Genomic DNA, 200,203 nt, shown 5'->3' on the forward strand with positions numbered 1-200,203 from the left:
GGGGCGAGCCCCGCCGGGACGCGCTGCTCACCGCCCGGTTCGGCAGCGGCGAACAGGCGCTGCTCCTCGTCGCGATGGCGACCGGTGCGCGGGCCACGCCCGGCGCGCACCTCGCGGCGGCCGAGGCCTGCCGGTGGATCGGGCGGGCCGTGGGCCGCAGCCACCAGCGGCTGGTCGAGGACCTCCGGGCGGCCCGGCGCGGCGACCTCAAGTCCGGACTGCACCGGCTGACCGACCGGAGCCTCGGCCGGCTCCGCGCGAGCGCCGCCGAACAGGGCGCCGACCCCGAGGAGTACACGGCGACCCTGCGCTGTCTGCTGCTGCCCGCCGACCCGGACTGCCGTACCCGCGTGTTCTTCGGCGTCGGCGAGGGCGGGCTGTTCCGGCTGCGGGACGGCGAATGGCAGGACATCGAACCCCGCGTGTCGCCGGCCGAGACCACCGGCGCCCCCGTCGTCGGCTTCGGCTCCCCGCCCGCCGAGACCCCCGAGGGCGACCGCCTCACCCTGGACTTCGGCATCCCGACCCCGCCCAGCCCCTACGAGCCGGCACCGCAGCCGCCCCGCGAACCGTTCCGCTTCCGCGCCTCGGTAGCCCGGCCGGGTGATGCGCTGGTGATGTGCACCGAGGGCCTGGCCGGGCCGCTGCGCGGCGAGGCCGCCCTCTGCGCCTACCTGGCCCGCCGCTGGTCCGGCCGCGCCGCGCCCGGCCTGGCGGCGTTCCTCGCCGACGCGCAGGTACGGGTGAAGGGCTACGCCGACGACCGTACGGCGGCCGCCGTGTGGGAGGCGTAACCGCTGCCCCTGTGAATTCATGGACCTGAGGACCGCGGAGGGATCCGTGACGACCGAAGGGGCAGACGAGAGCCATGGCCAAACAGAACGTCGCCGAGCAGTTCGTCGACATCCTCGTCCGCGCCGGGGTGCGGCGCCTGTACGGCGTCGTCGGCGACAGCCTCAACCCGGTCGTGGACGCCGTGCGCCGCAACTCCGCCATCGACTGGATCCATGTGCGCCACGAGGAGACCGCGGCCTTCGCGGCCGGCGCCGAGGCCCAGATCACCGGGAAGCTGGCGGCCTGTGCCGGCTCCTGCGGCCCGGGCAACCTGCACCTCATCAACGGCCTGTACGACGCGCACCGTTCCATGGCCCCGGTGCTCGCCCTCGCCTCGCAGATCCCGTCCAGCGAGATCGGTCTCGGCTACTTCCAGGAGACCCACCCGGACCGGCTCTTCCAGGAGTGCAGCCACTACAGCGAGTTGATCTCCAGCCCCCGGCAGATGCCCCGGCTGCTGCAGACCGCCATCCAGCACGCGGTCGGGCAGAGCGGGGTGAGCGTGGTCTCGCTGCCCGGTGACATCGCCGCCGAACCCGCACCGGAGAAGGCCGCGCAGAGCGCCCTCGTGACCTCCCGGCCCACCGTCCGGCCCGGTGACACCGAGATCGACCGGCTCGTGGAGATGATCGACGCGGCCCGCAAGGTCACTCTGTTCTGCGGCAGCGGCACGGCCGGCGCGCACGCCGAGGTCATGCGGTTCGCGGAGAGGATCAAGTCGCCGGTGGGGCACGCGCTGCGCGGCAAGGAGTTCATCCAGTACGACAACCCGTACGACGTGGGGATGAGCGGACTGCTCGGCTACGGCGCCGCGTACGAGGCGACCCACGAGTGCGATCTGCTGATCCTGCTCGGCACCGACTTCCCGTACAACGCCTTCCTGCCCGACGACGTCAGGATCGCCCAGGTCGACGTGCGGCCCGAGGTGCTCGGCCGCCGCTCCCGCCTCGACCTCGCCGTGTGGGGCGACGTCCGCGAGACGCTGCGCTGCCTGCTCCCGAGGGTGCGGGAGAAGACGGACCGGCGCTTCCTCGACCGGATGCTGCGCAAGCACGCCGACGCGCTGGAGGGCGTGGTCAAGGCGTACACGCGGAAGGTCGAGAAGCACGTCCCGATCCATCCCGAGTACGTGGCCGCCGTACTCGACGAAATCGCCGACGACCAGGCGGTCTTCACCGTCGACACCGGCATGTGCAATGTCTGGGCGGCCCGGTACATCTCGCCCAACGGCCGCCGCCGGATCATCGGTTCGTTCTCGCACGGGTCGATGGCCAACGCCCTGCCCATGGCGATCGGCGCGCAGTTCACCGACCGGAGCCGGCAGGTGATCTCGATGTCCGGCGACGGCGGGTTCTCCATGCTGATGGGCGACTTCCTGACGCTCGTGCAGTACGACCTGCCCGTGAAGGTCGTCCTGTTCAACAACTCCTCCCTCAGCATGGTGGAGCTGGAGATGCTGGTCGCCGGACTGCCCTCGTACGGCACCACCAACGTGAACCCCGACTTCGCCGCCGTCGCCCGGGCCTGCGGTGCCTACGGGGTGCGGGTGGAGAAACCGAAGCAGCTCGCGGGGGCGCTCAAGGACGCCCTCAAGCACAAGGGGCCGGCGCTGGTGGACGTCGTCACCGACCCCAACGCCCTGTCGATCCCGCCGAAGATCAGCGCCGAGATGGTCACGGGGTTCGCCCTGTCCGCTTCGAAGATGGTGCTCGACGGCGGGGTCGGCCGGATGGTCCAGCTGGCCCGCTCCAACCTGCGGAACGTGCCGCGCCCTTGACCCGGCGGGCCGGGACAGCGGAACCTCGGACTCCGGACCACCGCCGAAGGAGCGGATTTCGGCCAGTTTCACCGCCCGTGACGGTATGCCAACGGCCGGTGCCGAACGCAGCTGCACTGCCGTAACGGGGCGTCAGTGGCGGCCAGCGGTGGTCCGGGAGCGCTCGGCACCCCGGTCCGAGGCTTCCCGGACGGGGAGGGGCGGCGTCCGGCGGTGGCCGAACCGCCGGTCATCGGACATCCGCGATGACTGGCTGTGAGCCCACTGGGCAAGCATCCCCCCGTGAACGTGTTCGACCAGGAGGGGCAGGGACCGGCGGCGTGCGGGCGGGGGTCATGAAGAGGCAGGCGCGAGGGGGCGGTCCCGTGGTCATCGGGGCCTCCTCGGCGGACGCGGGGGAACAGACCGACACCATCACGGAACACGCGCACCGGCTCCGGCGCAGGCTGGGCCGGGCCGATCTCAGGGCGGTGCCCCGGGCACGCCGTGAGGTGCGCGAACTGCTGCGGCAGTGGGGAAAGCCGGGCCGCTCGGAGATCGCCGAGCTGCTCACCAGCGAACTGGTCACCAACGCGCTCGTCCACACCGACGACGACGCCGTCCTGATCGTGGTCGTGGACGCGGACGGACTGCGCGTGGAGGTACGGGACTTCGTTGCCCGCAGACCCGACCTGCGCGGCCCGGACGGGGACGAGGACACCAACGGCCGGGGCCTGGTGCTGGTGCAGTCCCTGGCGGACAGCTGGGGGGTACGGCCGCACGGGGTGGGCAAGTCGGTGTGGTTCGAACTCGGCGCCGAGGCGGCCTGAGGGACGGCGGGCGCGGCAGCGTGCGTGGGCACGCGTACGGGACGGGGGCGTGACCCGCGTGGTCACGCCCCCGTCCCGTACTGCTGTCACCACGGTCCGTACCGCGGGGCCGGCCGTCAGCCGAACTGCTGCTCCAGGTCCTTCAGCTTGCGCTCCAGGGAGTCCAGGCGCGGCAGCGCCATGGTGTCGTCCTCCGCGGTGAGGTCGACGGTCACCGGTTCAGAACCGCTGCGGACCGGCTGCAGGGAGGGCCGGGCGCGCACGGGCAGCTGCTCCGCCGTCGATATGGCAGGCTCCGCGGTCGCCTGGGCGGGCCCGCGCTCGACCGCCTGCACCTCCACCTCCCGGTTCGCCCGGCCGATCAGGCCGCGGTGTCCCCGGCTGATGGCCTTCAGCCGGGCGCGCTCCACGCGCTGCTGGTCGCGCCGCCGCTGGCGGGTCTCCTCCTTCTGCCGCTTGTCCTCGCGCACCTCCTCGACCGCTTCGTCGAGGCTGCGCACACCCTCCAGGAGCATCAGCGACCAGGCCCCGTAGGTCTCGCGCGGCGCCCGCACCCAGCGCACGATCCGGATCTGCGGCAGCGGACGCGGCACCAGGCCCTGCTCACGCAGCGCGGCCCGGCGGGTCTGCTTCAGCGCCCGGTCGAACAGGACGGCCGCCGACAGCGACATGCCGGAGAAGAACTGCGGCGCCCCGGCGTGCCCCACACCCCGGGGCGCGTGCACCCAGTTGAACCAGGCCGCCGCCGCGGCGAACATCCACACGAGTATCCGGGAGCCGAGGGCCGCGTCGCCGTGGCTGGCCTCCCGCACGGCGAGCACGGAGCAGAACATCGCCGCGCCGTCCAGGCCGAAGGGCACCAGGTACTGCCAGCCGTCGGTCAGCCCCAGGTTCTGTTCGCCGAAGCCGACGAGGCCGTGGAAGGACAGGGCGGCCGCGACCGCCGCACAGCAGAAGAGCAGCACGTAGGAGGCCGTGCCGTAGACGGCCTCCTTGCGCCTGCGTCGCTCCTCGCTGCGCTCCCACGAGTCGTCCGCACTCGCGTTCTCCCCGGAGGTGCGCTTCCCGCGCGCGAGCACCGCCACCGCCGCCAGCATGCCCAGGAGCAGCACGGCGCCCGGAAGCAGCCAGTTCAGCGATATGTCGGTCAGTCTCATCAGGGGTCCCTTGCATTGGGATAGGGCGTAACGCCCGCCATAGTGGCCCACTCCCGACGGCCCTCAGGGGGTTTCGGGGCAAGAGGCCGCCAATAAGGCGCAAGGGGATGCCCAAGGCGGCTGTCTGCTCGAACTGCCGTGTGACGGGCGGGAGTTGAGTTCGAATAAGACTACCCGTACGGGTGGTTCCGCGGAAAGTTCCCGCGACGGGTGAGGAAGGGGTGAAGCAGCCGCCCGGAGGGTCCTCCGGGGCGGGGTGGTCCGACGGCGGTGATCCTAATGGACCCGGGACCGTGCTCCGGACCTGATGGACACTCAAGCCGCAGCGGACAGAGCCAACTTGGCGATCCTGTCGGTGTCGCAGGTGCGCGGGCAGGTGGCGCAGGTGTCCTCCGGGCGCACGGTGTAGAACATGCAGCAGCTCGCCCGGTCACGGGTCGGCAGCGGCTCGCCGTCCGGGCCGGTCAGCACCCGGAACGCGGCGGAGCCGACGTATGGCCGGGTCGCGCCCGGCAGCAGCAGCTCCAGCTCCCGCACGGCCCGCCGCTCCTCGTCCTCGCCGAACAGGTGGGCGACGTACCACAGCCCCTCCACGACCTCGTCGGTCGCCATGCCCCACAGGGCCCGCCCGCGCCGCCGCATCCGCGGCCCGAAGGCGGCGAGCACCGGCTCCAGGTGCTCGGCGACGGCCGCCCGCACCTCGGCCCGCAGCGCCTCCTCGTCCGGTACGACGACGGCGCCGGGCAGGGCGGCGGCGGGGTCGTCCGGCAGGCAGGCGAAGGAGACGGGCCCGTGTATCGCCATGCGGCCGGCGGTGCGGTCGTACGAGACATGCGTCACGGGCAGCCGGGGGACCCGGCGCCGCAGGAACCAGGGGACGGTGATCAGCAGGCAGGCCGGCCAGGCGTAGCGGTGCAGGCCGAAACTCGCGACGACGTCCGGGCGGGCCCGGGTGCCGTAGTCCCGCAGCACCTGGTCCTCGTCCCAGGCGAGGAAGGCGTCCAGCTCCGCCCCGCCCGCCGCCAGCCCGGCAGCGGTGACCCAGCCGTCCCCCCGGGGCGCCGGTCCGGCCGGGTCCGGCTCCGTCACGGTCAGGCCGGGGAAGGCGGCGCCGAGACGGTCGTAGGCGGCGGTGAACGGCGAGGCCGCAGCGGGCATGGCGGGACCACCGATCTGTGATCGCGGGCGGGACTGGTGCAGGTAAGCCTTACCTTACCTGCTCGCACGGGAGTTTGAACTGGCCCCGGGTGCGCCTAAGGTGCTTGACGGACAAGTGACAAGCCGTCGTTAATGACCCCAAGTACCGACAAGCCGCCAGGAGGACCCGTGAAGCAGGGCGTGCAGGCCCCCGCCGGGGCGGGCATACCCCACAGCGGCGTGGCCCGGGTGCCGGCGCAGCAGCGCGCGGCGGACGCCCTCGACGGCTGTCGGGAGCGGGACACCGCCCTGCCCGGCGTCCGGGGCGAGCACACCCACGCCGAGCGGCCGGTCCCCGGGCAGCGGCCCGTGGTGCAGCGGTCCTCGGTGCGCGGGCAGATCCTGGACGCGCTGCGCACCGCACTGGTCGCGGGCGAGCTGAAGCCGGGCGAGGTCTACTCGGCGCCGGTGCTCGGGGACCGCTTCGGCGTCTCGGCCACCCCGGTCCGGGAGGCCATGCAGCAGCTCGCGCTGGAGGGTGCCGTCGAGGTCGTGCCCAACCGCGGCTTCCGGGTGGTCGAGCGCGGGGCGCGGGAGCTGGCCGAACTGGCGGAGGTGCGGGCGCTCATCGAGGTGCCGGTGATGCTGCGGCTGGCCCGCACGGTGCCGGCCGAGCGGTGGGCCGAGCTGCGTCCCCTCGCCGAGGAGACGGCACGCGCGGCCGCCTCCGGCTGTCCGGCGACGTACGCGGAGTCCGACCGCGCCTTCCACCGGGCCCTGCTCGCCCTGTCCGGCAACGGGCAGCTGGTGCGGATCGCGGAGGACCTGCACCGGCGTGCGCAGTGGCCGCCGGTACCGCTCGGGCGGGCCGGGCTGCTGGCCGACGCGGCGGAGCACACGGCCCTGCTGGACGCGCTGACCGTGCGCGACCTGGACATGGTGGCGGCGCTGGTGAACGAGCACTTCGCGGGCGCGGGCTGAGGGTTCCGGGTCCGCGCCGTGAGGGTGCGGGCCGGTGCCGGGTGCGGGTCCGTCGTGGCTGGTCGCGCAGTTCCCCGCGCCCCGGAGGGGGTTGCGGCCGTCGCCACCGGCAAGTCGGGCGGTGTCCCGAGGGGCGTGGGGAACTGCGTGATCGGCCGGCACCGGGCCGCGCGCGGCCCGGTGAAACCTCTCCCGCCCGGTGCTACGCCGTCGCCGCCCCCGGTGCCGGAGGCGTCAGCTGGGCCGCCAGCCAGGTCGGTACGCCACCCAGGAGGCGGAACAGGCGGCGCGCTTCCTCCCGCAGCCGGGACGCCTCCGGTTCGGACTCCGCGTCGGCCAGCGACGCCAGTGCCGGCGCCGTACCCACCAGGTAGCCCAACTCCTCCCGGATCCGCAGGGATTCGGCGAAGCCGTGCCGCGCCTCGGCCAACTCCCCGTCCCGCAGCGCGAGTCCGGCCAGATGGCGCCAGGTGAAGGACAGCAGCAACGGGTCGGCGTGCGCGACGGCACCCGCGTGGGCCCGCCGGTACGCGGCACGGGCCGCCTGCGGCGAGTGACTCAGGTTCTCCGCCAGCAGCCCCCGGCGGAAGTCCAGCAGGGCCCGCCCGGCCGCCCCGGGAGCGATCAGCGCCGCCGCCCGGCCGAGCGCGGCCCGCGCCTCGTCGGCCCGGTCCCGCACCCCGTGCAGCGTCGCCGCGTAGGCGAGTTGGCCCCGCTCGCAGGCCGCAGCGCCGCGCTCCTCGTCGCCGTGCGCGAGCGCCTCCGCCGTGCGCAGGGCGTCCTCGGCCTCCTGCCAGCCCCGCTCGGTGTACAGGCACCGTTCGACGAGCAGCGCGGCCCGTTGCAGCGCCGTCGCCGGTGTGCCGGGTGGCAGCAGCGCCGCCGCGTCGGCCCAGCAGGCCCGCGAGCGCAGCCGCCATACCGCGGTCTGGAGAGGATCGTCACCAGCGGTCGTTCCGTTACCAGACATGGCGGTATGCGCCACGTTGCCCTCCCCGAGCACGCCATCGAGCTGTTGAGTGGTGGCGGCATTCCAGCATCTGCGGCGGGGCGGGGCCAAGACGTCGGGTGAAAGATTTCACAAAGTCGTGGGGCGCGAGCGTGACCGGATCCGGCCCCTCGCGCCCCCGCTGACCTCAGCTCATGCGCAGGGCCAGGAAGAAGTCCAGCTTGTCCTCCAGGCGCGAGAGGTCCCGTCCCGTCAACTGCTCGATACGGCCGACCCGGTAGCGCAGCGTGTTGACGTGCAGGTGCAGACGGGTGGCGCAGCGGGTCCAGGAGCCGTCGCAGTCGAGGAACGCCTCGAGGGTCGGGATCAGCTCCGCCCGGTGGCGGCGGTCGTAGTCCTTCAGGGGGTCCAGGAGGCGTGCCGTGAAGGCGCGGCGGACGTCGTCGGGGACGAACGGCAGCAGCAGGACGTGCGAGGCCAGTTCCTGGTGGCCGGCCGCGCAGACCCGGCCGGGACGGGCCGCGGCGACCCGGCGGGCGTGCCGGGCCTCCTCCAGGGCGCCGCGCAGCCCCTCCGCGGAGTGCACGGCCGCGCTCACGCCGAGGGTGAGCCGTCCGTCGTCGTTCAGGCCGGCCGTCAGCGGCTCCCGCACCGACTGCAGCAGGGAGTCGGCCAGCAACCCCGTCTCGGAGCCGTCGTGCTCGGCGGAGACCGCGGGCAGCGGGACCAGGGCGATGGCCTCGTCGCCGGTGTGGGCCACGGCGATGCGGTCCGAGGGCTCCGGGCCGGTCGCCAGCGGGTCGACCAGCACTTCCTCCAGGAGCGACTGGGCGACCGGACCGCCCTCGGCCTCCTGGCCCTCCCACTCGACGCGGGCCACGACGACCTGCCAGTGCGGGGCCGTGCCGAGCCCGGGCAGCAGCACCGGCGCGGCCACCCGCAGCCGGGCCGCGATCTCGGCGGGCGCGGCGCCCGTCTGGACCAGCTCCAGCACCTCCTGGGCCAGCCGGCGCCGGACCGTGCGGGCCGCGTCCCGGCGGTCCCGCTCCACGGCGATCAGCTGGGTGACGCCCTGGAGCAGGTCCAGGCGCTCCTCGGGCCAGTCGCCGGCGTCGGCCTCGACGGCCAGCAGCCAGTCCGACAGGACCGTCTCGCGGACGTCCCGGGCGGCCTGCGGGGAGCGGCCGGAGGAACGGACCGGGAAGAGCGAGTACGTCACCCCGTCCAGCAGGAAGCGGTGCGGTCCGCGCCGTCCGGTGCGGGTGGCGGCCAGGTGCTCGGCGGCGAGCCGCGCGCAGGTCTCGACGGGCAGCGCCGGGCTCGTCTCCTTGGAGCCGGCGATCAGGCGGCCGGTGGGGGAGAGCACCCAGGCGCGCAGGTCCAGGTCGGTGCCGAGCAGGTCCAGGACGACGTCCGGGCCGCCGCCCGCCGGGCCCGAGGTCATCATCCGCCGGTGCCGGTCCACGACCGCCGCCAGGTCCCCGGCACGCTCTCCGGAGACCTGCCGTACGACGTGCTCGGTGATCGACGCGAACGCCACCGACTCGTGCACCGCGAACAGCGGCAGCCGGTGCCGGGCGCAGGCCAGCACCAGGTCCTCCGGCACATCGCCCAGCTCGGCCTCGCCGGCGGCCAGGGCCGCCACCCCGGCCTGCACCAGGATGCGGACGAACGGCTCGGAGTCGTCGGCGTCCCGGCGCCAGGCCAGGCCCGTGAGGACCAGCTCACCTCCGGAGAGGTAGCGGGACGGGTCGCGCAGGTCGGTCGTCATGACCCCGCGGACCGACCGGTCCAGCTCGTCCTCGCCGCCGAGCAGCCGCAGGCCCAGCGCGTCGGTGTCCAGCAGTGCGCGCAGCCGCATCTCGTCGCCGCCGTTCTTTGTCTCGAAACCTACGATGGATCTTTGAGGGTGACGGGAGGGTCACCCGGAACCGGACGCTCGGGGGCGTATCCCGGGGTCCGGGTGCCGTTTCCCGCGTTGCCCAGGGAAAACCGAGAGGCTACCGATGACCTCCGTTCATACGAATCTACAAGATGCTCGCCCTGGCCAGCGAACTCCTTCATGGTTTCGGTGACTGACCCCGCCGGAGTACGGAGCGGTGTACTGAGTCCACTCCGCGTTAACAGGACATGAACGAGCCGGGCCCGCCGCACACGGATTGGCTCAATCTGAACGACCCACGAGACGAAGAAGAGAGCCGGTCATGGACTTCCTTCGCCCCGCCAGCTGGGAGGAGGCGCTCGCCGCCAAGGCCGAGCACCCCACCGCTGTGCCGATTGCGGGTGGCACCGATGTGATGGTCGAGATCAACTTCGACCACCGCCGGCCCGAGTACCTCCTCGACCTCAACCGCATCGGCGACCTCTCCGAGTGGGAGGTGGGCGAGGACACCGTACGGCTGGGTGCCTCCGTCCCGTACACCCGGATCATGGAGAACCTCCGCGCCGAGCTGCCGGGCCTGGCGCTCGCGTCGCACACGGTCGCCTCCCCGCAGATCCGCAACCGCGGCGGCGTCGGCGGCAACCTCGGCACGGCCTCGCCCGCCGGTGACGCCCACCCCGCCCTGCTGGCGGCCGGCGCGCAGGTCGAGGCGGAGTCGGCGGCCCGCGGCACCCGGCTGATCCCCATCGACGAGTTCTACACGGGCGTCAAGCGCAACGCGCTCCAGCCCGACGAGCTGATCCGCGCCGTGCACATCGAGAAGGCCGACGGCCCGCAGCAGTACTCGAAGGTCGGCACCCGCAACGCCATGGTCATCGCCGTGTGCGCGTTCGGCCTGGCCCTGCACCCCGGGACGCGCACCGTGCGCACCGGCATCGGCTCGGCCGCCCCCACCCCGGTGCGGGCCAAGGCCGCCGAGGAGTTCCTGAACGCGGCGCTCGAAGAGGGCGGCTTCTGGGACAACGGCAAGATCATCACCCCTTCGGTCGCCAAGCAGTTCGCGGAGCTGTGCTCCGGCGCCTGCAACCCGATCGACGACGTCCGGGGCACCGCGAGCTACCGCCGCCACGCGGTCGGCGTGATGGCACGCCGGACGCTGACCTGGACCTGGGAGTCGTACCGCGGCGCCCGCCGCACCACCGAGGGAGCTGCGTAATGCGCGTCAACTTCACCGTCAATGGACGCCCGCAGGAGGCCGACGACGTCTGGGAGGGCGAGTCCCTGCTGTACGTCCTGCGCGAGCGCCTCGGGCTGCCCGGCTCCAAGAACGCCTGCGAGCAGGGCGAGTGCGGCTCCTGCACCGTCCGCCTGGACGGCGTCCCGGTCTGCTCCTGCCTGGTCGCGGCCGGCCAGGTCGAGGGCCGCGAGGTGGTGACCGTCGAGGGTCTCGCGGACTTCGCCAAGCAGCGCGCCGAGAGCGGCTGCGCGACCGGCGCCTGCGGCGGCACCTCGCTGGACGAGGCCAAGCAGTGGCAGGCCAAGGGCACCGACTCGCAGACCGGTGAGGGCACCGAACTCTCCCCGATCCAGCAGGCGTTCATCGACGCCGGCGCCGTCCAGTGCGGCTTCTGCACCCCCGGTCTGCTCGTCGCCGCCGACGAGATGCTGGAGAGCAACCCGAACCCGAGCGACGCGGACATCCGCGAGGCGCTGTCGGGCAACCTGTGCCGCTGCACGGGCTACGAGAAGATCATGGACGCGGTCCGCCTGGCCGCCGCCCGCCAGTCCGAGGGGGTCTGACAGACATGCCGACCAACGGCGCTCCTACGAAGATCACGCAGGGCTCGCAGACCAAGGGCGGTATCGGGGAGTCCACGCTCCGCCCGGACGGCACCCTCAAGGTCACCGGCGAGTTCGCGTACTCGTCCGACATGTGGCACGAGGACATGCTGTGGGGCCAGATCCTGCGCTCCACCGTCGCGCACGCCGAGATCGTGTCGATCGACACCGCCGAGGCCCTCGCCATGCCGGGCGTCTACGCCGTCATGACGTACGACGACCTGCCCACCGAGGTGAAGAACTACGGCCTGGAGATCCAGGACACCCCGGTCCTCGCGCACGGCAAGGTACGCCACCACGGCGAGCCGGTCGCGATCGTCGCCGCCGACCACCCGGAGACGGCCCGCCGCGCCGCCGCCAAGATCAAGGTGGACTACCGGGAACTGCCCGTCATCACCGACGAGGCCTCGGCGACCGCCCCGGACGCGATCCTCGTCCACGAGGGCCGCGACGACCACCACAGCGGGCACGTCCCGCACCCCAACATCGTGCACCGCCAGCCGATCGTCCGCGGCGACGTGGCGCGGGCCCGCGAGCGGGCCGACGTGATCGTCGAGGGCGAGTACACCTTCGGCATGCAGGACCAGGCCTTCCTCGGCCCCGAGTCCGGCCTCGCCGTGCCCGAGGAGGACGGCGGCGTCCACCTCTACATCGCCACCCAGTGGCTGCACTCCGACCTGCGCCAGATCGCGCCGGTCCTCGGCCTGCCCGAGGACAAGGTGCGCATGACGCTGGCCGGCGTCGGCGGCGCGTTCGGCGGCCGCGAGGACCTGTCGATGCAGATCCACGCCTGCCTGCTGGCGCTGCGCACCGGCAAGCCGGTGAAGATCGTCTACAACCGGTTCGAGTCCTTCTTCGGGCACGTCCACCGGCACCCGGCGAAGCTCTACTACGAGCACGGCGCCACCAAGGACGGCAAGCTCACGCACATGAAGTGCCGGATCGTCCTGGACGGCGGCGCCTACGCCTCCGCCTCCCCCGCGGTCGTCGGCAACGCCTCCTCCCTCTCCGTCGGCCCGTACGTCGTCGACGACGTCGACATCGAGGCCATCGCCCTCTACACCAACAACCCGCCCTGCGGCGCCATGCGCGGCTTCGGCGCGGTCCAGGCGTGCTTCGCCTACGAGGCGCAGATGGACAAGCTGGCGACGAAGCTGGGCATGGACCCGGTGAAGTTCCGCCAGCTCAACGCGATGGAGCAGGGGACGCTCATGCCGACCGGGCAGCCGGTCGACTCCCCGGCCCCGGTCGCCGAACTCCTGCGCCGCATCAAGGCGATGCCACTGCCGCCCGAGCGCCAGTGGGAGTCCAGCGAGGGCGCCGACGTACGGCAGCTGCCCGGCGGACTGTCCAACACCACGCACGGCGAGGGCGTCGTGCGCGGGGTCGGCTACGCGGTCGGCATCAAGAACGTCGGCTTCTCCGAGGGCTTCGACGACTACTCCACCGCCAAGGTGCGCATGGAGGTCATCGGCGGCGAGCCCGTCGCCACCGTGCACACCGCGATGGCGGAGGTCGGCCAGGGCGGGGTCACCGTCCACGCGCAGATCGCCCGCACCGAACTCGGCGTCACCCAGGTGACCATCCACCCCGCCGACACACAGGTGGGCTCGGCCGGCTCGACCTCGGCCTCCCGGCAGACCTACGTCACCGGCGGCGCCGTGAAGAACGCCTGCGAACTGGTCCGCGAGCGGGTCCTGGAGATCGGGCGCCGCAAGTTCGGCTCCTACCACCCGGCCTGGGCGACCGCCGAACTCCTGCTGGAGGGCGGCAAGGTCGTCACCGACGGCGGCGAGGTCCTCGGCGACCTGGTCGACGTCCTGGAGGGCGAGGTCGTGGAGCTGGAGGAGGAGTGGCGGCACCGGCCGACCGAGCCCTTCGACCTGCGCACCGGCCAGGGCAACGGTCACGTCCAGTACTCCTTCGCCGCGCACCGCGCGGTGGTCGAGGTCGACACCGAGCTGGGCCTGGTCAAGGTCATCGAACTGGCCTGCGCCCAGGACGTCGGCAAGGCGCTCAACCCGCTCTCCGTCATCGGCCAGATCCAGGGCGGCACCACCCAGGGCCTGGGCGTGGCCGTGATGGAGGAGATCATCGTCGACCCGAAGACGGCGAAGGTCAGGAACCCCTCCTTCACGGACTACCTGATCCCGACCATCCTCGACACGCCGACCATCCCGGTCGACGTCCTCGAACTCGCCGACGACCACGCGCCCTACGGGCTGCGCGGCATCGGTGAAGCCCCGACCCTGTCGTCCACCCCGGCCGTCCTCGCGGCGATCCGGAACGCGACCGGGCTGGAGCTCAACCGCACTCCGGTGCGGCCCGAGCACCTCACGGGGACCGTGTAACACCCAGACTCTCCGGGCGGTGTGAGGGAACGTCACACACTCCGCCGCGCCGCCCGGAGGAACCCCCTTTGAGTTCCGCACCGCTCGCGGCCCTCGAAGCACCAGGAAATTCGTTCGTCTCGGGCCGTCCCCCGGGCCGTCCATTCCCAAATCCCGTGACCGTCAGGGCGGTTGCACGGGTGCCCCTGTGAACCTTGGGAGATGGCACCATGACCCAGCAGTCAGTGGAGCCCAGGACCGCGTCCGACGACGCCGGCGACGGCAGTCGCATCCCGGCCGGACGGTCCTGGCTCGACAGGTACTTCCACATATCCGGAAGAGGATCCACAGTCGCGCGTGAGGTGCGCGGCGGCATCACCACCTTCATGGCGATGGCGTACATCCTCCTGCTCAACCCCCTCATCCTGTCCGGCAAGGACGCGGCGGGGGACACGCTCGGCCAGAAGGCGCTGATCACCGCGACCGCGTTCGCGGCGGCCTTCACCACGCTGCTGATGGGCTTCGCCGGCAAGGTGCCCCTCGCGCTCGCGGCCGGCCTGTCCGTCTCCGGCGTGCTGTCCTCGCAGGTGGCCCCCAACATGACCTGGCCGCAGGCCATGGGCATGTGCGTGATGTACGGCGTGGTCATCATGCTGCTGGTCGTCACCGGCCTGCGCGAGATGATCATGAACGCGATCCCGCTGGCGCTCAAGCACGGCATCACCATGGGCATCGGCCTGTTCATCGCGCTCATCGGCTTCTACAAGTCCGGCTTCGTGCACCAGGGCAAGGCCACCCCGGTCACCCTCGGCCCCGCCGGTGAACTCGCCGGCTGGCCGGTGCTGCTCTTCGCCGGCACGCTGTTGCTGATCTTCATGCTCCAGGCCCGGAACGTCCCCGGCGCCATCCTCATCGGCATCGTCTCCGGCACGATCGTCGCCGCCGTGCTCAACGGTCTCGGCGTCATCGACCCGAAGCAGTGGGCCAACGGCGCCCCCGAACTGCACGGCACCGCGGTCTCGATGCCCGACTTCTCGCTCTTCGGCCACGTGGAGTTCGGCGGCTGGGAGAAGGTCGGCGCGATGACGATCGGCATGATCGTCTTCACCCTCGTGCTGGCCGGCTTCTTCGACGCGATGGCCACCATCATCGGCGTCGGCACGGAGGCCGGGCTCGCCGACGACAAGGGCCGCATGCCCGGCCTGTCCAAGGCGCTGTTCATCGACGGCGCCGGCGGTGCGATCGGCGGTGTGGCGGGCGGCTCCGGCCAGACGGTGTTCATCGAGTCGGCGACCGGCGTCGGCGAGGGCGCCCGCACGGGCCTGGCCTCCGTCGTCACCGGCCTGTTCTTCGCGGCCTGTCTGTTCTTCACCCCCGTGACCGCGATCGTCCCCCAGGAGGTCGCCTCCGCGGCCCTGGTGGTCATCGGCGCCATGATGCTGATGAACGCCCGGCACGTGGACTGGGCCGACCGCGCGACCGCCATCCCGGTCTTCCTGACGGTCGTCCTGATGCCGTTCACGTACACCATCACCTCCGGTGTCGCCGCGGGCGTCATCTCCTACGTCGCCATCAAGACCGGCCAGGGCAAGGCCCGCGAGATCGGCGCCTTCATGTGGGGGCTGGCCGTGATCTTCCTGGTCTACTTCGCCCTTCATCCGATCGAGGGCTGGCTCGGCGTGCACTAGCCGCCGCGCCGAAAGCCCGTCCGCGCAACCCCGTGAGGAGACCGACAGATGCTGGACATCGCCGAGGAGCTCGACCGGTGGGTCGAGCAGGGCCGTGACTTCGCCGTCGCCACCGTGGTGGCCGTCGGCGGCAGCGCCCCGCGCCAGCCCGGCGCCGCCCTCGCGGTGGACGCCGACGGCACGGCGATCGGGTCGGTCTCCGGCGGGTGCGTGGAGGGCGCCGTGTACGAGCTGTGCCGGCAGGCGCTGGAGGACGGGGAGACCGTCCTGGAGCGCTTCGGCTACAGCGACGAGGACGCCTTCGCCGTCGGCCTGACCTGCGGCGGCATCATCGACATCCTCGTCGTGCCGGTCCGGGCGGACGGTCCCGCCCGGCCGGTGCTCGCGGCCGCGCTGGCCGCCGCCGCGCGTGGGGAGGCGGCGGCGGTCGCGCGGATCGTGGAGGGACCGGCACAGCTGCGGGGCCGGGCCCTCCTCGTCCGTCCCGGCGGCTCCACCGACGGCGGCTTCGGCGGCCACCCCGAACTGGACCGCACGGTCGCGGCCGAGGCCGGCGCCTTCCTGGACGCGGGCCGCACCGGCACCCTGGAGATCGGCGAGCAGGGCTCGCGCTGCGGGTCCCCGCTCACCGTCCTGATCGAGTCCTCCGTCCCCCCGCCCCGCATGATCGTCTTCGGTGCGATCGACTTCGCGTCCGCGCTGGTCCGGGTCGGCAAGTTCCTCGGCTACCACGTCACGGTGTGCGACGCCCGGCCGGTGTTCGCCACCCGTGTCCGCTTCCCGGAGGCCGACGAGATCGTCGTCGAGTGGCCGCACCGGTACCTGGAGCGCACCGAGACCGACGCCCGTACGGTCCTCTGCGTCCTCACCCACGACGCCAAGTTCGACGTCCCCCTGCTCGAACTGGCCCTCCGGCTGCCCGTCGCCTACGTCGGCGCGATGGGCTCCCGCCGCACCCACCTCGACCGCAACGAGCGGCTGCGCGAAGTCGGCGTCACCGAGCTGGAACTGGCCCGCCTGCGCTCCCCGATCGGCCTCGACCTCGGCGCCCGTACGCCCGAGGAGACCGCCCTGTCCATCGGCGCGGAGATCGTCGCCCACCGCCGGGGCGGCAGCGGGGTGTCCCTGACGGGCGCGCACACCCCGATCCACCACGACACGGCGACCCGGCCGGCGCGGCGCATCGGCTCGGTCGCCTGAGAGCCGCCGTCGTTCAGGCCTTCCTGAGCAGCTGATCCGCCGCGCGGCCGAACATGAGGCGGGCCGTCCGGTCCAGGACGCCGTCGAAGAGGCGGGGCAGGAGGCGGACGCGCAGTTCCTCCCGCCACACCACCCGGCTGCGGCCCCCCGGCTCCGGCCGGACCTCGATCTCCGCCCAGCCCAGGACGACCCGGCCGCGCTTCTCCAGCCGGCACAGTCCGGGCTCGCCGCCCACCGGGGGGCGCCAGACCGTCACCTCCATGACGTCGTCGACGGTCACCGGTCCGACGCCCGAACGGGCCACGAATCGCGTGCCCTCGTGGGTCGGTGGCGCGGTGAGCACCTCGATCCTGGTCAGCGGGACCACGTCGGCGTGGCGGGGCCATTCCGTCAGCCTGCGCCACGCCTCCTCGGGGGCGAGCGGGGGCGTGCGTTCGAGGGAAAAGGTGGGCACGGCACGATCGTAGGGAATCGGCGGCGTCCACCAGCGCGTTCGCCCCCGGCTCACCTGACCGGCCCAACGGCCGTCCGCCGCGCGAGCGTCCGGCCCGCTGCCGAACGGCGTGCCCGAAAGGGTCCGGGAACGCGCCCGGCATACGGAGATCGGCGTTCCGGCGGGCGGGTCCGGGTATGCCGCCCGTCAGTCGGACATCTCCGAGGGGGCGCCGTGCCGGTGGAGCGGATCGGCTTCGTCGTACTGGCCGTGACCGCGGCCCTGCTGGTCTCGGGCGCCCTCTGCAGCGGCCGTGCGGCCCGCCGGGTGGCCGCCGTCGCCGTCGTGCGCCGGGCGGAGCCCGTGGCCGACGTCTACGAGATCGCCTACCTGCGGGGCGGCACCCGCCGCCTCTTCGAGGTCGTGGCGGTGCGTATGCGGGACACCCGCCGGCTCACCGTGTCGGGGAGGCACGACTGGATACGCCTGGACCCGGCCGCCCTCCGGCCGCAGGACGACGTCGAGGCCGCGTTCGCCGACGCGGTCGTACGGCACCGCGCCACCGCACGCGACCACGGGCTGCCCTGGCAGGCGCCGGACGACGAGCGCGTCGACCGTCTCGTGCAACGGCTCGTCGGCGAGGGCCTCTTGAACGATCCCGTGCGCGCGGGCGCCGCCCTGACCGCCTTCGAGTACCTCGTGCTGGCGATCTCGGTCTCCTGGCTGCTCACCGTGGCGGGCGTCGTACTCGCCTGGCTGGACGGCTCCTACGGGATCCTGGCCGGATACGTCCCCGTGCTCGTGGTGCCGTGGATCCTGTGGTGGCGCGACAGCAGCCGCCACCCCGGACCGTCGCCGCTGGGCAGACGGGCCGTCGGGCGGGCGAAGAAGGGTGCCTGGGCGCCCGATCCCCACCCCGGACCGGACCGGGGCGACCCGGAGGTGCTCGGCCGGGTGGCCCTGCACGGCAGGCATGCGCTGCCCGACAGTCATCCGCTCGCTCCGCCGCCCCCGCCCCCGGAGTCCGAGTACGTCCCGCACGACGCGCCGGGACTCGGCGGACTGTGACCGCCCCTCGCGCGACGGCCCGCCCCCGGCCTCAGGGCCGGTACACCTTGCCCGGCTCGGGCTTGCCGGGCGCGAGCAGCTGAGGGACCGTCACGAAGACGTAGCCGCGCTCCTTGAGGGCGTCGATGATGCCGGGCACCGCGGGCACGGTGCCCTTGTAGATGTCGTGCAGCAGGATGATCCCGTCCCGTGACGCCTGGTCGAGGACCCGCTGGGTGATGAGGTCCGAGTCCTCGGTCGTGTAGTCCTTGGCGGTCACGCTCCACAGCACCTCCGCCAGGCCCAGTTCCTTGCAGATCTCGTGCACGTCGGCGTCGGTACGGCCCTGAGGCGGGCGCATCAGCGTCGGCTTGCGGCCGGTGAGCCGCTCGATCTCGTCGTTGGGCCGCTTCAGCTCCGCCCGTATCTGCGCGTCGGATATCCGGGTGAGGATCCTGTGGTCCCAGGTGTGGCTCGCGACCTCGTGGCCCTCGGCGGCCATCCGCTTGACCAGCTCCGGGTACTTCTCGATGTGCCGCTTGCCGAGCAGGAAGAAGGTCGCCGGGACCTTCTTCTCCTTGAGGATGTCGAGCAGCGCCGGCGAGTTCTCGCTGGGGCCCGCGTCGAAGGTGAGCGCGATGCACTTGGCCTGGCGGCAGTCGACGGTCCCGAGCCTGCCCGGCGCCCCGTGCGCCGCCTCGGCGCGCGCGGTGCTCGGTGCGGTGGTGTCGACCTGGGCGCAGCCGGACAGCGCCAGCGCGAGGCAGGCCGCGGCCGAAAGGAGCGCCGCCGGACGCAACCCGCGGCGCCGTTCGCGCATCTTCCTGGGCGGAGGCGCGGGCGTCGGGGACATGGTCGGGACGCCGGTCGGGATCCCGTCGGTCGAAAGAGGCATGCGGGGACTATACACTCAGTGTATAGAGCATGTGTGCGAATTCCGGGGTGTGATCCGCGGTACACCTGGTCGCCGTAGCACCATGGAGGCAGGGGCTCCGCGGAGGAGGACGACATGCGCTTCCGGGACCGCGCCGAAGCCGGCCGGGAACTCGCCGGGCTGCTGGCCGACGCGCAGGCGCGGGGAGAGCTGACCGATCCCGTGGTGCTCGCCCTGCCGCGCGGGGGCATCGCCGTGGCCGAGCCCGTCGCCCGGGCTCTCGACGCCCCGCTGGACGTGCTCGTCGTCCGCAAGATCGGCGCCCCGCACCACGAGGAGTTCGCCGTCGGCGCGCTCGCCGGTGACGACCCGCCGCTCTTCGACGCGGACACCCTGGACCTGTTGGGCCTGACCGAGGAGTCGATGGCCCCCGTGGTCGAGCGCGAACGGCGCGAACTGCGCCGCCGCGAACGGCGTTACCGGGGTGACCGGCCGGTCCCCGAGCTGGCCGGCCGCACGGTGATCGTCGTCGACGACGGCCTGGCCACCGGTGCCACCGCCCGCGCGGCCCTGCGCCACCTCCGGCGCCGCCGGCCGGCCCGGCTCGTCCTGGCGGTGCCCGTCGGTGCCCCCGACTCCGTCGAACTGCTCGCCGCCGAGGCCGACACCATCCTCTGCCCGCACCGCCCGACGGGCTTCTCCGCCGTCGGCCAGTGGTACGAGGACTTCGGCCAACTCACCGACGACGAGGTACTGGCGGCACTGGCGGCGCACTGACCCGGATCTCCTCCGGGACCGGTCACACCTCCCGGCGGCCGCGCGCATCGGCCGGACACCGCCTGGGGGCATTCACGGGCGGTCGGCACGGGGCCGTCAGGGATGGGCCCCGTGCGCTTCCTGCGAGCCGGGGCGGGGCCCTCGGCGGTGCGAGCCGGGCAGGCGACCTTCGGTCGCGCCGACCCGCCGGGGATCCCTGGGGCGGCCCGGCCGAGCGTGCCGCAGGGGGGCGCATGACCAGCCCGTGCCGCGACGCAGGCTCGGGCGCCGGCTGCCCGGTGAGGCGAACTGGGCAGGCCCACCGCCGTCGCGCGATGGTCCGGGCCGGGTCGCCCTGCCGGGCTCAAGCGTTTCGGTTCGGCCGGCGTGCCGCAGGCGCCCGCCGTGGTCAGCTGGGGGCGGGCGCGGCCCGGCTGCTCGACCGAGCCGCGACGCGGGACCAGGCGCTTGCTGCCCGGCGGGTGCGAGCCGGGCAGGCGGTCCGTCGTCGCGCTGGGTGTGCCGACACGGGCCGGCTCGCTCAGCCGCGCCGCAGGGGGGCGTACCGGTCGCCGTGGGCGCCGGCTCGTTCAGTCCTGACCCCACCCCAGCTCCAGGCTCCGGCCCTGGGCGCGGCCCGCCTTCGCTGCCGGGCGGCGGGTGGCGGGGTCCAGGGCGTTGTCGCCGATCGCCGCCAGCGACGCCTCGTCGGGGGCGATGAGCAGCACCTCGGCGCCCCGGGCGCGCAGTTCTCCGACGCACCGCTCCAACGGCTGGTCGCTGGGGAACGGCTCGGTGGTGCCGAGCGGCACGAGCACCAGCACCCGGTCCGCACCGGCGGCCAGGTCGACGTTGGCGATGGACCGCACCCCGCCGTCCATGTACCGGTGTTCACCGATCGTCACCGGGGGCCACACGCCCGGCACGGCGCAGCTCGCCGCGACGGCGTCCACCAGCGGCACTCCGGAGTCCCGGTCGAAGACGCGCGGCTCACCGCTCCCGGCGTCCACCGCGACGATCTTCACCGCCCGCTCGGGCCATCCGTGGGCCGGCAACCGGGACGCGATCACCGCGTGCCGCGCCCGCTCGGAGACCGTCGGCGCGGCGAGCGCCGCCCGGCCGACCGCGCGCCGCAGGTCCGCCGTGGAGGCGGCCGACTCGGCCGCGGCGCCGATCTCCGCGGCGAACTTCTCCAGATCCATCTCCGCCGCGATCTCGGCGGACTGCAGCGCGGGGTCCACCTGCCGGGCGTACAGCTCCTCCAGGCCCAGCCCGCTCCCCAGCTGCGCCGCCACCGCGGAACCGGCGGAGGTCCCGACGAGCAGACCCGCCCCGCTCACGTCCCGCCCGGCATCGGCGAGCCCCGCCAGCAGCCCGGTCATCCAGGCGATACCGCCCACCCCGCCGCCGCCCAGCACCAACGCCTCACTCATCACGGCTCCTTGACTGCTCGTAGGTCCTTGATCCCCCGGGAACGACACCGCGGACGGCGTGGACATTCCCGGACACCACCGGGGGACCGGCCGGACGTCCCGGACGTGCCCCGCGCGGTGCCTCCTCGTAGCCTGGGAGGGAACCCGACGCCCTCGGCACCGGGAGGCCGGGCCGGGACGGGAGGTGCTGCCATGAACAGGCGCTGGACCGCGCGTCTGGCCCTCCTGGCGGGCGCGGCGGCACTGGCGGTGCTGCTGGTCTTCGCCGGGTTCGGCAGTGTGTTCCTGGTCCTGGTGGGAGCGGCCGGGCTGGTGCTCACGGCGGTCGGCGGCTGGTGGGTGGTGACCCGCACCCGGTGGGTACGGGCGCTGGGCGCGCTGCTCGCTCTCGGCGCGCCGCTCGCCGTCCTCGCGCTGTACGCGCTCGCCGGGCTGCTGTGGGTCGTACTGGTCTCGCTCGGCCTGTGGGCGCTGGCCGTCACCGCGGGCCGGGCGGCACTCGCCGACGGCACGTCCCGGCACATGGCGGAGCATCCGGCGGGCCGGGTCCGGCGGCCCTTCCTGATCATGAATCCGCGGTCCGGGGGCGGGAAGGTGGAGAAGTTCCGCCTCGTGGAGCGCGCCCGCGCCCTGGGCGCGGAGGTCGTCGTACTCGACCCGACGCACCACCAGGACGTGGCCGAGCTGGCGCGGCGGGCCGTCGCCGACGGAGCGGACCTGCTCGGCGTCGCGGGCGGCGACGGCACCCAGGCCCTGGTGGCCGGTGTGGCCGCCGAGCACGACGTCCCGTTCCTGGTGATCAGCGCCGGCACCCGGAACCACTTCGCCATGGACCTGGGCCTGGACCGGCAGGACCCGTCGGCCTGCCTGGGCGCGCTGACCGACGGGGTCGAACTGCGCGTCGACCTCGGCCGGATCCGGGCGGGGGCCGGGTCCGCGCGGTCCGGGGAGGAGCGCGTCTTCGTCAACAACGCCTCGTTCGGGGTGTACGCGGCCGTGGTGCAGAGCCCCGCCTACCGCGAGGACAAGGCCCGCACCACCCTGGAGATGCTGCCGGACCTGCTGACCCACCACAGCGGCGCCCGGCTGACCGTCCGCGTCGAGGGGCGGACCCTGACGGATCCGCAGGCCGTGCTGGTGAGCAACAACCCCTACCGCACGGACGACACGGCGGGACTCGGGCGCCGGGACCGGCTGGACTCCGGCCGGCTCGGGGTGCTGGCCGTCGAGGTCGGCAGCGCGGCGGAGGCGACGGATCTGCTGCTGCGCGGTGAGAACAGCCGCGGTCTGACCTCCGTGACCGCCCGGGAGGTCGTCGTCGAGGCCGACACCCCGGCCGTCCCGGTCGGGGTCGACGGCGAGGCGCTGTCGCTGCCCACCCCGGTGCACTGCCGTCTCGTACCCGGCGCGCTGCGCGTACGGGTGCCGCGGCACCGTCCCGGGGTGCCGCCGGTCGCGCCTCGCATGGACTGGCGCCGGGTGCGACGGCTGGCCCTGACGATGGGGCGGGTGGCGGCGGGACGCGACGACGACCCGTCCGGGTCCTCCCCTACAGCCAGTCCCGGTGCTTGAAGATCACGTACAGGCTGACGCAGACGACCCCCATCAGCCCGATCGCGAACGGATACCCGAAGGTCCAGCCCAGCTCGGGCATGTGCGTGAAGTTCATGCCGTAGATGGTGCCGACGAGCGTGGGCGCGAAGAGGATGGCCGCCCACGAGGAGATCTTCTTGACCTCCTCGTTCTGCTCGAACCCCGCCTCCGCCAGCGCCCGCATCTCCGCGTTCTGCTGCTGGGTGACCAGGGTCGCGTTGACCGTCAGGATCTCGGTGAGGGCCTGGCGGAAGCCGTCGACGCGCTCGCTGATGTGGGTGACGTGGTCGGCGACGTCCCGCAGGTAGCGCTGGAGCTCCTCGTCGGTCTCGTACTTGGCGAAGCCGGCCATCAGGCCGTGCAGCATGCCCACGAGCGGGCGCGTGGCGCGCTGGAACTCGACCATCTCCCGCGACAGTTCGTAGATGCGGCGGGAGACCGCGGGGTCGCCGCGGAACACCTCGGTCTCGATCTCGTCGATGTCGTTCTGGACGCCGGCCACCACCGGCGCGTAGCCGTCGACCACCGCGTCCAGGATCGCGTAGAGCACCGCCTCCGGGCCGAGTCCCAGCAGCTCGGGGGAGTCCTCCATACGGCGGCGGACCGCCGACAGGTCGGGTGCCGCACCGTGCCGGACCGTCAGCACGAAGTCCGGGCCGACGAACACGTGCAGCTCGCCGAAGTCGACCTCTTCGGGCGCGTCGAGGTAGCGGGCGGCCCGCAGGACCACGAAGAGCGTGTCGCCGTACCGCTCCAGCTTGGGGCGCTGGTGCGCCTCCATGGCGTCCTCGACCGCCAGCGGATGCAGCCCGAACTCGGCTGCCAAGGAGTGCAGTTGGGCCGCCGTCGGGCGGGCGAGGCCGATCCACGCCATGCCCGGGGACTCCTCGCGCAGCTCGCGGTAGGTCTCGGCGAGGGTGGCGGGGGAGGAGACGCGGACGCCGTCGCGGTAGAGCGCCGCCTGGACGACGCCGGTCGCGCCGGCCGGCTCCGCGGGACCGGGCGCGGGTGTCCCGGCGGCGGGCACGGGCGGCGTCTGGGCCCGGCGCCAGACCGACTTGCGGCCGCCGTTCCTGCCACCTGGTCGCTCGGCCATCGGCTGCCTCTCCGTCGAACCTGCGTACGGCGTGATCACGCGGCGGGGTACGAGAAGGATAGCCACCCGGGGGTCCCCGGCCGGGTGCCCGCGTCGCCGTGCCGTCCGGGGGGAATCGCGGACAGAGGTTGTCCGCGACGGGCGTTAGCGTGCGTCCATGACGAACAGCGGCGTGACGACCGGCGGCGGGACGACGAGCGGTACGAGGAGGCGCGCGGTGCGCGGCGGCGCGGCGGCCGCTCCCGTACTGGACGTCCGGGCCCTGAAAACCGTGCCACCCTCGACCGGCAGCTCCTGCTGCGCCGCTCCCCGCTGCCGGTTCAGGACGCCGTACGGCATCTGCTCGGCCTCCAGGCGCAGAACGTCAAGCCCCCCTACGTCGCTCTCGCGGCCCGCCTCGACGGCTTCGCACCGGAGCTGTTGTCCGACCTGATGGCCCGCCGCGAGGTGGCCCGGATCGTCACCCTGCGCTCCACCATCCACACCCACACCGCCGACGACTGCCTCGACCTGCGGCCCCTCGTGCAGCCGGCCCGCGACCGCGAACTGGGTCACTTCCGCGCCGGACTCGACGGCGTCGACCTCGGCCGGCTGGCCGCGCTGGCCCGTGAGCTGGTGGAGGCGGAGCCGCGGACCATGGCCGGGCTGCGGCAGGCGCTCGGCGCCCAGTGGCCGGACGCCGACCCGCGGGCCCTGGCCGTCGCCGCCCGCTGCACGCTGCCGCTCGTCCAGGTCACCCCGCGCGGTCTGTGGGGCGGGAGCGGCCAGGTCGCCCTCACCACCGCCGAGCACTGGCTGGGCCGCCCCGCCCGGCGCGCGCCGGCCACGGAGTCCGTGGTCCTGCGCTACCTCGCGGCCTTCGGCCCGGCCTCCGTCAAGGACATGCAGACCTGGGCCGGACTCACCCGTCTGCGGGACGCCTTCGAGCGGCTGCGCCCGCGGCTGCTCACCTTCCGCGACGACAACGGCGTCGAGCTCTTCGACCTGCCCGACGCCCCGCGGCCGGACCCGGACACCCCCGCGCCGCCGCGCTTCCTGCCCGAGTTCGACAACCTCCTGCTGTCCCACGCCGACCGCGCCCGCGTCGTACCGCCCGCGCTGCACGGCCGGAACTGGCAGGGCAACCAGGCCTACCGGACCGTTCTGGTCGACGGCTTCCTCGCCGGGCTGTGGAAGCCGGACGGCGACGCCCTCGTCGTCGAGTTCCTCACCGAGCCGACCAGGGCCCAGCGCGCGGCGGTGGCCGCGGAGGGGGAGCGGATGCTGCGGGTCCTCGACCCGGGCGGCGCGCACGACGTCCGGTTCGGCGAGGTCGCCCGGTCCTGATCCGGCCGGCAGGCCGGACACGGAGCCGGACATGGATAGGGGGGGGGGGGGGGGGGGGGGGGGGGGGGGGGCCGCCCCCCCCCCCCCCCCCCCCCCCTGGCAATTACCCGAGGGATGCTCGGGAAGTCTTCCGGGTCACGAGTTGACCTGCGTGGTCACCAGGTTCGAGAAGGTGGTCAGCCGGGTGTACACACCCGGGTAACCCGCCTCCGCGCACCCCTCGCCCCAGGAAGTGATCCCTGCCAGGGCGCCCCCGATGAGCAGGGGACCGCCGCTGTCGCCCTGGCAGGTGTCTACGCCGCCGGACGTGTATCCGGCGCACACCATGTCGGACTGTACGAAGTCCGAGCCGTAGGAGGAACGGCAGCTGGAGTCGGACACGATCGGGACGGTCGCGGTCCGCAGCTGGTTGGAGGAGCTGCCGTTCTCCGAAGTGGTGCCCCAGCCGAGGATGCGGGCCGTGCTGCCGGCCGCGTACACGCTCGTCTGGGAAGAGCTGACGTACTTCGCCGCGGTGTACGGCATCGACGTCGAGAGGGTCAGCACGGCCACGTCGTCGCCGTTGGTGGCGTCCGTGTAGTCCGGGTTGATCCAGATCTTGCTGACACGGCTCACCGTGCCGTTGGTGCCGCTCAGATAGGTCCGGCCGCCGACCACGCGGACGCTGCCGGTGGTCTCGCCGACCATGCAGTGCGCCGCCGTCACGACCTTCTTGGGCGCCACGAGGGTGCCGCCGCAGAACTGGTTCTGGGACGCGTCCGTGATCTGCATCATGAACGGGTACGCGGTCGTCGTGGTGGTCGTGCCGCCGACGATGGGCTGGGGGGCGGCGCTCGCGGTGGGGGAGGCGAGCATCCCGGTCGCCGCCGCGGCGGCGGTGGCCGCGATGACCGCGGCGGTCTGTCTCGCACGTCTGAGCCCGAACATGAGTCTCCTCAGTGGGGGTTGCACCGGTGGGGGGTCGCGCGGGTGTGGGTTGTGCATGGGGGTCGCGGGACCGACCCCCATATGCCCGGGCGAGCGGCACGCCCTTTACGCTAGGACCCGGACCCTCGGCTCCCAATGAGGGAACCCCCTAGGGGGTGGGGTGAGGGAAAACCCTCGGTCCGGATCAGTTAACAAGAGCGCTGCTCAGTGCGCCCGTCGACCTGCCGCCAATCGGACGATGTCGACGCGCGAGCGGATCCCCAGCTTGCGGTACACCCGGGTCAGGGTGGCCTCCACCGTCTTCACGCTGATGAACAGCCGCGCCGCGATCTCCCGGTTGGTGGCACCCTCCATGACCAGCGCGGCGACCTGACGCTCCATCGCCGCGAGGATGTCCAGCGCGTCCAGCGCGTCCGGCACGGCGAGCGCGGGCGCCGGCTCGGGGGCGGTCAGCGACTCCTCCACCTGGCGCAACCAGGGCAGCGCCCGGCAGCGGCGGAACATCCGGGTGGCCTCCTCGAAGGCCGCGGTCTTCGGGCCCTGGCCCGGCAGCCGGGCCAGGGCGAACGCGGCCCGCGCCTCCTCCAGGCCGTAGCCGAGCTCGGCCAGCCGCGACTGAGCGGACGTCAGCTGGGCCACGGCGGCCTCCAGGTCGCCCCGGGCGGCCCGCACCAGGGCCTCGGCCCGGCCGAGGACCGCGAGGACACTCGCCCGGTGCAGGCGCAGCGCGTGCTCCCGGCTCACGTCGATGACGTTCTGCGCCTCGGCCGTCTCACCGATGCGGACCAGCGCCTCGGCGAGGTCGCCCTGCCAGCGGCCGCGGGCCGGATCGGTGATGCCGAGGCCCAGTTCCAGGCTGCGCACCCGGCGCAGCGAGCGGACCGTGCCCGCCGGGTCCCCGGCCACCAACTGGGCGTGCCCGAGGGCGCCCAGGGCACGGGAGAGGTACATCTGGTCGCCGTCCTCCTCGGCGTGCTCCACCGCCTCCCGGGCGAGGGCCAGCGCCCGGTCCACGTCCCCGCCGGAGGCCTCCGCGAGCGAGGTGAGCATCGCCGAGGCGGTCTCGCCGATCCCGGAGTCCCGGGCGAGCCGCAGGCTCTCGCGGGCGAGCTCCAGCGCCCGGCCGCAGTGCCCGGCGCGCAGCTCGGTCTCGGCGAGCCCGCGCAGGAAGTGCACCTCGCTCTCCACCGAGCCGCGCCGGCGCACCTCCCGCAGCAGCGCGGTGACCGTGGTCCGGGCCTCGGCGAGCTGGTCGCCCATGACGAGCCAGCGGAACCGGGCGCTGCCCGCGCCGTTGTGGTGCCAGGCCACCCGGGGGTCCTGGGGCTCCGTCAGGGCTTGTTTGATGGTGCGGGGCGCCTCCGGGTGGCCCATCAGGGTCTCGGTCTGCGCCTGGAAGGCGAGGGAGAGCAGTTCGGTGCGCCGGTCCGCGCCGCGCGCGGCCAGCTCGGCGGCGTGCGCGGCCGCCTCCCGTGCCTCGGTGAAGTCGCCCTCCACGATCAGCGCCCGCCAGGCCAGCTGGTAGTGGACCAGCGCCAGCAGCCGGGGGTCGTCACCGGCGTCGGCGAGGGCCTGCGGGAAGACGGCGTCGACCTCCGCCATGGTGTGGCCGGCGGTGTCGATGACGATCATCCAGGCCCGCACCCGGTCGGCGGGCACGCTCGCCCGGGACAGCACCTCCCGGGCGATGTCGCGGGCCAGGTCCACCTCGCCCGCGGTGATCGCGTCCTCGGCGGCCTGCAGCCGGCGCTCCTCCTGGGTCGGCGTGCCGTCGGCGGGCGTGTGCCGGGCGGCCAGCAGCCCGAGCTGGGCGGCGACCGAGGGCGCCCCCCGGTCGCGGGCGAGCGAGGCGGCCTCGGCCAGCCGGGCGGCCACCAGCGGATCGGTGCCGGTGGTGGCCAGGGCCAGGTGCCGGGCCCGCTCGATCGGGTCGGAGGCGGCGGTGGACAGCGCCGCGTGGGCGGCCCGCCGCTCGTGGGCGGGCGCCTCCGCGTAGAGCGCGGCGGATATCAGCGGGTGCGCGAACCGTACGGCGGGCGCGTCCGGCTCGGTGGCCAGCAGCCCGAGTTCGGCGGCCTGGGCGCATTCGGCCTCGGCGTTCTCCCGGCCGGCGGCGTGCAGCAGTGCCGGGGTGGGGCGGGCACCCGCGCTGGCCACCAGCAGGGTGCGGCGGGCCTCCACGGAGAGCATGTCCAGGCGGCTGAGCACCAGGGCGCGCAGCGAGGTGGGCACGGGCAGCGGTTCGCCCGGCCGCGGCGGGGTGCTGCTCTCGGCGAGCGCGCGGCCGAGTTCCAGGGCGAACAGCGGGTTGCCGCCGCTGGTGCGGTGGATCTCGCGGACCGTGGAGCGGGGCAGGCCGCCGTGGCCGCGGTGGTCGAGCAGCTGCGCGACCTGGGCGCGGGAGAGCGGGCCGAGCCGGACGGCCAGCGTGCCCGGCGGGCAGGCGCGCAGATGGCGGTCGTACTCCTGGCTCTCCTGGCCCTCCGTCCGCACCGCGCACAGCAGTTGCACCGGGGTGCCCTCGAGGCGCCGCGCGGCGAAGCCGAGCAGTTCGGCGCTGGCCGGGTCGAGCCACTGCAGATCGTCGGCGACGAGCAGCACCGGGCCCTCGGCGGCCAGGGCGCGCAGCGCGGAGAGCACCGCGAGGCGCAGGGCGAGCCCGTCGCGCTGGAGGCTGGACTCGCCGCGGCCGGTGAGCGCCGACTCCAGGGCGGTGCGCTGGGCGGCGGGCAGCCGGGGGGCGACGTCGTCGAGGACCAGACCGAGGAGGTCGGCGAGGGCGAGGAAGGGCAGGTGCGATTCGGACTCGGTCGCCGAGCAGCGAAGGACGGTGCGCGCGGTGGCGGCATATTCCTCGGCCAATGCCCGCAGGACGGTGGATTTGCCAATTCCGGCGGGGCCGTGCAGCAGCACGCTGCCGCCCGAGGCGAGTTGGTCCCGGGCGCCGGTGAACAGCTCGTCGCGGCCGATGACCAGGTCGGGGCGGCACCTGGCAGGCTCCTGGAAGTCCCGTCGCACGGTCACCGCTCCCCTCGTGTCGTGTCCGGGCCAAATTCTAGGCAACGATCCTTGAAATTCGGACGGAAGCCGTGGTGAGGGAAATAACAAACGGTCAAAGCATAGGTAAATTCAAAGCGTCACCGCATGAATGAAAAGGTTTCCTCACCGGTCCCGTCCGGTTCGTCTACGGCAGCAGCCCCGCTCTGCGGGCCGCCGTCACCGCCTCCCCTCGGGTGTGCGCGCCCAGCTTCCGCATCGCCGAGCGCAGGTAGCCCTTGACCGTCTCCGGGCGCAACCCGAGCCGCTCGGCCACGGCCGTGTTGGTGGCACCCGCCGCCACCCAGGAGAGCACGTCCAGTTCGCGTGGCGCCAGGCTCGCGCCGTCGGCCGGCCGCGACGCGGTCAGCAGTCCGCACGCCGCCAGCAGTTCCGCCCGCAGCTCCGGGTCGGCGATCCGCGGCGCCAGCGCCCGCAGCGCCGCGTGCGCCTCACGCACCTGCTCCCAGGCCGCGCCCCGCTGCGTGCCGCCGGGCTCCGGCCGGACCGCCGCCAGCAGCCCCCGCGCCTCGTCCCGCACCACCAACGCCTGCTCCATGTCCCGGGCCACCGCCATCGCCGCGCCCAGCACCCGGTCCCCCAGGGGCCGGGGCGAGCGCAGCGCGCCGTACAGCACCCCGCGCACCCGCCGCCGTACGACGACCGGCACCGCCAGCACCGAGTGGATGCCCTCGGCGGCCACCGGCGCGTCGTACTCGTGACTGATCTGCCGGGAGCTGGAGTAGTCCGTCACCGCGCACGGCCGGGCCAGCGCCACCGCCTTGCCGCCGAGCCCGTTGCCCGAGGTCACCGTGAGGGAGCGCAGGGCGGCCGTGTTCGTACCGCTGAGCTCGGTGATGCGTATCCGCGGCCGGCCGGGCTCGACCAGCCCGCCGAAGGCCACCGGGAGCCCGGTCGCGCGCCGCAGCCGGGCCGGGGCGCCGCCGATCTCCACCACTCCCGTCACCTCCGCCGTCACCTGTTCGCCGATTCGGCTTCCCACACCCCCGTTCGGGGGTAGTGAGACCTGCATCACGGATTAGACGATGCCAGAGAGCCGCCCGGCAATGGTCCGGAACAGGGGAGTGGCCCCCGGGCACCGGCGCCCGGGGGTGAACGACCGGAAAGCATGGAGGACGCAGATGACGACGGCGACCGAGGCCTTCAGGGGCGCCCGGGACTTCCTGCTGGAGCACCGCGAGGACTACACAGCCGCCTACGACGGGTTCGCCTGGCCGCGGCCCGAGCATTTCAACTGGGCGCTGGACTGGTTCGACGTGATCGCCGAGGGCAACGACCGGACCGCCCTGCACATCGTCGAGGAGGACGGCGCCGAGACCCGGCTGTCCTTCGCGGAGATGGCCGAGCGCTCCAACCGGGTCGCGCACTGGCTGCGCGAGCGGGGCGTCGCCGCCGAGGACCGCATCCTCGTCATGCTCGGCAACCAGGCCGAGCTGTGGGAGACCGCGCTGGCCGCGATGAAGCTGCGTGCCGTCGTCATCCCCGCCACCCCGCTGCTCGGCCCGGCCGACCTGCGCGACCGTGTCGAGCGGGGCCGGGTGAAGCACGTGATCGCGCGGGCCGAGGACACCGCCAAGTTCGACGACGTGCCCGGCGCCTACACGCGGATCTCCGTCGGCGGCCTGCCGGAGGAGGGCTGGGAGCCGTACGAGGACGCCTACGCGGCACCCGCCGAGTTCCTCCCCGACGGCCCCACCCTGGCCGACGACCCGCTGATGCTGTACTTCACCTCGGGGACCACCGCCCGCCCCAAGCTGGTCGAGCACACCCACACCTCGTACCCTGTCGGGCACCTGGCCACCATGTACTGGATCGGCCTGCAGCCCGGCGACGTCCACCTGAACATCTCCTCGCCGGGCTGGGCCAAGCACGCCTGGTCCAACCTGTTCGCCCCGTGGAACGCGGAGGCGACCGTCTTCATCCACAACTACACCCGGTTCGACGCGGCCCGGCTGATGGCCGAGATGGACCGGGCCGGGGTGACCACCTTCTGCGCCCCGCCGACGGTGTGGCGCATGCTCATCCAGGCGGACCTCGGCCAGCTGCGCACCCCGCCCCGCGAGGTGGTGGCCGCCGGCGAGCCGCTGAACCCCGAGGTGATCGAGCAGGTCAGGCGGGCCTGGGGCCTCACCGTCCGGGACGGCTTCGGGCAGACCGAGACCGCCGTCCAGGTCTCCAACAGCCCCGGCCAGGTGCTCAAGACCGGTTCGATGGGCCGGCCCAGCCCCGGTTACCGGGTCGAACTCCTCGACCCGGTCTCCGGCGCCCCCGGCGCCACCGAGGGCGAGATCTCGCTGGACCTCTCCGAAAGCCCGGTCGGCCTGATGACCGGCTACCACGGCGACCCCGACCGCACGGCCGAGGCCATGGCGGGCGGCTACTACCGCACCGGCGACATCGCCTCCCGCGACGAGGACGGCTACCTGACCTACATCGGCCGCGCCGACGACGTCTTCAAGGCCTCCGACTACAAGATCAGCCCGTTCGAGCTGGAGAGCGCGCTGCTGGAGCACGAGGCGGTGGCCGAGGCGGCCGTCGTGCCCGCGCCGGACGACCTGCGGCTCGCCGTCCCCAAGGCGTACGTCGTCCTCGCCGAGGGCTGGGAGCCCGGACCCGGCACCGCGAAGGCCGTCTTCGAGCACTCCCGCCAGGTGCTCGCCCCCTACAAGCGCATCCGTCGGCTGGAGTTCGGCGCGCTGCCGAAGACCGTCTCCGGCAAGATCCGCCGGATCGAGCTGCGCGAGGCCACGGCCGCCGGCTCGGCCGACGAGTACCGCGAGGAGGACTTCCGGTGACCGCACAGCTGTCGTACACCCACGGGACGGGAACCACCGCCCTGCTCGGCGACACCATCGGTGCCGACCTGGACCGGGCGGTGGACGCGTGGCCCGACCGGGAGGCCCTGGTCGACGTCCCCACCGGCCGGCGCTGGACGTACGCCGCGTTCGCCGCCGACGTCGACCGGCTGGCGTGCGCGCTGCTCGCGAGCGGGATCGCCAAGGGCGACCGGGTGGGCATCTGGGCGGTCAACTGCGCCGAGTGGGTGCTCGTGCAGTACGCCACCGCACGCGTCGGCGCCGTCATGGTCAACATCAACCCGGCCTACCGCACCCACGAGGTCGAGTTCGTCCTCAACCAGGCGGGGATCTCCCTGCTGTTCGCCTCCCTCAGCCACAAGTCGAGCGACTACCGGGCGATGGTCGAGGAGGTCCGCGGCCGATGCCCCCGGCTGACGGAGACCGTCTACATCGGGGACCCGGGCTGGGAGGCGTTCACCGCACGCGGTTCGGACACCCCGCGCGACGAACTGCGGGACCGCGAGGCGTCGTTGTCCTGCGACGACCCCATCAACATCCAGTACACCTCGGGCACGACCGGCTTCCCGAAGGGTGCCACCCTCTCCCACCACAACATCCTCAACAACGGCTACTTCGTAGGAGAGTCGATCTCCTACTCCGAGCAGGACCGGATCTGCATCCCGGTGCCCTTCTACCACTGCTTCGGCATGGTCATGGGGAACCTGGCCGCCACCTCGCACGGCGCCTGCATGGTGATCCCGGCCCCGTCCTTCGAACCGAGGGCCACCCTGGAGGCGGTGCAGCGGGAGCGCTGCACATCCCTGTACGGCGTCCCGACGATGTTCATCGCCGAGCTGAACCTCGCGGACTTCGCCTCCTACGACCTCTCGACCCTGCGCACCGGCATCATGGCGGGCTCGCCCTGTCCGGTGGAGGTGATGAAGCGGGTGGTCGCCGAGATGCACATGGAGGAGGTCTCCATCTGCTACGGCATGACCGAGACCTCACCGGTGTCGCTCCAGACGCGCATCGACGACGACCTGGAACACCGCACCGGGACCGTCGGCCGCGTCCTGCCGCACCTGGAGGTCAAGGTCGTCGACCCGGCCACCGGCGTGACGCAGCCCCGGGGCACGGCCGGCGAGCTGTGCACCCGCGGGTACAGCGTGATGCTCGGCTACTGGAACGAGCCGGAGAAGACCGCCGAGGCCGTCGACGCCGGCCGCTGGATGCACACGGGCGACCTCGCGACGATGCGCGAGGACGGCTACGTCGAGATCGTCGGCCGCATCAAGGACATGATCATCCGGGGCGGCGAGAACATCTACCCGCGCGAGATCGAGGAGTTCCTCTACGCGCACGCCAAGATCAGGGACGTCCAGGTCGTCGGCGTGCCGCACGAGAGGTACGGCGAGGAGGTGCTCGCCTGCGTCATCCCGCACGATGCGGCCGACCCGCCCACGCTGGAGGAGGTGCGCGCCTTCTGCGAGGGCCGGCTCGCCCACTACAAGATCCCGAGCAGGCTCCGGATCCTCGACTCCTTCCCGATGACGGTGTCCGGAAAGGTGCGGAAGGTCGAACTGCGGGAGAAGTTCCAGGTGTGACCGCGCGGGAATCGAGCATGCGCTGATTGCTCGAGGACGGGTCCCGGTCGTCGGAGCGCGCTGTCGGCGGCGTACTCGGCCCGGGACCCGTCGGCGTTCCGGACGGGCGCCGTCCGCGGACGGGATCCGGTGGTGCGCCGCCCCACGGTGTCAGGTGCGCCGGTCCCGCGCTCCGCCCCCCGGGGCCGGGGCCCCTTCGCCGTGCAGCGCCTCGGCCGGGTCGTTCACCGGCTGCGGGGCTCCGGCGAGGTCCAGGACGAACAGCGGGACGCCGAGCGAGGCGGCGCGGGTTTGGGCCTCGTCGGTGTAACCGGCCAGGGAGAAGTAGACGCAGTCCGCCGATTCCGTCATCGCGGTCAGCCACAGGCACTCCACGTCCCGCGGCGCGGCCGGCCGCACGGTCGGGTCCACCTGGGCGAGCAGGCCACGGGCGGCGAGCCCGATGCCGTTCGGCGGCCGCTGGTCGGCGCGGCGGACGTCCCGGTAGCCGAGCCAGCGCAGATAGAGCGCGGCGGCGGTGACGGCGTCACGGGCGGTGCGAATGGCGCGGGGCTGGAAGGCGGGCCGCCGTGCCGCGGCGGCCTCCCCGGCATCCGGACTCCCCGGCGCCTGCCGCGGCGCGCCCCGCGCCGCCGTCTTGGTCAGGGGCCCGGCGGACGTCCCGGGCGCAGCCGTCACCGGGACGCGCAGCACCGTGCCGCACGGGCAGCCCAGCTCCGGCCGGGGCCACTGGTTGCGGCGCCCGCACACGGCACACGGCACGGTGAGCCACTCGTCGTCCCAGGCGCGGTGCGCCGAGACGGCCGGTTCGGTGGCCGGATCGAGCCGCGGGGCGGTGGGCGCGCCGCACGCGCACGGGTAGGCCGGCGCGGTGTAGAGGTGCGCGCGCCGGCAGGCGGGACAGCGCACCGGCACGCTCTCGGGCATGGCCCACTCCAAGGCGTCGCGTCGGAACGGCCGTCGGGCGACGGCGGACCCATCGTCCTCCTCCCGCACCCCCCTTGTCCGGCGCTTGCCGTGTCCCGGTGTCTCTTGACGCGATTCACCGACCCCCTTACATTGCTTCCAGATAGTAGAAGTTAGATTCCGCAATGCGGAAGATTGCCAATCTGGAGACTGTGCTCACCGCGGGGCGCGACGGGAGTACGCATCCGACAGCCGAAGCAGGAGTACTCGATGGCCCGTATGACCGCTGCCCGCGCGGCAGTTGAGATCCTCAAGCGCGAGGGCGTCTCCGACGCCTTCGGTGTGCCGGGCGCGGCGATCAACCCGTTCTACAAAGCCCTCAAGGAGGGCGGCGGCATCAACCACACCCTCGCCCGCCACGTCGAGGGCGCCTCGCACATGGCCGAGGGCTACACCCGGACCCGGCCGGGCAACATCGGTGTCTGCATCGGCACGTCCGGCCCGGCCGGCACGGACATGATCACCGGCCTCTACTCCGCCATCGGCGACTCCGTCCCGATCCTGTGCATCACGGGGCAGGCGCCCACCCACGTGATCCACAAGGAGGACTTCCAGGCCGTCGACATCGCCTCGATCGCCAAGCCGGTCACCAAGATGGCGGTGACCGTCCTGGAGGCCGCGCAGGTCCCGGGCGTCTTCCAGCAGGCCTTCCACCTGATGCGTTCCGGCCGCCCCGGCCCGGTCCTGATCGACCTGCCGATCGACGTGCAGCTCACCGAGATCGAGTTCGACCCGGAGACCTACGAGCCGCTGCCCGTCTACAAGCCGGCCGCGACCCGTGCCCAGATCGAGAAGGCGATCTCCTTCCTGCTGGCCTCCGAGCGCCCGGTCATCGTCGCCGGCGGCGGCGTCATCGGCGCCGACGCCGCCGATCTGCTGGTCGAGTTCGCCGAGCTGACCCGGACCCCGGTGATCCCTACCCTGATGGGCTGGGGCACCCTGCCCGACGACCACGAGCTGAACGCCGGCATGGTCGGTGTCCAGACCTCGCACCGGTACGGCAACGCCACCTTCCTGGAGTCGGACTGCGTCCTCGGCATCGGCAACCGCTGGGCCAACCGTCACACCGGCTACAAGCTCGACGTCTACCGCGGCGACCGCAAGTTCGTCCACGTCGACATCGAGCCCACCCAGATCGGCAAGATCTTCCCGCCGGACTACGGGGTCGTCTCCGACGCCAAGGCCGCGCTGGAGCTGTTCGTCGAGGTCGCCAGGGAGCTGAAGGCCGACGGCCGGCTGCCCGACCGTACCGAGTGGGTCGCCTCCACCCAGGAGCGCAGGGCCACCCTGCTGCGCCGTACGCACTTCGACGACGTGCCGATGAAACCGCAGCGCGTGTACGAGGAGATGAACAAGGCCTTCGGCCCGGACACCCGGTACGTCACCACGATCGGCCTGTCCCAGATCGCCGGCGCGCAGATGCTGCACGTCTACAAGCCGCGCCACTGGATCAACTGTGGTCAGGCCGGCCCGCTCGGCTGGACCATCCCGGCCGCGATCGGCGTCGCCAAGGCCGACCCGGACGCCCCGGTCGTCGCGCTCTCCGGCGACTACGACTTCCAGTTCATGATCGAGGAGCTGGCGGTCGCCGCGCAGCACCGGATCCCCTACGTCCACGTGCTGGTCAACAACGCCTACCTGGGCCTGATCCGGCAGGCGCAGATCGGTCTCGACATCAACTTCCAGGTGAACCTGGAGTTCGAGAACATCAACACGCCGGAGCTCGGCGTCTACGGCGTGGACCACGTCAAGGTCGCCGAGGGCCTGGGCTGCAAGGCCATCCGGGTCACCGAGCCGGGCCAGCTGGGCGCGGCCTTCGAGCAGGCCAAGAAGCTGGCCGCCGAGTACCGGGTGCCGGTCGTCGTCGAGGCGATCCTGGAGCGGATCACCAACATCTCCATGAGCCGCACGATGGACATCAGCGACATCTCCGAGTTCGAGGAACTGGCCACCGAGCCAGGCCACGCGCCGACGTCGGTGAAGCCGCTGAAGGTCTGACCCGCCCGACCCGGAAGGGGCGGACCGTCCGGAAGGACGGTCCGCCCCTTGGTCGTGCCGCTCCCGCGTGCGCGGGGCTCACCGGACCTCCGTCCCGCGTGCGGGTGCGTGCCGTGGCCGCCGCCGGTGCGGCGCGGTGCCGGGCCCGGTCGAGCCCGGGCCTTTGTGTCCGCCGTAGGCGCCGGGGGTGGGGCTCAGCCGTAACCGCCGCCTCCGCAACCGCCGCCGTGGTCGTGGCCGCCGCCGTGCCCGCCGTAGTCGCCGCCGTGGGCGTGGCCGCCGTGGCCGGTGTCGTGGGTATGGGCGCCGGTGCCCGGACCGTGGGGCTCCTCGTGCCCCACGTCGCCCGCGATGCCGCGCAGGCCGCCGCCCCGGCCGAAGGGGAAGAGCCCCTCGTCGGCGAGGGCACCGCGGCCGGTGAGCCCGGAGTCGCGGGCGAACACCGGCACCAGCGCCGTCAAAGCCCGCGCGCCGTGCAGCGCGACGGTGAGCAGGACCTGGTCGTCGGGCAGGCCGTCGGGGCCGTCCGGCAGCGGATGCAGCGCACGCAGCGCGGCCAGCTCACGGCGGGCGGCCCGGGTGGGCCCGGGCGGCAGCGACCGCAGCAGTCCGGCGGCCCTCAGCTCGGCGCGCATCCGGGCCAGGGCCCGGCGTACCACCGCCCGGCCGGGCAGCTCCCGCGGTCCGGCGGGCCGGTACAGACCGGTGCGCACCGCCTTCTCCAGCGGGTGGCGGAAGGGGCCGGCGTCACCGGGCCCGCCGGCCCTGCGCAGGGTGCCGGGCCGGCCGGCCTCGACCACGCCGCGCAGATGCAGTCCGAGCACGGCGACGGTCAGCGCGGCGCGGTCGCCGCCCCGCAGCAGGGCGACCGCGCAGGCGTCCGGTGGAATCGATGTCGTACGGCCCACGGCTCACCCCCGCGAGGGGGCCCGCCGCCCCCGTGCCGGCGGGCCCCGTCTGCTGGTGACATGCCCGCGCGCGGGGGTGGCCGAAGCATGGTCCGCGCTGTTCAGAGGTTGATTTGAGGATGGCGTAGTGCCGCTACGGTCCCTGCCGTACGCGGCGCGGCTACCACTCGTGCTCGGAGAGTCCGGGCCAGTCGTCCGGGCCTCCGCCCTGCCACTCGATCAGATCGCTCTCCTCCACTTCGATCCGGTCCAGATCGGCCAGCCGCAGGATCTCCACGACGTCGTCCAGGTGGGAGGCGATGCCCAGGGTCACCTCTCCCTCGGTGACCCGGCGGGAGCCGTCCAGGGCGGGCGAGTGGACCACGATGTGCGGGTACTGCGTCGGATTGCCCATGGCATCAGCGTCCTGCGGAAGGGGCCCCCGCGCACGCCGGGGCCGGGACGACGCGAAGCGCCCCCTGGGCAGGGGGCGCTTCGGTGTCCGGTGATGGCCGTCCGACGGCGCGAGGCTGGGCGCGACAGGTCGTTCGCGCCGCCGGACGGGGCAGGTGGCCCCCGGTAGGGGGCTGGGTGGGACCGCGGCGGATGCGACGGATCCGGGTGCTCTTCCCTCAGGTCGAGAAGGGCAGGCCGTTCCTTCACCACCGCACTGGCTCGCACGCCGCCGCGGTCCTCGCCCTGCCCGCGCCTCCACCGACGGCCACCCCTCATCCGGGCCGTCCGGTGTACTGCGCGGGCCGCGTCCGGAATCATGACCTCCCGTCAGATTCCGTACGCTGCTTGCGGGTTCCTGGGATCAGTCCTCGCGCAGGGCGCGGACCGCCGCCTCCACGCGCTTGCCGTACTCCGGGTCGGCGGCGTGGAAGTGGGCCAGGTTCTTCTCGATCACGTCGTCGCGGGAGACCTGCGAGAGGCCGCCGGCGATGTTCGCGACGAGACGCGACCTCTCCTCCTCGGACATCAGGCGGTACAGGTCGCCCGCCTGGACGAAGTCGTCGTCCTTGGTGTGGAGGGGAGCCTCGTGGGTGCCGGTGTGACCCGACACCGGCAGGGGGGCCGACAGCGGGCGGCCGGTCTCGACCGGGCCGTCGTAGGAGTTCGGCTCGTAGTTCTTGGCGCCGCGACCCTGGCCGTTGACCGCCATGAGGCCGTCCCGGCCGTAGTTGCGGGCGCCGCCCGGGACCGCCTTGGGGGCGTTCACGGCGAGCAGGGTGTGGTTGACGCCCAGGCGGTAGCGGTGGGCGTCCGCGTAGGCGAACAGCCGGCCCTGGAGCATCTTGTCCGGCGACGGACCGATGCCGGGCACGAAGTTGTTCGGGGAGAACGCGGCCTGCTCGACCTCGGCGAAGACGTTGTCCGGGTTGCGGTCGAGGACCAGGCGGCCCACCCGCTGGAGCGGGTAGTCCTTGTGCGGCCACACCTTGGTGAGGTCGAACGGGTTGAAGCGGTAGTCGGCCGCCTCGGCCGCCGGCATGAGCTGCACGTACAGGGTCCAGGACGGGTGCACGCCCCGCTCGATGGCCTGCAGCAGGTCCGTCTGGTGGGAGTTGGCGTCCTGGCCCACGGTCTCCGCGGCCTGCTCGCTGCTCAGGCTGCGGATGCCCTGGTTCGTCTTGAAGTGGTACTTGACGAAGAAGGCCTCGCCCTGCGCGTTCGTCCACTGGTAGGTGTGCGAGCCGTAGCCGTTCATGTGGCGGTACGACGCCGGGATGCCGCGGTCGCCCATCAGCCAGGTCACCTGGTGCGTGGCCTCGGGGGCGTGCGCCCAGAAGTCCCAGACGTTGTCCGGCTCCTGCCTGCCCGTGAACGGGTCCCGCTTCTGCGAGTGGATGAAGTCGGGGAACTTGATCGGGTCCTTGATGAAGAACACCGGGGTGTTGTTGCCGACGAGGTCGTAGTTGCCCTCCTCGGTGTAGAACTTCACCGCGAAGCCGCGGGGGTCGCGCACGGCGTCCGCGCCGCCGAGGGAGTCGGCGACCGTCGAGAAGCGCAGGAAGACCTCGGTGCGCTTGCCGATCTCGCTCAGGAAGTCGGCGTGGGTGAAGCCGGTGACGTCGTCCGTCACCTCGAAGTGGCCGTACGCGCCGGAACCGCGGGCGTGCACGACGCGCTCCGGGATCCGCTCGCGGTTGAAGCGCGCGAGCTTCTCCAGGAGGTGCTGGTCCTGGAGGAGGAGCGGGCCGCCTGCGCCGGCGGAGGCGGAGTTCTGGTTGTCGGCGACCGGGGCGCCGGACTCTGTCGTCAGCACGCGCTTCGACATCGGGGACCTTCCGTGCGAGAGGGCAGCGGGAATCTGCGGAACCGCTAAATCTTCGGAATCTTCGGAAACAGATTTCCGCTTCATGGAGCTTCCGCTGGCGTGAGCCTAGATTTGGGTGGACGGGGCGTCAACAGTTTGTTGAAGTGGATTCCGGGCGGCGCCGACGCCTGGGCGCGACAGGACAGGTGTCGGCGGCGGCGCCGCCCGGAAGTCTCGGGGTGCGTCAGACCTTGGCGCCGGAGAGGCGCTCCACGGCCCGCAGCAGGGCCGAGTGGTCCAGGCCGCCGTCGCCCTGGGCGCGCAGGGAGGCGACCAGCTGGGCGACCACGCCGCCGACGGGCAGGGCCGCGCCGACGTTGCGGGCGGCGTCGGTGACGATGCCCATGTCCTTGTGGTGCAGGTCGATGCGGAAGCCGGGCTTGAAGTCGCGGGCCAGGAAGTTGTCCTTCTTGCGCGTCAGCACGGTGGAGCCGGCGAGGCCGCCGTTGAGGACGTCCAGCGCGGCCTTGAGGTCCACGCCCGACTTCTCCAGGAAGACCACGGCCTCGGCGCACGCCTGGATGTTCACGGCGACGATCAGCTGGTTGGCCGCCTTCACGGTCTGGCCGGAGCCGTGCGGGCCGCACAGCACGATGGTCCTGCCGAGGGCGTCGAAGATCGGCTTGGCCTCGTCGAAGTCGGCCTGGCCGCCGCCGACCATGATCGACAGCACGGCCTCCACGGCGCCGGCCTCGCCACCGGACACGGGGGCGTCCAGCACCCGGATGCCCTTGTCCTTCGCGGCGGCGGCCAGGTCCACGGAGGTCTGCGGGGTGATCGAGGACATGTCGATCAGCAGGGCGCCGGACCTGGCGTTCTCCAGGATGCCGTCGGGGCCGTAGGCGATGGCCTCGACGTGCGGGGAGGCGGGGACCATGGTGATCACCACGTCGGCGTCCCGGACCGCCTCGGCGATCGAGCCGGCCGCGGTGCCGCCGGCGGCGGCCAGGCGGTCCAGCTTGTCCTGCTCCAGGGTGTAGCCGGTGACCGGGTAACCCGCCTTGACCAGGTTCTCGGACATGGGGGAGCCCATGATGCCGAGGCCGATCCAGGCGATCTTGGGAAGGTTGCTCATCTCGGGGGTGCCTCTCTGACTGCTCTGCGAAGTCGGGGGGTTCAGCGCGCTTCGCGCGGGAGCCACGCGAAGGCCTCGGCGCTGGGACGGTCGCCCGGCTTGTACTCCAGGCCGACCCAGCCGTCGTAACCGGCCTTCCGCAGCCGGTCCAGCAGCTCCTCCAGCGGGAGTGAGCCGGTGCCGGGGGCGCCGCGGCCGGGGTTGTCGGCGATCTGCACGTGCCCGGTCCTCGCCGCGTACCGGTCGATCACCGAGGGCAGGTCCTCGCCGTTCATCGACAGGTGGTACAGGTCCATGAGGAACTTCGCGTTCCCGAGGCCCGTGGCCGCGTTGACCTTGTCGACGACGTCGATCGCGGCCGGCGCCGACACCAGCGGGTACAGCGGCGACTCGGGCTGGTTGAGCGCCTCGATCAGCAGGATCGCGCCGATCCGGTCGGCGGCCCGGGCGGCGAGCACCAGGTTCTCCAGGGCGAGCGCGTCCTGTGCGGCCGGGTCCGCGCCGTCGACGCGGTTGCCGTACAGGGCGTTGAGGGCCTTGCAGCCGAGCGACTGCGCGAACTCCGCGGCCACGTCGACGTTGGCGCGGAACCTCGCCGACTCCTCACCCGGGACCGACAGGGCGCCGCGGTCCGGGCCCGGCAGCTGCCCGGCGTAGAAGTTCAGCCCGGTGAGCTGGACGCCCGCGTCCTCGATCGCCTTCTTCAGGGCGTCGAGCTCGGACCGCTCGGGGGTGGGGGAGTCGATCCAGGGCCACCACAGCTCGACCGCGGTGAAGCCGGCCGCGGCGGCGGCCGCGGGACGCTCCAGGAGCGGGAGTTCCGTGAAGAGGATCGACAGGTTGACGTTGAAGCGCTGGTCTGCGAATCCCATTCGGGCCGCGCTCCCTTCCGTGGTTCTGGTTTCCGTATAGCGGAAGTTCGTTTCTGCTTAATGGAAGATTGCCGTCGGGTGTCGGCGCTTGTCAAGAGGGCCCGGCGGCCCGTCCTCACCGGGCCGCCCCAAAACCCGCGGCGCGCGTTAGGTTGTGCGCGTGCGATTGAGAGTGGAGTTCACGACCGAACCCTTCGACCTGGAAGAGGCGCCCGCGCACGCCCTCGTGGCGCGGCAGGTCCTCGAGGCGGCCGAGTTGGACGCCGTGGACGTCGGCCCGTTCGGCAACACGGCCGAAGGGGCCGCCGACGGCGTGCTCACCGCCGTCGACGCGCTGCTGCGCAAGGCCCTGGAGGCCGGTGCGACCCGGGTCTCGCTCCAGGTCAACGTGATCGAGGACGCGAGCGGGGAGGGCGACAGTTGACCGGGGACGAGCCCTTCATCGCGGCCGTGAAGCCGTTGATCGACGCCATGGGCGGGGAGATGCTTCCGCCGGACGAGGCCGGTCCGGAGGACGTCGTCCTGGCCTGGGAGGGCGTCGACGTCCTCGCCGTACGCCTGCCCCAGCTCGCCGACTCCCTCGACCACATCCTCGCCGCCATGGAGCGCAGACAGGGCCGGCCCCTGGCCGACCTGGACCGCAAGGCCAAGCAGGAGGTCGTGCGCATACTGGAGGCGCGGGGCGCCTTCGCCGTGCGGCACGGCGTGGAGACGGTGGCGGGTGCACTGGGTGTCAGCCGCTTCACGGTCTACAACTACCTGAACCGGGAGAAGGGGGCCTGAGCGGCCCCGGGCGCCTCCGCGGCTTGTTACGCGGATTTTTCAACAAAGTGTTGACGTGATGTTTCCGAGGGCGTTAGCTATCGGCAGCCCGTTCAGCACGAAGGCCCATCGCGGCCACGGAGGCTCCCGTGACGTCGACTTCCACGCCCCCGGGCCTCGCCCGGTTCAACGACCTGGAGGAGGACGCGGCCTTCGCCGCCCTCCACGAGGCGTGCGCCTCCACCGAGTGGGCCCGGCGGCTGCTCGCCGCCCGCCCCTATCCCACCGCCGAAGCGCTCTACGCGGCCGGTGACGCCGCCACGGCCGAGCTGGCCGCCGAGGACCTCGACGAGGCGATGGCCGGGCACCCGCCGATCGGGCGTCCCCAGCCCGGCGACCCGACCTCCGCCCGTGAGCAGCGCGGCATGGCCGGCGCCTCCGAGGACCTCAAGGCGGAGATGCTCGAGCTCAACCTGGCCTACCAGGACAAGTTCGGCCATGTCTTCCTCATCTGCGCCACCGGCCGTACCGGCGAGCAGATGCGCGACGCGGTCAAGGAGCGGATCGGCAACTCGCCCGAGCAGGAGCGGGAGATCGTCCGCACCGAGCTGGGCAAGATCAACCGCATCCGACTGGCCCGACTCGTCGAAGAGGACGCCTGACACCATGAGCACCAGCACCACCGCCTCCGTGTCCACGCACATCCTGGACACCTCCGTCGGCCGCCCCGCCGAGGGCGTCGCCGTCCAGCTCGCCGCCCGCAGCGGGCGCGACGCGAACTGGCAGGCGCTCGGCGGCTCCGCGACCGACGCCGACGGCCGGTGCAAGGACCTGCCGGCCCTGCCGGAGGGGACCACCCACGTACGGCTCGACTTCGCCGTCGAGCCGTATTTCGAGAAGAAGCAAGCCGATGCGCAGCAGGACGCCCCCGCGAATCGGGACAGCGGAACCGGTGTGTTCTTCCCGGAGGTGGCGATCACGTTCGCCGTCGTACCGGGCGAGCACTACCACGTGCCGCTGCTGCTCAACCCGTTCGGCTACTCCGTTTACCGAGGGAGCTAGCTAAATGCCCACGATTCTGGGACAGAACCAGTACGGCAAGGCCGAGAACCGAGTCGTCAAGATCACGCGGGACGGCGCCACCCACCACATCAAGGACCTCAACGTATCCGTGGCGCTGAGCGGCGACATGGAAGAGGTCCACTACTCCGGCTCCAACGCCAACGTCCTGCCGACCGACACCACCAAGAACACGGTGTTCGCGTTCGCCAAGGAGCACGGCATCGAGTCCGCCGAGCAGTTCGGCATCCACCTCGCCCGCCACTTCGTCACCTCGCAGGAGCCGATCCACCGCGCCCGGATCCGCATCGAGGAGTACGCCTGGGAGCGGATCGAGACCTCCGACGCCAACTCGAAGTTCATCGGCTCGGACGAGGTCAAGCACTCCTTCGTGAAGAAGGGCCAGGAGACCCGCCTCACCCAGATCACCTACGACGGCCGGAAGTGGGAGGTCGTCTCCGGCCTCAAGGACCTGACGGTGATGAACTCGACCAACTCCGAGTTCTGGGGCTACGTCAAGGACAAGTACACCACCCTCCAGGAGGCGTACGACCGCATCCTGGCGACCTCGGTGTCCGGCCGCTGGCGGTTCAACTGGACCGACGACGAGCAGAAGATGCCCAACTGGGAGAAGTCCTACGAGCAGGTCAGGAAGCACATGCTCCAGGCCTTCGCCGAGACCTACTCCCTCTCGCTGCAGCAGACGCTGTACCAGATGGGCTCGCGCATCATCAACAACCGCGGCGAGATCGACGAGGTCCGCTTCTCGCTGCCGAACAAGCACCACTTCCTGGTGGACCTGGAGCCGTTCGGCCTGAAGAACGACAACGAGGTCTACTTCGCCGCCGACCGCCCCTACGGCCTCATCGAGGCCACCATCCTGCGGGACGGCTGTGAGGCCCTGATCCCGGTCGACACGACCAACCTCTGACGCGGGACGCGCGCCCCCGGCCCCGCCACCCGTGCCGGGGGCCCGCCACACCGGAGGGAACGAAATGGCACAGCCTGCGAAAGGGCCCGCCACGGCCCTGGGTCCCACCCCGCCGGCGCACACCGACGACGCCGTCACGTCCGTGCACCCGGTGGACGAGAAACTCCACGTCACCCGGCTCGTCCCGGCCGCGCTCCAGCACATCGCCGCGATGTACGCGGGCGTCGTCACTCCTCCGCTCATCATCGGCCAGGCCTGCGGACTCGACATCGCGGCCCGCACCCGGCTCATCGCCGCGAGCCTGCTCATCGCGGGCGTCGCGACCATCCTCCAGACCATCGGCGTCAAGGGCCTCGTCGGCAACCGCCTGCCCTTCGTCAACGCCGCCTCCTCCGCCGGCATCGCCCCGATCCTCGCGATCGCCGAGACCAGCGGCAAGGGGCACCAACTCCCCGCGATCTACGGCGCGGTGATGGTCGCCGGGGCCTTCTGCCTGGCGCTCGGCCCGTTCTTCGGGCGGCTGCTGCGCTACTTCCCGCCCCTGGTCACCGGCGTCGTCATCACCCTGATCGGCGTCACCCTCATGCCCGTCCCCGTCGGCTGGGCCCAGGGGGGCGACAAGACCGCCGCCGACTTCGGCGCCATGCGGCACCTCGCGCTCGCCGGCTTCACCCTCGCCGTCATCCTGCTGATCCAGCGCTTCGGCAGGGGATTCGTCAAGCAAGTGGCACTGCTCTTCGGGCTGTTGATCGGCACCCTGGCCGCGATCCCCTTCGGCATGGCCGATTTCAGCGGGCTGCGGTCCGCGCCGGTCGCCGCGCTGCCCACCCCGTTCGCCTTCGGCACCCCCGAGTTCCGGCCCGCGGCCGTGCTGTCGCTGTGCATCGTGATGCTCGTGCTGATGACCGAGAGCTCCGCCGGCATGCTCGCCCTCGGCGAGATCTGCGACCGCCGTGCCGACGCGAGGACCATCACCCGCGGCCTGCGCACCGACGGCATCGCCACCCTGCTCGGTCCCGTCTTCGGCGGCTTCCCCACCTCCGCCTTCGCCCAGAACGTCGGCGTCGTCTCCCTCACCCGGGTGCGCAGCCGCTACGTCGTCGCCGTCGCCGGCGCCACCCTGCTGGTCCTCGGCGCCTTCCCGGTGCTCGGTGCCGTCGTCTCCCTGGTCCCCATGCCGGTCCTGGGCGGCGCGGGCATCGTGCTCTTCGGCTCGATCGCCGTCAGCGGCATCCGTACCCTGTCCGAGGCGGGGCTGGACGACAGCTCCAACATCATCCTGGTGGCCGTGGCGCTCGGTGCCGGCATCATCCCGCTGGCCGCGCCGACCTTCTACGCGGACTTCCCGGCCTGGGCGCAGACCGTGCTCGGCTCCGGCATCAGCGCGGGCGCGCTCGTCGCCGTGCTGCTCAATCTCTTCTTCCATCACCTCGGCACCCGGAGCGGCAGGCCCGCTCCGGCACTCAAATCCTCCTAGGGTCCTGCCGTGCCCTCCCCGTGGACACCGCTTCGGTCCACGGGCCGCCACTGAAAGAAAAGGAAGCACCATGGCACCATCGGCAGCCCAGCGCATCGTCATCGAGAACTGCGCGATCGCGACCGTGGACGCGGGCGACACGGAGTACGCCTCCGGGTACCTGGTCCTGGCCGGCAACCGGATCGAGTCGGTCGGCGCGGGCAAGGCCCCCGAAGGCCTCGAGGACGTGGTGCGCCGGATCGACGCGACCGGCCATCTGGTCACGCCCGGTCTGGTCAACACCCACCACCACTTCTACCAGTGGATCACCCGGGGCCTGGCCACCGACCACAACCTGTTCAACTGGCTGGTCGCGCTCTACCCGACGTGGGCGCGCATCGACGAGCAGATGACGTACACGGCCGCCCAGGGGTCCCTCGGCATGATGGCCCGCGGCGGTGTCACCACCGCGATGGACCACCACTACGTCTTCCCGCGGGGCTCCGGCGACCTGTCCGGCTCGATCATCCGCGCCGCCGCGGAGATGGGCGTACGGTTCACGCTGGCCCGCGGCTCGATGGACCGCAGCGAGAAGGACGGCGGCCTGCCGCCGGACTTCGCCGTCGAGACGCTGGAGGGTGCGCTCGCCGCCACCGAGGAGACCGTCAAGAAGCACCACGACGCCTCGTTCGACGCCATGACCCAGGTGGCCGTCGCCCCCTGCTCCCCGTTCTCCGTGTCCACCGAACTCCTCCGGCAGGGCGCCGAGCTGGCCCGCCGGCTCGGAGTACGGCTGCACACCCACGGCTCGGAGACCGTGGAGGAGGAGAAGTTCTGCCACGAGCTGTTCGGCATGGGCCCGACGGACTACTTCGAGTCCACCGGCTGGCTCGGTGAGGACGTGTGGATGGCGCACTGCGTCCACATGAACGACTCCGACATCGCCGCCTTCGCCCGTACGAAGACCGGTGTCGCCCACTGTCCCTCGTCCAACGCCCGGCTCGCGGCCGGCATCGCCCGCGTGCCCGACATGCTCCGGGCCGGTGTCCCGGTCGGTCTCGGCGTGGACGGCACCGCCTCCAACGAGTCCGGTGAACTCCACACCGAACTGCGCAACGCCCTGCTGATCAACCGCCTCGGCGCCCACCGCGAGGCCGCCCTCGACGCCCGCCAGGCGCTGCGGCTCGGCACGTACGGCGGCGCCCAGGTGCTCGGCCGGGCCGGGCAGATCGGCTCGCTGGAGCCCGGCAAGCTCGCCGACCTGGTGCTCTGGAAGATGGACACGCTCGCCCACGCCTCCATCGCCGACCCGGTGACCGCGCTCGTCTTCGGCGCCGCGGCCCCGGTCACCGCCTCCTTCGTCAACGGCCGGCAGATCGTCGAGAACGGCCGCCTGCTGCACGTCGAGGAGGACGCCATCGCCCGCTCCACCCGCGAGGAGGCCCAGCGCCTCGCCCGGATCGCCGCCCAGGGCTGATCCACACCCCACACTCCGGCGCCCCACCCCCGTGGCGAGGCGCCGGCGGACTCCGGCCGGGAGGGACGGCTCACGGCCGGAGCCGTGGATCCGAGCGGGATCCACGGCAAGCCGTCTCCGGGGCGCGTGCGCCCGCGCGCGCCCCGGAACGGTCACCGCTCCACCGCTCACCGCTCGAGCGCCACCCCGTCACGGTCCCGCACGACCACACGCACCACCTCCCAGAAACCCACGTCGACGACGTGTTACCCGCCCGGAGGAGCAGCCGTGGCCGCCCATCCTGTTGACGAGAAACTCTCCCCCCTGAAAATGGCGACCAGCGGCCTGCAGCACGTGGCCGCCATGTACGCCGGAGTAGTCGCACCACCCCTGATCGTCGGCGCGGCCGTGGGCCTGAGCGCGACCGATCTGACGTTCCTCACCGGCGCCTGCCTGTTCACCGCGGGCCTCGCCACCTTCCTGCAGACGCTGGGCATCTGGAAGATCGGCGCCCGGCTGCCCTTCGTCAACGGCGTCACCTTCGCCGGTGTCGCCCCCATGACCGCCGTCGTCGCCTCCACCGAGGACAAGTCCGACGCCCTGCCGATCATCTTCGGCGCGGTCATCGTCGCCGGCCTCCTCGGTTTCGTCGCCGCGCCCTTCTTCAGCAAAGCGATACGTTTCTTCCCGCCGGTCGTCACCGGCTCGGTCATCACCCTGATCGGTGTGTCCCTGCTGCCGGTCGCCTTCGGCTGGGCCCAGGGCCCCGATCCGAAGGCCGACGACTACGGCTCGACCACCTTCCTCGCCCTCGCCGGCATCACCCTGCTCATCGTCCTGCTGCTGCGCCGCTTCACCCGCGGGTTCGTCAAGCAGATCGCCGTGCTGCTGGGGCTGATCGTCGGCACCCTCGTCGCGATCCCGTTCGGTGTCACGGACTTCAGCCCCGTGGCCCACGCCGACGTGGTGGGCTTCCCGACGCCGTTCCACTTCGGCGCCCCGCAGTTCCAGCTCGCCGCCATCCTCTCGCTGTGCGTGGTGATGGTGGTCTCCATGACCGAGTCCACCGCCGACATGCTGGCCCTCGGCGAGATCGTCGAACGACCCGCCGACGAGCGGACCATCGCGGCCGGCCTGCGCGCCGACACCCTCGGCTCGGCGCTCAGCCCGCTGTTCAACGGCTTCATGTGCAGCGCCTTCGCCCAGAACATCGGCCTGGTGGCGATGACCCGGATCCGCAGCCGGTACGTCGTCGCGACCGGTGGCGGCTTCCTCGTCCTGATGGGCCTGTGTCCGATGGCCGCCTCGCTCATCGCGGTCGTGCCCCGCCCGGTCCTCGGCGGCGCCGGCATCGTCCTGTTCGGGTCGGTCGCCGCGAGCGGCATCCAGACCCTGATGCGGGCCGGCCTCGAACGGGACAACAACGTCCTGATCGTCGCCGTCTCCCTCGCCGTGGGCATCATCCCGATCACCGCGCCCGGGTTCTACCACGCGTTCCCCGAGACCGCGAAGATCGTCCTGGACTCGGGCATCTCCACCGGCTGTGTCACGGCCGTGGTGCTCAACCTGCTCTTCAACCACCTCGGCAAGGGCCGCGAGGCCCACGACGTCACCCACCCGATGGAGGCGGGCGAGGAGATCGCGGCCGTGCACTGACAGTGCGGCGGGCCACGGAGAAGACCGCCGGGGCCCGTCCGCCGTCACGACCGGAGCCCTGGACGAACAGGCCTCAGCCGCCCGCCGCCGCCCGGCAGGGGGTCGTCGAGGGCAGCCGGCCGGTGACGTACGAGCGGGGCGGTACGCCCATCAGGGACCGGAAGTCGGACGTCATGTGCGACTGGTCGTAGTACCCGGTGGCGACCGCGAGTTCGGACCAGGAAGCCGTCGCGGCCCGGGTGACGACCGTGCGCACCCGGTCGATGCGCGCGTAGTGCTTGGGGGAGACCCCCACCCCCTCCGCGAACAGGTTGCGCAACTGGCGCTCGCTCACCGACAGTTCACGAGCGACGTCACGGACCTGGGCGGGGGCCCGGTCCGCCCGGAGCGACAGCGCGTCGGCCCCGGCCCGCACCAGGGCCGTACGGCCGTGGTCCGCGGCCGCCGGCAGCGTCTCGGGGAGCGCCTCGGCCAGATACGGCACCACCTCCTCGGGCTCCAGGCGGCGCAGCTTCCTCGCGAGCCGCCGCGCCGTCCCGCCGGGCAGCCGGTCCAACGGCACGGCCCGGCCGACCAGTTCGGCGGCCGGGACGCCCAGCAGGGGCAGGGCGGTTCCGGGCGCGAGCCGCAGCTCCAGACAGGACAGATGGGCCTTGCCCTCGTGGTACGAGGCGCGTACCCGCGGTCCGACGGCCAGCACGTCGTGGTGCCCGTCCGCCGACATCCGCAGCACCACCTTGGTGACCGCGTCGGGCAGATGGACGAAGGCGGCCCCGCCAGGATCGGCGAGGGACACGTTCCGCACCCCGGTGATCCAGGGGAGCAGCATCTCCGTTGTGTTCAAGGCCAGTTCGGCGGTCGCGTTCGGCACCTCACCAGCCTAGGCGCGCGGCACGCTCCCGGGACGGGCGAAGCGTGCCGGTTTTTCCAAGAGCGGCGGACCCCGTCCGGGCCACCGTGGACCCCATGATCCTGGTGACGGGTGCCACGGGCACCATCGGAAGTGACGTCGTACGACAGCTCGCGGAGCGCGGCGACAAGGTCCGCGCCCTGACGCGCGACCCGGCGAGGGCGAAGGCGCCGCGGGGCGTGGAGGTGGTGCGCGGGGACTACGGCGACCCGGGCTCCCTCGACGGCCCGATGGAGGGGGTGACGGCCGTGTTCCTCGTCGGTGTCACGGGCCCCTCCGCGCAAGCCGACAAGGTGCTCGTGGCCGCGGCGGCGAAGGCGGGGGTACGACGGCTGGTGAAGCTCTCCGCCATCGGCACCGGGGATCCCGAGGCCGGCCCGTTCGGTCTGTGGCACGCGGACGGTGAGCGCGCCGTGCGGGAGAGCGGGGCCGAGTGGACGGTCCTGCGGCCCTCGTCGTTCGCCTCCAACACGCTGAGCTGGGTACCGGCGCTCCGGGACGGCGAGCCGGTGCCCAACATGACCGGGGACGGGGCCTCCGGGGTGATCGACCCGAGGGACGTGGCCGAGGTGGCGGTGCGGGCCCTGCTCGACGACGGGCACGCCGGACGCACGTACACCCTGACCGGTCCCGAGGCGATCAGCGTCCCGGAGCAGGCCGTCGTCCTCGCCTCGGTCCTCGGCCGCCCGGTCAGGACCCGCGACCTGTCCCCGGAGGGAACCCGTGAATTCCTCCGCACCGTCTGGGGCTTCGACGAGACGCAGGCCGAGGGCGTCCTGACCGCAACGGCCCATGTCCGCCGCGGCGGCAACGCGCTGGTCACCCCGGACGTGGCGGAGGTACTGGGCAGGAGGGCCCGGCCCTACCGGGAGTGGGCCGAGGACAACCGGGCGACTTTCGGGAGGAGTTGACCACACTCAGGGCGCGCCCGGTCCCGAAGGGGTGGCCGGGCCGGCCCGCGCGACCGCTACAGCCCGAACAGGCCCAGATCGGTGGCCAGTTCCTGGAAGATCTCCCGCGGATCGGGGAGCAGCTTGCGTTCCGCCAGGTTCAGCATGCCGCCCACCGCGGTGAGCTCCGCTGCGACGGTGCCGTCGGCCTTGCGGATCTCCTGCCGGATGCGGAAGGTCTTGCCGCCGCCCCACTCGAACGCGCAGGACACGTCGACCTCGTCACCCGCGAGCAGCTCGCGCCGGTAGCGGATCGTTGTCTCCAGCGCCACCGGGCCCACGCCCCGGCCGACCAGCCGGGCCTGGCTGATCCCGGCCGCCTGGAGCAGCGACCAGCGGGCGTGCTCCGCGTAGTTGAGGTACACCGCCTGGTTGAGGTGCCCCTGTACGTCGGTCTCGTACCCGCGGACGGTCACACGGACGGAAAACGGTTCGGACACCTGCTCGCCCTTCTCACGTTCGGATCTCCGGTGCACCGATCATGGCACGGGGGTCACACCCGGCGCGGCGAGGCCAGCAGATAGCGCGCCCGGCTCCGCGGCTCGGTGTACTCGCCGGTCTGCCAGCCGGCCCCCTCCAGCGTGGCCGCGCAGGCCGCCAGCGACTCCGCGTCCGGCGCGTACACGGCCACCGCCTCCGGCTGCGGCGTCGCCCGCACCCGGTAGCCGTCCGTGTCCCCGCCCGCCGGGTGGTGGCCCGCCGCCTCCAGGGCCAGGGCGGCGGCCCGCACCAGATGCGCGCGCTCCCAGCCGCAGGGCCGGTCCGTCGCACCGTCGGGATGGGTCATCCGGCGCAGTTCCATCAGCCCCTGCCAGGCGCCGTGCACCTCGCGCCGCCGGGCCGGACCGGAGGGCGGGGCCTCCTCCTCGCCGCCGACCCGCGCCGCGAACACCCCCGTCGCCGGCCGCTCCTCCCGCGGCGCCTCGGGTGCCGCGTCCGGCACCGCCTCCCGTATCCGGTGCCCGGCCGGGGTCAGGAAGTGGTCGTGCGGCGGCCGCGGGTGCCGGAAGGCGAGGCCCCGCTTCACCAGCGCGGCGAGCTGTGCGTCCGTGCCGCGCAGCCGGCCGGTGACCGCGTCGGCGGCCTCGATCACCCGCCGCTGGGCGGCGGTCGGCGGTCGTGTCACGGCGCGCTCCTTGTGATGCCGTCCCCCGGGGACCGCCCCGGTGGACGCCCCTCTTCGCAGCGTACGACCCGGGTCCGACAGCCCCGCCCTACTCCGGCGGCCGGATGTTCCACCCCGCCACCACCGGGCGGCCGTGCTCCGTGCCGAGACGGCACAGCGTCCCCGTCGCCAGCTGGAACAGGGCGCCGTGCCGCGGGGGGAGACCCAGGCGGCGGGCGGTGAGGACGCGCAGGAAGTGACCGTGGGCGACCAGCACGACGACCCCCTCCGTGTTGGCGAGGGCGGCGTCGACCTTGCCCAGCATGCGGTCGGCGCGTTCCCCGACCTGCTCCGGGCTCTCGCCCGGATGGTCCGGCGGGCCGGGCGCGACCCCGTCGTCGAACAGGAACCAGTCGGGCCGGGTCCGCTGGATCTGCACGGTGGTCACGCCCTCGTACCCGCCGTAGTCCCATTCGCGCAGGTCGGCGTCGACCCGCGGGTCATGGATGCCGATGAGCTCGGCGGTCTCCCGGGCCCGCTGCGAGGGGCTGACGAACGCCGCCCCGATCCGGTGCGAGCGGATCAGCGGCACCAGCCGGCGCGCCTCCTGCCGCCCGTGCTCGGTGAGGGGTACGTCGGTCCAGCCGGTGTGCCGTCCGGAGCGCGACCACTCGGTCTCACCGTGCCGGACGAGAAACAGGTCACCCACGTCAGCGCCCTTCCCGCTCGCCTGCCAGCGCTCCCAGCACTGTCAGCACTCCCAGCACGGTGCCACAGGGCGGCCGCGGCCCGCAGGGCGGACTGCGCCAGACGGCCGCGCGCTCAGGTGCCGGGGTGGACCAGCGTCCGCTCGGTGCCGAGCGTCCTGGGGCGCGTGTCGGCGTACAGGGTGGTCTCGCCGTCGGACCAGCGGACGACCAGGTCGTTCGCCGTGTGGTCGCCGGTGAGGTCGCCGGCCGTCATGACCTGGGCGTGCTTCCACAGGCCGTTCGGGCCGCGCAGCCGGGACTTCGTGCCGAGCCCCGCGGCCGAGGTGCCCGCGTAGGTGTCGAGCGTGCCGTCCGTCCGGCGCACGAGCAGGTCCCAGTCGGCGGTGCGGCCGAAGTTCCCGCCGGTGAGCAGGGCCGCCTTGGTCCAGGTGCCGTTCGCGGCGACGAGCTGCCTGCCGGTGCCGAACGAGTTCGCCGTGATCTTGGTGTAGACGCTCACCCGGCCGTCCGACCAGCGGACCAGCAGGTCGGTCGCGCCCGCGCCGCCGTGGAACTGCCCGGCCGTCAGCTGCGCGGCGTTCTTCCAGCCGGAGCCGGGGCCGGCCATGCGTATCTCGCGGCCTGTGCCGGACGCGCCGAGGTCCGGGTACAGGGTCACCTCGCCGTCGGACCAGCGCACCAGCAGGCCGTCGTGGCCGGCGCCGGCGAAGGTCCCGCCGGTGAGGGACCGGGCGTGCTTCCAGGTGGAGTTGGCCTTCCGCAGCCGCAGCTCGGTGCGGAACCCGCCGTCGCCGTCGCCGGGATGCAGGGTGACGGCGCCGTCGGACCAGACCACGACCAGGTCGCCCCGCCGGTCGCCGGTGTAGTCGCCGGAGGCCATGAGCGCGGCCTTGCGCCACCGCGTGGCGCCTCCCGCCAGCTTCTCGCCCAGGCCCTGGTACGGCGGCTGGTCGGCGGGCGGGGTGCGGTCCGCCACGGCGGCGTCGAGGAGCTTCTCGGCGTCGGCGCCGAACGCGGGGGCGTAGCTGATGTAGTCGGCGTTCGCGTCGTTGCCGCCGCCGTTGTAGCCGCCGAGGTTGCCGATCACGTGCCCGGAGCGCGCGCCGTCCTTGTAGTCGGTGATCCACGGGCTGCCGGACACACCGCCGTAGTAGCCGCCGCAGGTCATCGACATCTGCCGGTAGCCGCGCAGCTGCTTGGTGGGCACGGTGCACTTCACCGCGCGCCCCGCGCCGTTGTGCCGGTACGAGGGATAGCCCACGACGGTCACGCCGCGGTGGTCGTACCCGCCGGCCCGGGTGAAGGTCAGCCCGCCGCCCACGGCGTCCTGCAGCGAGGTGCCGTGCTGGTTGGCGGAGACCCGGGCGAACGCGGTGTCCAGGTCGGACGAGGCCTTCTTGGTGGTCGTACCGCCCTTGTCGGGCTGGTACCGCGGGTCGATGAAGACGCGCTTGACGGGGAAGATGCCGTAGGGCTGCTGGTCGGGTCCGGCGCCCTTCACGAACTTGGGGACGAAGATGTAGTCGCCCTTCATGTTCATCGCGCAGTGGGCCGCGGTGAGCACGATGTTGCGCGCCGACGTGTCGATCACGCTGCCGGTGCAGTGCCAGGTGGTGCCGCGCGGTCCGTCGGAACCGAAGAACGTCCCGACGAGCCGGGTCCCCTTGTAGAGGGTTCCCTGGGGCCGGTGCGCCGCCGCGCTCCCGGGCCGCGTCCGCCCCGGCGGCGCCTGGCGTACGGCGTCCAGCGGTGCCGCGTCGGCCATGCGCTCGGCGGTCCAGTACCGGGCGGCGTCCTCGGCCTCCTGCCCGTCCGCGGGCCAGGGCGGTGAGGACGGCGCGGCCTGGGCGGCCGGGGCCGCGAGCCCGAGGGCCGCCGCGCACAGGGCGGCGAGGGCCGCGCGGCGTCGGTGATACATGAACAAGGGTGCTCCCCGTGGTCGTTGGAACCGGACCAGGGGGAACGGCGGTGCGGCGCTGGTCAGGCGCGCACCGGCGGTCCGTGTGACCTGTCCTCCGCGGCGCGTGGCGCCCGGGGCGGAGGCGCTCCCCCGGTCATGAGGAGCGATCTTCGCACACGTGCGCGAAAAGGTGCCACCGAGGCGGCGGCTCCCGCGGCACCGGTCGCCCTACTGCCGGTATCCGCCGAGGAACCGGCCGATCCGGCCGATCGCCGCCTCCAGGTCGTCCGCGTGCGGCAGCGTGAGGATGCGGAAGTGGTCGGGGGAGGGCCAGTTGAAGCCCGTGCCCTGCACCACCTGGATCTTCTCCCGCAGCAGCAGGTCGAGGACGAACTTCTCGTCGTCGTGGATCGCGTGCACCTTGGGGTCGATGCGCGGGAAGGCGTACAGGGCGCCCTTCGGCTTCACGCAGGACACGCCGGGGATCTCGTTGAGCCGCTCCCAGGCCACGTTCCGCTGTTCGTGCAACCGGCCGCCGGGCGCGGTGAGTTCACTGATCGACTGGCGTCCGCCGAGCGCGGCCTGGATCGCGTACTGGGCGGGCGCGTTGGCGCACAGGCGCATGGAGGCCAGCATGGTCAGGCCCTCCAGGTAGTCCTTGGCGTGCTGCCTGGGTCCGGTGACGGCCAGCCAGCCGGAGCGGAAACCGGCCACGCGGTACGTCTTCGACAGGCCGCAGAAGGTGAGGACCACCAGGTCGGGGGCGAGCGCGGCGGCGGAGTGGTGGACCGCGTCGTCGTACAGGATCTGGTCGTAGATCTCGTCGGCGAACACCATCAGGCCGTGCCGGCGGGCGAGGTCCAGGATGCCCTCGAGGACCTCCTTCGGGTACACGGCGCCGGTGGGGTTGTTCGGGTTGATGATGACCACGGCCTTGGTCCGGTCCGTGATCTTCGACGCCATGTCGGCCAGGTCCGGGTTCCAGTCGGCCTGTTCGTCGCACAGGTAGTGCACCGCCTTGCCGCCCGCGAGGGTCGTGACGGCGGTCCAGAGGGGGAAGTCCGGTGCGGGGATGAGGATTTCGTCGCCGTCCTCGACCAGCGCCTGTACGGCCATGGAGACCAGCTCCGAGACGCCGTTGCCCAGGAAGACGTCGTCCACGTCCACGTCGAGGCCCACGTTCTGGTAGCGCTGGGCGACCGCGCGCCGGGCGGAGAGGACACCGCGCGAGTCCGTGTAGCCGTGGGCCCGGGGCAGCATCCGGATCATGTCCTGGAGGATCTCCTCCGGCGCCTCGAAACCGAAGGCCGCGGGGTTGCCGGTGTTCAGGCGCAGCACGCTGTGCCCCGCCTCCTCCAGGGCGTTGGCGTGCTCGATCACCGGGCCGCGGATCTCGTAGCAGACCTCGCTGAGCTTGTTCGACTGCCGGAACTCCATGCGCCGCTTCCCCTCCGGTATCTGGTGTTACTTGGTTTTACCAAGTGTGAGCTTGGAAAGTCCAACAACCCGTCTAGACTGCGCCGCATGTCACCTCGCCGAAGCTACGACCAGTACTGTTCCGCAGCCCGTGCCCTCGACCTCGTCGGCGACCGCTGGACGCTGCTGATCGTCCGGGAGCTGCTCGCCGGCCCGCGCCGCTACACGGACCTGCACGCGGACCTGCCGGGCGTGAGCACGGACGTACTCGCCTCCCGGCTGAAGGACATGGAACGCGACGGCCTCACCACGCGCCGCAGGCTGCCCCCGCCCGGAGCGGCCTACGTGTACGAACTCACCTCGCGGGGGCGTGAGTTGCAGCCGGTACTGCAGGCGCTGGGGAGCTGGGGCGAGGCCGAACTGGGGGAGCGGCGCCCGACGGACGCGGTACGCGCCCACTGGTTCGCCCTGCCGCTGCTGCGCGCGCTGGAGGGCGAGGGGGTCGTCGAAGTGCACCTGGAAGAAGGTGACTTCCACCTGTTCGTGGCCGCCGAGGAGGGGCCGGTGTACGGCGACGGGCCGGCCCCGGCCGGGCCCGACGCACGGCTCGCGCTGGACGCGGCCACCGCTGAGGCCATCGCCCGGGGGGAAGCGCGGCTGCCGGACGCGGTACGGGACGGCCGGGTGACCGTGACGGGCGACGGCACCCTCGCCAAGGCGCTCCGGGAGGGGTGAGGGGGAACAGCAGAAGGCCCGCCGGGTGGGCGGGCCTTCTCCGGGTCACGGTGTGCGGTCAGGCGCCCGGGGGCACCCGGGAGGGGCGGCCCGAGCCCCGGGTCAGGGCGTAGCCGCCGATGCCCGCCAGCGCGGCGAGCACCGCGCCGATCCCGGTCCACACCCAGCGGTCGGACCACCAGCCGGAGGACCAGCCGTCGTCCGAGCCGAAGCTGGACAGCACCGCCGCCTTCGAACCGTCCTTCTCCTCGTCGGACTTGACGGCGACACCGGGCACGAGCGGCTTGCCCAGCGAGCCGTCGACGGCCGCCGCGCCGCCGATGTCCTTGGAGTCCACGCGGACTTCGGTGCTCACCGGAAGGCCGAGGTCGGAGGAGCCGAGGTCCAGCACGGTCAGCCGGACGTAGTAGGTGCCCGGCAGCGGGTCGTTCCCCCAGGGCTCCGACCAGCCGCGCACCGTGCGCAGCACACAGGCGAGCTCCATCGTGGAGGTGCCCTGTGCGGCGGTGCGGGACTGGGCGCCGTACTGACATGCCTGACGGCGCCGCAGTCCGTCGTACACGTCCAGCTGCCAGGTCTGCGAGCCGTGCGTGTCGGGCAGCTTCACCGTGGCCTCGACGGTGGGCCGCTGCCCGGTGTCCGCCGGGAACGACCAGTACAGGTAGTCACCGGTGGAGCCGGACGCGGTGGCCTCCTGCCCCTGCTCGATCTCCGTGGCCGTGCGGAAGGAGGTGCCCGCCTGGGTGGGGGCCTTGTCGTCGCCGGAGGCGCTCGGCGAGGGCGAGGAGTCGGCGGCGGCCGGCCCGGCGGCCAGCCCCAGCGCCAGCAGCGCGGTGCCCAGTACCCGTGTGATACGCATCAGTTCGTCCTCCAGACCGCGAGCCGCCAGCGCGACAGCCAGCCCCACAGCAGACCGGCGACGAAGCCGATCAGCACCAGCACGCCCAGCAGCCACCAGCCGCGCCCGAGCCCGAAGGCGGCCACGTCCCGGTGACCCGAGGGCCCGTCCACGACGTCGACGGTCAGCTCCAGCGGCAGACCGGGCGTCGTCTTGACGCCCGCCGCGGCCGAGAACGACTGGGTGACCTGGAGGCACACGGTCTCGGCGGACGCCGTGTCGTCGTCGCTCTCCGCCTTCGGGTAGCGCAGACCCGTGGAGATCACGTCGGTGCGGCCGGTGCCCGCCGCCTCACCGCGCACGATCTCCCGCCCGTGCAGGGTCACCGCCCGCAGCAGCACCCCGTAGTGGGGGTTCACGGCCCGGTCGTCCGCCACGCTCACCGAGGCGCGCAGCTCCTGGCCGGGCTCGACGTCCACCTTGTACCAGCGCTGCTGCCCGAACTCCTCGCGGTCGGTGTACAGCCCGGACTTCAGCGCCGGTGCCTTCTCGCACCGGTCCGCGCCCTGCGTCGCCACCGGCGTCACCACCGGATCGGCCGCCCGGTCGACCAACTGCCCGACCCGGTCGCTCAGTTCCTCCTTGTGCTGCACGGAGGTGTAGGTGCCGCCGGTCGCGTCCGCGATGCAGCTGAGCTGGTCACGGGTCTTCGCGTCTGGCACCAGGCCGAGGGTGTCGATGGTCAGCCCGATGCCCTTGGCGGCTATCTCGCGGGCCACCTCGCACGGGTCGAGGGGCTGGCAGGTGTCCTCGCCGTCGCTGATCAGGACGATACGGCGGGTGCCGTCGCCGCCGTTCAGGTCGCCCGCCGCCTTCAGCAGGGCGGGCCCGATCGGCGTCCAGCCGGTCGGCGACAGCGTGGCCACGGCCGTCTTCGCGTCGGTCCGGTCCAGCGGGCCGACCGGGTAGAGCTGTTCGGTGTCCTTGCAGCCCTCCTTGCGGTCGTTGCCGTGGTAGTTGGCGCCGAGCGTGCGGATGCCCAGCCGCACCTCCTCCGGCGTCGCGTCCAGCACCTCGTTGAACGCCTGCTTGGCCGCGGCCATCCGGGTGCCGCCGTCGATGTCCCGGGTGCGCATGGAACCGCTGACGTCCAGGACGAGTTCGACCTTGGGGGCGGCCTGCTCGGTCTCGTCGGCGACCGCACCGGCGGGGAAGGCGAGCCCGGCCGTCAGGGCGGCGAGCAGAGCGCAGACGCCCGCCGCCAGCCGTTGTCTTCTGATCATCGGCGGATCCTATTGATCAGACGGTCCGTGCTCCAAAACGAGCGGGTTCGGCAGCGACGTCCACTGGTCGCCCGGTGTCCCGGGGGACAGCCGCATCAGGCTCAGCGCCTTGGCCGGTACCGGTCCTTCGCGCAGGGCCCGCAGACCGGCGGTGTCCGGGAGACCGGGCAGCGCGGCGGCGAGGGCCGCGCCGAGTGCCGGGCCGGAGCCCGCCGTACCCGCCAGGGCGCCCGCCACCAGCGAGCCGAACAGCTTGCGCCGCAGGGCGGTTTCGTCGTCGGTGACCAGTCGGCCGGTGAGCGGTGGCGGGGTGATGCCGTGGCCGGCCAGGCGGGCGGGGCTGATCCGGATGTCGGCCAGATCGCGATAGACCAGCCGCCGCGGGGTGCCGTCGGCCGACAGGACGACCAGGAGGTTCTGGCCGTGTGCCTCCAGGGCCACGCCGAGATCCAGCAGGAGCAGGCCCACCGTGAGCGCCAGCCGCGCGAACCCGGCCAGCCAGTCCGGGGATTCGGGCAGCGAGGTGGTGGCGAGGGCGGCCACCGGAAGGACGTGCTCGTCCGGTGCCGCGTACTCCTCGGGCGACTCCCGCAGCAGTGCGGCCAGGTCGGCGGAGTGGGCGGTGACCGCTCCCAGGGTGCGGGTGACGTGCAGCAGCCCGCCGGTGCGCGCGGCCAGCTCCTCGCCCAGGTCGGACAGGGGCGCCGCGGCCCGCACCGAGTACGTGGAGATGTCCCGCACCGAGGAGGTCAGCCGGGCGCTCAGCGCGGTCTTCACGTGCGGGCCGCCGGGCACCGCGAGTGTCCGCAGGGACATCAGCGGATGGGCGGGCCGCCACGGGGCGCACGGCCGCCCCAGGACGTGCTCCGCCTGCCACGGGTGCACCGGCACCAACAGCCGCTCACCCTCCCGGAGTTCGTCCGGCCACTCACCCGTCGCCAGGCACTCGGCGGCCGGCACCGCCACCGCCGACAACCGCACCACCGGCCGGTGCTCCGGACCGAACGCCAACTGTTCCGCCACCGAGAACCCGGGCCGGGAACGGCAGTTGGGATGGAAGGGATGCCCGTCGACCACCCGCTGCTCCCACTCCCAGTCCCTCCTCCGGCCGCCGGCCGGGGCGATCTCCACCGGCCACCCCTTCGGGTGATCCGCGCCCGCCCGCGACAGCGCCAGCGACGCCACGCTGTCCGCCAGCTCCGCCGCGAACGCGGACCCGTGCGGCACCCCCAGCGCCGCCATCAGGCCCGCCGGATCCTCGTACCGCTCCCGGCCGAGGCGGACGCCCGTGACGTACGCGCTCGTGGCGTACGGGTCCGCGTGCGGCCCGTACAGGGTCCGGCCGTCGGCGAGCCGCAGGGCGAGGCCGTGGGCGCCCCGCACCCGGCCCGTGCACCACGGCAGCGGCTCGTGCGCGAGCGCCCGCCACAGCCTGGTCAGCACGGCGGCGCGGGCGCCCGGCAGCTCCGCCGTGTAGCGGGACAGCAGGTCCGGCCGTACGCCGGCCAGCTCCTCGGCGACCTCGGCCTCACGGGTGGGGGGTCGGTGCACGGTCGGCTCCTCGGATACACGGGCAACGGGCACGATTGTCAGGGAGGACAGACATACTGATCACCACCGGCTCCCGGACGACGGGCGAGACGTACGCGGTGTGCGACGGATCCGTCCCGCGCCGTACGACACCACATACGCGACGCCGCGATCGGCACCTGGACGAAGAACGAATGGATCGCGTGGACCACACACCCCCCACCGGCGCCGTCGGCCCCCGCGCCGACGCCTACGCGGCCGCGCCGCTGCTCAACTGCCTGCTGCGCGAGGTGGCCGAGCCCCTCCCGGACGCCGGGACACGCCGTGTCCACCGGCTGCCCAGCGGGCGGCTGCTGCGCGTGCGCGCCGGCCGGCGCCCCGCCGACCCCGAGGTCCACCGTGCCGGTGCCTGGCACCCGGTCGGCCACACCGAACTGGTCAAACTGGTCGCCGAGGAACTGCGCCGGCACACCGGACTGACCGGCGGCGACCTGCCCGCCGAGATGATCGACAGCCGGGACGCGGTCGCCGCGCTGCTCGCCGCCCGCGAGCGGGCCACCCCGCCCGGCGACCCGTACCTGCGCTCCGAGCAGTCCCTGCTCACCGGCCACCCCCACCACCCCGCCCCCAAGGCGCGCGGCGGCGGCCCGGTCGCCTCCTGGCTGCCGTACGCCCCCGAGGCCCACGCCCGCTTCCCGCTGGTGCTGCTCGGGGTCCGCGAGGACCAGGTGGCCGAGGAGGGCGACACCCGTGCCCTGGACGCCCTCGGCACCGCCCCGCCCGGCTACCGGCTGCTGCCCGCCCACCCCTGGCAGCTCGCCCTCGTCGCCCGCGAACTCGCCCCGGCGCTCGCCGACGGCCGCCTGCTCCGCCTCGGTACGACCGCCTTCGACGCCTGGCCGACGGCCGCGGTCCGCACGGTGTACGTGCCCCGGCGCGACCTGTTCCTGAAGTTCAGCCTGGACGTGCGCATCACCAACGACATCCGCCGGCTGTGGCGCCACGACCTGCGGCGGCTGCGCCGCACGGACACCGCCGCACGGCACGCCTTCGCGGCGGTGGGCCCGCCCGCGGCCTGGCTGAGCGATCGCGGCTACCGCACCGCCGCGTTCGCCTTCGAGGAACTCGCCGTACTCGTCCGCGACGGCCTGCGCGGCCATCTGCTGCCCGGCGCCACCCCGCTGCTCGCCGCGGGCCTCGCCGAGGGCTTCGACGGCAGCCCCGCCGCGGCCGCCGCCGACCCGGCGGCCTGGTGGGAGGCCTACCTGCGGCAGGTCGTCCCGCCCGCCCTCACCGCCTTCCACGACCACGGCGTGGTGCTGGAGGCCCACCTGCAGAACACCCTCGTCGCCGTGGACGCGGCCGGTACACCCGTACAGGCACTGTTCCGGGACGCCGAGGGCGCCAAGCTGCTGCCGGACGTCTCCCGCGCCGCCGGCTGGGAGCGCCTGGTGTACTGCCTGGTCGTCAACCACCTCAGCGAGATCGCCGCCGCCCTCGCCGAACACCACCCGGGCCTGGACCCCTGGCCCGCCGCCCGCCGTGAACTGGCCCGGCACGACCTGCCCGAGATCGCCGCCCTGCTCACCGCGCCCACCCTGCCCGGCAAGACCAACCTGCTGCTGCGCTGGACGGGAGCGGACGGCGCCGACGCCCGCTATCTGCCCCTGCCGAACCCGCTGAGAGCCGGCTGACGGGACCGCCGCCCCTCACGGGGAGGGAAGCCCGCCCCGGCCGGACCGGTCAGGTGTTCCCGCGGTCCGACGTCAGCACGGCGGCCAGTTCGTCGAGGCTCCCGGCGCGCCAGTCGAAGTCGTCGGAGGGCAGCGGGGTATCGCCGACCGGGCGCCGCACATAGGCGGTGCGCATGCCCAGCCGCTGCGCCCCGCGCAGATCCCAGGCGTGGGCGGCGACCATCAGGACGTGCGCGGGCGGACGTCCGACGACGTCGAGAGCGAGCCGGTAGACCTGCGGCGCCGGTTTGTAGGCGCGGGCCTCCTCCGCGGACAGCGCCTGGTGCCACCGCAGTCCCGCGTGGCAGTTCAGCCGGAGCAGCGCAGTCCGGCTCGCGTTGCTGAGTCCGAGCAGGGGAAAGCGCTCCGCGAGACGCGCCAGCCCCGCGACGGAGTCGGTCCAGGGCTCCAGCCGCTGACCGGCGGTGGCCAGCCGGTCGACGGCCCCGGGGTCGGTGAGCCCCGCGTGGTCGGCGACGCGTTCCGCCGCCTCGCGGTCGATGACCTCGCTGTCGGCGTACGGGCGGCTGCCGTCGGCGATCCGCCGCTGCTGGCTCTCGATGTGCTCCTGCCACAGGGTGCGCAGCCGCTCGACCGTCTCCTCGCCGGCGTCCGGCACCGCCTCGCGCAGGGCCGTGCGCAGCCCGCCGGGCTCGTCGACCATCGTGCCGAGGACGTCGAGGACGACCGCCTCGACGCCGGAGTTGGCTGGCATCCGTTCCCCCTGGTCTGCGTATGGACGCGGCGCGGGTGAGTGTGCGCGGCCCAGCGTGCCCCGGCGCGGTGCCGCGGATGCCGATTGCGCCATCGGCGGCATGTCGGGGAGGGATCCGGAAGTGACCTGCCGCAGGCGCGCGTTGACGGCGCGCGATGCGGAACGCCTCCGTGTTCCCGGGGCGCTCGGTGACTGTCGGAACTATACCGATCGGTGTACCGTGTGGCCGTGACTGTTGGCAACGGCACCGCAGGCCGAGGCGGCAAGAGGCGCGGGACGCAGCATCTGACCCCTGCGGGCGTGAAGATCCTCGAGACCGCGTCTCGGCTCTTCTACGAGCAGGGGATCCGTGCCGTCGGCGTGGAGGCGATCGCCGAGGAGGCGGGCGTCACCAAGAAGACCATCTACGACCGTTTCGGCTCGAAGGAACAGCTCATCGTGGCGTATCTGCGCGCCCGTGACGGGCTGTGGCGCTCCACGCTGGTGAAGCACGTCAACGGACACGACGGACCGCCCGAGCAGAAGATCCTCGCCACCTTCGACGCCCTGCGCTCCTGGATGCGGGAGCGCAACTCGCGCGGGTGCGCCTTCATCAACGCCGCCGTGGAACTGCCGGAGGACCATCCCGGGCGCAAGGTGGCCCGCGAGCAGAAGACCTGGCTCCTCACCTATCTAGAGGATCTCGCCGGACAGGCGCGCGCCGCCGACCCGGCCGCGCTGGCCGCCCAGGTGCTGATCCTCCACGAGGGTGCCTGCGTCGCCGACTCCATGCACTCCGTGGACCAGGCCGTCGACCGTGCGGCGCACATGGCCGCCGTCCTGGTCGAGAAGTCCCTCGCCGGGGCGCTCGCGCGTTCGTGAGGGACACCGCCGCCCGGCCGGGGAGCCCCCGCCCCGCGTCCTCCTAGGCGACGAGCGAGGACAGGGGTGCCGAACCCGTGGTGACCCCGTCCGGGGTGGAGCGCAGCGCCTGGATGTGCCCGGCCTCCTGGTCCATCTGGCGTGCCAGGTCCGCCGCGTAGGTCCGCAGCAACTGGTGCATGAGGTAGTGGCGTTCGTCCTGGCGGTGGATCAGGTGCACGCTGGCGAGGCCGCGCAGCATGCGCGACGCCTCGTCCTGACTGACCCCCGCGGTGGCCGCGGTGGCGTCGGCGTCGATGAGACGGCTGGGCAGCAGACCCAGCAGGCGGAACAGACGGGCACTCTGCTCGTCCAGCGCCCGGTACGACGTGGCGAAGGCGTCGCGCAGCACGACATCGCCCTCGGCCAGGTTCAGCCGGGCGCGTTCGGGCTTGAGTTCGCGGGCCAGGGCGTCGGCGCTGCGCTGCTGACGGCTCACGATGTGCTCGCCGGCCAGCACCAGGGCCAGCGGGAGCCGGCCGCAGCGTTCCGCCAGCACGTCGACGGCCGCCGGGTCGGCGTCGGCCCGCGGGTCCCCGATGATCGCCCGGATCAGCAGGGCGGCCTCCGGCCGGCACAACTCGGTGAGCCGCAGCGTGGCCGCCTCGGCCACGGACATCAGACCCGGCAGGCGTGAACGGCTGGTCACGACCACCGCACACCCGGGGGAGCCGGGCAGCAGCGGGTAGATCTGCTGGGCGTCCGCGGCGTTGTCCAGCACCAGCAGCATCTCGCGGCCGTGCAGGTACGAGCGGAACGTCGCGGCCCGCTGGTCCAGATCGGCCGGGATCCGGTCGGCGGGGACCCCCAGCGTGCGGAGCAGGTCCGCCAGGACGTCGGACGGGGCGGCCGCCGTTCCCGGTCCCGGACCCTGCAGATTGACGAAGAGCTGGCCGTCGCGGAAGTGACCGTTGCTGACGGCGTGATGCGCCCACTGGACCGCGACGGCGGTCTTGCCGACGCCCGGCAGTCCGCTGATGACCGCGACCGGCACGGCGAGGGCCTGCTCGGCTCCTCGCAGCAGTCCGTCGAGACGGCGCATCTCCTCCTGTCGCCCGACGAAGTTGCGCTTGGCCGACGGCAGTTGACCGGGGCGTACCCAGCCCCGCTGCGGCCGGGACGCGGACTCCAGGGCCAGGGCGATGGCGGCGAAGGTGGTGCCCGCGTCGAGCGCGCGGTCGCAGGCCCTCGCGAAGCTCACCGACGGGGGCCGCTTGCCGTTCTCGATCTTGCTGACATGACCCCGGTTGAAGTGTGCGCGGGTCGCCAACTGGGCGAGGGAAAGACCGCGTTGCTGACGAAGTGAGCGCAGCAGCTGCCCGAAGGACGCCGGCTCGCCGGCACTCGGTGGGCATCCGGTCTCCTGGTGCGACGTGCGCATCGGTGTGGTGCCCTGTACCGGTTCCCGTACCACTTTCGAGCCCCCTGGATCGTGAAGACGGTTGCGAGTGGCCAGTCCCGGAGGGGAGTTGGCCGGGTCGGCGGATTCCCGGACGTCCGACCGTCCGCGGACAGGTGGGACCGCCCACCGCCGGAACGCGACCTGGCGCCGCCGCGGCGGAGCGCCGTCGAGGTCAGCGTGCGCCGGTGACGGCGTCGCCCGATCTGCCGAAGGCGCGACATCGGCCGGTCCGGGACCGGGCACGGGCGTCCGTCATCGTGGGGCCGCCAGCGCGTCGAAGCCGGGGAACCGGGCGGCGAGGCCGTGGGGCAGGGACCGCGTGCCGCCGCCCGCGTCCTGGCGGAAACGGACGGCCGTGTACCGCGGATCCGCACCGGCGTCGAACCAGTGGGCCGTACGCCCGGGCACGGACAGCAGGTCTCCCGCCGTGCAGAGCACCGCGTGCACCGCACCGGAGACATGGAGGAAGAAGCAGGCCGAGCCCGCCACGACGAACCGCACCAGGTCCTCCTCGTGGAGGTGCTCACCGGAGCAGTCCTCGCAGAGCGGCTGATCCGGACCCGCCGGGGAGGGACCGTGCCCTGCCGGGGCCGGGCCGTCCGGTCCCTGCGGCAGACGGGTGATCTCGACGGCCCGGCAGCCGCTCTCGGCGCGGACATGGTCGAGGTGGCAGCGGTACGCGCGGGTGATGGCGGCGTCGTCGGCCTCGGCGGGAAGTCTGTGCGCGGCGTGCCATCTGTCGAAACGCACGCCGATCCAGAGCAGTTCCCTGCGGATGACCTCCGGGTCGTCGGAGCGCAGCCGCACGTCCCCCGGCGCGTCCGCGGGCATGACCAAAAGCAGCGTCACCTGGTCCACCCGGCCGGGTCCGGGGCGGCGCCCGGCCGCAGCGGCGAGCGGCTCCGCTTCACGGCCCCGTCCAGCGCGGCGAGCGCCTCGCCGAGGTCGCGTCCCCAGGTGAACACGCCCGCGTCCGCCACGAGGAGAGCGGCCGGTGCGCCTGCGGCCGTGCGGTCGAGGGCGGCCCGCACCTCGTCGGCCGTACGGCCGGGGTCGGGCCGTGCCGGGAGGGCCGGCAGCATCGTCGGCGTGGATCCGCCCGGGCCGCAGGTGAACGCGGCCGGCGTCGTGACGGCCGCCGCCCGCAGGTGCACCACCGTCTCGCAGTCGGGCAGGTAGCCGTGGAGCGCGAGGTGGACCGGTGTCTCGGCGCAGGGCCACTCGGTCTCCCCGAGGAGCGGCAGCCCTTCGGACGGGTCGATCAGGACCGTGTCCCGGGCGTCCATCCGGCCCTTGTCGAGGTCGTGTGCCGTGATGAGGACCGCGTCGCCGGAGCGCAGGGACACACTGCCGGACGTTCCCGGCATCCAGCCGCTCCGGTGCAGGTGCCGGGCCGTGGCGGCGAGCCTTTCCCGCTGTCGCTCGGTGTCCTCGCGAAGGTAGAGGGGCTTCACGGGTGAGCTCCCTCCGCGCATACGGGCCGGAGCGCCGTCGTGCGGCGTCCCGCCTCCCGCGGGTGCCGAGGTGGATCGGCGGCGCGTGCGCGGCCGCGTGGTGCGGGGGGTTCCGCTGCCCCGGTGGTCGCCGTGGCTGACCTGTGGAGCGACACGTTCCCATCTCCTTCGGGTGGGGGGAGGTGAGGCGTATACCAACCGGTATAGCTACATGGTATGGATTCGATCTTCGCGGTGTCAACGGCGCCCTGAGGAAGCTGACTTGAATGGTTCCTCCGGTTGCGGCACGTCGACGGCACTGCTACGGAACGACCCCCTCCGGTGCCGTGGGCCCGCCCTCCGCAGCGCCGTGCGGGGAGGCCGGAGGCGCGCGGGGCCAGGGGCCCGGGCCAGCGCGGGCGATCGCGGAACGGGCGCCCGTGTCTCGCTCCGCACCACTCGTACCGCGCGGTGTCACGGCCGAAAGGGCGGCGGTGTGGCTCGAATCCGTGGCGTCACACGGGTGGCGGAGGAAGCGGAACAGGCCGGATGCGTGCCGGGTGCACCGGAGTTGCCTGTCGAGAGGCAACAGGGCAACCCTGTACAGCGTCGGTGACGGCTGGCGATAGTGAATTCACTTCCACCCCGGGGGGAATGCCGTTCCGGAAGAACGGTTCGGCAGGAGGGCGCGGTTGCCGCCCATTCCTCGGTGCGGGCCGGTTCGTACGGCCGTCGGCCCCCTTCCGCCCCGGTCGAGCCCGGAAGTTCTCGCGGAATTCGCGCTGCCGTCACACCGAAGGAGAACCAGATGAGTACGCAGATCGCCCATGCCGAACTGGTGCTGTCACCAGGTGAGTTCTTCGAGATCGAGGATCCCGCGCGCATCAGGTCCTCCATAGGGCTCAGGCTCTCGGACCACTCCTACCTTCCGAAGGCGGACGAGCCGCGGGCCGACTGGGTCGCGAGCGTCGCGGTCCCCGCCTTCAAGACCCTGGCCGAGATGGGTTTCCTCGCCCCGCGCTTCTGCACGATCGGTACGGGCGCGGGCCTGGACGTCCTGGCCGCCGTGGAGATCCTGAAGGCGCGCCACGTCGGATTCACCGACCTCCACGAGGACGTCGTCGCCTACGCGCGGGCCAACATCGAGGCCAACCTCCTGGCGCGCGACGTCGAACTGGTCGCGGGCGCCGGCGATCTGCTCGCCCCGCTGGCCGGGAAGCTGTCGCAGCTCGACGTGGTCTACGAGAACCTGCCCAACATCCCGATGGCACGCAGCGCCGACCTCGACGACGGCCGGACCAGCTCGACGTTCATCGCCGAGCGCGACGAGGAGATCCCCGGCTTCGCCGAGAAGAACCTCGTCTCCCTGCACTACCTGGCGCTCCAGCAGGCCCACCCGGCACTGCGGGTCGGCGGCCGGGTGCTGTCGTCGATCGGCGCCCGCATCCCGCTGTCCGAGATCCTCGCCCTCTCCGGTGCCGCCGGCTACAACGGCAGCATCCTGACGTACACCTGGAAGGTCCAGTCCGAACCGGACGAGGTCGTCGGCGGCTTCGCCCGCTGGGAGCGGGAGGGCCTCGGCCCGTTCCACTTCTATCCGGTGCCCGTGCTGCGGGACGCCTTCGAAGGACTGTCCCCGGCCGGCGCCGGCGCCCGAGCGCTGGGGATCGAACAGGAGCTCGCGCCGCACGCCATCACGGCCGCGGACGCCCTGCGCCTGGTCGAACAGGGGGAGAAGGTCGGGCACACCGTGGCGATCCTCGACTCCGTCAAGATCCCCGGCTCCGCCCTCTGAGCCGCACCGGGCGAACCCGCCCCCGACCAAGCAGGGTCCCCGGCCGGAGCCCGCCCCCCGTGGGGCGGGGGCCATGGGTCCGCTCCGTAGGCCCCTTCCAGTCGGGCGCCGCCTTCGCGCCGGGTCGTCGCCCTCTCCGCCGGGCCGCCCTCTTCGGAAGTGATCACTAAGGATTCGGGATGGATATCCAGTCGTTCATCGGCGAGACACCCCTCGTCGAGCTGAAGACCTTCGACGTTCCGGCCGACGTGCGGATCTTCGCCAAGGCCGAGTTCATGAATCCGGGCGGCAGCATCAAGGACCGGATCGTCCGGTACATCGTCGACGACGCCGAGCGCCGCGGGCTGATCGCACCGGGGGCGACCATCGTCGAGAACACGTCCGGCAACACCGGGGCGGCCATCGCGATGCTCGCGGCCACGCGTGGCTACCGCGCGGTCCTGACGATGCCCGACAAGGTGAGCAGGGAGAAGCGGGACGCCCTGCGCGCCATGGGGGCGGAGGTGATCGTCTGCCCCACCTCCGCGCTCCCGGACGCGCCGGACCACTACGTGACGCGCGCGAGGACCATCCACGCCGCCACGCCGGGCTCCTTCATGCTCAACCAGTACGACAACCCCCTCAACGCGGAGGCCCACTTCCGTTCCACGGGCCCCGAGATCTGGGACGCCCTCGGCGACGCGGTGACGGCGTTCGTCGCGTCGGGGAGCACCGGCGGCACCATCTCCGGCACCTCGCGCTTCCTCAAGCAGCGGAAACCGGAGGTCAGGTCGGTCCTGCTGGACCCCGTCGGCTCCATCTACCACCGCTACTTCCACGACGGCGTCGTCGACCCGGGGCAGATCGCGCCCTACTTCGTCGAGGGCGCCGGCGAGGACCACCTCGCCCGGTGCATGGACTTCTCCACGGTCGACGAGGTGCTCCGGTTCAGCGACGCCGACGCCTTCGCCACCTGCCGGCACCTGGCCCGCCACGAAGGACTCGTCTGCGGCGGCACCGCCGGCGCGAACGTGTGGGGTGCCGTGCAGGTGGCCCGGTCGCTGTCCGGCCCGGCGACGGTCGTCACCGTACTGCCGGACAGCGGCACCAAGTACCTGTCCAAGATCTACAACGCGGACTGGCTCGCCCGGAACGGGTTCGAGACCGGCGAGGTCCGTGCACTGGAGCCGACTCTGTAATGGGTAGTACACAGAAGAACGTGATGGCCGCGCTGACGGCGGCCCTGCTGTGGGCCACGGCGTTCGTCGCCCCGGCCGCGGTCAAACCCGCGAGCGAGCTCCTGCTGGTGACCGGCCGGTACTCCCTGTTCGGCCTGTGCGGTCTCTATGTGCTGATCAGGAGCCGAAAGCAGCTCAAGCTGATGCCGCTGCGCAGGATCCTCTTCGGGCTGTACATCGGATTCGTCGGCTACTTCGTCTTCTACATCTGCGTGTCCTACTCGGCGACCGCGGGCAGTGGCTTCATCACCGCCGTGGTGGTCGGGGCGTCACCCATCACCATCGCGGTCGCGGGGAACTTCGCCGAGAAGCGGATGTCCTGGAGCCAGCTGATCGCCCCGGTCCTCCTCATCCTCGCCGGCATCAACCTGCTCAGCGTCACCGACTTCGTCCAGGGCGGGGGCGACGGCGCCGGGAACTCCCTCCTCGGGATCGCCCTCGCCCTCGGCGCGATGCTGACGTGGTCGTACTTCGTGGTGCGCAACGCCCAGTCGCAGCGCACCTGGGAGACCAGGCCCGACCCGACGATCTGGGCCGCCCTCGTGGCGATGGGGGCCGGCGGCGCGTCGATGGTGCTGCTGCCGTACGCGATCGTCTCCACCCCGGAGGAGACCTTCAGCCCGTACCCGCTCTTCAAGATCATCACGTGGTGCGTCTTCCTGGGCGTCATCGGCTCCTGGTGGGGGACCTACATCTGGGTCAAGGCGGCGCAGGGAATTCCGGTGCCGCTGGTCGGCCCGCTCCTCGCCACGGAGACCATCTTCGGGGCGATCCTCAGCCTTCCGGTGGAACAGCGGACCCCCACCTGGACCGAAATAGCCGGTGCCCTCTGCATTCTCGCCGGAATCTCCGTCTACATGGTCTTCGACGTGAGGAACGTCCGCTCGAAAGAGGCACTTTCCGCCCCCGACGCATCCGATGCGGAGGCCGTTCCCGCGGCCACGCGCGTGAGCCGGTGAAAAGAGCGCCACGCCTGTCTAGTTGAGCCTCAAGGGAGGAAAATCATGAGCAACTCCTACGCGAACATCGCCAATTCGCATGTGTTCTTCGACGACGCCACCGGACTGAAGAGCTACTACGAGGACTGGGCGACCCGGTACGACCAGGACCTCGCCGACCAGCAGTGGGTGGCCCCCCGCGTCGCGGCGAACCTCGTCCACCTCCTCGCCTCCGCCTACGGACCGCCGCGGACCACCGTCTTCGACGCCGGCTGCGGCACCGGCCTCGTCGGCGGCTTCCTGCGCACCCTCGGCGACTACGTCGTCGACGGCGTCGACCTCTCCGAGCAGATGGCCGCCGAGGCCGCCAGGACCCACGCCTACCGGAAGGTCTACGGCGGGGTGGACCTGTCCTCCGGCCGCCGCGACGAGCGCCTGGACGTGTACGACATCGTGGTCAGCAGCGGCGTCTTCACCCTGGGCCACGTCCGTCCGACGGCACTGCTCACGCTCTTCGAGTACGCCCGCCCCGGCGCCCTGATCGTGGTGTCCACCCGCGGCAGCTACGCCACGGAGACCGGCTTCGAGGACTTCGCCCGGTCGCCCGAGGTGACCGGCCGGGCAACGCTGGAGCTGACCCTCAGGAACGCCGCCTACATCGCGGAGGAGGGCGCCGACTACTGGGTGTTCCGCAAGGCCGCGGCCACGCGGTGACGCGAGGCGGGAAGGCGCCCGAACGAACGGCGCCGCCACCGGTCACGGACTGCACCGGCCGGTGACGCCCGCCCGCGACGGCGGACGGGCGCCACCGGCGGGGCGGGGCCACGGCCCGTCCGCTCCGCCCGCCCCGGCGCGCCCGGCAGCTCACGGAAGGCCGGCCCGAAGGCGCACCCCGCACGCGACGCGACGTGCCGTCACGTGCCCACCCCTCACCGTCCTGGAGTGTCATGTCCCGCAGCCTGTTCACCTCCGAGTCCGTCACCGAAGGACACCCCGACAAGATCGCGGACCAGATCAGCGACAGCATCCTCGACGAACTGCTCCGTCAGGACCCCGCGTCGCGCGTCGCGGTCGAGACCCTGATCACCACCGGCCAGGTCCATGTCGCGGGCGAGGTGTCGACCTCCGCCTACGCCGACATCGCCACCCTGGTGCGGCAGAAGATCCTCGACATCGGCTACGACTCCTCCGCCAAGGGCTTCGACGGAGCGTCCTGCGGGGTGTCGGTGTCGATCGGCGCGCAGTCTCCCGACATCGCGCAGGGCGTCGACACCGCGTACGAGCAGCGCGTCCGGGGCGCCTCCCGAGAGGACGAGGACGAACTGGACCGGCAGGGCGCCGGGGACCAGGGCCTGATGTTCGGCTACGCGACGGCCGAGACGCCCACCCTGATGCCGCTGCCGATCGATCTGGCCCACCGGCTCTCGCGCCGCCTGGCCGAGGTCCGCAAGGACGGCACCGTCCCCTATCTGCGCCCGGACGGCAAGACCCAGGTCACCGTCGAGTACCTGGGCAGCAGGCCGGTCCGCCTGGACACCGTCGTCGTCTCCTCGCAGCACGCGGGGGACATCGACCTGGACGGCCTCCTCGTCCCCGACATCCGCACCCACGTCGTCGAACACGTCCTCGCGCGGCTCGCGGGCGACGGCATCGAGCTGGCCACCGACGACCATCGCCTGCTGGTCAACCCGACCGGCCGCTTCGAGGTGGGCGGCCCGATGGGCGACGCGGGGCTGACCGGCCGGAAGATCATCATCGACACGTACGGCGGCTACGCCCGGCACGGCGGGGGCGCCTTCTCCGGCAAGGACCCGTCCAAGGTGGACCGTTCGGCCGCCTACGCCATGCGGTGGGTCGCCAAGAACGTCGTCGCCGCCGGGCTGGCGGAGCGCTGCGAGGTGCAGGTCGCGTACGCGATCGGGAAGGCCGAGCCGGTCGGCCTGTTCGTCGAGACCTTCGGCACCCACTCGGTCGCCGTCGAGAAGATCGAGCAGGCCGTCACCGAGGTCTTCGACCTCCGCCCGGCCGCGATCATCCGCGACCTCGACCTGCTCCGCCCCATCTACTCCCTGACGGCCGCCTACGGTCACTTCGGCCGCGAACTCGCGGAGTTCACCTGGGAGAGCACCGACCGCGCCGACGCCCTGCGCAGGGCCGCGAAGGCCGCCTGACACCCGGCGCGGGCGGCAGCTCGCGGTGCGCGGTCCCCCTCCCCGGGCCGCGCACCGCGCCCCCGGAACGCGCCGGCCACCGAAGCCGTCCCGTCCCCACCCTGGTCCCCGCTTCAAGGAGTTCTCTCCATGCGTATCGCCGTGACCGGTTCGATAGCGACCGACCACCTGATGGTGTTCCCCGGCCGCTTCGCGGAACAGCTGCTCGCGGAGCAGCTGGAACGGGTCTCCCTGTCGTTCCTCGCCGACCGGCTGGACGTGCGCAGAGGGGGAGTCGGCGCGAACATCGCCTTCGGACTCGGACGGCTCGGCCTCGCCCCCCTCCTGATCGGTGCGGCGGGCGTCGACTTCGCCGAGTACGGCGCCCGGCTCGCTGCGAACGGCGTCGACACGTCCGAGGTCCGGGTCAGCGACCGTCTGCACACCGCCCGCTTCGTGTGCACCACCGACGACGACCAGAACCAGATCGCCACCTTCTACGCCGGTGCCATGGCCGAGGCGGCCCGGATCGACCTGGCCGGCGTGGTCCGCCGGCACGGCACGCCCGCGTTCGTCCTGGTCGGCGCCGACGACCCCACCGCCATGCTGCGCCATACCGCCACGGCCCACCGGCTCGGCGTCCCGGTCGCCGCCGACCCGTCCCAGCAGCTCGCCCGACTCACCGGCGAGCAGGCCCGCGAACTCGTGGACGGCGCACGCTGGTTGTTCACCAACGAGTACGAGGCCGCGTTGCTGCACGAGCGCACCGGCTGGACGGAGCGGGAGCTCCTCGGCCGTATCGGCACCTGGATCACCACGCTGGGCGAGGCGGGGGTCTCCGTGCGGGGAGCGGACGGCGCGACGCTGCGGATCCCCGCCGTGCCCACCGACAGGATCGCCGACCCCACCGGCGCCGGGGACGCCTTCCGCGCCGGATTCCTCGCCGGCGTGGCCTGGGGCTGGCCGTCGGAGCAGGCCGCCCGCCTGGGCTGCGCACTGGCCACCACGGCCCTCGAATCGGTCGGCACCCAGGAGTACGAGCCGACCGCCGCGGACCTGATCGCCCGCATCGACCGGACGTACGGCACGCACGCCGCCCGCGCCACCGAACCGCGGCTGGTTCGCGTGTCCTGACCGCCGGGACCGCCGGCCCCGGGGCGGCGCCGAGGAGCGGGGCCCGCTCCCCGGTCACTATGCTCACTTCCGGGAGGCCTCCCCGGATTGCACCGCGTCGAAGCTGGCCGTGAAATAGAAGGTAATCGACCGGTGGGGCCCTGGAAGATGATGCGAGCGGTAACCGCGACCCGCTACGTCGAACCTCTGCGCTCCGGTGGCTCCGTCCCCGGCGTCGTGGAGGCCGACGACCTCGGCACGTACGTCGTGAAGTTCACCGGCTCCGCGCAGGGCCACAAGGCGCTGGTCGCCGAGGTGATCGTCGGCGAACTCGCCCGCGCGCTCGGGCTGCGCTTCCCCGAGCTGGTCCTGGTGCACTTCGATCCGGCGATCGCCGCCGGCGAGCCGCACCAGGAGGTGCGGGATCTGCACGGCGCGAGCGCCGGGGTCAACCTCGGCATGGACTATCTGCCGGGCGCCCGGGACTTCACCCCGGACATCGCGAAGGTCTTCCCGGTGGATCCGCTGGAGGCGGGCCGGATCGTCTGGCTGGACGCGCTGACGGCCAACGTGGACCGCACGGTGCACAGCTCCAACCTGATGGTCTGGCCCACGTTCGGCACCGTGCCCCCGCGCCTGTGGCTCATCGACCACGGCGCCGCGCTGGTCTTCCACCACCGCTGGGACACCACGACCCCCGGCCGGAAGTACGACTTCCGCCACCACGCCCTCGGCCACTACGGCCCCGACGTCCGCGCCGCCGACGCGGAGCTGGCGCCACGCGTGACGGAGGAGCTGCTGCGCGCGATCGCCGCCGAGGTGCCGGACGCCTGGCTGGCCGAGGACGCCGGGTTCGCCACCGCCGACGACGTCCGGGACGCCTACGTCGACTACCTGCTGGCCCGCGTCCGGCTCTCGCCCCGGTGGCTGCCCACCGACTTCCCGAGCCGCGAGGAGCTCGCGGCCGAGGAGGCCGCCCGCGCGGCGAAGACGCAGGCGGGCCGCCCGGACTGGCTGAAGCGGGTGCCCGATCTGCACGGCAGGCCGGCGGCGGAACAGGACTGGTCGGCGCACCTCGGCTGACCCGCGGCACGCTCGCGTCCGGATCGGATGCTCGCAGGCGACCGAGTGGGCCGGGGGAGCCCCTGGGCCACTCGGTCGCGCGGACGGGTCGGTGTGCGGCTCAGCCGCGCAGCTGCTCGTACGCCGGCAGGGTGAGGAAGTCGGCGTAGTCCTCGTCGAGGGAGACGCGCAGCAGCAGGTCGTGGGCCTCCTGCCAGTGGCCGGCCGCGAAGGCCTCCTCGCCGATCTCCTTGCGGATGGCGTCGAGTTCCTCGGCGGCGACCTTGCGCGCCAGCTCCGGGGTGGCCCTGTCGCCGTTCTCGAACTCGACGCCCGCGTTGATCCACTGCCAGATCTGGGAGCGGGAGATCTCGGCGGTGGCCGCGTCCTCCATCAGGTTGAAGATGGCGACCGCCCCGAGCCCGCGCAGCCAGGCCTCGATGTAACGGATGCCGACCTGCACGGCGTTGACGAGACCGGCGTACGTCGGCTTCGCCTCCAGCGAGTCGACGGCGATCAGGTCGGCGGCCTCGACGTGGACGTCCTCGCGCAGCCGGTCCTTCTGATTGGGCTTGTCGCCGAGGACCCGGTCGAAGGACTCCAGGGCGATCGGCACCAGGTCGGGGTGGGCGACCCAGGAGCCGTCGAAGCCGTCGTTCGCCTCGCGGTCCTTGTCGGCGCGGACCTTCTCGAAGGCCACCTTGTTGACCTCGGCGTCGCGCCGCGACGGGATGAAGGCCGCCATGCCGCCGATCGCGTGCGCGCCGCGCTTGTGGCAGGTGCGCACGAGGAGTTCGGTGTACGCCCGCATGAACGGGGCGGTCATCGTCACCGCGTTGCGGTCCGGCAGGACGAACCTGGCCCCGCCGTCACGGAAGTTCTTGACGATGGAGAACAGGTAGTCCCAGCGGCCGGCGTTCAGCCCGGCGGCATGGTCGCGCAGTTCGTAGAGGATCTCCTCCATCTCGTACGCGGCCGTGATCGTCTCGATCAGGACGGTGGCACGGACCGTGCCCTGCGGGATGCCGACGTACTCCTGGGCGAAGACGAACACGTCGTTCCACAGGCGGGCCTCGAGGTGCGACTCGGTCTTGGGCAGGTAGAAGTACGGGCCCTTGCCGAGGTCCAGCAGGCGCTGGGCGTTGTGGAAGAAGTACAGGCCGAAGTCGACGAGGGCGCCGGGGACGGCGCGGCCGTCGGCGTCGACGAGGTGGCGCTCGTCCAGGTGCCAGCCGCGCGGGCGCATGACGACGGTCGCCAGCTCCTCGGCCGGGCGCAGGGCGTAGGACTTGCCGGACCCGGGGTCGGTGAAGTCGATGGTCCGGGTGTAGGCGGCGATCAGGTTGAGCTGGCCGTGAACGACGTTCTCCCAGGTGGGCGCGGAGGCGTCCTCGAAGTCGGCGAGCCAGACCCGGGCGCCCGAGTTGAGCGCGTTGATGGTCATCTTGCGGTCGGTGGGGCCGGTGATCTCGACGCGCCGGTCGTTCAGCGCGGCCGGGGCCGGGGCGACCTTCCAGGAGTCGTCCGCGCGGATCGCGGCGGTCTCCGGGAGGAAGTCGAGCGTGGAGGTGCGGGCGATCTCGGCGCGGCGCTCGGCCCGGCGGGCGAGGAGTTCGTCACGGCGCGGGGTGAACCGCCGGTGTAGCTCCGCCACGAAGGCGAGCGCGGCGTCCGTGAGGACCTCTTCCTGCCGGGGCAGGGGCTCGGCGTCGACGATGGCCAGCGGGGACGGCGCTGGTGCGGACATGAGCTGTCACTTCCTTCAGCGGTGGCACCGGGTGCCTAGGGGCACGAACGGGACGAACTGCGCCAGCTGTGCGGTCAGGCGCTTCTGAACAGTGGATAGTAGTTTCCTCATCGTGGAACTTCAATGGTTTGTTGATGTCGAGATTCTCTGAGTCGAGGCAAGGTGGCGCCCGGTGCCACCCCGTTCACTCAAGGTGGCGCAGGTCGGCCGTGGTGTCGATGTCGTACGGCTCGGCCACGTCCGCGCACTCCACGAGCCTGACCGAGGCCGCGTGCTCCTTCAGGTAGGCGCGCGCCCCACGATCTCCGGTGGCGGTCGCCGCGATGCCCGCCCAGTGCGCGGCCCCGAAGAGCACCGGATGCCCCCGCTGCCCGTCGTACGCGGCCGAGACCAGCGAGTTCTCGTCCTCGTACGCGCTCAGCACCCGGGCCACCGCGGCGGGGCCGATGCCGGGCTGGTCGACCAGGCTCACGAGGGCCGCGCGCACGCCCGTGCCGGCGAGCGATTCCAGCCCCGCGCGCAGGGACGTGCCCATGCCCTCGGCCCAGTCCGGGTTCTCCACCAGCACGCAGTCGTCGAGCTCGGCGCGCTTGCGCACGTCGTCCGCGCCGGCGCCCAGGACGACGTGGACGCGTCCGCATCCGGCCGCCCGCAGCACCTCCACCGCGTGCTCGACCAGGGGCCGCCCCCGGTGTTCCAGCAGCGCCTTGGGCCGCCCGCCGAGCCGCCGGCCGCCGCCTGCGGCGAGCAGCAGTCCGGCGACATCCCCCCGATGATCCTGGTTGTCCGTCATGAGTCCTGCATACCCGACGACGGCGGAAGCGTCCTGATTTCCGGTGCCGATTCCGTTGGGCTGAATTTCGGTCCGCGCTGTGGCGCTCCCGTACGGGGTGGCGTTTACTGACCCGCGCACGACGGCGTGTCTGGGGGAGGGCTGTGTTGCGGAGCTTGGGGCAGAGGCCAGTGACCGGCAGCGACGAGGACCCGAGGGTGGTGGAACTGCATACGGCCGTCTCCCGGCTGCGCCGCGAACTCGCCGCGCTTCCCACCGACTTCCCCGACCGGGGCATAGCCGAGGACGAACTGGCCTCCCTCGCGGCCATGGCCTCCGGCGGCACCCCGGAGACGCTGCGGCTGCGCGGCAGCCTGTTACTGATCGCGGCGGCGATCGGCTCGGTGAGCGCGCTGGCGAGGGCACTCGGGGACGTACGCGAAGCGGTGGACCTCTTCGGCGAACCCCCACGAACCTGACAGCGGGGCCTTCGCGTGGGCCCTCGCGGTGGCGTCGGGGGTGGCCGGGCCGGATTCCGGGGCGCTCGAGAGAGCCCGGACCGAGCGGTCCGGGCTCGCGAGCCGTTCAGGGAGCGGTTCTCTGTAGCCGGCCAGGGCTGGAGCGCCGCGACCGGTTGAGCTGTTCGGGATCCGGCGCCCCAGGACCACTCACTTCACTACGACCTGGTCCCCGGCCGAAGTCGACGGCGCGGTGGTGGTGTTGCCGTAGTACACCCAGCGCCACGTGCCCGTCTTCGATGCCTTCACGGTCGTCCTGAGATCACCCGAACCGTTCGCGTACACCTTTTTCACCGTGGTGTAGGAGGTGGCTCCGGTCGGCTTGAACTGCAGACTCACCAGGCGGCCTTCGTAGGAGGCGTACTTCTTGGTCTCCCAGTTGGCCCGCGTGACCTTTCCGGTCACCGTGATGGTCCCGCCCTTGGACACCGGCTCGGGCGAGGCGTTCACGGTCAGGCGGGAACCGCGCTTGACGTAGACCGTGAGGTCCTCGGCATCGGTGTCACCGCCGCCGCCCTCGAAGGAGACCTCGGCCGCGACCTTCCAGGCTCCGGCCTCGCTGTTGTGCATGTCCCACACGGTCGGGTCGAAGTACATCGTCTCGTTGAAGTCGCACACGCCCGAGCTCACCTTGATGCAGTCGCTCGTCTCGATGGCGTGCCACAGGCGGTCACCCGTACCGCCGCGGTAAAGGAACACCGCCGGCCACTTCCACCTGTGGGTGGTCGCCATCCGGAAGGAGGTCGGCGCTGCGACCTCCTTCGACACCCCGATCACGATGGGCTTGCCGCCGTTCACCTGGACACGGGTGAACGCAACCCCTCCCTCGGCCGCCCCGGCCGGCACCGCGGCCACGCCCGTGAACACCGCCGCCGCGCCACCGGCCACGACAGCTCTCCAGACCTTCTTCCCCACCTGATCCCCGATCTCCGTACTGGAAGGCGCCGGGGACTCGTCCTCCGGCGCCTCTGAGACAGCCGGGAGCCACGCGGGGTTGTACACCTGTGGATCACGATCGGGCGTCAGACGGTCTTCCCCTCGCACGAGGTGATGTCGACGCAACGGGCGGCGCAGGGCCCTGTCCGACCCGCTGGGCAGGGTCGGCCCCGGTCGGGCGTCCGGCGGGCGATCCAGGCCTGGGGTCCGCTGTGAAGGGGATACGCGGCGTCGCTCGTGAGCCCGCTCGGACGCGGGACGCCGCCGCCCCGGCTGCTAGGGCCTGTCGTTTGGATCATGCCCGCGTCGCCGCCCTCCTCCGCCTTGCGGCTGCACGCTCCACGCCCCGCTCGGGCCGGCCGACAAGGCACCGTGAGCCGGGCCGGGCCTGATCCGAACGACAGGCCCTAGGCGCCCGAGCTGGCCAGTGCCTGGGACAGTTCGACGGCGATCTGCTGGAGCACCGGCACGATCTTGTCGGTCGCGGCCTCGGTGACCCGCCCGGCCGGCCCCGAGATGGAGATCGCCGCGGCGGTCGGGGAGTCCGGCACGGACACCGCGAGGCAGCGCACTCCGATCTCCTGCTCGTTGTCGTCGACGGCGTACCCGGCCTGCCGGACGTCCGCCAGCGCGGCGAGGAACCCCTCCGGCGTGGTGATGGTCTTCTCCGTCGCGGCCGGCATGCCCGTACGGGACAGCAGCGCGCGCACCTCGTCGTCCGGAACGCCCGCGAGCAGGGCCTTGCCCACCCCGGTCGAGTGGGGCAGGACCCGCCGGCCGACCTCCGTGAACATCCGCATCGAGTGCTTCGACGGCACCTGCGCCACGTACACGATCTCGTCGCCGTCGAGCAGCGCCATGTTCGCGGTCTCGCCGGTCTCCTCGACCAGCCGGGCCAGATAGGGCCGCGCCCAGGTGCCGAGCAGCCGGGACGCCGACTCGCCGAGCCGGATGAGCCGGGGACCGAGCGCGTAGCGCCGGTTCGGCTGCTGACGGACGTACCCGCAGGCGACCAGCGTGCGCATCAGCCGGTGGATGGTCGGCAGCGGCAGCCCGCTGGTCGCGGACAGCTCGCTCAGGCCGACCTCGCCGCCCGCGTCCGCCATGCGCTCGAGCAGGTCGAAGGCGCGCTCCAGGGACTGGACCCCGCCTCCGGTGGAGGATTTGGCGGAGTCGGTGGTGCTGGCGCTGGACGTCGGCACGGCGCGTTCCTTTCGGGACTGGCGGGAGGGCAGAAGCCTACCCGGCGGCCGGTTGACTGCCCGCTTGTACGTAGCTACGTTCTGCTTGCTGGAATTCTAATTCCGCTTTGTGGAAACGTCCAGAGTGGACGCAGGTGACGTACTGCCCAGAAGTGTGCCCCTTGACGGCGCGGAAGCGGGAGTGAAGACTCCTTCAACAGAACGTTGAAATCCGTTACGTGGGTGTACATCCCGTTTCCTGGACGTACAACAGCGGTACAGAGAGGGGTTCGGGTGTCCGACGCTGAACTGGTGCTGCGCTCGACGCGCGTCATCACCCCGGAAGGGACGCGGGCCGCGACGGTCACCGTGTCCGCCGGGAGGATCACCGCCGTCCTGCCGTACGACGCCGAGGTCCCGGCCGCGGCCCGGCTGGAGGACGTCGGCGACCACGTCCTGCTGCCCGGCCTGGTCGACACCCACGTGCACGTCAACGACCCGGGCCGCACCGACTGGGAGGGCTTCTGGACCGCGACGCGCGCGGCGGCGGCCGGCGGCATCACCACCCTGATCGACATGCCGCTCAACTCCCTCCCGCCCACCACGACCGTCGACCACCTGCGGATCAAGCAGGACGTGGCCCGGGACAAGGCGCACATCGACGTCGGCTTCTGGGGCGGGGCCCTGCCCGGCAACGTCAAGGACCTGCGCCCGCTGCACGACGCAGGCGTCTTCGGCTTCAAGGCCTTCCTGTCCCCGTCCGGCGTCGACGAGTTCCCGCACCTCGACCAGGACCGGCTGGCCCGGTCCCTGGCGGAGATCGCCGGGTTCGACGGGCTGCTGATCGTGCACGCCGAGGACCCGCACCACCTGGACGCCGCCCCGCAGCACGGCGGCCCCAAGTACGCCGACTTTCTCGCCTCCCGCCCCCGCGACGCCGAGGACACGGCCATCGCGAGCCTCGTCGCGCAGGCCCGGCGGCTGAACGCGCGCGTGCACGTCCTGCACCTGTCCTCCAGCGACGCGCTGCCGCTGATCCGCGCCGCCCGCGCCGACGGCGTCCGCGTCACCGTGGAGACCTGCCCGCACTACCTCACCCTGACGGCCGAAGAGGTCCCGGACGGCGCGAGCGAGTTCAAGTGCTGCCCGCCCATCCGCGAGGCCGCCAACCAGGACCTGCTCTGGGAGGCCCTCGCCGACGGCACGGTCGACTGCGTGGTGACCGACCACTCGCCGTCCACCGCCGACCTCAAGACCGACGACTTCGCCACCGCCTGGGGCGGCATCTCCGGCCTCCAGCTGAGCCTGTCCGCCGTCTGGACCGAGGCCCGCAGGCGCGGCCACGGGCTGGAGGACGTCGTCCGCTGGATGTCCACGCGGACCGCGGAACTCGTCGGCCTCGACGGCTCCAAGGGCGCCATCGCCCCCGGCCGGGACGCCGACTTCGCCGTCCTCGCCCCCGACGAGACCTTCACCGTCGACCCGGCCGGCCTCCAGCACCGCAACCGGGTCACCGCCTACGCCGGCAAGACCCTGTACGGCGTCGTCAAGTCCACCTGGCTGCGCGGCGAGCGCATCGTCGCCGACGGCGAGTTCACCGGCCCGAAGGGCACGCTGCTCGCCCGCCCCCAGTGACCCACCCCCCGAACCCGGCCGACTCCAGAAAGGAACCCCTGATCACCGTGACGGCGCAGCAACATTCGAGTTGGGCCACCTTCACCGGCGACGCGAACCCCTACGGAGGCGGCGACCCGTACGCGGACTACCGCACCGCCGACCTGCCCTTCACCCAGTACGCCAACCTCGCCGACCGGCAGCTCGGCGCCGGTGTCATCGCCGCCAACGACGAGTTCTTCGCGCAGCGGGAGAACCTGCTGGTGCCCGAGCCGGCCGAGTTCGACCCCGAGCACTTCGGCCACAAGGGCAAGATCATGGACGGCTGGGAGACCCGCCGCCGGCGCGGCGCCTCCGCCGAGCACCCCTGGCCGACCGCGGAGGACCACGACTGGGCCCTGGTACGCCTCGGCGCGCCCGGAGTGATCCGCGGGATCGTCGTCGACACCGCGCACTTCCGCGGCAACTACCCGCAGGCGGTCTCGGTCGAGGGCACCTCCGTGCCGGGCTCGCCCTCCCCGGAGGAACTGCTCCGCGACGACGTGAAGTGGACGACCCTCGTCCCGCGCACGGCGGTCGGCGGCCACGCGGCCAACGGTTTCGCCGTCTCCGTCGAGCAGAGCTTCACGCACCTGCGCGTCAACCAGCACCCCGACGGCGGCATCGCCCGGCTGCGCGTGTACGGCGAGGTCGTGCCCGACCCCGCGTGGCTGACGGTGCTGGGCACCTTCGACGTGGTCGCGCTGGAGAACGGCGGACAGGTCGAGGACGCCTCCAACCTCTTCTACTCCCCGGCCACCAACACCATCCAGCCGGGCCGCTCCCGCAAGATGGACGACGGCTGGGAGACCCGCCGCCGCCGTGACCAGGGCAACGACTGGATCCGCTACCGCCTGGTGTCCGAGTCGCAGATCCGGGCCGTCGAGATCGACACCGCCTATCTGAAGGGCAACAGCGCCGGCTGGGCCTCGGTCTCCGTCAAGGACGGGGAGGACGGCGAGTGGACGGAGATCCTGCCGCGCACCCGCCTCCAGCCCGACACCAACCACCGCTTCGTCCTGCCGCGGCCGGCGGTCGGCACGCACGCGCGCGTCGACATCTTCCCCGACGGCGGCATCTCCCGGCTGCGCCTGTTCGGCTCCCTGACCGAGGAGGGCGCGGCCCGGCTCGCCGCCCGTCACCAGGAGCTGGGCGGCTGACCCGCCCGCACGCGCGCGTGGGGCGCCCCGGCCGGACAGCACCGGGGCGCCCCACGTGTCCCTCCGCCCGCACGTCCGTCACTCCTGCGGACCATGTTTCCCCGGTGCGGAACTCTTCCGTCCGTCTCTCGCGTTCTTCCCGTCGTGACCCTTAAGCAAGAGATCGTCGGCAACGCCATGCAGATGGCGGTCGTCAACCTGTTCCCCGGCCAGACCGTGTACTGCGAGGCCGGGAAGTTCCTGTTCAAGACCACCAACGTGACCATGGAGACCCGGCTGTCCGGCCCGTCGGGCAACGGCGGGCGGCAGGCGGGCGGCGCGGGTGGCTCGGGCGGCGGCATGGGCGGCATGCTGCGCCAGGCCATGGGCACCGCCATGCAGGTCGGCCAGCGCATGCTCGCGGGCGAGTCGCTCGCCTTCCAGTACTTCACCGCCCAGGGCGGCGAGGGCACCGTCGGCTTCGCGGGCGTGCTGCCCGGGGAGATGCGTGCCCTGGAGCTCGACGGCACGCGCGCGTGGTTCGCCGAGAAGGACGCCTTCGTGGCCGCCGAGTCCACCGTCGACTTCGGCATCGCCTTCGCCGGCGGGCGCACCGGCATGAGCGGCGGCGAGGGCTTCGTGCTGGAGAAGTTCACCGGTCAGGGCACGGTGATCATCGCCGGAGCGGGCAACTTCATCGACCTGAACCCGGCGGATTTCGGCGGCCGCATCGAGGTCGACACCGGTTGCGTGGTCGCCTTCGAGGAGGGCATCGAGTACGGCGTCCAGCGCGTCGGCGGCCTCAACCGGCAGGGGATCATGAACGCCGTCTTCGGGGGCGAGGGGCTGTCCCTGGCCACGCTGGAGGGCAACGGCCGGGTGATCCTGCAGTCCCTCACCATCGAGAGCCTCGCCAACGCCCTGAAGAAGGCCCAGGGCGGCGACAAGCAGGGCCCGACCGGCGGACTGTTCTCCACGCACACCGGCTGAGCCGATGAGTCGCGGGGCCCCGCGGGGTCTGAAGTGGTGACAGCAGACCCCGCACCCGGAAGAAGGCACCCGCCATGGGCAAGCTCGTCTCCACCGTCTTCATCAGCCTCGACGGCGTGTACCAGGCGCCCGGTGGTCCCCAGGAGGACACCAGCGGCGGCTTCGACCAGGGAGGCTGGACCTTCCCGTACGGCGACGACGACTCCGGCCGCTTCATCACCGGGGTCTTCGACAGCGCGGGCGGCTTCCTGTTCGGCCGCCGCACCTACGACATCTTCGCCTCGTACTGGCCGAAGAGGACCGACCCCGCCGACCCGATCGCGTCCAGGCTGAACACCCTCCCGAAGTACGTCGTCTCCTCCACCCTCACGGCTCCCGAGTGGTCCGGCACCACCGTCGTCTCCGGCGACCTCGCCAAGGAGGTGGCGGCCCTCAAGGAGCGCACGGACGGCGAACTCCAGATCAGCGGCAGCGGCACCCTGGTCCGCTCGCTCGTGGACCTGCGGCTCCTCGACACCCTGCACCTGATGACCTTCCCGGTCGTCCTCGGGGAAGGCCGCCGCCTCTTCGCGGACGGCGCGCTGCCCACCCGCTTCACCCGCCGCTCGGGACACGTGACCGGCGCGGGCGTCTCCATCCAGACGTACGACCTCGCGGGCCGCCCGGAGTACGGGTCGTACTGACGCCCCGACGGCACCCGGTCCCACCCGCGGGACGGCCTGGCCGAAGATCGTCGCCGTGGGTACGGTGATCGCGTCCCGTGCGAGCCGCCGACGTCTGCGCACCCCCTGCCGGAGACCTGGAGAGCCGCCGCATGTCGTCGATCGCCGTACCGGGCGCGTTCGCGCCCCGCCGCGCCTGGCACACCGATCTGCCCGTCCTCCTCGTGGCGGTCTGCTGGGGCGCCAGCTACCTCGCGGCGAAGGACGTCACCACCGCCCGTACGGTGCTCGCCGTCCTGGTGCTGCGGTTGGCCCTCGCGCTCCCGCCCCTGGCGGCCGCGGGACACCGTTCCCTGCGTGCGCTGACCGCCGCCCAGTGGCGCGGCGCGGCCGTGCTGGGGCTGATCCTCAGCGGGATCTTCCTGCTGGAGACCTACGGCGTGGTCCACACGTCCGCGACCAACGCCGGTCTGATCATCAGCCTCACCATGGTGTTCACTCCGCTCGCCGAGGCCGCCGTCACCCGCACCCGGCCCACGGTCCCCTTCCTCGGCGCGGCGGGCCTCTCGGTCCTCGGCGTCGTCCTGCTCACCCAGGGCGCGGGCTTCACCCGCCCGTCCGCCGGCGACCTGCTCATGCTGCTCGCGGCGTTCGCCCGCACCGCGCACGTCCTCGTCATGTCGCGGATCAGGGCCGTGCGGGGCGCCGACGCGCTGCCGCTCACCACGGTCCAGCTCGGCACCTGCGTGACCGTCTTCGTCCTGCTGTCGGCCGTCGGCGGCGGCCCCGCGCCCTGGACCGTCGCGGCCGGCCTCGACGGGCGCCAGTGGGCGGGGCTGCTGTTCCTGGCCGTGCTGTGCACGGTGTTCGCCTTCTTCGTGCAGATGTGGGCCGTCCGGCGCACCTCGCCCTCCCGGGTCGGTCTGCTGCTCGGCACCGAGCCGCTCTGGGCCGCCGCGGCCGGTATCGCGCTGGGTGGCGACCGGCTCGGCGCCGTGGGGCTCGCGGGCGGCGCGCTGGTACTTGTGGGGACGGCGTGGGGACGCCGTGCGACCGGTTAACTTCCCGAAGCTTCACGGGACTTGAACGGAAACTCTTCAACCTTGTCGTTGACATGCCAACGTCTACGCGCGTCATCATGAAGTCATGACCTTCCCCCCACGCATCACCCGTATCGGCGCCGCGGGCGCCCTGCTCTCCGCCCTCCTCGTCGGCGGCACCGTCTCCGTCACGACGGCGGACGCCGCGACCGCCTCGGTCGGCAGCATCTGCCACAGCGCCCTGCCGTCGCAGGCCGACGACACCCTGAAGCTGATCGACCAGGGCGGGCCCTTCCCGTACGACCAGGACGGCACCGTCTTCTCCAACCGCGAAGGCGTGCTGCCCACGCAGCAGTCCGGCTACTACCACGAGTACACGGTGAAGACCCCCGGCTCCCCGGACCGCGGTGCGCGGCGCATCGTCACCGGTGAGAAGCAGCAGGAGGACTACTACACCTCGGACCACTACGCCACGTTCGACCTGATCGACTTCGGCTGCTGAGACCGGCCGGTCAGGCCGCCGAACCGAGGAACGGCGCGTCGGCCGGGGGTCCGAGTCCGAGCTCAGCCGGACCCCCGGCTCTCCGCGGCGGCGAACAGCGCGAACGCGAGCACCACGAGCGCGACGCTCGCGTAGACCTCGTAGCCGTCGAGGAACCCGAGCCGCTGCACGAGACCCACATGCCAGTGCGTGAACTCGTGCACCAGGCCCAGGACGCCCTGCACCAGGGCGAGAAATCCGAGAAGTTCCAGCGACTGCTTCATATGACGACCCTCGCCCCGCGGCTTCCCCCCACACATCGGCCGCGGGGCGAGTCCCGTACCGCCACAAGGCTGCGCCAGGGCGATGCCGCACCACCGAAAGTCCACAGGGCCGCGACTTTGGTCGACGATCCCCTCGGCGACGCGCTCGCCCGGGCGGATCCTGCGTAGATTCGTCGACCGTGAGCACTGACGAGTCGGCCCGGGCGCCGCAGGAGTTCGCGGGCCGGCGCTGGCTCCTCCCGTCCGCCCTGATCCACGAGCTGGCCCCGGACGCCCACGGCTTCGGCCGGCGGCCGCGGCGTACGGCACGCGACTGGGTCGTCGACTTCTCCTGCTTCCTGCTGGCCGTCCTCCTCGGCCTGGCGGCCGCCGGATCCCTCCGTGACGAACCCGGGCTCCCGCAGGGCTTCGCCGTCCTCGACCAGACGCTCGGCGCCGTCGCCTGCGCGGCGGTCTGGCTGCGGCGCCGGTGGCCGGTCGGGCTCGCCGTCGCGACGGTCCCGGTCGGCCTGCTGTCCAACACCGCGGGCGGCGCGGCGATGGTCATCCTGTTCACCCTCGCCGTGCACCGGCCCTTCCGGTACGTGGCCTGGATCGGCGGTGCCCAACTCGCCCTGATCCCGGTCTTCTACTGGCTGCGGCCCGACCCCGAGCTGCCCTACGCCGGAGTCGTGGCCTTCACCGTCCTGCTCACCCTGACGGTCATCGGCTGGGGCATGTTCGTCCGCTCCAAGCGGATGCTGATGCTGAGCCTGCGGGACCGCGCCCACCGGGCGGAGACCGAGGCGCGGCTGCGCGCCGAGCAGGCGCAGCGCCTGGCCCGTGAGGCCATCGCGCGCGAGATGCACGACGTCCTCGCTCACCGGCTCACCCTGCTCAGCGTGCACGCGGGCGCCCTGGAGTTCCGGCCGGACGCGCCCCGGGAGGAGATCGCCAGGGCGGCGGGCGTCATCCGGGAGAGCGCCCACGAGGCCCTCCAGGACCTGCGGGAGATCATCGGCGTGCTGCGGACCGGGGAGTCCGACGACGCCGGCGGCCGGCCACAGCCGACGCTCGGCGCGCTGGACGCCCTCGTCGCCGAGTGCCGCGAGGCGGGCATGAAGGTCACCCTCGACCACCGGATCGCCGACCCGGCCGGCGTCCCCGCCTCCGTCGGCCGCACCGCCTACCGCATCGCCCAGGAGACCCTGACCAACGCCCGCAAGCACGCCCCCGGCAGCGAGGTCACCGTCCGCCTCGTCGGCGCCCCCGGCGACGGCCTGACCGTCACCGTCACCAATCCGCCCCCACGGATCGTCGCCCCACCCGTCCCCGGCTCCGGCCAGGGCCTCATCGGCCTGACGGAACGCGCCACGCTGGCCGGCGGCCACCTCGAACACGGCCCCACGCGGGACGGCGGCTTCGAAGTCCGGTGCGGGCTGCCGTGGCCACGCACCTGAGGCGAGCGGCCGACCGGAACCGGGCGCGCCGCCCCGGCCGCCCGGCGTGCGCGTGCCGTCGGGGAACGGGGCACCGGCTTGCGAAGCCCGCTCCGCCGGCCGTCCGCTCCGTGGTTACGTAGGGCCATGACTGCGACGCCGATCAGACTCCTCCTCGTCGACGACGATCCCCTGGTACGGGCCGGGCTCGCGCTGATGATGGGCGGGGCCGAGGACATCGAGATCGTCGGGGAGGCCGCCGACGGCGCGGAGGCCGAGGAGCTCGTCCGGCGCACCCGGCCGGACGTCGTCCTGATGGACATCCGCATGCCGTCGGTGGACGGTCTCACCGCCACCCGGCGCCTGCGCGCCCGCCCCGACGCCCCGCAGGTCGTGGTGCTCACCACCTTCCACGCCGACGAACAGGTGCTGCACGCCCTGCGCGCGGGCGCCGCCGGTTTCGTCCTCAAGGACACCCCGCCCGCCGAGATCGTCCAGGCCGTCCGCCGGGTCGCGGCCGGCGACCCCGTCCTGTCGCCCGCCGTCACCCGGCAACTGATGCGGCACGCCGCCGGTTCCGCCGCCGACACCCGCCACGCACGCGCGCGTGACACCCTCACCGTGCTCAACGACCGCGAGCGCGAGGTCGCCGTCGCCGTCGGCCGCGGACTGGCCAACGCCCAGATCGCCACCGAACTCTTCATGAGCGTGGCCACCGTCAAGACCCACGTCTCGCGCATCCTCGCCAAGCTGGACCTCGACAACCGCGTCCAGATCGCCCTGCTCGCCTACGACGCGGGACTTCTCGAGGACGGGCACTAAGCCGCCGTCCCGGGCGTTGTCCCCTTGCCGGGAGACGCCCGGCGGACCTCGGGGGAGTCCGGAAGGGGATCGATGGACCGCCGACAGCTGGTCGACTTAGGGGAGTTCGGCGACGCGTTCCGCCGCGACCCCCACACGGTGTACGCCCGTCTGCGCGCCGAGGGCCCGGTGCACCGGATCCGGATCCCGGGGGCGGACGAGAGCCACCAGCCATGGCTCGTCGTGGGTTACGGGGAGGCCCGCGCCGCCCTCGCCGACCCCCGGCTGGCCAAGGACGCCACCAAGATCGACGCCGCCTTCTTCGACGAGGAGCTGATCGGCAAGCACATGCTGCTCGCCGACCCGCCGCAGCACACCCGGCTGCGCGGCCTCGTCACGCGCGCGTTCACGATGCGCCGCGTCGAGGCACTGCGCCCCCGCGTCCAGCGGATCACCGACGACCTGCTCGACGAGATGCTGCCGCACGGCCGCGCCGACCTCGTCGAGTCCCTCGCCTACCCCTTGCCCATCACCGTCATCTGCGAGCTGCTCGGCGTCCCCGAGATGGACCGCGCGGAGTTCCGGAAGATGTCCACCGAGGTCGTCGCCCCCTCCGGCCCGCAGGCCGAGTACGACGCGGTCGTCCGCCTCGCCGAGTACCTGACCGAGCTGATCGACGACAAGAGCCGCACCGGACCGACCGGCGACCTGCTGAGCGACCTGATCCGCACCACCGCCGAGGACGGCGACCGCCTCTCCCCGGGCGAGCTGCGCGGCATGGCCTTCCTCCTGCTGATCGCCGGCCACGAGACCACGGTCAACCTGATCGGCAACGGCGTCCTCGCCCTGCTCACGCACCCGGACCAACTCGCCCTGCTGCGGGTCGACATGAGCCTCCTGGACGGCGCGATCGAGGAGATGCTGCGCTACGACGGCCCGGTGGAGAACGCCACCTTCCGCTTCGCCGCCGAGCCCCTGGAGATCGGCGGCACGCACATCGCACAGGGCGACCAGGTGGTGATCGGTCTCGCCGCGGCCCAGCGGGACGGCTCCCGCCACACCGACCCGGACCGCTTCGACATCCGCCGCGAACCGCGCGCCAACCTCGCCTTCGGCCACGGCCTCCACTACTGCCTGGGCGCGCCCCTGGCCCGCCTGGAGGCCCGCACGGCCATCGGCTCCCTGCTGGAGCGCGCCCCCGGCCTGGCGCTGGACGGCGAGCCGGGGGAGTGGCTGCCGGGCATGCTGATCAGAGGGGTGCGCAGTCTCCCGGTCCGCTGGTGAGCGGCCCGCACCCGCGGCTGTCGTACGGCTGCTCAGCCGTACGACGGCTGCGCCCGGTCCGGGATCTCCGCCAGCGCCACCGGCCGCCGCTCCCGGCGGGAGATCTCGCACGCCTCGGCGATCCGCAGGGCGTGCAGCGCCTCCAGGCCGTCGCACGGATTGTCCCGCTCGCCGCGGACCAGGGCCACGAACGCGGTCAGCTCGGCCTCGTAGGCCGGCCCGAAGCGCTCCAGGAACCCCGGCCACGGCTTGTCGGCGGGCGGAGGCCCGGTCGGCTCGGTGGACGCGACCGGTGTGCGGTCGTCCAGACCGACCACCACCGTGTCCCGCTCGCCCGCCAGCTCCATGCGCACGTCGTAGCCCGCGCCGTTGAGCCGGGTCGCGGACGCCGTGGCCAGCGTGCCGTCGTCCAGGGTGAGCAGCGCCGCGCCCGTTCCGACGTCGCCGGCCTCACGGAACATCGCGGGACCGGCGTCAGACCCGGTGGCGTACACGTCGACCACCTCGCGGCCCGTCACCCAGCGCAGCACGTCGAAGTCGTGGATCAGCGTGTCCCGGAACAGCCCGCCGGACAGCGGCAGCCACTCCGCGGGCGGAGGGGACTGGTCACAGGTCATGGCCCGTACGGTGTGCAGCCGCCCGAGCCGTCCCGCGCGCACCGCCTCCCGGGCGCCGGCGTACCCCGCGTCGAACCGCCGCTGGAAGCCCATCTGCAGCACCGTCCCGGCGGTCGCCACCTCGGCGAGCGCCTGGAGGGTGCCCGGCAGGTCCAGGGCGATCGGTTTCTCGCAGAACACCGGCAGTCCCGAGCGGGCCGCCCGGCCGATCAGTTCGGCGTGGGCGGCGGTCGCCGCGGTGATCACCACCGCGTCCACGCCCCACCGGAAGACCTCGTCCACCCCCGGCGCCGCCGTCTCGCCCAGCCGGTGTGCGAGCTCCTGCGCCCGTGCCGGGTCCGCGTCCGTGAGGATCAGCGACCCGACCTCGCGGTGCCGGCTGAGCGTCCTCGCATGAATGGTGCCGATGCGGCCCGTACCGATGACCCCGATGCGCATGGAAACAAAGTGAGGGCGGACCCCGTACGCTGTCAATGCGTATGTCCGGACAATTGGACTACACAACTTCCCGTCAACCGGGCACGGGGCTACGCTCGGGCCCGTGCCGAAACCAGATGTGGACCCGACCGTGTCGCTCGACCTTCGTGTGGACCGTAGTTCCCCGGTGCCGCTGTACTTCCAGCTCTCCCAGCAGCTGGAGGCCGCCATCGAGCAGGGCAGCCTCACTCCGGGCAGCCTGCTGGGCAACGAGATCGAGCTGGCCGCGCGGCTCGGCCTGTCCCGGCCGACCGTCCGTCAGGCCATCCAGTCGCTCGTCGACAAGGGGCTCCTCGTCCGCCGCCGGGGCGTCGGCACCCAGGTCGTGCACAGCCAGGTCAAGCGCCCCCTGGAGCTGAGCAGCCTCTACGACGACCTGGAGGCGGCCGGCCAGCGGCCCGCGACCAAGGTCCTGGTCAACTCCGTCGTGTCGGCCTCCCCCGAGGTCGCCGCGGCGCTCGGGGTCGCCGAGGGCGGCGACGTCCACCGCGTCGAGCGGCTGCGGCTCGCGCACGGCGAGCCGATGGCCTACCTGATCAACCACCTGCCGCCCGGCCTGCTCGACCTGGACACCGGCCAGCTGGAGGCCACCGGCCTGTACCGGCTGATGCGTTCGGCCGGGATCACCCTGCACAGTGCCCGGCAGTCCATCGGGGCGCGCGGCGCCACGGCCGACGAGGCCGAGCGGCTCACCGAGACCGAGGGCGCCCCGCTGCTCACCATGCAGCGCACCACCTTCGACGACACGGGCCGCGCGGTCGAGTTCGGCGACCACACCTACCGCCCGACGCGCTACTCCTTCGAGTTCCAGCTGCTCGTACGTTCCTGACGGTGCCCCCGGACCTTCGTCGCAATGTCCGGACAATGTGACCGGTCTGCGGTGCCCGCCCGTGTCACGGGTGTTCCCCGTGTTCGATACTGAGGTGTTTGGGGCTGGTGAATTCGACGCCGGGACACACCGGCGGCGAGGTCGCCCGCCCCTTACGCACGTCAGAGCAAGAGCACAGCGAGAAGGGCACGGCCTCGTGGCACGGTTTCGGACCTGGGTAGGCATAGCGCTGGCAGGGGCACTCTCCGTGTCCCTGGCCGGATGCAGCAGCACCGGCGGCAAGCGGGCCGAGGACGCCCGCAAGGCTGCCGCGGCCCAGGGCAGGGCGGCGGTGAACACCCCCCGCTGGACCATCGCGATGATCACCCACTCCGGCGACGGCGACACCTTCTGGGACATCGTGCAGAGCGGCGCCGAGCAGGCTGCCGTCAAGGACAACATCAACTTCCTGTACTCGCACGACGACGAGGCCCAGCAGCAGGCACAGCTGGTGGACGCGGCCGTCGACAAGAAGGTCGACGGCATCATCGTCACCCTCGCCAAGCCGGACGCCATGAAGGCGGCCGTCGCCCGCGCCGAGAAGGCCGGCATCCCGGTGGTCACGGTCAACTCCGGTTCCGAGGTCTCCAAGGCGTTCGGCGCCCTGACCCACATCGGCCAGGACGAGACCGTCGCCGGCGAGGCCGTCGGCGAGGAGCTGAACAGGCGCGGCAGGAAGAAGGCCCTGTGCGTGCTGCACGAGCAGGGCAACGTCGGCCACGAGCAGCGCTGCGACGGCGTCGCCAAGACGTTCCACGGCACGCTGCGGAAGCTCTACGTCAACGGCACCAACATGCCCGACGTGCAGTCCGCGATCGGCGCCAAGCTCCAGGCCGACACGTCCCTCGACGCCGTCGTCACCCTCGGCGCGCCCTACGCCGACACGGCCGTGAAGGCCAGGACGGACGCGGGCAGCAAGGCCGAGATCGACACCTTCGACCTCAACGCCGGGGTCGCGGCCTCGCTGAAGAACGGTGCCCTCGGCTTCGCCGTGGACCAGCAGCCGTACCTCCAGGGCTACCAGGCCGTCGACCTGCTGTGGCTGTACAAGTACAACGGCGACGTCCTCGGCGGCGGCAAGCCGGTGCTCACCGGACCGCAGATCATCACCAAGGACCAGGCGCCCGCGCTGGCCGAGTACACCGCGCGGGGCACCCGATGAGCGCGGCGACCGACGAGGTGAGCGGAGCGGCCGACGAAGCGGGCTCGGCGGCCGGTGAGGTGCGCAAGACGGCCGACGAAAGGATTCTGCGGACGTCTTCGCTGCGGAAGCTGCTCGCCCGCCCGGAACTGGGCTCCGTCGTGGGCGCGCTCGCCGTCCTCGTCTTCTTCGCCCTCGCCGCCGACGGCTTCCTGCGCCCCGCGAGCCTCGGCACGGTCCTGTACGCGTCCTCGACCATCGGCATCATGGCCGTACCCGTCGCGCTGCTGATGATCGGCGGTGAGTTCGACCTGTCGGCGGGCGTCCTCGTGACGTCCTCGGCGCTGATCTCGTCGATGTTCAGCTACCAGATGACCGCGAACACCTGGGTCGGGGTCGGCGTGTCCCTCTTGGTCACCCTGGCCGTCGGCGCCCTCAACGGCTTCCTGCTCACCCGCACCCGGCTGCCCAGCTTCATCATCACGCTCGGCACCTTCCTGATGCTGACCGGCATGAACCTCGGCTTCACCAAGCTGATCGACGGCACGGTCTCCACCAAGACCATCGGCGACATGGAGGGCTTCCCCAGCGCCCACGCCGTCTTCGCCTCCACCCTCACCGTCGGCGGAGTCGGCCTCAAGGTCACCGTCCTGTGGTGGCTCGGACTCGTCGCCCTCGGCTCCTGGATCCTGCTGCGCACCCGCGCCGGCAACTGGATCTTCGCCGTGGGCGGCAACGCCGACGCGGCCCGCGCCGTCGGCGTCCCGGTCGCCGGAACCAGGATCGGCCTCTACATGGGCGTCGCGTTCGGCGCCTGGATCTCCGGCCAGCACCTGCTCTTCTCCTTCGACGCCGTCCAGTCCGGAGAGGGCGTCGGCAACGAGCTGATCTACATCATCGCGGCCGTCATCGGCGGCTGCCTCATCACCGGCGGCTACGGCAGCGCGGTCGGCTCGGCCGTCGGCGCGCTCCTGTTCGGCATGACCAGCAAGGGCATCGTCTTCGCCGAGTGGAACCCGGACTGGTTCACCTTCTTCCTCGGAGCGATGCTGCTCCTCGCAACCCTGCTCAACGCCTGGGTCCGCAAGCGCGCGGAGGCGACGGCATGACGCAGACCGAATCGCGTACGGCCCTGGTGGCGCTGTCCGGCGTCGGCAAGCGCTACGGCAACATCCGCGCCCTGGAGGGCGTCTCCCTGGAGGTCCACGCGGGCGACGTCACCTGCGTCCTCGGCGACAACGGCGCGGGCAAGTCCACCCTCATCAAGATCATCGCGGGACTGCACCGGCACGACGAGGGCACGCTGCGCATCGACGGCGAGGAGACCGCGCTCGCCTCCCCGCGCGAGGCCCTGGACCGGGGGATCGCCACGGTGCACCAGGACCTGGCCGTCGTGCCCCTGATGCCGGTCTGGCGCAACTTCTTCCTCGGCTCCGAGCCGCGCAAGGGCGCCGGCCCCTTCAAGCGCCTGGACATCGACCTCATGCGCCGCACCACCCGCGAGGCCCTGCTGCGCATGGGGATCGACCTCCGGGACGTCGACCAGCCCATCGGCACCCTCTCCGGCGGCGAACGTCAGTGCGTGGCCATCGCCCGCGCGGTCCACTTCGGTGCGAAGGTCCTCGTCCTGGACGAGCCGACGGCGGCACTCGGCGTGAAACAGTCCGGCGTGGTGCTGAAGTACGTGGCCGCGGCCCGCGACGAGGGCCTGGGCGTCGTGCTGATCACCCACAACCCGCATCACGCGTACCTGGTGGGGGACCGGTTCGTCCTCCTGCGCCGCGGCACGATGGTGGGCAATTCCACACGGGACGAAACGACCCTGGACGAACTGACCCGGCAGATGGCGGGCGGGTCCGACCTGGACGCCCTCCGCCACGAACTGCGGCGCGACTGAAGGGCGCGGGGGGCCGCGCGACGAGCCGGGACGCGAGCCGCGGACGGCGGCGCCCGCGGCCCGCGTCCCCCCGCCCCGCGCAGCACCCGGCGTGAGCGTGCGGCACAATCGACCGCGATGAGCACCTACCGCGACCTCACGGCCCCCATAGGCTCCCGCCGGGCCCCCGTCCTGCGAACGGTCGGTACCCGGGAGCGCCGGTCACACCTGACCGCCCCCCGTGTCCCCACCGTCGGCATCGACATCGGTGGCACCAAGGTCATGGCGGGTGTCGTGGACGCCGACGGCAACATCCTGGAGCGGCTCCGCACGGAGACCCCGGACAAGTCCAAGAGCCCCAAGGTCGTCGAGGACACCATCGTCGAACTGGTCCTGGACCTGTCCGACCGGCACGACGTGCACGCGGTCGGCATCGGCGCGGCCGGCTGGGTCGACGCCGACCGCAACCGCGTGCTGTTCGCCCCCCACCTGTCCTGGCGCAACGAACCCCTGCGGGACCGTCTCGCCGGCCGCCTCTCCGTGCCGGTCCTCGTGGACAACGACGCCAACACCGCCGCCTGGGCGGAGTGGCGCTTCGGCGCCGGGCGCGGCGAGGACCACCTCGTCATGATCACGCTCGGCACCGGCATCGGCGGCGCCATCCTGGAGGACGGCCAGGTCAAGCGCGGCAAGTTCGGCGTGGCCGGCGAGTTCGGCCACATGCAGGTCGTCCCCGGCGGTCACCGCTGCCCGTGCGGCAACCGCGGCTGCTGGGAGCAGTACAGCTCCGGCAACGCGCTGGTGCGCGAGGCGCGCGAGCTGGCCGCCGCCGACTCGCCGGTGGCCTACGGGATCATCGAGCACGTCAAGGGCAACATCGGCGACATCACCGGCCCGATGATCACCGAGCTGGCCCGCGACGGCGACGCGATGTGCGTGGAGCTCCTCCAGGACATCGGCCAGTGGCTCGGCGTCGGCATCGCCAACCTGGCGGCCGCCCTCGACCCGTCCTGCTTCGTGATCGGCGGCGGCGTCAGCGCCGCCGACGACCTGCTCATCGGCCCCGCCCGGGACGCCTTCAAGCGCCACCTCACCGGCCGCGGCTACCGCCCCGAGGCCCGCATCACCCGCGCCCAGCTCGGCCCGGAGGCCGGCATGGTGGGCGCGGCCGACCTGGCCCGGCTGGTCGCCCGCCGCTTCCGCCGCGCCAAGCGGCGCCGCGTGGAGCGCTACGAGCGCTACGAACGGTACGTCCAGGCCCGTCGCGACCGGGACACCGCATGACCGCCTCCCTGCCGCACCAGGCCGCCCCGCCGGACGAGCCGAGCCGGCCGCCCGAGAACCCGCGCCACAAGGCCGAGCGACGGGCGATCACCCTGCTGATCATCGGCCTGCTCATCGGCGTCCCAGCCGGCTACCTGGTGATCTCCGCGAACCAGAGCCGCGACAGCGGCAAGGACAAGGAGGCGAAGTACTCGGCGACCGGCCTCACCGCCGGCTGGCCCTCCAAGGTGCAGCGCCGCCTCTACCAGGTGAACGTCCCGCACCCCGCCGACCACATCGCCTACTACGAGACGAACAACTGGAAGACCAGCCGCCTCTACGTGATGTTCAGCACCAACCAGGCCGGACTCGACAGCTTCCTCGCGGCCATGGGCGTGCGCGAGGACCGGCTGAAGAAGGACCACATCACCATCGGCGCGCGCGACCGCAAGGTCTCCGGCTGGACGTTCGACGGTCCGGGGCCGTGGTCCGGGTTCACGCACAAGCAGAAGAACCCCTCACCCACCCAGGACGTCGTCGTGAACACGTCCGACCCGAAGAACCCGGTGCTCTACGTCGTCTCCCGCACGGTGCCGTAGCGCGGGCCAGGACCGGCCGCCGGAGCCGATTGTCAGACCCCGCCCGTAGAGTCGGAGACATCTGATCCGGGACACGGGCGGGAGGTGGCAGGACGTATGAGCGGCGGCACGGCGGCGGTGGCCGAGCGCGCGGCGGCATCCGCGCGGGCCGGGAACCCGGTCCCGGCCCGTCTCGCGTCCCTCTACCTGCCCGCACCCCTCCCGCGCGAGGGCCGCATCGCCTTCTGGGACCCCGACGGCGGCCCCCTGCCCGCCGACGGCGACACCGGCGGCGACCCGGCCGAACTGACGGTCGTACGACGTCACGGCAGCGGCGCGCGCCGCCGGCAGGTGACCGCCCTGACCCTGCCGCTCGCCGAGGCCCTGCCGTTGCTGGTCCGGGCCCGCCGCGACCCGGCCGCCCACCCGGCCACGGCATGCTGGGGCGCCGCCGCCCTGCACGCCCTGCGACTGGTCGCCCGCGGTCGCCTGCTGCCCGGCCTCACCCCGAGCGGCCACGACGCCTGGCGCGCCGGACCCCTGGAGCCCGACGACATCGCCCACCTGCGCGCGATCGCCGCCGCCCTGCCCCCGGAGGGCCACGCCGTGCCCCTCGCCGACCCCGGACCGCTCCGGCTGCCCGAGCCGGAGGCCCTGGTCCGTTCGTTCCTGGACGCGGTCGCCGACACCCTGCCCCGCACCCCCGCGGCCCCCTACACCTCCGGCCGGCCCTTCGCCGCCCGCGAGCCCCAGTCCCTGCCGCAGGCCCACGCGTGGGCCGCCGAGGTCGCCGCCGGGATGGACGCCGGCGTGCGGATCTCGCTCCGGCTCGACCTGTCCGCGTACGACCTCTTCGACGCCGGCTCGGCCGACGGTGCGCGCGGCGCGGGGGCGGCCATCGTGCAGGTGCACAGCCTCGCCGACCCCACCCTGGTCGCCGACGCGGCGGCCCTGTGGGCGGGAGAGGCCGACACCGCGTTCGGGCCCCGCGCGCGCGTCGACGCGGCCCTCGCCGTCCGGCGCGCGGCCCGCGTGTGGCAGCCCCTCGACCGGCTCGCGGAACAGGACGTGCCCGACGTCCTCGCCCTGTCCGAGGACGAGCTGGGCGAACTGCTCGGCGTCGCGGCGAGCCGGCTGGCCGCCGCGGGCGTCGCGGTGCACTGGCCCCGGGACCTCGCCCGCGACCTGACGGCCGCGGCGGTCGTCCGGCCCGCACCCGGCTCGGCGACCGACGGCACCGGCTTCTTCGAGAGCGAGGACCTGCTCCGGTTCCGCTGGCAGCTGGCGCTCGGCGGCGAACCGCTCAGCGAGGCCGAGATGGACATGCTCGCCGAGGCCCACCGGCCGGTCGTGCGGCTGCGGGACAGCTGGGTGCTGGTCGACCCGGCCCTCGTCCGCAAGGCCCGCAAGCGCGAGCTGGGCCTGCTCGACCCGGTCGACGCGCTGTCCGTCGCGCTCACCGGCACCGCCGAGGTCGACGGCGAGACCGTCGAGGCCGTGCCCGTCGGCGCCCTGGCCACCCTCCGCGACCGGCTCACGGCCGGCCTGAGCCCCGCGGACCCGCCCGCCGGTCTCGCCGCCACCCTCCGCGACTACCAGCTGCGCGGCCTCGCCTGGCTCGACCTGATGACCTCGCTCGGTCTCGGCGGCTGCCTCGCCGACGACATGGGCCTCGGCAAGACGATCACGCTCATCGCCCTGCATCTGCGGCGGGCGCGCAGCGAGCCGACCCTCGTGATCTGCCCCGCGTCCCTGCTGGGCAACTGGCAGCGCGAGATCACCCGGTTCGCGCCCGGCGTCGCCGTCCGCCGCTTCCACGGCCCCGACCGCAGCCTGGACGGCCCCGGCGGCGGCTTCGTCCTCACCACGTACGGCACCATGCGCTCCGCCGCGGCCCACCTCGCCGAGCAGCCCTGGGGCATGGTCGTCGCCGACGAGGCCCAGCACGTGAAGAACCCCTACTCGGCCACCGCCAAGGCGCTGCGCACCATCCCGGCCCCCGCGCGCGTGGCGCTCACCGGCACACCGGTGGAGAACAACCTCTCCGAGCTGTGGGCCCTGCTCGACTGGACCACCCCCGGGCTGCTCGGCCCGCTCAAGTCCTTCCGCGCCCGGCACGCCCGCGCGGTGGAGAACGGCGAGGACGAGGAAGCGGTGCAGCGCCTGGCCCGCCTCGTCCGCCCCTTCCTCCTGCGCCGCAAGAAGTCCGACCCCGGCATCGTGCCCGAACTGCCGCCCAAGACCGAGACGGACCACCCGGTCGCGCTCACCCGCGAGCAGGCCGCGCTGTACGAGGCGGTGGTGCGCGAGTCGCTGCTGGCCATCGAGACCGCCGACGGCATCGCCCGCCGCGGCCTCGTCCTGAAGCTGCTCGGCGCCCTCAAGCAGATCTGCGACCACCCGGCGCTGTACCTGAAGGAGGACCCGCGCGCCGACCGGCTCGCGGCCCGGTCCGGCAAACTCGCCCTCCTGGACGAGCTGTTGGACACCCTGCTCGCCGAGGACGGCTCGGCGCTGGTCTTCACCCAGTACGTCGGCATGGCCCGCCTCATCACCGCGCACCTCTCCGCCCGCGCGGTCCCCGTGGACCTGCTGCACGGCGGCACCCCGGTGCCGGAGCGCGAGCGCATGGTGGACCGCTTCCAGAACGGCGAGACCCCCGTCCTGGTGCTGTCCCTGAAGGCGGCCGGCACCGGCCTGAACCTCACCCGGGCGGGTCATGTCGTCCACTTCGACCGCTGGTGGAACCCGGCGGTCGAGGAGCAGGCCACCGACCGCGCCTACCGGATCGGCCAGACCCAGCCCGTCCAGGTCCACCGCCTGGTCACCGAGGGCACGGTCGAGGACCGCATCGCCGAGATGCTGGAGTCCAAGCGGGCCCTCGCCGACGCCGTTCTCGGTTCCGGCGAGGCGGCGCTGACCGAGCTGACCGACCGTGAACTTGCCGACCTCGTCTCGCTGCGGAGGACGTCATGACGGCCGTCGGGCAGCCGCGCCCCGCCGACGCCGCCCGCCGTGCCCTGCGGGAGGCGCGGGAGCGCACGGAGGCGGAGCGGGACGAACCGGCCGGGTCGGCGCCGACCGCGGCGGAGGACGCGGTACCCGACGCGGACGCGCCGCAGGACCACGCCGGCGAGGCCGAGGCGCCTCTCGACGAGACCGCTGCGACCGCGGGTGCCGACGGCACGGACGCCCTGACGGGCACGGAGTCCTGCGCCGGGCCCGGGCAGGACGCGGAGCCGAGGCCGGGGAACGCGGCGCGGGCCGCCCTCCGGGCCGCCATCGCCGACCGCCGGGGCGACGCCGACGGTCACGCGACCGCCGATGCCGACGAACCGGCCCGGGAACAGACCCCCGACCCGGAACCGCCCGCCACGACGCCTGCGGTGACCGCCGGGACCGCGGGCGGACACCGCCCCGGGGACGCCGCCCGTGAGGCGCTCCGCGCGGCCCGGCGCGAAGCACGGCGCGCGGAGGAGGCGGAACCCCGGAACGAGAGGCGCACCACCGCACGGCCGGTCACGGCCCCGGCCCGCACCGCGCGGGGCAGGACCGCCCAGGACATGCGGAACTACCTGGCGAACGCCTTCCGCATGCCCACCTGGGCCGAGGAACCCGAGGGAGCGGAGGAGCCGGAGGGGACGTCGGAGAGGAAGGGGAGTCGGGAGCCGCAGGGGACCGAGGAGACGGCGCCCGGCCCGGAGAAGCCCGCCGACGAGACGGCCCCCGACGAGACGGCCCCGTCCCCGGCCCCGTCCCCATCACCGGCCCTGGATCCCGCCCCCGCCCCGGCCCCAACCCCGGCACCGGCGCCCCCCGCCCCCGCCGTACCCCACGCGCCGTCCACCATGGCCGCTTTCCACCGGGACACGGAACTGCGGCGCACGTTCCCGGCGTTCGCGGTGCGCGCGGGTGCCGAGGAGGGGACGGAGTTCGCCGGGACCTGGTGGGGGAACGCCTGGGTCGAGGCGCTGGAGCGGGGCGCGCTGGACCCCAAGCGGCTGGCCCGCGGCCGCGGTTACGCGGACCAGGGCCAGGTGGACGCCATCACCGTCACACCGGGGCTCGTGCTCGCGTACGTGCGCGGAAGCCGGCCGCGGCCGTACCGCGTGCAGGTGCGGGTGCGCACCCTGGCGGACGACGACTGGGCACGCTTCCTGGACGCGGCCGCCGACCGGCCGGGACACATCGCCGCGCTGCTCGACAAGGAGCTGCCCCAGTCCCTCGCCGACTGCGGTGTACCCCTGCTGCCCGGCCCCGGTGACCTGGCCCCCCGGTGCAGCTGCCCCGACTCCGGGCACCCCTGCAAGCACGCCGCCGCCCTCTGCTACCAGATGGCACGCCTGCTCGACGCCGACCCCTTCGTGCTGCTCCTGTTGCGCGGCCGGGGCGAGAAGGAGCTGCTCGACGCGCTCTCCCGGCGCAGCGCCGCCCGGGCGGCCCGCGCCGCGCAGGAACGTCAGCCGCAGTCCCTGCCCGGCGTGCGCGCCACCGACGCCCTCGCGCCCCGCCGACTGCCGCCGCTGCCCCCACCGGCGCCGGTCCCGCCGCACCCCGAGCAGCCCCCGGTCTATCCGGCCGCGCCCGGCGGCCCCGACCCCTTCGCGCTGGACCAGCTGGCGACCGACGCCGCCGCCCGCGCCCACGCGCTGCTCGGCACCGGCCGCGACCCGGTCGGCGAACTGACCCTGTGGCAGGACGCGGTGCGCCTCGCGGCGGCCCGCCCCGGCTCGGGCCTGACCGCGGCCACCCGCACGCTGTACTCCACGCTCGCCACGGCCGTCGGCCGCACCACGGCCGACCTCGCCCGGGCCGTCGCGGCCTGGCGGCAGGGCGGTCCGGAGGGGCTGGCCGTCCTGGAGGAGCCCTGGGATCCGCCGGCCGGCCGCTTCGACCGGGCCCGCCCGCTGCTGCTCGCCGCCGACCTGCCCGCGTTCCGCCCCTGGCGCAACCGCCTCACCCATCCACGCGGTCACGTCCAGCTCCGCCTCGGCCGCGACGGCCTCTGGTACGCCTACGAGTCGGAGCCCGGCCAGGAGGACTGGTGGCCCCGCGGCACCCCGGACCTCGACCCGGTGGGTGCCCTGACGGGACTCGGCACCCCGGACGACCTGTGACCGACGACCACTGCCCGAAAGGGGCGCAGGGCGGGCTTCGGCGACTCGGTGAGGGCGGTGCGAGGCTTCGCCGGTGATCCCGGGGCGAGGTGGGGAGGCCGGACCAGGATTCGCCGAACCGTCGTGTCCCGGAGCCGTTGTCACATCGAGGGCTGGGCGCTCCTGTCGTGCCGGTCCAGCTGTTCCCGGTAGGCCGCGCCCACTTCGGTGAGGCTGTGGGAGAGGGCCGCGCAGTTGGCCGTCGCGTAGCTGATGACGAGGGCGGGTGAGCTCGCGGCGGTGGACGTGCAGTAGTGGCGGCCGCCGCGCAGGAGCACCGAGCGGCGGCGGGCGGCGCGGACGAGTGCCTGCTCGTCGATGTGGGGCGGGAGCCGGATGTAGGCCTGGAGACCGCCGGCACCGCCCAGCGGCCACGCGCCCGGGAGCTGGGTGTCGAGGTGACCGAGCACGGTCCGACGGCGGCGGCGGAACTCGGTGCGGAGCCTGCGCTGGTGACGGTCGAAGGCACCGGTGTCGACGAAGCGCGCGAAGGTGAGCTGTTCGAAACCCGAGCAGCCGATGTCCCAGCCCGCGCGTACGTGCTCGACCGATGCCATGAGCTCGGACGGGCCCACCAGCCAGCCGAGCCGCAGTGCCGGGGCGAGGGTCTTGCTGGCGCTGCCCGCGTAGACGACGCGGTCCGGTGCGAGGCTCTGCAGGGCGGGCGGCCGGTCGGCGGTGTCCAGCAGGCCGCTGTCGAAGTCGTCCTCCAGGACGTAGCCGCTCACCTCACGCGCCCAGGCGACGAGCTGCGCGCGGCGCTCACGGCTCAGACGTACGCCGGTGGGGAACTGGTTGGCGGGCGTGACCAGCACGGCCCGCGCGCCGCTCGCCCCGAGGCGCTCGATATCGAGTCCGTCCTCGTCGACGGGGATGCCGACGGGCCGCAGTCCCGACGTGGCGATGAACTCGCGCTCGCCCGGATGGCCCGGGTCCTCGACCGCCAGCGCGGTGTGCCCCCGATCGAGCAGGACCCTGCAGACCAGGGCCAGGCCCTGGGCGAAGCCCGAGGTGATCATCAGGTCCTCGGGCCGGTTGCGCACCCCGCGCACGCGGCCGAGATGGCCGGTCAGGACGTGCCGGGCGTGGAGGACTCCGGCCAGCGGAGCGTAGCCGAGCTCCTGGTGACCCGCCTCGTTGATCACGGCGGTGGCACAGCGGAGCCACTCCGCGCGCGGGAAGTCGATGGTGTTGGACGTGCCGGTGCGCAGGTCCCACAGGGCGTCGGCGCCCGGTTCCTCGGTGGGGGGCGCGAGGGCGGAGGCGGCTGCCTGTCCGCCGGTGTGCTCGGCGACGCAGGTGCCCGAACCGCGTCGGCTCGTCAGATAGCCCTCGGCCGCGAGCTGGTCGTACGCCTCGACCACGACGCTGCGGGAAACCCCGATGTCGACGGCGAGCTGACGGGTCGAGGGAATGCGAGTTCCAGGCTTTAAAGTTCCACTCTCAACCAAGTTCCGGAGGGAGTCCCGCAATTGCATGGCCAGCGGAATCCGGGAATCCCGTTCCACCATGAGCGCGATGTGGCGCGACAAGTGGTCTCCTCTCGAAGGGGCGAAGTGGTATGGCCGAAGCATTCAAACATTTGATGGAGTTGCCTCGCACGCACATTCGGACACCTCGGACCCGGTGGCCGAATGCGGCAGGGGGGATCCGGCCCGCGCGGGCCGGAGCGTGCGAAGTGCGGTGTCGCGCCTGGAAGAAGAGGCGCTCCCGCAGCATGGGGGAATGGCTCCTCGACGCCCCTGCGGTCCTTGAGATCGAAAGGCAAGCGTTGTGTCAGTGGTTTCGGTTGCATCGGCTGCGGCGTCGCCGCGGTCATCGGACAAGCAGGACCCGTTCCCGTCCACGGGGGTCGATTCGACGGGGAAATCCACAGCCGGGGGGAACGGCCGCACGGGAAGAATTGCGGTGCGGGTGACGTCGGACGCACTTGCTTACGTCGATGCCCTCAATCTCTACCAGGAATTGTCCGCCGTCCGGTCGCAGGACGACGTCTTTCTCTTCGAAAGCCTCGACGGCCCCGACCAGGACCGCCACTTCGCCGCCGTCGGCTGCGGACGCCTGGCCGAGCTGCGGGTGTACGCCGACCGTGTGGACCTCGTCGCCCCCGGGGAGCTCGGCGAGGCGCTCACCGCCGCCGTCTCGGCCGCCGCCGGCCGGCCCCCGGGGCGGGCCGGCGACACGAACAGCTGGCCCCTGGCCGGCCCGGACACCGTGTGGCGGGTGCTGCGGGCGGCACAGGGCGCCTTCGACCTCGACACCGACGTACCCACCGGCACCTTCGCCTTCGGCTTCCTCACGACCCTGTCGTACGAGGCGGCGTGGGCCATCGAGGACCTGCCCGCCCAGCGCACCGCATCCGATCTGCCGCGCTGCACCCTGACCCTCTTCCAGGACACCGTCTGGTACGACCTGCGCGACGGCGGAGTGCTCCATCTCGCCGCCCACGGACCCCAGTTCGACGACACCGTCCTCGATCTGCGGGCAGCGGTGGACCGTGCGCGGTCGCGGGGACACACACGGCCGGCGGTGCCCGACGCGCCGCGCCCTCGTTCGGTGCGCGACACGGTGGACGAGGAGACGTTCACCGCCCGGGCCCGGCGGTGCCTGGAACACATCGGGGTCGGAGACAGCTACCAGATCCAGATCGGCCACCGTGTCGACGTGGAGAGCGAACTGACGCCCGTTCAGGTCTATCGGCGCCTGAGCCACCGCAACCCGTCCCCCTACATGTACCTCGTGCCCTGGGCGGGCCGCACCGTCATCGGGGCCAGCCCCGAGCTGTTCGTGCGCATGAAGGACGGCGACATCTCGATGCGGCCCATCGCGGGTACCACGCCCCGGGCCGCCGATCCGGCCGAGGACGCCCGCCGGGTCGCCGAGCTGCGCGCGAGCGCCAAGGAACAGGCCGAGCACGTCATGCTGGTCGACCTGTGCCGCAACGACATCGGACGGGTGTGCGTGCCCGACACCCTGTGCGTCGACACGATGATGGAGGTGGAACCCTTCGCCTATGTCCACCACCTGGTGTCGACGGTCTCCGGCCGGGTCCGTGACGGCCTCGACGTGTGGGCGTCGGTCCGTGCGACCTTCCCGGCGGGCACCATGACCGGCGCGCCCAAACTGCGGGCCATGGAGATCATCAACGACCTGGAGGACGAGCCCCGCGGCATCTACGCCGGCGCGCTCGGCCTTGTCGACGTGCGCGGCTTCGCGGTCCTCGCGCTGTGCATCCGTACCGTCGTCCACGACGGCGTCCGCTACAGCACCCAGGCGTCGGCCGGGGTGGTCGCGGACTCCGAGCCGGTCGCCGAATGGCGCGAGACGCTGGCCAAGATGAGCGCCGCCTACTGGGCGCTGACCGGTGAGGAGCTGCTCGCATGAAGGTCCTGCTCGTGGACGCGTACGACAGCTTCACCCACATCATCGACCAGTACCTGCTCAGCCTCGGCGCACGCACCGAGGTGGTGCGCTCACGCACCCGCCCGACCGGGGAACTGGTGGCCTCGGCACCCGACGCGGTCGTCCTCGGGCCGGGGCCCGGGCATCCCGCCGACTCGGGGCACGTCGAGCTGGTGCACGCCTTCGCCGGGCACGTCCCCCTGCTCGGGGTGTGTCTGGGGCACCAGGCCATCGGCCTCGCCTACGGGGCGCGGATCGCCGTCGCCGACCGGCTCATGCACGGCAAGACCAGCCTCGTCGAGCACGACGGACAGGGCGTCTTCGCCGGTGCCCCGCTCCCGCTGACCGTCACCCGCTACCACTCCCTGGTCGTCCGGGAACCGGCCGCGCCGCTCGTGGTCACGGCCATCTCCACGGACGACGGCCATGTGATGGGCGTACGCCATGAGGCCCTGGACGTGGAAGGAGTCCAGTTCCACCCGGAGAGCGTCATGACGCAGGACGGGATGCGCCTCTTCCGCAACTTCCTGGACCGAGCCGGGACGCCCACAGCCGCCGCACTGCGATAGCCGCGACCGCCGAAGCGACGACCACCGACCCTCGCAAGCGGCCGCGCTCCGGCACCAGCACGCACCGCCGAGCGTCGTCGCCCCGCGCCCTCGCCTTCCCGCCCGGGCCGAAGCGGCCACCGCGGCCCGCGGCGACGGCCGTGCTCCGACCACGGAGCGCCCCGCGCCGTCCTGCCACCGCCGGGGGCACGGCATCCACTCTCCGACAGCCGCCGCCCACGCACGCCCTGCCGTGCGGACACGGCACACCAGGCTGCCCCACGCGCCCGCGTACGGCAGCACCGATGATCGTACGTACGAAGGACCCGACGCCCATGTGGCTTCCCACGCACGGACCCGCGGCCGAGTTCGCCGCGCGGTACCTCGAACTCCACCGCGCCTTCTACAACCGCACCCTGACCACCGCCGAGCACGACGACTGGCGCCGGACCCAGCTGGCCGCCGTCCTCGAACAGGTCAGCACCCGCTCGCCATTCTACGCACGCCTCCTGAAGCGGGCCGACCTGTCCGCCGTCACCCCGGACGACCTCACCGCGCTGCCCTTCACCACCAAGGCCGACCTGCGCGAGGAGATGCTGGACGTCCTCAGCCGGCCGCTGGCCGAGGCCCTGTTCTTCTACGAGACGACCGGCACGACCGGCCGCGCCACACCCTGCCCCCGCGACGGGCGCGAGATCGTCGCCAGCAACGCCCATGTGACCGAGTCCTGGAGCTCGATCTTCCGGCACCACTTCGGTGAACACCCGCCGCGCATCGGCCTGATGGGACCGACCGAGGTGCACTCCTTCGGTGACACGCTCGGCGACGTCGCCCGCAACACCGGCTCCATGAACGCCAAGATCTGGCCGTACTCGCCCGTCATCGGCTTCCAGAAGGCCCTGCAGCTGATGAAGGACCTCGAACTGGAGGTCGTCTGCTGCACGCCCGGCGTCGCCCTCACCCTGGCGAAGGCCGCCGAACACTACGGCTACGACCTGCGACGGGACTTCGCGGTCAAGCTGCTCTTCGTCACCGGCGAGATGTGCACCCCCGCCCTCGCGCACAACCTGGAGGCGGTCTGGGGCGCCGACGTCTACAACATCCTCTACGGCTCCCAGGAGGCCTTCGTCGTCGCGACGGCCTGCCGCAACAAGCGGATGCACCTGTCCCAGACCAACTACGTCGTCGAGGTCGTCGACCCGGAGACCGGCGAGTCCCACGGCCCGCGCGGCACGGGCGAGCTGACGCTCACCATGCTGACGGACGGGGTGAAGCCGCTGGTCCGCTACCGCACGGGCGATGTCGTGGACGTGGCGGAGTCCGACTGCGACTGCGAGATGCCCGGCGACCTGGTACGGATCGTCGGACGCACCCTGGACCGCATCGACCTCGGCGGACGCCGGTTCACGGCCGGCCAGATCGAGACGGCCGTACTGACCGGGGTCACCGGGTCCGCCGGATACCAGGTGGTCATCGAGCAGGACGCCGCCGGGCAGGACCGGCTCACCGTGCGGCTGGAGCTCCTCACGGGCCAGGTGGCCGACCCCGAGGCCCTGGCCGACGCGGTACGTGCACGGACGGCGGACGCCCTCGGGGTGCCCGTCGCCGTCGAGCTCAGCGACGGACTCGACCCGATCGTCAGCACCGGCGCGTTCGTGAGCTGGAAGGCCGCCCGCGTGGTGGACCGGCGCACCCTGACCGACCACGAGACCTCGGTGGCACAGCGGATGGCGGCGAACCGTGGCTATACGACCTGACCTGGCGGGCGGCACCGTCCGGGTGGCCCCGCTGCCCCGCCCCCTGGCGAGCGAGTACGCCGCGCGCTGGAGCGAACTGTCCGAGCGGTGGGCGGCCCGCCCCGGATCCGTGCTCGGCACCCTCGGCCCCGCGGGCACCTCCAGCGACCTCGTCGCGCGGTACCTCGCGGCGGAGCACAACCTGCGCGTGGAGCTGCACGACACCTTCGACGACGTGCTGGACGGACTCCTGCTGCGCAAGCTCGACTTCGCCCTCGTACCGAGCGCCTACGCGGGCCTCACCCGCTTCCACTGGCACCGGGACCTGCGGCTGCGGGCGTTCTTCCCGCGCGCCACCCCGGAGTACGGCATCGCCGCGGCCGCGCACAGCCGGCTTCCGGCGGGCGACGGACCGGTGTCCGTCGCCGCCATGTGGGAGGTCCGGCGGATCTACGCCGAGGTCGTGCCGACCGCGCTGCGCGGCCGGGACGTCGACTGGGTGGACGCCTCCTCCACCCAGCACGCCGCCCAGATCGTCGCGCGCGGCGGCGCCCAGCTCGCCGTGACGAACGCCCCGGGAGTCACGGCGTACGGACTGCGCTGGATGGCGACCCGCCCCGGCGCGGAGATCCTCTGGACCCTCTTCGACCACACGGAGGAGCCCCGGACGGACGACCCGCCAGACCGGCCACGCACCGCCGGCCGGCAACCCTGAGACCAGGAGAGAGACGACGTGTCACGCAAGACCCTGCTCCACCGCGCCACGGTCCAGGAGGGACTGGGCCGGGCCTCACTGCCACGGCACAGCGTGCTGATCGACGGCGACCGCATCGAGGCCGTGCTGCCCGAGGGGCTCGCCCCGCTGAACGCCCCCGGCATCGACGTGCTCGACCTCGACGGGCGGACCGTGATGCCCGGCATGACCCTCGGGCACACCCACATCGCCTACCTGAACGTCCTCGACGGACGCGAGATGCTGTTCAAGTACTCCGTCCCCGACCTCACCCTCGCCGCCGCGCGCAACGCCGAGAACCTGCCGGCCCTCGGCTACACCGCCTTCGTGGGCGCCGGGTCGGTCTCCGGCATCGACATGGCACTGCGCCGCGCCGTCGACCGGGGCGAGCTGCGCGGCCCCCGCATCACGCCGTGCAGCCGGGACCTGATGGTGTCCGGACCGCCCGAGCGCCGAAACCCCGAGGTCAAGAAGCGCATCCCGACCGATCTGATGCGGCTGGCGGAGACCCCGGAGGAGATGGCGGAGTACGTCGCCACGGAGATCGCGCAAGGCGCGGAGATCGTCAAGGTCTTCTCCTCGGGCGACGACACCTTCCCCAACGGGCGCTCCCACGAACTCCTCTTCACCCCCGAAGAACTGAAGATCGCGGCGCGCACCGCGCACGAGCACGGCGCCCTGATCCGCGCCCACTCCCGAGGGCTCGACGGCATCCGCAACGCCATCGCGGCCGGGGTCGACGTCATCGACCACGCCACCTACGCCGACGACGAGGCCCTGCACGCCATCGCCGAGCGCGGCATCTTCGTCGTACCGAGCCTCTACCAGCCACACATGCTGCTCACCACCGGAACCCGGCACGGCAAGACCACCGCATACCTGGAGACGCTGGAGTTCGAGGCCGAGGTCGCCAACACCCTGCGCATCCTGCCGATCATGGTCGAGCTCGGCATCCCGGTGGTGGCGGGCGACGACTTCGGCTTCGCCTGGACCCCGCACGGCACCTACGCCAAGGAGCTCGAACTGTACGTCGAGATGGCGGGCATCCCCGCACCGACCGTGCTCACCTGGGCGACCGCCAACGGGGCCCGGCTCGCGGGACGCGGCGCCGACGCGGGCACGGTGCAGGCCGGACGCCTCGCCGACCTCGTCGTGACGAACGGCGACCCCGCCGAGGACATCTCCGTCCTGAGCCGGCCGGGAGGCATCGAACTGGTCCTCCTGGGCGGCACGCCCGTCGCGGGCGGCACCGAGCCCTTCCGGACCGGCACACGGCGGCACGCCCGGCACGGCGGCACCCCGGCCTCCGCGGGAGCCGTGCGATGACCGGAACCCGAGCCCGCCTCCCCGTGACGCCGCTGCTCGCCGTCGGCGCGTTCGCCATCGGCACCGACACCTTCGTGGTGGCGGGAGTACTGCCCGAAGTCGCCCGGGGCCTCGGGACGAGCCTGGCCGACGCCGGCTGGGTGAGCACCCTCTTCGCGCTCACCTACGCCGTTCTCGCCCCCGTGCTCGGCGCGCTCACCGGACGCCTGGAGCGCCGCTCCGTCCTCGTCGTCTCCCTGACCGTGTTCGCCATCGGGAACGTCGCCTCCGCCCTCGCGACAGGGCTCGGCGCGCTCCTCGCGGCGCGGGTCGTGACCGCGGCCGGGGCCGCCCTCTACGTCCCGGCCGCCTCCGCGTCGGCCGCCGCCCTGGCCGCCCCGGAACGCCGGGGACGCGCCATGGCGGTGGTACTGGGCGGGCTCTCGGCGGCGACTTTCGCGGGTGTGCCGTTCGGCACCTGGCTGGCCGCCGACCTGCACTGGTCCGTCACGTTCTGGCTGCTGGCCGGACTCGGCGCGGTGTGCGCGGTCGCCGTCGCCGTCGGACTGCCCCCGGTGCGGCTGCCCGCCGCGCCCGGACTCGTGGCCCGGCTCGCCCCGGCGCGCGATCCGCGGGTGCTGGTCACGGCGCTCACCACGCTCGCCTTCCTGACGGGCGGCTACCTCGCGCTGACCTACATCGGCGCGGTCCTCGCCCCGGCGACCGACGGCGACGGCACCACGCTCGCCCTGCTGCTCCTGGACTTCGGCGTGTTCGCGGTGTGCGGCACCGTGGTCGGCGGGCGTGCCACCGACCGCTGGGGGCCGACGCCGGTCCTGCTGGCATCGGTCGCCGGTCTCGCCACCGTCCTGGTGACACTGCCCCTGACCCGGGACACGCCGGTCGGCGCGAGCGTGGGCATGGCGGCCTGGGGCGTGACGGCGATGGCCACCCAACCGCCGCAGCAGCACCGCTTGTTCGCGATCGCACCCGGGTCCGGGCCGCTCCTGCTCTCCCTGAACTCCTCCGCCACGTTTCTCGGCATCTCGCTCGGCGGCTTCATCGGCGGCCGGGTCCTGGCGCACGGCGGGGCCGACGCGGTCGACCGGCTCGGCCTGCTCGGGGCCGCTCTCGCGGCGGTCGGCCTGCTGACCGCCGTGCTCGGGACGCGCCTGCGGACCGAAGGACCCCGCACCGACAGGGAGCCGGCCCCGGCACCCGCGGGCGACGCGGGCTGACATCCGGCCGGGCGCACTCCACGCGCCCGGCCGGGCGCGGCGGAACCTCCGCGCCCGGCAAGTGGCCTAACGCATCGCCCCGTAATTGGCCACCGCCGCGACCCCGTCCGCTCCCTACTGTCGACCCGTCAACAAGGAACCGCCCGCGCTCGACACGGGCGGCCGAAGCCCGGAAACGAAGGACCACACACCCATGGAAAGCCCCCGCCCCGACTCGGACACCCGCTCCCTCGGCGTCGGCGTCGACGCGCGCGTCCGGGAGCGCGTGCCCGGCTACGTCCTCGGCCTGATCGCCGTACCGGACGTCGGCGTCGTCGCGGACGCCCCCCAGGTGACGGACCGGCTCACCGCCGCCGAGGACGCCCTGCACAGCGCCGGGCTTTCCAAGGCCGACGTCTCCGCCCTGCCCTCCATCTCGGCCTGGCGGGACGCCTACCGGGAGATGGACGTGAATCCCAACCGGTTCCCCTGCGCCGCCGAGTCGGTCCTGCGCAGGGTCGCCAAGGGGGACCGGCTGCCGCGGATCAACTCCCTGGTGGACCTGTGCAACGCGGTGTCCCTGGAGAGCCGGCTGCCCGTGGCCTCCTGCGACGTGGGCGGCATCGAGGCCGAGCTCGTCGTGCGGCCCGCCGACGGCAGCGAGGTCTACCTGCCGCTCGGCGCACCCGACGCCCCCGAGCACCCCGAACCCGGCGAGGTCGTCTACGCCGACGACCAGGGCCGCGCCCACTCGCGCCGCTGGAACTGGCGCCAGGGCGACCTGGTCAAGTCGGGCCTCGGACGGCGCCGGCTCCTGCTCACCGTCGAGTCGGTGCACGAGGGCGGCCGGGCCGAGGTGGAGCGGACGCTCGGACAGCTCACGGAGGCGCTCACCGGCCTCGGTGCCGCCCCGCAACCGCCGCGGATCCTTGACGGCGCCACCTCCCGGGTGGAGCTGTTCGGCACGCTGTCGGCCGCGCCGGTCCGCTGAACCGGGCCCCACTCATGGATGAGGAGCAGGACATGAACCGTTCGATCCTGGTGATCTACCGGCCCGCCGCCGGGCGCTACACCGCCCAGTTCCGCAGCATCGTGGCCGCCGCCGGCGACCTCGGCGTGGCCACCGTGGTGCTCCTGCCCACCGGGTGGCAGGCGCCCGAGGCCGAGGGCCTGGCGCAGTACCACGCCGACCTGGACGACACCGCGGCCGTGCGGGCCGCCGTCGACGGGATCGTCGCCCGGCACCGTGTCGAGCGCGTCTTCCCGCTGTTCGAGGGCGATGTGCTGCCCGCCAGCCGCGCCCGGCGCGACCACGGCATCCCCGGCCTCACCCCGGACCAGGCGCTCAACTTCCGCGACAAGAACGTGATGCACCGCCGGGCCGAGGAACTGGGCGTGCGGGTCGCCAGGTCCTGCCGCCCGGACACCGTCGGCGCGATCACGGAGTTCGCCGAGGAGGTGGGCTACCCGATCGTCGTCAAGCCGTACGCGGGCTGGGCCTGCGGCCGCACCTACCGGGTGGACGGCCCCGCCGAACTGCGGGACGTCTGGCAGGAGATGGGCGACGACCGGCACGAGTACCGGGTCGAGGAGTTCATCCGCGGCACGGAGTACCACGTCGACTCGCTCTTCAAGGACGGTGAAGCGGTCTTCGCGCAGCTCTCCCGTTACACCTACTCCGTCCTGGAGTACCGCAACGAGCCCGGCGGCACCATCTCCCGCAAGTACGACCTGTCGGCGGGGGAGCAGCGCATCCTGGACCTCAACACGGTGGTGCTGCGCGGTTTCGGCCTGGACACCGGTGTGGTGCACGCCGAGTTCTTCCTGCTGGACGACGGCGACGTGGTGTTCGGGGAGGCGGGGGCGCGGGCCGGCGGCGGCTCCATCGTCCCGGCGATCGAGGCCGGACGCGGGATCAATCTCGCGGGGGAGTGGTGCCGGCTGGAGCTCGACCCGGCACACCGCACCGAGGCCCGGCCGGGCCCCGAGATCGGCACCGAGTACCTCACCTCCGACCGGTACGGCCACATCACCGCCATCACCACCCCGGCCGAACTCATGGCGCTGGACGGGGTCCTGGACGCCGACGTGTGGAAGCGGGTCGACGACGTCCTGGCCCCGCCGACCGCCTCCAACGACGTCCTGGGCTGGTACGTCTGCGAGGGCACCGACTTCGAGGACATCCGGGCCCGCTTCAAGGCGGTGCGGGACGCCTTCCGCGTGGAGACGGAGCCCGGCGAGGGCACCGGCGCCATGGCCGGGTCCGTCGCCGCGACGGCGGGCGGGCAGGCGCAGCGATGACGTGGCTGACCCGGTTACGGGCACTCCCGCTCGCGCTGCGGGTGCTGTTCCTCGCCTCCTTCATCAACCGCGCGGGCATGTTCGTCTTCCCGCTGCTCGCCGTCTACCTGGTGCGCGGCAAGGACCTCAGCCCCGGCGAGGCCGGCCTGCTGATCTCCGTCGGCAGCACCGGCCTGCTCGCGGGCAGCCTGCTGAGCGGGCCCCTGCGCGACCGGCGTACGGCCCTGCTCACCGCGCTGCTGCTGAACGCCTGCGGCTATCTCGGCCTCGCCGTGCTGGACGGGCCGCCGTGGACGTACGCCGGACTGCTCTTCGTCGCCCTGGTCGGCATGGGCATGTTCGGTCCGGCGTCCAACACCCTGGTGGCCGACCTGACCGAGCCCGATCAGCGACCCTTCGCCTACACGGTGAGCTACATCGGCAACAACCTCGGCATGGGCATCGGCCCGCTGCTGGGAGGCCTCGCGGCGGCGTACTCCTACCACGTCATGTTCGCGGGCAACATCATCGCCGGCCTGGTGTGCGCCGCGATGATCGCCCTGTGGGTGCCGTCCGAGCGGCGTGACCGGGACAAGACCAGGAAGGACAGAACGCGTTCGGGTCCGCTCGGCCACCGCCACGTCCTGCTCCTGGTGCTGGTGTCCTTCTTCTACGTGGTGCCGCTGATCGGTCTCGAGTACGCGCTGCCGCTCGCCGTCACGACGGTCCTGCACGACTCGGCGGGACTGGTCGGCGTCGTCTACACCGTCAACAGCGTCGTCGTGGTCGGCCTCGGGCTCGCCATGGAGAAGCGCATGCAGGGCCGGGGCACGAAGCCGCTGCTGCTCGTCAGCGGAGCGCTCTGGGCCGCGGGCCTCACCGTCATCGTCGTGGGCTTCTCGCTGCCGGCGATCCTGCTGTCCACGGTGATCTGGACGCTCGGCGAGATCATCGCCTCGGTGGTCGTGCCCACGTACATCGCCGACCACGTCGACGAGCGCAGGGTCGGCGGCTTCATGGCGCTGAACGGCTTCGTCCTGGGGCTGGCCCGGCTCGCGGTGCCCGCGGGCCTCGGCGCCCTGTGGACCGCCCAGGGCCACCGGCCCGTCTTCCTCACCCTGCTCGCCGCGCCCCTCGTCGGCATGGCCGCGTACGCCGGCTTGCGGATCCGGCCCACGGCTGCCGCCCGCCCGCCGGAGCCCGCCCCGGCCCCGGTCGGCACCTAGTGCCGCGACCGGCGTCCTGCCGGACCGACCGACCGGCCCCCCTCTGACCACCCGGACCCACTGGCCGCGACCCGAACGACGCCCACCCCGACCGACCGCCACCAGGACCACCCGGACCACCGACCTCTCGTACCGACGCACCGACGATCACAGGAAAGTGTTCATGTCTCAGACCAAGTTCCTGCTGTCCGAAGACCAGCTCCCCACCACCTGGTACAACGTGGTGGCGGACCTGCCCAAGCCGCTGGAGCCGATGCTGCACCCCGGCACCCGGCAGCCGGTCACCCCGGACGACCTGGAGCCGCTGTTCCCCGCCGAGCTCATAGCCCAGGAGTTCTCCACCGAGCGCGAGACCGACATCCCCGGCGCCGTGCTGGACGTCTACAAGCAGTGGCGCCCCAGCCCGCTGGTGCGGGCGCGGCGGCTGGAGAAGGCCCTGGACACCCCGGCGCGGATCTACTTCAAGAACGAGGGCGTCAGCCCGGCCGGCAGCCACAAGCCCAACACGGCCGTGCCGCAGGCCTATTACAACAAGCGGGCCGGCGTGGGCCGCCTGACCACGGAGACCGGCGCCGGGCAGTGGGGCAGCTCCCTGTCCCTCGCCTGCCAGTACTTCGGCCTCGTCTGCGAGGTCTACATGGTCAAGGTCAGCTACCAGCAGAAGCCCTACCGCCGCGGCCTGATGGAGACCTACGGCGCCACCGTCACCGCCAGCCCCAGCGAGCTGACCCAGGCCGGCCGGGACGCGCTCGCCGCCGACCCGGACTCGCCGGGCAGCCTGGGCCTCGCCATCTCGGAGGCGGTGGAGGCCGCGGTGACCAGCGGCGGCACCGCGAAATACGCGCTCGGCTCGGTGCTCAACCACGTGCTGATGCACCAGACGATCATCGGCAAGGAGGCGCAGCTGCAGATGGAGCTGGCCGAGGACTACCCGGACATCGTGATCGGCGCGGCGGGTGGCGGCTCCAACTTCGGCGGCCTGGCGCTGCCGTTCATCGGGGAGCAGCTGCGCGGCGGGCGGTCCGTGCGGGCCGTCGCGGTCGAGCCCGCGTCCTGCCCGACCATGACCCAGGGGCGTTTCGACTACGACTTCGGCGACACCGCCGGCATGACCCCGCTGACCAAGATGCACACCCTCGGCCACGACTTCGTGCCGCCGAGCATCCACGCGGGCGGCCTGCGCTACCACGGCATGTCCCCGATCATCAGCCAGCTCAAGGAGCTGGACTACCTGGAGGCGCGCGCGGTGCCGCAGACCGCGTGCTTCGAGGCGGGCGTCACCTTCGCCCGCAACGAGGGCATCGTGCCCGCCCCGGAGTCCACGCACGCGGTGCGCGCCGCCATCGACGAGGCGCTCGCCTGCAAGGAGTCCGGCGAGGCGAAGACCATCCTGTTCTCCCTCTCCGGCCACGGCCACTTCGACATGCAGGCCTACATCGACTACTTCGGCGGCAAGCTGACCGACTGACGCGAGAACCGAAGGCGGAGCGGGGCGGAGGGAGCCCCGCTCCGCCCTGCGATCACCACAGGGGGAGAACATGCTCACAGCACAGGGAACACCGCCGGACATACGGGGGGACGGGCCCGTCATCCTCGGCATCTCGGGATCGGAACGGGCGGGCGGCAACACCGACCTGGCACTGCAGTACACAGGAGAACTGGTGCGCGAGCGGGGCGCGCAGTTCCAGACCCTGTACCTGCGCGAGCACCGCATCTCGCCGTGCAGCCCGTGCGGCGACTGCAACAACCGCACCAGCCGGTGCGCGGTGCGCGACGACATGCCCGCCATCATCGACCGGATGCGGCAGGCCGACGGCATCGTCTACGCCGCGCCCGTGCACGGCTTCGGCCTCGCCCACCTCATGCAGATCTTCATCGAGCGGGCCGGCGTCGGCTTCCTGCGCTTCGAGCGGCCGCTCGCCAACAAGGTCGGCGGCATCATCGTCACGGCCCGCCGCTACAGCGACGCCTCCGTCCACCACCAGCTGGTCGACAATCTGCTGCTCAACCGGATGATCCTGGTGGGCAGCGGGTTCCCGGCCCTGCTGCGCAACACCGGGCAGGAGCCGGGCCTCAACGACCCCGAAGGCATGGACGCCCTGGAGCGCATGGCCCACCGGATGGTGGACATGGTCCAGCTGCTGCGCCGCCACGAGGAAGAGACCGGTGAGCCCGTGCTGCCGCTGGACGACCGGAACGAACGCGTCGTACTCCGCCGGCCCCAGCTGGTCGACAGTGCCGCCCAGCACCCCGCATGACGGCCCTGCGCCGACCCGCACTCCCTCATCACCTGCCCACCGCACGAACAGGAGCAGCCACACCATGTCCACCGTCACCCCCGCCCTCGTCGGCATCGACTTCGACAGCATCCCGTGGGAGAAGTGGCACAAGCCCGGCGCCGACGGCCGAGTGAAGATCGCGTACACCGGCGGGTACCGGGTGCGCCTGCTGGAGCTCCCCGCGGGCTTCAACGAGCTCAACTGGTGCGAGACGGGCCATCAGGGCTATGTCCTGCGGGGCGAGTTCACCATCCACTTCGACGACCGCTCGGTGCCCTGCCGGCCCGGCATGGGCTTCGTCATCCCCGGCGACGAACGGCACCGCTCGCAGGGCTCCGAGACCGAGTCCACCGTCGTCTACGTCATCGACGAGGTGCCGGCGCCGTGAACGGCCACGACAGGATCGAGGAACTGCGCGTCTCGATCGACGCACTCGACCGGCAGATCGTCGCCCTGCTCGCCGCACGCACCGCCGTCGTCCGCGAGCTGACCGAGCTCAAGCAGGACGAGCAGACGGTCCGCTCACCCCGTCGGGTGGAGCAGGTGATCGCCAAGGTGCGCGGTCTGGCGGACGCGCAGGGCATGCCGCCCGGCATCGCGGAGGCCGTGTACCGCACGCTCATCGATGAGCTGACGAACCTGCAACTGCGGCGGCTCGCCGAACGCCGGGCCGCCGCCGGAACACCCACCGCCCCGGTGCCGGCCGCCTCGGCGGCCGTGAACGGGGCGGCATGACCCGCCGCGGACTCGCCGATCTGCGCACCGCGCTCGCCGGGCTGGACCCGATGCCCGGCGAGCTGGTGCGGGTCCGGGAGGAGGTCCCGGCCCGCTTCGGGGTCGGCGCCCGCTACGCGAAGTGGGCCGGTACGCCCGCCCCGCCGCCCACCGGCCCCGGCCCCGCCGTGCTGTTCGAGCGGGTGGCACCCGGCGGCGGCGGGCCGGCCCGCTCCGTGCTCATCGGCCTGTACGGCAGCCGTCGGCGCGCCGCGGGACTGCTCGGGCTCGCCCCCGGCGAGATGGCCCACCGGCTGCTGGACGCCGCGGCCTCCCCGGTGGCGCCGACACGCCTGCCGGCCGGCCGGGCGGGCGCCCGCGAGCTGCTCGCCCCCGATCTGACGGCGCTGCCGATCCCCGTCCTCACCGACGAGGACGCGGGACCGTACCTGACGCTCGGCGCGGTCCTGGCCACCGACCCGGACACCGGTGTACGTAATCTGTCCATCCACCGGATGTGCGTGCAGAGCCCCGACCGGCTCACCATCTGGATGGTGCCCGGCCGGCACCTGGAGGCGGCCCACCAGGCGGCCCGCCGCCGGGGCGGGAATCTGCCCGTCGCCATCCACCTGGGCCTCGGACCCGCCCTGCTGCTCGCGTCCTGCTGCCCGGCGGCCCTGGTGCCGGAGGGCGTGGACGAGCTGGCGGTGGCGGGAGCCCTCGGCGGCGCGCCGGTCGAACTCGCCGGGTGCCTCACCGTCGACGCGGAGTACGTCGCCCACGCCGAGTACGTCATCGAGGGCGAACTCCTCGCGGACCTGGCCCCGGAGAACCCGCACGGCCCGTCCGCCACCCCCGAGTTCCTCGGCTACCAGGGGCGCGCCCACCCGGCGCTGCCCACGGTACGCGTCACCGGGATCACCGCACGCGACGGGGCGATACTGCAGACCGTCTCGGGCCCCGGCCACGAGCAGTCGGTGCTGCTCGGCTTCGGCATGGAGGCCGCGGTCCTCGACCGGCTGCGCCGCCTGGGAGCGCCGGTCCGGGCGGTGCACTGCCACACGGCGGGCGGCGGCCAGCTCATGGTGGTGATCCAGTGGCGGGCCAAGCGGTCCCCTGCGGACGACCGGCTGGTCCGCGCGTCCGGCGAGTCGGTCCTGGAGACGTTCCGGATGGCCAAGCTGGTCGTCTCGGTGGACGCGGACGTCGACCTCGAATCGGACGCGGACCTGTGGTGGGCGATGGTCACCCGGCTGCAGGCGGACCGGGACCTGACCGTCCTGCCCGACCGCGAGGGCTTCCCGCTCGACCCGACGCAGTCCACCGCCTACTCGGACGCCCTCTCCGCCGACGGACGCACCGCGAAGGCGCACTTCGACTGCACGGTGCCGTACGCGCAGCGCGACCGCTTCCGCCGGCCCCGCTTCACGGAGCCCGAGACGGCACCGGACGCCGTCGCACCGCCCGTGCGGCTCAGCTCCGCCCCCGCGCCTCGCGCACCGCGGCGGCCAGCAGGGCGACGCCCTCGGTGATGCGGGCGGTGGGCAGCGCGGCGTAGCCCACCAGGAACGTCGGCTCGGCAGGCGGGTCCAGGACGAAGTAGCCGGACGCGGGATACACCCGGACCCCGCGTCCGGCCGCCAGCCGCACGATCTCCTCCTCCGGCACGCCGCGCGCCCCGGTGAAGCTGGTCAGCACATGCAGCCCCGCCGCCTCTCCGGAGATGCGCACCTCGGCGCCGAGATGCTCGTAGAGCGCCTCCAGCAGCCGCCTTCTGCGCTGCCGGTACAGCCGCGTCATCCGGCTGATGTGCCGGGCGTACGCACCCGTCGCGATGAAGTCGGCCAGCGCCTCCTGGGGCACGGTCGGGGTGAGCCGGTCGGTGATCCACTTGATCCCGAGGAACGGCTGTACGAGGTGCGGCGGCAGCACCGCGTAGCCGATGCGCAGCGCCGGGAACAGGGTCTTGCTGAAGCTGCCGACGTAGACGACGGTGTCGCGGTGCCGCTCGGCGGCGAGCGCGGGCAGCCGCTCCGCGGTGAAGGTGAACTCGTTGTGGTAGTCGTCCTCCAGGACCGTCGCACCGCGTTCGTGGGCCCAGGCGATCAGGGCACGGCGGCGGGTCTGCGACATGATGAAGCCGGTGGGGAACTGGTGCGACGGCGTCACGTACACCAGCTTCACCTGCTCCGGGTCGTGTCCGTGGGCCCGCACCCGCTCGTCGATGTCCGCGACCCGCAGACCCTCCTCGTCGACGGGAACCGGCACCACGGCCGCGTCGGAGCACCCGAAGACCTGCCGCAGCACGGTATGGCTGGGGTCCTCGATGACCACCACGTCGCCCGGCCCGACCAGCATCCGCACCAGGACGTCCAGCGCCTGGGTCGCGCCACCGGTCACCATGATGTGCTCCGGACCGGCGTCGATGGCCCGGCTCTGCCGCACCAGCGTGGCGATCTCCGCGCGCAGGGCCGCCGAACCCTCGGCCGGCCCGTACCCGAGCGCGGCGGCGTCGGCCCGCCCGTACGCCTCGTGCATCGACTGCCGCCAGCGGGCGACGGGGAACGCGGCGAGCGCGGGCGTACCGTGCCGGAAGTCGAGGACGTTGCCGGGACGCCGCAGCACGGGCGGCGGCTCCCACGGCTGCCACAGCGGATTGCCGTCGTCGGTGGGCCGGGGCGGCGTGGGCACCGGCGGTACGGCCCTCGTCCGGGGCGCTCCGCCGGACGCGCCCGCCGAACCGGTGGCCGGAAGCTCGGCGACCCGGGTGCCCGAGCCACGCCGCGCGGTCAGGACCCCCTGCGCCCGCAGCAGCTCGTAGGCCCGGATGATCACCGTCCGCGAGACGCCCAGCTGCTGGGCCAGCTCGCGCGAGGCGGGCAGCGCGTCGCCGGGGCGCAGTTTGCCCGCGCGCACGAGCGCGGTGACCTGATCGCACACCTGCTGCTGCAACGTCGTACCGCTCGCCCGGTCCAGAGTGATGAGCAGTTCGGTGGATCCCACGGCGTTCCCCCCGCCCCCCGCACCGCCTGCGCGGTGTCCGGAAGTCACCCTAGTCGCCGCGCGACGCCGTCAGAGGCCGCCTGCCTCCCGGTTCGGGGACGGCCGGACGGGCGGGACGCACGGCCGAGGCCGCACGCTTTGCTGCGAACAGGATCAGACGGGCCGCCGGCTTCCCCGGCTGCGTGCGTTTTCGGGACACGTGAGAGGGTCGGGGGCGTGAGTGAGACACCGTCGAACACCCTGCAATACCGCTTTGACGGGCCGGAAGAGGCCCCCGTACTGATCCTGGGCCCCTCACTGGGCACCACCTGGCACATGTGGGACCGCCAGATACCGGAGCTGGTGAAGCAGTGGCGGGTCTTCCGGTTCGACCTGCCGGGACACGGCGGGGCCCCGGCCCACCCGGCGGGTTCGGTCGCCGAGGTGACCGCTCGGCTGCTGGCCACGCTGGACGCGCTCGGCGTGCAGCGGTTCGGGTACGCCGGGTGCGCGCTGGGCGGCGCGGTCGGCATCGAGCTCGCGCTGCGCCACCCGGAGCGGGTCGCCTCGCTGGCGCTGGTCGCGGCCTCGCCCCGGTTCGGCACCGCGGACGAGTTCCGCCAGCGCGGGGTGATCGTCCGCACGAACGGGCTCGACCCGATCGCCCGCACCTCACCGGACCGCTGGTTCACCGGCGGGTTCGCCGCCGCGCAGCCCGCGATCACCGAGTGGGCCGTGCAGATGGTCCGCACCACCGACCCGGGCTGCTACATCGCCGCCTGCGAGGCGCTCGCCGCGTTCGACGTACGGCCCGAACTGGGCCGGATCGGCGTGCCGACGCTCGTGCTGGTCGGCTCCGACGACCAGGTCACGGGCCCCGCCGAGGCCCGGACGCTGGTCGCCGGCATACCGGACGCCCGGCTCGCCGTCGTGCCGGGCGCCTCCCACCTGGTGCCGGTCGAGCAGCCCGCCGCCGTCACGGACCTGCTGGCGCACCACTTCGCCACCGCCTGGCAGCAGTCCTTCGACACCGGCCAGACGGCACTGCCGGGCATCCCGGCCGCCCCCGTCCCGCTCGCGCCGCCGCAGCCCGTACCGGTCGCGGAGATCGCCCCGGCCGCCGTACCGGCCCGGCCCGCCGGGCAGCCCGACCGGTACGAGACCGGGCTGAAGATCCGCCGGGAGGTGATGGGCGACGCGCACGTCGACCAGGAGCTGGCGCAGGCCGGCGACTTCTCCGGGGACTTCCAGGAGTTCGTCACCCGCTGCACCTGGGGCGAGATCTGGGACCGGCCGGGCCTGGACCGCCGTACCCGCAGCTGCGTCACGCTGACCGCGCTGGTCATCGGCGGCCACCTGGAGGACCTGGCCGCGCACACCCGGGCGGCCCTGCGCAACGGGCTGACCCCGGACGAGATCAAGGAAGTGCTGCTCCAGGCCGCCGTGTACTGCGGTGTGCCGGCGGCGAACAGCGCGTTCCGGGTCGCCCAGCAGGTCATCCGCGAGGAGACCACACCCGCCGAGTGAAGGCCACGTGCGGCCGCAGGCGGCAGGATGGTGAGACATGAGGTTCACCAAGAAGTCCCACGCCTGCGTCCGCCTCGAGAAGGACGGGCGGACGCTCGTCATCGATCCGGGCGGCTTCAGTGAGGAGGACGCGGCGGCCGGCGCGGACGCGATCCTGGTCACGCACGAGCACCCGGACCACTTCGACGAGGGCCGGCTGCGTACGGCGATGGAGGCGAACCCGGCCGCGGAGATCTGGACGCTCCGGTCCGTCGCCGACCGGATCACCGCGGTCTTCCCCGGGCGGGTGCACACCGTGGGCCACGGCGACACCTTCACCGCCGCCGGCTTCGACGTCCAGGTCCACGGCGAGCTGCACGCCGTGATCCACCCGGACATCCCGCGCATCACCAACGTCGGCTACCTGATCGACGATGGCCGGGTCTTCCACCCGGGCGACGCGCTCACCGTCCCCGACCGGCCCGTCGAGACCCTGATGCTCCCGGTGATGGCACCGTGGAACAAGATCTCGGAGGTGATCGAGTACGTCCGCGAGGTCGAGCCGCGGCGCGCCTACGACGTGCACGACGCGCTGCTCACCGACCTCGCCCGCCCGATCTACGACCGCCAGATCGGTGCCCTTGGCGGTACGGAGCACCTGCGGCTCGCTCCGGGAGCCTTCGCCGACCTGTGAGCCGGGACCGGTTGTCACACCCGGCAGGTAGGTTGTGAGACATGCGCATCGCCACCTGGAACGTGAACTCGATCACCGCCCGTCTCCCCCGGCTGCTGGCCTGGCTGGAGAGCAGCGGCACCGACGTGCTCTGCCTCCAGGAGGCCAAGATCGCCGAGGCGCAGTTCCCGTTCGACCAGCTGCGCGAGCTGGGCTACGAGGCCGCGGTGCACGCGACCGGCCGGTGGAACGGCGTGGCGGTGCTCTCCCGCGTCGGCCTCGAGGACGTGGTCAAGGGCCTGCCCGGCGACCCGGGCTACGACGGCGCGGTCGAGCCGCGCGCCGTCTCGGCGACGTGCGGGCCGGTCCGCGTCTGGTCGGTGTACGTGCCCAACGGCCGCGAGGTCGGCCACCCGCACTACGCGTACAAGCTCCAGTGGTTCGAGGCCCTGAAGGCTGCCGTGCAGGGCGACGCGCAGGGCAGCCGCCCGTTCGCCGTCCTCGGCGACTACAACGTGGCGCCGACCGACGACGACGTCTTCGACCCGGCCGCCTTCGAGGGCGCCACCCACGTCACCCCGGCCGAGCGCGCGGCCCTGGCGGCCCTGCGCGAGACCGGTCTGAGCGACGTGGTCCCGCGCCCCCTCAAGTACGAACACCCGTTCACCTACTGGGACTACCGCCAGCTGTGCTTCCCGAAGAACCGCGGCATGCGTATCGACCTGGTCTACGGCAACGAGCCGTTCGCCAAGGCCGTCAAGGACTCCTACGTCGACCGTGAGGAGCGCAAGGGCAAGGGCGCGTCCGATCACGCGCCGGTGGTGGTCGACCTCGACGTCTGATGCCACGCTGGGTCCATGAACATTCCGTTCCTGGGCCACCGGCACAAGAAGGACGTTCGCACGGCGCTCGCCGCCGACCCCGAGGCGGTGGCGGCGCTGTTGTCGGAGTGTGAACTGCTCCGCTCGCAGGCGGCCCAGGCGGGTGTCCGCCTCGACGACACCCCGGCCTCCCTGGAGGCCCTGGACCAGATGGTCCCGCGCTGGCGCGACGACGCCGAGATCCTGCCCTGGCTGGGCAACGACGCGGGGCTGTACCTGGGCGCGGTGGTGGTGCGCACGGTGACGGGCGCCGTCTGGCGGATCCGCCCGGACGGTGAACCCGTCGTCCTGCTCGCCTCGGGCCGTGAGGTCGAAGTGGTCCCGGCCGGACAGGAGTGGGCCGCGAGCGGCGCCCCGGAGCTGTCGCAGATGTACGCGGAGATCGCCGAGGCCTGATCCCGCGGCCGCGCACGAACCCCCGCGTCAGCCCGCTGTCCGCCCCCGGCCCGCACCCCGCCGGTGTAAATACGGCTAATGTCCGGAAGGTGCGTGTCGTCCGTCAACTCCGCCGTGCGCTGGATAGTTTGCGGCGACCACGACACAGCTGCGAGCGAGTAGGGCTGCGGATGGCCGTCGATCCGTTGATCGAACTGCGCAACGTCAACAAGTACTACGGGCAGCTGCATGTCCTCAGGGACATCGACCTGACCGTCGGCAAGGGGGAGGTGGTCGTGGTCATCGGCCCGTCCGGGTCGGGCAAGTCGACGCTGTGCAGGACGATCAACCGGCTGGAGACCATCGAGTCCGGGACCATCACGCTCGACGGGCAGCCGCTTCCGGCGGAGGGCAAGGCCCTCGCGCGGCTCCGCGCCGAGGTCGGCATGGTCTTCCAGTCCTTCAATCTCTTCGCCCACAAGACGGTCCTGCAGAACGTCTCCCTCGCCCAGATCAAGGTCCGCCGGCGCAAGAAGGACGACGCCGACCGCCGCTCCCGCGGACTCCTCGACCGCGTCGGCCTGCTGAACCAGGCCGACAAGTACCCGGCGCAGCTCTCCGGCGGCCAGCAGCAGCGCGTGGCGATCGCCCGGGCCCTCGCCATGGACCCCAAGGCGATGCTCTTCGACGAGCCCACCTCCGCCCTCGACCCGGAGATGATCAACGAGGTGCTGGAGGTCATGCGGCAGCTCGCCCGGGACGGCATGACCATGGTCGTCGTCACCCACGAGATGGGCTTCGCCCGCGCCTCCGCCAACCGCGTCGTGTTCATGGCGGACGGCCGGATCGTCGAGGACCGCAGCCCCGAGGGGTTCTTCACCAACCCGAGCAGCGAGCGGGCCAGGGACTTCCTCTCCAAGATCCTCAAGCACTGACCGGGGGAGTGCGAACCGTGTTCCGTACCGCCCGTGCGCCCCGCGCCCTGCGCGCCGTGCTGTCCGCCGCCCTCGTGCTGCTCACAGCCGCCTGCGGCAAGGAGGGCAGCCCGCCCGCCAAGGGCCCGGCCGCCGACGAGCTCCCCGTCTATCAGGTGGCGCGGGGCTTCGGCCTGCCCGGCTCCAGGACCTGGACCCGGGCGAGGAAACGCGGTCACCTCGTCGTCGGCACCAAGGAGGACCAGCCCTACCTGGCCGAGAAGGACCCGGCGACCGGCACCTACTCCGGCTTCGACGTCGAGATCGCCAAGATGCTCTCCGCCTCCCTCGGCTTCCCGCCGAAGACCGTGCGCTTCCGCACCATCGCCTCCGCCAACCGCGAGACCGCGCTGCGGAACGGCCAGATCGACTACTACGTCGGCACCTACACCATCAACGCCAACCGCAGGAAGCTCGTCGGGTTCGCCGGCCCCTACTACATGGCCGGCCAGTCCCTGCTGGTCCGCAAGGACGAGAACGACATCCACGGCCCCCAGGACCTCGCCGGCAGACGCGTCTGCTCGGCGGCCGGCTCGACGCCGTACCAGCGCATCAGGACCGACTACCCGAAGGCGGTCCTGGTCGCCTACGACACGTACTCCATCTGCGTCGACAACCTCCTCACCTACCAGGTCGACGCCGTCACCACCGACGACGCCATCCTCATCGGCTACGCCGCCAAGGCACCCGATGAACTCAAGGTCGTCGGCAGGCCGTTCTCCAGGGAGCCGTACGGCATCGGCGTCCCGCACGGCGACAACGCCCTGCGCTTCGCCCTCGACGACGCGCTGCGGGCCCGGGAGGTGAACGGCGACTGGAAGAGGGCGTACGACGCCACGCTCGGCCTCTCGGGCGTGCCCGCCCCCCACCCGCCCGCGATCGACCGCTACCCGGCGAGCTGACGAGGACGGCATGTACGTACTGAAAGACAACTTCTCGATCTACTGGGAAGGATTCCTCGGCACGGTGCAACTGACCGTCTGGTCCTCCCTGCTGGCCCTCCTCCTCGGCTTCCTGATGGCGTCCTTCCGGGTCGCCCCCGTCGCCTCTCTGCGCGTCTTCGGCACGGTCTGGGTCACCGTGCTGCGCAACACCCCGCTCACCCTGCTGTTCTTCGCGGTGCTGCTCGGACTGCCGCGGTTCGGGCTGGTCCTGCCCTTCCAGGTGTTCGCCGTCCTCGCCCTCGGCTGCTACACCTCGGCGTTCATCTGCGAGGCGATGCGCGCCGGCATCAACACCGTGCCCAGAGGGCAGGGGGAGGCCGCCCGCAGCCTCGGCATGACCTTCGGCCAGACGCTGAACCTGGTCGTCCTGCCGCAGGCGTTCCGGTCCGTCATCCCGCCCGTCGGCTCCACGCTCATCGCGCTGGCCAAGAACTCCGCCATCGCGGGCGCCTTCAGCGTCACCGAGCTGCTCGGCACCTACAGGACCATCAACGAGCTGGGCTACAACATCGTCTGGACCTTCGTCTGGATCGCCGTCGGCTATCTGATCATCACGCTCGCCATCAGCGCCCTGTTCAACTTCCTGGAGCGCACGTACGGAGTCGCCCGATGACCGAGGCCACCGCGCTCTACGACGTCCCCGGACCGCACACCCGGCGACGCCACCGCCTCTACGGCGCCGTGTCCGCCGTCGTCATCCTCGCGCTCGTCGCGTGGATCCTGTATCTGTTGGTGGACACGGAGCAGTTCACGTACGCCAAGTGGATGCCCTTCGCGTACGAGGGCATCCAGAGACTGCTGCTGCGCGGGCTCGGCAACACCCTGAAGGCCTTCGCGACGGCGGCCGTCCTCTCCCTCGCCCTCGGCGGTGTGCTGGCCGCCGGGCGGCTGTCGGACCACCGTCCGGTGCGCTGGACGGCCACGCTCGTCGTGGAGTTCTTCCGCGCCATGCCCGTCCTGGTGATGATCTTCTTCATCTTCGTGGCGCTCAAGGCGCAGCCGCTGACGGCGCTGGTCGCCGGACTCACCCTGTACAACGGCTCGGTGCTCGCCGAGGTCCTCCGCTCCGGGATCAACGCCGTCGAACGCGGCCAGCACGAGGCCGCGTTCGCGCTCGGCATGCGGAAGTCCCAGGTCATGGCCCACGTCCTCGTGCCGCAGGCGGTACGGGCCATGCTGCCCGCCATCATCAGCCAGTTGGTGGTCGCGCTGAAGGACACCTCCCTCGGCTATCTCATCACCTACGAGGAGTTCCTCCACGCCGGGAAGCTCATCGCCTCGAACCTCGACTACGATTTGCCGTTCATCCCCGTGGTGATGGTGATCTCGCCGATCTACATCGGGATGTGCATGCTGCTCTCGTGGTTCGCCGGCTGGGTGTCCCGCCGTGAGCAGCGCAGTCCCAGGACCGAGGCCGTGGCGGTCGCCACGGCCGGCCCCGGGACGCTGCTGCCGGGTGGGGAACCCCCCACGGCCCCGAGACCGTAGGGGGGCGGCAGTTCACACGGGCCAGGCTCGTCCGGCGGCAGCCGGAGATCACTGCTCGCGCAACGGGACGGACACGTACGACGGGTCGTCCGAGGGCGAGGAGAAGGTCAGCTGCGCGCCGGACGGGTTGTGCTCGATGTAGAGCGGGTCCACCGTGTCGACCACGAGGGCGAGACGGTGGCCGGCGGGGACGTCGTAGGCCGTGGAGTACAGGTCCAGGTCGACACCGAACGGCTCGCCCGGCGTCCGCCCGTGCCAGCTCAGGGGCGCGTGGGTGACCAGCTTGCCGATACCGAGCGGACCCACGTCGTACAGGTACGCGACGAGGGTGCCGCTCTCCTCGGTCGGGGTGAGCGTGGTGTGCAGGCGTGCCGTGCCGCGCACCCGCTGGGCCGTGCCGTACCGCTCCGACTGCCAGACGGCCGCCCAGCGGCGCGGCAGCAGCGGCATCGAGGCGATCGGCGGCAGCTGGGCGACCTGGTCGAGGATGCTGGAGAGGAAGACGATCCCGCCGTCCGCACCCGAGTCGACGTTGGCGTGGATGGTGGTGGAGCCCGCGAGCGCGACCTTCCGCCGGGTGGCGCCGACCGACTTCCAGTCCGGGTAGCCCTCGTATCCCCCCGCGCTACGGGACTTCAGCTGGACCGGCTGCTCGCGGTCGATGCCGTTGTCGGCGCCCCTGAGGTAGTGGTCGAACCAGCGCTCCGTGTCCGTCCACACGTCGTTCGGCAGTCCGAACAGGCCCGTCAGTTCGGCGGTCGCGTGGTCGCCGGGGCGCAGCTCCAGCCGCTTGGGGCCGGTCAGCTTCTCGTAGAAGCCGGCGTACTGGTTGGCGGGAAAGACCGTGTCGCCCCAGGCGTTGGCCAGCATGACGGCGGCGCCGTTGCTGTTCAGCTGGTCGACGTAGGTCCCGGCGGAACGTTTCCTCCCCCAGTCGATCATCTGCTGTTCCTTGGACAGGTCCGAGGCGTAGAGGTTGTCGAAGATCTCCCGCAGCTCCGGGCTCTCGCGGCCGGTGAGGGTGCCCGCCCCGTCCAGCACGGCCGCCGCCTGGACGTGCTGGGTGCGGCCGGAGTAGATGGAGTCGATCAGGTCCGCCCAGCCGCTGAGCGCGGCCACGGCCTTGATGCGCTTGTCGTGGGCGGCGGCGAGCAGGCTGATCCCGGCGCCGTACGACACCCCCGCCATGCCGATGCGCTGCGGGTCGGCCGGTGTGTGCGCGAGGGCCCAGTCGATGACCTTGGAGGCGTCCGCTATGTCGGGCGGACCGGCCACTTCTATCTGCCCGCCGGACTGCCAGAAGCCGCGGACGTTGTACGTGAGCACCACATAGCCGGAGTCGGCGAGCTTCTGGGCCTGCGCGAGGTACTCGATCTGGGGCAGGCCCCAGCTCGTGGGCAGCACGACGAGCGGGTAGTCGCGCGTGCCGTCGGCGCCCGCGGGCGTGAGGACGTTGGCCTTCAGTACGGTGCCGCCGTCGCCGGCGATGTCGACGAAGCGGACGGCCGGGGCGGCTTGGGCGGCCGGCGCGAGGCCGACGACGGTGCCGGCGATCAGCGCGGCCGAGACGGCTCCCGCGGCGGCGGTGCGCAGGGGGGTGCGGCCATGTCCCATGGGTCACTCCTTCACTTGGTCCAGTGCAAAGTGACCCGACGGTAACCGTGTCGACTTACCGCAAGTAACCCGTCGGTAAGTTACGTGCGGGTAAAGATTGTTGATCGGCGGGACTGTTGAAGGCCGGCCCCGATCCGGACGAGGCGGGTGGGGTGCGCGGGGGTGCCCCGGAGAACCGATGTGACGACCAAGATCTCTTGCCCTATGCTGCCGCTTGCGCATCCGGGGGCGGCTGGTCGTCACGACGACCAGCACCGTGACAAGTGCGTATCACGCCATTCTCCACTCGTGCTTCAGCACGCCGCCGCGCGTCCGCGCCGGCGCGACTGCTGCCCGAGCCCGCGCCCGCAAGGGTCCGGACCGGCGCGTACCGCCCCGGATCCTCAGTCACCCCGTTGTCATCGAAAGGCAGGGCACGTCATGTCGGAACGGCAGTACCTCGGTCAGGGCACCACCACCTCCGCGGAGAAGTTCTGGTACATCCTGGGCTGCGTCTACTTCGGCGCCGCCTACATGCAGAAGGTCCCGGTGAAGAAGGCCCTGAGCGAGTACGGCCTGGTGGAGATGACCGGGGCCGAGAAGTTCTGGTACGTCGTCCAGTGCATATTCTTCGGCGCCGGCTACTTCGCGAAGGTCACCATCAAGAAGGCGCTGTCCGAGGTGCGCAACTCCGGCGGATTCCCGACGGTCTGACGACGCCGCAGCGGTCGCCCGGGACCCTAGGCCGCGCCCGTCGCGGCCGGTTCCGGCACCGGCGTCTGCGCCGCCCGCGTCACATCGGCGACCAGCTCGACCACATCCGGGCCGTACGCCTGCGAGTTGACCACCTTCAGCAGCAGCACGAAGGAGCCGGCGCCGTGCTTGCGGGCCAGCCGCTCGTGGTGCCGGGCGAGATAGCGGGTGGCGGCCTGGTTGGTGATGGCCCGCTGGCCGCAGAAGAGGAACACCGGACGGGCGTCGTGCCGTCCGCCCGCGGTCAGCCGGGCCAGCAGAACGTACTCGCTCTTCCCGCTCTCCATCCGGTAGTCGTTCCCGCCGATCCGGAAGGCGCCGAGCTCCGGCCCCGCCTCCGCCTCGACGTTGATGCGGACACCCGGCAGCAGTGAGGAGAGATGGGCCGCCATCCGGCGGTTCGAGGCGGGACCGCCGAGGCAGAACTCCGTGCGCTCGCCGAACCCCTGCTGGGCGGCGTCGTGCGCGACGACCTGCGCGTGCGCGTTGCAGTCCTTGATGAGGGCGGAGAGCTCCAGCAGGGCGAACACGTCGTGCCGCATCACCGACAACTCGGGCCCGCCCGCGTTGCGGTTGACCACCAGCAGCGACTCGGAGTGGTCCGGCAGCCCGAAGAAGACCTGCTTGCGCCGCAGTCTTCGCCGCCACAGGAAGGTACGGGCGACCCAGCCCAGCGAGGCGGAGACACCCGCCGCCATGACGCCCAAAACGATGTTGCGCACGTCGTCGTTCATGGCCGCGCATGGTAGCGGGCCCGGGCGGCCGGTACGTACCCGTGTTCGACGTGTGACGGTCGTGTGGCAGGCCACCGAGGCGTACTGTCGGTACTACGGCGATCTGGTTACGCTGCGCGGACTGTCCCGACGGGAGGTACGCATGGGTCGTCCTGGTACCCGGAAACTCGTGGTTCTGGCCGTCTCGGCCGTCGTGGTGTCGGCGGGCGCGACGGCGCCGCCCGCGGTGGCGACGGACGGCAAGCCCGCCAAGGTCCCCGTGGCGGTCGGCTACGGCGGAGCCGTCTCCAGCGTCGACGCGGACGCCTCCGCCGCCGGCATCGACGTCCTCAAGCACGGCGGCAACGCGGTCGACGCTGCCGTCGCCACGGCCGCCGCCCTCGGCGTCACCGAGCCCTACTCCGCCGGCGTCGGCGGGGGCGGCTACTTCGTCTACTACGACGCCAAGACCCGTACGGTGCACACGGTCGACGGCCGTGAGACCGCACCGCTCAGCGCCGACTCCGACCTCTTCACGGAGAACGGCAAGCCGCTCGCCTTCGCCGACGCCGTCAGCAGCGGCCTGAGCGTCGGCACCCCGGGCACCCCCGCCACCTGGCAGACGGCACTGGACCGGTGGGGCAGCGAGAAGCTCCGTACCGTCCTGCGGCCCGCCGAGCGGATCGCCCGCGACGGCTTCACGGTGGACGACACCTTCCGCTCCCAGACCGCGTCCAACGAGACCCGGTTCCGCTACTTCCCCGACACCGCCCGGCTGTTCCTGCCGAACGGACGGCTTCCCGAGGTCGGCTCCACGCTGAAGAACCCCGAACTCGCCCGCACCTACGAGCAACTGGGCCGCGAGGGCGTCGACGCGATCTACCGCGGGGACATCGGCGACGACATCGTCAGGACGGTCGAGCACCCGCCGGTCGACCCCGCCTCCGGCTGGAACGCCCGCCCGGGCAAGCTGGCCGAGAAGGACCTCGCCGTCTACCGCGCCAAGCTCCAGGCACCCACCAGGACGTCGTACCGCGGCCTGAACGTGTACTCCATCGCACCCTCCTCCTCCGGCGGCACGACGGTCGGCGAGGCCCTCAACATCCTGGAGAACAGCGACCTTTCGAAGGCCGACGAGGTGCAGTACCTGCACCACTTCATCGAGGCGAGCCGCATCGCCTTCGCCGACCGGGGGCGCTGGGTCGGCGACCCCGCCTTCGAGGACGTACCGACGAAAGAGCTGCTGTCGCAGCGGTTCGCCGACTCCCGCGCCTGCCTGATCAAGGACGACGCCGTCCTCACCAGCCCGCTCGCCCCCGGCGACCCGCGTCACCCGGCGGCCTGCGGCAAGGGCGGTACGACGGCGCCCACGACCTACGAGGGTGAGAACACCACCCACCTGACCGTGGCCGACAAGTGGGGCAATGTCGTCGCCTACACGCTCACCATCGAGCAGACCGGCGGCAGCGGCATCACCGTGCCCGGCCGCGGCTTCCTGCTCAACAACGAGCTGACCGACTTCTCCTTCACCCCGGCCAACCCCGCCGTGCACGACCCGAACCTGCCGGGCCCGGGCAAGCGGCCCCGCTCGTCCATCTCGCCGACGATCGTCCTCGACGGGCACAACCGGCCCGTCGTGGCGCTCGGTTCACCCGGCGGCGCGACGATCATCACCACCGTGCTGCAGACGCTCACCGGGTTCGTGGACCGGCGGCTGCCCCTGGTCGACGCGATCGCCGCACCGCGCGCCAGCCAGCGCAACGCGGCCCAGACCGAGCTGGAACCGGCCCTCTACAACAGCGACCTGCGGTCCCGGCTGGAGGCGATCGGGCACAGCTTCAAACTCAACCCGGAGATCGGCGCGGCCACCGGTGTGCAGCGGCTGCCCGACGGGAAGTGGCTGGCCGCCGCCGAGAAGGTACGGCGCGGCGGCGGCTCGGCGATGGTCGTGCGTCCGGCGCGCTAGGGCCTGTCGTTTGGATCAGGCCCGGCCTGGCCCACGGTGCCTTATCGGCTGGCCCGAGCGGGGCGTGGTGCGTGCAGCCGCAAGGCGGAGGAGGGCGGCGACGCGGAGCGTCGACAACCGACGACAACGCCGCGGATGTGCGTGCCACGCCCCGCGACGCGGGCATGATCCAAACGCCAGGCCCTAGGGCCCGCTTCGCTTGACGTCACGGCGCCGCGCCCCGACGGGGCGCGGCGCCGTGACCCTCACAACTCCGGTGCCGGGTGCGGGGCGTCACCGGTGCGGAAGTCCAGGCGCCCGTCCTTCACGTCCACCGTGACCCGGCTGCCCTCCGAGATCGTGCCGTCGAGCAGCAGCCTGGACAGCTGGTTGTCGACCTCGCGCTGGATGGTGCGGCGCAGCGGCCGGGCGCCGTACTCCGGCTGGTAGCCGCGCTCGGCGAGCCAGTCCACGGCCGCGGTCGTGAACTCGACCCCGACGCCCTGCCCGTCCAGCAGCCGCCGGGTGCCCTCCAGCAACAGGTCGGTGATCTGCCGCAGTTGCTCGCTGGTCAGCTGCCGGAAGACCACGATCTCGTCGATGCGGTTGAGGAACTCGGGCCGGAAGTGCTCGCGCAGCGGCCGCAGGATCCGCTCGCGCCGCGCCTCCTCGTCGGCCTCCGCGCCACCCGGCCCGAAGCCGATGCCGGCGCCCCGGGTGATCGCCTCGGAGCCGAGGTTGCTCGTCATGACGATGACGGTGTTGGTGAAGTCCACCGTCCGCCCCTGGGAGTCGGTCAGGCGGCCGTCGTCCAGTACCTGGAGCAGGATGTTGAAGACGTCCGGGTGCGCCTTCTCCACCTCGTCGAGCAGCAGCAGCGAGTACGGGTGCCTGCGCACCACCTCGGTGAGCTGCCCCGCCTCCTCGTGGCCGACGTACCCGGGCGGGGCGCCCACCAGCCGGGACACCGTGTGCCGCTCCTGGTACTCGCTCATGTCGAGGCGGACCATGCGGTCCTCGCTGCCGAACAGCGCCTCGGCGAGCGCCCGGGCCAGTTCGGTCTTGCCGACGCCGGTCGGGCCGAGGAAGAGGAAGCTGCCGATCGGCCGGTTGGGGCTCGAGAGCCCGGCGCGGGAACGCAGCACGGCCTCCGCGACCACCCCGACGGCCTCCTCCTGGCCGACGACCCGCTGGTGCAGGTGCGCCTCCAGGCCGAGCAGCCGCTCCTTCTCCTCCTGGGTCAGGCGGCTGACCGGGATGCCGGTCTGACGGGACACCACCTCCGCGATGGCCTCGGCCGTCACCTCCAGGTCCAGCCCCTCGTCGCCCTTGTCGTCGTCGCTCGCCTCGGTGATGCGCCGCTTCAGCTCGCCGATCCGGTCGCGCAGGTCCTTGGCCCGGTCGTAGTCCTCGTCCGCGACGGCCTGGTCCTTGTCGCAGACCAGCTGCTCCACCTCGCGCTCCATCGCGCGCACGTCCGCGCCCTTCGTCCGGGCGCCCAGCCGGACCCGGGCGCCCGCCTGGTCGATCAGGTCGATCGCCTTGTCCGGCAGCCGGCGGTCGGTGAGGTACCGGTCCGACAGCTCCACGGCCGCGACCAGTGCCTCGTCGGTGTAGCGGATCTGGTGGTGGGCCTCGTACCGGTCGCGCAGCCCGCGCAGGATCTCGATCGTGTCCGCGACGGTCGGCTCCGGCACCAGGACCGGCTGGAAGCGGCGGGCCAGCGCCGCGTCCTTCTCGATCCGGCGGAACTCCTCCAGGGTGGTCGCGCCCACGATGTGCAGCTCGCCACGGGCCAGCGCGGGCTTGAGGATGTTGCCCGCGTCCATGGCGCCGCCCTCGCCGCCGGAGCCGGCGCCCACCACGGTGTGCAGCTCGTCGATGAAGACGATCAGCCGGTCGGAGTGCGCGCGGATCTCCTCCACGATGTTGTTCATGCGTTCCTCGAAGTCGCCCCGGTAGCGGGTGCCGGCCACGACCCCGGTGAGGTCCAGGGCGACGACCCGCCGCCCGGCCAGCACGTCCGGCACGTCCCCGTCGGCGATCCGCTCCGCGAGCCCTTCCACGATGGCCGTCTTGCCGACGCCCGCGTCACCGATCAGCACGGGGTTGTTCTTCCCGCGCCGTGACAGCACCTCGATGGTCTGCTCGATCTCCGTGTCCCGGCCGATGACGGGGTCGACGCGGCCCTGCCGGGCCAGCTCGGTCAGATCGCGGCCGTACTTGTCCAGGGTGGGTGTGCCGGTGGGCCGCTGCCGCTCGGGGCGCGTCTGCGTGCTCTCCGGGGTCTCGGGCGGCAGGGAGCCCGCCGAGAACCGGGCCGCGTTCAGGATGTGCCCGGCCGCCGAGTCGGGGTTCGAGGCCAGTGCGCTCAGCACGTGCTCCGGGCCGATGTACCCGGCACCGCTGGCCCGCGCCATGTCGTGCGCGTCGAGCAGGGCCCGCTTGACGGCCGGGGTCAGCGACAGCGAGGTCGGCGGCGGGACGTCGCCCGCCTGGTGCTGCACGGGCCCGGAACGGTCGTCGATCTCCGTCGCGAGCGAGTCGGGATCCGCGCCGGACCGGCTCAGCAGGCTCCGGGTGGGCTCGGTGGACACCGCGGCGCGCAGCAGGTGCTGGGTGTCCAGATCCCGGCTGCCGTGCTCGGCGGCGTACTGGGCGGCCCCTTTGACCAGCTCCCGGGCCGGCTGGCTGAGCAGACGGCCGATGTCGATGTGGCGAGGGCGGTTGGCCCCGCCCACGGCACCGCTGAAGAAGCGGGCCAGGAACTCACCGAAGGGGTCAGGAGGGTAGCCGTTGGTCATGGCATGGGTTCCTTCGCTGACGACAAGCGGAGCGGCCGGGTAACCCAGGAGCGGGTTGCTCATGCCCACGATGTCACGATCCGTGGGGGTGGGCATGTTCGCCTTCGGGTGGGGATGCCCGTTCCGTCCGCCGCCCCTGGGGAGGGGCCCGTGGCCCGCGGGGCGGAGGGCGTCCCGTGCCCCTCGGGCGGGGCCGGGGGTGTGCTGCCGGGGGCGAGGGCCTCCCGCGGGGCCGGGGCGGGGGTCGCTGCCGCCCCGGTCAGAGGGCTTCCCGTGCCGTCAGGACGCGGGGTCCGGACTCCGTGACGGCCACGGTGTGCTCGGCGTGGGCCGCGCGGGAGCCGTCGGTCGTGCGCAGGGTCCAGCCGTCGTCGGCCTCGTAGTAGTGGTCCTTGCCGCTCGCGATCAGCATGGGCTCGATGGCGATGACCATGCCGGGGCGGAGGGGGAGACCGCGTCCGGGGCGGCCCTCGTTCGGCACCTCGGGGTCCTCGTGCATACGGCGGCCCACACCGTGGCCGCCGAAGCCCTGCGGGATGCCGTAGCCGGCCGTACGGCACACGCTGCCGACGGCGTGCGCGATGTCGCCGATGCGGTTGCCGGGCACGGCCGCCTCGATCCCCGCCGCCAGTGCCCGCTCGGCGGCGTCGACCAGCCGGAGGTCGGCCGCCCGCGGACGGCCCACCACGAAGCTGACGGCCGAGTCGCCGGCCCAGCCGTCCAGCTCGGCGCCGCAGTCGACGGAGAGCAGATCGCCGTCGCGGAGCCGGTACCGGGTCGGGATTCCGTGCACGATCGCGTCGTTGACCGACGCGCAGATCACCGCCGGGAAGGGGGTCGGCGCGAAGGAGGGGCGATAGCCGAGGAACGGCGACGACGCCCCCGCCTCGCGCAACACCTCCCGTGCGATCCCGTCCAGCTCCAGCAGGGAGACACCCACGCGCGCGGCCTGCCGTACGGCCGTGAGGGCCCGCCCGACGACCTGGCCCGCCGCGTGCATCGCGTCGATCGATGCGTCCGTCTTCAACTCCACCATGCCAATTACTATACCGGTATTTGAATGGGCGCCGCTCCGAGGGGGCGGTATTAGAATCGGTTCCATGGTGCGCACCCCTCTCACCCCCGAAGAGCGTGAACGCGGCGAGCGGCTCGGGCAGCTGCTGCGCGAGGCGCGCGGCGGCCGGAGCATGCCCGAGGTCGCCGCCGAGGCCGGTGTGTCGGCCGAGACCATCCGCAAGATCGAGACGGGGCGGGCGCCGACTCCGGCGTTCTTCACGGTGGCCGCGCTGGCCCGGGTGCTCGGCCTGTCGATGGACGACATCGTCGAGCGGTGCGCGCTCGTGGTCGTCTGACGCGGCCGTGCGCGCACCGGCCGGCCCCCCATGCTGAGCCGCCCGCAGGCTTCCCGAAAACTCTGCGTAGCAGTCCCGTAACACCACTGGTGTTGCCTACCGACCGGAATGCTGGCAGTCGGGCGGGAGCTGGGCGATGGCATGGGATCGACTCCCCGATCGGGTACGGGAGTTCGCGAGCTACCTGGACGGCCTCATGGCGCGCCTGGACCAGGGCGGAGGCTGGAGCGCGGTCTTCTGGCAGCGCGACCCGGAGGGCATGCAGGCCTGCCTGGACGGGCGGGAGGTGCTGCCGTGGGACGTGGTGGAGGCGCTGCTCCACGACCTCGGTGCGGCGTACGGCCCCGCCGCCGCGACGGCCGAACGGCAGCGGGCCCGCGCGCTGCACACCGCCGCGACCGGTGCGTACGACGCCCGGCCGGGCGCCCGGGACGCCCTGGCGGGCCGGCTCGACGCCATGCTCGGGGAGCAGCGGTACGCCGCCGAACGCCAGGCCGAACTGAGCCGCCTGCTGTCGGCGCCGGCCTCCCCGCACGAGGTGGAAGCCCTGCGCCTCGACCTCGCCTGGGCCCAGGACGACCACGACCGTGCCACCGCCCGCTGCGCCGAACTCCGCTCGCGTCTGGAGGAGTTGGCGCGGAAGCCGACGGAAGGGGCGGCGGCCCGCGGACGCCGTCGCGGCGGTGCCCGCTTCGCCGGGCTGGCCGGGGACGAGGCCGCCGCGGCGGCCGTACCGCGGACCCCGGTGCCGGTGGCGGAGCCTCGCGGTGGGCTGCGCGCGCCGCGGGGGGCCCGGTTCGCCGGGGCCGCGGCGGAGGCCGAGCCGGTGCCGGTCCCCGTCGAGGCGGTCGACGACGCGGCGGCCGCGGCCGTCGAGCGCGCGGTGGAGCGGCTGGCGCGGCTGCGGACGCAGGGGCGCAGCGGGGAGGCGCACGCGCTGCTGGTGGAGGCCACGGGATGGCCCGCCGGCCGGCTCCCGCTGCTCGCGGACGCCCTGCACCGGGCGGGGCTCGATGCCGACTGGGCGACCCTGCTGTGGGAGTCCGCCGCGCTGCCCGCCGAGCGCTTGGTCGACGCGGCCGACGCGCTGGCCGGGGCCGGCCGGGACGCCGACGGCCGGCAGATGCTCCGGCAGGGCGTGGTGCGCCCGGCGGAGCAGATCGGCGCCGCCGTGCTGCGGCTGGCGGGCGAGGGGCGCGGCCGGGAGGTGCGGGCCCTGCTGGACGCGTACGTGCGCATGCGCACCCCCGAAGAGGCCGCCCGGAGCGTCGCCGAGGCCCCCGACCGCCTCGTCCCCCTCCTCCTGGAAGCGGCCCGTGCCGTCTCCTCCGAACGCCACTGGGACCTCGTCCACGCCCTCCGCGTCGCCGGCCACGCGCCGTGACGCCCCCGCCGGGCCGTTCTGCGGGTCCCTGGTGCGCGTTGTGCGGGCCCAGGGACCGGTCGCCCTGTGGGGCGCCGGGGCGCGTCCCGGCCGGTGCCGCATCACCGGACAGGCGCGCCGACGGCCGGGCGACCGCCGGCCCTGGCCGGGCGGCCTCGCTCACCCACAGGAGTGTGAAACGTGATCGACTCCGCGGGTTGACGACGATGGTCTTGGCAAGGGGCGTCCGGAGGCTTACTTTCGTCCCTCTACGGCCTGCTCTACGGGCGTAGAGGCTCTGAGGTCGCGTCGAAGGAGCAGCTCATGGCCAACGTCGTCCGCGCCGCTCTGGTCCAGGCCACCTGGACCGGCGACACCGAGTCCATGGTGGCGAAACACGAGGAGTACGCCCGCGAGGCGGCCCGCCGGGGCGCGAAGATCATCGGATTCCAGGAAGTCTTCAACGCCCCCTACTTCTGCCAGGTCCAGGAGGCGGAGCACTACCGGTGGGCCGAACCGGTGCCCGACGGCCCGACGGTCCGCCGCATGGGGCAACTCGCGCGCGACACCGGCATGGTGATCGTCGTACCGGTCTTCGAGGTCGAGCAGTCCGGCTTCTACTACAACACCGCCGCCGTCATCGACGCCGACGGCACCTTCCTCGGCAAGTACCGCAAGCACCACATCCCGCAGGTCAAGGGCTTCTGGGAGAAGTACTACTTCAAGCCCGGCAACCTGGGCTGGCCCGTCTTCGACACCGCCGTCGGCAAGGTGGGCGTATACATCTGCTACGACCGGCACTTCCCGGAGGGCTGGCGGCAACTGGGACTCAACGGCGCCCAGTTGGTGTACAACCCCTCCGCCACCCACCGCGGTCTCTCCGCCCACCTCTGGCAGCTGGAGCAGCCCGCCGCGGCCGTCGCCAACGAGTACTTCGTCGCCGCCATCAACCGCATCGGCCAGGAGGAGTACGGCGACAACGACTTCTACGGCACGAGTTACTTCGTCGACCCGCGTGGGCAGTTCGTCGGCGACGTAGCCAGCGACAAGACCGAGGAACTCCTCATCCGCGACCTGGACTTCGACCTCATCGAGCAGGTGCGGCAGCAGTGGGCCTTCTACCGCGACCGCCGCCCCGACGCCTACGAAGGACTGGTACAGCCGTGAACGACCTCTACTCCCGCCACCGCCAGGTCATGCCCGACTGGCTCGCCCTCTACTACGACGACCCGCTGGAGATCACCCACGGCGAGGGACGGCACGTCTGGGACTCCGCGGGCAACCGGTACCTGGACTTCTTCGGCGGCATCCTGACCACGATGACCGCCCACGCGCTGCCCGAGGTGACCAAGGCGGTGAGCGAGCAGGCCGGGCGGATCCTGCACTCCTCGACCCTCTACCTCAACCGGCCGATGGTCGACCTCGCCGAGCGCATCGCCCAGTTGAGCGGCATCCCGGACGCCCGGGTGTTCTTCACGACCTCCGGCACCGAGGCCAACGACACCGCGCTGCTGCTCGCCACCACCTACCGGCGCGGCAACACGGTCCTCGCGATGCGCAACAGCTACCACGGGCGTTCCTTCAGCGCGGTCGGCGTCACCGGCAACCGCAGCTGGTCCCCGACCTCGCTGTCCCCGCTGCAGACCCTGTACGTCCACGGCGGCGTCCGTACCCGGGGCCCGTTCGCCCACCTCGACGACCGCGCGTTCATCGACGCCTGCGTGGCCGACCTGAGGGACATCCTCGGCCACACCCGGCCGCCCGCCGCGCTGATCGCCGAACCGGTGCAGGGCGTGGGCGGGTTCACCTCCCCGCCGGACGGCCTCTACGCCGCCTTCCGCGAGGTCCTGAACGAGCACGGCATCCTGTGGATCGCCGACGAGGTGCAGACCGGCTGGGGCCGCACCGGCGACCACTTCTGGGGCTGGCAGGCGCACGCCCGAGGCGGCCCGCCGGACCTCGTCACCTTCGCCAAGGGCATCGGCAACGGCATGTCCGTCGGCGGGGTCGTCGGCCGCGCCGAGATCATGAACTGCCTGGACGCGAACAGCATCTCCACCTTCGGCGGCACCCAGATCACCATGGCCGCCGGTCTCGCCAACCTCGCCTACCTGGTCGAACACGATCTGCAGGGCAACGCGCGCCGGGTCGGCGGGCTGCTCATCGAGCGGCTGCGGGCCGTCGCCGCCAAGCTGCCGGGCGTACGCGAGGTGCGCGGACGCGGGCTGATGATCGGCGTCGAGCTGGTCCGGCCCGGGACGGACGAGGCCGACCCGAAGGCGGCCGCCGCCGTGCTCGAGGCGGCCCGCGAGGGCGGGCTGCTCATCGGGAAGGGCGGCGGCCACGACACCAGCGCCCTGCGCATCGCCCCGCCGCTGTCCCTGACGGTGGCGGAGGCCGAGGAAGGGGCGGCCATCCTCGAACGCGCGCTGCGGAGTTCGTACTAGGCGCGTGGCGAGGGAAGCCGTGACGGGTCTCGTGGGCGGTCGTCCGCGGGGCCGTCGCGGCCGGTCGCGCAGATCCCCGCGCCCCGTCGGGGCGCCACCGTCCGAGCGAGGGATACGGCCATGGCATCCGACACCGACCTCCGCCACCCCGCCCGGCAGCCGTCCGAACCCGTCCTTTCCGTCCGCCAGGTGCTCACCCTGGAGCGGGTGCTCGCCGGGGAGCCGGAAGTGGTCGCCGGGGCCGGGCAGCTCGACCGGCCCGTGCGCTGGGTGCACGTCGCCGAGGCGGCCGACGTCGGCGTGATGCTCACCGGAGGCGAGATGGTGCTCACCACCGGGGTGCTCCTCGCCGGGGACGAGGCCAAGCAGGCCGAGTACATCCAGTCCCTGCACCGGGCCGAGGCCTCGGCCGTCGTGCTCGGCCTCGGCCGGGCCTTTCCCACCCCGCCCGAGGTGATGCGCCGGGCCGCCGAGCGGTGCGGGCTGCCCATGGTGGTCCTGCACCGGCCGTTCCCCTTCGCCGAGCTGACGGAGGAGGTCCAGTGCCGGCTGGTGCGCCGGAAGTTCGCCGCGGTCAGCCTGTCGGAGACCGTGCGGACCGCCCTCACCGGACTCATCACGGCCGGCGCCCCGCTCGGCCGGCTCCTCGACGAGGTCGCCCAGCACAGCGGCTGCCCGGTCGTCGTCACCAACCTCGCCCACCGGGCCCTCGCCACGGCGGGGGAGCGGTCCGCGGTGGACGACGTGCTGCGCGACTGGGAACGCATCGCCCGGCAGGCCGGCGGCGCCGCGGGAGACGGCTGGATCAGCGCCGAGCTGGGCGGGCGCGGGGAGCGGTGGGGCCGGCTGCTGCTGTGCGGCTACCGCGGCGACACGGCCACCGGACGGCTGCTCGCCGACCGGGCCGCCGAGGCGCTGGTCCTGCACCGCATGCTCGGCGGTGGCTCCGCCCACAGCTGGGAGGAGCAGTCCGCGCAGAGCCTGCTCACCGACCTGGTCTCCGGGGTCGTACCGGCCCGGCAGGTGCTGCCGCGGGCCCGCGCCGCCGGACTGCCGGTCAACCGAAGGACCTTCGTCCCGCTCGTCGTGCCCGGCGGGGACCCGGCCCGGCTCGGCCGGGTGCTGCGCATGCTGGGACTGCCCGGGCTGGTCGCCGAGCTGGCGGACGGGGCCACCGCGGTCCTGCTCAGTCTGGCCCGCGACCAGCACGCGCAGGCGCTCACCGCCCACTTCGCGGCCCGGCTCCGCGACGAGACCGACCCGGCGGCCACGGTCGCCGCCGCCGAACCCCGCACCGCCTGGGACGACGTGCCCGCCGGGCTGCGGGAGGCCCGGCATGTCGCCGAGGCCGTCGCCGACTCCACGGCCGCCCTCGACCCGCCGGCCGTCGTACGGCTGAAGGACGTCCATCTGCGCGGGCTGGTCCGGCTGCTGCGGGACGACCCGCACGTGCAGTCCTTCGCCGAGCGGGAGCTGGACGGGCTGCTGCGCGCGGCCGAACCGGAACTGCTGAACGTCCTGCGGACCTACCTGGCGACGGGCCGCAACAAGTCCCGTACCGCCCAGCTCCACCATGTCTCCCGGCCCGCCCTCTACCGCCGCCTGGAGGCGATACAGGGCCGCCTCGGCGTCGACCTGGACGACTTCGAACAGGCGGCCTCCGTGCACATCGCGCTCCTCGCGCATGACGCGCAACAGGGGTGAAACATGCGACGACCTGGGAAAACGGCGGTGAAACATGGGCCCACGCACACGTGACACGGTGGCACGCCCGGACCCCGCAGACGTGACACGCTGCCACTCAAAGGGGCCGTCCGGGCTTCCTAGGCTCTCGGCACACCGAGCTACCGGAGGTCCCGATGAGCCGAGTGATCCGAGCCGCCCTCTTCCAGACCGCCTGGACCGGCGACAAGGAATCCATGATCCAGGTCCACGAGCAGGCGGCGCGCGACGCGGCCGCGCAGGGCGCCCAGGTGCTCTGCTTCCAGGAGCTGTTCTACGGGCCCTACTTCTGCCAGGTCCAGGACAAGGCGTTCTACGAGTACGCCGAGCGGATCCCCGAGGGCCCCACCGTCCGGCGCTTCCAGAGCCTCGCCCGCGAGCTGGGCATCGTCCTGGTCCTGCCGATGTACGAGGAGGAGCAGCCGGGCGTCCTGTACAACACGGCCGCCGTGATCGATGCGGACGGCTCCTACCTCGGCAAGTACCGCAAGACCCACATCCCCCAGGTGCGGGGGTTCTGGGAGAAGTTCTACTTCCGTCCCGGCAACAGCGGCTGGCCCGTCTTCGACACCGCCGTCGGCCGGATCGGCGTGTACATCTGCTACGACCGGCACTTCCCGGAGGGCTGGCGGGCGCTGGGCCTCGCCGGCGCCGAGATCGTCTTCAACCCCTCGGCGACCTCGCGCGGGCTCTCCCGCTACCTGTGGCAGCTGGAGCAGCCGGCGGCGGCCGTCGCCAACGAGTACTTCGTCGGCGCGATCAACCGGGTCGGCGTGGAGGACCTGGGCGACAACGACTTCTACGGCACCACCTACTTCGTGGACCCGGAGGCCCAGTTCGTGGGGGAGGTGGCGAGCGACAAGGAGACCGAACTCGTCGTCCGCGACCTCGACCTGGCGAAACTCCGCGAGGTCCGCGACCGCTGGCAGTTCTACCGCGACCGCGCGCCGGGCGCGTACGGGCCGCTGACGGCGCCCTGACGACGGCGCCCGCAACGGCTCCGGCACGGGGCGCGGGGGACCGCGCGACCAGCCACCGACGACCCGCAGGCGACCACGAAGGAGAGGGACCATGAGCCGCCGAACAGTGATCCGCGGTGGTCTCGTCATCACCGCGTCCGACGAGATCCACGCCGACGTGCTGATCGAGGACGGCCGTATCGCCGCCCTCGCCGCCACCGGCACCCCCGCCGCCGAGGCGTTCGGCGCCGACCGGACCATCGACGCCACCGGGAAGTACGTCATCCCGGGCGGCGTCGACGCCCACACCCACATGGAGCTGCCGTTCGGCGGCACCTTCGCCTCCGACACCTTCGAGACCGGTACCCGCGCCGCCGCCTGGGGCGGGACGACGACGATCGTCGACTTCGCGGTGCAGAGCGTCGGCCACACCCTGCGCGAGGGCCTCGACGCCTGGCACGCCAAGGCCGAGGGCAACTGCGCGATCGACTACGGCTTCCACATGATCGTCTCCGACGTCAACCAGGAGACGCTGAAGGAGATGGACCTGCTGATCGAGGAGGGGGTCACCTCCTTCAAGCAGTTCATGGCCTACCCGGGGGTGTTCTACTCGGACGACGGGCAGATCCTGCGGGCCATGCAGCGCTCCGCCGAGAACGGCGGCCTGATCATGATGCACGCCGAGAACGGCATCGCGATCGACGTCCTGGTCGAGCAGGCGCTGGCCCGGGGGGAGACCGACCCGCGCTACCACGGCGAGGTCCGCAAGGCCCTGCTGGAGGCCGAGGCCACCCACCGCGCCATCCGCCTCGCCCAGGTCGCCGGGGCGCCGCTGTACGTCGTGCACGTCTCGGCGACGGAGGCGGTGGCCGAGCTGGCGCGGGCCCGGGACGAGGGGCTGAACGTCTTCGGCGAGACCTGCCCGCAGTACCTGTTCCTGTCCACCGACAACCTCGCGGAGCCCGACTTCGAGGGCGCCAAGTACGTGTGCAGCACCCCGCTCAGGCCCAGGGAGCACCAGGCCGCCCTGTGGAGGGGGCTGCGCACCAACGACCTCCAGGTGGTCTCCACCGACCACTGCCCCTTCTGCTTCACCGGCCAGAAGGAACTGGGCCGCGGCGACTTCTCCAAGATCCCCAACGGCCTGCCCGGGGTGGAGAACCGCATGGACCTGCTCCACCAGGCCGTCGTCGACGGGCACATCACCCGCCGCCGCTGGATCGAGATCGCCTGCGCCACCCCGGCCCGGATGTTCGGCCTGTACCCGCAGAAGGGCACCATCACCCCGGGCGCCGACGCCGACGTCGTCATCTACGACCCGCACGCCGAGCAGGTCATGTCCGCCGAGACCCACCACATGAACGTCGACTACTCGGCCTACGAGGGCAGACGCGTCACCGGCCGGGTCGAGACGGTGCTCTCGCGCGGCGTACCCGTCATCGACCAGCGGGAGTACACCGGACGCGCCGGCCACGGCGTCTACACCCCGCGCTCCACCTGTCAGTACCTCACCTAGGAGTGGCGCCCATGGACTTCGGACTCGTCCTGCAGACCGATCCGCCGGCCTCCCGCGTCATCAGCCTGATGAAGCGGGCCGAGCGCAACGGCTTCCGCTACGGCTGGACCTTCGACTCCGCCGTGCTGTGGCAGGAGCCGTTCGTGATCTACAGCCAGATCCTCGCGAACACCACGAAGCTGACGGTCGGCCCGATGGTCACCAACCCGGGCACCCGCACCTGGGAGGTCACCGCCTCCACCTTCGCCACCCTCAACGACATGTTCGGCAACCGGACCGTCTGCGGCATCGGCCGCGGCGACTCCGCCATGCGCGTCGCGGGCCGCAAACCGAACACCCTGGCGCGGATCAGCGAGGCCATGAAGGTCATCCGCGCCCTCGGACACGGCGAGGAGGCCGACCTCGGCGGCACGAAGATCCGCTTCCCGTGGATCAGGGAGGGCGCCGAACTCCCCGTCTGGATGGCCGCGTACGGCCCGAAGGCACTCAAGATGACCGGAGAGGAGGCCGACGGGTTCATCCTCCAGCTGTCCGACCTGTACCTCACCGAGTACATGGTGAAGGCCGTCAAGGACGCGGCCGTCGCCGCCGGACGCGACCCGGCGGAGGTGACGATCTGCGTGGCCGCCCCCGCCTACGTCACCGAGGACGACTCGCCCGAGGCCCTCGCCCACGCCCGCGAGCAGTGCCGCTGGTTCGGCGGCATGGTCGGCAACCACGTGGCCGACCTGGTCGACAAGTACGGCGAGCACTCCGCGCAGGTCCCCGAGGAACTCACCGAATACATCAGGGCACGACAGGGCTACGACTACTCCCACCACGGGCGCAGCGGCAACCCGGACACCCAGTTCGTCCCCGACGAGATCGTCGACCGCTTCTGCGTGATCGGCCCCGCCGAGAAGCACGTGGAGAAGCTGAAGGCGCTCCGCGCGCTGGGCGTCGACCAGTTCGCGGTGTACGACATGCACGACGCGCAGGAGGCGACGATCGACGCCTACGGCAGCCGGATCATTCCCGCCGTCAACTCCTGACCCCGCAGCCCGACTCGACCCCCCCCACGCCCCTCTTGGTCTCCCCTCCCCGCCGTCCCGGGGAGGGGGCTGGTGCCCGCAACGGCCATTGCCCGATCCCTCTCTCCCCGATTGGCCAGCCCATGACCGACACCGCTCCCACGGCCATACCCCTCTCCGGCCAAGTGACCCTGCCCGACGGGCGCGTGGAACTCGCTCCCGGCACCGAGCCGCCCAGCGGCCCGTACGCCAACGCGGACCTCCTCCCGGTCCCCGCGGCCAAGCGGACCTGGACGACGTACAACTTCTCCGCCCTGTGGGTCGGCATGGCCCACAACACCGCCTCCTGGACCCTGGCCTCCGGGCTGATCGCGGTGGGCATGGACTGGAAACAGGCCGTGTTCACCATCGCCCTCGCCAACCTGATCGTGCTGGTGCCGATGCTGCTGACCGGGCACGCCGGACCGAAGTACGGCATCCCGTTCCCGGTCTTCGCCCGCGCCTCCTTCGGCGTGCGCGGCGCCAACCTGCCCGCCGTCGTACGGGCGTTGGTGGCCTGCGGCTGGTTCGGCATCCAGACCTGGATCGGCGGCGAGGCCATCTACTTCCTCGCCGGCAAGCTGATCGGTGACAGCTGGGCCGACGCCGCGCGGATCGGCGGCCACGCCTGGACCATGTGGCTGTCGTTCGCGATCTTCTGGGCGATCCAGGTGGCGATCATCTACCGCGGCATGGAGACCATCCGGCGCTTCGAGAACTGGGCCGCGCCCTTCGTGATCGTCGGCGCGCTGGTGATGCTGTGGTGGATGAGCAACAAGGCCGGCGGCGTCGGACCGCTCTTCGACCAGCCGTCCGAGCTGGGCTGGGGCGGCGACTTCTGGAAGCTGTTCTGGCCCTCCCTGATGGGCATGATCGGTTTCTGGTCCACGCTGTCGCTGAACATCCCCGACTTCACCCGCTACGGCCGGAGCCAGAAGGCGCAGACCTGGGGCCAGGCCCTCGGCCTGCCGACGACGATGACCCTGTTCGCCTTCCTGTCGGTGCTGGTCACCTCCGGCTCGCAGGCCGTGTACGGCCAGCCGGTCTGGGACCCGGTCCAGCTCGCCGCCAAGACCGACAACGTGGTCGGCCTGATCTACGCCCTGGTGACCGTGCTGGTGGCCACCCTGTCCGTGAACATCGCGGCCAACCTGGTCTCCCCGGCCTTCGACTTCTCCAACGTCGCGCCCAGGAAGGTGAGTTTCCGCACCGGAGCGCTGATCACCGCGGTCCTCGCCGTGCTGATCTTCCCGTGGAAGCTGTACTCCGACCCGCAGGGCTACATCTTCACCTGGCTCGGCCTGGTCGGCGGTCTGCTGGGCACGGTCGCGGGCATCCTCGTCGCCGACTACTGGATCGTGCGCCGCACCCGCCTCGACCTCGCCGACCTGTACCGCACGGGCGGCCGCTACTGGTACGCCGCCGGCTGGAACTGGCGGGCGGTCGTGGCCTTCCTGGTGGGCGGCGTCCTCGCGATCGGCGGTGCCAGCTTCAAACCGCTGATCGACGGCCGGCCCGTCCCCGCGCTCTCCCCGCTCGCCGACTACGGCTGGGCGGTGGGGCTCGGCACCTCCCTGGTGCTCTACCTGGCGCTCACCCTGGCGACCGGCCGCAAGGGAGCCGCGGCCTGAGGCGGTCGGGGGGCGGTCAGCCGGACCGGCCGCCCCCCAGCGCGCCGACCGCGGCCTTCGCCGCCTTGATGGCCCCCTTGTTGATCTCGTCCGTGCTCGGGGCCTTCTTCGACTCGAAGTCACTGCCGTTGTAGGTGACGACCACCAGGGCGTTGGCCTTGCGGACCAGGACCACGCCTTCCCGGGTCTCCTGCTTGTCCTCGGTGGTGAGGTTCACGACCGAGTAGGCGGAGTCCCCGAGCCCGGGGACGGCGCCGCCGCCGCTCTTCTCCTCGACCCGTTGCTCGTACTGCTGCTTCGCCGCCCGGTCGGAGTCGCTGATCTCGAACGACACGTCGAGCCAGCGGTAGTCGAACCCCTTGAGCGCGTTCCAGGAGCAGGTGCGGCGCAGCTTGGTGTCCGTCGACGGGATCTCCTTGCCCGCCGTCTTCGCCCCGGGCACCAGGGACTCGACGGTCCCCACGGGCACGCTGCCGCAGGGGGAGGGCGCGTCGGCGTACGTCTTCACCGTGGCGTCGGACGACGGGGCGGAGGAGGACTCGGCGGGCGCACCCTGGGGCGCCGGCCGGTGCGTGGCCGTGGGCTGTGCGGCCGGGCCGGAGGTCAGCGCCCAGCCGGCGCAGGCGAGGACCGCGACCGGCGACAGACGCGCGGTGAGGGCGAGCGGCAGAGGAAGCAAACGCACGTCGCACTTCTCGTGGGGGACGGGGCGCGGAGGGGTCCGCAGTGTGGACGGGGACGACAGTGTCACACGACTGCCTGTGCGGCGGAAGGGCCAACTCCGCTGTGTGCGCGGCCGGTCACGGCACCCCGGTCACGACACTCTGTTTTGCCCCTTATGCTCCCTTCCGGGCCGCGGGCCCGGCCGCGTGCGCCTCCAGCCAGCGGCGGGCGCCGACCTCGCTGGGGTACTCGCGGACGGTGAGCCAGACGGCGAGCCGGCCGACGACATGGGCCGCGAACGCCGGCATCACGGGCGCGGCGAGCAGCACGAGCGCGCGGCCCAGGGCGATCCGGCCCGGGACACGCCGCTCGTGGTCGCGCCGGGCGCGCAGGACCCGGTCGGGATCGGGGGGATCCAGCAGCGCCTCGCGGAGCTCCCGGCGCTGCGCCACCCCGCCCCACACCAGCGCCACCGCGGACGCGGCCACCTGCACGCCGTCCCACACGCCCCGCACGGTGGACGGCAGCAGGTCGCGGACCCCCTCGTACAGCCCCAGCGCGAAGAGGGAGAACAGGGCCATGACGAGAACGGCGAACACCGCCGTCCGGGCTCGGCGCAGCCAGTACGGCGCGCCCCGCCGGTACCACGTCCGGCCCAGCCGCGGCAGGTCCGGGACCGGGACGGAGTATCCGGGGGCCGGGGCCTCAGAAGATGCTCGTGACGCCATGCCAGACATCCTTCGCCAGTCGCTTTCCGTCGTCGACGGTCTCCGAGGCGACGTGCGTCGTCCCGGTCCACACGCCCCCGACGACCCCGTGGTCGTGGATGTCCTCGCTCCAGTGCTCGTGGAAGGCGTGGTCGAGGACGGACGTCGCGGCGACCACCGTACCCACGCCGACCGCCGCGACGGCGACCGCACCCTCCACGGGCAACGCCGCCGTGATCGCCACCCCGGCGGCCAGGCCGCCGAGGGCGACCCCGCCGTCGACGACGACGGAGTGCTGCCAGGACCAGCCCTTGTCGTGGTCGTCCTTGGCCTCGATCAGACCGCACGCGGCGGCCGCGGCGACGTCCAGGACGGGCAGCTCCCGGAGCGCCTCCGGCAGCGCCTCCAGACCCTTGCCCAGCCGCAGCGCGTCGGCGGCGTCGACCAGTTTGACGTTCAGCGCACGGTCGTACGGCAGCTTGGTGCTGCCGTTGTCGGCGCGTGCGATGTCCTCCTCCAGCGCGCCGACCTTGTCGACCGCGTCGCGGTAGGCGCTCTTGGCGGGCAGGTCGTCGGGCATCCTGCGGCCCTGCTGCTGGAACACCTTGCGCTCCGCGCGCAGCTGCTTCTTGGCCGCCTCCGCCTCCGCCCTGGCCGAGTCGATGTGCGTGCGGGCCTCCTTGCCGCCCGCCCGGGCGTCCTCGGCGTCGTACGCGTACAGGCCGCGCAGCGCGTCGTACAGGGTGACCTTGTCACCCGGCGACACCGAGCCGTCCTTCGCGGTCACGTTGTCGTACAGCCCCTGCAGCTGCTTCGCCGCCACCAGCCGCGCGTGCTGCGCGGTGTGCAGGATCTCGTCGCGCGCCTCGGCGTACTCGTTCATCGCGGAGACGGTCTTCCGGTCGTCCGCGCTCGGGGGAGACGCCGTCATGATGGGCTGCGGCGCGCCCCTGGGGTCCGTCGCCACGCCCTTGCGGGCCGCGATGTGCTGCGCGTTCTGCAGCGACGTCTCGCACGTGGACAGCGCGTCGGCGAGCGTCTGGAGGATCTCGCCCGCCGCGTGCACCAGTTCGGCGAAGCCGCCGGCGGCCAGCGCGTCCTCGCTCCACCTGGCGCGGAAGCCCTCGGCCGCCTCGCCCTTCCAGCTCGCGTCGCCGACCAGCTTCTCGACGGAGCCGCTGAGCGGCTTGACCACGTCGTCGAGCTTGTCCTTGGCGTTCTTGTACGTCTCGGCCATCGTGCGCAGCCCGCCGATGTCGCCGCCGACCCAGCTGTCACCCATCAGTTCTCACCCGCCATCAGATCCTCGAACACCCCGTGGACGTCCACGTCGTGCCGGTGGAAGGAGTCCCGGGCGTAGGCGACCTTGTCCCCGTGGTCGTCCATCCGGTCGGCCATGCCGATGTGCAGCGCGACGATGAGGTCCGCGACCTCCTTGACGGCCGAGTCCAGCCCCGCGTCGCCGCCGGCGGCCACGGGCGGCGCCACGTCGGGGTGCAGCTTGCGGTAGTCGCCGGCCTGCTCGTGGAACGTCTTCGCCATCGTCGCCAGGTCGTCGTAGACCGCCTTGAAGTCGCTCACCGGCGCACCTCCCGCGCGTAGGCGGCCACGTCCCGCGGCCGCCAGTGGGGTTCGCCGGGTGTGATCGCCGGGTCGAGCAGCACGGGCACGCCCTGTTCGGCCACGTTCTCCGCGAGCGGGCCGAGCGAGGCGGCGACCCACGGCTGCGCCTCGCCCAGGGCCTCGGTCAGCTTCCGCGGCGTGCTGAACGCGAACGCCACGGTGCCGTGCGCGGGATGCCCGAACAGTTCGAGGACGATGAAGGGCACGCGCGCGGGGCGGCCGTTCGCACCGGTCCCGGCGACGGACCTCGGATGCGCCGGTACGCACACCGGCGTGTGGTACGCGGGCACACCCGGCCGGGGGCGGGCACGCTCGTCCGCGGCCGGGCCCGGCGGCGGGGCCGCCGCCACGAGGTCCAGCAGCTGCGAACGCGGCGGATCCTGCCCGGGCACCCGCTGTCCCGGTGGATCCGGCTCCAAGAAATCGAGCAGGCGTGAACGTATCGGCGCCCCCACCGCCGTCACCTCTTTCCCGTGGTCCCGTGGTCCCGTGGCTGATCCGGGCTCGACCACGGTAGCCAGCGGGCGGCGGGCCAAATCCGGCTATGTCGGGGCGGTCGCCCGGGAGTACACGGAACTCATACGGCCCCTTGGCCCGGGGTGGGGCAGCCCTTGACCCGTTCCTGAAGCACCCTCGCCCGGGAGGCCGGCGGCTACGGCACCCGCGCCGTCCACTCGGGGGCCCCGAACTTGGTTTCGGCCAGCGCCCGGGCGCGCGCCAGCTCGTCGGCCGTGACCTCGCCCCGCACCAGCCCGTACCGCGCGCGGAAGGACTCGATCATCCGGTCGATGACCGACTCGCGCGGCAGCCCGGTCTGCCGGCGCAGCGGATCCACCCGCTTCTTCGCGCTCCTCGTCCCCTTGTCGGACAGCTTCTCCCGCCCGATCCGCAGCACCTCGACCATCTTGTCGGCGTCGATGTCGTACGACATGGTCACGTGGTGCAGCACGGCCCCCGGCCCGCCGTCCGGGCCGACGATCCGCTTCTGCGCCGCGCCCGCGATCTTGCCCTGGTCGGTGGCGATGTCGTTCAGCGGCTGGTACCACGCGCGGATCCCCATCTCGGCGAGGGCGCCCAGCACCCAGTCGTCCAGATAGGCGTAGCTGTCCTGGAAGGACAGGCCCTGGACCAGCGACTCCGGCACCGACAGCGAGTACGTGATCGTGTTGCCGGGCTCCACGAACATCGCGCCGCCGCCGGAGATCCGCCGCACCACCTCGATGCCGTGGCGGGCCGCGCCCCGGGGGTCCACCTCGTTGCGCAGCGACTGGAAGCTGCCGATGATCACCGCCGGGGCGCCCCACTCCCACACCCGCAGCGTCGGCGGCCGCCGGCCCGCCGCGACCTCCGCCGTCAGCACCTCGTCCAGCGCCATGTGCAGCGCCGGGGCCTGCGGGCCCTCGTGGATCAGCTGCCAGTCGTAGTCCGTCCAGTCCGTGGCACGGGCCAGCGCCCGGCGCACCGCGACGCCGACGCCCTCCGAGGTCAGGCCGTACATCACCGTCCCGGCGGGCAGCGCCGCGTCGATCCGCGCGGCCAGCCCCGCCGCGTCGGTGTCCGCCGGAGCACCCTCCAGCGCGCCGTTCACCGCGTCCAGCGCCTCGTCGGGCTCCAGGAAGAAGTCACCGGCCACCCGCACGTGACGCAGCGCCCCGTCCTCGACCTCCAGGTCCGCCACGACGAGCTTGCCGCCGGGCACCTTGTACTCACCGTGCACTGCCAGGGCCTCCGTTCCCGCCACAGGAGATCAACGTGGCCCGCCGCCGGGGTGTTCCCCGGGCGCCGGCCACCTCCGTACGATCACCCGGACGACGTACCCGAGCCGAGGAGCACGCTGTTGTTCACCACCCGGCCGACCCTCCAGGGCACCTTCGGCATGGTCTCCTCCACCCACTGGATCGCCTCGCAGTCGGCGATGGCTGTCCTGGAGGCGGGCGGCAACGCCTTCGACGCGGCGGTGGCCGGGGCGTTCGTGCTGCACGTGGTGGAGCCGCACCTGAACGGGCCCGCCGGCGAGGTGCCGATCCTGCTCGCCCCCGCGGGCGGCGCGGTGCGGGTGCTGTGCGGCCAGGGCGTGGCCCCGGCGGGCGCCACGCCCGCGCACTACCGCGGGCTCGGCCTCGACCTCGTCCCCGGCACCGGGCCGCTCGCCGCCGCCGTGCCCGGAGCCTTCGACGCCTGGCTGCTGCTCCTGCGCGACCACGGCACCCGGAGCCTCGACGACGTCCTGCGCTACGCCATCGGCTACGCCGCGCACGGGCACCCGCCCGTGGAGAAGGTCGGCGCGACCGTGGAGACGGTGCGCCGGCTGTTCGAGACGGAGTGGACGTCGTCGGCCGACCTCTACCTGCCCGGCGGCAGGGCGCCCCGGGCCGGTGAACCGCTGCGCAACCCGGCCCTCGCCGCCACCTGGAAACGGCTGCTCGCCGAGACCGCCGGGGCCGGCGACCGGGAGGCCCGGATCGACGCCGCCCGCGAGGTGTGGCGCACCGGCTTCATCGCCGAGGCCCTGGTACGGCAGTCCCGCCGGCCCACCCTGGACACCAGCGGCGAACGGCACACCGGCACGCTCACCGAGGCCGACCTCGCCGGCTGGTCGGCGAGCTACGAGAGCCCGGTGACGTACGACTGGAACGGCTGGACCGTGTGCAAGGCGGGACCCTGGAGCCAGGGCCCCGCCCTGCTCCAGCAGCTCGCCCTGCTGCCGGCCGAGCTGCCCGCGTACGGCTCCGCCGACTACGTCCACCTGCTGATCGAGGGCTGCAAGCTCGCCATGGCCGACCGCGAGGCCTGGTACGGCGACGCCGCCGACGTACCCCTCGCCGACCTGCTGGCGGACGGGTACAACGCCGGCCGCCGATCACTCGTCGGCGCGGAGGCCTCGTACGAGCTGCGCCCCGGCAGCCCCGGTGGGCGCGTCCCGCGCCTGCCCGAGCAGGCACGCGCGCGCGTGGACGACGGCAACCGGGCGTTCGACCCGATGGGCGCGGGCGAACCGACCGTCGCCGAGATCCCCGGCGAACCCCACGTGGCCGTCGACGGCACCACCCGGGGCGACACCTGCCACCTCGACGTCGTCGACCGCTGGGGCAACATGATCGCGGCCACGCCCAGCGGCGGCTGGCTGCAGTCCAACCCCGTCGTGCCCGAGCTGGGCTTCCCGCTCGGCACGCGCCTGCAGATGACCTGGCTGGAGGAGGGCCTGCCGAACACCCTCACCCCGGGCCGCCGTCCGCGCACCACCCTCACCCCGTCCCTCGCCCTGCGCGGCGGGGTGCCGGTCCTGGCGTTCGGCACGCCCGGCGGCGACCAGCAGGACCAGTGGCAGCTGCACTTCCTCCTCGCCGCCGCCCTGCGCGCCCCGGTCCGCGGCGGCCTCGACCTGCAGGGCGCCATCGACGCCCCGAACTGGCACAACGACAGCTTCCCCAGTTCCTTCTACCCGCGCGGGCACCGTCCCGGCAGCGTGACCGTGGAGTCCCGCGCGGACGCCGGGGTGATCGAGGGACTGCGGCGGCGCGGCCACGACGTCACCGTCGGCCCCGCCTGGTCCGAGGGCCGGCTGTGCGCGGTCGCCCGCGACCCGGAGACCGGCGTCCTGCTCGCGGCGGCCAACCCGCGCGGTATGCAGGGGTACGCGGTGGGCCGCTGAGGCCGCCCGCGGCACCCGCTCTTCATCCGGAGTCCACCTCGCGGCCACCCGCCCGGCGGGGGTTGTCAGTGGTGCGTGCTCTCATGGAGGGCATGAACGAAGACACGGAAACCATCGAAGAGTTTCTTCTGCGCTGCTCGGCCGACGTGGAGGAGGCGGTCCGCAAGGCCGCCGCGGCCGAGATCCTGCCCCGCTTCCGCCGCCTCGCCGACCACGAGGTGGACACCAAGAGCGGCCCCCACGACCTGGTCACGGACGCCGACCGGCTCGCCGAACTCCGGCTCACCGAGGACCTCGGCGCCCTGCTGCCCGGCTCGGTGGTGGTCGGCGAGGAGGCGGTCCACGCCAACCCCGCGACGTACGACGCGCTCCAGGGCGACGCGCCCGTGTGGATCGTCGACCCGGTCGACGGCACCCGGCAGTTCGTGCACGGCGACGACGGCTTCTGCACCCTGGTCGCCCTCGCGCGCCGGGGCGTCGTCATCGCCTCCTGGACCTACGCCGCCGCCCGCGACCAGTTCGCCACGGCCGTCCGCGGCCAGGGGGCCCACCTCGACGGCGAGCGGCTGTTCGCGGGCCCGCCCGCACCCGGCCGGGACCTCGTCGTCGCCACCTCCCACCCCGACTACACCACCGACGAGCAGAAGGGCGCACTGCGCGCCCTGTGGACCGACGGCGTCGCGCCCCGCCCCTGCGGCTCCGCGGGCCTGGAGTACCTCGCCGTCGCCCGGGGCGAGTTGGACGCCGTGGCGTTCTCCTGGGAGGCCGCCTGGGACCACGCGGCCGGACTGCTCCTGGTCGAGGAGGCGGGCGGGGCGCACCTCACCCTCACCGGCGAGCCCTTCCGCGTGACCGGCGGCAACGCCCTGCCGTTCACCGCCGCGCGTGACGCGGCCACCGCCCGCCGCGTGTCCGCCCTGCTCCGCGCGGAAGGCTGACGAGCGGCGCGCGCGCCGTCCGCCCGGCCGGGGCCCGCCGCGGGGCCACCCGGGCCGGGACGCGCCGGCCCCCCGGCATATCCTGACCGCCAGTGGCCATCGGCTGACGAAGGGGTCCGAAGGTGCCGTCGATGCTCGATGCGGTCGTGGTGGGTGCGGGGCCGAACGGACTGACGGCCGCCGTGGAGCTGGCCCGGCGCGGTTTCTCGGTCGCCCTGTTCGAAGCCAGGTCCACCGTCGGCGGCGGCGCCCGCACCGAGGAGCTGACCCTCCCCGGCTTCCGGCACGACCCGTGCGCGGCCGCCCACCCCCTCGGCGTCAACTCGCCGGCCTTCCGCGGCCTGCCCCTCGAGCGCTACGGCCTCGAATGGCTGCACGCCGAACTGCCCATGGCGCACCCCTTCCCCGACGGAACCGCGGCCGTGCTGTCCCGCTCGGTGGCCCGGACCGCCGCCTCCTTCGGACCGCGCGACGCGGGCGCGTACCGCAGGCTGGTCGCGCCGTTCCTCGGCCACTGGGACACGCTCGTACGGGACTTCATGTCCCTGCCGCTGACCGCGCTCCCGCGCGACCCGGTCACCCTGGCCCGCTTCGGCCTGGCCGGGCTGCCCCCGTACACCTGGATGATGCGCCGCTTCAAGGACGAGCGGGCCAGGGCCCTCCTCGCGGGCCTCGTCGCGCATGTGATGGCCCCCCTCGGCGGACCCGCCACCGGCGCCGTCGGCCTGGTCTTCGCGCTGGCCGCACACGCCCGCGGCTGGCCGGTGCCCCGCGGCGGATCCCAAGCCGTCTCCGACGCGCTCGCCGCCCTCCTGAAGGACCTCGGCGGTGCCGTGCACACCGACTACGAGGTCAAGCGGCTGGACGACCTGCCGCCGGCCCGCGCGTACGTCTTCGACACCTCGCCCACCGCGCTCGCCCGTATCGCCGGCCTCGGCGACCACTACGCCGGCTACCGGTACGGCCCGGGCGTCTTCAAGATCGACTACGCGCTGGACGGACCGGTGCCCTGGACCGCCCCCGAGGCGCGCGTCGCCGGGACGGTGCAGATCGGCGCGAGCGTGACCGAGATCGGCACCGCCCTGCGCGCCGCCTCCCGCGAGGGCCGCGCCCCGGAGCGGCCGTTCCTGATCACCGTCCAGCCCAGCGTGGTCGACCCCGGCCGCGCACCGGCGGGCAAGCACGTCTTCTGGGCGTACGGACACGTCCCGTCCGGCTGGACCGGCGACCTCACCGACGCCATGGAACGCCAACTGGAACGCTACGCCCCCGGCTTCCGCGACCGGGTGCTCGCCCGCGCCGTGGCCGGCCCCGCCGAGATGTTCGCCCGCAACGCCAACTACGTCGGCGGGGACATCGGCTGCGGCGCGGCGTCCGGACTCCAGCTGCTGCTGCGGCCCAGACTGTCCCTGTTCCCGTACCAGACCCCGCACCCGGCGGTGTTCCTCTGCTCGTCCGCCACCCCGCCGGGACCGGGCGTGCACGGGATGTCGGGTCACAACGCGGCCAAGGCCGTATGGCGCAGACTGAGGCAGACATGACCACCATCACCCTCGTCCAGGGCGACATCAGCCGGCAGAGCGCCGACGCGATCGTCAACGCGGCCAACTCCTCGCTGCTCGGCGGGGGCGGGGTGGACGGCGCGATCCACCGGCGCGGGGGCCCGGCCGTCCTGGAGGAGTGCCGCAGGCTGCGCGCCTCCCACTACGGCAAGGGCCTGCCCACCGGGCAGGCGGTCGCCACCACGGCGGGCGCACTGGACGCCCGCTGGGTGATCCACACCGTCGGCCCCGTCTGGTCCGCCGGCGAGGACCGCTCGGACCTGCTCGCCTCCTGCTACCGCGAGTCCCTGCGCGTGGCCGACGAGTTGGGCGCCCGTACGGTCGCCTTCCCGGCGATCTCCACGGGCGTGTACGGGTGGCCCATGGAGGACGCCGCCCGCATCGCGACGCAGACGGTGCGCACCACGCCGACGTCCGTCGAGGAAGTGCGCTTCGTCCTCTTCGACGAGCGGGCGTACGACGTGTTCGGCCGGCAGCTCGGCTGACGCCGGCGCCGGGCCCGGACCCGGACGGCACGCCGGTCTCCGGGCAACCGCCGGACGACGGGGTCCGCTTCCCGGCGACGACGCGAACGGCACCACCGCGGACCGGCCGGCAGCCGCCCCGAAGGGCGCCCCGGAGTCGCGCGCGGACGCCGCGGAACGAGGTGTGACCAGGGCGGTGTGAAGATCTCACATGCCGTACCCCGGCGGATTCACCCCGCTCGCATGCACCCGTCCCTGTCGGCGTGATTGGCGCATATGCGACCGTCGCCATGGAGACCGTCGGAAGGTCTCGACGGCGTGGAAGGAGCTGCGGAGATGGAGGTAGGAATCCTCGGGCCGCTCGTGGTGACGGTGAACGGAACGTCCCTCGCACCGAGCGCGGCCAAGCCGAGACAGGTGCTCGCGTTGCTCGCGTCCAACCTCGGCAGGCACGTGTCCGTCGGCACCATCGTGCAGGAACTCTGGGGCGACGCGACCCCCGGCTGCCCCACGGCGGTGGTGCAGACCTATGTGAAGCAGTTGCGGCGCGCCCTGGCCGCCGCGCTCGCCCCGGCCGGCGGGCCGGACGCGAAGCAGGTGCTGAGCCGTACCCACACGGGCTACGTCCTCGGCCTGCCCGGCGCGGACGTGGACGCCCGGGAGTTCGAGCGGATGACGGTCCGCGGTCAGCAGGCCCTCGCCCGCCACGAGGCGGAGGAGGCGGCGGCGCTGCTGGACAAGGCCCTCGCCGTGTGGCGGGGGCCCGCACTGGTCGACGTACGGACCGGACCGGTGCTGGAGACCGAGGTGCGCAGGCTGGACGAGGCCCGCCGCGGCGCCCTGGAGAGCCGGATGAGCGCGTACCTGCTGCTCGGACGGCACGCCGAACTCATCGGCGAGCTGGGCGTGCTGACGGCCCGGTACCCGTTGCAGGAGAGCCTGCACGCCCTGCTGATCCTGTCCCTGCACCGCAGCAGCCGTTCCGGGGAGGCGCTGGAGGTGTACCGGCGGCTGCGTGCGGCCATGGTCGGTGAACTCGGCATCGAGCCCTCGCAGCGGCTCCAGCGGCTGCATCACGCCATCCTCCGCGACGACCCCGCCCTGGAGTCGCCGGCCGCCGGTTTGGCTGTTTTTTAGCGGTTCCCGCCACCCTCGGGACGTGCCTGCCGGGGCCTGCTCGACCGCGAGCCGAAGGCGTCCGGCCGGTCGGGCAGGTGATCCGCCCGTGTCCGCGTCCCGGGCACGGACGTCCGCCCCCCGCGCCGGCCGGCCGCGGTCGGCCGCGCAGCGCGGGCCGGCCCCGGCCGGCCACCGACGTCGGACTAGCCCGAGGCGGAACGGAATGACGCGTTACCTGTCCCAGACATCCCCGTCCGAACTGGACCCCGATGACGCCGGAGTGCGGCTGTTCTGCTTCCCGTACGCGGGCGGTGGCGCCTCCGCCTACCGGCGCTGGCAGCGCGGTCTCGACGTACACGCCGCCGGCGCCCAGGTGCTGCCCGTCCAACTGCCCGGCCGCGAGGGCCGGATGACCGAGCCCCGGTTCACCGACCTGGCCGCGCTCGTCGCCGACCTCGACGAGCAGCTCGACGCCGAACTGGAGCACCCGCACGTGTTCTACGGGCACAGCATGGGCGCCCTGATCGCCTACGCGCTGACCGCCCGCCGGCAGCTGCGCGGTGCGCCCCTGCCGCTCGCCCTGGTCCTCAGCTCCTACCGCGCCCCCCACCTGCCCGCACCGAAGATCGCCGACCCGGGCGCCAGCGACGAGGAGCTGGTCGCCGGACTCGCCGCGCTGGGCGGTATCCCGCGGGTGATCCTCGACCACCCCGACTTCCTCGCCGCGCTGCTGCCCATAGCCCGCGACGACCTGCTGCTGTGCACCGCGTCCGTCGGCGCGGACGCCGACTCGATCCGGGTGCCGCTGCATCTGTTCGTCGGCGCGCGCGACCGCCTGGTGTCGGTGCCGGAGGTCGTCGCCTGGCGGCGGCACGCCGGACGCGGCTGCGAGGTGCGGGTCATGCCCGGCGGGCACTTCTTCATGCGCGCACACGAGGACGGCTTCCTTCGCGAACTCGCCGCCGTCATCCGTCAGTACGCCTACGCGCCGGTGCTCGCGGGCGCCCTGTCCGCCTGACGACGCAAGGCCCCCGGAGGGACTCGATGACAGCTCAGGAAACGTACACCGACCGCGTTCTCGCCAGAGCTGCGGACCGCGGGGACGCCCCCGCCTTCACCTTCGTCCGGGACGACGGCGACGACCGGCTCTCGTACGCCGAACTGGACCGGCAGGCCCGGGGGATCGCCTCCTGGCTCCAGGAACGGGGGCTGAGCGGACGGCAGGTGCTGCTGCTCCACCCCTCGGACCTGTCCTTCGTCACGGCCTTCGTCGGCTGCCTGTACGCGGGTGCGGTCGCCGTCCCCGCGCCGCTGCCCTCCGACCGCGAACGCCACTTCGACCGGCTGACCCGGATCGCCGCCGACGCACGGATCGGAGCGGTGCTCACCACCTCCCGGCACGCCGCCGCCGTCGAGTCCTGGCTGGCGGGCACGGGCCCCGAGCGGGTGCCGTGCCTGGCCACCGACGCGGGCCCGGTGGGGGACGCGAGCCAGTGGCGGGACCCGGGGCTGCGCCCCGACGACCTCGCCTTCCTCCAGTACACCTCGGGTTCGACCAGCGCGCCCAAGGGCGTGATGGTCTCCCACCGCAACCTGATGGCCAACGAGGCCGCCATCCAGCGGGCCCTCGGCTCCGGCGCCGACGACTGCTTCGGCAGCTGGCTGCCGCTCTACCACGACATGGGTCTCATCGGGCACGTGCTCCAGCCGCTGTGGCTGGGCGCCCGGGCCGCTCTCATGGACCCGGGCTCGTTCCTGCGCCGGCCGGCGGCCTGGCTGGAGATGGTCGGCGACCACCGGATCACCGTCGGCGGGGGCCCCGACTTCGCGTACGCCATGTGCGTACGGCGGGTGAAGGACGCCGACCTGCCCCGGCTCGACCTGTCCAGCTGGGAGCGGGCCTGCAACGGGGCGGAACCCGTACGGGCCGACACCATCGACGCGTTCACCCGGCGTTTCGCCCCGGCGGGCTTCCGGGCCGAGGTCTTCTTCCCCTGCTACGGCATGGCCGAGACCACCCTGCTCGTGTCGGGCACCCCGCGCGGCATCCGGCCCACGACGCGGACCGTCGACGCGGCGGCCCTGGAGAACGGCGAACTCCGCGCCCCGAGGACGGGGACCGGCCGGACGCTGGTCAGCAGCGGGGTGGTGAGCCCCGAGGACTTCGAGGTGCGGATCGTCGACCCGGAGACCGCGCGCGCCCTGGCGCCCGGACGTGTCGGGGAGATCTGGCTGCGCGGGGCGAGCGTGGCCGACGGCTACTGGGCCCGGCCCGACGCCACCGCGGAGACCTTCGGGGCCCGTACGGCGGACGAGGCGGGTCCGGCGGGCGGCGGCTGGCTGCGCACCGGGGACCTGGGCGCCCTGAGCGACGGGCAGTTGTACGTGACCGGCAGGCTCAAGGAGATGATCCTGGTCAACGGCCGGAACATCTATCCGCACGACGTGGAGGCCGCGGCCCGCGCGGCGGACCCGGTGCTCGGCACGGGCGCCGCCTTCGCGGTGCAGTCGGGCGGCGGCGGACGGGAACGTCTGGTCGTCGTCCAGGAGGTCGCGGGCGCCGCCCTCGACGCCGCCGCCGGGGAACACGGGCCGCGGCTGGTCGAACGGGTGCAGAACGCGATCGCCGCGGAGTGCGCGGTGCCGGCGGGCAACGTCCTGCTGGTCGCGCCGGGCACGGTCCGCCGTACGACCAGCGGGAAGATCCAGCGCACGCTGATGCGGAAGCTGTTCCTGACCGGCGCGATCGAGCCGCTGTACGCGGTGGTCGAGGCCGACGTCCGGCCGCCGGCCGAGCGGACGGCGGCGACGGTCGGCTGAACCCCGGCCACCGCGCCCGCACACGGCGACGGCACCCCTCGGGCCCCCGGCCCGGAACGGCACCCTCGTTCCGGGCCGGGGGCCCGGTGCCGCGCCCGGTGCGGGGCAGGGGCGGTCGCGGAAGTCCGCCCGGGTGGTGGGCGTCCGCCGGTGCGACGGCCGGCGGCGCCCCGGCAGCGCGCTATGTCGATCTTCCGTGACGTGCTGGGCCGCCCCGTGGAGGAGGCCGCGACGCTGATGGACCTGAGCGTCGCGGCGTCCGACAGCGCCTTGCAGCGGGCCCGGCGGACGCCGCGCGAGCGGCTTCCTCGACGGCGGACACACTGGGCGGCCGGGCGACACGGTCAGCAGGGGCGGGACGTCGTGCGCCGCTGCGTGGACGCGGCGCAGCCCCACTGGCGCCGCGAGGGGGCGCAACGGTGCTTCACCCGCCCGTCCGACGACGGCTCCCAGGGCCTGTCGTTCGGATCGGGCCGGCCCGGCTCACAGTGCCTTGTCGGCCGGCCCGAGCGGCGATGATGCGAACGACAGGCTCTAGGCGGCCGCGTCCCGGCGCGCGCCCGGCATCCGGGCCGGCGTTCCCTCGCCGGAACCTCCGGCGGAAACCGCCGACCCGGCGGGTCCACGGGCCGGACCCCTCAGCAGGACGGCCGAGAGCACGGCCCCCAGCGCGACGATCGCGGCGGCCGCCGTGAAGCCCGCCGGGGCGGCGGCCGCGACGCGGTCACCCGTCGCACCGCCGGCGAGGTGGGTGCCCGACTCGCGGGCCAGCACCGTGCCGACGACCGCCACGCCCAGCGCGTTGCCCAGCTCCTGCATGGTGTCGTTCAGCGCGGCCGCGTTGCCCGAGCGTTCCGGCGGGACCAGGGCCAGCACGGCGTCCGTCGCGGGCGCGAGCGCCACGCCCACGCCGATGCCCATCAGGCAGAGACTCAGCAGGATGCCGGGGTAGGTGCCGGCCCGGGCCAGCGACAGGATGCCCAGGGCGCTGACGGCCAGACCGCCCGCCACCGCGCCGCGCGGGCCCGTGCGGCGGGCGGCCCACGGCGACAGGGCCGAGCCGGCCCCGACCGCGACCGCCACCGGGGCCACCGACAGGCCGGCCCGCAACGGGCTGTAGCCCAGCCCGGACTGGAGGAACTGGGTCAGTACGAACAGCGTCCCGGACATGCCGCTGAACAGCAGCATGTTGCCGGCGCCCGCCCCGAGGAACGCGGGACGGCGCAGCAGGGCGAAGTCCACCAGGGGACTCGGGTGCCGCCGCTCCCACCCGGCGAACCCCGCACCGGCGAGCAGGGCCGCCACGAACGAGCCGAGCACCGGCGCGGACGTCCACCCCTCGCCCGAGGCGTGGATGGCGCCGTAGACCAGACCCACCATCGCCGCCGAGCCCAGCACCGCCCCCACCGGGTCCGCCGGGCGCGGCACGGGCGCCGCCGACTCCGGCAGCAGCAGCGCGCCGGCCACGAGGACGACGGCCACCGGCAGCAGGTTCACCAGGAAGACGGAGCCCCACCAGAAGTGGGCGACGAGGGCGCCGCCGAGCACCGGCCCCGCGGCCACGCCCAGCGCCGAGGTGGCACCCCACACCGCGATCGCCCGGGGCCGCTCGGCCTCCGGGAACACGTTCACCAGGATCGACAGGGTGCCCGGCATCACGAGCGCCGCGGCCACGCCCATCACGGTCCGGGCCGTGATCAGCTGCCCGGCGTCCCGCGCCGCGAGCGCGATCAGCGTGCCCACGCCGAACAGGGCGGCGCCGAGGAGCGTGGCCCGTTTGCGGCCGTAGCGGTCGGACAGCGTGCCCGCGGTGAGCAGGCAGGCCGCGAACACCAGCGCGTAGCCGTCCACGATCCACTGGGTGGTGCCGATGCCCGCGTGCAGGTCCCGCATCAGGCTGGGCAGCGCGACGTTGAGCAACCCGTTGTTGAGGATGATCAGGAACAGGGCGAGGGACAGCACACCGAGCATCCACCAGCGGCGCGGGTCCGGCGGCGAGGGCGGCGGGGACGCCTGCCTCCCGTACGACTCCGTCGCGTCCTGCATGCGGATCTCCTCTCGGGCCGGCGGGAGAGCGCCACGACGCCGTGCGCCCGGCCACAGCCTGCCGTCCGGCCCTGAAGGCGTGGTTGAGCGATTTCCGGCCGGTGGCGCAACCGCCGCTACAGCCGCCGCCCCGAGCATGGATCGCCGCAGGCACCCACAGGCAGCGACCTTCCGTGGCTTCGAGGACTTCCAGGAGTGGATGTGCAGGACGACCGGGCGCAAGCCTTCATGACGACCCTGATCGAGCAACTCGTCGCCGTACGCCCCGAGACCGCGGGCCGGCAGGTCACCGAGCGCTCCCGGCTCACCGGCGACCTCGGCCTGGACTCGGTGGAGCTCGCCGAACTCTTCGAGCGCATCCGGGAGGTGTACGGGGAGGTCGAGATCGCGGACTGGCTGGCGCTGGCGACCCGCGCCGAGGGCGACACGGTCGGCAGCCTCGTCCGCTACCTGTCCATGGTGCTGCCCGAGGACGCGGGGCAGCCGTTGGTGGCGGGGAGCGCGCGATGACCGTGACGACGCAGGCGCCGGCCCGTACGGACTACGTGGCCCTCGCCGCCGAACTGGCCGGCCGGTTCGCCGAGCGGGCCGCGCGGCACGACGCGGACGCCAGCTTCCCGCACGAGAACTTCGAGGAGCTCGTCGCCTCCGGCTACACCGCGATGACCGTGCCCCGCGAGTACGGCGGCGGGGGAGCGGACCTGGAGGAGCTGTGCCGGGCCCAGGAGACGCTGGCCACCGGCTGCGCGAGCACCTCCTTCGCGGTCAACATGCACGTGCACGGCATCGCGATGATCGCGGGCATCGGCGGCCCGGCCGCCGAACGCGCCTACCGGGCGATCGCCCAGGACGGCGCGGTCATCGCCGGCGGGTTCAGCGAGCCCGGTGTCGGCGGCAACTGGTGGCACCCCACCACCAAGGCCCAGCCCGTGGAGGGCGGTTATCTGCTCAACGGGCGCAAGGGCTTCTTCACCGGATTCCCGGCCGCCGACCTGCTCTTCCTCTCCGCCGCCCGCACGGACGACCGCGGACTGCCCGAGCCCGTCGGCTTCCTCGTGCCCAAGCCGGAGCGCGGGGTCACCGTCACCGCGGAGTGGGACGCGGCCGGGATGCGCGCCACGGGCAGCCACTCCCTGCTGCTGGACGACCTGTTCGTGCCCGAGGACCGGATGGTCGGCCGGCCCGGCGCGCTCCCGCTGATGTTCATGCAGGGCGTCCACTGGGCCTGGTGCAGCTTCGCCTCCGTGTTCCTCGGCATCGCGCGCGGCGCCCTGGAGCAGGTGGTGCGCGAACAGCGCGGCCGCACCCTGCACGTGCTCGACCGGACCGTGGCCCATCTGCCGGGCGTGCAGTTCCGTGTCGCCGAGATGAAGACCCGGCTCGCGGCCGCCGAGGCGCACCTGTACCAGGCGGTGCGCGCCGACCACGACACCGCGATCGCCGCGGACCCGCTCGGCCACTACATCGAGATGAGCGTGATGAAGAACAGCGTCGCCCGCCTCGCGCACGAGGTGGTCGTCCTCGCGATGCAGGTCCAGGGCGGCTCCGCGCTGCTGTCCGGGCACCCGCTGCAGCGCGCCTACCGGGACGTGGTGGCCGGGCTGCTCGTCCCGCCGAACTCCGACGTGACCGCCGAGTGGGCGGGCAAGCACGCGCTCGGAGTGCCGGTCTTCGCCGAACCCCGCTGGGAGGGCTGAACGCCATGGCCACCGCCGTACAGGACACCACCGCCGTCGACGACGCCGAACGGGACGCCCGCTGGGCGCGGTTGGAGATGACGGCACGCGCGCTCGCCGCCCGGTTCGAGGAGCGGGCGAAGGACGGGTACGACTCCGGCGAGTTCGTCGGCCGCAACATCCGGGACCTCGTCGAGGCGGGCGTCACCGCGGTCAACGTCCCCCGGGACATGGGCGGTCTGGAGGCCACCCTGGAGGAGAACACCCGGCTGCTGCGGATCATCGCCGGTGGCTGCGGCTCCACCGCGTTCACGCTCGCCATCCACGCCGTGCTGACGGGCTCCATGCGCAGCGACCTGAGCGTGGCCGTGCGCGAGCGGATGTTCGGCGCGGTCCGCGACGGCGCGTTCGTCGTCGGGCCGTTCACCGACGAGGGCTCGGGCGGCAACTGGGTGCGGCCCTCGACCACGGCCCGCCGCGTCCCGGACGGTTTCGTCCTGGACGGGCTCAAGCACTTCGCCACCGGCTACGACGCGGCCACCCACCTGGTGGTCACGGCCGGCCTGGACGACGAGCACCTGGAACCGCCCTTCAACCTCGCCGCGTTCTTCGTCGAGAAGCCCGAGCGGGGCATCGAGGTGGTCGCCCCCTGGAGCGGCTTCGCGCTGCCGATGACCGGCTCGCACTCGCTGCGGCTCGACGGTCTGCGCGTCGACGCCGACGACTCGGTGTTCCCCGACGGACTGACCCCCCTGTTCGTGATGGCCCGCCAGCAGTGGGGCCACTACTGCTTCGCGGCCGTCTTCCTCGGGCTCGCCGAGCGGGCGTACACGCTCGCCGTCGAGCGCACCCGCGGCCGGTCCACGACCGCCGTCGCCGATCTCGCCCGGCTGCCCGGCATCCAGTTCGCGGTGGCCCGGATGCGCTCCTCGCTGGCCACCATGGACGCCCTGCTGACCGAGTACGCCACCCGGCACGTCGACCCGGGCGAGGACCTGCCCGCCTTCGTCGCCGACACCTGCGTACCGAAGTACTACATCACCAACGAGGCCGAGCACGTCGTCGCCACCGCCTTCGAGGTGATCGGCGGCTCCGGCATCCGCGAGGGCTCCCGCATCGGCCAGATCTGGCGGGACGTGAAGGCCGGCCCGCTGCTGCCCTTCACCAACGACATGGCCCGCGAGTTCATCGGCAAGGCCACCCTGGGCATCAGCCCGGTCGAGACCCCGAGGTGGGTGTGATGGCGACCTCCACGACCCCGGACCGCACCGGCGCGCTGGACCCCGGCCGGGTGCCGATCGACAACGAGTACTACGAAAAGGTCGGCGACGACTGGTGGAACACGGAGGGACCGCTGCGGGCCCTGCACGAGATGAACCCGGCCCGCACCGGCTACTTCGACCGGATCATCAAGGCCCGCCACCACGGCCGCCCGGCCGGCACGATCCGCGTCGTCGACCTGGGCTGCGGCGGCGGCCTGGTCGCCGAGAACCTCGCCGCCCGCGGCTACCGGGTCACCGGCGTCGACCTGTCGCCGGGCACCGTCGAGGCGGCCCGGCGGCACGCGGCGGCCTCCGGGGTCGACGTCACCTACCGGGTCGGCTCCGCCTACGGCACCGGACTGCCGGACGGCTGCGCCGAGGCGGTCGTCGCCTCCGACGTGCTGGAGCACTTCCACGACCTGCCCGCCGCGCTCGCCGAGATCGAACGGCTCCTCGTGCCCGGCGGGGTCCTGCTCTTCGACACCGTCAACCGGACGATCCGCAGCTACCTGCTGCTCATCCTGGTCGCCGAGAAGCTCCTCGGCATCATCAAGCCGGGCACGCACAACTGGAAGATGTTCATCCGTCCCGCCGAACTGCACGGTCTCCTCGGCCGCGCCGGGATGCGGCTGGCGGAGACCCGCGGCCTCGGCCCGGCCCGGCCCCTGCCCGCGCTGCTGCCCGGCCTGCTGCGCCACCGGCGGCTGGGCGAGTTCACCCTCACCGGCGACGTCTCGGCCAGCTACATCGGCCACGCCGTCAAACCCGGTACGCCGGACGCCGACGCCGGCTGAAGCAGGCCCCACCGGCCCCGCGCCCGCCCCGCACCGCCCCGCGAAGGGCCGGCGACGGGCCCCTCGCCCAGGACCCCGCGAAGCACCTCGCCAAGGACAGGACAGCCATGGTCTCCATACGCTCCGCCAGCCTCGCCGGCACCGAAATAGGGGCCGCACCCGACGCCGTACGACGGCTCCTGCTCGACGTGGTGGGCTGCGGCCTGCTGATGCCCGGCGTGGAGAGCCTCACCGCCGAGGGCGACGACGTCTACCACTACGTGCTGGCCACCCTCTCCAACGGGGCCGTCAGCCACACCCCCGACCACCGCACCCGCTTCGACACCGGCGACCCCGCCCGCATCCGCTGGGAACCGGTCGGCGCGCACAACTTCCGCTCCTGGGGCGAGTTCCGCACCACCCCCGGCACCGGGCCCGGCACCACCTACCTGGAGATCGACACCCGCTCCGAGGCCGACGTCGACATCGCGCCCGTGGTGCTGCCGCTGGTCGAGCCGTTCGCCCGGCAGCAGAGCGACGAGGTCACCGAAGGGTTCCTCGCCGCCATCAAGGACCGGCTGGAATCGGGCGCGAGGGCGGCGGCATGACGACCGCGACCGAGGCGCCCGACACCGCCGGACGGACCCCCGCCCGCGGGGTGGCCAGACTGCTGGCCCTGCGCACCGCCGCACCCGACACCGTCGTACCGCAGGCGAGCGCCTTCGACACGTACTACCGCGAGGTCTACCGGGACGTGCCCAAGGCCGAGGAGATCTTCCGCGGCTCCGGGGTCACCCAGCGGCACATGGCCTGGGACCCGCGCACCGCCTACGCCGACGGGTTCCCCACCATCAAGCCGCGCATGGCGGCCTGGGAGGAGAACGTCCTCGCCATGAGCCGGCGCACGGTGGGCGGGGTGCTCCAGGACGCGGGCGCGAACGACCCGCGCGAACGCGTCGGCACGTTCGTGATGGCCAGCTGCACCGGATACGCGGGACCCACCCCGGACATCCTGCTGGCCAAGGAGTTCGAGCTGCGCCAGGACCTGCGCCGCACCTTCATCGGGCACATGGGCTGCAACGCGGCCTTCAACGTGCTCAAGACCGCCTTCGACGCGCTGGCCGCCCGCCCCGGCGAACTGGTCCTGGCCGGCTCCGCCGAGGTCTGCTCCGTCCACCACCGGCCCGAGGTGTCGGCCGAACAGGCCGTCGTCAACGCCCTGTTCGGGGACGCGGGCGCCATGACCCTGCTCGGCGCCGACGACGGCGGCCCCGGCCCGGTGTTCCTCGGCACCCACACCGAGACCCACCCCGAGACCACCCACGCCATGAGCTGGCACATCGAGGACCTCGCGTTCCGTATGACGCTCTCCCCGTACGTGCCGTTCTACCTGGCCGAGAGCATCGAGCCGTTCGTCAAGCGGCTGCTCGCCCCGCACGGCCTCGACGCCGGCGACGTGCGGCACTGGGGCGTGCACCCCGGCGGCCCGAAGATCATCGACTTCGTCGGCGAGAAGCTCGACCTCACGCCCGAACAGCTCGCCCCGTCCCGGGCCGTGCTCGCCGAGCACGGCAACTGCTCCTCCGCCACCATCCTGCTGATCCTGGACCGCATCCTGCGCACCTCACGGCCCGCGCCGGGGGAGCTCGCCGTGCTGATGGCGTTCGGGCCCGGGCTGACCATGGAGTCGGCGCTCGTCCGCTTCTGATCCCGCCGCGTACCCCGAACCTCCGACACCGATGGGACACCCCTCATGACGACGAGCGCACTCGAACCGCGCTGGACCACCCCCGACCTGCACGCCGCGATCAAGGACCACTACGACGGGCTGATCGAGCTGTACGAGGACCTGTGGGGGGAGCACATCCACCACGGGTACTGGGCCGAAGGGGAACCCGACCCCGGCCGGCACGCCGCCCAGGTGCGGCTCGTGGAGGAGCTGATCTCCTTCGGACCCGTACCCGAGGGGGCCCGGATCCTGGACGCCGGCTGCGGCATCGGCGCCTCCGCCGTCCACCTCGCCGGACGGCTCGGCTGCACGGTCGACGGCATCACCATCAGCGCCGAGCAGATCGGCCGGGCCGAGAGCAAGGCCGCCGAGGCGAAGGTCGCCGACCGCACCAGGTTCCGGCTGGTCGACGCCATGCACACCGACTACCCGGACGGCACCTTCGACGTGGTGTGGGCACTGGAGAGCTGCGAGCTGATGCCCGACAAGAAGGCGTTCCTCGCCGAGTGCCACCGCGTCCTCAAGCCGGGCGGCACGCTCCTGGTCGCCACCTGGTGCGCCCGCGACGACGGCCTCGCGCCCGACGAGACCCGGCTGCTGCACCGCATCTACCGCGACTTCGTGGTCTCCCACGTGCTGCCCCTGGACCGGTACGGCGCCCTCGCCGACGAGCTGGGCTTCACCGGCGTCCGCACCGCCGACTGGTCCGAGCGGGTGTGGGACACCTGGAAGCTCTCCACCGACATCGTCAAGCCGGTGGTCCGCGACCCCTCCATGATCTGGAAGCTGGTCCGCGCCAAGGGCATGGACATCTTCCGCTTCCTCAACTCCGTACCGCTGATGAAGCAGGCGTACGAGCGCGGCGTGATGCGCTACGGCGTGCTGCGCGCGACCAAGCCGCTGTGAACCGGCGCCCACCCACCCGACTTCCCGTTCCCTCCTGGAGCCGACGATGACGACAACTGCCGCTCCCACGGCGTCCGTCGAGTCACTGGTCGCCGAACTGCTCACCCAGCAGTGGCTGATCGACCTGTTCTCCGAGCTCGCCGAGCGCCAGCAGGCCTCGACCGCCGCGACCGAGAAGCTGCGCGCACGCGACGCCGCCACCCATGTCTTCTGGCCCTTCCACTCCCCGCAGTTCCCGCTCGTGGTGCGTGAGGCGCACGGCAGCCGCATCCTCGACGCCGACGGCAACACCTACGTCGACTGCCACCTCGGCTTCGGCGCCCAGGCACTGCACGGGCACAGCCCCGAGCCCGTCGTCCGGTACGTCACCGAGCAGCTCGCCGCCACCACCGGCAACGGCTACTGCCACCCGGTCGAGCAGCAACTCGTGGACCTGCTCGGTGAGTTCGTGCCGCACTGCGAGAAGTTCGCGTTCCTCAACTCCGGCACCGACGCCACCGCGGCCGCCATCCGGCTCGCCCGCGCGCACACCGGCCGGCGCATGGTGGCCAAGTTCGAGGGCTCCCTGCACGGCGTGCACGACCTGGGCATGCACAACACCGCCTTCTGGTACCACGGCCACCCGACCCACCCCTTCCCGGGCAACGCCCCCGACGGCGGCGTCGAGCGGCAGTCCGCGCTCACCGGGGTGCCCCTCGCCGACCCGCGCGACCTGCTCGTCCTGCCCAACGACCCGGTGCGCGCCGTCGAACTGATCGAGCGCCACCGCGGCGAGCTGGCCTGCGTGATCACCGAGGCCGCGTCCTCCTCGTTCCCGTTCGTCGAGCACACCGTCCCGCTGCTGCGCTCCGTGTCCGAGCGGTGCCGGGCGCTGCGCATCCCGTTCGTCCTCGACGAGGTGCTCACCGGCTTCCGGTTCGGGCCCGGCGGCGCCGCCGCCCACTTCGGCATCGAGGCCGACCTGTACACCTACGGCAAGGTCCTCAGCGGCCTCGGCATCCCGCTGTCCGCCGTCGGCGGCCGGGCGGCCCTGCTCGACCACACCCAGACCTCCGGCCTGCCCCTCACCGACATCGGCCGCAAGACCTGCGTGCAGACCACCCACGCCGGCAACCACCTCGCCCTGGCCGCCTCCTACGCGAGCCTGCGGCTGCTGCACGAGCGGCGCGACACGTACTACACCGAGACCCGGGCCAAGGTCGACGGCATCCAGCGGCGCCTGGCCGGGTTCCGCGGGGAGACCGGAATCCCACTGCGCCTGGTCGGATTCGGCGACTTCATCGGCTCGTTCGGCTTCCTGGAGAAGGACAGCTACGACGACTACCGCGCGTTCGCGGGCGCGGTGAACCCGATCGCCTTCTTCCTGCTCACCCTGATGCTGCGCCGGCGCGGCTTCTACACCCTCAGCCTGCCGATGCTGTTCACCGGCGGCGCGCACAGCACCGAGGACCTGGACGCCCTGGTCGACGCGGTCACCGACTCCGCCCGCGAACTCGGGCGCCACGGCTTCCCGTTCGTCCTGCCCGGGACCGACGGGGCATGACCGGCGCCGGCCCGGACGAGCGGGCGGACGCCGTGGTGGTCGGGGCCGGGCTCACCGGTCTGGTCACCGCCGTCCGTCTGGCCCGCGCCGCCGGCCCGGGCCGGCGGGTGCTGCTCCTCGAAGCGGGCGGCGAACCCGGCGGGCGGGCCCGTACCACGGACCACCGGGGCCACCGGCTGGGCCTCGGGCCCCGGGCGCTGTACCGGACCACGCGGGACGAGCTGCGCGCCCTGGGCGTGCGGGTACCGGGCGGTGAACCGGACCTCACCGGGTCCCTCGCCCTGCGCGACGGCGCACTGCACCCCGGCTACGCCGCCCCGGGCCCGCTGCTGCGCACCGGACTGCTCGCGCCCCGCGAACGCCTCGCCGTGGCCCGGCTGCTGGCCCTGTCCCGCGGCCGCCCGGGCCTGGCCGGCACCGACGCGGCGCGGTGGCTCGCCGACCGCCTGCCCACCGGGCGGGCGCGGGAGGCGGCCTTCGCCGTGCTGCGCGTCAGCGCCTACGTCGGCCGCCCCGAGATGATCGACGCGGGGGCGCTGGCCGCGCACTTCGCCGGGGTACGGCGCGGGGTGACGTACGTCGACGGCGGCTGGCGCACCCTCGTGGACGCGCTGCTCGCCCGCGCCCGCGCCCTGGGGGTGGACATCCGCACCGGCTGCCGGGTCACGGCGGTCGAGGGCGGGGCACGCCCGCGGCTGACCCTCGCGGACGGGCACGGCGTCCGGGCCCGCTCGGTGGTACTGGCGGGACTGCCGCAGCGGGCGGCGCACCGCCTGCTGGACGAGCCCGAGCCGGCCGGCCCGCCCGGCCGGCCCCTGCACACCGCCTGCCTGGACGTGGCCCTGAGCCGGCTGCCGGACCCGCGCCGGACCCTGGTTCTCGGCGTCGACGAACCCCTCTACCTGTCCGTCGCGTCGCAGACCGCACGCCTCGCGCCGGAGGGCGGCGCAGTGCTGCATCTCGCCCGGTACGACGACGGGTCCGGACTCGGCGCCACCGAGGTGCGCAAGCGGCTGGACGAACTGCTCGACCTGTGCCAGCCCGGCTGGCGCGAGGTGCTGGTCCATGAACGGTTCCTGCCCCGGATCACCACCATGACCGCGGTGCCCGAAGCCCGGACGGGCGGCCTCCCCGGCCGGCCCGGACCACGGGTCCCCGGGCGGCCGGGCGTCTTCGTCGCCGGCGACTGGGTCGGCCCGCGCGGTCTGCTCGCCGACGCGTGCGTGCTCAGCGGGGCGCGGGCGGCCGAGGAGGCGGCGGCGCGGCTGTGAGCACGGGGAAGACAAGGCCCCTACCGACCAACGGAGTTGTCATGCGTCCGATCCGTATCGCCGCCCTCGGCGGCTCGTTGCGTGCCGGCTCGGTCTCCGCGGCCGCCCTGCGGTCCTGCGCCGCCCGGGCCCGCCGGGCGGGCGCCGAGGTCACCCTGCTGTGCGGGCCCGACCTGGTGCTGCCGCCCTACGACCCGGAATCGGGCGTCAGGTCGGCGGCGGAGCTGCGGCTGCTGACCGCCCTGCGCGCCGCCGACGGTGTCCTGCTGGCCAGCCCGACCTACCACGGCGGCATGTCCGGGCTGCTCAAGAACGCGCTCGACCACACCGAGGCCCTGGCCCAGGACACACCCGGCTACCTGGACGGACGCGCGGTGGGCTGCCTCACCGTGGCGTGGAACGAGGTGGCGGGCGCCTCCGCGCTGGCCTCCCTGCGGGCCTCGGCCCAGGCGCTGCGCGGCTGGGCGGTGCCGATGGGCGTGGTGGTGTCCGCGGCCACGGAGTTCACGGCCGCCGACACCTGCGCCGACCCGCGCGCCGCCCGCCGCCTCGACATCCTCACCGACCAGGTCCTCGACTTCGCCCGCATGCGCCGCACCTCCGAGGCGGACGCCGTACCCGTCGGCTCGGCGGTCGGGGCCGTGCTGTAGCCCGCCGTCCGCCACCCGCGACCGGCCCCCGAGCCCACAGCAGCGGCCCGGGGGCCGACGGCGTGCGCCACGGCCGGACGGCGGGGCGCACGGACGAAAGAGGTCACATGGCGGGCGCTCCCGCCTGCCGCGTCCGGGACACGGTGATGGCCGGGCACTCCCTCCCCTTGGGTCCCTCAGGGAGTGCCCGGCCGGTCGGTGGGTGCCGCGCCGGCTAGCCCGCGGCCGCCCGGACCGGGGTCAGGGGCAGCATGCGGCGGTCCTCGGTGCGGGCCTCCGCCAGCAGGGCGCGGCCCTTGTCCGTCATCAGCTCGGGACGCCACAGCGTGCCGCCGTCGAGTTCGACCGTCACCCCGGTGACCCCGTCGACCGCGCCCACCTTCTGCTCGACCGACTGCATGATCACCGGCACCGCCATGCAGAACGGCGCGGTCAGACTGATGCGCACCGTGGCCCGGCCCTCGCCGTCCACCGCGACCTCGCGTACGAGGCCGAGGTCGACCAGGCTCATCGGCCGCTGCCAGGACTGGCTGCAGGGGTCGTACACCTCGCCCAGCGCGGTGTGCACCTGCTCCGGCGTGACGGTCGCGACCGTGGCGACCGCCCGGTCCGCGGCGCTCACGCCGAGGCCCCGGCCGCCGCCGCCCACAGCTCGGGCTGCGACTCGCGCCAGTACGTCCACATCGGCCGGTTCCCGCCGTGCTCGGCCCGGTGCCGGGCGAACTCGTCGTCCCGCACGGCCTCCGCCGCCGCGGCCAGGTCGATCCCGGCGATGCGCGCGTAGTTGCCGGCGAGGAACGCCGCCCGCTGTTCGTGGGTGATCTGCTCCAGCCCGTACCGCTCCAGGATCCGGTCGGAGAACGTGAGCCGCGCCATCTTCTCCAGCACCGGCTGCGGGTGGAAGTGCAGGGCGCCGGAGGCGTAGATGATCTTCTCCGCGCCGCCGAGCGAGATCAGCTGGGCCAGCGCCTCCTCGACGTACCCCATGCCGTGCGCCAGGATCGCCGAGGTGATCTCCAGGTTGGCGTAGACGTTGGGCAGCCGCATCAGCGCCATGGCGACCTCCTCCACGAAGGGCGGGAGGCCGGCGTGCACGATCTCGAAGGAGAGGTCGATGTGCCGGATGGCGACGGTCTCGAGGTCGTCGATCCCGAACGGGCCGAGCGGCACGAGGCCGTTGGGCACGATCTTGTGCAACGCGATGATCTTTATGCCGAGTTCCTTGGCGAGCTCGAACAACGGGGTGAACTCGGGGTCGTCGAGCCGCCAGCTGACGTCCGGGGAACCGGCGTTGGGGTACATCTTGATGCCGATCGTGCCAGGCACCCGCGCCACCTGCTCGCGCAGGTCCCGCAGACAGGCCTCGATGCCGAGGGCGGGGTTGATCCCGGCGTACGGCACGATCCGCCGCGGCCACTTCTCGGCCAGCACCTGGTTCTTCTCCCCGTTGCACAGGCCGTCCTCGAAGACGGCGTCGATGCGCAGCCGGTGGTTGACGGCCATGTCCACGTCGGACTCGGTGAACATCGTCCAGGCGAGCAGCTCCGGCGGCCAGTCGGTGCAGAACACCTCACGCGGGATGCCGGAGCCGGCGGTCGCGAAGCGCTCGTGCATGCCCCAGAGCATCTCCCGCAGCGCGAACGCGTGCAGGTCGGGGAACTCGCCGTCCTTGCGCAGATTGCTGTCCGCCACGTTGTACGGGTGCACGGTGGCGTCAATGACGAACATGTTGTCGATCAACTGGGTCTCCCGTCGCGGCAAGGGCGAACGCGCGGACCGCACGGCGCGGTCATGGGCGAGCGCGTGTGGCCGAGTCTCGCCCCCTCGCCTTCAGCGGGGCTAAAGCGCTCGCTAGAACACTGCGTACACCAACGGAAGGTGACGATCGATGTTCTCTGGCCTGGGCTCCGCACTGCACGCCAGGCGGCGCGCCGCCCTGTTACTGGCGGTCCTGGCGGCCGTCCTCGCCGCCTTCTTCGGCGGCACCGTCGACAGCAGGCTCACCAACGGACTCTCCGACTACGACGACCCGGGCGGCGCCAACGTCACGGCCCGCCGGATCATCCAGCAGGCCACCGGCGTCGACGCCCAGCAGGGCTACGCCGTACTCGTGCGCACCGACGCGGCCCTCGACCCGAAGGCCCCGCCGCCCGCGCCGGTGTCCGCCGCCGTGGCCCTGCTGCGCGGGCGCCCGGAGACCAAGCAGGTCGTCGACTACGCCACGAACCCGGCTCTGATCAGCAGGGACGGGCACAGCACGGTCGTTCTCGGCACGGTGGCCCCCATGCGGGAGAAGGACACCGTCGACGCGGAGAAGGCGCTCCAGAAGGCCATCGCCGACAACCCGGACCTCAAGGGCAGGGCCTGGCTGGGCGGTTCGACCCCGGGTCACGTCCAGGTCGCCGCGGTGTCCAACGAGGACCTGGCCAAGGCCGAGAGCCTCGCGCTGCCGTTCATCCTGATCCTGCTGGTGCTGGTGTTCCGGGGCGTCGTCGCCGCCCTGGTGCCGCTGGTCGGCGCGATCGTCACCCTGTTGCTCACCCTCGCCGGACTGCGCGTCGCCACCGAGTTCATGGACGTCTCCACCGGCGCCCTCAACCTCGCGTTCGCGCTGGGCCTCGGCCTCGCGGTCGACTTCGGACTGCTCATCGTCTCCCGCTACCGTGAGGAACTGGCGGTCCACGGTCCGGGCCGCCAGGCCGTCGCGCGCACCGTCGCGACCGCCGGGCGGACCGTGTTCTTCAGCTCCCTGACGGTGGCCGCGGCACTGGCCGCCATCACCGTCTTCCCGCACCCGTACCTGCGCTCCATGGGCCTCGCCGGCGTCATCACCGTCGTCTCGGCGGCCCTGTTCGCCCTGCTCGGACTGCCCGCCCTGCTGGCCCTGCTCGGGCGGCGGGTCAACTCCCTCGCCCCGCGCCGCTGGCAGCGCGACAGCACCGCGCGGGAGGAGGCCGGTGACCGCTGGCACCGGATCGCCTCCGGCGTGATGCGCCGGCCCGTGGTGGTCGCGGTCGCGGCGACGGCGGTGCTGCTGCTCGTGGCGGCACCGGTCGCCGGTCTGAAGTTCACCGGCGCCGACCCCTCGACACTGCCCGCCTCCACCAGCGCCGGCACGGTGTCCCGGGCCCTGACCAGCGACTTCGACAAGCCGCCCGCCGCGCCGCTGCAGATCGTCCTCGACACCCCCGGCGGCACGGAACTCGCCGCCTACGCCCAGCGGATCGGCCGCGTCCCGGGCGTGGAGTCGGTGGGCACCCCGTTCCGTCTCGACGCCCGGCACTGGGAGGTCGACGCGGTGCTGCGCGGCGCCCCGCTCGGCACCACGGCCAAGGACGCGGCGGCGAAGGTGCAGGACGTCCCGGCGCCGGTGCCCGCCCGCTACACCGGGGTGAGCGCCGACTTCCTCGCCCAGAAGGCCAGCATCGCCGACAAGGTGCCGCCGGCCGCCGGGGTCCTCGCGCTGATCACCCTGGTGCTGCTGTTCGCCTTCTCCGGTTCGGTGATCCTGCCGTTCAAGGCGCTGCTGATGAACACGCTGTCCACCGGTGCCGCCCTCGGCTTCCTGGTGTGGGTGTTCCAGGACGGCAACCTCGGTTTCACCGCCCAGAACGGCATCGAGGCGACCACCCCGGTCCTGGTCTTCGCCCTGGCCTTCGGGCTCTCCACGGACTACAACGTCTTCCTGCTGGGCCGGATCAAGGAGGGCAGGGGAGCGGGCCTCGACGACCGGGAGGCCGTGGCCGAGGGCCTGGCCAGGACCGGCCCGATCGTCACCTCGGCGGCGGCGCTGTTCTGCCTGGCGGTGGGCGCGCTCGCGCTGTCCCGGCTGGTCTTCGTGCAGGAGCTGGGCCTCGGCACGGCGTTCGCCGTGCTGGTCGACGCGACGGTGGTACGGGCCCTGCTGGTGCCCTCGCTGATGGCGCTGCTCGGCAGCGTCAACTGGTGGGCACCGGGCCCGCTGCGCCGCCTGCACACCAGACTCCGCCTGGACCGCATGGAACCCCCGGAGACCGAGCCGGCGACGTCCTCCGCCGAGGAGGCGCAGACCCGAGGACCGGCGGTGTCCACGACCTGACCCCACCCCGCACGGCCCGGGACCCCGTCGACGGGGGCCCCGGGCCGTCCACGTTCCCCGCCACGCGTGGCCCCGGCCCCGCCCGCCCCTGACCCGACGCCCCGCGTACGCCGCCCGCCGGGCGCGCGCCGCGACGCCAGCCGGGCCCCGGCACGGGACATCCGCAGGGGCACCCGTCTCGGAGGCGGCGACGGCCGCGACACGTCCTTCCAGGCCCGGCCCGTCCGCACACGCACCTCCCTGCCGCCCGGCGGGCGCGCGCCGCGACGCCGGCGGTCGGGCCCCGGCAAGGGACATCCGCAGGGGCACCCGTCCCCGAGGCGGCGACGGCCGCGCGATGTGCCCTTCCACGGCCTTCCGCCCGCCCACCCCCTGCCGCCCCCCGACCGCGTGCGCAGTCGGTGGCGCGGCCGCGGGCAGGCCTCTCGGGCGTGCGTGCCCGCTCCGGCCCTCGCCACCCGTGCCCGCTCCGGCCCTCGCCACCCGTGCCCGCTCCGGCCCTCGCCACCCGTGCCCGCTCCGGCCCTCGCCACCCGTGCCCCGCACTGGTCGTCCCCGGACGCACCTCGTGGGCCCCGGCCGTCCGGACAGGCACCCTGCCAGTCGCCCCCCGGGGGAGCGCGCCCCGTCGACAACCCCCTTCGCGCCCCCGCGCGCCCGTTCCGATTCGGCCAATTACGCTACGGCCGTTGCGGATATCCTCGACCGCTTTCTACTCTGAATATCGAAACGGCCGTAGCGGAAAGCCGGATCGGCGACGGCTCGGCGACACGACGGCGAGGAGGAACGGGCGTATGACAGGGACCGCACGCAGAGGGCGTCCACGGAGCGAGGACGCCGACGCGCGGATCCTCGGGGCCGCGCAGGAACTGCTGTTCGCCCGGGGGTACGACCGGTTCGTCATGGACGAGGCGGCCGTGCGGGCCGGGGTCGCCAAGACCACGCTCTACCGTCGCTGGCCCACCAAGGACCACCTGCTCGTCGCCCTCGTCGCCAAGATCCAGGACGAGGTGCCCGTCGCCGACACCGGAGACGTCCGCGCCGACCTGACCGTCTACCTCACCGCCATCGCCACCGGGCTCAACCGGATGCGCGGAGTCGGCCGGACCGGCGACCGGGACGACCGGTCGGCCGGAATGGTCGCCGAACTCGTCGCCGCGGCCGCCCGCCACCCGGACGTCGGCGACGCCGTCCGGGGCCTGTTCGCCCGGCGCAACACCCTCGTCCTGGCGCTGCTCGACCACGCCCGGGAACGCGGCGACCTGCGCCCGGGCACCTCGTCCACGGTGCTCTTCGACCAGCTGGCCGGAGCCCTCTACTACCGGCTCCTCGTCACCGGCGAACCGATCGACGCCGCGTACGTCCGGGAACTGGTCGACCACGCGCTGACCGGAGCCGCCGCCACCCCCCACCCGGAGAGGAACTGACCATGCCGTCCACACCCCCCACCGCCGCCGCACCCGCGACCCTGCCGAGCGCGTCCGCCGCGACACCGGACACCAGGCCGCGCAGGCGCCGCACGTGGCCGCTGATCACCGCGTCCGCGCTGCTGGCGGCCTTGGGCAGCTACACCCTGTGGACCCACGAGCATCCGGTACGGCTCACCGCGTCCGTCGAGATCAAGGCCGACCCCGAGCAGGTCTGGGGCGTGCTCACCGACTTCTCGGCGTACCCGCAGTGGAACCCCTTCATGACCAGCGCCGAGATCACCTCCGACGACGGCCGGCTGCGTCCCGGCGCGACCATGCGCAACCAGCTGCGGCAGCCGAGCGGCACCTCCACCTTCGACCCCGAGGTCCTCGTCGCACGGCCGGGCCGGGAACTGCGCTGGCTCGGCAAGCTCGGCCCCGGCTGGCTCGTGGACGGCGAACACCGCTTCGTCATCGAACGCGCGGGACCCGGCACCGTACGGCTCACCCAGAGCGAGAGCTTCAGCGGGGTGCTGGTCCCGATCGCCGAGAGCAAACTGCGCGCGGAGACCCTGCCCCAGTTCCGGGCGATGAACGAGGCGCTGAAGAAGCGTGTGGAGAACACGCGGCACTGAGCGCGAACGGCGCCCCGCCCCCGCGGGGAGGCCGGCGCAAGAACCACTTAAGGGCGGCCGGAGACGATCCGGTCGCGACGTACCGATCACGAGGGCCAGGTGAGACCGATGGCGGCCAGGAACGGGCGGGGTGTGCCGGACACCGACGAGATGATCGTGGTGCACCGGCTCTTCATGCAGGAGTACAGGGCGGCGGTGCCGCTGGTGCGGGAGGTCCGCCCCGGTGACCGCACGCGCAGCGCCGTCGTCGCGGACCATCTCGACGCGCTCGACGCCATGCTGACGGAACATCACCTCGCGGAGGACGAACTGGTCTGGCCGCGGCTCGCGGCCGACCCCGCCGTCGAACCGGCGCTGACGGCCCGCATGGAGGAACAGCACGAGCGGATCGCCGACGCCCTCGGCCGGCTGCGCTCGGCACTGCCGCGGTGGCGCGCGAGCGCCGACCCGGCACTCCGGGACACCGTCGCGGACGCCTGCGCCGCACTGCTGCCCGCGCTGGAGGCCCACCTCGGCGACGAGGAGGAGCACATCCTGCCGCTGGTGCCCGAGCGGTTCACCGCCGCCGAGTGGGCGGTGCTCAGCGAACGCGGCCGGGCCGTCGTCCCCAAGGCACAGCGCCTCTACATGCTCGGCGCGCTGGGAGAGGCCGCCGGTGACGACCGCCGGGACGAGTTCCTCGGCCGGCTCCCCGGACCCGTGCGGCTGATCTACCGGATCGCGGGCCGCGGCCTGCGCCGGCGCACCAGGGCGCGGCTGCACGGCACCCGCGCGTCCGGCGGCGTCGGCGTGCCGGTGGCCTGACGCGGCGGCGGAGCACGGCGCGGTGCACGAGGCGGTGCACGGGCCGTCGCCGGCGAGCGGCGGCCCGGTGGCTCCCGGGCGGCCCGGTCCCTGCCAGGGCGGGCCCGCGGCCACGTCCCCGAAACCGTCGAAGTCGTCCACGAAGTGAAGGCAGCGAAGTGAGGAAGAGCCCGTGACCGCACCCGTGACCACCAGGCCCCTGCCGGCCGACCGGGACGAGGCCCTGGACCGCGTCCGCACCCTGCACCGCACCGACCGGCTCGCCGCGGAGTTCCCGGCCCTGCCCGGACTGCTCGCCGTGCTCGCCGCCGGCCCCACCGCGGCCGGCGACCTGTCCCGCGCCGGCCGGCTGCTCGCCCGCGTCGACCCCGACGCCGTGCACGCCCTGCACCCCGACGCCGTACCGCTCACCATGACCGTGTCCGGCCACGGCACCCTCGACGCCCTCACCGGCCCGCTCACCGCCGAACTCGCCCGCCACGGAATCCCGTTGCGTGCCGTCGTCGGCGACCACGACTCCTGGCGCCGCGACCTCCAGGACACCACCGGCCCGCTCTACGCGCGGGACACCGACCTCTCCCTGATCCTGCTGGACGCCCAGCTCGTCTTCGACCAGCTCCCCTCGCCCTGGCGGCTGCCGGACGCGGAGGAGGCGCTCGCGGCGAACCTGAGACTCATCGAGCGGCTGGCGGAGAGCTACGTCCGCGAGGGCTCGGGCACCCTGGTCCTCAACACCCTCCCGCTGCTGACCGGCCAGCTGAACCAGCTCGTCGACCATCGCTCGCGCACCCAACTCTCCGTTCTGTGGCGGGAGTTCAACGCCGGACTGCTGAAGCTGGCGCTGCGCCACGCCCGGGTGCACGTGGTCGACCTGGAACCGCTGGTCGCCGAGTCCGGACCGGTCCGCGACAGCAGGCTCGCCGTCTACACCAAGGAGCACCTCGGCGCCGAACTGCTCGCCCGGTACGCCCGCCAGGTCGGCCACCTGGCCCGCGTCGTACGCGGCCGGACCAAGAAGGTGCTCGTCGTCGACCTCGACAACACCCTCTGGGACGGCGTGCTCGGCGACGACGGACCCGACGGCATCGCGATGGCCGGCAGTTACCGCGGCGAGGCCTTCGCCGCCTTCCAGAAGGTCGTCGCCCAGCTCGGCTCGCAGGGCGTGCTCCTCGCCGTGTGCAGCAAGAACGACCAGGAACCCGTGGAACGGGTGCTGGCCGACCACCCGGACATGGTGCTCCGGCCCGACGCCTTCGTGCAGGTGACCGCCAACTGGCGGCCCAAGGACGCCAATCTGCGTGACATCGCCTCCCGGCTCAACCTGGGCACCGACAGCCTGGTCTTCGCCGACGACTCGCCCTTCGAGTGCGGTCTCGTCGCCACCGGCCTGCCCGAGGCCGCCGTCGTGCGCCTCGACGAGGAGCCCGCGCTGCACATCGACCGGCTGCTGGCCGACGGCTGGTTCGACACTCCCGAACTGACCGAGGCGGACCGGCAGCGCGCCGGACAGTACCGGGCCGACGCGGGCCGCCGCGAACTGCTCGACTCGGCGGCCACCCCGGAGGACTACCTCCGGGCCCTGGACGTGACGGTCACCGTGTCCCCGGTGACCGAGCCGGACGTCGCCCGGATCTCCCAGATCACCCTGCGCACCAACCAGTTCAACCTGACCACCCGACGGCTCCAGCCCGCCGACGTACGGCGGCTGCTGGACGCGCCCGGACACCTGGTCCTCGCCGTCCGCTCCCGGGACCGCTTCGGTGACAACGGCCTGGTCGGCGCGGTGTTCGCGGAGCGCACCGGGGACGGCCTGCGGATCGACAACATGCTGCTGAGCTGCCGTGTCTTCGCCCGCGGCATCGAGCAGTCCGCGCTCGGCGCGCTCCTCGCCCACGCCCGGGAGACCGGGGCACGGTCGGTGACGGCGACATATCGGCCCACCGCGAAGAACCACAAGGTACGGGACCTCTACCCGTCCCTCGGCTTCCGGACGGCCGGCGAGGCCCCGGACGGCGGGCTGGACTTCGTCCACCCGCTCACCGACCTCCCGCCGGTCCCCGGCCACGTCACCCTCGACGCCACGTTCACCGTCCCGCCGGCCTAGGGCCCACCGCACTTCCCGGTCCCGCCCCGGGGTCCGCCACGTCGCCCACGTCCCCCGTCGCGATGTGCCGCACCCCACCGGGCGGGGCCGGGAACCGACCGCAACCCCCCTCCGGCCTGCCGTCCGCCATCCCCCGTGGCGGACGGCAGGCCCTTTCGCGCGGCCGGACGGTCCCGTTTCGCCCGGAGTGTCCAGCGCAAGCGGCGCCTTAGCGGGGCGAACCAGCATCGAGTACGTCCCCACCCCATCGCCGGCGCCATGCCTGCGGATCCCGGAGAGGTCAGGCAAAGACGTTGACAAGCTTCCGAACCTTCACGGAACTGGTCCTGGATCGTGCGGCCGAGCTCGGTACCGAGGACGCCTTCATCTTCCTGGCGGACGATGCCAACGGATCGGCTCCGGAGCACCTTTCGTACAGCGGACTCGACCAGGAGGCCCGGCGCATCGCCTCCTGGCTCCAGGCGAACGGCGCCGCCGGCCGGCAGGTGCTGCTGCTGTACCCGTCGGGCAACGACTTCATCAAGGCGTTCACCGGCTGCCTCTACGCGGGTTCCGTCGCCGTGCCCGCCCCGCTGCCCACCGAGCAGGGCCAGCACTTCACCCGGGTCTCCGGCATCCTGCGCGACGCCGAGGTCCGTGCCGTCCTCACCGACTCCGCCAGCGCCCCGGAGATCTCCGCCTGGCTGGCCTCGGAGGGCATGACGGACGTGCTCTGCCTCGCCACCGACACCGGGGAGTACGGCGACCCGGGCGCCTACACCGTGCCGGACCTCAGCCCGGAGCACCTCGCCTTCCTGCAGTACACCTCCGGCTCGACCAGCGACCCCAAGGGCGTGATGGTCTCCCACCGGAACCTGCTGGCCAACGAGGCCGCCATCCAGTGGGCGGCCGGCACCGGCGCCCACTCCCGGTTCGGTGGCTGGCTGCCCTTCTACCACGACATGGGACTCATCGGGCACGTGCTGCACCCGCTGTACGTCGGCGGCTCCGCGGTGCTGATGTCCCCGGTGTCCTTCCTGCGCCGCCCGCAGCGCTGGCTGAAGGTGTTCGGCGAGCACGGCGCCAACATCGGCGGCGGCCCCAACTTCGCGTACGACCTGTGCACGCGCCGCATCACCGACGAGCAGCTCGCCGAACTCGACCTGTCCGGCTGGGAGTGCGCGGGCAACGGCGCAGAGCCGGTCCGCGCCGAGACCCTCAAGGCGTTCAGCGAGCGCTTCGCACCGGCCGGCTTCCGGGCCGAGGCGTTCTTCCCCTGCTACGGCATGGCGGAGACCACCCTGCTGGTCTCCGGCACCCCCAAGGACCGGCAGCCCGCGGTCCGCACCGTCGACTCCGCCGCCCTGGAGCAGGGCACCCTGGCCGGCCCGCGGGACGGCGGCTCCGTGCGCAACCTCGTGAGCAGCGGCGTCATCCAGGACTTCACCGTCCGCATCGTCGACCCCGACAGTCGCCGCGAGCGGCCCGAGGGCACGGTCGGCGAGATCTGGGTCAAGGGCGACAGCGTCGCGGACGGCTACTGGAAGCGCCCGCTGACCAACGTCGAGATCTTCGACGCGCACATCACCGACGGCAACGGCGGCGAGGACGCCGGCGGCTGGCTGCGCACCGGCGACCTGGGTGCGCTGGAGGACGGCGAACTGTACGTGACGGGCCGCCTGAAGGAGCTGATCATCTTCGCCGGCCGCAACCTCTACCCGCAGGACGTCGAGCGGGCCGTCCAGTCCACCGACAGGGCCCTCGGCATCGGCTCCGGCGCCGTGTTCACCGTCGAGACGGACCGGGAGCACCTGGTCGTCGTGCAGGAGGTCCGGGTGAGCGCGGTCAGCAGCGACCTGCGCAGCCTCGCCACCGGCATCCAGCGGCTGCTCGGCCAGGACCTCCAGATCCCGGCGGGCAACGTGGTCCTGGTGCGGCCCGGCACCGTCCGCAAGACCACCAGCGGGAAGATCCAGCGCACCCTGATGCGCAAGCTGTTCCTCGAGGGCGCGCTCACCCCGCTGTACGAGGTGCTCGAACCGGCGGTCCGCCAGATCGTCGCCGACGCCACCGGCTCCTCGCTCCAGCCGGCGGTCTGACATGCGCGACACGCCCTACCGGCTCGCCGAGGAACTGGACCGGTTCCTCGGCGACCCCGGCGATCCCAGCGGCTGGTTCTCGCACGCCCGCTCCGTCGAGCTGGACGAGAAGGAGGAGTTCCCGGCGGCCATCTGCCGGCGCCTGGACGACTGGGGACTGCCCGACCACTACGTCCCCGTCGAGCACGGCGGCCGGCTGACCGACTACGAGCAGCTGCTCCAGCTGATGCGGGCCGTGGCCCGCCGCGACCTCACCGTCGCCGTCGGACACGGCAAGACCTACCTCGGCGGAGTCTGCGTCTGGGTGGCCGGCACCCCCGAGCAGGCCGCCCGGCTCGGTGCCGACATCCGGGCGGGTGTGCCCGTCTCGCTCGGCCTGACCGAACGCGCCCACGGCAGCGACCTGCTCGCCGGCGAGGTGCGCGGCACCGACGGCGCGGACGGCTGGCTGGTCAACGGCGAGAAGTGGCTGATCAACAACGCCACCCGGGGCAGCCTGCTGTCCCTGCTCACCCGCACCGACCCGGCCGGCGGCCCGCGCGGGTTCAGCGTCCTGCTCGTCGACAAGCGCGAGCTGGACAAGGACCACTACCGCCACCTGCCCAAGGTGCACACCCACGGCATCCGCGGCGCCGACATCTCCGGCATCGCCTTCCAGGACGCGCCGGTCTCCCGGTCCGCGCTGGTCGGCACCGAGGGCACCGGCCTGGAGACCGTGCTGAAGGCGCTCCAGCTGACCCGCACGATGTGCGCCGCGCTCTCGCTCGGCGCCGCCGACCACGGGCTGCGCCTCACCCAGGACTTCGCCGAGCGGCGCGAGCTGTACGGGCGCCGCCTGGTCGATCTGCCCCAGGCGCGCCGGACCCTCGGCACGGCCGCCGCCGACGTCCTCGTGCACGAGGCCCTGGCCACCGTCGCCGCCCGCTTCGTGCACACCCTGACCGACGAGATGAGCGTCACCGCGGCCGTCACCAAGTACCTGCTGCCCAGCGGCACCGAGGACGTCCTCGCCCAGCTGACCCGGCTCCTCGGCGCCCGTGCCTTCCTCAAGGGCGTCCACGCGAACGGCATGTTCCAGAAGGTGGAGCGCGACCACCGGATCGTCGGCCTCTTCGACGGCAACACCCTGGTCAACCTCAACTCCCTGGTCAACCAGTTCCGTTCACTGGTACGCGGCAGAAGGCGGGGCACCGGGAACCTGGCCGGCGCGCAGACCGCGTACGACCTGTCGGCGCCCCTGCCGGCGCTCGACCCGGGCCGGCTGTCCCTGGTGGCCCGGCACGGCAGCGCCGTCCTGGCCGGCCTCGACGCCTCCGCGGCCCGGCTCACCGAGCTGGCCGGGCAACGGCCCGCCCTGCTCCCGGCGGCCGCGGCGGCCCGGCGGATCGCCGAGGTCACCGACCGGGTGCACACCGACATGGAACGGTGGCAGGGCGTCATCGGCGACGTCCCGCCCGCCGCGTTCGACACCGCCCGCCGCTACACCCTGTGCCACGCGGCGGCGGTCTGCCTCGGCCTGTGGACCCACAGCGCCCCGCTGTTCGCCGGCACCCGCGCCGAACCGCTGTGGCGCGACGGCCTGTGGCTGCGCGCCGGCCTGGACCGGCTGCTGACCCGCCTCGGCGAGCCGGACACCGGGGACACCGAGGCGTACGACGCGCTGCTCGACCACCTGCACACGACCCGGCGCTCCGGCGAACTCTTCTCGCTGCACCCCTACCGGCTGCCGGGCAAGCCGACCGAGCCGGTGGCCGACGCGGCGACCGCGAGGAACTGAGAGGACGCCATGCTGATCGGTACCGCGGCCCCCGGGCCGCACGGAGCGCCCGCCCCCGGACCCGGACCGCACCCGCCCGGCGGCCAGGAGGAGCGGGCCGTCGCCCGCATCTCCGAGCTGGAGCGCCGGCTCGGCGACCCCACGGACGAGCGCGGCGAACTGTCGTACGCCAGACTGGTGGAGGCCGACGAGCGCGCCGAGCTGTCCGAGGCCGGCGAGCGGGCCCTGGACGAACTGGTCCTCAACGCCGACTTCGTGCCGCTGGAGCACGGCGGACGGCTGGAGCGGATCGACACCCTGGTCCGCGTGCTGCGGCAGGTCTTCCGACGCGACATCGCGCTCGGCCTCGGCTACGGCGTGACCTCGTTCATGGCCGCCGTCAACGTGTGGAGCTCGGGCACCGCCGAGCAGCGCGGGCGCCTCGCGGAGCTGCTGCTCGACGGGCAGAAGGTCTCCGTCGCCTACCACGAACTGGCGCACGGCAACGACTTCGTGCGCAACGAGTTCCAGGCCCGCCCGGCCGACGGCGGCTACCTCCTCAACGGCGCCAAGCAGGTCATCAACAACGCCGACCGCGCCGCCGCCTGGGTGCTGTTCAGCCGTACCAGCCCGGCCCCCGGCAGCCGCAGCCACTCCGTGGTGTTCGCCGAACGGGCCGGCCTCGACCAGGACCGCTTCCAGGTCCTGCCGCGCTACGACGCGGTCGGAGTGCGCGGCTGCCACCTGTCGGGCCTGGACTTCACCGACTGCCCGGTACCCACCTCCGCGCTGGTCGGCGAGGAGGGCAAGGGCGTCGAACTGGCCCTGCGCGCCTTCCAGATCACCCGCAGCGCCGTCCCCGGCATGGCGATCGGCGCCACCGACACCGCCCTGCGCACCGTCGTCGGCTTCGCACTCGGCCGGCAGCTGTACCGCAAGTCCGTGATGGACATCCCGCACGCCCGGTCGACCCTCGCGAACACCTTCCTCGACCTGCTGATCAGCGACAGCCTGTCGCTGGCCGCGACCCGCGCGGTGCATGTGCTGCCGGAGGAGACCAGCGTCTACGCGGCCGCGGTGAAGTACCTGGTGCCCAAGATGCTCACCGACGCGATGTACGACCTGTCCATCGTGCTCGGTGCCCGCTTCTACGTCCGCGAGGGCGAGTTCGGGATCTTCCAGAAGCACGTGCGCGACCTGCCGGTGCTCAGCCTCGGCCACGCCGGTTCCGCGGCCTGCCAGGCCACGATCATCCCGCAGCTGTCCCGGCTCGCGCGGCGCTCCTGGTTCCGCGACGAACCGGCGCCCGCCACCGTGTTCCGGCCGCGCGAGGACCTGCCCGGCATCCCCTTCGACCGGCTCACCCTCGCGAGCGGCCGGGACGGACTGAGCGCCACCCTGGTCGCCGCGGTCGACCGACTGCCCAGCGGCAGCCCCGAGGAACGCGCGGCGCACGGCATCGCCCTGCGTTTCATGGACGAGCTGCGCCGGCTCCAGGAGCAGAGCCTGAACCTGGCCCCCCAGGACCGCACCGCTCTCGCCAGCCCCGCCGCCTTCGCCCTCGCCGACCGGTACGCGGTGGTGCTCGCCGCCGCCTCCGTGATCGGTGTGTGGCAGCAGGCCCAGGGCGACACCGACCCCTTCCTGGCCGATCCGGCCTGGCTCGCCGCCGCACTGCACCGGCTGGGCCGACGGCTCGGCCTCCAGCTGCCCGACCTGCCCGACTCCTGCGAGCAGCGGCTGCACGACGAGGTGCTCCGCCGCTTCGACGAGACACGCAGCTACGACCTCTACAACGCCCCGCTGGCCGGCTGACCCCGCCGTCGGTGCGCACGCACCGTCAGACCCTCTCCGAGGAGCACATCATGGCCGTTCCCACCACCGGACGCACCGCCGACGAGCTGACCGCGTGGCTGTCCGACCGCATCGCCCTCTACCTCAAGCGCCGGCCCGAGGAGATCGACCCGGTCGTGCCGCTCGCCGAGTACGGCCTGGACTCGGTCGCCGCGCTCAGCCTGTGCGGCGACATCGAGGAGGACTTCGACCTGGTCCTCGAACCCACCGTCGCCTGGGACTACCCGACCGTCCAGGCGCTCGCCGCCCACCTCGCGGAGAGCCTGGCCACCGAGGCGGCGGCGAGCTGATGGACCGGATCGCCATCGTCGGCATCGACTGCCGGTTCCCGGGGGCGCCCGATCCGAGCGCCTACTGGGACCTGCTCATGCGCTCGGGGGACGGCGTCGGCACCGTCCCCGAACAACGGTGGGCCGCCAAGGAGTTCCACTCGGCCACCCAGGCCGAGGGGCGCAGCAACACCACCCAGGGCGGCTTCATCGACGACCCCGACGCGTTCGACAACGAGTTCTTCACCATCTCGCCCCGCGAGGCGGCCGCCATGGACCCGCAGCAGCGCCTGCTGCTGCAGTGCGCCTGGCGGGCCGTCGAGGACGCCGGCCTGCCGCCCCAGCGGCTCGCCGGCACCGCGACCGGCGTCTTCGTCGGCATCATGGGCAACGAGTGGGCCCAGCTGCACCTCACCGACTACGACCACGTCACCGCCCAGGCCGGCTCCGGCAACGGCTACTGCATGACGGCCAACCGGATCTCCTACCACCTCGACCTCAAGGGCCCGAGCCTCGCCGTCGACACCGCCTGCTCGTCGTCCCTGGTCGCCGTGCACCTGGCGGGCAACGCCCTGCTGTCGGGGGAGTGCGACTACGCGATCGCCGCCGGCGTGAACGTGGCCCTCACCCCCGCCCTGTCGATCTTCTACACCCAGGCCGGGCTGTCCGCGCCCGACGGACGGTGCAAGCCGTTCAGCGCCCAGGCCGACGGCATCGGCCGCGGCGAGGGCGTCGGCGCGGTGGTGCTGCGCCGCCTGGAGGACGCGCTCGCGGACGGCCAGCAGATCTACGCCGTCGTCCGCGGCACCGCGGTCAACCAGGACGGCCGCAGCAACGGGCTGACCGCGCCCAACCGCTGGGCCCAGCAGGACGTCATCGCGGCCGCCTACCGCCGCGCCGGCGTCGAGCCGGCCGACGTCGCCTTCACCGAGGGACACGGCACCGGCACCGCGCTCGGCGACATGATGGAGGCCGCAGCCCTGGGCCACCACCACGCCGGCCGCTCCGCCAAGCCGATGGCGCTGGGCTCGGTCAAGGGAAACCTGGGCCACACCGAGGGCGCGGCCGGTATCGCCGGGCTCATCAAGGTGGCCCTGTCCCTGCACCACCGCACCGTGCCGGCCAGCCGGTTCTCGGCCAAGGAGAACGAGCAGCTGGGTCTGCGCCAGAAGGGGCTGCGGCTGCTCAAGGCCCCGCTGCGGCTGCCGCGCGGCACCTCCGTGGCCGGCCTCAGCAGCTTCGGCATGGGCGGCACCAACGCCCACGCCGTGCTGGAGTCCGCGCCGCCGCCGTCCGCCCGCCCGCGCCCGGAACCGGCCGGCGGCACCACCGGGATCGGCACCGGCGTCTTCACCCTGTCCGCCCCGGCACCCGACGCGCTGCGCCGCAACCTGCTCGCGCAGTCCGAGGCGCTGGCCGCGCGCCGGGCTCCGCTCGGGCCCGTCGCCTGGACCTCCAACCGGGTCAAGGCCGGACACCGCTACCGTTTCGCGGTGTCCGCGGGGGACACCGACGCCCTCGTCGAGCGGCTCCGCGCGGCCGCCGCCGACCCGGATCTGCTGGCCCGGCTGACCGGGGCGCCCGGCGCCCGGCCGCGCACCGCGTTCCTCTTCACCGGCCAGGGCTCCCAGTACCCGCGCATGACGGCGGGCCTTCACCGGGACTCGCCCCTCTACCGCCGCTTCCTCGACGAGGCCGACGCGGCCCTGCTCCCGCACACCGGGGAGTCGGTACGCGACCTGCTGCTCGGCGGCGACGAGTCCGTGCACCGCACCCGGTGGGCGCAGCCCGCGCTGTTCGCCGTCGGCTACGCGCTCGGCCGTACCCTCGGGGAACTCGGTGTGCGCCCGGACCTGCTGCTCGGCCACAGCGTCGGCGAGTACGCGGCGGCCTGCCTGGCCGGGGTGTTCCCGCTGGAGGACGCCGCCCGGCTGATCGCCGCCCGCGGCGCGCTCATGCAGCAACTGCCCGACGGCGGCGGCATGCTGGCCGTCCTGGCGGGCCGCGAGGAACTGGAGGAGCGACTCGCGGCCGAGCCGCACGTCGGTGTCGCCGTCGTCAACGGCCCGCGCGCCACGGTGCTGTCCGGCGAGCTGGCGGCACTGCGGCTCATCGACAAGGAACTCGACCGGGACGGGATCCGCACCCGGATGCTGCGGGTGTCGCACGCGTTCCACTCGTACCTCATGGACCCGATGCTGGAGGAGTTCGCGGAGATCGCCCGCGAGGTCGGCGGCGGCACGCCCCGGCTGCCGCTGTACTCGACCCTGTACGGCAGGGTGCTGGACGACGAGCCGATGGACGCCGACTACTGGGTGGCGCACGTCCGCCGTCCGGTGCTCTTCGCGGACGCGGCCGCCGGACTGCTGGCGGCGGGGCCGACCCACGCCGTGGAGATCGGGCCGTCACCCGTGCTGTCCTCGATGGCCCGCAAGCTGCCGCCGGCCGCCCCCGGAGCCCGGCCCGCGTTCGTCCTGCCGGTGCGCGGCGAGGACTCCACCGGCCGGGACCTCGCGGACGCGCTCGCCGAGCTGTACCGGGGCGGTGTCACCCCCGACTGGGACGCCGTGTACGAGGAGCGGGACCGGACCGCGTACCGGCTGCCGCCGTACGTCTTCAGCGACGCCCACCGCTACTGGACCCGCGGCGGACCCGTCCGCGCCCGCCACGACGCGCCGCTCGCCGAACTGCCGTCCACCGCGGCCCGCGAGAGCGCGCCGGCCGCGGAACGCGAACCGGCCGGCACGGGCGTGCTCACCCTGGAGCGCCCGGCTCCCGGCGATCCGGTGACCGAGGCCGCCCTGGAGGCCATCGGCCAGGTCGGCGGCTACGAGACCGACGAACTCAGCCCGTACCTGCGGCTCTACGAGGATCTGGGCTTCGACTCCGTGATGGTCATGGAGCTGAAGGGCCGCATCGAGGAGCGACTGCCCGCCGTCGCCACGCTGACCGTGCAGGACCTGCTGCCCAAGCTGGCCTCGGTCGGGGACCTCGTGGACTTCCTGCGGGACCACTGCGGAACCGCATCCGCCCCTGTCGAGGAGAGGACGGCATGACCGACAACCAGGTGTATCTCGCCTCCGTCGGCACCGCGCTGCCCGGCGACCCGGTCGGCAACGCCGAACTGGCCAAGGTGCTCGGAGCCAACGAGGAATGGATCGAGGTGTTCATCGGCACCCGGACCCGGCACTTCGCCCGCGACCTGACGACCGGTGAGGTCCGCTGGTCGCTGGCCGACCTGTGCGCCCGCGCGGCCGAACGGGCGGTGAAGGCGTCCGGGGTCGACCTCGCCGACATCGAGTTCGTGGTGCTGGGCACCGCCACCCCGGACACGCTGATGCCGGCCACCGTGAACAACGTGGCCGACCAGCTCGGCATCGACCAGGTGCCCACGTTCCAGCTGCAGTCGGGCTGCGCGGGCGCGGTGCAGGCGCTGAGCCTCGGCCGTAGCCTCATCGCCTCCGGGGAGTACCGCACCGGCCTGGTCATCGGCGGCGACGTGTGCAGCAAGCACCTCGACCTGAACCGCGACCTGTCCAAGGCCGCGCCCAGCGACCTCGTCAACTTCGTCCTGTTCGGGGACGGGGCGGGGGCCGCCGTGCTCACCGACGAGCCGCGCGGCGAACAGGTGGCGGTCAAGCAGGTGCTGAACCGTTTCACCGGGCTGGGGCGCAAAGCCGGCCAGGTCATCGAGTGGTTCGGCCTCGCCGACCGCTTCGACGACCGCCAGGCCCTCACCGAGGACTACAAGGCCATCGAGGAGCAGGTGCCCGTCATGGCCGTGGAGATCCTCTGGGAACTCCTCGGCGAACTCGGCTGGGACGCCGCCGAACTGGACTACCTGCTGCCCCCGCAGCTGTCCGGCCGCATGACCCGGAAGATCACCGAACAGCTCGACGTGCCGACGGCCACGGAGGTCTCCTGCGTCGCCGAGACCGGCAACAACGGCAACGCGCTGCCGTTCCTGCAGATCGAACGGCTCCTGGAGACCATGTCCGCCGGCCAGAAGGCCCTGGCGGTCGCCATCGAGTCCAGCAAATGGATCAAGGCCGGCTTCGCCCTGGAGAAGGTATGAGCACCCGACACGCGTACAGCCTGGACGACTTCGCCGACACCGTCCGCGACGAACTCGGCCTGCCCCTGACCGACGAGCAGATCGGCGCCGACTTCGACGAGGTCCCCGAGTGGGACTCCCTGCACCTGCTGAAGCTCGTCACCGCCGTGGAACAGGCCACCGGCCGCCCCGTACCCGTCGGCCGGGTGCTGGAGGCCCGCAGCCTCAAGGAGATCTACGAACTGGCGGTCCCCGCGTGAGCGGCACACCCGTCCCGCACAGCGAACGGCGCCGCCGCCACACCCTGTACTTCCTGGAGTGGGCGGCGGACCAGCGGCCGGTGCACCTGGACACCGAGGTCGACATGACCCGGATCCAGGAGCACCGGGCCGCGGCCCGCGCGGAGGGCACCCGTGTCTCCGTGGTCAGCTACCTGCTGCACGCCACCGGCCGCGTCCTCGCCCGCCACCCCCGGGCCAACGCGGTCCTGGCCCCCGGCTGGCCGTCGGCGCTGCGCCGCCCCAGGTCCCTGCGGTTCGGCGAGGTCACCGCGAAGCTCGCCCTCGACCGCACCCTGGACGGCGAACGCACGGTGCTCTCCGCCCTGGTGCCGGGACTGGAGAGCGCCTCGCTCAAGGAGATCCAGGACCGTGTCGACCGCTACCGCGGCGCGGACGCGGGCACCCTCCCCGAGTTCAAGGGCGTGCGGATGCTCGGCCGGCTCCCGGTGCCGCTCGGCCGCGCGGCCTTCGCCGCCGCGCTGCGCAGCCCCCGCAGGCGCCCCGAGGTCTTCGGCACCGTCTCGGTCAGCTCCCTGGGCCACCGCGACGTCGACGGCTTCCACTCGGCGGGCGGCACGGCGGTCACCCTGTGCGCCGGGCGGATCATCGACCGGGCCGTCGTACGCGCCGGGCAGGTCGTGCCCGCGCCGGTCATGCGGCTCGGACTCACCTTCGACCACCGGGTGATCGACGGGGCCACCGCCGCCGACGTGCTCAGCGATCTCCGACACAGCATGGAGGAATTCGATGACGGCTCCAGGGAAGACGTCCCCGGGCCGGACCTTCGGGGAACCGATCATGATCAGCGGGCCGCGCGGGGACTGGAACAGAGTCCGCGGTGACCTCGCGACGCACGCCACGGCCGTCCTGTACGCCCAACTGGACCACTGGCGTCCGGAACGGGCCGGCGGCCCCCGCCTGCGCACCCTCCTCGGCCGTGACTGGGCCCGCTACCTGGACCTGACCCACCCGGAGGTGCGCACCCGCTTCGCCGCCTCCCGGGTGCTCCTGAAGTTCGCGGCCGGCGCCGCCCTGCGCGTGCAGCCGCAGACGGTCGAACTCGGCTACACCCCCTCGGGGCGGCCGTATCTGCACGGGTACGACGGCGTGCAGATCAGCCTCAGCCACACCGAGGAGCTGCTGCTGGTGGGCCTCGCCACCGGAGCGGTCATCGGCGTGGACGCCGAGCGCGCCGACCGCGCCCTGTACGGGGCCGGCCTCGGCCGGCACCTGTGCACCCCGCGCGAGGTGCAGCTGATCGAGGCCATGGCACCGGCGGACCGGGACCCCGCGCTGGTCCGCCTGTGGACCCTGAAGGAGGCGTACAGCAAGGCCATCGGGCTCGGCATGCAGTTCCGCTTCACCGACTTCGGCTTCGAGACCGACGGCACCCCCACCGAGGTGCGGCGCCCGGACGGGACACCGGGCACCGGCAACGAGTGGGCCTTCCGCACCTACTCGCTGCTCGGGCGGTACACGGTCAGCGTGGCCGTCGGCGACTCCGGCTTCGGCGTCACCACCGACACCCAGGCGCACACGATGCTCGACGACGGCATCGTCGACGCCCTCGCCGAGGCCCTCGGCGCCGACGAGCCCGACCACCGCCGCGACGACGACTGGTGGTGAGCGGGCCCCGCCCCGCCGGAACCACCCCGCCGGGGCCCGCCGTGCAACCGGCCCGCAAGCGGGGTCCGGGACGGTGAACGCCCCGCGGGACGGAAGAGACCGGAGACGCACATGGACCATCTCGCCGAACTCAAGGAATTCGCCCTCCTGCACGCCAGGGGACAGGGCATGGCGCCGCGCCGCGTCGAACGGATCCTGACCGGGATCACCAACGACACCTGCGGCGACCCGCGTTCCTGGGCCGCCACCTGGACCCGCGAGGGCCGCACCGCCGCCTCCTACGGCCGGCTCCTCGACGCCTGCGCGCACTTCGCGCTCGCCCGCTTCCCCCACCACGGCGACCCCGCCCGCGAGGCCGCCGGACGGCTCGTGGTGTCCACCTTCGACATCTGGCGCGAGCGCCGCCGGGACATCGTCCGGCTCGAACTGCCCTACGAGGGCGGCACCGTGTCCGCCTGGGCGACCGGCCTCGACGCCCCGCGCCCGCGCCCCCTGCTCGTCGTGACGGGCGGGATCGTCAGCGTCAAGGAGCAGTGGGCACCGCTGCTGCCGCTGTTCGCACGGCTCGGCTACGCCGCCGTCGTGACGGAGTTCCCCGGCGTCGGCGAGAACACCGTGCGCCACACCCCCGGCTCCTGGCGGCTGCTGCCCCACCTGATGGACCGGCTGGAAGGCCGGGCGAAGGTCTCCGACACCTCCATGCTCACCCTCAGCTTCAGCGGCCAACTGGCCCTGCGCGCCGCCACCGAGGACCCCCGCATCCGCCGGGTGCTCACCGTCGGCGCCCCCGTCGGCGCCTTCTTCACCGACCCCGCCTGGTGGCCGCACGTCCCCGGCATCACCGCCGACACCCTGTGCGCCCTGACCGGGGCCCCGGACCGCGCCACCCTCTGGTCCGAACTGCCCGAACACGCCATGACCGCCGAGCAGTTGCGCCGCGTACGCATCCCCGTCCGGTACGTCGCCAGCAGCCGCGACGAGATCATCCCGGCCGGCGAGCAGCACCTGCTGCGCGCCCTGCCCGACCTGCGCGTCAAGACCTTCGACGACGTCCACGGCTCACCCGCCCACCTGGGCGCGATGCGGCGCTGGCTGGTCTCGCAGCTGCTGCTGACCCGGATCACCGGCCGCCGTACCGCGGTCGCCGCCCCCACGACCGAAGAGGACACCGCCCGCACCCACCCCCGACCCACCGCCTTCGCACCCGGAGAGAGGCAGTCATGACCGGCAAACCCTTCACCAGGACCAAGGTCGCCACCGTGCGCCCCTGGCACAGTCTCGCCTCGCTCGGAGTGATCGAGAGCGATCTGACGCACACCCGCTTCCGGACCGGGCAGGCCCCGCACGACACCGGGGACCGGCCGGGCCCCACCCACCGCCCGAGCCGCCACGAGGAGGCCTGAGACCAGTGGCCGCGCAGAACACTCCCGGCCAGTCGTCGGGCGGTGGCGCCATCCGGCTGCGCCACCGCACGGTGCACGGCTACCGCAGAGCCTTCCGGATGGCCGGCAAGGGTGACGCCGTCCTGCTCATCCACGGCATCGGCGACTCCTCCGACACCTGGCGCGACGTCATGCCCGGACTCGCCAAGCACTACCGGGTGATCGCACCCGACCTGCTCGGCCACGGACAGTCCGACAAACCCCGCGCCGACTACTCGCTCGCCGCGTACGCCAACGGCATGCGGGACCTGCTCAGCGTGCTCGGCGTCGAACGCGCCACCATCGTCGGGCACTCCCTCGGCGGCGCGGTCGCCATGCAGTTCGCCTACCAGTTCCCGGACCGTTGCGAGCGGCTGGTGCTCGTCGGCACCGGCGGGATCAGCCGGCAGGTCACCCCGCTGCTGCGCGCGGCCACCCTGCCCGGCGCCCAGGCCCTGCTCCACCTGCTGCAACTCCCCACCTCGCGCTGGCAGATCGGGGCCGCGGTGAAGGTGCTCCAGTGGCTGCGCACCGACCTTGCCGTGGACGCGCCCGACATCCTGCGCGTGGTGGACGCGCTGCCCGACGCCACCTCCATCAACGCGTTCGTGCGCACGCTGCGGGCGGTCGTCGACTGGCGCGGCCAGGTGGGCACCATGCTCGACCGCTGCTACCTGGCCCAGGGGATGCCCACCATGCTGGTGTGGGGCGGCCGCGACCAGGTGGTGCCGGCGCTGCACGGCGGACTCGGCCACGTCTCGATGCCGGGCAGCCGGCTGGAGATCTTCGAGGAGGCCGGCCACTTCCCGTTCCGCACCGATCCCGACCGGTTCCGCGCGGTCCTGCGGGACTTCATCGACACCACCCGCCCGGCGAGCTTCAGCCCCGAGGAATGGCGCGACCTGCTCCGCAACCGCCGTCCCACCCCCCGGCCCCGCGTCGCACCGGAGCCGGCGGCCGACGGCCCGTCACCCCGCACCCTGCGCCCGGCCTGACCCCGCGCCGGACGCCACGGGAGAGCGGCCGGCAGCGGAAGGACCGACCCCCGGAGAGCCACGGCTCTCCGGGGGTCGGTCCTTGTCGCGGTTGCCGTTCTTCTTCTCGTGCGGGCCTCACGCCCGGCCGGCGGGCGCCGCGGGCGGGTTCATCAGCCATACACCGGGGCGTATCTCCAGCCGGGACCAGGCGGCGGGGCCGGTGCGGCGGTGGGCGCGGACGTGGTCCGCGGTGCGCCGCGCGTAGCCGTGCCAGCGGACGTCGCCCAGGGCCGCCGCCGCGGCGGCGCAGGCGTCGAGTTCCGCGAGGCAGTCGGCCGGGCGGCCCTCGACGAGGGCCAGCAGGGCCAGGCCCCGCCGGGCGTCCGCACAGCCCCGGGCGTCCCCGGCGGACCGGGCCCGGGCGAGCGCCTGCCGGTACAGCGCCCCCGCGCGCTCCGGCTCACCCTGTCCGAGCAGCACGTCCGCCTCCCCGGTGAGGCACCGGGCCGCCCCGATCCCGTCCCCGGCCAGTGCGAACAACCGGGCCGCGTGCCGATGGCAGTCGACGGCCCGGCCGGTGTGCCTGCGCTGCCAGGACAGGTCCCCGACCGAGCGCAGCAGCGCCGCCTCGGCCACGGCGTTCCCGGAGCGCCGGGCCGCGTCCAGCGCCTGCTCGTGACTGGCCTCCCAGTCGTCCCACAGCGCGCACGCCTCGTAGTAGCCGCCGAGCGCCGACGCCAGCGCGCAGACCAGGTCCCAGTGCCCGCCGGCGTGCAGTCCGCGCAGCACACCCAGCAGCCCGGCGGACTCCGCCTGGAGCCAGCGCAGCGGGGCGGCCACGGCCGGATCGTGCACGGGGAGGTCGCCGAGGTCCGGCACGAGGACGGACGCCAGCCGGTCCCGCCCCGGCGCGAGCCGTGCGTCGGCGGCCCGCGCCCGCAGCAGGCAGGCCCGGCCCAGCCGGGCCACGGCCTCCGCGACCGCCGCCGGGCCGTCCACCTCGGTCACCGTCTCCAGCGCCAGCGAACGCAGCAGCGGGTGATAGCCGTACCGCACCTCGCGCCCGCCGTCCGCGGGCCGGCGGGCCTCCAGCAACTGGGCCCGGACCAGCTCCTCCAGCCGCTCCTCGGCGGCCTCCGGCGCCAGGTCCAGCAGGGACCCGGCCACCCACAGCGGGAAGTCCGGCAGCGGGGCGAGGCCCAGGGTCCGGAACGCCTGCCGCTCCGCCTCCGGCACCTCCTGGTACGCCGCGAGCAGCCCGCCTCGCACGTCCAGGTCGCCGAGCGAGAGCGCGGCGAGACGGGTCCGCTCGTCGCCGAGCCGGCGGGCGAGGTCGGCCGGCGTCCAGTGCGGCCGGACCGCGAGGGCGCCGGCCGCCACTCGGAGGGCGAGCGGCAGCCGGCCGCACAGCCGGGCGATCTCCGCGACCGCGGCCGGGTCCTGCGCCATGCGCGGGCCACCCGTGGCGAGCAGCAGGGACTCCGCCGCGGGCCGGTCGAGCACGTCGAGCACCAGGTGCCGGGCCTGCTCCAGGGCGCCCAGCGGCCGGCGGGAGGTGAGGACGACGCAGGCGTCCGCAACGGCGGAGAGCAGCAGCCGCACCTGTGCCTCCGACACCACGTCGTCGAGCACGATCAGCAGGTCACGGCCCCGGGCCGCCCGGTGCAGCAGGTCCGCCAGCTCGTCCGGCTCGCCGGGCAGCGGGTCCGGGCCGTCGCCGGGCCGCAGCAGCCGGCGCAGCAGGGCGGTCAGCGCGGCCCGCTCCGTCAGCGCGCGGCCCGCCGAGTCCCGCAGGGACACCAGGACCCGCCCGGTGAACTCCTCGGCGTGGTGGGCGAGCTGGACCGCCAGCGCGGTCTTGCCGACGCCCGGCCGGCCCGAGACGGCCACGACGCACGGCCGCGTCCCGTCGCGTGACTGGGCGAACAGCGTCGTGTACCGGGCCAGTTCGGCGTCCCGGCCGGTGAAGTCGGTGAGCGCGGGCGGCAGCCACAGCAGCGGGCCGACGGGCGCCGCCGCGGGACCGGGCGGGTTTCCGGCACCGGCCGCCGCGGTTGCCGCCGCCCCGGCCTGTGCCGAGGACGGGACCCGGGCGACGGTGTCGGAGGCGGCCCCCGCGCCGTCCCCGCGCACCGTCCCGTCCGAGGCGCCGGCGGGCGCGGCCCGCGACGGAGCCGCCCGCGGCTGCGGCGGCCGGCGGCCCGGGTGCCAGGCGAGCGCCGGGTCGGAGGCGAGGACCCGGCTCAGTACGCGCTTGAGCGAGGCGTCGGGCTCGACGCCCAGCTCGTCGACGAGCGTGCGCCGCACCCGGTGGAAGGCCCGCACCGCGTCCGACTGTCGCCCGGACCGGTACAGCGCCACCATCAGCAGCTCGTGCAGCGTTTCCCGCATCGGGAACTCGTGTGCCAGAGCCATCAGTTCACCGATCAGCTCCTGATGGCGCCCCAGCTTCAGATCGGCCGCGATCCGCTGCTCCAGCACCTCGGAGCGCAACTCCTCGAGGCGTATGGCGGTCGTCTGCAGCGACGGTCCGTGGGGGATGCCGGAGAGGGCGGGACCGCTCCACAGCGCGAGCGACTCGGCCAGCAGCCGGGAGGCGGTCGCGTAGTCCCGCTCCTCGAAGGCGGCGCGCCCGCGTGAGCGCAGCGACTCGAACACCGTGAGGTCGAGGTCGTCGGGGCCGGCCCGCATGACATAGCCGGGCGGCTGGGTCAGCAGCGGCTGCCGGCCCGGCTCCGGGTCGGCGCCGCCCTCCGCCAGCAGGGCCTTGCGCAGCTGCGAGACGTACACCTGGAGGGTGGTGGCCGCGGTGCGCGGCGGGGCCACGCCCCAGAGCTCGTCGATGAGGCTGTGCGTGGAGATGACGCTGTTGCTCTGCACGAGCAGCGTGGCCAGTACCACGCGCGGTTTGGCTGCCGTCGGGGTGCGCGGGTCCATCCGCACGGGTCCCAGTACCCGAAAGCGCATCGGTGCTCCTTCGCGACGCCGGCCGGTACGGGACCGTCGGCGTGGTTCAGCAGATCTGGAGGACGGAGGTGGACACGGCCGCGACGACCCGGGTGCCCTGGGTGAAGACGAGGTCCAGTTCGGCGACGGGCCGGCCGGCGCCGTCGCGGCGCACCTCGCCGGAGGCGTCGGCCGTGCGCGGCCGTACGCCGCAGCGCAGCGGGAGCCCCGGCTCGGCGAACCCGCGGAACGCGGCATGCCAGTCGGTCAGCACGGCGTGCGCGGGCGCCAGCCCGTACAGCTCGCCGGCCCCGAACAGGGCCGCCTGGCGGGACACTTCGAGGAACAGCGCGGCCGGCACCTCGGATCCGGAGTCCGGCAGCACCTCGCGGGCCGCCGGGATGTTGACCGGGAAGACCAGTGCCGCCTCGTCCTCGTGCAGCGGCAGCCCGATCAGCACATTGCGGGTCGTGCGCCGGCCGACGAGTTCCGGGCCGGGCACCCCGTGCCCCGCGGGCAGTCCGCTGTGGCCGTGGGCGGTGCGTTCGCTCTCCCGGCGGCTGTGCGCGCGGTGGCTGCGGTAGACGCCGGGCATGAGGAACACCAGCCGGGCCGTGACCGTGCCGCACCGCTCGCCCTCGATGTTGATCGAGGCCCGGCAGTCCATCGCCCGCGGGACCCCGCCGACCAGCTCGGTGGGGGTGAGGTCGAGGTCCAGGGTCAGCTGGGCGGTGGGGGAGGTGCGCTCCCAGGGCGCCAGCGCGGTGACGGCCATCGTGCAGTCCGCGAGGAGGATCCGCCGGTTCTCCGGGACCCGGAAATACCGGCCCGCGGCGAACACCGCCATCTGCCGCAGCGACTCCATCGGGTACAGCAGGTCATGGAACGGCGCGGTCGAGTCGGAGAACAGGGCGTGGCGCTCGGGCAGTTCGGCGGAGAAGCCGAACCGGTGCCGGCCGGGCGGCATGGCGGAGAGCAGCAGGCCCTCGGGCGTGTCGGGCCGGTGCACGAGGTGGTGCGGTCCGAGGAAGTCGGCCGCGGGCGAGGGAACGAGCAGCGATCCGCTGTCCATGAGCGGCCCGCCCTGGCGGGCGGACCGCGGGCCGATGGAGGGAGGAGAGGGGAGATTCATGAAGGTCCTCTGCTGCGACGGAGTCCGGACGTTCGTGCGGTGGGACGGGAGGGGAAGCGGTGAGCCTTCCTCTGAACGGTCTCCGACGCCGCTGAAGAATCGGGGAAGCCCCAGGGAAGGACCCCTGGAGTCCGCTTTCCCCGGGCCGGTCAGCCCGGTTCCCGGACCGGCTCCGCGGCCACGAGGGGGTGGTCGGCGGGCAGCGGTCCCGCGGCGCTCGCCCCGGCGGGCGAACCGACCGGGGCGAAGACCTCCTGGTCGGCCCGGCGGTAGCCGGCCCACTCGGTGGGCAGCGCGTCCTCGTAGAAGATGGCCTCGACCGGGCACACCGGCTCGCACGCGCCGCAGTCGACGCATTCGTCCGGCTGGATGTACATCTTGCGCGGGCCCTCGTAGATGCAGTCCACCGGGCACTCGTCGATGCAGGCCTTGTCCTTGAGGTCGACACAGGGCTGGGCGATCACGTAGGTCATGAGGAACTCTCCACGGTCCAGGTGTCGTTGCCGGCGAGCAGGGCGGCCAGGTCGCCCTTGCCCTTCTGCTCGATGGCGGTGTCGAGCTGGTCGGCCATCGCCGTGTCGTA

General features: G+C 73.1%; 174 protein-coding genes and 2 pseudogenes (1 of these 176 running past the window's edge). 121 read left to right on the forward strand and 55 right to left on the reverse strand.

Annotation, left to right across the window (positions count from 1 at the left end; genetic code table 11):
• From ACF08B_RS14075 to ACF08B_RS14085, 3 genes are all read left to right on the forward strand, one after another.
• Positions 1-794, forward strand: the end of a protein-coding gene (locus ACF08B_RS14075) for a protein phosphatase 2C domain-containing protein (protein WP_392317561.1). The gene continues 820 nt to the left of window position 1, outside the view; only the last 794 of its 1,614 coding nucleotides appear in the window; the start codon falls outside the window, past its left edge; it ends in the stop codon at positions 792-794.
• 74 nt (positions 795-868) lie between these two features.
• Positions 869-2,611, forward strand: coding sequence for a pyruvate dehydrogenase (locus ACF08B_RS14080; protein ID WP_392317562.1), 1,743 nt, complete (start codon positions 869-871; stop codon positions 2,609-2,611).
• 365 nt (positions 2,612-2,976) lie between these two features.
• Complete coding sequence (locus ACF08B_RS14085) at positions 2,977-3,420, forward strand: ATP-binding protein (RefSeq protein ID WP_392317563.1); 444 nt, start codon at positions 2,977-2,979, stop codon at positions 3,418-3,420.
• Positions 3,421-3,536: 116 nt separating this feature from the next.
• Here the strand turns inward: ACF08B_RS14085 and ACF08B_RS14090 are convergent, their stop codons facing one another.
• Complete coding sequence (locus ACF08B_RS14090) at positions 3,537-4,577, reverse strand: DUF2637 domain-containing protein (protein ID WP_093473748.1); 1,041 nt, start codon at positions 4,575-4,577, stop codon at positions 3,537-3,539.
• A gap of 315 nt (positions 4,578-4,892) precedes the next feature.
• Complete coding sequence (locus tag ACF08B_RS14095) at positions 4,893-5,735, reverse strand: (2Fe-2S)-binding protein (RefSeq protein WP_392317564.1); 843 nt, start codon at positions 5,733-5,735, stop codon at positions 4,893-4,895.
• A gap of 168 nt (positions 5,736-5,903) precedes the next feature.
• On the opposite strand from ACF08B_RS14095, the gene ACF08B_RS14100 reads away from it, so the two are divergent.
• Positions 5,904-6,695: a GntR family transcriptional regulator gene (locus ACF08B_RS14100; protein WP_392317565.1), complete on the forward strand. Its 792-nt coding sequence runs from the start codon at positions 5,904-5,906 to the stop codon at positions 6,693-6,695.
• A 202-nt stretch (positions 6,696-6,897) separates the two neighbouring features.
• Here the strand turns inward: ACF08B_RS14100 and ACF08B_RS14105 are convergent, their stop codons facing one another.
• Positions 6,898-7,665, reverse strand: coding sequence for a hypothetical protein (locus ACF08B_RS14105; protein ID WP_176985526.1), 768 nt, complete (start codon positions 7,663-7,665; stop codon positions 6,898-6,900).
• 166 nt (positions 7,666-7,831) lie between these two features.
• Entirely contained in the window at positions 7,832-9,505 is a 1,674-nt protein-coding gene (locus tag ACF08B_RS14110) for a PucR family transcriptional regulator (RefSeq protein WP_392317566.1), read from the reverse strand.
• Between the two features lie 343 nt (positions 9,506-9,848).
• Between ACF08B_RS14110 and ACF08B_RS14115 the strand changes: the two genes are divergently transcribed.
• The 5 genes from ACF08B_RS14115 to ACF08B_RS14135 all read left to right on the forward strand — a co-directional run bounded on the left by ACF08B_RS14115 (position 9,849) and on the right by ACF08B_RS14135 (position 16,583).
• A complete protein-coding gene (locus tag ACF08B_RS14115) occupies positions 9,849-10,742 on the forward strand; it encodes a xanthine dehydrogenase family protein subunit M (protein ID WP_093697896.1) in 894 nt (297 codons plus the stop codon).
• Positions 10,742-11,326: a (2Fe-2S)-binding protein gene (locus ACF08B_RS14120; protein WP_392317567.1), complete on the forward strand. Its 585-nt coding sequence runs from the start codon at positions 10,742-10,744 to the stop codon at positions 11,324-11,326. The genes ACF08B_RS14115 and ACF08B_RS14120 overlap by 1 nt, the downstream gene beginning before the upstream one ends.
• A 5-nt stretch (positions 11,327-11,331) precedes the next feature.
• Positions 11,332-13,716: a xanthine dehydrogenase family protein molybdopterin-binding subunit gene (locus ACF08B_RS14125; protein WP_392317568.1), complete on the forward strand. Its 2,385-nt coding sequence runs from the start codon at positions 11,332-11,334 to the stop codon at positions 13,714-13,716.
• Positions 13,717-13,925: 209 nt separating this feature from the next.
• On the forward strand, positions 13,926-15,383 hold the full coding sequence (locus tag ACF08B_RS14130) for an NCS2 family permease (RefSeq protein ID WP_392317569.1): 1,458 nt from the start codon (positions 13,926-13,928) through the stop codon (positions 15,381-15,383).
• Between the two features lie 48 nt (positions 15,384-15,431).
• Positions 15,432-16,583: an XdhC family protein gene (locus ACF08B_RS14135; protein WP_392317570.1), complete on the forward strand. Its 1,152-nt coding sequence runs from the start codon at positions 15,432-15,434 to the stop codon at positions 16,581-16,583.
• A gap of 13 nt (positions 16,584-16,596) precedes the next feature.
• Here the strand turns inward: ACF08B_RS14135 and ACF08B_RS14140 are convergent, their stop codons facing one another.
• The gene (locus tag ACF08B_RS14140) at positions 16,597-17,037 is read right to left on the reverse strand and encodes an SRPBCC family protein (protein ID WP_392317571.1); all 441 of its coding nucleotides are present in this window, start codon (positions 17,035-17,037) and stop codon (positions 16,597-16,599) included.
• Positions 17,038-17,250: 213 nt separating this feature from the next.
• Here ACF08B_RS14140 and ACF08B_RS14145 point away from each other — a divergent pair, with 213 nt between their 5' ends.
• Positions 17,251-18,084 carry a TIGR04222 domain-containing membrane protein gene (locus ACF08B_RS14145; RefSeq protein WP_392317572.1) on the forward strand — a complete coding sequence of 278 codons (834 nt, stop codon included), beginning with the start codon at positions 17,251-17,253 and terminating at the stop codon, positions 18,082-18,084.
• Between the two features lie 31 nt (positions 18,085-18,115).
• Here ACF08B_RS14145 and ACF08B_RS14150 read toward each other — a convergent pair whose 3' ends face one another.
• Positions 18,116-18,883 (reverse strand): polysaccharide deacetylase family protein, encoded by a 768-nt coding sequence (locus ACF08B_RS14150; RefSeq protein ID WP_392317726.1) that lies wholly within the window; start codon positions 18,881-18,883, stop codon positions 18,116-18,118.
• Positions 18,884-19,072: 189 nt separating this feature from the next.
• Here ACF08B_RS14150 and ACF08B_RS14155 point away from each other — a divergent pair, with 189 nt between their 5' ends.
• Entirely contained in the window at positions 19,073-19,714 is a 642-nt protein-coding gene (locus tag ACF08B_RS14155; RefSeq protein WP_392317573.1) for a phosphoribosyltransferase, read from the forward strand.
• 569 nt (positions 19,715-20,283) lie between these two features.
• On the opposite strand, the gene ACF08B_RS14160 is transcribed toward ACF08B_RS14155, so the two are convergent.
• The gene (locus tag ACF08B_RS14160; RefSeq protein ID WP_392317574.1) at positions 20,284-21,126 is read right to left on the reverse strand and encodes a patatin-like phospholipase family protein; all 843 of its coding nucleotides are present in this window, start codon (positions 21,124-21,126) and stop codon (positions 20,284-20,286) included.
• Positions 21,127-21,318: 192 nt separating this feature from the next.
• Between ACF08B_RS14160 and ACF08B_RS14165 the strand changes: the two genes are divergently transcribed.
• Positions 21,319-22,698 carry a diacylglycerol/lipid kinase family protein gene (locus ACF08B_RS14165; RefSeq protein ID WP_392317575.1) on the forward strand — a complete coding sequence of 460 codons (1,380 nt, stop codon included), beginning with the start codon at positions 21,319-21,321 and terminating at the stop codon, positions 22,696-22,698.
• Here ACF08B_RS14165 and ACF08B_RS14170 read toward each other — a convergent pair.
• On the reverse strand, positions 22,676-23,815 hold the full coding sequence (locus ACF08B_RS14170; RefSeq protein ID WP_392317576.1) for a magnesium and cobalt transport protein CorA: 1,140 nt from the start codon (positions 23,813-23,815) through the stop codon (positions 22,676-22,678). The two genes, ACF08B_RS14165 and ACF08B_RS14170, sit on opposite strands and share 23 nt — an antisense overlap.
• Before the next feature lie 172 nt (positions 23,816-23,987).
• Here ACF08B_RS14170 and ACF08B_RS14175 point away from each other — a divergent pair.
• Positions 23,988-25,141, forward strand: a pseudogene (locus tag ACF08B_RS14175) (winged helix DNA-binding domain-containing protein).
• Positions 25,142-25,276: 135 nt separating this feature from the next.
• Here the strand turns inward: ACF08B_RS14175 and ACF08B_RS14180 are convergent.
• The 3 genes from ACF08B_RS14180 to ACF08B_RS14190 all read right to left on the reverse strand — a co-directional run bounded on the left by ACF08B_RS14180 (position 25,277) and on the right by ACF08B_RS14190 (position 30,137).
• Entirely contained in the window at positions 25,277-26,068 is a 792-nt protein-coding gene (locus tag ACF08B_RS14180) for a S1 family peptidase (RefSeq protein ID WP_392317577.1), read from the reverse strand.
• A 204-nt stretch (positions 26,069-26,272) separates the two neighbouring features.
• Positions 26,273-29,092, reverse strand: coding sequence for an ATP-binding protein (locus tag ACF08B_RS14185; RefSeq protein WP_392317578.1), 2,820 nt, complete (start codon positions 29,090-29,092; stop codon positions 26,273-26,275).
• A gap of 160 nt (positions 29,093-29,252) precedes the next feature.
• Positions 29,253-30,137, reverse strand: coding sequence for a response regulator transcription factor (locus ACF08B_RS14190; RefSeq protein ID WP_392317727.1), 885 nt, complete (start codon positions 30,135-30,137; stop codon positions 29,253-29,255).
• A gap of 109 nt (positions 30,138-30,246) precedes the next feature.
• On the opposite strand from ACF08B_RS14190, the gene ACF08B_RS14195 reads away from it, so the two are divergent.
• Entirely contained in the window at positions 30,247-31,920 is a 1,674-nt protein-coding gene (locus tag ACF08B_RS14195; RefSeq protein ID WP_392317579.1) for an AMP-binding protein, read from the forward strand.
• A complete protein-coding gene (locus tag ACF08B_RS14200) occupies positions 31,917-33,527 on the forward strand; it encodes an AMP-binding protein (RefSeq protein WP_392317580.1) in 1,611 nt (536 codons plus the stop codon). Before ACF08B_RS14195 ends, ACF08B_RS14200 begins: the two co-directional genes overlap by 4 nt.
• Positions 33,528-33,677: 150 nt before the next feature.
• Here the strand turns inward: ACF08B_RS14200 and ACF08B_RS14205 are convergent, their stop codons facing one another.
• Positions 33,678-34,454 (reverse strand): hypothetical protein, encoded by a 777-nt coding sequence (locus ACF08B_RS14205; protein ID WP_392317581.1) that lies wholly within the window; start codon positions 34,452-34,454, stop codon positions 33,678-33,680.
• Positions 34,455-34,703: 249 nt separating this feature from the next.
• Here ACF08B_RS14205 and gcl point away from each other — a divergent pair, with 249 nt between their 5' ends.
• Positions 34,704-36,491 (forward strand): glyoxylate carboligase, encoded by a 1,788-nt coding sequence (gcl, locus tag ACF08B_RS14210; RefSeq protein ID WP_392317582.1) that lies wholly within the window; start codon positions 34,704-34,706, stop codon positions 36,489-36,491.
• A 194-nt stretch (positions 36,492-36,685) separates the two neighbouring features.
• Here gcl and ACF08B_RS14215 read toward each other — a convergent pair whose 3' ends face one another.
• From ACF08B_RS14215 to ACF08B_RS14235, 5 genes are all read right to left on the reverse strand, one after another.
• Positions 36,686-37,399, reverse strand: a complete 714-nt coding sequence (locus ACF08B_RS14215) for a TIGR04222 domain-containing membrane protein (RefSeq protein ID WP_392317583.1) — start codon at positions 37,397-37,399, stop codon at positions 36,686-36,688.
• A gap of 160 nt (positions 37,400-37,559) precedes the next feature.
• The gene (locus ACF08B_RS14220; protein ID WP_073897192.1) at positions 37,560-37,793 is read right to left on the reverse strand and encodes a hypothetical protein; all 234 of its coding nucleotides are present in this window, start codon (positions 37,791-37,793) and stop codon (positions 37,560-37,562) included.
• A 402-nt stretch (positions 37,794-38,195) separates the two neighbouring features.
• Positions 38,196-39,659 (reverse strand): catalase, encoded by a 1,464-nt coding sequence (locus tag ACF08B_RS14225; protein ID WP_392317584.1) that lies wholly within the window; start codon positions 39,657-39,659, stop codon positions 38,196-38,198.
• A gap of 223 nt (positions 39,660-39,882) precedes the next feature.
• Positions 39,883-40,773, reverse strand: a complete 891-nt coding sequence (locus ACF08B_RS14230; protein ID WP_392317585.1) for a 2-hydroxy-3-oxopropionate reductase — start codon at positions 40,771-40,773, stop codon at positions 39,883-39,885.
• A 41-nt stretch (positions 40,774-40,814) separates the two neighbouring features.
• Positions 40,815-41,645: a TIM barrel protein gene (locus tag ACF08B_RS14235; RefSeq protein WP_392317586.1), complete on the reverse strand. Its 831-nt coding sequence runs from the start codon at positions 41,643-41,645 to the stop codon at positions 40,815-40,817.
• Positions 41,646-41,805: 160 nt separating this feature from the next.
• Here ACF08B_RS14235 and ACF08B_RS14240 point away from each other — a divergent pair, with 160 nt between their 5' ends.
• The 8 genes from ACF08B_RS14240 to ACF08B_RS14275 all read left to right on the forward strand — a co-directional run bounded on the left by ACF08B_RS14240 (position 41,806) and on the right by ACF08B_RS14275 (position 48,965).
• On the forward strand, positions 41,806-42,069 hold the full coding sequence (locus tag ACF08B_RS14240) for a hypothetical protein (protein ID WP_093473705.1): 264 nt from the start codon (positions 41,806-41,808) through the stop codon (positions 42,067-42,069).
• A 47-nt stretch (positions 42,070-42,116) separates the two neighbouring features.
• Positions 42,117-42,428 (forward strand): helix-turn-helix domain-containing protein, encoded by a 312-nt coding sequence (locus ACF08B_RS14245; RefSeq protein WP_371127852.1) that lies wholly within the window; start codon positions 42,117-42,119, stop codon positions 42,426-42,428.
• A 128-nt stretch (positions 42,429-42,556) separates the two neighbouring features.
• On the forward strand, positions 42,557-43,069 hold the full coding sequence (uraD, locus tag ACF08B_RS14250) for a 2-oxo-4-hydroxy-4-carboxy-5-ureidoimidazoline decarboxylase (RefSeq protein WP_392317587.1): 513 nt from the start codon (positions 42,557-42,559) through the stop codon (positions 43,067-43,069).
• A 4-nt stretch (positions 43,070-43,073) separates the two neighbouring features.
• Positions 43,074-43,469 carry a hydroxyisourate hydrolase gene (gene uraH / locus ACF08B_RS14255; protein WP_093473700.1) on the forward strand — a complete coding sequence of 132 codons (396 nt, stop codon included), beginning with the start codon at positions 43,074-43,076 and terminating at the stop codon, positions 43,467-43,469.
• 4 nt (positions 43,470-43,473) lie between these two features.
• Complete coding sequence (gene pucL / locus ACF08B_RS14260; RefSeq protein WP_392317588.1) at positions 43,474-44,397, forward strand: factor-independent urate hydroxylase; 924 nt, start codon at positions 43,474-43,476, stop codon at positions 44,395-44,397.
• 64 nt (positions 44,398-44,461) lie between these two features.
• Entirely contained in the window at positions 44,462-45,874 is a 1,413-nt protein-coding gene (locus ACF08B_RS14265; protein WP_392317589.1) for a nucleobase:cation symporter-2 family protein, read from the forward strand.
• A gap of 70 nt (positions 45,875-45,944) precedes the next feature.
• Positions 45,945-47,330 carry an 8-oxoguanine deaminase gene (locus tag ACF08B_RS14270; protein ID WP_392317590.1) on the forward strand — a complete coding sequence of 462 codons (1,386 nt, stop codon included), beginning with the start codon at positions 45,945-45,947 and terminating at the stop codon, positions 47,328-47,330.
• 267 nt (positions 47,331-47,597) lie between these two features.
• The gene (locus ACF08B_RS14275) at positions 47,598-48,965 is read left to right on the forward strand and encodes a nucleobase:cation symporter-2 family protein (protein ID WP_392317591.1); all 1,368 of its coding nucleotides are present in this window, start codon (positions 47,598-47,600) and stop codon (positions 48,963-48,965) included.
• 73 nt (positions 48,966-49,038) lie between these two features.
• Here the strand turns inward: ACF08B_RS14275 and ACF08B_RS14280 are convergent, their stop codons facing one another.
• Complete coding sequence (locus ACF08B_RS14280) at positions 49,039-49,836, reverse strand: helix-turn-helix domain-containing protein (RefSeq protein WP_392317592.1); 798 nt, start codon at positions 49,834-49,836, stop codon at positions 49,039-49,041.
• Positions 49,837-49,931: 95 nt separating this feature from the next.
• Between ACF08B_RS14280 and ACF08B_RS14285 the strand changes: the two genes are divergently transcribed.
• On the forward strand, positions 49,932-50,786 hold the full coding sequence (locus ACF08B_RS14285; RefSeq protein ID WP_392317593.1) for an SDR family oxidoreductase: 855 nt from the start codon (positions 49,932-49,934) through the stop codon (positions 50,784-50,786).
• Positions 50,787-50,842: 56 nt separating this feature from the next.
• Here ACF08B_RS14285 and ACF08B_RS14290 read toward each other — a convergent pair whose 3' ends face one another.
• The 5 genes from ACF08B_RS14290 to ACF08B_RS14310 form a co-directional block, all read right to left on the reverse strand.
• Positions 50,843-51,265 carry an acyl-CoA thioesterase gene (locus tag ACF08B_RS14290; protein WP_392317594.1) on the reverse strand — a complete coding sequence of 141 codons (423 nt, stop codon included), beginning with the start codon at positions 51,263-51,265 and terminating at the stop codon, positions 50,843-50,845.
• Between the two features lie 53 nt (positions 51,266-51,318).
• Entirely contained in the window at positions 51,319-51,951 is a 633-nt protein-coding gene (locus tag ACF08B_RS14295) for a hypothetical protein (RefSeq protein WP_392317595.1), read from the reverse strand.
• An 88-nt stretch (positions 51,952-52,039) separates the two neighbouring features.
• Complete coding sequence (locus ACF08B_RS14300) at positions 52,040-52,639, reverse strand: histidine phosphatase family protein (protein WP_392317596.1); 600 nt, start codon at positions 52,637-52,639, stop codon at positions 52,040-52,042.
• A 113-nt stretch (positions 52,640-52,752) separates the two neighbouring features.
• A complete protein-coding gene (locus tag ACF08B_RS14305) occupies positions 52,753-54,558 on the reverse strand; it encodes a trypsin-like serine protease (RefSeq protein WP_392317597.1) in 1,806 nt (601 codons plus the stop codon).
• A 210-nt stretch (positions 54,559-54,768) separates the two neighbouring features.
• Positions 54,769-55,977, reverse strand: a complete 1,209-nt coding sequence (locus tag ACF08B_RS14310) for a pyridoxal phosphate-dependent aminotransferase (RefSeq protein WP_392317598.1) — start codon at positions 55,975-55,977, stop codon at positions 54,769-54,771.
• An 87-nt stretch (positions 55,978-56,064) separates the two neighbouring features.
• On the opposite strand from ACF08B_RS14310, the gene ACF08B_RS14315 reads away from it, so the two are divergent.
• Entirely contained in the window at positions 56,065-56,691 is a 627-nt protein-coding gene (locus ACF08B_RS14315) for a winged helix-turn-helix transcriptional regulator (RefSeq protein WP_392317599.1), read from the forward strand.
• Positions 56,692-56,749: 58 nt separating this feature from the next.
• Here ACF08B_RS14315 and ACF08B_RS14320 read toward each other — a convergent pair whose 3' ends face one another.
• Genes ACF08B_RS14320 through ACF08B_RS14330 form a run of 3 tightly spaced genes read right to left on the reverse strand, consistent with a single transcriptional unit; the run spans position 56,750 to position 60,363 of the window.
• A complete protein-coding gene (locus tag ACF08B_RS14320) occupies positions 56,750-57,550 on the reverse strand; it encodes a hypothetical protein (RefSeq protein WP_392317600.1) in 801 nt (266 codons plus the stop codon).
• Positions 57,550-58,812: a VWA domain-containing protein gene (locus ACF08B_RS14325; RefSeq protein ID WP_392317601.1), complete on the reverse strand. Its 1,263-nt coding sequence runs from the start codon at positions 58,810-58,812 to the stop codon at positions 57,550-57,552. The genes ACF08B_RS14320 and ACF08B_RS14325 overlap by 1 nt, the downstream gene beginning before the upstream one ends.
• 9 nt (positions 58,813-58,821) lie before the next feature.
• On the reverse strand, positions 58,822-60,363 hold the full coding sequence (locus ACF08B_RS14330) for an IucA/IucC family protein (RefSeq protein WP_392317602.1): 1,542 nt from the start codon (positions 60,361-60,363) through the stop codon (positions 58,822-58,824).
• Positions 60,364-60,536: 173 nt separating this feature from the next.
• Between ACF08B_RS14330 and ACF08B_RS14335 the strand changes: the two genes are divergently transcribed.
• Positions 60,537-62,036 (forward strand): IucA/IucC family protein, encoded by a 1,500-nt coding sequence (locus ACF08B_RS14335; protein WP_392317603.1) that lies wholly within the window; start codon positions 60,537-60,539, stop codon positions 62,034-62,036.
• A 49-nt stretch (positions 62,037-62,085) separates the two neighbouring features.
• Here the strand turns inward: ACF08B_RS14335 and ACF08B_RS14340 are convergent, their stop codons facing one another.
• Positions 62,086-62,790 carry a haloacid dehalogenase type II gene (locus tag ACF08B_RS14340; protein ID WP_392317604.1) on the reverse strand — a complete coding sequence of 235 codons (705 nt, stop codon included), beginning with the start codon at positions 62,788-62,790 and terminating at the stop codon, positions 62,086-62,088.
• A gap of 228 nt (positions 62,791-63,018) precedes the next feature.
• On the opposite strand from ACF08B_RS14340, the gene ACF08B_RS14345 reads away from it, so the two are divergent.
• Complete coding sequence (locus ACF08B_RS14345; RefSeq protein WP_392317605.1) at positions 63,019-63,651, forward strand: TetR/AcrR family transcriptional regulator; 633 nt, start codon at positions 63,019-63,021, stop codon at positions 63,649-63,651.
• A gap of 43 nt (positions 63,652-63,694) precedes the next feature.
• Here the strand turns inward: ACF08B_RS14345 and ACF08B_RS14350 are convergent, their stop codons facing one another.
• The 3 genes from ACF08B_RS14350 to ACF08B_RS14360 form a co-directional block, all read right to left on the reverse strand.
• Positions 63,695-65,071: a helix-turn-helix domain-containing protein gene (locus ACF08B_RS14350; RefSeq protein ID WP_392317606.1), complete on the reverse strand. Its 1,377-nt coding sequence runs from the start codon at positions 65,069-65,071 to the stop codon at positions 63,695-63,697.
• 273 nt (positions 65,072-65,344) lie between these two features.
• Positions 65,345-65,941 carry a cupin gene (locus ACF08B_RS14355; protein WP_392317607.1) on the reverse strand — a complete coding sequence of 199 codons (597 nt, stop codon included), beginning with the start codon at positions 65,939-65,941 and terminating at the stop codon, positions 65,345-65,347.
• On the reverse strand, positions 65,938-66,546 hold the full coding sequence (locus tag ACF08B_RS14360; protein WP_392317608.1) for a class II aldolase/adducin family protein: 609 nt from the start codon (positions 66,544-66,546) through the stop codon (positions 65,938-65,940). The genes ACF08B_RS14355 and ACF08B_RS14360 overlap by 4 nt, the downstream gene beginning before the upstream one ends.
• A 787-nt stretch (positions 66,547-67,333) precedes the next feature.
• Between ACF08B_RS14360 and ACF08B_RS14365 the strand changes: the two genes are divergently transcribed.
• The 7 genes from ACF08B_RS14365 to ACF08B_RS14395 all read left to right on the forward strand — a co-directional run bounded on the left by ACF08B_RS14365 (position 67,334) and on the right by ACF08B_RS14395 (position 74,821).
• Positions 67,334-68,320 (forward strand): class I SAM-dependent methyltransferase, encoded by a 987-nt coding sequence (locus ACF08B_RS14365; protein ID WP_392317609.1) that lies wholly within the window; start codon positions 67,334-67,336, stop codon positions 68,318-68,320.
• Between the two features lie 179 nt (positions 68,321-68,499).
• Entirely contained in the window at positions 68,500-69,498 is a 999-nt protein-coding gene (locus tag ACF08B_RS14370; protein ID WP_392317610.1) for a PLP-dependent cysteine synthase family protein, read from the forward strand.
• Complete coding sequence (locus ACF08B_RS14375; protein ID WP_392317611.1) at positions 69,498-70,496, forward strand: DMT family transporter; 999 nt, start codon at positions 69,498-69,500, stop codon at positions 70,494-70,496. Before ACF08B_RS14370 ends, ACF08B_RS14375 begins: the two co-directional genes overlap by 1 nt.
• A 45-nt stretch (positions 70,497-70,541) precedes the next feature.
• Positions 70,542-71,189, forward strand: a complete 648-nt coding sequence (locus tag ACF08B_RS14380) for a class I SAM-dependent DNA methyltransferase (protein ID WP_392317612.1) — start codon at positions 70,542-70,544, stop codon at positions 71,187-71,189.
• Between the two features lie 233 nt (positions 71,190-71,422).
• The gene (gene metK / locus ACF08B_RS14385; RefSeq protein ID WP_392317613.1) at positions 71,423-72,646 is read left to right on the forward strand and encodes a methionine adenosyltransferase; all 1,224 of its coding nucleotides are present in this window, start codon (positions 71,423-71,425) and stop codon (positions 72,644-72,646) included.
• 129 nt (positions 72,647-72,775) lie between these two features.
• Positions 72,776-73,759 carry a carbohydrate kinase family protein gene (locus ACF08B_RS14390; protein WP_392317614.1) on the forward strand — a complete coding sequence of 328 codons (984 nt, stop codon included), beginning with the start codon at positions 72,776-72,778 and terminating at the stop codon, positions 73,757-73,759.
• A 147-nt stretch (positions 73,760-73,906) separates the two neighbouring features.
• Positions 73,907-74,821 carry a HipA family kinase gene (locus ACF08B_RS14395; protein ID WP_392317615.1) on the forward strand — a complete coding sequence of 305 codons (915 nt, stop codon included), beginning with the start codon at positions 73,907-73,909 and terminating at the stop codon, positions 74,819-74,821.
• A 100-nt stretch (positions 74,822-74,921) separates the two neighbouring features.
• Here ACF08B_RS14395 and aceB read toward each other — a convergent pair whose 3' ends face one another.
• Positions 74,922-76,547, reverse strand: a complete 1,626-nt coding sequence (gene aceB / locus ACF08B_RS14400) for a malate synthase A (RefSeq protein ID WP_392317616.1) — start codon at positions 76,545-76,547, stop codon at positions 74,922-74,924.
• Between the two features lie 184 nt (positions 76,548-76,731).
• Positions 76,732-77,340, reverse strand: a complete 609-nt coding sequence (locus ACF08B_RS14405; protein ID WP_392317617.1) for an NTP transferase domain-containing protein — start codon at positions 77,338-77,340, stop codon at positions 76,732-76,734.
• Positions 77,341-77,483: 143 nt separating this feature from the next.
• Between ACF08B_RS14405 and ACF08B_RS14410 the strand changes: the two genes are divergently transcribed.
• Positions 77,484-77,798, forward strand: coding sequence for a DUF5955 family protein (locus tag ACF08B_RS14410; RefSeq protein ID WP_392317618.1), 315 nt, complete (start codon positions 77,484-77,486; stop codon positions 77,796-77,798).
• A 189-nt stretch (positions 77,799-77,987) separates the two neighbouring features.
• On the opposite strand, the gene ACF08B_RS14415 is transcribed toward ACF08B_RS14410, so the two are convergent.
• Together ACF08B_RS14415 and ACF08B_RS14420 are read right to left on the reverse strand one after the other, a co-directional pair.
• Entirely contained in the window at positions 77,988-78,752 is a 765-nt protein-coding gene (locus ACF08B_RS14415) for a hypothetical protein (protein WP_392317619.1), read from the reverse strand.
• 428 nt (positions 78,753-79,180) lie between these two features.
• The gene (locus ACF08B_RS14420) at positions 79,181-79,975 is read right to left on the reverse strand and encodes an IclR family transcriptional regulator (RefSeq protein ID WP_392317620.1); all 795 of its coding nucleotides are present in this window, start codon (positions 79,973-79,975) and stop codon (positions 79,181-79,183) included.
• A gap of 273 nt (positions 79,976-80,248) precedes the next feature.
• On the opposite strand from ACF08B_RS14420, the gene allB reads away from it, so the two are divergent.
• The 6 genes from allB (at position 80,249) to ACF08B_RS14450 (ending at position 85,940) form a co-directional block, all read left to right on the forward strand.
• Positions 80,249-81,589: an allantoinase AllB gene (allB, locus tag ACF08B_RS14425; RefSeq protein ID WP_392317621.1), complete on the forward strand. Its 1,341-nt coding sequence runs from the start codon at positions 80,249-80,251 to the stop codon at positions 81,587-81,589.
• Between the two features lie 47 nt (positions 81,590-81,636).
• Positions 81,637-82,767, forward strand: coding sequence for an allantoicase (alc, locus tag ACF08B_RS14430; protein ID WP_392317622.1), 1,131 nt, complete (start codon positions 81,637-81,639; stop codon positions 82,765-82,767).
• A 144-nt stretch (positions 82,768-82,911) separates the two neighbouring features.
• Entirely contained in the window at positions 82,912-83,736 is an 825-nt protein-coding gene (locus tag ACF08B_RS14435; protein WP_392317623.1) for an AIM24 family protein, read from the forward strand.
• Between the two features lie 74 nt (positions 83,737-83,810).
• Positions 83,811-84,419: a dihydrofolate reductase family protein gene (locus ACF08B_RS14440; protein ID WP_392317624.1), complete on the forward strand. Its 609-nt coding sequence runs from the start codon at positions 83,811-83,813 to the stop codon at positions 84,417-84,419.
• A gap of 131 nt (positions 84,420-84,550) precedes the next feature.
• Positions 84,551-85,459, forward strand: a complete 909-nt coding sequence (locus ACF08B_RS14445) for a DMT family transporter (RefSeq protein ID WP_392317625.1) — start codon at positions 84,551-84,553, stop codon at positions 85,457-85,459.
• A gap of 85 nt (positions 85,460-85,544) precedes the next feature.
• The gene (locus ACF08B_RS14450; protein WP_392317626.1) at positions 85,545-85,940 is read left to right on the forward strand and encodes a ribonuclease domain-containing protein; all 396 of its coding nucleotides are present in this window, start codon (positions 85,545-85,547) and stop codon (positions 85,938-85,940) included.
• Positions 85,941-86,002: 62 nt separating this feature from the next.
• On the opposite strand, the gene ACF08B_RS14455 is transcribed toward ACF08B_RS14450, so the two are convergent.
• The gene (locus ACF08B_RS14455) at positions 86,003-86,203 is read right to left on the reverse strand and encodes a hypothetical protein (RefSeq protein ID WP_392317627.1); all 201 of its coding nucleotides are present in this window, start codon (positions 86,201-86,203) and stop codon (positions 86,003-86,005) included.
• Positions 86,204-86,382: 179 nt separating this feature from the next.
• Between ACF08B_RS14455 and ACF08B_RS14460 the strand changes: the two genes are divergently transcribed.
• The 3 genes from ACF08B_RS14460 to ACF08B_RS14470 all read left to right on the forward strand — a co-directional run bounded on the left by ACF08B_RS14460 (position 86,383) and on the right by ACF08B_RS14470 (position 89,706).
• Entirely contained in the window at positions 86,383-87,642 is a 1,260-nt protein-coding gene (locus ACF08B_RS14460; RefSeq protein ID WP_392317628.1) for a sensor histidine kinase, read from the forward strand.
• 126 nt (positions 87,643-87,768) lie between these two features.
• Positions 87,769-88,443, forward strand: a complete 675-nt coding sequence (locus ACF08B_RS14465; protein ID WP_093697935.1) for a response regulator transcription factor — start codon at positions 87,769-87,771, stop codon at positions 88,441-88,443.
• Positions 88,444-88,515: 72 nt separating this feature from the next.
• Entirely contained in the window at positions 88,516-89,706 is a 1,191-nt protein-coding gene (locus tag ACF08B_RS14470; RefSeq protein WP_392317629.1) for a cytochrome P450, read from the forward strand.
• Positions 89,707-89,738: 32 nt separating this feature from the next.
• Here ACF08B_RS14470 and ACF08B_RS14475 read toward each other — a convergent pair whose 3' ends face one another.
• Positions 89,739-90,761, reverse strand: coding sequence for a Gfo/Idh/MocA family oxidoreductase (locus ACF08B_RS14475; protein ID WP_392317630.1), 1,023 nt, complete (start codon positions 90,759-90,761; stop codon positions 89,739-89,741).
• Between the two features lie 130 nt (positions 90,762-90,891).
• On the opposite strand from ACF08B_RS14475, the gene ACF08B_RS14480 reads away from it, so the two are divergent.
• The 8 genes from ACF08B_RS14480 (at position 90,892) to ACF08B_RS14515 (ending at position 101,643) form a co-directional block, all read left to right on the forward strand.
• A complete protein-coding gene (locus ACF08B_RS14480) occupies positions 90,892-91,629 on the forward strand; it encodes a GntR family transcriptional regulator (RefSeq protein ID WP_392317728.1) in 738 nt (245 codons plus the stop codon).
• Between the two features lie 196 nt (positions 91,630-91,825).
• Positions 91,826-92,830 carry a sugar ABC transporter substrate-binding protein gene (locus ACF08B_RS14485; protein ID WP_392317631.1) on the forward strand — a complete coding sequence of 335 codons (1,005 nt, stop codon included), beginning with the start codon at positions 91,826-91,828 and terminating at the stop codon, positions 92,828-92,830.
• Positions 92,827-93,918, forward strand: coding sequence for an ABC transporter permease (locus tag ACF08B_RS14490; protein ID WP_392317632.1), 1,092 nt, complete (start codon positions 92,827-92,829; stop codon positions 93,916-93,918). The genes ACF08B_RS14485 and ACF08B_RS14490 overlap by 4 nt, the downstream gene beginning before the upstream one ends.
• Entirely contained in the window at positions 93,915-94,706 is a 792-nt protein-coding gene (locus ACF08B_RS14495; protein ID WP_392317633.1) for an ATP-binding cassette domain-containing protein, read from the forward strand. Before ACF08B_RS14490 ends, ACF08B_RS14495 begins: the two co-directional genes overlap by 4 nt.
• 117 nt (positions 94,707-94,823) lie before the next feature.
• On the forward strand, positions 94,824-95,969 hold the full coding sequence (locus ACF08B_RS14500) for an ROK family glucokinase (RefSeq protein ID WP_093697939.1): 1,146 nt from the start codon (positions 94,824-94,826) through the stop codon (positions 95,967-95,969).
• Positions 95,966-96,547: a sugar kinase gene (locus ACF08B_RS14505; protein WP_392317634.1), complete on the forward strand. Its 582-nt coding sequence runs from the start codon at positions 95,966-95,968 to the stop codon at positions 96,545-96,547. The genes ACF08B_RS14500 and ACF08B_RS14505 overlap by 4 nt, the downstream gene beginning before the upstream one ends.
• A gap of 96 nt (positions 96,548-96,643) precedes the next feature.
• Positions 96,644-99,502 (forward strand): DEAD/DEAH box helicase, encoded by a 2,859-nt coding sequence (locus tag ACF08B_RS14510; protein ID WP_392317635.1) that lies wholly within the window; start codon positions 96,644-96,646, stop codon positions 99,500-99,502.
• The gene (locus ACF08B_RS14515) at positions 99,499-101,643 is read left to right on the forward strand and encodes an SWIM zinc finger family protein (RefSeq protein ID WP_392317636.1); all 2,145 of its coding nucleotides are present in this window, start codon (positions 99,499-99,501) and stop codon (positions 101,641-101,643) included. The genes ACF08B_RS14510 and ACF08B_RS14515 overlap by 4 nt, the downstream gene beginning before the upstream one ends.
• A gap of 140 nt (positions 101,644-101,783) precedes the next feature.
• Here ACF08B_RS14515 and ACF08B_RS14520 read toward each other — a convergent pair whose 3' ends face one another.
• Entirely contained in the window at positions 101,784-103,193 is a 1,410-nt protein-coding gene (locus ACF08B_RS14520) for a PLP-dependent aminotransferase family protein (RefSeq protein ID WP_392317729.1), read from the reverse strand.
• Positions 103,194-103,596: 403 nt separating this feature from the next.
• Here ACF08B_RS14520 and ACF08B_RS14525 point away from each other — a divergent pair, with 403 nt between their 5' ends.
• The 14 genes from ACF08B_RS14525 (at position 103,597) to ACF08B_RS14590 (ending at position 118,654) form a co-directional block, all read left to right on the forward strand.
• Complete coding sequence (locus ACF08B_RS14525; protein ID WP_392317637.1) at positions 103,597-105,066, forward strand: anthranilate synthase component I family protein; 1,470 nt, start codon at positions 103,597-103,599, stop codon at positions 105,064-105,066.
• Positions 105,063-105,653: an anthranilate synthase component II gene (locus ACF08B_RS14530; protein ID WP_392317638.1), complete on the forward strand. Its 591-nt coding sequence runs from the start codon at positions 105,063-105,065 to the stop codon at positions 105,651-105,653. Before ACF08B_RS14525 ends, ACF08B_RS14530 begins: the two co-directional genes overlap by 4 nt.
• Before the next feature lie 284 nt (positions 105,654-105,937).
• Positions 105,938-107,389: a phenylacetate--CoA ligase family protein gene (locus ACF08B_RS14535; protein WP_392317639.1), complete on the forward strand. Its 1,452-nt coding sequence runs from the start codon at positions 105,938-105,940 to the stop codon at positions 107,387-107,389.
• Positions 107,373-108,083 (forward strand): hypothetical protein, encoded by a 711-nt coding sequence (locus tag ACF08B_RS14540; protein WP_392317640.1) that lies wholly within the window; start codon positions 107,373-107,375, stop codon positions 108,081-108,083. Before ACF08B_RS14535 ends, ACF08B_RS14540 begins: the two co-directional genes overlap by 17 nt.
• An 18-nt stretch (positions 108,084-108,101) precedes the next feature.
• Positions 108,102-109,427, forward strand: a complete 1,326-nt coding sequence (locus ACF08B_RS14545) for an amidohydrolase family protein (protein ID WP_392317641.1) — start codon at positions 108,102-108,104, stop codon at positions 109,425-109,427.
• Positions 109,424-110,644, forward strand: a complete 1,221-nt coding sequence (locus tag ACF08B_RS14550; protein ID WP_392317642.1) for an MFS transporter — start codon at positions 109,424-109,426, stop codon at positions 110,642-110,644. The genes ACF08B_RS14545 and ACF08B_RS14550 overlap by 4 nt, the downstream gene beginning before the upstream one ends.
• A gap of 193 nt (positions 110,645-110,837) precedes the next feature.
• Positions 110,838-111,614 (forward strand): B3/4 domain-containing protein, encoded by a 777-nt coding sequence (locus ACF08B_RS14555; protein ID WP_392317643.1) that lies wholly within the window; start codon positions 110,838-110,840, stop codon positions 111,612-111,614.
• A 32-nt stretch (positions 111,615-111,646) separates the two neighbouring features.
• Positions 111,647-112,924, forward strand: coding sequence for an ATP-grasp domain-containing protein (locus tag ACF08B_RS14560; RefSeq protein WP_392317644.1), 1,278 nt, complete (start codon positions 111,647-111,649; stop codon positions 112,922-112,924).
• Positions 112,921-114,129: an MFS transporter gene (locus ACF08B_RS14565; RefSeq protein WP_392317645.1), complete on the forward strand. Its 1,209-nt coding sequence runs from the start codon at positions 112,921-112,923 to the stop codon at positions 114,127-114,129. The genes ACF08B_RS14560 and ACF08B_RS14565 overlap by 4 nt, the downstream gene beginning before the upstream one ends.
• A 163-nt stretch (positions 114,130-114,292) precedes the next feature.
• Entirely contained in the window at positions 114,293-115,597 is a 1,305-nt protein-coding gene (locus ACF08B_RS14570; protein WP_392317646.1) for a TrpB-like pyridoxal phosphate-dependent enzyme, read from the forward strand.
• 70 nt (positions 115,598-115,667) lie between these two features.
• Positions 115,668-116,387: a flavodoxin family protein gene (locus ACF08B_RS14575; protein WP_392317647.1), complete on the forward strand. Its 720-nt coding sequence runs from the start codon at positions 115,668-115,670 to the stop codon at positions 116,385-116,387.
• A gap of 64 nt (positions 116,388-116,451) precedes the next feature.
• Positions 116,452-116,796, forward strand: coding sequence for a hypothetical protein (locus ACF08B_RS14580; protein WP_392317648.1), 345 nt, complete (start codon positions 116,452-116,454; stop codon positions 116,794-116,796).
• Positions 116,793-117,143, forward strand: a complete 351-nt coding sequence (locus ACF08B_RS14585; protein WP_392317649.1) for a chorismate mutase — start codon at positions 116,793-116,795, stop codon at positions 117,141-117,143. The genes ACF08B_RS14580 and ACF08B_RS14585 overlap by 4 nt, the downstream gene beginning before the upstream one ends.
• On the forward strand, positions 117,140-118,654 hold the full coding sequence (locus ACF08B_RS14590) for a UbiD family decarboxylase domain-containing protein (RefSeq protein ID WP_392317650.1): 1,515 nt from the start codon (positions 117,140-117,142) through the stop codon (positions 118,652-118,654). The genes ACF08B_RS14585 and ACF08B_RS14590 overlap by 4 nt, the downstream gene beginning before the upstream one ends.
• Here ACF08B_RS14590 and ACF08B_RS14595 read toward each other — a convergent pair.
• A complete protein-coding gene (locus ACF08B_RS14595; RefSeq protein ID WP_392317651.1) occupies positions 118,596-120,125 on the reverse strand; it encodes a PLP-dependent aminotransferase family protein in 1,530 nt (509 codons plus the stop codon). The genes ACF08B_RS14590 and ACF08B_RS14595 overlap by 59 nt on opposite strands.
• Positions 120,126-120,341: 216 nt before the next feature.
• Here ACF08B_RS14595 and ACF08B_RS14600 point away from each other — a divergent pair, with 216 nt between their 5' ends.
• From ACF08B_RS14600 to ACF08B_RS14635, 8 genes are all read left to right on the forward strand, one after another.
• Positions 120,342-121,631, forward strand: a complete 1,290-nt coding sequence (locus tag ACF08B_RS14600) for an alpha/beta fold hydrolase (RefSeq protein WP_392317652.1) — start codon at positions 120,342-120,344, stop codon at positions 121,629-121,631.
• A 37-nt stretch (positions 121,632-121,668) separates the two neighbouring features.
• Positions 121,669-122,304, forward strand: coding sequence for an MBL fold metallo-hydrolase (locus ACF08B_RS14605; RefSeq protein ID WP_392317653.1), 636 nt, complete (start codon positions 121,669-121,671; stop codon positions 122,302-122,304).
• 41 nt (positions 122,305-122,345) lie between these two features.
• Positions 122,346-123,125: an exodeoxyribonuclease III gene (locus tag ACF08B_RS14610; RefSeq protein WP_392317654.1), complete on the forward strand. Its 780-nt coding sequence runs from the start codon at positions 122,346-122,348 to the stop codon at positions 123,123-123,125.
• Between the two features lie 15 nt (positions 123,126-123,140).
• Positions 123,141-123,560, forward strand: a complete 420-nt coding sequence (locus ACF08B_RS14615) for a DUF6278 family protein (RefSeq protein ID WP_392317655.1) — start codon at positions 123,141-123,143, stop codon at positions 123,558-123,560.
• Between the two features lie 170 nt (positions 123,561-123,730).
• Positions 123,731-124,474 carry an amino acid ABC transporter ATP-binding protein gene (locus ACF08B_RS14620; protein ID WP_392317656.1) on the forward strand — a complete coding sequence of 248 codons (744 nt, stop codon included), beginning with the start codon at positions 123,731-123,733 and terminating at the stop codon, positions 124,472-124,474.
• Between the two features lie 17 nt (positions 124,475-124,491).
• Entirely contained in the window at positions 124,492-125,415 is a 924-nt protein-coding gene (locus ACF08B_RS14625) for a glutamate ABC transporter substrate-binding protein (RefSeq protein WP_392317657.1), read from the forward strand.
• Between the two features lie 10 nt (positions 125,416-125,425).
• Positions 125,426-126,070 (forward strand): amino acid ABC transporter permease, encoded by a 645-nt coding sequence (locus tag ACF08B_RS14630; protein WP_392317658.1) that lies wholly within the window; start codon positions 125,426-125,428, stop codon positions 126,068-126,070.
• Positions 126,067-126,945 (forward strand): amino acid ABC transporter permease, encoded by an 879-nt coding sequence (locus tag ACF08B_RS14635; RefSeq protein ID WP_392317659.1) that lies wholly within the window; start codon positions 126,067-126,069, stop codon positions 126,943-126,945. The genes ACF08B_RS14630 and ACF08B_RS14635 overlap by 4 nt, the downstream gene beginning before the upstream one ends.
• A 48-nt stretch (positions 126,946-126,993) precedes the next feature.
• Here the strand turns inward: ACF08B_RS14635 and ACF08B_RS14640 are convergent, their stop codons facing one another.
• Positions 126,994-128,559, reverse strand: coding sequence for a CocE/NonD family hydrolase (locus ACF08B_RS14640; RefSeq protein ID WP_392317660.1), 1,566 nt, complete (start codon positions 128,557-128,559; stop codon positions 126,994-126,996).
• A gap of 420 nt (positions 128,560-128,979) precedes the next feature.
• Here ACF08B_RS14640 and ACF08B_RS14645 point away from each other — a divergent pair, with 420 nt between their 5' ends.
• The gene (locus ACF08B_RS14645; protein ID WP_392317661.1) at positions 128,980-129,252 is read left to right on the forward strand and encodes a hypothetical protein; all 273 of its coding nucleotides are present in this window, start codon (positions 128,980-128,982) and stop codon (positions 129,250-129,252) included.
• A gap of 26 nt (positions 129,253-129,278) precedes the next feature.
• On the opposite strand, the gene ACF08B_RS14650 is transcribed toward ACF08B_RS14645, so the two are convergent.
• Complete coding sequence (locus ACF08B_RS14650; RefSeq protein ID WP_392317662.1) at positions 129,279-130,025, reverse strand: hypothetical protein; 747 nt, start codon at positions 130,023-130,025, stop codon at positions 129,279-129,281.
• Positions 130,026-130,167: 142 nt separating this feature from the next.
• On the opposite strand from ACF08B_RS14650, the gene ggt reads away from it, so the two are divergent.
• Positions 130,168-131,970, forward strand: coding sequence for a gamma-glutamyltransferase (gene ggt, locus ACF08B_RS14655; protein ID WP_392317663.1), 1,803 nt, complete (start codon positions 130,168-130,170; stop codon positions 131,968-131,970).
• Between the two features lie 245 nt (positions 131,971-132,215).
• Here the strand turns inward: ggt and ACF08B_RS14660 are convergent, their stop codons facing one another.
• Together ACF08B_RS14660 and map are read right to left on the reverse strand one after the other, a co-directional pair.
• Positions 132,216-134,753 carry an ATP-dependent Clp protease ATP-binding subunit gene (locus ACF08B_RS14660; protein WP_392317664.1) on the reverse strand — a complete coding sequence of 846 codons (2,538 nt, stop codon included), beginning with the start codon at positions 134,751-134,753 and terminating at the stop codon, positions 132,216-132,218.
• Between the two features lie 259 nt (positions 134,754-135,012).
• Positions 135,013-135,789 (reverse strand): type I methionyl aminopeptidase, encoded by a 777-nt coding sequence (gene map / locus ACF08B_RS14665; RefSeq protein WP_392317665.1) that lies wholly within the window; start codon positions 135,787-135,789, stop codon positions 135,013-135,015.
• A 64-nt stretch (positions 135,790-135,853) separates the two neighbouring features.
• On the opposite strand from map, the gene ACF08B_RS14670 reads away from it, so the two are divergent.
• From ACF08B_RS14670 to ACF08B_RS14710, 9 genes are all read left to right on the forward strand, one after another.
• A complete protein-coding gene (locus ACF08B_RS14670; protein ID WP_093473530.1) occupies positions 135,854-136,105 on the forward strand; it encodes a helix-turn-helix domain-containing protein in 252 nt (83 codons plus the stop codon).
• A 136-nt stretch (positions 136,106-136,241) separates the two neighbouring features.
• Entirely contained in the window at positions 136,242-137,489 is a 1,248-nt protein-coding gene (locus ACF08B_RS14675) for a hypothetical protein (RefSeq protein ID WP_392317666.1), read from the forward strand.
• Between the two features lie 303 nt (positions 137,490-137,792).
• Positions 137,793-138,635 (forward strand): nitrilase-related carbon-nitrogen hydrolase, encoded by an 843-nt coding sequence (locus ACF08B_RS14680; RefSeq protein ID WP_392317667.1) that lies wholly within the window; start codon positions 137,793-137,795, stop codon positions 138,633-138,635.
• Positions 138,636-138,664: 29 nt separating this feature from the next.
• Positions 138,665-139,915 carry an aspartate aminotransferase family protein gene (locus ACF08B_RS14685; RefSeq protein ID WP_392317730.1) on the forward strand — a complete coding sequence of 417 codons (1,251 nt, stop codon included), beginning with the start codon at positions 138,665-138,667 and terminating at the stop codon, positions 139,913-139,915.
• Between the two features lie 120 nt (positions 139,916-140,035).
• Positions 140,036-141,619, forward strand: a complete 1,584-nt coding sequence (locus ACF08B_RS14690) for a PucR family transcriptional regulator (RefSeq protein WP_392317668.1) — start codon at positions 140,036-140,038, stop codon at positions 141,617-141,619.
• A gap of 155 nt (positions 141,620-141,774) precedes the next feature.
• On the forward strand, positions 141,775-142,617 hold the full coding sequence (locus ACF08B_RS14695) for a nitrilase-related carbon-nitrogen hydrolase (protein ID WP_392317669.1): 843 nt from the start codon (positions 141,775-141,777) through the stop codon (positions 142,615-142,617).
• Positions 142,618-142,708: 91 nt separating this feature from the next.
• Entirely contained in the window at positions 142,709-144,112 is a 1,404-nt protein-coding gene (gene hydA / locus ACF08B_RS14700; RefSeq protein ID WP_392317670.1) for a dihydropyrimidinase, read from the forward strand.
• 11 nt (positions 144,113-144,123) lie between these two features.
• Entirely contained in the window at positions 144,124-145,143 is a 1,020-nt protein-coding gene (locus ACF08B_RS14705; protein ID WP_392317671.1) for a TIGR03842 family LLM class F420-dependent oxidoreductase, read from the forward strand.
• Between the two features lie 122 nt (positions 145,144-145,265).
• A complete protein-coding gene (locus tag ACF08B_RS14710) occupies positions 145,266-146,792 on the forward strand; it encodes an NCS1 family nucleobase:cation symporter-1 (RefSeq protein ID WP_392317672.1) in 1,527 nt (508 codons plus the stop codon).
• A gap of 16 nt (positions 146,793-146,808) precedes the next feature.
• Here the strand turns inward: ACF08B_RS14710 and ACF08B_RS14715 are convergent, their stop codons facing one another.
• The 6 genes from ACF08B_RS14715 to ACF08B_RS14740 form a co-directional block, all read right to left on the reverse strand.
• Positions 146,809-147,477: a hypothetical protein gene (locus ACF08B_RS14715; RefSeq protein ID WP_392317673.1), complete on the reverse strand. Its 669-nt coding sequence runs from the start codon at positions 147,475-147,477 to the stop codon at positions 146,809-146,811.
• Between the two features lie 151 nt (positions 147,478-147,628).
• Positions 147,629-148,183 carry a hypothetical protein gene (locus ACF08B_RS14720; RefSeq protein WP_392317674.1) on the reverse strand — a complete coding sequence of 185 codons (555 nt, stop codon included), beginning with the start codon at positions 148,181-148,183 and terminating at the stop codon, positions 147,629-147,631.
• Positions 148,161-149,444, reverse strand: coding sequence for a WXG100 family type VII secretion target (locus tag ACF08B_RS14725; RefSeq protein ID WP_392317675.1), 1,284 nt, complete (start codon positions 149,442-149,444; stop codon positions 148,161-148,163). Before ACF08B_RS14725 ends, ACF08B_RS14720 begins: the two co-directional genes overlap by 23 nt.
• The gene (locus ACF08B_RS14730; RefSeq protein WP_392317676.1) at positions 149,444-149,743 is read right to left on the reverse strand and encodes a DUF6317 family protein; all 300 of its coding nucleotides are present in this window, start codon (positions 149,741-149,743) and stop codon (positions 149,444-149,446) included. Before ACF08B_RS14730 ends, ACF08B_RS14725 begins: the two co-directional genes overlap by 1 nt.
• Positions 149,740-150,177 carry an SAV_915 family protein gene (locus tag ACF08B_RS14735; RefSeq protein ID WP_392317677.1) on the reverse strand — a complete coding sequence of 146 codons (438 nt, stop codon included), beginning with the start codon at positions 150,175-150,177 and terminating at the stop codon, positions 149,740-149,742. Before ACF08B_RS14735 ends, ACF08B_RS14730 begins: the two co-directional genes overlap by 4 nt.
• A gap of 260 nt (positions 150,178-150,437) precedes the next feature.
• The gene (locus tag ACF08B_RS14740; protein WP_392317731.1) at positions 150,438-151,502 is read right to left on the reverse strand and encodes a biotin/lipoate A/B protein ligase family protein; all 1,065 of its coding nucleotides are present in this window, start codon (positions 151,500-151,502) and stop codon (positions 150,438-150,440) included.
• A gap of 120 nt (positions 151,503-151,622) precedes the next feature.
• Between ACF08B_RS14740 and ACF08B_RS14745 the strand changes: the two genes are divergently transcribed.
• From ACF08B_RS14745 to ACF08B_RS14780, 8 genes are all read left to right on the forward strand, one after another.
• A complete protein-coding gene (locus tag ACF08B_RS14745; protein WP_392317678.1) occupies positions 151,623-153,437 on the forward strand; it encodes a gamma-glutamyltransferase family protein in 1,815 nt (604 codons plus the stop codon).
• 92 nt (positions 153,438-153,529) lie between these two features.
• Entirely contained in the window at positions 153,530-154,375 is an 846-nt protein-coding gene (locus ACF08B_RS14750; protein ID WP_392317679.1) for an inositol monophosphatase family protein, read from the forward strand.
• Between the two features lie 131 nt (positions 154,376-154,506).
• Positions 154,507-155,916 (forward strand): phytoene desaturase family protein, encoded by a 1,410-nt coding sequence (locus ACF08B_RS14755; RefSeq protein WP_392317680.1) that lies wholly within the window; start codon positions 154,507-154,509, stop codon positions 155,914-155,916.
• Positions 155,913-156,422 carry an O-acetyl-ADP-ribose deacetylase gene (locus tag ACF08B_RS14760; RefSeq protein ID WP_392317681.1) on the forward strand — a complete coding sequence of 170 codons (510 nt, stop codon included), beginning with the start codon at positions 155,913-155,915 and terminating at the stop codon, positions 156,420-156,422. The genes ACF08B_RS14755 and ACF08B_RS14760 overlap by 4 nt, the downstream gene beginning before the upstream one ends.
• 315 nt (positions 156,423-156,737) lie before the next feature.
• A complete protein-coding gene (locus ACF08B_RS14765; RefSeq protein WP_093697984.1) occupies positions 156,738-157,538 on the forward strand; it encodes an AfsR/SARP family transcriptional regulator in 801 nt (266 codons plus the stop codon).
• Between the two features lie 205 nt (positions 157,539-157,743).
• Complete coding sequence (locus ACF08B_RS14770) at positions 157,744-158,538, forward strand: thioesterase II family protein (protein ID WP_392317682.1); 795 nt, start codon at positions 157,744-157,746, stop codon at positions 158,536-158,538.
• A gap of 26 nt (positions 158,539-158,564) precedes the next feature.
• A complete protein-coding gene (locus ACF08B_RS14775; protein ID WP_392317683.1) occupies positions 158,565-160,340 on the forward strand; it encodes a fatty acyl-AMP ligase in 1,776 nt (591 codons plus the stop codon).
• A 150-nt stretch (positions 160,341-160,490) separates the two neighbouring features.
• A complete protein-coding gene (locus tag ACF08B_RS14780) occupies positions 160,491-160,859 on the forward strand; it encodes a sigma factor-like helix-turn-helix DNA-binding protein (protein WP_392317684.1) in 369 nt (122 codons plus the stop codon).
• A 15-nt stretch (positions 160,860-160,874) separates the two neighbouring features.
• On the opposite strand, the gene ACF08B_RS14785 is transcribed toward ACF08B_RS14780, so the two are convergent.
• Positions 160,875-162,386 carry an MFS transporter gene (locus ACF08B_RS14785; protein WP_392317685.1) on the reverse strand — a complete coding sequence of 504 codons (1,512 nt, stop codon included), beginning with the start codon at positions 162,384-162,386 and terminating at the stop codon, positions 160,875-160,877.
• A gap of 201 nt (positions 162,387-162,587) precedes the next feature.
• Here ACF08B_RS14785 and ACF08B_RS14790 point away from each other — a divergent pair, with 201 nt between their 5' ends.
• From ACF08B_RS14790 to ACF08B_RS14835, 10 genes are all read left to right on the forward strand, one after another.
• On the forward strand, positions 162,588-162,896 hold the full coding sequence (locus tag ACF08B_RS14790) for an acyl carrier protein (RefSeq protein WP_073896990.1): 309 nt from the start codon (positions 162,588-162,590) through the stop codon (positions 162,894-162,896).
• Entirely contained in the window at positions 162,893-164,083 is a 1,191-nt protein-coding gene (locus ACF08B_RS14795; protein WP_392317686.1) for an acyl-CoA dehydrogenase family protein, read from the forward strand. The genes ACF08B_RS14790 and ACF08B_RS14795 overlap by 4 nt, the downstream gene beginning before the upstream one ends.
• 5 nt (positions 164,084-164,088) lie before the next feature.
• Positions 164,089-165,303 (forward strand): acyl-CoA dehydrogenase family protein, encoded by a 1,215-nt coding sequence (locus ACF08B_RS14800; protein WP_093473494.1) that lies wholly within the window; start codon positions 164,089-164,091, stop codon positions 165,301-165,303.
• Positions 165,303-166,118 (forward strand): bifunctional 2-polyprenyl-6-hydroxyphenol methylase/3-demethylubiquinol 3-O-methyltransferase UbiG, encoded by an 816-nt coding sequence (ubiG, locus tag ACF08B_RS14805; protein ID WP_392317687.1) that lies wholly within the window; start codon positions 165,303-165,305, stop codon positions 166,116-166,118. Before ACF08B_RS14800 ends, ubiG begins: the two co-directional genes overlap by 1 nt.
• 107 nt (positions 166,119-166,225) lie before the next feature.
• A complete protein-coding gene (locus tag ACF08B_RS14810; RefSeq protein WP_392317688.1) occupies positions 166,226-166,705 on the forward strand; it encodes a hypothetical protein in 480 nt (159 codons plus the stop codon).
• Complete coding sequence (locus ACF08B_RS14815; protein ID WP_392317689.1) at positions 166,702-167,805, forward strand: type III polyketide synthase; 1,104 nt, start codon at positions 166,702-166,704, stop codon at positions 167,803-167,805. The genes ACF08B_RS14810 and ACF08B_RS14815 overlap by 4 nt, the downstream gene beginning before the upstream one ends.
• Positions 167,806-167,850: 45 nt before the next feature.
• Entirely contained in the window at positions 167,851-168,732 is an 882-nt protein-coding gene (locus ACF08B_RS14820; RefSeq protein WP_392317690.1) for a methyltransferase domain-containing protein, read from the forward strand.
• 46 nt (positions 168,733-168,778) lie between these two features.
• Positions 168,779-170,275 (forward strand): aminotransferase class III-fold pyridoxal phosphate-dependent enzyme, encoded by a 1,497-nt coding sequence (locus ACF08B_RS14825; protein WP_392317691.1) that lies wholly within the window; start codon positions 168,779-168,781, stop codon positions 170,273-170,275.
• Positions 170,272-171,546 carry a phytoene desaturase family protein gene (locus ACF08B_RS14830; RefSeq protein WP_392317692.1) on the forward strand — a complete coding sequence of 425 codons (1,275 nt, stop codon included), beginning with the start codon at positions 170,272-170,274 and terminating at the stop codon, positions 171,544-171,546. The genes ACF08B_RS14825 and ACF08B_RS14830 overlap by 4 nt, the downstream gene beginning before the upstream one ends.
• A gap of 41 nt (positions 171,547-171,587) precedes the next feature.
• The gene (locus ACF08B_RS14835) at positions 171,588-172,196 is read left to right on the forward strand and encodes an NADPH-dependent FMN reductase (RefSeq protein ID WP_392317693.1); all 609 of its coding nucleotides are present in this window, start codon (positions 171,588-171,590) and stop codon (positions 172,194-172,196) included.
• Positions 172,197-172,410: 214 nt separating this feature from the next.
• On the opposite strand, the gene ACF08B_RS14840 is transcribed toward ACF08B_RS14835, so the two are convergent.
• Both ACF08B_RS14840 and ACF08B_RS14845 read right to left on the reverse strand, forming a co-directional pair.
• Positions 172,411-172,818 carry a metal-sulfur cluster assembly factor gene (locus ACF08B_RS14840; RefSeq protein ID WP_392317694.1) on the reverse strand — a complete coding sequence of 136 codons (408 nt, stop codon included), beginning with the start codon at positions 172,816-172,818 and terminating at the stop codon, positions 172,411-172,413.
• Positions 172,815-173,924 (reverse strand): amidohydrolase family protein, encoded by a 1,110-nt coding sequence (locus ACF08B_RS14845; protein WP_143051591.1) that lies wholly within the window; start codon positions 173,922-173,924, stop codon positions 172,815-172,817. Before ACF08B_RS14845 ends, ACF08B_RS14840 begins: the two co-directional genes overlap by 4 nt.
• A gap of 160 nt (positions 173,925-174,084) precedes the next feature.
• On the opposite strand from ACF08B_RS14845, the gene ACF08B_RS14850 reads away from it, so the two are divergent.
• The 17 genes from ACF08B_RS14850 (at position 174,085) to ACF08B_RS14930 (ending at position 195,560) form a co-directional block, all read left to right on the forward strand.
• A complete protein-coding gene (locus ACF08B_RS14850) occupies positions 174,085-176,274 on the forward strand; it encodes an MMPL family transporter (protein ID WP_392317695.1) in 2,190 nt (729 codons plus the stop codon).
• A 794-nt stretch (positions 176,275-177,068) separates the two neighbouring features.
• Entirely contained in the window at positions 177,069-177,701 is a 633-nt protein-coding gene (locus ACF08B_RS14855) for a TetR/AcrR family transcriptional regulator (protein WP_392317696.1), read from the forward strand.
• Between the two features lie 2 nt (positions 177,702-177,703).
• On the forward strand, positions 177,704-178,318 hold the full coding sequence (locus tag ACF08B_RS14860) for an SRPBCC family protein (RefSeq protein WP_392317697.1): 615 nt from the start codon (positions 177,704-177,706) through the stop codon (positions 178,316-178,318).
• A gap of 108 nt (positions 178,319-178,426) precedes the next feature.
• The gene (locus ACF08B_RS14865; protein WP_392317698.1) at positions 178,427-179,122 is read left to right on the forward strand and encodes a hemerythrin domain-containing protein; all 696 of its coding nucleotides are present in this window, start codon (positions 178,427-178,429) and stop codon (positions 179,120-179,122) included.
• 172 nt (positions 179,123-179,294) lie between these two features.
• Positions 179,295-181,226 carry an HAD-IIIC family phosphatase gene (locus ACF08B_RS14870; RefSeq protein WP_392317699.1) on the forward strand — a complete coding sequence of 644 codons (1,932 nt, stop codon included), beginning with the start codon at positions 179,295-179,297 and terminating at the stop codon, positions 181,224-181,226.
• Between the two features lie 293 nt (positions 181,227-181,519).
• Positions 181,520-183,304 (forward strand): fatty acyl-AMP ligase, encoded by a 1,785-nt coding sequence (locus ACF08B_RS14875; protein ID WP_392317700.1) that lies wholly within the window; start codon positions 181,520-181,522, stop codon positions 183,302-183,304.
• A gap of 1 nt (position 183,305) precedes the next feature.
• A complete protein-coding gene (locus ACF08B_RS14880; protein ID WP_392317701.1) occupies positions 183,306-185,081 on the forward strand; it encodes an acyl-CoA dehydrogenase family protein in 1,776 nt (591 codons plus the stop codon).
• Positions 185,082-185,090: 9 nt separating this feature from the next.
• A complete protein-coding gene (locus ACF08B_RS14885; protein WP_392317702.1) occupies positions 185,091-186,875 on the forward strand; it encodes an acyl-CoA dehydrogenase in 1,785 nt (594 codons plus the stop codon).
• A gap of 50 nt (positions 186,876-186,925) precedes the next feature.
• On the forward strand, positions 186,926-187,204 hold the full coding sequence (locus ACF08B_RS14890; protein ID WP_073897824.1) for an acyl carrier protein: 279 nt from the start codon (positions 186,926-186,928) through the stop codon (positions 187,202-187,204).
• A complete protein-coding gene (locus tag ACF08B_RS14895; protein ID WP_392317703.1) occupies positions 187,204-190,239 on the forward strand; it encodes a type I polyketide synthase in 3,036 nt (1,011 codons plus the stop codon). The genes ACF08B_RS14890 and ACF08B_RS14895 overlap by 1 nt, the downstream gene beginning before the upstream one ends.
• Positions 190,236-191,258 (forward strand): 3-oxoacyl-ACP synthase III family protein, encoded by a 1,023-nt coding sequence (locus tag ACF08B_RS14900; RefSeq protein WP_392317704.1) that lies wholly within the window; start codon positions 190,236-190,238, stop codon positions 191,256-191,258. The genes ACF08B_RS14895 and ACF08B_RS14900 overlap by 4 nt, the downstream gene beginning before the upstream one ends.
• Entirely contained in the window at positions 191,255-191,497 is a 243-nt protein-coding gene (locus tag ACF08B_RS14905; RefSeq protein WP_093473457.1) for an acyl carrier protein, read from the forward strand. Before ACF08B_RS14900 ends, ACF08B_RS14905 begins: the two co-directional genes overlap by 4 nt.
• The gene (locus ACF08B_RS14910; RefSeq protein ID WP_392317705.1) at positions 191,494-192,360 is read left to right on the forward strand and encodes a 2-oxo acid dehydrogenase subunit E2; all 867 of its coding nucleotides are present in this window, start codon (positions 191,494-191,496) and stop codon (positions 192,358-192,360) included. Before ACF08B_RS14905 ends, ACF08B_RS14910 begins: the two co-directional genes overlap by 4 nt.
• Complete coding sequence (locus ACF08B_RS14915) at positions 192,317-193,144, forward strand: 4'-phosphopantetheinyl transferase family protein (protein WP_392317706.1); 828 nt, start codon at positions 192,317-192,319, stop codon at positions 193,142-193,144. The genes ACF08B_RS14910 and ACF08B_RS14915 overlap by 44 nt, the downstream gene beginning before the upstream one ends.
• Positions 193,145-193,255: 111 nt before the next feature.
• Positions 193,256-194,368, forward strand: a complete 1,113-nt coding sequence (locus tag ACF08B_RS14920) for an alpha/beta hydrolase (protein WP_392317707.1) — start codon at positions 193,256-193,258, stop codon at positions 194,366-194,368.
• Complete coding sequence (locus ACF08B_RS14925) at positions 194,365-194,547, forward strand: hypothetical protein (protein ID WP_392317708.1); 183 nt, start codon at positions 194,365-194,367, stop codon at positions 194,545-194,547. Before ACF08B_RS14920 ends, ACF08B_RS14925 begins: the two co-directional genes overlap by 4 nt.
• 5 nt (positions 194,548-194,552) lie before the next feature.
• Complete coding sequence (locus tag ACF08B_RS14930) at positions 194,553-195,560, forward strand: alpha/beta fold hydrolase (RefSeq protein WP_392317709.1); 1,008 nt, start codon at positions 194,553-194,555, stop codon at positions 195,558-195,560.
• A gap of 117 nt (positions 195,561-195,677) precedes the next feature.
• Here the strand turns inward: ACF08B_RS14930 and ACF08B_RS14935 are convergent, their stop codons facing one another.
• The 4 genes and pseudogenes from ACF08B_RS14935 to ACF08B_RS14950 form a co-directional block, all read right to left on the reverse strand.
• The gene (locus ACF08B_RS14935; protein WP_392317710.1) at positions 195,678-198,509 is read right to left on the reverse strand and encodes a BTAD domain-containing putative transcriptional regulator; all 2,832 of its coding nucleotides are present in this window, start codon (positions 198,507-198,509) and stop codon (positions 195,678-195,680) included.
• A 46-nt stretch (positions 198,510-198,555) separates the two neighbouring features.
• Complete coding sequence (locus ACF08B_RS14940; protein ID WP_392317711.1) at positions 198,556-199,560, reverse strand: AfsA-related hotdog domain-containing protein; 1,005 nt, start codon at positions 199,558-199,560, stop codon at positions 198,556-198,558.
• A gap of 209 nt (positions 199,561-199,769) precedes the next feature.
• Positions 199,770-200,093 carry a ferredoxin gene (gene fdxA / locus ACF08B_RS14945; protein WP_093473446.1) on the reverse strand — a complete coding sequence of 108 codons (324 nt, stop codon included), beginning with the start codon at positions 200,091-200,093 and terminating at the stop codon, positions 199,770-199,772.
• Positions 200,090-200,203, reverse strand: a pseudogene (locus ACF08B_RS14950) (2-oxoacid:ferredoxin oxidoreductase subunit beta); the annotation flags it as partial. The pseudogene ACF08B_RS14950 and the gene fdxA, both read right to left, overlap by 4 nt.

It is taken from the genome of Streptomyces sp. NPDC015139, from assembly GCF_043079785.1.
Lineage (GTDB): Bacteria > Actinomycetota > Actinomycetes > Streptomycetales > Streptomycetaceae > Streptomyces > Streptomyces albidocamelliae.

What these genes read in the sequence shown, in the direction of transcription:
- ACF08B_RS14080 (WP_392317562.1), top strand. Translation starts at nt 869, where the DNA reads ATGGCCAAACAGAACGTCGCCGAGCAGTTCGTCGACATCCTCGTCCGC.
- ACF08B_RS14090 (WP_093473748.1), bottom strand. Translation starts at nt 4,577, where the DNA reads ATGAGACTGACCGACATATCGCTGAACTGGCTGCTTCCGGGCGCCGTG.
- ACF08B_RS14095 (WP_392317564.1), bottom strand. Translation starts at nt 5,735, where the DNA reads ATGCCCGCTGCGGCCTCGCCGTTCACCGCCGCCTACGACCGTCTCGGC.
- ACF08B_RS14105 (WP_176985526.1), bottom strand. Translation starts at nt 7,665, where the DNA reads ATGTCTGGTAACGGAACGACCGCTGGTGACGATCCTCTCCAGACCGCG.
- ACF08B_RS14110 (WP_392317566.1), bottom strand. Translation starts at nt 9,505, where the DNA reads ATGCGGCTGCGCGCACTGCTGGACACCGACGCGCTGGGCCTGCGGCTG.
- ACF08B_RS14115 (WP_093697896.1), top strand. Translation starts at nt 9,849, where the DNA reads ATGGACTTCCTTCGCCCCGCCAGCTGGGAGGAGGCGCTCGCCGCCAAG.
- ACF08B_RS14120 (WP_392317567.1), top strand. Translation starts at nt 10,742, where the DNA reads ATGCGCGTCAACTTCACCGTCAATGGACGCCCGCAGGAGGCCGACGAC.
- ACF08B_RS14125 (WP_392317568.1), top strand. Translation starts at nt 11,332, where the DNA reads ATGCCGACCAACGGCGCTCCTACGAAGATCACGCAGGGCTCGCAGACC.
- ACF08B_RS14130 (WP_392317569.1), top strand. Translation starts at nt 13,926, where the DNA reads ATGACCCAGCAGTCAGTGGAGCCCAGGACCGCGTCCGACGACGCCGGC.
- ACF08B_RS14135 (WP_392317570.1), top strand. Translation starts at nt 15,432, where the DNA reads ATGCTGGACATCGCCGAGGAGCTCGACCGGTGGGTCGAGCAGGGCCGT.
- ACF08B_RS14150 (WP_392317726.1), bottom strand. Translation starts at nt 18,883, where the DNA reads ATGCGCGAACGGCGCCGCGGGTTGCGTCCGGCGGCGCTCCTTTCGGCC.
- ACF08B_RS14155 (WP_392317573.1), top strand. Translation starts at nt 19,073, where the DNA reads ATGCGCTTCCGGGACCGCGCCGAAGCCGGCCGGGAACTCGCCGGGCTG.
- ACF08B_RS14160 (WP_392317574.1), bottom strand. Translation starts at nt 21,126, where the DNA reads ATGAGTGAGGCGTTGGTGCTGGGCGGCGGCGGGGTGGGCGGTATCGCC.
- ACF08B_RS14165 (WP_392317575.1), top strand. Translation starts at nt 21,319, where the DNA reads ATGAACAGGCGCTGGACCGCGCGTCTGGCCCTCCTGGCGGGCGCGGCG.
- ACF08B_RS14170 (WP_392317576.1), bottom strand. Translation starts at nt 23,815, where the DNA reads ATGGCCGAGCGACCAGGTGGCAGGAACGGCGGCCGCAAGTCGGTCTGG.
- ACF08B_RS14180 (WP_392317577.1), bottom strand. Translation starts at nt 26,068, where the DNA reads ATGTTCGGGCTCAGACGTGCGAGACAGACCGCCGCGGTCATCGCGGCC.
- ACF08B_RS14190 (WP_392317727.1), bottom strand. Translation starts at nt 30,137, where the DNA reads ATGCAGGTCTCACTACCCCCGAACGGGGGTGTGGGAAGCCGAATCGGC.
- ACF08B_RS14195 (WP_392317579.1), top strand. Translation starts at nt 30,247, where the DNA reads ATGACGACGGCGACCGAGGCCTTCAGGGGCGCCCGGGACTTCCTGCTG.
- ACF08B_RS14205 (WP_392317581.1), bottom strand. Translation starts at nt 34,454, where the DNA reads ATGCCCGAGAGCGTGCCGGTGCGCTGTCCCGCCTGCCGGCGCGCGCAC.
- gcl (WP_392317582.1), top strand. Translation starts at nt 34,704, where the DNA reads ATGGCCCGTATGACCGCTGCCCGCGCGGCAGTTGAGATCCTCAAGCGC.
- ACF08B_RS14220 (WP_073897192.1), bottom strand. Translation starts at nt 37,793, where the DNA reads ATGGGCAATCCGACGCAGTACCCGCACATCGTGGTCCACTCGCCCGCC.
- ACF08B_RS14225 (WP_392317584.1), bottom strand. Translation starts at nt 39,659, where the DNA reads ATGTCGAAGCGCGTGCTGACGACAGAGTCCGGCGCCCCGGTCGCCGAC.
- ACF08B_RS14230 (WP_392317585.1), bottom strand. Translation starts at nt 40,773, where the DNA reads ATGAGCAACCTTCCCAAGATCGCCTGGATCGGCCTCGGCATCATGGGC.
- ACF08B_RS14235 (WP_392317586.1), bottom strand. Translation starts at nt 41,645, where the DNA reads ATGGGATTCGCAGACCAGCGCTTCAACGTCAACCTGTCGATCCTCTTC.
- ACF08B_RS14245 (WP_371127852.1), top strand. Translation starts at nt 42,117, where the DNA reads ATGGGCGGGGAGATGCTTCCGCCGGACGAGGCCGGTCCGGAGGACGTC.
- uraH (WP_093473700.1), top strand. Translation starts at nt 43,074, where the DNA reads ATGAGCACCAGCACCACCGCCTCCGTGTCCACGCACATCCTGGACACC.
- pucL (WP_392317588.1), top strand. Translation starts at nt 43,474, where the DNA reads ATGCCCACGATTCTGGGACAGAACCAGTACGGCAAGGCCGAGAACCGA.
- ACF08B_RS14265 (WP_392317589.1), top strand. Translation starts at nt 44,462, where the DNA reads ATGGCACAGCCTGCGAAAGGGCCCGCCACGGCCCTGGGTCCCACCCCG.
- ACF08B_RS14270 (WP_392317590.1), top strand. Translation starts at nt 45,945, where the DNA reads ATGGCACCATCGGCAGCCCAGCGCATCGTCATCGAGAACTGCGCGATC.
- ACF08B_RS14285 (WP_392317593.1), top strand. Translation starts at nt 49,932, where the DNA reads ATGATCCTGGTGACGGGTGCCACGGGCACCATCGGAAGTGACGTCGTA.
- ACF08B_RS14305 (WP_392317597.1), bottom strand. Translation starts at nt 54,558, where the DNA reads ATGTATCACCGACGCCGCGCGGCCCTCGCCGCCCTGTGCGCGGCGGCC.
- ACF08B_RS14310 (WP_392317598.1), bottom strand. Translation starts at nt 55,977, where the DNA reads ATGGAGTTCCGGCAGTCGAACAAGCTCAGCGAGGTCTGCTACGAGATC.
- ACF08B_RS14315 (WP_392317599.1), top strand. Translation starts at nt 56,065, where the DNA reads ATGTCACCTCGCCGAAGCTACGACCAGTACTGTTCCGCAGCCCGTGCC.
- ACF08B_RS14320 (WP_392317600.1), bottom strand. Translation starts at nt 57,550, where the DNA reads ATGCGTATCACACGGGTACTGGGCACCGCGCTGCTGGCGCTGGGGCTG.
- ACF08B_RS14325 (WP_392317601.1), bottom strand. Translation starts at nt 58,812, where the DNA reads ATGATCAGAAGACAACGGCTGGCGGCGGGCGTCTGCGCTCTGCTCGCC.
- ACF08B_RS14335 (WP_392317603.1), top strand. Translation starts at nt 60,537, where the DNA reads ATGGATCGCGTGGACCACACACCCCCCACCGGCGCCGTCGGCCCCCGC.
- ACF08B_RS14340 (WP_392317604.1), bottom strand. Translation starts at nt 62,790, where the DNA reads ATGCCAGCCAACTCCGGCGTCGAGGCGGTCGTCCTCGACGTCCTCGGC.
- ACF08B_RS14350 (WP_392317606.1), bottom strand. Translation starts at nt 65,071, where the DNA reads ATGCGCACGTCGCACCAGGAGACCGGATGCCCACCGAGTGCCGGCGAG.
- ACF08B_RS14365 (WP_392317609.1), top strand. Translation starts at nt 67,334, where the DNA reads ATGAGTACGCAGATCGCCCATGCCGAACTGGTGCTGTCACCAGGTGAG.
- ACF08B_RS14370 (WP_392317610.1), top strand. Translation starts at nt 68,500, where the DNA reads ATGGATATCCAGTCGTTCATCGGCGAGACACCCCTCGTCGAGCTGAAG.
- ACF08B_RS14375 (WP_392317611.1), top strand. Translation starts at nt 69,498, where the DNA reads ATGGGTAGTACACAGAAGAACGTGATGGCCGCGCTGACGGCGGCCCTG.
- ACF08B_RS14380 (WP_392317612.1), top strand. Translation starts at nt 70,542, where the DNA reads ATGAGCAACTCCTACGCGAACATCGCCAATTCGCATGTGTTCTTCGAC.
- metK (WP_392317613.1), top strand. Translation starts at nt 71,423, where the DNA reads ATGTCCCGCAGCCTGTTCACCTCCGAGTCCGTCACCGAAGGACACCCC.
- ACF08B_RS14390 (WP_392317614.1), top strand. Translation starts at nt 72,776, where the DNA reads ATGCGTATCGCCGTGACCGGTTCGATAGCGACCGACCACCTGATGGTG.
- ACF08B_RS14395 (WP_392317615.1), top strand. Translation starts at nt 73,907, where the DNA reads ATGATGCGAGCGGTAACCGCGACCCGCTACGTCGAACCTCTGCGCTCC.
- aceB (WP_392317616.1), bottom strand. Translation starts at nt 76,547, where the DNA reads ATGTCCGCACCAGCGCCGTCCCCGCTGGCCATCGTCGACGCCGAGCCC.
- ACF08B_RS14405 (WP_392317617.1), bottom strand. Translation starts at nt 77,340, where the DNA reads ATGACGGACAACCAGGATCATCGGGGGGATGTCGCCGGACTGCTGCTC.
- ACF08B_RS14440 (WP_392317624.1), top strand. Translation starts at nt 83,811, where the DNA reads ATGGGCAAGCTCGTCTCCACCGTCTTCATCAGCCTCGACGGCGTGTAC.
- ACF08B_RS14445 (WP_392317625.1), top strand. Translation starts at nt 84,551, where the DNA reads ATGTCGTCGATCGCCGTACCGGGCGCGTTCGCGCCCCGCCGCGCCTGG.
- ACF08B_RS14450 (WP_392317626.1), top strand. Translation starts at nt 85,545, where the DNA reads ATGACCTTCCCCCCACGCATCACCCGTATCGGCGCCGCGGGCGCCCTG.
- ACF08B_RS14455 (WP_392317627.1), bottom strand. Translation starts at nt 86,203, where the DNA reads ATGAAGCAGTCGCTGGAACTTCTCGGATTTCTCGCCCTGGTGCAGGGC.
- ACF08B_RS14465 (WP_093697935.1), top strand. Translation starts at nt 87,769, where the DNA reads ATGACTGCGACGCCGATCAGACTCCTCCTCGTCGACGACGATCCCCTG.
- ACF08B_RS14470 (WP_392317629.1), top strand. Translation starts at nt 88,516, where the DNA reads ATGGACCGCCGACAGCTGGTCGACTTAGGGGAGTTCGGCGACGCGTTC.
- ACF08B_RS14475 (WP_392317630.1), bottom strand. Translation starts at nt 90,761, where the DNA reads ATGCGCATCGGGGTCATCGGTACGGGCCGCATCGGCACCATTCATGCG.
- ACF08B_RS14490 (WP_392317632.1), top strand. Translation starts at nt 92,827, where the DNA reads ATGAGCGCGGCGACCGACGAGGTGAGCGGAGCGGCCGACGAAGCGGGC.
- ACF08B_RS14495 (WP_392317633.1), top strand. Translation starts at nt 93,915, where the DNA reads ATGACGCAGACCGAATCGCGTACGGCCCTGGTGGCGCTGTCCGGCGTC.
- ACF08B_RS14500 (WP_093697939.1), top strand. Translation starts at nt 94,824, where the DNA reads ATGAGCACCTACCGCGACCTCACGGCCCCCATAGGCTCCCGCCGGGCC.
- ACF08B_RS14505 (WP_392317634.1), top strand. Translation starts at nt 95,966, where the DNA reads ATGACCGCCTCCCTGCCGCACCAGGCCGCCCCGCCGGACGAGCCGAGC.
- ACF08B_RS14510 (WP_392317635.1), top strand. Translation starts at nt 96,644, where the DNA reads ATGAGCGGCGGCACGGCGGCGGTGGCCGAGCGCGCGGCGGCATCCGCG.
- ACF08B_RS14515 (WP_392317636.1), top strand. Translation starts at nt 99,499, where the DNA reads ATGACGGCCGTCGGGCAGCCGCGCCCCGCCGACGCCGCCCGCCGTGCC.
- ACF08B_RS14520 (WP_392317729.1), bottom strand. Translation starts at nt 103,193, where the DNA reads ATGGTGGAACGGGATTCCCGGATTCCGCTGGCCATGCAATTGCGGGAC.
- ACF08B_RS14530 (WP_392317638.1), top strand. Translation starts at nt 105,063, where the DNA reads ATGAAGGTCCTGCTCGTGGACGCGTACGACAGCTTCACCCACATCATC.
- ACF08B_RS14535 (WP_392317639.1), top strand. Translation starts at nt 105,938, where the DNA reads ATGATCGTACGTACGAAGGACCCGACGCCCATGTGGCTTCCCACGCAC.
- ACF08B_RS14550 (WP_392317642.1), top strand. Translation starts at nt 109,424, where the DNA reads ATGACCGGAACCCGAGCCCGCCTCCCCGTGACGCCGCTGCTCGCCGTC.
- ACF08B_RS14555 (WP_392317643.1), top strand. Translation starts at nt 110,838, where the DNA reads ATGGAAAGCCCCCGCCCCGACTCGGACACCCGCTCCCTCGGCGTCGGC.
- ACF08B_RS14560 (WP_392317644.1), top strand. Translation starts at nt 111,647, where the DNA reads ATGAACCGTTCGATCCTGGTGATCTACCGGCCCGCCGCCGGGCGCTAC.
- ACF08B_RS14565 (WP_392317645.1), top strand. Translation starts at nt 112,921, where the DNA reads ATGACGTGGCTGACCCGGTTACGGGCACTCCCGCTCGCGCTGCGGGTG.
- ACF08B_RS14570 (WP_392317646.1), top strand. Translation starts at nt 114,293, where the DNA reads ATGTCTCAGACCAAGTTCCTGCTGTCCGAAGACCAGCTCCCCACCACC.
- ACF08B_RS14575 (WP_392317647.1), top strand. Translation starts at nt 115,668, where the DNA reads ATGCTCACAGCACAGGGAACACCGCCGGACATACGGGGGGACGGGCCC.
- ACF08B_RS14580 (WP_392317648.1), top strand. Translation starts at nt 116,452, where the DNA reads ATGTCCACCGTCACCCCCGCCCTCGTCGGCATCGACTTCGACAGCATC.
- ACF08B_RS14590 (WP_392317650.1), top strand. Translation starts at nt 117,140, where the DNA reads ATGACCCGCCGCGGACTCGCCGATCTGCGCACCGCGCTCGCCGGGCTG.
- ACF08B_RS14605 (WP_392317653.1), top strand. Translation starts at nt 121,669, where the DNA reads ATGAGGTTCACCAAGAAGTCCCACGCCTGCGTCCGCCTCGAGAAGGAC.
- ACF08B_RS14610 (WP_392317654.1), top strand. Translation starts at nt 122,346, where the DNA reads ATGCGCATCGCCACCTGGAACGTGAACTCGATCACCGCCCGTCTCCCC.
- ACF08B_RS14615 (WP_392317655.1), top strand. Translation starts at nt 123,141, where the DNA reads ATGAACATTCCGTTCCTGGGCCACCGGCACAAGAAGGACGTTCGCACG.
- ACF08B_RS14620 (WP_392317656.1), top strand. Translation starts at nt 123,731, where the DNA reads ATGGCCGTCGATCCGTTGATCGAACTGCGCAACGTCAACAAGTACTAC.
- ACF08B_RS14630 (WP_392317658.1), top strand. Translation starts at nt 125,426, where the DNA reads ATGTACGTACTGAAAGACAACTTCTCGATCTACTGGGAAGGATTCCTC.
- ACF08B_RS14635 (WP_392317659.1), top strand. Translation starts at nt 126,067, where the DNA reads ATGACCGAGGCCACCGCGCTCTACGACGTCCCCGGACCGCACACCCGG.
- ACF08B_RS14640 (WP_392317660.1), bottom strand. Translation starts at nt 128,559, where the DNA reads ATGGGACATGGCCGCACCCCCCTGCGCACCGCCGCCGCGGGAGCCGTC.
- ACF08B_RS14645 (WP_392317661.1), top strand. Translation starts at nt 128,980, where the DNA reads ATGTCGGAACGGCAGTACCTCGGTCAGGGCACCACCACCTCCGCGGAG.
- ACF08B_RS14650 (WP_392317662.1), bottom strand. Translation starts at nt 130,025, where the DNA reads ATGAACGACGACGTGCGCAACATCGTTTTGGGCGTCATGGCGGCGGGT.
- ggt (WP_392317663.1), top strand. Translation starts at nt 130,168, where the DNA reads ATGGGTCGTCCTGGTACCCGGAAACTCGTGGTTCTGGCCGTCTCGGCC.
- ACF08B_RS14660 (WP_392317664.1), bottom strand. Translation starts at nt 134,753, where the DNA reads ATGACCAACGGCTACCCTCCTGACCCCTTCGGTGAGTTCCTGGCCCGC.
- map (WP_392317665.1), bottom strand. Translation starts at nt 135,789, where the DNA reads ATGGTGGAGTTGAAGACGGACGCATCGATCGACGCGATGCACGCGGCG.
- ACF08B_RS14670 (WP_093473530.1), top strand. Translation starts at nt 135,854, where the DNA reads ATGGTGCGCACCCCTCTCACCCCCGAAGAGCGTGAACGCGGCGAGCGG.
- ACF08B_RS14675 (WP_392317666.1), top strand. Translation starts at nt 136,242, where the DNA reads ATGGCATGGGATCGACTCCCCGATCGGGTACGGGAGTTCGCGAGCTAC.
- ACF08B_RS14680 (WP_392317667.1), top strand. Translation starts at nt 137,793, where the DNA reads ATGGCCAACGTCGTCCGCGCCGCTCTGGTCCAGGCCACCTGGACCGGC.
- ACF08B_RS14685 (WP_392317730.1), top strand. Translation starts at nt 138,665, where the DNA reads ATGCCCGACTGGCTCGCCCTCTACTACGACGACCCGCTGGAGATCACC.
- ACF08B_RS14690 (WP_392317668.1), top strand. Translation starts at nt 140,036, where the DNA reads ATGGCATCCGACACCGACCTCCGCCACCCCGCCCGGCAGCCGTCCGAA.
- ACF08B_RS14695 (WP_392317669.1), top strand. Translation starts at nt 141,775, where the DNA reads ATGAGCCGAGTGATCCGAGCCGCCCTCTTCCAGACCGCCTGGACCGGC.
- hydA (WP_392317670.1), top strand. Translation starts at nt 142,709, where the DNA reads ATGAGCCGCCGAACAGTGATCCGCGGTGGTCTCGTCATCACCGCGTCC.
- ACF08B_RS14705 (WP_392317671.1), top strand. Translation starts at nt 144,124, where the DNA reads ATGGACTTCGGACTCGTCCTGCAGACCGATCCGCCGGCCTCCCGCGTC.
- ACF08B_RS14710 (WP_392317672.1), top strand. Translation starts at nt 145,266, where the DNA reads ATGACCGACACCGCTCCCACGGCCATACCCCTCTCCGGCCAAGTGACC.
- ACF08B_RS14720 (WP_392317674.1), bottom strand. Translation starts at nt 148,183, where the DNA reads ATGGCGTCACGAGCATCTTCTGAGGCCCCGGCCCCCGGATACTCCGTC.
- ACF08B_RS14725 (WP_392317675.1), bottom strand. Translation starts at nt 149,444, where the DNA reads ATGGGTGACAGCTGGGTCGGCGGCGACATCGGCGGGCTGCGCACGATG.
- ACF08B_RS14750 (WP_392317679.1), top strand. Translation starts at nt 153,530, where the DNA reads ATGAACGAAGACACGGAAACCATCGAAGAGTTTCTTCTGCGCTGCTCG.
- ACF08B_RS14755 (WP_392317680.1), top strand. Translation starts at nt 154,507, where the DNA reads ATGCTCGATGCGGTCGTGGTGGGTGCGGGGCCGAACGGACTGACGGCC.
- ACF08B_RS14760 (WP_392317681.1), top strand. Translation starts at nt 155,913, where the DNA reads ATGACCACCATCACCCTCGTCCAGGGCGACATCAGCCGGCAGAGCGCC.
- ACF08B_RS14765 (WP_093697984.1), top strand. Translation starts at nt 156,738, where the DNA reads ATGGAGGTAGGAATCCTCGGGCCGCTCGTGGTGACGGTGAACGGAACG.
- ACF08B_RS14770 (WP_392317682.1), top strand. Translation starts at nt 157,744, where the DNA reads ATGACGCGTTACCTGTCCCAGACATCCCCGTCCGAACTGGACCCCGAT.
- ACF08B_RS14775 (WP_392317683.1), top strand. Translation starts at nt 158,565, where the DNA reads ATGACAGCTCAGGAAACGTACACCGACCGCGTTCTCGCCAGAGCTGCG.
- ACF08B_RS14785 (WP_392317685.1), bottom strand. Translation starts at nt 162,386, where the DNA reads ATGCAGGACGCGACGGAGTCGTACGGGAGGCAGGCGTCCCCGCCGCCC.
- ACF08B_RS14795 (WP_392317686.1), top strand. Translation starts at nt 162,893, where the DNA reads ATGACCGTGACGACGCAGGCGCCGGCCCGTACGGACTACGTGGCCCTC.
- ACF08B_RS14800 (WP_093473494.1), top strand. Translation starts at nt 164,089, where the DNA reads ATGGCCACCGCCGTACAGGACACCACCGCCGTCGACGACGCCGAACGG.
- ubiG (WP_392317687.1), top strand. Translation starts at nt 165,303, where the DNA reads ATGGCGACCTCCACGACCCCGGACCGCACCGGCGCGCTGGACCCCGGC.
- ACF08B_RS14810 (WP_392317688.1), top strand. Translation starts at nt 166,226, where the DNA reads ATGGTCTCCATACGCTCCGCCAGCCTCGCCGGCACCGAAATAGGGGCC.
- ACF08B_RS14815 (WP_392317689.1), top strand. Translation starts at nt 166,702, where the DNA reads ATGACGACCGCGACCGAGGCGCCCGACACCGCCGGACGGACCCCCGCC.
- ACF08B_RS14820 (WP_392317690.1), top strand. Translation starts at nt 167,851, where the DNA reads ATGACGACGAGCGCACTCGAACCGCGCTGGACCACCCCCGACCTGCAC.
- ACF08B_RS14825 (WP_392317691.1), top strand. Translation starts at nt 168,779, where the DNA reads ATGACGACAACTGCCGCTCCCACGGCGTCCGTCGAGTCACTGGTCGCC.
- ACF08B_RS14830 (WP_392317692.1), top strand. Translation starts at nt 170,272, where the DNA reads ATGACCGGCGCCGGCCCGGACGAGCGGGCGGACGCCGTGGTGGTCGGG.
- ACF08B_RS14835 (WP_392317693.1), top strand. Translation starts at nt 171,588, where the DNA reads ATGCGTCCGATCCGTATCGCCGCCCTCGGCGGCTCGTTGCGTGCCGGC.
- ACF08B_RS14845 (WP_143051591.1), bottom strand. Translation starts at nt 173,924, where the DNA reads ATGTTCGTCATTGACGCCACCGTGCACCCGTACAACGTGGCGGACAGC.
- ACF08B_RS14850 (WP_392317695.1), top strand. Translation starts at nt 174,085, where the DNA reads ATGTTCTCTGGCCTGGGCTCCGCACTGCACGCCAGGCGGCGCGCCGCC.
- ACF08B_RS14855 (WP_392317696.1), top strand. Translation starts at nt 177,069, where the DNA reads ATGACAGGGACCGCACGCAGAGGGCGTCCACGGAGCGAGGACGCCGAC.
- ACF08B_RS14860 (WP_392317697.1), top strand. Translation starts at nt 177,704, where the DNA reads ATGCCGTCCACACCCCCCACCGCCGCCGCACCCGCGACCCTGCCGAGC.
- ACF08B_RS14865 (WP_392317698.1), top strand. Translation starts at nt 178,427, where the DNA reads ATGGCGGCCAGGAACGGGCGGGGTGTGCCGGACACCGACGAGATGATC.
- ACF08B_RS14880 (WP_392317701.1), top strand. Translation starts at nt 183,306, where the DNA reads ATGCGCGACACGCCCTACCGGCTCGCCGAGGAACTGGACCGGTTCCTC.
- ACF08B_RS14885 (WP_392317702.1), top strand. Translation starts at nt 185,091, where the DNA reads ATGCTGATCGGTACCGCGGCCCCCGGGCCGCACGGAGCGCCCGCCCCC.
- ACF08B_RS14890 (WP_073897824.1), top strand. Translation starts at nt 186,926, where the DNA reads ATGGCCGTTCCCACCACCGGACGCACCGCCGACGAGCTGACCGCGTGG.
- ACF08B_RS14895 (WP_392317703.1), top strand. Translation starts at nt 187,204, where the DNA reads ATGGACCGGATCGCCATCGTCGGCATCGACTGCCGGTTCCCGGGGGCG.
- ACF08B_RS14900 (WP_392317704.1), top strand. Translation starts at nt 190,236, where the DNA reads ATGACCGACAACCAGGTGTATCTCGCCTCCGTCGGCACCGCGCTGCCC.
- ACF08B_RS14905 (WP_093473457.1), top strand. Translation starts at nt 191,255, where the DNA reads ATGAGCACCCGACACGCGTACAGCCTGGACGACTTCGCCGACACCGTC.
- ACF08B_RS14915 (WP_392317706.1), top strand. Translation starts at nt 192,317, where the DNA reads ATGATCAGCGGGCCGCGCGGGGACTGGAACAGAGTCCGCGGTGACCTC.
- ACF08B_RS14920 (WP_392317707.1), top strand. Translation starts at nt 193,256, where the DNA reads ATGGACCATCTCGCCGAACTCAAGGAATTCGCCCTCCTGCACGCCAGG.
- ACF08B_RS14925 (WP_392317708.1), top strand. Translation starts at nt 194,365, where the DNA reads ATGACCGGCAAACCCTTCACCAGGACCAAGGTCGCCACCGTGCGCCCC.
- ACF08B_RS14935 (WP_392317710.1), bottom strand. Translation starts at nt 198,509, where the DNA reads ATGCGCTTTCGGGTACTGGGACCCGTGCGGATGGACCCGCGCACCCCG.
- ACF08B_RS14940 (WP_392317711.1), bottom strand. Translation starts at nt 199,560, where the DNA reads ATGGACAGCGGATCGCTGCTCGTTCCCTCGCCCGCGGCCGACTTCCTC.
- fdxA (WP_093473446.1), bottom strand. Translation starts at nt 200,093, where the DNA reads ATGACCTACGTGATCGCCCAGCCCTGTGTCGACCTCAAGGACAAGGCC.